The sequence below is a fragment of the Kineococcus sp. NBC_00420 genome (genome assembly GCF_036021035.1).
Lineage (GTDB): Bacteria > Actinomycetota > Actinomycetes > Actinomycetales > Kineococcaceae > Kineococcus.
This window is the reverse complement of sequence record NZ_CP107930.1, coordinates 862721-1093406: the sequence shown is the minus strand read 5'-3', so window position 1 is coordinate 1093406 and position 230686 is coordinate 862721. Positions and strand designations below refer to the sequence as shown.

Here is a 230686-nt window from a genome sequence, read left to right as displayed (position 1 = left end):
GGCGACCGCGGCCTCGACGTCGGCGACCGCCCGGGCGTCGGAGGATCCGGCCGCGGCCAGGACGATCGCCCCCTCGAACTCCTCCACCGCAGTTCCCAGGGCCTCCTCCAACCGGTCGACCAGCGCCTCGGTGATGACCTCGTCCGGACCGAGGGCCGGGGCGGCGACGGCTCGACCGCCCGTGTCCCGCAACGCTTCCGCGATGTCCACCCGGACGTGGTAGCCACTGGAGAGCAGCAGCGGGACGACGGTGCAGCGTTCCCCGTCCGCGACCAGTTCCGCCACGACCGTCCCCAGTTCGGGTTCCTGGACGTCCACGTGGGCGGCGACGACCCGCAGCCCCGGTCGGGCCACCCGGACCGCCTCCCGCAACCCCTCGACGACCGCCCTCCCCTCGAGGGAACGGGTGCCGTGCGAGCACGCGACCAGGACGGGTCCGGGGTTCGTTCCGGGGGTCATGCCACCTCCAGACGGTAGCCGCGCTTGACCACGGTCCGCACCAGGGCCGCGTCCGGCAGGGCCGTGCGCAACCGGGCGACCGTCACCTCCACGGCGTGTTCGTCGCCCGCCCCGGGCAGGGCGGCGAGCAGGTCCTCGCGCGTCAGCACCGCACCGCGGGCCGCGGCGAGGCGGCGCAGCACGGCCAGCGGACCCGGCGCCAGGTCGAGCACCTCGTCCTCCAGCACCGCGGTCTGGGCCCGCAACCTCAGCGTCCCGCCGACCGTGGCCACGCAGTCCAGCGGGTTCTCCGCGAGGTGGGCCGTGAGGGTCCGCAACAGCGCACCCAGCCGCCACCGGTCCGGGATCAGCGGTTCGATGCCCGCACCCCGCAACGGTTCGGCCGTCACGTCGCCGACGGCGCAGGCGACGACCCCCTCGCCGCACGCGGAGACCAGGTCGGCGAGACGACCCTGGCGCTGCGCGGCGTCGAGCAGGGCCACCGCCCCCGGCGCGCTGGTGAACGTCACCGCGTCGAGGCGGCGGGCGGCGATCAGGTCGACGAGGCGTTCCACCGCGACCGGGTCGGCCGGGGGCAACCACCGGTACACCGACACCCCGCGGACCCGGGCGCCGGCGTCGAGCAACGGCTGCAACTGCTCCTGGTCCGCCGCCCCGTGCAGCTGCACGACGATGGAGCGTCCCTCGACCCCACCCGCGACGAGGCGTTCGACGGCCTCCGCGGTCTGCTCCGAGGCGGCCGACCACTCCTCGCGCAGTCCGTTGGCGCGGATGACCCCCGTGGCCTTCGGGCCGCGCGCGAAGATGCGGGCCCGGCCGAAGACCTCGAGCAGCGGGGCGGCCAGCCCGGCCGCGTCGGCGGCCTCCACCCAGCCGCGCAACCCGATGCCCGTGGTGACGAGGAGGTCGTCGGGCGGGTCGGCGATGACGTCGCGGGTCTCGGCGAGCAGTTGCTCGTCCTCGGTCAGCGGGACGATGCGCATGGTCGGGGCGTGCACCACCCGGGCGCCCTTGCGCTCGAAGGTGGCGATCATGTCGGAGGACCGCCGGTCGCTGGTGATGCCGACGGTCACTCCGAGCAGTGGTGGGACCTCGGGGGCAGGCGTGGGGTCGGTCACAGATCCGGACCGTAGGCGACCTGCGCCGCGGACGCCACGTCCGCCAACCCTTCCAAGCCCGCCACCGCGCCGACCACGATCACCGCCGGCGCCCGCACTCCCCGCTCGGCGGCGATCCCGGCGATGTCGGCCAGGGTGCCGCGGGTGGTGCGCTGGTCCGCGCTCCAGCCGTTCTCGACGATCGCGACGGGCGTCGCGGGCGACTTCCCGGCCGCCACGAGCCCCGCGCTCAACCGCGGCAGCATCGTCACCCCCATCAGGAACACCACGGTGCCGTCCAGCCTGGCCAGGACCTCCGCGTCGACGTCCTCGTGCCCGCTGACCACCGTGACCGACCGCGACAGCCCGCGGTGGGTGACGGGGATCCCCGCCGCGGCGGGCACCGAGAACGCGCTCGTGACCCCGGGGACGACCTCGACCTCCACCCCGGCGGCCCGGCAGGCGAGGACCTCCTCGCCGCCGCGGCCCAGGACGTAGGAGTCGCCGCCCTTGAGCCGCACGACCCGTCGCCCCGCGCGGGCGTGCTCGACGATGATCCGGTTGATCTCGTCCTGGGGGACCGGGTGGTGGTCGGGGGTCTTGCCCACGTCGACGACCACCACGTCGGGGTCCAGTTCGGCCAGCACGGCGGTGGGGGCCAGCCGGTCGACGACGACCACGTCGGCCTCGGCCAGGCGCCGCCGCCCGCGCAGGGTCAGCAGGTCCACGTCCCCGGGACCGCCACCGACCAGCGTGACGCGCCCGGCCCCGGCCCGGCGGCGGCGCAACGGCGCGGCCCCGGAGTCCAGCCAGCGCGACAGCGCCTCCCGCAGGCCCCGCGCCCGCCGCGGGTCACCACCGGCGGTGACCGAGACCGTCACCTCACCGCGTCGGACCACCGACGGCGTCCACGCGCTGGAGGCGCGGGCGTCGTCGGCGCGCACGCACCACACCCGCAGGGCCTCGGCGGCCGCGGAGAGTTCCGCGTCCACCCGCGGGTCACCCGTCGCGGTGTGCACGAGCCACACGTCGGCCACGTCGCGCGGTTCGACCTCGCGCTGCTCCCACGTCAGGTGGGGCAGCAGGTCGCGCAGGTCCTCGCACAGCGCCGGCGCGACCACCAGGACCTCGGCCCCGGCGGAGACCAGGTCACGAGCCCGGCGGGCCGCCACGGGCCCCCCGCCGGCCACCAGGACCCGACGCCCCGACACGTCCAGGTGCAACGGGTAGGTCATCACCGGGACCTCCCCTCCGTCCGGGCTCACAACTCCACGCTCACGACACCGTCGTCCCCGACCGCACAAGGATGCACCGCGATCGGGTCCTGACCCGTCGTGGACTCACCCGTGCGCAGGTCGAAGGCGTTGAGGTGCAACGGGCACACGAGCGACCCTTCGTCGACCTGGCCGTCGGCCAGCGGGCCTCCCGCGTGCGGGCACGCGGCCTGCACCGCGCTCACCCGACCGCTGCGGTGGCGGAACAGGGCCACCTGCCGCCCGTCGACGACGTAGGTGCGGCCCTCCCCGAAGGGCAGTTCGCCGACGGGGCACACCGCGTGGGTGGTGGAGGTGGTCATCGCGGCACCTCCAGGGAGTCGGGACGGGCGGTGGGCAGCGGCAGGGCGACGGTCGTCCCCCCGGGCGCCCCCGCGGGACGGCCGGGCACCAGTGGCAGGTCCACCAGCGGCAGCGAAGGGCGGAACTGGCCCTCGGTGACCGGCTCCCGGCCCTCCAGCCACGGGTCGCGGTAGTTCTCCACCGTGGCCTGCATGCGGGCGTCGAGACCCGCGACGAGACCGTCGGAGTCCTCCAGCAGCACCTTCTTCACCCGGTCCAGGCCCAGGCGGGGGACGAACTCGTAGGTGCGCTCCAGCCAGTTGCCCCACTCGCGGTAGAACTGGATGAACCGCCCGGTGAGCGCGATGACCTCCTCGGGGGAACCCACCGTGGCCAGCAGGTCGCCCTTGCGGACCGTGGCGCCCGCGGCACCCCCGACGTAGACCTCCCACGCGCCGGCGCCGATCGCGACGACCCCGATGTCCTTGACGTAGGCCTCGGCGCAGTTGCGGGGACAGCCCACGACCCCCAGCTTCAGCTTCGCGGGCGTCTCGACGCCCTGGAAACGGGTCTCCAGGTCGATCCCGAGCTGGGTGGAGTCACCGAGGCCGAAGCGGCAGAAGTCCGTGCCCACGCAGGTCTTCACCGTGCGGAAGCTCTTGCCGTAGGCGTAGCCCGACGGCATCCCCAGGTCCTCCCAGACCTTGGGCAGGTCCTCCTTGCGGATGCCCAGCAGGTCCACCCGCTGACCACCGGTCACCTTGATCATCCCGACGTCGTACTTGTCGGCGACGTCGGCGATCTTCCGCAGCTGCTCCGCCGTGGTCACCCCGCCCTTCATCTGCGGGACCACCGAGAACGTGCCGTCGCGCTGGATGTTGGCGTGGACGCGGTCGTTGATGAACCGGCCGTCGCGCTCGTCCTGGTCCAGCCCCTCCGGCCACATCATCCGCAGCAGCGAGGTCAGGCCCATCTTCGACTTCGCGTCCTCCACCCCGCCCGGGGCGAGCTCGCGGAACACCGCCGAGACCGACCTCAACCGGCGCTCGCGGATCGCGGCCATGAGTTCCGGCTTGCCCATCGGGATCCCCGGGACGTACCAGTTCGCGCTCTCGTCGACGGTGAGGTTCCCCCCGGCCGCCCACTCGGTGACCTGTTCCACGAGGGTCTTGCACGAACCGCAGCCCTTGCCCGCCTTGGTCTTGGCCATGACGGCGTTCACCGAGGTGCAGCCGCCGGCGACGGCGTCGACGATCTTCCCCTTGGTCACGCCGTTGCAGTTGCAGACCTGGACGTCGTCGGACAGTTCTGCGACCGAGGTCGCCTCGTCGGGGGAGCCGAGGTCGAAGAGCAGGCTCATGCGCTCCTCGGGCAGCGGCAGGCCCTGGTCGAAGGCCTGGGTGAGGAACGCCGTCTTGCGGACGTCGCCCAGCAGCGTCGCCCCGACCAGGCGCCCGGCGCGGATCACCACGTTGAGGTAGATCCCGCGGTGCGGTTCGGAGAACACGACGAACTCGTCGTCGTCGCGTTCGGGTCCGGGCAGACCCATCGCGACCAAGTCGACCCCGGCGACCTTGAGCTTCGTGGAGGTGCGCGAGCCGTGGTACGCCGCGTCGGGACGGGCACCCGTCAGGTGGTCCGCGAGGACACCGGCCTGGTCCCACAGCGGGGCCACCAGGCCGTAGGTCTCCCCCCGGTGCTGGACGCACTCCCCGACGGCGTAGACGTCCTCGGCGGTGCCCTCCTCGCCCTCCTCGCCCGCGCTGCACTGCATGCGGTCGTCGACGACGATGCCGCGCTGGACCTCGAGGCCGGAGCGCAGCGCGATGTCGGTGTTGGGTCGGATGCCGGCCGCGACGACGACGAAGTCGGCGTCGAGCACCGAACCGTCGGGCAGTTCCACCCCGGTGACGCGGTCGGTGCCCCGCACGCCCCGGCTCCGGACCCCGGTGTGCACCCGGACGCCGAGTTCCTCGATCCTGCGCCGCAGGACGCGGCCGGCCTCCGGGCCGAGCTGCTGGTTCATGAGGTGCTGGGGGGAGTGGAGCAGGTCCACCTGCAGGCCGTGGGTGGCCAGGCCGTGCGCGGCCTCCAGGCCCAGCAGCCCGCCGCCGATGACGACGGCGCGGCGGTGGGTGCGGGCCGCGGCCAGCAGGGCCCGCGCGTCGTCCAGGGTGCGGAAGCCGAACACCCCCGCCAGGACGCTCCCGTCCTCGCGGTGCAGGCCCTCCATGGCGGGGAAGAAGGGCGTGGAACCGGTCGCGATGAGCAGGAGGTCGTAGGGGGTCTCGCCCCCGTCGGCGTCGTGGACCACCTTGGCGAAGCGGTCGACGCGGTCGACCCGCACCCCGGCCCGCAGGTCGATGCCGTTCTCGGCGTACCAGGGCAGGGAGTTCAGGAAGATCCCCTCCTCGGTCTCCTCGCCGGAGAGCACGTGGGAGAGCATGATGCGGTTGTAGTTCCCGTACGGCTCGTCACCGAAGACGGTGATGTCGAACTGCTCTGAACCGCCGCGTTCCAGCAGTTCCTCCACCGCCCGGATACCCGCCATCCCGTTGCCCACCACCACGAGGCGACGGCGCGGACGACGCTGGGCGGGGACGGTGGCGCTGAGCTCGAGGACCTCGCTCACGTCAGACCTCCACGAGTCCGAGGTCGAGCACGACGGTGCCGGTCAGACCCTCCGGCGCCGCGACCCGCAGTTCCAGCGTCGACGGTGCCTCGACGTCCTCGACGATGCGCAGCGGGACGTGCACCGAACCCTTCGCACCGATCGGGAACAGGCGCATCGTCACCCCGTCGCGCAGCAGGGCCACGACGACCAGCTCGTCGGTGGAGTTCCCGCCCCGGAAGTAGACCGCCTGGGCGCGGGCGCCGTCGGGCACGGAGTAGGAGGGGAGGCCTTCGAGGACGACGAGCTTCTCCAGGCCGGCGCCGGTGAACGGGTGGGCGCCCTGCAGGAAACGGGGGGTGGAGCTCACGGGAGGTCTCCTTCTCAGATCGACGTGCCGGCGAAGCGGCGTTCGCGGCCGAGCTTGTAGACGACGGTGGTCACGACGGCGCACACGGCGTAGAAGCCGATGAACCCGATGAGGGCCGGGCGCAACGTGCCGGTGCTCGAGATCGACCAGGCGAACACGCGGGGGATGATGAACCCGCCGTAGGCGCCGATGCCGGCGGCGAGACCGATGCAGGCCGCGGCCTTGCGCTTGGCCAGGACCATGGCGCCGGTGTCGGTGGGGTCGATCCCCGCGCGGAAGATGGCCGGGATCATCCGGTACACCGCGCCGTTGCCGACGCCGCTGGCGACGAACAGCAGCAGGAAGCAGGCGAAGAACCCGGCGAAGCTCCCCGCGGCGAGCGACAGGATCACCCCGAGGGCCCCGAGCGCCATCACCAGGTAGGCCGCGATGCTGACGTTCGCCCCCGAGAGCCGGTCCGCGATGCGCCCGCCGGAGGGGCGGGCCATCGAGCCCACCAGGGCCCCGAGGAACGCCAGCGTCAACGGGACCTGCGGCAGCCCGACGAAGCCCCAGTCGAAGACCGCCTGCGGGAACTGGGTGTTGATGAGCGTCGGGAACACGCCGGCGTAGCCGATGAACGAGCCGAACGTCCCGATGTAGAGGAACGACACGATCCAGGTGTGCTTGTTGCGCATCGCCGCCGCGTAGCCGGCGAGGTCGGCCTTGGCGGTGGACAGGTTGTCCATGTACCGCCAGGCGAGCACCGCGGCCAGGACGGCGAGCGGGACGATCACGAGACCCGCGCGCTGCAGCGCGAGCCCGCCGCCGATGACGACGATGATCGGGATGGCCAGCTGGACGACGGCGACACCGAGGTTCCCACCCGCCGCGTTCAGCCCCAGCGCCGCACCCTTCTCCCGCTCGGGGAAGAAGAACGAGATGTTGGCCATGCTGCTGGCGAAGTTCCCACCGCCGACGCCCGCGGTCGCGGCGACCAGGACCATCAGCCAGAACGGCGTCTGCGGGTTCTGCACGACGACGGCCAGCCCGACGCAGGGGACCACGAGCAGCAGGGCCGAGACGATGGTCCAGTTCCGGCCCCCGAACCGCGGGACCGCGAAGGTGTAGGGGAAGCGCAGCGTCGCGCCGACGAGGTTGGGGATCGCGATGAGCCAGAACACCTGGTCGGCGGTGAGGGCGAACCCGGCCTTGTTCAGCGACGGGGTGACGATGGTCCAGAGCTGCCAGACGGAGAACCCGAGGAACTCGGCGAAGATCGAGAGCGCGAGGTTGCGCTTCGCGGCCCGTCGTCCGGTGGCCTGCCACTGGACGGTGTCCTCCGGGTCGTACTGGTCCACCCAGCGGCCGGCGCGCGGGGCGGGAACGGTGCCGACGGTGGTGAGGTTCGAGTCAGCACGATCGCTGGTGACGGCCATGTCGTGTCCCTCCGGAACTGTTGGGGGGTGTGCTTCGTGCTCGACGCTAGGGACGGCGCGTTACAGTCGGTCGCGCGTGTCGTTGCCGCCCTGTGACGTTGTCCTCACGCCCTCCGCCGTCGGCTGTGAGGAGACCGCACCACGGTCGCAACACGGGGGAAACGGTGGGGCAACCACGGTCGCCTTGACTCGACCCCGTGAGCGAGACCGTGCGCAGTGCCTGCTCGTACTGCGGCGTGGGCTGCGGGGTGCTGCTGCAGATCGAGACCGATCCGGTGAGCGGGCGTCGGCGGGTCGCCAAGGTCACCGGCGACCGCGAGCACCCCGCCAACGCGGGTCGGCTCTGCACGAAGGGCGCGACCAGCGCGGACGTCATGTCCGCGCCCGGACGGCTCGCGCAGGCCGCCGTCCGCGACGCCCGGGGCGAGGAGCCGCGTCCGGTCCCGCTGCGCGACGCCGTGGGGACCGTCGCGGAGCGTCTGCGGGCCGTCGTCGCGGAGCACGGCCCCGACGCCGTCGCCGTCTACGTGTCGGGGCAGATGTCGATCGAGGCGCAGTACCTGGCCAACAAGCTGACCAAGGGGTTCCTGGGCACCAACCAGATCGAGTCGAACTCCCGGCTCTGCATGGCCAGTGCGGGCACGGGCTACAAGCAGTCGCTCGGCTCCGACGGCCCGCCCGGTTCCTACGACGACCTCGACCACGCCGACGTGTTCCTCGTCATCGGCGCGAACATGGCCGACTGCCACCCGATCCTCTTCCTGCGGATGATGGACCGGGTCCGGGCCGGGGCCAAGCTCATCGTCGTCGACCCCCGGCGGACGGCCACGGCCGAGGCGGCCGACGTCTTCCTGCAGCTGCGTCCCGGGACGGACCTGGCTCTGCTCAACGGCCTGCTGCACCTGGTCGTGGAGGCGGGTGGACTCGACGAGGAGTTCATCGCGGCCTGCACCACCGGGTGGGAGGGCATGGCCGGGGTGATCGCCGACTACCCGCCTGCGCGGGTCTGCGAACTGACCGGACTGGCCGAGGCCGACCTCCGCGCCGCGGCGGAACTCCTCGCGGGAGCGGCGAACTGGACGAGCTGCTGGACGATGGGGTTGAACCAGAGCGTCCACGGCACCTGGAACACCAACGCCCTGGTGAACCTGCACCTCGCGACCGGGGCCATCTGCCGACCGGGCAGCGGGCCGTTCTCGCTCACCGGACAGCCCAACGCCATGGGGGGCCGCGAGATGGGGTACATGGGGCCGGGCCTGCCCGGTCAGCGCTCGGTGCTGGACCCCGCCGACCGCGACTTCACCGAGAGCGTCTGGGGGCTGGAACCCGGAACCCTGCGCACCGACGTCGGGACGGGGACGATCGACCTGTTCTCCCGGATGGCGGCGGGCGAGGTGAAGGCCTGCTGGATCATCTGCACCAACCCCGTGGCCTCCGTCGCCAACCGTTCGATCGTGGTGGAGGCGTTGCAGCGCTGCGACTTCGTCGTGGTCCAGGACACGTTCGCGCAGACCGAGACCACGTCCTACGCCGACGTCCTGCTGCCGGCCACGTTGTGGGCGGAGTCCGACCAGGTCGCGGTGAACTCCGAACGCACCATGACGTTGCTGCCGCAGGCCGCGGACCCGGTGGGCGACGCGACCCCGGACTGGCAGCTCATCGCCGACGTCGCGCGGGCCATGGGTTTCGGCGACCGGTTCGCCTACGGCTGCGCCGCCGACGTGTTCGAGGAACTGCGCCGGTTCACCAACCCTCGCACCGGCTACGACCTGCGCGGGGTCGACCACGAACGACTGCGTCGCGGACCGGTGCAGTGGCCGGCACCGGCCGGGGACGGCCTCGACCGCCACCCGGTGCGCTACCTCAACGACGGCGTGAGCCAGGACCTGCTCGTCCACGCCGACGGGACCGTCCCGCCGGTGGTGTTCCCGACCGCGACCGGTCGGGCGGTGTTCTGGCCCCGGCCCTTCGTCCCCGCGGCGGAACTGCCCGACGACGAGCACCCGTTCGTGCTGAACACCGGCCGGGTGCAGCACCAGTGGCACACCCTGACCAAGACGGGGAAGGTCGCGAAGCTCAACAAGCTGAACCCCGGGCCGTTCCTGGAGGTGAACCCCGAGGACGCGGCGCGGCTGGGGATCACCGAGGGCGACCGCGTCGAGGTGGTGTCGCGTCGGGGTCGCGCCGTCCTGCCGGCGGTGGTCACCGACCGGGTGCTGCCGGGCTGCTGCTTCGCACCGTTCCACTGGAACGACGAGTTCGGCGCGGACCTGGCGATCAACGCCGTGACCCACGACGCGGTCGACCCGGACAGCTTCCAGCCGGAGTTCAAGGTGTGCGCCGTGCGGTTGACCCGCGTCGAGGTGGGGACGGGGCCGCAGGTGCGACGCGGGGAGCCGCCGGTCTTCGACGAGCGTCAGAGCAGGTACCTCGACGGGTTCCTGCACGCCCTCGGCGAGGCACCCGGTTTCGTACCGGCCCTGCCGGCGTCGGCCCCCTTCGGGGAGGGCCACCGGGCCTGGGTGGACGGGTTCCTCGCCGGGACGTTCGCGGGCACCACCGCCCCGGCGGCGGCCACCTCGGCCCCCGAGCCCGAGGCCGCGCCCGACGTCCTCGTCCTGTGGGCCTCGCAGACCGGGGGAGCCGAGGAGCACGCCCGTTCCGCCGCGGCCGCCCTCGAGGCGGTCGGGGTCCGGGTCGGGGTGTTCGGGATGGACGAGGTGACCCCCGCCCGGCTGGGTTCCGCGGCGACCACGCTGGTGGTGTCCAGCACGTTCGGCGACGGCGGGCCCCCGGACAACGGGGAGTCGTTCTGGGAGGCGTTGTCCGGTCCCGCGGCGCCGAGCCTGGAGGGGCGCACGTTCGCCGTGCTCGCCCTCGGCGACTCCAGCTACGCCGACTTCTGCGGCCACGGCCGCCGCCTCGACGAACGGTTCGCCGAACTCGGCGCCCAGCGGTTGCTGGACCGGATCGACTGCGAGCCGGGGGAGGACGAGCGCGCCGCGGAGTGGGAAGCGCGCGTCCTGGGCCTGCTGGCGCAGCGGAGCCCCGCGGCCCTCGTCCCCGCACCGCGAGCGGCCCCCGTCCGCCCCACCCGCGGGAACCCCTACCGCAGCCGGCTCGTGCGCAACGTCCGCCTCAACGCCGCGGGGTCGACCAAGGAGGTCCGCCAGGTCGGGTTCGCCCGCGACGGGGGGCTGGAGTACCACGCGGGTGACTCCCTGGGGGTGTGGCCCGAGAACGACCCCGTCGTGCTCGCCGAGGTCGCCGACGCCACCGGTGTCGACCCCGCGGAACTGGCGGCCCTGGACGTGACCCGCCCCTCCCCGGGACTGCTCCGCTTCGTCGCCCAGCGCTCACGGCGGGAGGGTCTGTCCCGGATCCTCGCCGACGGCCCGTCGCGGACGGCGGAGTGGGCCCGCGGTCGTCAGCTGCTGGACGTGCTCCGGGAGTTCCCGGCCCACGCCGAACCCGCGGAGTGGCTCAACCTGCTCAAACCCCTGCAACCACGGCAGTACTCGATCTCCTCGGCCCCCGAGGCCCACCCCGACGAGGTCCAGCTGACCATGTCGACCGTCCGTTTCGGCGACCCGGTCCGCCACGGGGTCTGCTCCACGTTCCTCGCCGACCGGGCGGAGGGGAAGGACGTGGGCGTCTTCGTGCAGTCCGCTCCGGCGTTCCGCCCGCCCGGCGACCCGGGTGTGCCGATGGTGATGATCGGACCGGGGACGGGGGTCGCGCCGTTCCGCGCCTTCCTGCAGCACCGGCGCGCCCACGGCGCGACCGGCCCGAACTGGTTGTTCTTCGGCGAGCGGAGCTCGGCCACCGACTGGTACTACCGCGAGGAGTTCGAGGGCTGGCGCGAGGACGGGCTGCTCACCCGCCTCAGCCTGGCGTTCTCGCGCGACCAGCCGGAGAAGGTCTACGTGCAGGACCGGGTGCGGCGCCACGGCGCGGAGTTGTGGGCCTGGCTGGAGGAGGGCGCCCACCTCTACGTCTGCGGCGACGCCTCCCGGATGGCCAGGGACGTCGACGCCACGCTGCGCGACGTCGTCGCCGAGCACGGTGGCATGGGGGAGGAGGACGCCGCGCTGTACGTGAAGACGATGGCCGCGCAGCGGCGCTACGTCCGCGACGTCTACTGAAGGTCGTCTCGGCCACGGCTCCCGCAGCCCGGGTGGCAGGCTGTCCCCGTGCAGATCGAACTCCTCGGCCCGCTGCGGGTCCGGACCGACGACGGAGCCGAGATCGCCGTCCCCGGAACCCGGTTGCGGCGGCTGCTGGCCGAGCTCGCCCTGCGCGGCGGCCGTCCGGTGCCGACGGGGCTGCTGGAGGACGCGCTCTGGGGCGAGGACGGCGCGAGCGGACCGGGTGCGCTGCAGTCCCTGGTGTCCCGGTTGCGCCGCACGCTGGGGCCGGAGGTGGAGGTCGTCGCCGGCCCGGCCGGCTACGCGTTGAGCGGGGTCGAGGTCGACGTCCCCCTCGTCGAGGCCGGGTTCGCCGACGGTCGACGGTTGCTGCGCGAGGGGTCCTGGGCCGCCGCCGCCCAGGTGCTGGACGCGGCCCTGGCCCGCTGGCGCGGGGAACCCGTCGAGATCGCCGGTTCTCCCGACGCCGTCCGGTTGGAGGACGCCCGCCTCGACGCCCTCGCCGACCGCTGCGAGGCGCGGTGGCGGGCCGGGGACCTCGACGGCCTCCCGGCCGACCTCGAGGAACTCGTGGCCGCGCACCCGCTGCGGGAACGGTTCGCCGAACTGCGGGTGCGGGTCCTCGTGGCCGCCGGCCGCACCGGCGAGGCGCTCGCCGCCTACGAGCAGACCCGACGGGTGCTGGCGGAGGAACTCGGCGCCGATCCCTCACCCGCGTTGCGGGAGGCGCACCTGGCCGCGCTGGCCGAACCCGCCACCGGCCCGGCGCCGCAGCGGCCGGTGCGTTCGCTGACGTCGTTCGTGGGCCGCGACGGTGACCTGGAGCGCCTGACCGGCCTGCTCGCGACCACGCAGTGCGTGACCGTGGTGGGACCCGGGGGCGCGGGCAAGACCCGGTTGGCCACCGAGGTCGCCCGGCGCCTGGCGCGCACCTGGGCCGTCCACGAGGTCTCGCTCGCCCCCGTCGCCGAGGGCGAGGACGTCCAGGGGGCGGTCGTCAGCGTGGTCGGGGTCGGCGACGTCGCGCTGGAGACCCGGGCCATCCCGCGCGACGTGGCCGAACCGCTGCACCGCCTCCGCTCGGCCCTGAGCTCCGGGGCGACGGGTCGTCCGGTGCTCCTGGTGCTCGACAACTGCGAGCACGTCCTGGACGACACCGCCGTGCTGGTGGAGGACCTGCTGCGGCACTGCCCGGGCCTCAGCGTGCTGTGCACCAGCCGGGAGGCGCTCGGCGCGGAGGGGGAGACCCTGCACCCCCTCGGTCCGCTGCCGACGGACGCGGCGGTCCGGTTGTTCACCGACCGCGCCGTCGCCGTCGACCCCGGGTTCGTCGTCGACGCCGTCGACCGCGGGGTCGTCACCGACCTGGTCCGCCGTCTCGACGGGTTGCCGCTGGCGCTGGAACTGGCCGCCGCCCGCCTGCGCACCACGACGTTGGCCGACCTCGACGCCCGGCTCTCCGACCGGTTCCGCGTCCTCGCCGGCGGTCGGCGCACCGCCGTGGCCCGCCACCGCACCCTGCGCGCCGTCGTGGACTGGAGCTGGGACCTCCTCGAGGAGGACGAACGCGTCCTGCTGCAGCGGCTCTCGGTCTTCGCGGGGCCCGTCGCCGTGGACGCGGCCGCGGCGGTCGCCCGCGACCTCGGCGACGAGCACGCAGTCGCCGACCTGCTCGCCTCGCTCACGGAGAAGTCGCTGCTGCAGCTGCGTCCGGGCCCGACCGTCCGCTACGCCCTGCTGGAGACCATCCGCGAGTACGGCGCCGAACGCCTCGCCGCCTCGGGGGACCTCGAGGACGTCCTCGAGGCGCACACCGCCTGGGCGCTCGACCTCGTCGCGCGCGCGGGCCGCGGCCTGCGCAGCCGTGACCAGGTGGCGTGGTCGCAGCGGCTGGACGCGGAGGTCGACGACCTGCTCGCGGTGCTGCGCCAGCTCGTCGCCGCCGGACGCGGGGAGGACGCCGTCCGGCTCACCCTGCCGGTCGTCCTCTGGGCCGGAGCCCTCGGCCGGCAGAACCAGGCCCGCGAGTGGGTCCGCCTCGCCGCCTCCGTCCCCGCCCCGGCCGCGCCCGTCGAGGCGCTGGTCGTCGAGACGGCCGACCGGATGATGGGTGTCGTCGAGGCGGCCAGCAGCCCGGGTGAGGTCATGGCGGTGCTGGCCGTGCTGCGCGACAAGGTCGACGCCCTGCTCACCGTCGACGCGAACGTCTTCACCCGGCTGATCGCCCTCGTCGTGGACCGCTTCGGGGGCTGGGACGGCGACCCCTTCCGCGACCTGTCCGCCACCGCGGAGCAGGACGCGGCCCTCGCCTCCCTCACCGCGGAACTGTCCGCCGCCCGTGAACCCTGGCTGGTGGCGACGTGCGAGTTGCTGCGCGCCTCGGCCGCGGAGAACTTCGGCGACGCCACGACGATGCTCGAGGCGGCGACGCGGGCCGAGGCGGGGTTCCGCGCGGTCGGCGACCACTGGGGCTTGTCCGCGACGTTGCGGATGCTCGCCCAGGCGCAGGTGCACGGTGGTGACCTCGACGCCGCGGAGGCGCTCTACGTCGAGTCCCTCGACCTGGCCGCCGCGTTCGGCGGAGCCGACGACGAGGTCCTGGTGCGGACCCGGTTGGCGGAGGTCCACCAGCGTCAGGGGCGGTCCGCGGAGGCGGCCGCCGAACTCGCCCGCACCCGTGCCCTCACGGCCGGCAGTTCCGACCCGACCCGCACCTGGCTGGTCCTCTCCGAGGTCGCCACGGCGGTCCGGGAGGGACGGATCGAGGACGCCCGCCGGCTCGCGGTCGAGCACGAGGCCGTCCTCGCGCAGCGGCCGCTGGGTGGCGCCTTCGGCCACGAGCGGGCAGGGCTGTCCGCGGCGATCTCCCGCGTCCACACGGCCGCCGGGGAATTGGCGCAGGCCCGCGCACGATTGGTGGTGGCGCTCGAGGCGGCGCTGCAGACGCGGGACATGCCGATCATCGCCCTGGTGACCACGTCGGCCGCCCACTGGGCGCTCGCCGACGCGGACCCCCTCCGGGCGGCCCGGTGGCTCGGGGTCGCGGCGGCGCTGCGGGGGTTCGACGACGCCACCGACCCGTCGGTGCTCGAGGTCCTCGCCGGAGCGCGCGACGCCACCGACGAGGCGTCGGTGGCGTCGGCAGTGGCGGGTGGACGGGCGCTGGACCGTTCCGCGGCCCTGCGGGAACTCGCCGCGGGGTTCGGGGTGCTCGGGCAGTGACGCGCGGCGTTCCGGGGGTTCGTCAGGCCCGACGGTTGTAGGCCCGCAGGGCCAGCGGGACGAACACCGCGAGGAACACGGCGATCCAGCCGCCGGTCCAGGCGAGGTCACCGGCGACGGGGCCGCCGAGCATCAACCCGCGCACCACCCCCACGAGGTGGGTGATGGGGTTGACGTGCACGAAGTCCTGCAACCAGCCCGGCATGGTGGAGGTGTTCACGAACACGTTGCTGCCGAAGCTCAACGGCATGACGAGCAGGAACATCAGACCCTGCACGGCGCCCGGGGTCCGGACCACCAGGCCGACGAACACCGAGATCCAGCCGAACGACAGGGCGAACAGCATCGAGACGCCGAGGGCGGCGAGCGTGGGCACGAGACCGGTCTGGACCCGGAAACCCATGACGTAGCTCGCGCTCATGATGACCGCGAAGAGGATGAGGTAGCGCACCACGTCGGCCAGCACGGCCCCCACGAGCGGGGCCGAGCGCGAGATCGGCAACGACCGGAACCGGTCGAAGACCCCCTTCTGGATGTCGCTGTTCAGGTTCTGCCCCAACGAGACCCCGGCCAGCGAGATCGACTGGGCGAGCAGGCCCGGCAGCAGGTACTGCAGGTAGGAACCCCGGTCACCGCCGCCGAGGGCACCGCCGAAGATGTAGGTGAACATGAGCAGGAAGATGATCGGCTGGATCGTCACGTCGATCAGTGCCTCGGGGGTCCGGGCGGTCTTGATGAGGTTCCGGACGGCGAGCGCGCCGGCGTGGCGCAGACCGCGGAACGGGCTGGGGGAGACCGTCTGGACGGCGGTGCGGGTGGGGCGTTCGAGAACGGTGCTCATGCTGCCACCTCCTTGTTCCGGGTGTTCTGGGTGTTCTGGGTGAGGGTCGAGAAGACCTCGTCGAGGGTCGGCAGGTGCAGCGAGAGTTCGCTGACCGGGATGCCCCTCTCGGCGAGGCCGGTGACGGTGGCGGGGACGGCCCGTTCGTCGAGGACGGGTACGGAGAACCCACCACCCGGCAGCGACGTGGGTTCCTCGGACGAGAAACCCGAGAGCAGGTGGGCGACCGCCGGGCCGTCAGCGGGATCGGCCGGGGTGACGGTCAGGGTCCGGCTGCCGGCCTGCCGCTTCAAGCCGAGGGGGGTGTCGTGGGCGATGACGCGACCGTGGTCGATGACGGAGATCTCGTCGGCGAGCTGGTCGGCCTCCTCGAGGTACTGCGTGGTCAGCAGGACCGTCGAACCGTCCCGCACCAGGGTCCGGACGACGTCCCACATGGCGTCGCGCTTCGCCGGGTCGAGGCCGGTGGTGGGTTCGTCGAGGAACACCACGGCCGGCCGGCCGACGAGGGAGGCGGCGAGGTCGAGGCGGCGGCGCATCCCGCCGGAGTACGTGCCGGCGGGGCGTCCGGCCGCCTCGGTGAGGTCGAACCACTCGAGCAGTTCGTCGGCGCGAGCGCGGGCGTCGCGGCGGGAGAGGTCGAGGAGGGTTCCGATGAGCTTGAGGTTCTGCAGACCGGTCAGGTCCTCGTCGACCGAGGCGTACTGACCGGTGAGCCCGATGGTGCGCCGGACGGCGGCGGCGTCGCGGACGACGTCGAACCCGCCGATGCGGGCCACTCCGTCGTCGGGACGCAGCAGGGTGGCGAGGATGCGCACGGCCGTGGTCTTGCCGGCCCCGTTGGGGCCGAGGACGCCGAGCACCTTGCCCTCCGACACCCGCAGGCTGACCCCGTCGAGGGCCTGGGTGTCACCGAATCGTTTCCGCAGGCCGTCGGCCTCGATGGCGTAGTTCATGGTCGTACCGTCGCCCGCTCCGCTGGCGCGGCGCTGGCACGCGGCTGGCGTGACCTGGTGCGAGCTGGCGTGGACCGGTGGTGGCGGGTGTCCGCCGGGACCCGCTAACCTCGGGACGTTTGCCTGCGTGAGTCACCCGGGGTCCGCCCGGCCACCCGCAGGCGCCGGGGGAGATCCAGCACGGTGATGGACAAGCTCACGCTCATGCAGATCAGCCACATGTACGACGTCGACGTCGCCGCCCTGCACGCCATGGTCGGCCGTCGCGCCCTGCCCGAGCCCACCTGGTCCGACGGTCGTCTCGGCTGGAGCGCCGCGGACGTCCGCGCCTCGCTGCAGAAGCTGGGCCTGCAGCGCGCCTGACCCCACCTGCGACGCGGGTGCGCTGACGGGCGGTCAGGTGGAGTCGCGCGCCACGAAGCGGTGCGGCACGACGCGGACGGCTTCGCCCGGTCCGTTGCTCGACAGTTCCACGACGAGGTCCAGCGCGGCGTGCGCGACCTCGGCGAGGTCGATGACCAGCGTCGACAACCGGGGCGTGACGAACTCCCCGACGGCGAGCCCGTCGACCCCGACGACCCGCACGTCGCGGGGAACGTCGAGACCCGCGACGCGGAGTTCCTGCAGGACGCGGAACCCGTCGAGGTCGTTGAAGGCGACCACCGCGTCGGGTTCCCCGGCGGCCAGGTCGGTCCAGGGACTCAGGCGGTCGGCGACGACGGGTTCCACCCCGGCCGCGCGGAACGCGGCGACGAACGCGTCGCCGCGACGGGTGCGTCCGTGCGGGCCGAGACGGTCCAGCACCACGGGGCGCCGGGTCCCGCGGGCCAGCAGGTGCCCGACGGCCTCCGCCGAGGCCGTCGCGCGTTCGAACTCGACCCGCCCGTGGCGGGGGTGGAACCGCGGGGGGTCGATCTCCACCACGGGCAGGTTGGGTGCTCCCGTGACGGGGGTGTCGATGGCCAGACCGGTGAACCCGATGACGGCGTCCGCCCCGCCCGCGAGGTCGGCGATGCTGCCCTGCTCACCCATCACGACGTTCCAGCCCCGGTCGGCGGCGAGCCGCAGCACCGTGGAGGCGAGTTCGCCGTAGTAGGGGTTCGTGAGGTCGCCGACGAGGAGGCCCAGGGTGCGGGCCGCGGGTTTCACCAGACCCCGTCCGAACCGGGACGGGTGGTAGTTCAGTTCCCGGGCCGCGTCGAGCACCCGTTGCCGGGTGGCCGGGTTGATCCCCGGCATGTCGTGCAGCGCACGGGTGACCGTCTGCCGAGAGACCCCGGCGACGCGGGCCACGTCGACGATCGTCGTGGCCCGCGTCGTGTCCGGTGTTCTCACCCCTCCTGGAGGTCCAGCCAGGCCACCTGCTGCGCGTCGAGCTCGACCCCGAGGCCCGTCATCGAGGAACGGGCCTCGGCGATCGTGCGGGGACCGAACAGGGCGAACGTCGGGAACGACTGCGCCAGGACGAAGGCCAGCGCGATCGCCGTCGCGGGGACCCCGAGTTCGGCGCCGAGCTTCTCGGCCCGGGCCTTGCGCTCGAAGTTCGCGTCGCTGTAGTAGCAGCGCACGAGTTCCGCGTCGCTCCGGTCGTTCACGTCCGCGCGGGCGAAGAACCCGCGGGCCTGCGACGACCACGGCAGCAGGGCGATGTTCCGCTCGGTCAGCCACTTCTTCGACTCGGGGTCGGTGACGTGCAGGCACCCGGCCCACGGCACGTCGTAGGCCTCGGCGAGGCCGAAGTGGTTGGACAGCACCGTGAACGGCTGCTTGCCGTTCGCCGCGGCGTAGGCGTTCGCCTCGTCGACGCGGGCGGGCGACCAGTTCGAACCGCCGTAGGCGCTGATGCGACCGGCCTTGGCGTGCTCGTCGAGGACGTCGACGAACTCACCGACGGGGATGTCGAGGTTGTCCCGGTGCATCATGTAGACGTCGGCGTGGTCGTGGCCCTGCCGCTCGAAGGACTCGAACAACTGCCGGGTCAGCGACTCCGGGTCGTTGTGCGGGGTGTGGCAGCCCTTGACGATGACGTTGACCTCGGACCGGATGCCGCGGTTGGTCAGCCACGTGCCGAACAGCTTCTCGTACTTGCCCATCCCGTAGAGCCACGCGGTGTCGAAGGTGTTCCCGCCGGCCTCCACGAACGCGTCGAAGATGGCCGACGCGTGGGCGAGGTCCGGCTGGTTGTCGCACCCCATGACGAGGCGGGAGACGGGGCGTTCCAGTCCCTCGACCTTCCCGTACTTCATGGCCGTGGGTTCGCGGCGCTGCAGCGGGAGACCCGAGACGGTGGGGATGTTCGCGGTGTCGGTCTCGAAGGGGTAGCGCAGCCCGATCGCGTCCCGCCAGCGGTTCAGCACGGCCGAGACCGCGAGGGTGTCGTCGAGGGTGAACGCGGGGGTCTCGTCGGAGACGAGGGCCTGCGCCTCGCGGGCGTAGGCCTTGTTCTCGGGCAGTTCCGGGTCGAACTCGAAGGTCTCGGTCTCCTGGCCCGGCCGGGTCAGGACGACGCGGGTCTCGCCGCGGATCGTCCACGGGTCGGGGAGGTGGATCGTCCCGCCGGAGCCGTACACCGTGATCGTCTCGGGGTCGGAGAGCGCGACGCCCGTGCGCACGGACGCGGTGACACCACCCGCGAAGGTGATCGAGGCGACGGCCCACTCGTCGACGCCGGTCTCGCCCACGGTGCCCTGGGCGGAGAACCCGGTGACGGCCGCCGGCCGGCCGAGCGCTGCGCCCGCGACGAGGTGCGCGGCCGAGACGGGGTAGCCGCCGACGTCGAGGATCCCGCCGCCGGCGAGGTCGGCGTCGTAGAGGCGCCCGGTCTTCCCGCCGGTCGCGAAGGCGAAGCTCGCGTCGACGTGCTGGACGGTGCCGATCGCCCCGGACCGCACGAGGTCGAGGAGCTTCGCCGTCTGCGGGTGGTGGGCGTACATGTACGCCTCGAGGAAGTGCACGCCGCTGGCGCGGGCGGTGTCGACGATCGCCATGACCTGGCCGTTGTTGGGGGCGAGGGGCTTCTCGCAGAGCACGTGCTTGCCGGCGCGGACCGCGGCCAGGGCGAGCTGCGCGTGGGTGACGTGCACGGTGCTGACGTAGACGGCGTCGACGTCCTCGCGGGCCAGCACGGCGTCGTAGTCGCCGACGAAGGCGTCCGGGTTGAACTCCGCCGCGAAGGCCCGGGCGCGCTCGGCGCCGGCCGCGGTGGGGGAGGCACCGACGGCGACGAGTTCGTGGCCCGCCGCGGGGAGCTGGCCGGCGAAGCGCCGGGCGATGTTGCCCGGGCCGACGACGGCCCAGCGGGTGGGGGAGGTGGACGACACGGGAGGCGCTCCTTCGAGCCGGGGGGTGACGGTCGCATCGGGAACGGTCATCTCGTGAACGTTCACGACGTCGCCCACGGTAGCCATCCCGGTGGGGGCGGGTCAACGGGGGACCGTGAGCCGCGTGCCTAGACTCACCCCGTGACCGTCGACATCAAACCCCGCAGTCGCACCGTGACCGACGGCCTGGAGGCGACCGCTTCGCGCGGGATGCTGCGCGCCGTCGGGATGGGTGACGACGACTGGGTCAAACCCCAGATCGGGGTGGCCTCGAGCTGGAACGAGATCACCCCCTGCAACCTCCCCCTGGACCGCCTGGCCAAGGCCGTCAAGGACGGCGTGCACGCCGCCCAGGGCTACCCGTTGGAGTTCGGGACGATCTCCGTCTCCGACGGCATCTCGATGGGGCACGAGGGGATGCACTACTCCCTCGTCTCGCGCGAGGTCATCGCCGACTCCGTCGAGACCGTGATGAGCGCCGAGCGCCTCGACGGCTCCGTCCTGCTCGCCGGCTGCGACAAGTCGCTGCCCGGCATGCTGATGGCCGCCGCCCGCCTCGACCTCGCGAGCGTCTTCCTCTACGCCGGGACGATCCTGCCCGGCCGGGCGAAGCTCTCCGACGGCAGCGAGCACGAGGTCACCCTCATCGACGCCTTCGAGGCCGTCGGGGCGTGCGCCCGCGGGCTGATGTCGCGCGAGGACGTCGACACCATCGAACGCGCGATCTGCCCGGGTGAGGGTGCCTGCGGCGGGATGTACACCGCCAACACCATGGCCGCCGCGGCCGAGGCGCTCGGGATGTCGCTGCCCGGCAGCGCCGCCCCGCCCGCCACCGACCGTCGCCGCGACGGGTTCGCCCGCAAGTCCGGCGAGGCCGTCGTGAACCTGCTCTCGAAGGGGATCACCGCGCGCCAGATCCTCACCAAGGAGGCGTTCGAGAACGCCATCGCCGTCGTCATGGCCCTGGGCGGTTCCACCAACGCCGTCCTGCACCTGCTCGCGATCGCCTACGAGGCCGAGGTCGAGCTGACCCTGGACGACTTCGACCGGGTCGCGGCGAAGGTCCCGCACCTCGCCGACCTCAAGCCCTTCGGCCGCCACGTCATGGTCGACGTCGACCGCATCGGCGGCATCCCCGTCGTCATGCGTGCCCTGCTCGACGCCGGTCTGCTGCACGGTGAGTGCCTCACGGTCACGGGCAAGACGATGGCCGAGAACCTCGCCGACATCGCCCCGCCCGACGTCGACGGCGTCGTGCTCCGCGCCCTCGACAACCCGATCCACAAGACCGGCGGCATCACCATCCTCAAGGGGAACCTCGCCCCCCTCGGTGCCGTCGTGAAGAGCGCCGGGTTCGACTCCGACGTCTTCGAGGGCACCGCCCGCGTCTTCGAACGCGAACGCGCGGCGCTGGACGCGCTCGAGGACGGCACGATCTCGGCCGGCGACGTCGTGGTCATCCGCTACGAAGGCCCCAAGGGTGGCCCCGGGATGCGCGAGATGCTCGCCATCACCGGCGCGATCAAGGGCGCCGGCCTCGGCAAGGACGTCCTGCTGATGACCGACGGCCGCTTCTCCGGCGGGACCACCGGCCTCTGCGTCGGCCACGTGGCCCCCGAGGCCGTCGACGCCGGCCCCATCGCCTTCGTGCGCGACGGCGACCGGATCCGCCTCGACGTCGCGGGCAAGACCCTCGAGGTCCTGGTCTCCGACGAGGAGCTCGAGTCCCGTCGCGAGGGCTGGGAGCCGCTGCCCCCCGTCTTCAAGCGCGGGGTGCTGGCGAAGTACGCCAAGCAGGTCCAGTCCGCCTCCCTCGGCGCCGTCTGCCTCTGACCTCGGGGCGCGGCCGGGTGGGATCGTTGCCTCCGCCGTGACGTCCTGCGGGATCGTTGCCTCCACGAAGACGTCTAGTGACACCGTGGAGGCAACGATCCCCCCGCCGCGACCGCACGAGCCGGTAGACCGTCCAACTCGTGGACCACGTGTCCACGATGTGAGACGCGGTGACCCCGTGGCTGACATCTCCCCACGCAGGGGCTACCTTCGGCACATGCGGTTCCTCGTAGCCATCGGACAGCGCGCCGGCTGACCAGTTCGGCCGAGCGCGCGACCCCTCACACGCCTTCCCTGGCTGAGGGGTCTTTTTGCGTCCGGCGGACCGATCTGCCGGGCGTCCGGGACTGAACGACGACCGTGAACGGCACCGCCCGAGGAGGACACCAGAGATGCCAGAGCAGCTGCCACTGGACCCGAAGCTCCCCGTCGCCAAGCTCACCGGCGCGCAGAGCCTCATCCGTTCGCTCGAGGCGGTAGGGGTCGAGGTCGTCTTCGGTCTGCCCGGGGGCGCGATCCTGCCCGCCTACGACCCGCTGATGGACTCCCCGCACGTCCGGCACATCCTGGTCCGCCACGAGCAGGGCGCCGGCCACGCGGCCGAGGGGTACGCGGTCGCCACCGGCAAGGTCGGCGTCTGCATGGCGACCTCCGGTCCCGGGGCGACCAACCTCGTCACCCCGATCGCCGACGCGAACATGGATTCCGTCCCGATGGTCGCGATCACCGGGCAGGTCGCCGCCAAGGCCATCGGCACCGACGCGTTCCAGGAAGCCGACATCGCGGGCATCACCATCCCGATCACCAAGCACAACTACCTGGTGACCGATCCGGCCGACATCCCCCGCGTCATCGCCGAGGCCTTCCACCTCGCCGCCACCGGCCGCCCCGGCCCCGTCCTCGTCGACGTCGCCAAGTCCGCGCTGACCGCGACGACGTCCTTCGCCTGGCCCGAGACGATCGACCTGCCCGGCTACCGCCCGGTGACGCGGCCGCACGGCAAGCAGATCCGTGAGGCCGCCCGGCTCATCGCCGCGGCCGAGCGCCCCGTCCTCTACGTCGGCGGTGGCGTCATCAAGGCCGACGCCTCCGCGGAGCTCGCCGCGCTGGCCGACCTCACCGGCATCCCGGCGGTCACGACGCTGATGGCGCGCGGTGCACTGCCGGACTCGCACCCGAACAACCTGGGCATGCCCGGGATGCACGGGACGGTCGCGGCCGTGACGGCGCTGCAGAAGTCCGACCTGCTCATCACCCTCGGCGCGCGCTTCGACGACCGCGTCACCGGCGACCTGCCGAGCTTCGCCCCGCACGCCAAGGTCATCCACGCCGACATCGACCCGGCCGAGATCGGCAAGAACCGCGCCGTCGACGTCCCGATCGTGGGCGACGCCCGGCTCGTCATCGCCGAGCTCACCACGGCCGTGGCCGCCGAGTTCGAGAACGGGCGCGCCGACCTCACGGCCTGGACCGAACTCACCCAGTCCTGGAAGGCGACGTACCCGCTGGGCTACACCGAGTCCGACGACGGCACCCTCGCCCCCCAGCACGTCATCGCCCGGATCGGGGCCATCGCCGGTCCCGAGGCGATCTACGTCTCCGGGGTCGGGCAGCACCAGATGTGGTCGGCGCAGTTCGTCCAGTACGAGAACCCGCGCACGTGGCTGAACTCCGGCGGGCTGGGCACCATGGGCTACGCGGTCCCCGCGGCCATGGGCGCCAAGGTCGGCAAACCGGACACCGTGGTGTGGGCGATCGACGGCGACGGCTGCTTCCAGATGACCAACCAGGAACTGGCGACGTGCACCCTCAACGGCATCCCCGTGAAGGTCGCCATCATCAACAACTCCAGCCTGGGCATGGTCCGGCAGTGGCAGACGCTCTTCTACTCCGAGCGCTACTCCAACACCGACCTGAACTCCGGTGACCACCACGGCACCCACGCCGCGCCGGTCCCCGACTTCGTCAAGCTCGCCGAGGCCTACGGGTGCGTCGGGTTGCGCTGCGACAAGGCCGAGGACGTCGACGCGACCATCGAGAAGGCCATGGCGATCAACGACGTGCCCGTCGTCATCGACTTCCGCGTGCACCGCGACGCCATGGTCTGGCCGATGGTCGAGGCCGGCGTGAGCAACGACGCGATCCAGTACGCCCGCGGGGTGTCGCCCAAGTGGGACCGCGAGGAAGAGGGCGACAACGAGTCCGGCCCCGAGAAGGTGATCTCCTGATGTCCCAGCACACCCTGTCCGTCCTGGTCGAGAACCGACCCGGTGTCCTGATGCGCGTCACGTCGCTGTTCGCGCGCAGGAACTTCAACATCCACTCCCTCACGGTCGGACCGACCGAGCGCAGCGACATCTCCCGGATGACCATCGTCGTCGACGTGGAGTCGCAGCCGTTGGAGCAGGTGACGAAGCAGCTCAACAAGCTGATCAACGTCCTGAAGATCGTGGAGCTCGAGGACGGCGGTTCCGTCCAGCGCGAACTGCTGCTCGTGAAGGTCCGCGCCGACGCCTCCGCGCGCGGGGAGGTGCTCGACACCGTGGCGCTGTTCCGCGCGCACGTCGTCGACGTCGCCCCCGACGCCGTGACCGTCGAGGCCACCGGGAGCCCGGACAAGCTGGCCGCGCTGCTGCGCGTGCTGGAACCCTTCGGCATCCGCGAGCTGGTCCAGTCCGGGTCGGTCGCCCTCGCCCGCGGTGGGCGCGCGATCTCCGACCGGGCGCTCCGCTCCGCCTGAACCCGAACACCCCCTGTACGACGAAGAAGATCCAGAGGAGAGAACCCCACGTGGCCGAGATGTTCTACGACGACGACGCCGACCTGTCCAAGATCACCGGGAAGAAGGTGGCGGTCCTGGGCTTCGGCAGCCAGGGCCATGCGCACGCGCTGTCGCTGCGCGACTCCGGCGTCGACGTCGTCGTCGGCCTCAAGGAGGGCTCGAAGAGCCGCGCCAAGGCGGAGGAGCAGGGCATGACCGTCCTGACCCCGTTCGAGGCCGCCAAGGCCGCCGACGTGATCATGGTCCTGGTGCCGGACCACCTGCAGCGCGGTCTCTACGCCGAGGCGATCGAGCCGAACCTCACCGCCGGCAAGGCGCTGTTCTTCAGCCACGGCTTCAACATCCGCTTCGGCTACATCAAGCCCCCGGCCGACGTCGACGTCGTCATGGTCGCCCCCAAGGGCCCGGGTCACCTCGTCCGTCGCGAGTACGTCGACGGCCGCGGCGTCCCCGTGATCGTCGCCGTCGAGCAGGACGCGACGGGTTCCGCGTGGGACCTCGGTCTCGCCTACGCCAAGGCGATCGGCGGCCTGCGCGCCGGCGGCATCAAGACCACGTTCACCGAGGAGACCGAGACCGACCTGTTCGGTGAGCAGGCCGTCCTCTGCGGTGGCATGTCCGCCCTCGTCCAGACCGGTTTCGAGGTCCTCACCGAGGCCGGCTACCAGCCCGAGGTCGCCTACTTCGAGTGCCTGCACGAGCTGAAGCTGATCGTCGACCTCATGTACGAGGGCGGCATCGCCAAGCAGCGCTGGTCCATCTCGGACACCGCCGAGTGGGGCGACTACGTCTCCGGCCCGCGTGTCATCGACGCCTCGGTCAAGGGCCGCATGCAGGACGTCCTCAAGGACATCCAGGACGGCACCTTCGCCCAGCGCTTCATCGACGACCAGGACGCCGGCGCGCCGGAGTTCAAGAAGCTGCGTGCCGCCGCCGAGCAGCACCCCATCGAGGCCACCGGCCGTGAGCTGCGCAAGCTCATGTCCTGGGTGAAGTCGGACGACTCCGACTACGTCGAGGGTTCTGCCGCCCGCTGACGCACCCCGTCGTCACGAGGGCCCCGCACCACGGTGGTGCGGGGCCCTCGTGCGTCCGGGGTGTCCCTGGTCAGCGTCCGGGACGCACGAAGCAGCGGATCTCCTGCAGGCGCGCGGCGATGGCCGCCTGTCCCGTGGCGCCGGGGTGGAAGCTGAGCACCGGGTCGCGCGGCACGATCGTGTTGATCCACGACGCCGCGGGGTCGGCCTCGCAGGAGGAGTGCCCGGTGAAGGGGCGCACCAGGTCCACGTACAGGCCCCCGACGGCGGCTGTCGCGGCGCTCGCCGCCGCGTTGAGCTGCAGGGTCGCGGTGTTGATCGCGGTCCGGGCCGCGGGCTGGATGACGTCGCAGCGCGGGGACGCTGCGCCGGTGGGGAAGAGCAGCGGGTAGCCCGTGACGACCAGGACGGCGTGCGGCGCCTTCGCGAGCACCGCGCGGTAGGTCTGCTCCAGCGGGGTGGTGCCCCCGGCGGGTGCCGTGGTCAGCGCCCGCAGGGCGGCCGCCGAACCCGCCAGCGCGGCCTGGCAGGAGGGTGCGCCGGGGACGGTCGCCACGGTGTTGCACGCCGTGGCCACGCTGCCGAACCCGGCGTCGTTGCCGCCGATGCTCAGGGTGACGGTCTTCGTGCGCGGCCCGAGGGCGTCGAGCTGCGAGCGTTCCCCCTTGAACCCCCGCACCAGGCTGACGGTGGTGGCGCCGCTGCACGACGCGTTGACGTAGGCCTTGGCGTCGCCGCGCAGCAGACCCGTCCCGAAGACGGTGTGACCGCTCAGCGCGGAGCGGTGGCAGCCGTCGGCGCCGCTGTCGCCGTAGACGTCGCTGACCCACGGCGTCGCCCCGGCCGCGGGCGCGCCCTCACCCGAGGCGTAGGAGTCGCCGAGGGTGGCCACCTTCGCCCCCGCCGGGTTCAGCCTGGGCGGTGGTGGTCCCTGGGCCGCCGCGCTCCCGGCGCTGCCCACCACCAGCGCAGCCCCCACCACCGCCGCCGCGAGCGCGCTGGGAAACCTGGGAGAGATCCTGGACCTGGGCACGTGCGCCTCCGGCGGGCTCGTCGTCGAGTGGGTGGAGCAGGACGAGTCTGGCAGTCGGGCGCTCACCGCGCAGGCACATCGCGTCACGTCCCCGGGAGGCTCGGAGGTGCCCCGCCGGGAGGTGGGTGCCAGGGTGGGCCCATGAGCAACCTCAGCGACGACGACATCACGACGACGACCTCCGCCTCGACCCCCGGGGGCGACGCGGACTCCGGCGACAGCGACGCCACCCAGGTGGACCCCTCGGGTTCCGACCCGGCCGGGGTGGACCCCGACGGTGGCGAGGGCGGGGACTCCGACTCGGGCGACTCCGACTCCACCCAGGTCGACCCGAGCGGCAGCGACCCGGCGGGCAGTGACCCCGCGGGATCCTGACGTGACGAGCGCCGGTCCGGCGTTGCGGCGGTGCTTCGGGGAGGCTGCCGACCGCCTCGCCGAGGAGCACTGGAACGCCGCTCCGCTGCTCGTCCGGGCCGCCGACCGCGCCGCCGAGGGCGGTCGCGGCTCCGTCCACGACCTGCTCGCGCCCGCGGACGTGGACGAACTCCTCGGCCCGCGGGCGCTGCGGACCCCGTTCTTCTCCCTGGTGAAGAACGGAACGCCCCTGCCCCGCGCGAGCTACACCCGTCGCGCGGTGGCGGGCAACCAGCAGCTGTCCGACCTGCCGGACTCCGAGCGCATCGCCGCCGCCCACGCGGACGGGGCGACCATCGTCCTCCAGGCCCTGCACCGCACCTGGCCTGCGCTGCAGTCGTTCTGCTCCCAGCTCGCGGAGGACCTGGGGCACCAGTGCCAGGTCAACGTGTACGTGACCCCGCCGGGGGCGCAGGGTTTCAACCCTCACCACGACACCCACGACGTCGTGGTGCTCCAGGTGGACGGGCGCAAGCACTGGACGATCCACCCACCCGCGGTGGAACTCCCGCTGAAGTCCCAGCCTTCCACCCGACTCGGCCCGGACCCCGTCGGCGGGCGGCCCGCCGTCATCGACACCGTCCTGGAACCGGGCGACGCCCTGTACCTGCCCCGCGGCTGGCTGCACTCGGCGCGCACGACCGAGGACCGGTCCATCCACCTGACGATCGGGGTGCTCGCCACGACGTGGGCCGACGTCCTCACCGACGCGGTGACCTCCGCCGGCACCGGGGACGTGGCGTTGCGTCGTGCGCTGCCGCTGCCCGGAGTGCCGACCCCGGAGGACGTCGAGGAGTTCCGTGCCGCCGCGCAACGCTGGCTCGACACCCTCGACGAGGACGCGGTCGAACGCCTCGTCGCCCGGCGGCGGGCCGGTGCGGTGCCACCGGAACCGGTCGGGGTCCTCACCCAGGACGAGGCCGCCCGCACCCTGACCCCGGACCGCGCGGTGCGGGTCCGGCGCGGGGTGCGTCCCCGGGTGAGCGGCCCGGGCGAGACCGTGGACCTCGTCCTCCCGGACCGGCGGATCACCTTCCCCGGCTGGCTCCGTCCCGCCCTGGACCACGTCCTGACGGCGGGCCGCACGTCCGCGGGCGACCTCGCCGCGGTCGGCCTCGATGCCGACGACGCCCTGGTCGTCGTGCGTCGTCTGCTGCGCGAGAACGTCCTGCTCCCCGTAGGGGGTCCGGCCTGAGCACGGAGGCCATCGCCCGCCGGTTCTCGTGCGCCGCGGCGGCCGAGGAACGGGGCGACGCCCTGCTCGGCACCGCCACCGCGGTCCGCGGATACCTCCTGGTCGAGGAACCCGGGGCCTGGGGCGCCGGGGCCGTACCCGCGTCCCGGCTCGGGCCGGTGGTGACCGACGCCCTCCGCGGGACCGCGCAGGAACGCGGTCTGAAGCTCCTGCTGATCCGGCGCCCCTCCGCGCGCGACCTCGACCCGGACGGTCCCCGTCGGCTCTTCCTCGTCGACGTCCGCCGCGGACGGGCCCGCACCCTGACCCGGACGACCCCCCGGGTAGAGGTCGCCGAGGCCGCCGCCGCGACCGAGGGCTGGGAGCTTCACGACGAGCCGCTGCTCTTGGTCTGCACCCACGGGCGCAAGGACTGGTGCTGCGCGCTGCGGGGGCGCCCGGTCGTCGCGGCGCTCGCCGACCTCGACCCCGCTCCGGTGTGGGAGTGCTCCCACCTCGGCGGGGACCGCTTCGCCGCGACCGCCCTGTCGTTGCCGACGGGGGTCACGCACGGGCGGTTGTCCCCGGCGGACGCACCGGACCTGGTGGCGGCGCTGCGCACCGGTCGCGTCCTGCCGCACCGGTTGCGCGGTCGTTCCTGCGACCCCGGGGTGATCCAGGCCGCGGAGGCCCACGCCCGGCTGGAACTCGGGATCGACGTGCTCGAGGCGCTGCGCCCGCGGGCGGTCGTCGACGAGGAGGAGGGCCGCTGGCGCGTCGACCTCGAGCACGAGGGGCGTCCGCTGCGGGTGCACCTGCGGGTGGGATCAGCTGCGGCGCACCGGTTGACGTGCTCCGCCCCCGACGACCGGCACGCCCGGACGTGGGAGCTGGAGCACATCGACCGGTGAGCCCGGTCTCAGGCCGTGAGCTTCTTCGCGGTGGCGACGACGCGGGTCACGAGGTGGTCCAGCGCCGTGAACGTCACGTCGTCCAGCGGCCGGTCGCCCTGACCGGCGACGTGGCCGACGCCGTAGGGGTTCCCGTCCACGAACTTCGAGGGGTCGGTGTACCCGGGCGGCACGATGATCCCGCCGAAGTGGTAGATCGTGTTGTAGAGCGCGAGGAGCGTGGACTCCTGACCGCCGTGCAGGGTCGAGGTCGAGGTGAACCCGGCGTAGACCTTGTCGGCGAGCTGACCCGCACCCCACTGGGCGCCGAGGGAGTCGATGAACACCTTGAGCTGCCCGGCGATGTTGCCGTAGCGGGTCGGGGAGCCGAAGAGGACCGCGTCGGCCCAGACGATGTCGTCCGCGGTGACCCCGGCGGCGCCCTTGGCCTCCTCGGCCTCGGCAGCCTGCTCGTCGGTGGCTGCCTTCTCCCCACCGGTGGGGGTGCGTTCCACCTGCCGGAGCCGCACCTCGGCGCCGAGGGACTCGCCGGTCGCGGCGAGGCGTTCGGCCATGCCGCGCACCGTGCCGGTCGCGGAGTAGTAGACGATCGCGAGCTTGACGTCGCTCACCGGTAACCTCCAGGTAGTTGAAAGTACAACTTGCACCTCCCAACCTAGACCTGCCGCCGACGGAACGCACCACGGGCCGTGGCGCCTTGACGCCACGTGGGCGGGCTGGTGGTCTTCACCGCGTGTCCAGTGACTCCCGAGAGACCCGCTGGACCCTGGACCCGGACCCGTCCCAGGACGACCTGCACCGTCTCGTCGCCGAGCTGCGGCCGCCGGCGAGGGCGTACCTGCCGCGATCCGTCCTGCTGGCCCTGAACCTTCCCCTCGTCGATCTGTTCCCGTTCGTCCCCCCGCAGTTCGTCACCGCACGCCTGGGGCGTCTGCCGGTGCTGTTCCGCGACCTGCTGCCGGCCGGTGCGACGTGGATCCACGCCCTCGACGAGCCGGGTGGGCGGTGGCGCGTCCAGATCCTCGGGCTCGCCGACGGCATGGTCCCCGCACGGACGTCGCTCGCCGGGTTCGTCCCCGCCGGTGGGGTCGTGGTGACCCTGCGCCAGGGCCACGACGTCGAGCCCTGGGAACCCGGCCTCGTCACCGACCCGGCCGACGGCGACCGGGTCACCCTCCTGGTCCGCGGCCTGCCGACGTTCGTCGCTCTGCCCGACGCCCGGACGACGCTCCTGGGGTGCCGGGCGGCCTTCCACGGAACGCCGGTGACCGTGACGGTGGAGAGCACGGCCTGGCCGGAGGTCCTCCTCCTGCAACTGCTGCACGCCACCGACCTACAGTGACCGGGTGAGCGGGAAGACGTTGCCGACGAAGGACTGCGTCGTCTGCGGTCGCACCATCACCTGGCGCAAGAAGTGGGAACGGGACTGGGACGAGGTCCGCTACTGCTCCGACGGCTGCCGGCGTCGGGCGAAGTCCTCCGCGTCCGCGGTCGACGCCGAGCTCGAGACCACCATGCGTGCGCTCCTCGCCGCCCGTGGACGGTCGAAGACGATCTGCCCCAGCGAGGTCGCCCGCGCCGTCGGCGGTGAGGGCTGGCAGGAGCTGATGGAACCCGCGCGCGCCGCCGCGCGCCGGCTCGTCGTCGCCGGGGAGGCGGAGATCACCCAGGGCGGGAAGGTCGTCGACCCCTCGACGGCGAAGGGGCCCATCAGGGTGCGCAAGACCTGAGCACGGGAACGGCGTAGGTTCGCCGCCATGCACATCGGACTCCACGTCTCCGACTTCACCAACCCCGGCGGCCCGGCCACCCTGCGCGAGGACCTCATCCGCATCGTCGGTGAGGCCGAGGAATCGGGCTACCGCAGCGTCAGCGTCATGGACCACCTCTGGCAGATCCCGCCCATCGGCGACGCCGAACGGGCCATGCTCGAGGCCTACACGACCCTGGGGTTCCTGGCTGCCCGCACCGAACGGGTGGAACTCCTCGCCTGGGTGACCGCCGTGACCTACCGGGAACCGGGCCTCCTCGCGAAACTCGTCGCGACCCTCGACGTCCTCTCCGGTGGCCGCGCGTGGCTCGGAATCGGTGCCGCCTGGTTCGAGGGGGAGGCGACCGGGCTCGGGCTGCCGTTCCCGCCCACCGCGGAACGCTTCGAGCGGCTCGAGGAGACCCTGCGGATCTGCCTGCAGGTGTGGTCGGACTCCGAGGAACCGTTCGAGGGGAAGCACTACACGCTGGGTCGCACGCTCGGCAACCCCCGGCCGGTGAAGCGTCCGCACCCGCCGATCCTCATCGGCGGCGGTGGGGAGAAGAAGACGTTGCGCCTCGTGGCGCAGTACGGGGACGCGTGCAACCTCTTCGGCGGCGACGACGTGGCGCACAAGCTGGACGTCCTGAAACGGCACTGCGACGACCTCGGCCGCGACTACGACACGATCGAGAAGACCGTCATGGCCCCGTTCACCCCGAACGACCTGGACGGGTTCTTCGAGAGCGCACAGAGGTACGCCGCGCTGGGCGTGACCCACCTGCACGGTGGGATGTACGGAACCTACGAACCGGGCATCGTGAAGTCGTTCGGCGACGCCGTCGTCCCGCGTCTCGCGGAACTCTGAGCACGGAGACCGGTTGCTCCCCAACGGGTCCGAGGTGACGTGATGCAGCCGGCGGAGACGGCCGACGCCGTGCGTGCGGCGTCGGCGGTCGCCGGGTCCGAGGGCCTGGAGGTCGGCGACGTCGTCGTCCTCCAGAACTCGAACAAGCTCACGCTGCGGTTGCTGCCCGCCGACGTCCTGGCCCGGGTCGCCCCGGAGTCCGACGGGATCCTGGCCTTCGAGGTCGACCTCGCCCGGCGACTGGCGGCCGTCGGGAGCCCCGCGGTGGCGCTCGACCCCCGGGTGCGACCGCGCGTCCACGCCCGGAACGGGTTCGGCGTCACCCTCTGGGAGTTCCACCCCGTCCGGGAACACCCTCTCTCGGCCGGGGAGTACGCCCGGGCGCTGCGGCGACTGCACGAGGACCTGCGAGGGCTCGCCCTGCCGTACACCGCCGTGCCGCACGTCACCGAACGGGTCGACCGGGCGTCTCGACTGCTCGCCGACCGGGACCGCACACCGGAGGTCCCCGAGGTCGACCGCACGTTCCTGGCGGCCATCCTCACCCGGTTGCGCGACGTCGCCGGCCGCGGCCCCGAGCAGGTGATCCACGGGGAGCCGCACGAGGGGAACGTGCTGGCCACGGAGTCGGGACCACGGTTCGTCGACCTGGAGACGTGCTGTCGCGGACCGGTCGAGTTCGACCTCGCCCACGCGCCCGACGACGTCGCCGACCACTACCCGGGCCTCGACCCCGAGCTGCTCCGGGACTGCCGGGCGCTGGTGCTCGCCATCGTCACGACGTGGCGCTGGGACCGCGACGACGAGCTGCCGAACGGGCGGGAACTCGGCCGGGAGTGGATCGCGCAGCTGCGGGCGCTCACCGGGTGAACCGCCACACCACCAGCGCGGGCTGCCCGAGGTAGGCGGCGTCGCTCGCCTCGGGGACGAGCGCCTCCAGCGACCACGGCCACTCGTTCCAGGTCCCCGGACCGTCCTGGCCGGGTCGACCGGCCGTGGACCCGGACGGTACGGGTTCGACGCAGTCGAGCACCCGCAACCCGGCGGAGAGCGCGGCGCGCAGCTGGGTGCCGACGGGGTGCACGAAACCCTCGATGCGCCGCGCCTCCCCCCGGGGGCCGGGGGAGGACGGGATCGAGCCCCGGCGGATCCGGTCGGGGTGGACGTCGGAGACGACGAGGGTCCCCCCGGGGCGCAGGACGCGGGCGAACTCCGCGAAGACCGGGGAGAGGTCGGGGACGTGGGAGAGGGCCAGGGCGCAGACCACCACGTCGGACGAGGCGTCGCCCACCGGGACCGCATGCAGGTCGCCCGGGAGGAACTCGACTCCTGCGACCCCGGCCAGCGCCAGCATCTCCGGGGAACCGTCCACGCCGGTGACCCGGTGTCCGCGGGTCGCCAGCTCGGCGCACCAGCGGCCCGTCCCGCAGGCCAGGTCGAGGGCGTCTCCCGGAGCGAGGTCGTCGAGCCAGGGTAGGATCACATCGGCGTCGCCGAAGGCGGTGTTGGGGACGTCGTAGCGCCGCGACCACTCGGCGTACCCCTCACCCGGGGGGACCCGGGCCACGTCGAGACCGTCGCGCAACCGGGGGTCGTCGAGCAGCCGGCGCACCTCGGCGAGGCGGCGTTCGACGAACTCCCGGCCGTGCCGGCCGTGGCCCGTGGTGGCCCGCTGCAGGGCGAGCCCCTCGATCCCGAGCAGGACGGCGAGCGGGTGTTCGTGGACGGCGTCGGCCATGGCGGGCCTCTCAGGCGTAGCGACTCGGCGGGACGGGCAGCCCCATGTTCTCGCGCAGGGTCGCCGCGGGCAGTTCCGGCGGCAGCGCACCACGTCGCACGAGCAGCGGCACCACCTGCTCGACGAACTCCTCGAGCCCCGCGGGGACGGAGGAGAACGCGAGGGTGAAACCGTCGGCGGCCCCGTTCTCGAAGCGTTCCACCATCCAGTCCGCGACCTGCTCGGGCGTCCCGGGCAGGAACCGGCGGCGCAGCATCGTCCGGTACAGGTCGCGCACCGTGAACCGCTCCGGGTCCGACTGCCGCTCCATGAGCTTGCGAATCCCCTCGAACACCGTCTGCACCTGGTTCGACCCGCCGCTGAAGTCGAACTCGAACCGATCGTCGAGGGGGTGGCCCGACAGGTCGACCCCGAGGTGGTGGGAGAGCCAGTCGAGGCTGAGGCGGTCCGGGGTCAGCGCCTCGATCTCGTCCACCCGTTCGAGGGCGCGTTCCGGCGTCTCGCCGAGGACGGGGGAGAGGGCGGGGAGGACCTTGAGGTGGGCGGGGTCGCGGCCGTTGTCCGCGGCGCGGCGCTTGTAGTCGTCGGCGAGCTTCCGAGCGCCCTCCAGCGGGGCGCTGCCGGGGACGAAGACGGCCTCGGCGTGCTTCCCGGCCAACCGGCGGCCGTCCTCGGAAGAACCGGCCTGGAACAGCACCGGGTGGCCCTGCGGCGGGCGGGGCAGGTTCAGCGGACCGCGGACGCGGAAGAACTCACCCTCGTGGTCGAGGACGTGCATCCCCGCCGGGTCGGCGTAGCGGCCCGAGGTGACGTCGGGCCGGATCGCGTCGTCGTCCCAGCTGTCCCACAGGCCCTGCACGACCTCGACGTACTCGCCCGCCCGGCGGTAGCGCGCGGCGTGGTCCAGGTTCACGTCGAGACCGAAGTTGCGCGCCTCCTCGTCGCTGGCCGAGGTCACCAGGTTCCACCCGGCCCGCCCCGAGCTCAGGAAGTCCAGCGAACCGACCTGACGGGCGGTGTGGAAGGGCTGGTTCCACGTCGTGGAGACGGTGGCGACCAGCCCGATGCGTTCCGTGCTGCGGGTGAGCGCGCCCAGGAGCCCGAAGGGTTCCGGGCGGACGTTGGCGACGTGCTCGACCCCGGAGGGGAAGCGGTCCCACACGTAGAGCTCGTCGGCGTAGAACAACGCCGTGAACCCGCCGCGCTCCGCGGTGCGGGCGAAGTCCTCGTAGTAGCCGTGGGTGAGGTAGTCGTCCGGGCGCCCGCCCGGGAGCCGCCAGCTCGTGAGGTGCTCGCCCCCGGGGTAGAAGAGCATCGCGGTGAGGATCACGAGCGGGCACGCTACCTGCGCCCCGACCGGGTGAAGCGCTTGACACGGGACCCGCGGTCACCGTTCACTGGAAGAGCCATCCAGAGCGGCCGAGAGACCTGGCTCGTCGACGCCGCAGCAACCGCCTTCGGGTTGGTGCTTCCGCCAGGACCGATGGGAGAAGCTCCGTGCCTGAACACCGCCTGACGCGCCGTCTCGTGATCGACCTCCTGCGCAGCGCCGGGATGACCTGTCGGGCCTGAACGCCCGCCAGGTCCCCCGTTCACGCTCCCCGGAAGGTTCCGTCGATGCCGCACGTCCCGTCCCAGCACGGTTTCGCCACCCAGCAGGTCCACGCCGGTTCCTCACCCGACCCCGCGACCGGTTCCCGCGTCACCCCCGTCCACCTGACCGCCGGTTTCGTCTTCGACGACTTCGAGCAAGCGCGTGCCCGCTTCGCCGGTGAGGACGACGGCTACGTCTACACCCGGATGGCCAACCCCACGACGACGGCGCTGGAGCAGCGCCTCGCCGTCCTCGAGCACGGCAGCGACGCGATCGTCGTCGGCACCGGCCAGGCCGCGATCACGGTGGCCCTGCTCGGCGTCCTCGGCGCCGGCGACCACGTCGTCGCCGCGGGGGACCTCTACGAGGGGTCTCGCGGCCTGCTCGTGGACAACTTCGGCCGGCTCGGGATCACCGTCGACTTCGTCGCCGACAGCACCGACCCCGCGGCGTGGGAGGCGGCGGTGCGCCCCGAGACCCGGGTGTTCTTCGCCGAGTCGATCGCGAACCCGAAGAACGTCGTCCTCGACGTGCCCGCCGTCGCCGCCGTGGCCCACCGGCACGGCATCCCGCTCGTCGTCGACAACACCTTCGCCACGCCCTACCTGCTGCACCCCCTCGACCACGGCGCCGACGTCGTCGTGCACTCCGCGAGCAAGTTCCTCGCCGGGCACGGGGCGGCCCTGGGTGGCGCGATCGTCACGGGCGGTTCGTTCGACTGGAGCGGGTTCGACCACCTGACCGCTCCGGCGAACGTCCTCGCCGGGGTCAGCTGGGTCGAGGCGCACGGGCCGCGACGGGCCTACGTCGAGCACACCCGGGCCGTCGTCGCCTCGCGGTTCGGGCCGACGATCTCCCCGTTCAACGCCTTCCTGGTCCAGCAGGGCCTGGAGACCCTGTCGTTGCGGGTGGCGCGCCAGACGTCGACGGCCCTGGAACTCGCCCGCTGGTTGGCGGCGCGTCCGGAGGTCGTGAGCGTCGACCACGCAGGACTCCCCGGCCACGGGACCTCCGCGGTCGCGCAGCGGTTGCTGCCGCGGGGCAGCGGCGCGGTGTTCTCCTTCACCCTCGAGGGTGGACGGGCTGCGGCGCAACGCTTCGTCGACGCCGTCGAGCTGTTCACCCGGATGACCCACGTCGGCGACGTCCGCTCGCTGGTCATCCACCCGGGGAGCACGACGCACGCCCACCGCACCGAGGCCGAACGCCTCGCCGCCGGGATCTGGCCGGGACTGGTGCGGCTCTCGATCGGGCTGGAGGAACCCGAGGACCTGCTCGCCGACCTGGAGCTCGCCCTCGCCGCCACGGTTCCCGCCGAGCTCCCGGTGGCGGTCTGAGGTGACGCGCCTGCAGCACTTCGGGTACTTCTTCTCCCGGGGTTTCGGCCCGCAGGGCTGGGGCCGGGACTACCAGGCGTGGAACGACGACTGGACGCGTCCCGACCTCTACGCCCACGCGGTCCGCGACCTCGAACGCGCGGGTTTCGACCTCGTGGTCATCGAGGACGCCATCTCGCTCGGCAACCCCGACACCCTCGACCTGCGGGTCCGCGCCGCCTACGGCGGGCCCAAGCACGACCCGCTGCTGCTCGCCCCGTACCTGTTCGCGGCGACCCGGCACCTCGGCGTCGTCCCCACGATCAACGCGGGGATCACCCCGCCCTACCTCGCCGCCCGGCAGGCCGCGACCCTGCAGCACCTGTCCGGCGACCGGTTCGGGATCAACCTGGTGACCGACGTCGGCAGCGCCCGCCACGTCGGGCTCGAACCCGTCGCGCACGACGTCGCCTACGACCGCGCCGAGGAGTGGATCGACGTCGTCCGCCGGTTGTGGCACAGCTGGGACGCGGACGCCCTCGTCGCGGACGCCGAGACCGGGCACTTCGCCGACGGGTCGAAGATCGACGCGTTCCAGCACCGGGGGGAGCACTTCCGCCTCGACGGACCGCTGAACGCGCTGCCCTTCGACGGCGGGGACCCGGTGGTCGTCTCGCCCGGGGGTTCCGCGCGCGGCCTGGGTTTCGCCGGGTCGCGTTCCGACGTGCAGCTGGCGCTGGCGCCGCTGCAGGTCGAGGAGGTGCGGGCCTACCGGGCGAAGGTGCTGGCGGCCGCCGCGCTCGCCGGTCGCAAACCCGCGGACGTCCGCGTGCTGTTCGTCGTCAAACCGGAACTGCTCGCCAGTCGGGAGGAGGCCGACCGGGTCGTCGCCGCCTCCCGCCACGCCTCCGACGCCGTCCTGCACGAGGTGGCGCTCGCCTGGTCCAGCGACCTCGAGACCGACCTCACGGCCCTCCCGCTGGACGCGCCCATCGATCCCGCGGTGTTCGGTGACCACGTCTCGCTCGGCACCCTCACCGCGTTGCGCGGGGACACCCCGGACGCCCCGCTGCGGGAACTGCTGGCCCGCAAGGCCCGCAAGGGGCGTCTCGGTGACCGCAGCGGGTTGGTCGGGACGGCGGAGGAGTTCGCCGACCTCGTGGAGGAGTTCGGTGCGGACGCCGACAACGACGGGTTCCTGCTCTCCGGAGACCTGCACCCGGTGACGTTGCACCGGTTCCTGGACGACCTCGTCCCGGTGCTGCGCCGGCGGGGGATCCTGCGCAGCGGGTACGGTGGCGGCGGGTTGCGGGGCAACCTCTTCGAGTTCTAGCCCCGTTCGAGTTCTAGCCCAGGAATTCGCGCACCCCGGCGCGCAACCGGTCCAGGGCGTCGGCGGTCGCCGCGGGGTCCCCGGGGAACTCCAGGACGTGGTCGGCGCCGACGAACTCGAGGACCTCGCGGTCGCTCTCGTGGGCCAGGGTCCGGTTCCACGACGGGTCGGCCGTCCCGCCGACGAGCAGGGTGTGCGCGTGCGAGCGGGCGGCGGCGAGCCCGACGGCCGGTTCGTCGAGCAACGGCGTCAGCCAGATGCCCGCGAGCGCGAGGTCCGCGGCCACGGGCAGGGCCAGCGTGGTCAGCGACTTCGCGACGACGAAGTTCGGGCGGAGGTCGTGCAGCAGGGCCCGCACCAGGTCGGGGGTGTCAGCCGCGGTGGGGGCGGGGCCGTCCCAGGAGAGGGTCAGCACCCGGTGCCCGGCGGCGAGCAGTTCGTCGCGGACCACCCGCAGGACGGGCCGGTCGGCGTCGTAGCCGCGCCCCGGGAGCACCAGCGTGGGTGCCCCCGGGGCGTGGCCCGCGGAGTCGATCCTCATCGGTGCGGGATCAGCTCGGGTCGGCGCCGAGGACGACCTCGAACTCCAGCAGCGAGGCGCCGGTGGCGACCGGCTTGGCCCGCTCGCCCGCGTGGGCGGCCTGCGCGCCCCCGCCGGCCCAGGCCTGGAACGCCTCCTCGCTCTCCCACTTCGTGTAGACGAAGTAGCGGGTCTCCCCCGAGACGGGGCGCAGGAGTTCGAAACCGAGGAACCCGGGAGTTCCCTCGACCGCACCCATGCGGGCGCCGAACCGGCGCTCCAGCTCGGGCCCGCCACCCTCGGGGACCTCGATCGCGTTGATCTTCACGACAGCCATGCCGACAGCGTCTCAGGGTCAGTCGGCGATGGCGGCGACCGGGGGTGTCCTCGCTGCACGTCGTGCCGGCAGCACCGAGGCGAGCACCCCGGCGAGCGCGGCGACGACGACGATCCCCCCGACCTGACCCCACGGCACGGCGAGCACGACCGGCATCTCGGCGCTGAGCACCGAGGCCGTCCCGGCCAGGCCGTACCCGGTGCCGAGGACCACCCCCAGCACCGCGGCGACGCCGGCCACGAGCAGCGCCTCCCAGGCCAGCACGGCGCGCAGCTGGCCGCGGGTCAGCCCCAGGGCCCGCAGCAGGCCTGACTCCTGCCGTCGTTCGACGACGGAGAGGGCGAGGGTGTTGCCGACCCCGATGAGGGCGATGACGACGGCCACGGCCAGCAACCCGGTCACGATGAGGAGCATCGTCGTGAGGAGCTGGTCCAGGGAGTTGCGCAGGCTGGCGATGCCCTGGACGTCGCTGGAGGGCAGGACCTGGGCGAGGGCCTCCGAGATCCGGTCCGTCGCCGCGGCCTGGGCCCCGGTGTCCCCGTCGGCCAGGCGGATCCAGGCGCCCGTCGGCTCGAGGTCGCTCCGCAGCCGCTGCGCGTCGGCCTGGGTGATGACCGCCGGGGACTGGCTGTCCGGGGCGACCCGGACGGTGAACGGGACGGCGGCGCCGCTCGGCGCGCCGGCGTCGTCGAGGACCTGCAGGGCCAGCGTGTCCCCGTCGGAGAGACCGGCACCGAGGGTGGCCGGGAGGACGATCTGACCGGCCCGGGGCAGGGGCGAGCGCTGCTGCGAGCGCACGACGGCGCCCGCCGCGGCCGGGTCGACGGCGTCGACCGTGAGGTTCAGCGAACCGTCCGCGGTCGTGAGGTCCAGGTTCTCGACCAGCGCGAGACCGGCGACGCCGTCGACCCCGCGCACCGCGGCCACGACGTCGGACCCCCAGGGCTGCGAGGCGGTGGCGACCACGTCGGTCGGGTAGCCGGCGTCCATGGCGCGCAGGGCGCTGACCCGTGTCGAGGAGGTCCCGACGACCATGGCCGTCGTCAGCGTCACCCCGATGACCAGGGCGGTGGCGGTGGCGGCCGTGCGCCGGGGGTTGCGGAGCGAGTTCCCGGCGGCGAGTCGGGCCGGTACCCCGCCCAGGCGTCGGAACGGCCTGCCCGCCAGGGCGACGAGCGCCGGCACGAGGTGCTGGGCCAGCAGCAGGAACCCGAGGAAGCTGAGGGCTCCCGCGACGAGGGCACCCAGGAGCTGGCCACCGGCGGCCAGCACGACCATGGCGGCGGTGGCGGGGACGGTCACCACGAGACCGAGCACGAGGCGCACGACGCCGGCCCGGGAGCGCACCGGAGCGGTGGACAGCGGCCGCAGCGCGGCCAGCGGCGCGACCCGGGTCGCGGCCCGTGCCGGGGCGAGCGCGGCGAGGACCGTCACCACGGTGCCGAGGACGAGACCCGCGAGGACCGCGGAGGGGGGCAGGACGACGTCGGTCAACGGGACGGGGGAGTCGACGCGACCGGCCAGCCCCGCCACCGCCCGGGCGAGACCGGACCCGGCCAGCACGCCGACGATCGAGGCGAGCAGCCCGACGACGAACGCCTCGCCCAGGACGCTGCGACCGATCTGGCCGCGGTCCGCACCCACGCAGCGGAGCAGGGCGAGCTCGCGGGTGCGCTGGGCCAGCAGCACCGCGAAGGTGTTCGCGATGACGAGCCCGGCGACGAGGACGGCGATCGCCCCGAAGGCCAGCAGGACGCTGGTCAGGCTCTGCGCGTCCCCGGTGAAGGAGTCGGCGACGTCCTGCGCGGCCTGCTCGCCGGTGGTGACGGTCACCGTGGCCGGCGCGACCGCGGCGATCCTGTCCAGCAGGGCGGCGAGGTCGGTCCCCGGGGAGGCGGCCACCCGCAGCCGGTCGGGGGATCCCGCGCCCCACGCGGTGACCGCCTCGTCGGTGCCGAAGACCGTCGGCACCAGGCCCGCGCGGGGGTCCCCGGCGAGGTCGACGGTCCCGACGACGGTCACCTGCTGGGTGACGGGTTCCGGGGACCCGGAGGCGTCGTCGCCCACGGGGTAGTACGTGAGGGCGATCCGCGTCCCGGGCGCGACGTCGACGCGGTCGGAGACGGCGATCTCGTCCGCGTCCTGCGGCAGGCGGCCGCTGCTGACGTGCTGCCACCGCAGCGTCCCCGGACTGCCGACGCTGCGGGCCTGCGCCGACGTCGCACCGGTCCGGTCCGGCAGTCGCACCTCGACGGAGGTGGAGAGGTCACCCGCGACCGCGGCGACGCCCGGCAGGGCCGCCACCACGGGTTCGAGGGCGGTGAGCGGCTGGTCCTCGGCGTAGGGGTCGCTCGGGGTCACGACGACGTCGCTGGCGACGAACTGCGCGCCGACCCCCTGCAGGACAGCGGCCTTCGCCGTCGCGTTCAGGGACAGGGTCGCCACCACGAAACCCACGGCGATGACGATCGTGAGGCAGGAGGCGAGCACGCGTGCGCCGTGCGCACGCAACTGGGCCAGGGTCACCCGGAGCACGGTTCAGACCCCCAGGGTGCGCAGGGCGTCGATGACGTCGTCCGGGGTGGGGCTGGTCAGCCCACCCGCGAGACCGCCGTCGGCGATGAGGACGACGCGGTCGGCGTAGCTCGCCGCGACCGGGTCGTGGGTCACCATCACGACGGTCTGGCCGACCTCGCGGACGCTGCCGCGCAGCAGGCTGAGGACCTCCGCGCCGGCGCGGGAGTCGAGGTTCCCGGTGGGTTCGTCGGCGAAGACGACGTCGGGGCGGGGGAGCAGCGCGCGGGCGACGGCGACGCGCTGCTGCTGCCCACCGGAGAGTTCGTGCGGGCGGTGCCGGAGCCGGTCGGTCAGCCCGAGCCGGTGGACGACGTCGTCGCGCCAGGCCGCGTCGGGCTCCCGGCCCGCCAGGCGCAGCGGCAGCAGCATGTTCTCCTCGGCGTCGAGGACGGGCAGCAGGTTGAAGCTCTGGAACACGAAACCGATCCGGTCCCGTCGCAGCCGGGTGAGCTCGGCGTCCTTCAGGGCGGTGAGTTCGGTGTCACCGAGGAAGACCTGCCCCGCGGAGGCGACGTCGAGGCCGGCGAGGCAGTGCATCAAGGTGGACTTGCCGGAACCCGAGGGGCCCATGATCGCGGTGAACTCGCCCCGGGTGAACTCGACGTCCACCCCGGCGAGGGCGTGCACGACGGCGTCACCGCGGCCGTAGGTCTTGCGCAGACCCACGGCACGGACCGCGGAACTGTCGTGGAGCTCGGACACGGTGGTTCTCCCAGGATCGCGGGGGTTCTCGAACACCCTCGACGCTAGGGACCGCGGCCCCGCGCAGCGTCTGGCCCTGAGTGGATCCTGAGGTCATCCCGTGGTCTGACGGTCCTCCCGCCGCTCCGGGCGCGGGGCCGACGCCACCGACTCCAGTGGTCGATGCACCTAGGCTCCTGCCCGTGGTCACCCTCGGCACCCCGAACTCCCCGTCCGCGACGCGCGTCCTGATGCTCGGCTCCGGTGAGCTGGCCAAGGAGGTCGTCATCGCCCTGCAGCGCCTGGGGGTCGAGACGATCGCCGTCGACCGCTACGAGGGCGCCCCGGCCCAGCAGGTCGCCCACCACTCCCGCACCATCGCGATGAGCGACCCGGACGCCCTGCGCGCCCTACTGCGGGCGGAGCGACCGGACGTCATCGTCCCCGAGATCGAGGCGATCGCCACCGACGTCCTCGTCGAGCTGGAGGCCGAGGGTTTCCGGGTCGTCCCCACCGCCCGGGCCGCCCGGTTGACCATGGACCGCGAGGGGATCCGCCGCCTCGCGGCAGAGACCCTGGGTCTGCCCACGAGCCCCTACGCGTTCTGCGACTCCCTCGAGGAGCTCCACGCCGCCACCGGCGGGACGATCGGGTTCCCGTGCGTCGTGAAACCCGTCGTCTCCAGTTCCGGCAAGGGACAGAGCACGCTGCGTTCGGCCGCCGACGTCGAGGCGGCGTGGGAGTACGCCCGCTCCGGCGCCCGCGTCGAGCGACCCCGGGTCATCGTCGAGGGTTTCGTCGAGTTCGACTACGAGATCACCCTCCTCACCGTCCGCTCCCTCGACGCCGACGGCGAGGTCGTCACCCGGTTCTGCGACCCCGTCGGGCACCGCCAGGAACGGGGCGACTACGTCGAGAGCTGGCAGCCGCACCCCATGTCGCCGACCGCTCTGGCGCGGGCGCAGGAGATCGCCGCCGCCGTCACCACCGACCTCGGCGGCACCGGGCTGTTCGGCGTCGAACTCTTCGTCCGCGGCGACGAGGTGCTCTTCAGCGAGGTCAGCCCCCGTCCGCACGACACCGGCATGGTCACCCTGGCCACGCAGTTCCTCAGCGAGTTCGACCTGCACGCCCGGGCCCTCCTCGGACTGCCCGTCGACGTCGAACGGCACTCCACCGGCGCCAGCGCCGTGATCTACGGCGGCGTCGACGCCGTCGCCATCTCCGCCGACGGGGCCGCCGAGGCGCTCGCCGTGCCCGGCAGCGACCTGCGCTGGTTCGGCAAACCGGAGAGCTTCACCCGCCGCCGGATGGGCGTCGCGCTGGCCCGGGGGGCCGACGTCGAGCAGGCGCGCGACCGCGCGACCCGTGCGGCCGCCGCGGTGCGTCCCCGGGCGTAGCGCCTACCGCGCGTCGCGCAGCACGTCGCCGGGCTGGACGAGCCCGGCGGCGTAGGCCAGCACGACGGCCTGCACCCGGTCGCGCGAGTGCGTCTTGGCCAGCACCCGTCCGACGTGCGTCTTCACCGTCGCCTCGGAGACGACGAAGCGCTGGGCGATCTCGCCGTTGGTCAACCCGTGGGCCATGCACTCCAGCACCTCCCGCTCCCGGGGGGTCAGGTCCGTCGGGATCCCCTGCGGCGCAGCGGAGGGAGTCGCCGCACCGGCCCGCAGCAACGGGCCCACGTGCTGCAGCAGCCGGCGGGTGGAACTCGCCGCGATGACCGCGTCGCCGGAGTGCACCGTGCGCACCGCGGCCAGGAGTTCCTCCGGCGGCGCGTCCTTGAGCAGGAAACCGCTCGCCCCCGCACCGATCGCCGAGACGACGTACTCGTCGAGGTCGAAGGTCGTCAGCACCACGACCTTGGGGCCCGCCGAGGCGCTGCCCGAGGTGATGGCCGAGGTGATGCGCCGCGTCGCCTCGATCCCGTCGAGACCGGGCATGCGCACGTCCATCAGCACGACGTCGCAGGGGGTGGAGGTGACGACCCGCACGGCGTCGGCCCCGTCGGAGGCCTCGCCCACGACGTGCAGGTCGGGTTGGGAGTCGATGACCATCCGGAACCCGGCGCGCACCAGCTGCTGGTCGTCGACGAGGACGACGCGGATCGGTTCGGTGGGATCGCTCACGTCACGAACTGTAGGGAAGGCGCGCCCGCACGGAGAAACCCCCACCGGTGCGCGGCCCCGACGTCACCGACCCACCGTGCAGCCGGGCCCGCTCCGACATCCCCACCAGACCCTGCCCGCCGGGGCTCGGCTGGACCATGGACGCCGCGCCGCGGCCGTCGTCCTCGACGTCGAGCCGCAGGGCGTCGTCGTCCCAGCGGACGACGACCCGGGTCCGGGCCCGCGGACCGGCGTGCTTGAGGACGTTGGTCAGCGACTCCTGGACGATCCGGTAGGCGGCCAGCCCGATCGCCGGCGGCAGTTCCCGCGGGGGGCCGAGGACCTCGGCCTCCACCTCGAGGCCGCTGGTGCGCACCTGCTCGACCAGTTCCGGGATCATCCGCGCGTCCGGTTGCGGGGCGAGTTCGTCGCCGGGTCCCTGCCGCAGGACGCCGAGGAGGTTGCGCATGTCGGCCAGGGCCTGGCGTCCGGTGCCGGAGATCGTCTCCAGCACCGTCGGCGCGATCGCCGGATCGGCCTGGGCGGCGTAGCGCCCGCCGTCGGCCTGGGCGATGATCACCGACAACGAGTGCGCCACGACGTCGTGCATCTCGCGGGCGATGCGCTGGCGTTCCGCGGTCGCCGCCAGCCGGGACTCGTTGTCCCGTTCGTTCTCCAGCAGCCGCGCGCGCTCCACGAGGGCCACCTCGTTCTGGCGCTGGGAACGGCGCAGGCTCCCCAGCGACCAGCTGGCCAGCACCATGAAGCCGATGAAGGCGCTGAGCAGGACGACGGCGCCGATCCCGGTGCCGCTGAAGAACCGGACCGCGCAGACCAGGGCCCCGGCCAGGCCCAGGGCGAGCCCGCCCCGGGAGGCCCAGGGCTTCGCGTAGGCGGCCAGGGCGTACACCGCGGCGAGGACCGCGACGTTGCCGAACGCGGGGCTGGGCAGGAGGAGCTGGGAGAGGCCGAAGAAGGCGACGAGCCCGCCGGAGACCTCCGGGTGACGTCGACGGACCGCCAGCGGCAGGCACATCCCCGCACTGACCACGGCGCCGGCCAGGCCTCCCGCGAGTCCGGCCGAGAGGCTGCTGAGCCAGCCGATCCCCGCCAGGACGAGGGCGGTCAGGGCGTCGATGAGCAGGCTGTTGGCCCGCGTCCAGTTCACGACGCGGTCGAAGACGTTCCGCCTCGGTTCCGGCAACACCGTCACAGCGTAGGGATCCCGGCGGGCGCCGGCGTCGGGCCGCGGGGGGATCCGGGCCGTCCCCCCGCGGGATGACCCGTCCGCACGACGAGACGAGGTGACCGCATGCTGGACAGGTCGACCGTGGTCTCGACTAGCCTCGCGCGCATGACGGACACCCTGCGACTCGCGGTCATCCCCGGCGACGGCATCGGCCAGGAGGTGACCGTCGAGGCCCTCAAGGTGCTCTCCGCGGTGCTGGACCAGGCGGGCCAGAAGGTCTCGACCACCGAGTACGACCTCGGCGCCCGGCTCTACCACCGCACGGGGGAGACGCTGCCCGACACCGTCCTCGAAGAGGTCCGCGGTCACGACGCGATCCTCCTCGGCGCCGTCGGTGACCCGAGCGTGCCCAGCGGGGTCCTGGAGCGCGGGCTGCTGCTCAAGCTGCGCTTCGCGCTGGACCACTACGTCAACCTGCGCCCCTCGAAGCTGTTCCCCGGGGTGCCGAGCCCGCTGGGTGACCCGGGCGACATCGACTTCGTCGTCGTCCGCGAGGGCACCGAGGGTCCCTACGTCGGCAACGGCGGTGCGCTGCGGGTCGGCACGCCGCAGGAGATCGCCACCGAGGTGAGCGTCAACACCGCCTTCGGGGTCGAGCGCGTCGTGCGCGACGCCTTCGCCCGCGCCGCGGCACGTCCGCGCCGCAAGCTCACGCTGGTGCACAAGCACAACGTCCTCGTGCACGCCGGGCACCTGTGGCGCCGCACCGTCGAGGCGGTCGGGACGGAGTTCCCCGACGTCGCCGTCGACTACCTGCACGTCGACGCGGCCACGATCTTCATGGTGACCGACCCGTCGCGGTTCGACGTGATCGTCACCGACAACCTCTTCGGCGACATCCTCACCGACCTCGCCGCGGCCGTGACCGGCGGGATCGGCCTCGCCGCGTCCGGCAACGTCAACCCGGACCGCACCGCCCCCAGCATGTTCGAACCCGTCCACGGCTCGGCCCCCGACATCGCGGGTCGCCAGCTCGCGGACCCGACGGCCGCCGTGCTGTCGGTCTCGCTGCTGCTCTCCCACCTCGGCCGGGACGAGGCCGCGGCGCGCGTCGACGCGGCCGTCACCGCGGACCTGGCCGCCCGGGCGAGCGGTGAGGTCGGGACGCGCTCCACGGCGGAGGTCGGCGACGCGCTGGCCGCCGCCGCGACCGCCTGAGCGCGGGGTACCGTCGATCCACCACCGTCAGCTCACGAGGAGACCGCGCATGAGCGCCACGCCGACCGCCACCCCCACCGGATCCGCCCCCCGGCTGACGTTCCCCGTCACGCCGTCGGCCACTCCGGTCGCGGCGGAGCGTCGGGCGGAGATCCTCCGGGCGCCGGGGTTCGGGAAGTTCTTCACCGACCACATGGCCATCGCCACCTGGACGAAGGGCGAGGGCTGGCACGACACCGCCGTCGTCCCCTACGGGCCGCTGCAACTCGACCCGGCCGCCGCGGTGCTGCACTACGCGCAGGAGATCTTCGAGGGGCTCAAGGCCTACCGCCACGCCGACGGCAGCGTCTGGACCTTCCGTCCCGAGGCCAACGCGGCGCGCATGGCGCGGTCCGCGCGACGTCTCGCGCTGCCCGAGATCGGCGAGGAGACGTTCCTCGAGGCGATCACCCAGCTGGTCCGGGCCGACGAGGCCTGGGTCCCCACGGGTGGGGAGTCCTCCCTGTACCTGCGTCCGTTCATGGTCGCCACCGAGGCGTTCCTCGGGGTCCGCGCGGCGCACGAGGTGAAGTTCCTCGTCATCGCCTCCCCGGCCGGCGCCTACTTCTCCGGCGGGGTGAAGCCGGTCTCGATCTGGCTGTCGCAGAACTACTCCCGCGCCGCCCTGGGGGGCACGGGTTCGGCCAAGTGCGGCGGGAACTACGCCGCCAGCCTCGCCGCGCAGGACGAGGCGGGCGAGCACGGCTGCGACCAGGTGTGCTTCCTCGACTCCGCCGAGCAGAAGTACGTCGAGGAACTCGGCGGGATGAACCTGTACTTCGTCCACGACGACGGTTCGATCGTGACCCCTGAACTCACCGGCACCATCCTCGAGGGCATCACCCGCGCCTCGATCATCGACCTCGCCAAGGACCTCGGCCACGACGTCAGCGAGCGCCGCGTGAGCATCGACGAGTGGCGCGAGGGGGTCGCCTCGGGTCGGATCACCGAGGTGTTCGCCTGCGGCACAGCGGCTGCGGTCACCCCGGTCGGCAAGCTCGTGTCGGCGGACGGGGAACTCTCGCACGGGACCGGTTCCGCCGGCGAGGTCACGATGACGATCCGGGAGAAGCTGCTCGACATCCAGTACGGCCGGGCCGAGGACACCCACGGCTGGCTGCGCAGACTGGTCTGAGGGGAGGGGCCGCCGCCCGGCGGCCCCTCCCACCCCGTCGGACGGCGGGGTCGCGCCGCGTCACTAGGGTGAGGCCATGCGCATCGCCAGGTTCTCCTCCAGTGGTTCCGACCCGCGCTACGGCGTCGTCGAGGGCGCTCCGGGCGAGGAGGAGATCCTCGTCGTCGCGGGCGACCCGCTCTTCACGCCGCTCAGCCCGACGGGCGAACGCGTCCCGCTGGCCGACGCCCGGCTGCTCGCGCCGGTCATCCCCCGCTCGAAGGTGCTCGGGATCGGGCGCAACTACGCCGCCCACGCCGAGGAACTCGGCAACGAGGTGCCCGAGGAACCGCTGGTCTTCACCGTGCCGAACACCTCGGTGGCCGGTCCCGGCGACCCGCTGGTGATCCCGGCCTGGGCCGGGGAGGAACTGCACTACGAGGGCGAACTGGCGATCGTCATCCGCCGGATCTGCAAGGACGTCCCGAAGGAGCGGGTCAAGGAGGTGATCTTCGGCTACACCATCGCCAACGACATCACCGCGCGCTCGCTGCAGGGTCCCGACAAGCAGTGGTGGCGGGCGAAGGGTGCCGACGGGTTCACCCCGCTGGGGCCCTGGATCGAGACCGACCTCGACCCCTCCGACGTGCGGATCGAGACCCGTCGCATCACCGGCGGGCAGAGCGAGGTCGTCCAGGACGGACGGACGTCGCTGATGGTCCACGACATCCCGGCGATCATCGCCCACGTGTCCTCCGCGATGACGCTGCTGCCCGGCGACGTGATCATGACCGGGACCCCGGCCGGGGTCGGACCGGTGCGCGCCGGACAGCGCGTCGAGGTGGAGATCGAGGGCCTGGGGGTCCTCTCGACCTCGTTCAGCTCCCCGGAGTGACCCCAGGAGTGACCCCAGGAGTGACTGCTGGAGCGATCGCCACGGTGATGGTGTCGTTGGCGGTCTGCTTGGAGTAGTCGCTCGCGCCGGGCGCGCTCTGCTCGAGCACGTCGTAGGAGATCAGGAGTTCCACGCTGCGGGTGCCGACGGGCACGGCCGGGATGACGAACGACGTCGAGTAGGCGTAGGGCGCCATGGCCAGGTAGCCCGGGGTCTGGCGTGAGACGTCCTGGACGCTGACCGGGGAGGTCACCGTGCCGTCGGCCGCGACGGCGGAGGAGGTCACGGTGAAGGCGCTGACGTAGGCCTTCTGCTGCTTCTTCGCGGTGCCCAGGTTCGGCCCGGTGATGGTCGCGGCGAGCTGGATCGGCTTCGCGGCCTGCGGGGTCCACCTGCCCATGTCCAGCGTCGACCAGTAGTCGACGGCCACGGTCATGCCGCCGGCCTGCAGCTCGTGGTGGGCGGAACCGAGGGCGAGGTCGTTGGCGACGGGTTCGACGGCGACGGTGGCGGTCGGGGTGGGCGTCGGGGTGGCGGTCCGCGCGGGGGTCGCGGTCTCCACGGGCAGGCCGGCGGCGGCCTGCACCGAACCGCAGGCGGTGAGGGCGGCGAGCGGCAGCAGGAGGGCGGCGGTAGCGAGGCGGAGCGAGGGGCGGGTCACGAGGGTCCTCCGGAGGGGGCGGCGGGGGAGCGGGGCGGTCTCCACGACGCTGACACGCGTGACGCTGCGTGTTCGTCCGTGCCACCCGAACGGCCCACCCGTGACGCTCTGCGACCACTCTCGTGGGCGAATAGGCTGGGGCCGCCATGACTGACATCGCCGCACCTCCCGCCCCGGGCTCCTCGCCCGTCCGTGTCCGCTTCTGCCCCTCGCCGACGGGGACGCCTCACGTCGGCCTCATCCGGACGGCCCTGTTCAACTGGGCCCACGCCCGCCACACCGGCGGGAAGCTCGTGTTCCGCATCGAGGACACCGACGCCGCCCGCGACAGTGAGGAGAGCTACGCGCAGATCCTCGACGCGCTGAGCTGGCTGGGGCTGGACTGGGACGAGGGCATCGACGTCGGGGGCCCGCACGAGCCGTACCGGCAGAGCCTGCGCCGCCCGATCTACGACGACGTCGTCGCACGACTGCGCGCGGCCGGGCACCTCTACGAGTCGTTCTCGACCGCCGAGGAGATCGAGGCCCGCCACGAGGCCGCCGGTCGTCCGAAGGTCCTGGGCTACGACGGTTTCGACCGTGACCTGACCCCGGAGCAGGTCGCCGCGTTCCGCGCCGACGGTCGCGAGCCCACCCTGCGGCTGCGGCTGCCCGAGGGGCGCGACTACTCCTTCGACGACGTCGTGCGCGGCCGGATCGAGTTCAAGGCCGGGTCCTTCCCCGACCCGGTCCTGGTGCGCGCCAACGGCGATCCGCTCTACACGCTGGTGAACCCCGTCGACGACGCCCTGATGGGGATCACCCACGTCCTGCGCGGGGAGGACCTGCTCTCCTCCACCCCCCGCCAGATCGCGTTGCACGAGGCGCTCGTGGACATCGGCGTCTCGCAGGCCGTCCCGTTGTTCGGGCACATGCCCTACGTCATGGGGGAGGGGAACAAGAAGCTCTCCAAGCGCGACCCGGAGTCGAACCTCTTCCACCACCGCGACCGGGGGTTCGTCCGCGAGGGGTTGCTGAACTACCTCGCCCTGCTCGGCTGGGGCATCGCCGACGACCGGGACGTGTTCTCCGTCGAGGAGATGGTGGCCGCCTTCGACGTCGCCGACGTCAACGCCTCACCCGCCCGCTTCGACGTGACCAAGGCCGAGGCGATCAACGCCGCGCACCTGCGGTTGCTGGCTCCCGACGACTTCCGGCAGCGGTTGGTCCCCTACCTGCAGACGGGCGGCGTCCTGCCGGCCGAGCCGTCCGCGGAGCAGCTGGAGCGGCTCACCCTGGCCGCCCCGCTCGTGCAGGAGCGGATGACCCTGCTCGGCCAGGCCCCCGGCATGCTCGGGTTCCTCTTCGTCGCGGACGCGGACGTCGTCCTGGAGGAGGACGCCACCACGGCCCTGCGACCGGAGGCCGCCGACGTGCTCGACGCCTCGCTCGGCGCACTGGAAGCGTTGCCGCAGTGGAGCACCGCCGAGCTGGAGACCGCGTTGCGGGCGGCCGTGGTGGACGGGCTGGGGATCAAGCCGAAGTTCGCCTTCGCCCCGTTGCGCACGGCCGTCACGGGGCGCCGGGTCTCCCCGCCGTTGTTCGAGTCGATGGAGATCCTCGGTCGCGAGTCGTCGCTGGCGCGGCTGCGGCGGCTGCGCGCGACCCTCTGACCTGCCCGTCGGCTCCCCGTCGGCTCCCCGTCGCGCCTCAGGTCGCGCGACGGGGAGCCGATTTGGGGTGCGGGGCGCGGACGCGTTAGAGTTCATCTCGTTCGGGCGGTTCGCCGCTCGGATCAGTCACCATGGGGTATGGTGTAATTGGCAACACGGCTGTTTCTGGTACAGCTATTCTAGGTTCGAGTCCTGGTACCCCAGCGCTTGTCGCAGACGTCGACAGTCCGGAGCACACCGCTCCGGGAGGTAGACTCTCCGAGGCGGGTTCCGGGAACGGAACTCCTGAGCTAGGGCCCCGTTGTGTAGCGGCCTAGCACGCCGCCCTCTCACGGCGGTAGCGCGGGTTCGAATCCCGTCGGGGCTACAGATCAAGGCTCCCGGTCACTGACCGGGGGCCTTCTTCGTTGCCGGGCAACCAGTCAGGTCTGGGGCGCGAGGGCGGCGCCGAAGGCGGCGGCCGTGGCGAGCACCGCGTCGGCGTGACGACGACCGGGGTGGCGACCGAAGCGCTCCGCGGGGCCGGACACCGAGACGGCCGCCAGGACGCGTCCAGAAGGCCCGCGCACGGGCGCGCTGACCGAGGCGACCCCGGCCTCCCGTTCGCCGCTGGAATGGGCCCAGCCGCGCCGCCGGACGCCCGAGAGGGCGCTCGCGTCGAAGCGTGCGCCCATGAGCTCCACCGAGAGCCGCTCCGGGTCGTCCCAGGCGAGCAGCACCTGGGCCGCGGACCCGGCGGTCATGGTCATGGAGGCGCCGACCGGGACGGTGTCACGCAGACCGTGCAGCCGTTCGGCGACGGCGATGCAGATGCGGTGCTCCCCGTGGCGGCGGTAGAGCTGCGCGCTCTCGCCCGTGGCGTCGCGCAGGGCGCTCAGCAGCGGTCCCGCGACGGCCACCAGCCGGTCCTCGCCGGCGGCGGCGGCGAGCTCGGCGTGCCGGGCTCCCAGCACGAACCGGCCCTGCAGGTCGCGCGCCACGAGACGGTGGTGCTCGAGGGCGACGGCGAGGCGGTGCGCCGTGGGGCGGGAGAGACCGGTCACCGATACCAGCTGGGCCAGGCTCGCCGGGCCGGCCTCGAGCGCGCCCAGGACCAGCGCCGCCTTGTCGAGCACGCCGACTCCGCTACTCTTGTCCACGAAGCGATACTGGCGTCTCAAAACGTGAGACGCAAGTGAGGGGAGCGGAGCATGGCACGCACGCTGGCGGAGAAGGTCTGGGACGACCACGTCGTCCGCAAGGGGCAGGACGGGGAACCCGACCTGCTCTACATCGACCTCCACCTCGTCCACGAGGTGACCAGTCCGCAGGCCTTCGACGGGCTGCGGATGGCCGGGCGTCCGGTGCGCCGTCTCGACCTCACCATCGCGACCGAGGACCACAACACCCCCACCGCCGACATCGACCGTCCGCTGTCGCTGCTCGAGGACAAGGTCTCGGCCAAGCAGCTGCAGACCCTGCGCTCCAACTGCGAGGAGTTCGGCGTCCGGCTGCACCCCCTCGGTGACGCCGAGCAGGGGATCGTGCACGTCGTCGGCCCGCAGCTGGGCCTGACCCAGCCGGGCATGACCGTCGTCTGCGGTGACTCCCACACCTCCACCCACGGCGCGTTCGGCTCCCTGGGCATGGGGATCGGCACCAGCGAGGTCGAGCACGTCCTCGCGACGCAGACGCTGCCGCTCAAGCCGTTCCGCACGATGGCGATCACGGTGAACGGGACACTGAAGCCTGGCACCACCGCCAAGGACGTCATCCTGGCCGTGATCGCGGAGATCGGGACCGGCGGCGGACAGGGCTACGTCCTGGAGTACCGCGGCGAGGCCATCCGCAGCCTCTCCATGGAGGGTCGGATGACCATCTGCAACATGTCGATCGAGGCCGGCGCCCGCGCCGGCATGGTCGCCCCCGACGACACCACCTTCGCGTACCTGAAGGGGCGTCCGCACGCTCCGCAGGGCGCGGACTGGGACGCGGCCGTGGAGTACTGGCGGACGTTGCGCACCGACGACGACGCGGAGTTCGACGCCGAGGTTGTCCTCGACGGGAACCTGCTGGAACCGTTCGTGACCTGGGGGACCAACCCCGGGCAGGGCGTCCCGCTGTCGGGCTCCGTCCCCGTCCCCGAGCAGATCGGCGACGACGGCGTCCGTCAGGGCGTCGAACGGGCGCTGGAGTACATGGGCCTCGAGGGCGGGACCGCCATGCGCGACATCGCCGTCGACACCGTCTTCATCGGTTCCTGCACCAACAGCCGCATCGAGGACCTGCGGGCCGCGGCGGAGGTGGTCCGGGGCCGCACGAAGGCCGACTCCGTGCGCGTGATGGTCGTCCCGGGTTCGGCGAAGGTCCGCCTGCAGGCCGAGGCCGAGGGGATCGACACCGTCTTCAAGGAGTTCGGTGCCGACTGGCGCTTCGCGGGCTGCTCGATGTGCCTGGGCATGAACCCCGACCAGCTCGCCCCCGGGGAACGCTGCGCCTCCACGTCCAACCGCAACTTCGAGGGCCGCCAGGGCAAGGGGGGGCGGACCCACCTGGTCAGCCCCCTGGTCGCCGCCGCCACGGCCGTGCGGGGGACGCTCAGTTCCCCCGCCGACCTCGAACCCGCGCTCTGAGAGGGGATCACCATGGAGAAGTTCTCCGTCCACCGCGGTGTCGGGGTGCCGATGCGCCGCACCGACGTCGACACCGACCAGATCATCCCCGCCGTCTACCTCAAGCGGGTCACCAAGACCGGTTTCGAGGACGCGCTCTTCGCCGCCTGGCGGGGCGACCCGGGCTTCGTGCTGAACCAGGAGCCCTACCGGGCCGGGTCCGTCCTCGTGGCCGGCAAGGACTTCGGGACCGGGTCCAGTCGTGAGCACGCCGTCTGGGCGTTGCGCGACTACGGGTTCAAGGCCGTCCTCGCGCCCCGCTTCGGCGACATCTTCCGCGGGAACTCCGGCAAGCAGGGGTTGCTCGCGGCCGTCGTCGCGCAGAGCGACATCGACCTGATCTGGAAGGCCCTGGAGGCGCACCCGGGGACGGAGGTGACCGTCGACCTCGTCGAGCGCATCGTGCAGGTCGACGACTTCACCGCCCCCTTCGAGGTCGACGAGTACGTGCGCTGGCGGCTCATGGAGGGCCTGGACGACATCAGCCTGACCCTCCGCCACGCCGACGCCATCACCGACTTCGAAGGCCGTCGGCCGTCGTTCAAGCCCACCACGACCCCCCTCGCGTCGACCGCCTGACCCGTGCACGGACGACCCCGGACTCCCGCTGCGGCGCAGCGGGACCGGGGTCGTTCTGCGTCCTGACCCGTTGCGCGGCAACCCTTCCGATGAAATCCCTTGCGGCACGGGCGGACCCGTCGTCGGCTCCGTCGGAAGCCCTGCGGCACAGTCGGGGCGGTCGTCGGGAAGCCCAGGTGTGCTGCGGCGCAACGACTCGCCGCCGGGCCTGTGGTGGACTCAGGTGATCGTCGGTCGTACCGTTTCCTCGTCGGGCTCCTGCTCGGCCAACCACGGACGACCCGTACCCCCCTGGAGGAGCCCCCGTGAACAAGGCAGAGATGGTGGACGCGCTCGAGGTGACCCTCGGCGGTCGCAAGCAGGCCGTCACGGCCGTCGAGGCGGTCGTCGAGCTCATCACGCTGACCGTCGCCAAGGGTGACAAGGTCGCGATCAGCGGTTTCGGCACCTTCGAGAAGCAGGCCCGCAACGCCCGCACCGGTCGCAACCCGCGCACCGGTGAGGCCGTCAAGATCAAGAAGACCTCGGTGCCCCGCTTCCGCCCGGGCACGGCCTTCAAGGAGGTCGTCTCCGACACCAAGGCGCTGCGCGCCTTCCAGGCCGCGGCGAAGGAGCGCGCGGCCACGGGCGGTGTCGCGCCCGCCGCGACCTCCACCCCCACCACGACCAAGAAGGCCGCTCCGGTGGCCCGCAAGGCGGCTCCGGTCAAGGCCGCCCCGGCCCGGACCACCACCACGGCCGCGAAGAAGGCCGCTCCGGCGACCCGCACCGCGACCACCGCCGCCGCCAAGAAGGCGGCTCCGGCCAAGACCGCCACCACCACCCGTCGGGTCGCCAAGAAGGCCTGACCCGCGACAGCAGGAGGCCCCCGGACCCACTGGGTCCGGGGGCCTCCTGCGTGCTGGCGGGGGTCAGTCGCGGAAGGTCTCGATCTGCGCGCCCAACGGCGTCAGACGTTCTGCGAGCTGCTCGTAGCCGCGGGCGATGATGTCCACGTTGCGCAGCACCGAGGTCCCCTTCGCCGCCAGCATGGCCAGCAGGACGACCACGGCGGGACGCAGGGCCGGCGGGCAGAGCACCTCGGCGCCGGACCAGCGGGTGGGGCCCTCGACGAGCACCCGGTGCGGGTCGAGCAGCTTCACCCGCGCGCCGAGGCGGTTGAGCTCGGTGAGGTAGATCGCCCGGTTGTCGTAGACCCAGTCGTGGACCGTCGTCGAACCCTCCGCGCTCGCCGCGATGACGGCGAAGAACGGCAGGTTGTCGATGTTCAGGCCCGGGAACGGCATCGGGTGGATCTTGTCGATCGGCGCCTTGAGCTCCGAGGGGAAGACCGTGATGTCGACCAGGCGGGTGCGCCCGTTGGCCGCGGTGTACTCCGGCGTCAGGTCGTACTTCAGACCCATCTCGGACAGGATCGCGAGCTCGATCTCGAGGAACTCGATCGGCGCCCGGGTGACCGTGAGCTCGGAGTGCGTGATGATCGCCGCGGTCAGCAGGCTCATCGCCTCGACCGGGTCCTCGGAGGGGGCGTAGTCGACGTCGACGGAGATGTCCTTGACGCCGTGCACGACGAGGGTCGTGGTGCCGATCCCGTCGATGCGGACCCCGAGCTGCTCCAGGAAGAAGCAGAGGTCCTGGACCATGTAGTTCGGGCTCGCGTTGCGGATCGTGGTGATCCCCTCGACGCGGGCCGCCGCCATGAGGGCGTTCTCGGTCACCGTGTCGCCGCGTTCGGTCAGCACGATCGGGCGCTGCGGGGAGACGCTGTGGTCGGCCGTCGCGTGGTAGAAACCGGTCGTCGCCGTGATGGACAACCCGAAGGGGCGCAACGCGACCATGTGCGGCTCGACCGTGCGGGTCCCGAGGTCGCACCCACCGGCGTAGGGTAGGGCGAACTCGTCGTAGCGGTGCAGCAACGGCCCGAGCATCATGATGATGCTGCGGGTGCGACGGGCGGTCTCGCCGTCCATCGCCTCGAGGTCGAGGGTGTCCGGCACGTCCAGGACGAGGTCGGCCTCGTTGATCCACTCGTACTTCACGCCGATGCTGGCGAGCACGTCGAGGATGCGGTGGATCTCGAGGATCCGGGCGACCCCGCGCAACGTGGTGCGGCCCTTGTTCAGCAGCGCCGCGCACAGCAGGGCGACGCCGGCGTTCTTGCTGGACTTCACCGCGATGCTGCCCGACAGCTTCACGCCGCCGTGCACGCGCAGGTGCGTCGGCCCGGGACGCCCGATGGAGACGATGTCGTCCTGGAGGGCGTGACCGACGCGTTGGAGCATGTCGATCGAGACGTTCTGCTGCCCCTGTTCCATGCGGTGGACGGCGCTCTGGGACGTACCCAGGCGTTCCGCGAGCTGGACCTGTGTGAGGCCTCGGTGCTTGCGGGCGTCGCGGATGAGGGCGCCGATCTGCGACAGGTGGTCGCTGCTCGACGTCATCTGCTCGGTGGAGACTGCCATGTCCGCACCGTATCTCATAGATGAGATAAAGCTTGCGCTCCCCGGGATCCCGGGCGTGTCACCGCTGTGATCAGCGTGACACAGGCCCCGGGTGTTCCCGTTCCTGCGACGCGCGTGTCCCTCAGACGGTTCCCCGGTGGGCGAGCGCGGCGTCCAGGGCCTGCGAGAGGTCCCGCCACAGGTCCTCGACGTCCTCCACGCCGACGGAGAGGCGCAGCAGGTCCTCGGGCACGACGGCCGGCTCGTTGCCGTGCCGGCGGCGACGCTCGATCAGGGACTCGACCCCGCCCAGGCTCGTCGCCGGGACCCACAGAGCGACGGCGTCGACGACGGCGTCCGCCCCCGCGGCACCTCCGACGACCTCGATCGCCACCAGCGCGCCGAACCCGGACATCTGGCTCGCGGCGAGCGCGTGACCGGGGTCCTGCGGCAACGAGGGGTGGCGGACCCGCGTCACGGCCGGGTGGGCGAGCAGGCGCCGCGCGAGGTCGGCCGCGGAGGCCTGGGAGCGCTCCAGGCGCAGCGGGAGGGTCCGGATGCCGCGCAGGGCCAGGAAGGTCTCCAGCGGGCCCGCGATGGCCCCGTGGAAGGTGCGGTGGGACGAGAGCGCCGCCAGCGTCGCCTCGTCGCGGGCGACGACCGCGCCCAGGACCACGTCGGAGTGCCCGGAGAGGAACTTCGTCACCGAGTGCACGACGACGTCGGCGCCGAGCTCGAGCGGCTGCTGCAGCAGCGGGGTGGCGAAGGTGTTGTCGACGGCGACGACCGCGCCGTGCTCGTGGCCCAGCGCGGCGAGCGCGGCGATGTCCGCGACCTCGAGCAGCGGGTTCGTCGGGGACTCCAGCCACAGCAGCGTCGGGCCCGCGGTGGCCGCCAGGGCCGCGCGGACCTCGTCGAGGTCGGTGATGTCCACGGGGCGCACCGTGATCCGTCCCTGCGCGGCCAGCAGGCCGGTGAGGGAGTGGGTGCCGTTGTAGGCGCCGTGGGGCACGAGGACCGTCCCGTCGGCGGGGACCAGGTGGACCGCGGCCGACACCGCCGCCATGCCGGAGGCGAAGACCAGTGCGCGGCCACCCTCCAGCTCACCGATCGCGGTCTCCAGGGCGACCCAGGTGGGGTTCGCGAACCGGCCGTAGCCGAGCGAGGCCTGACCCAGCGAGCCGCCCCCGACGAACGTCGCGGACAACGACACCGGGGTGTTGAGCTCGCTGTCGAGCCCGCGCGGCGGACGACCCGCCACGACGGCCAGCGTCGCGGGCGACAGCGGTGTCGTGGTGGCGGGGGAGAGCGGGGTGGTGGAGGACACGTTGTCGGGCACGCCCGAAGACAACCACACCGCGGGTAGGGTCGGCGCCGATGAGCAGCCAGCACAAACCCCGCGTCGCCGTCGTCTTCGGCGGTCGGTCCTCCGAGCACGCCATCAGCTGCGTCACCGCGGCGGGCGTGCTCGCGGCCCTCGACCGCGACGTCTACGACGTCGTCCCGATCGGGATCACCACCGGCGGACGGTGGGTCCTGGTCGAGGACCCCTCCCGGTTCAGCCTGGAGGACGGGAAGCTGCCCGAGGTGCCGGCCGCCGGCACTCCCGTCTCGCTCTCCTCCGACGTCGACTCGAAGGCCCTGCAGCGCTTCGAGGACGGGGACGTCACTGAGTTCGGTGCCGTCGACGTCGTGCTGCCCCTGCTGCACGGCCCCTTCGGTGAGGACGGCACCCTGCAGGGTCTGCTGGAACTCTCCGACACCCGCTACGTCGGGTCCGGGGTCCTCGCCTCGGCGGCGGGGATGGACAAGCAGGTCATGAAGCTGCTGCTCGCGGGTCAGGGGTTGCCCGTCGGGCCGTGGACCTCCTTCCGCGCGCGCCGCTGGAACACCGACCGCGCCGCCGTCGTCGCGGAGGTCGAGGCGCTGGGCTACCCCGTCTTCGTGAAACCCGCGCGCGCGGGGTCGAGCATCGGGATCACCCGCGTCACCTCGCCCGACGGTCTGGAAGCCGCGGTGGCGGAAGCGATCTCCCACGACCCGAAGGTCGTCGTCGAGGCCGCGCTGGTCGGCCGCGAGATCGAGTGCGGAGTTCTCGAGGACCTCGACGGTGGTGAACCCCTCACCAGCCTGCCCGGCGAGATCGAGATCGTCGGCGGTCACGACTTCTACGACTTCGAGGCGAAGTACCTCGATTCCGGCAACGTCCGGCTGACGTGCCCCGCCGACCTGCCCGACGACGTCGTGGCGGCCGTGCGCTCGACCGCGGCGCGGGTCTTCGAGGCCATGGGGGCCGAGGGGCTGGCCCGCGTCGACCTGTTCGTCGACCCGACCCGGGGCGCGGACGGGATCGTCGTCAACGAGATCAACACGATGCCCGGGTTCACCCCGTTCTCGATGTACCCGCGGATGTGGGCGGCCACCGGCGTCGACTACCCCGAACTCGTGCACCGGTTGCTGCAGCTGGCGTTGAAGCGGCCCACCGGGTTGCGGTGACGTCGCGACGGCGGGGCCTCCTGGTGTTGACGGCCACCCTCGCGCTGAGCGGGTGCGGAGGGTCGTCCTTCGCCGACTCGGTGCCCGCCCTGGCCCAGGACCAGACGCCGACGGACCAGGTGCGCACCGGTGTGGACGGCACGGGTGTGGACGGCACGGGTGTGGACGGCATCGCCGCGGACTCGACCCGCTACCTCGGGGGGACGCAGGTGGCCGAGTACTGGGTGGGTCTGGACGGTGAGCGGATCTGCCTCGTGCAGTCCCTGCGGGCGACGCAGGTCCTGGGGTCCTCCTGCACGGACGCCGAGGAGTTCCAGCGGTCCGGCCTCGCGGTCACGACGACCTCCGGCGCGACGAGCGCCACGGGGCTCCTGGTCCCGGAGGGTCTCGACCCGGCCGACGCGGCCGGGGACGAGGAGTGGGTGGCCGTGAGCGACAACCTGTTCGCCCCCGCCGGTGAAGGTGAGCCCACGGCCCCGCCCGGGTGACGTCCGGGTGAGTTCCTGGTCACGTCGGGGGGACCCGTCGGGCCACGTCGGCGAAGCCGGGGCACCATGTCGGAGTGAACGTGGGAGTGAACGCTGCCGGCCCCGGTTCTCCGGTGCGGAACCTCCTCGGGGGAGCTGCCGGTGCCTCGGCGATCCCCCGCCCCGCCCCGGACCCGGAGGTCGCCGCCGCCCTGCGGGTGGGTGACCCGCTGGCCGAGGCCGCGGCCGCCGCCCTCACGGCGGACCCGTCGCTGCGAGCCCAGGTGGACCTGGGCCTGCGCGCCGGGCTCCGCGCCCTGCGCGACCCGCACCCGGCGATCGCGGCGCTGCTGGGCGAACTGGAGGCCGCGTGCGCCGCCGTCGACGACGACCTCCTCGAACGGGGCAGCCGGCCCTACTTCACGATCCCGTTCCCGGCCCACATCTACGACCTCGGCGCCGGGGCGCTGATCCGCTCCTACGCACCCCCGGAACCCGCGGCGCTGCTCGTGAGCACGGGTGAACTCGTCGAGCGCACCTACCGGCGGATGCTCGACACCGCCCACTGGATCAACCTCTGCATGCTCCCCGGCGGCTTGCGCCGCGGCGCGCCGGGTTACGTCGCCACGGCCGAGGTGCGGCTGCTGCACGCCCGCATCCGCAACGGGCTGGCCCGGGCCCGCCCCGAGGCCGACGTCCTCCCGCTGCACCAGGTCGACCTGGCCCGGACGTGGCTGGACTTCACCCTGGTGACCATCGAGGCCGCGGCGACGATCGGCATGGACCTCACGGACGAGGAGCAGCGCACGCTGTACCGGTTCTGGCGTCACCTCGGACGACTGCTGGGCGTCGGTGACGGAGCCGATCCCGGGTTGTTGCGCGGTGTGTCCGACGGGGTCGGCGCGGCGTGGCTGGAGCGACGGCTGGCGGCCGTCACCGGAGCGCCCAGCGAGGACTCGCGACGGCTGACCGAAGTGGGCCTCGGCGCGATCGCCCAGGCCCTGCACGACCTCGGCGGCGTACCGCTGTGGGCGGCCGGGCAGCTCGTGCACACGGTGTCGCGCCGGATGCAGGGCGAGGAACTGGCCGACGCCCTCGGTGTGCGCCGCCACCGGACCGCGCTCGCCGTCGCCCCCGTCGCGGTGGCGGTCATGCGGGCCCACCGGCGCGCGTTGCGGCGCGTGCCGCCGCTGTGGTCGGTCGTCATCGGGGTCAACGTCGTGGCGGCCCGCTGGCACGCCCGCAGCCGGCGCGACGCGACGGGCTACCAGCACGGCTGAGCCCGGCGCGTCGCCCGTACGGTGAGGTGGTGGACGAGAACAGCGAGCGGCGCCGGGCGGACGTCACGACGGTCGAGCTGGTGGGCGGTGTCGAAGCCCTCGACCTCCAGCTGCACGAGCACGACGAACGGTGGGCGCAGGCCTACCGCGAGCACGAGCGGCGGATCCGGGACGCCCTCGCGGGGGTGAACGTCGAGGTCGAGCACATCGGGTCCACGTCGGTCCCCGGACTGGCCGCGAAACCCGTCGTCGACATCGTCGTCGCGGTGGACGACATCACCGCCGAGGAGGACTACCTCGACGGCCTGCTCGCCGCCGGGTACGTCCTGCGGGTGCGCGAACCCGGGCACCGCCTCGTGCGCACGCCGGCCCGTGACGTCCACGTGCACGTCCTGCAGCGTGACGACCCCGCCGTGGCCGACTACCTCCTGCTGCGCGACCACCTGCGCTCCGACGCGGGCGACCGTGCCCTCTACGAGAGCACCAAGCAGGCCCTGATGACCGGGCGGTGGGACGACACCAACGCCTACGCCGACGCCAAGACGGACGTCATCGTGGCGATCAAGGCCCGCGCCCGGGCGACCCGGGGACGAGGGTGAGCCCGGTTCAGAGGCAGGTGCGGGTCTGCGGGATCGCGGAGACGGCGTCGGCCAGGTCGACGAGCTGGGAGGGCGCCTGGTCGCTGGTCAGGGTCGAGCTGAAGCGGATCGTCACCTCGACGGCAGGGGTCCGGCCGTAGGTCAGGAAGCGGACGGCGCGGTCGTTGGCCGCGTCCTGCACCCAGTCCACGCTCGGACCGGCGTCGGGACCGACGGGGATGCACGCCTTCGTCGTCGGACCCAGGACCAGCGCGCCGCACCGCAGGACGATCTGGTCGCCGCCCCAGGACGCGACGCCCTGCGCCCCCTGCTGCGTCCGCCCGAGGGTCCCCAGCGTCTGCGGGAGAGCCCCCAGCAACGTCGTGCACGCGGGGTCGGAGGCCTCCGGTGCGGCCTGCACCCCCCGGGAGTTCGCGAGGTAGGCCCAGACGGCCGCGGCGACGACGAGGGCGACGACGAGGGCGACGACGAGGGGACGCGGGCGGTGGCGGGGCGGGGTGGTGACGGGACCTGGCTCGGACATCGCCCGTAGTGTGCCCCAGTGGTCACGGTGCTGGTCGGGGAGCTGGACGAGACGGCACTGCTGGCACGGGTGATCCCGCTGCTGCCGACGCGGGCGCTGCTCGGTCCCGGTGACGACGCGGCCCTCGTCGCGGCCCCGGACGCCCGGGTCGTGGCCACCACCGACGTCCTCGTCGAGTTCCGCGACTTCCGGCGCGACTGGTCCACCGGCGCCGACGTCGGCTGGAAGGCCGTCGCGCAGAACGTCGCCGACGTCGCCGCGATGGGCGCGGTCTGCACCGGGCTGCTCATCACCCTCGGCCTGCCCCCCGACCTCGAGGTGGCCTGGGTGGAGGACCTCGCCCACGGGGTGGCCGCCGCCTGCGCCGCCTTCGACGCCGTCGTCGTCGGCGGGGACCTCTCCGCCGCCTCGGAGGTCTTCGTCTCGGTGACGGCCCTCGGCGACCTCGGCGGGGCCGACCCGGTGCTGCGCTCGGGTGCCCGCGCGGGCGACGTCGTCGCGGTGGCGGGGGTTCTCGGCCGGTCCGCGGCCGGACTGGACCTGTTGCTGCGCGGTCGCCTCGACGGTCCCGAGGACCTCCTGAGCGCGCACCGCCGACCCGTCCCACCGGTCGCCGCCGGCCCCGCGGCCCAGCGCGCCGGGGCGAGCGCGCTGATGGACGTCAGCGACGGGTTGCTGCGCGACGCGGGCCGGATCGCCGCCGCCAGCGGGGTCACGCTGGACCTGGCGACGACCTCCGGGGCCGCGCCCTGGATCGCCGACCTCGTCCGCACGGCCGGTGACCGGGCCGCGGAGTTCGTCCTGACGGGAGGCGAGGACCACGCCCTGCTCGGCTGCTTCCCCGCCGGCGTCGAGCTGCCGGAACCCTTCGTCGCCGTCGGGCGCGTCCTCGCCCGCGGCGAGCACCCCGTCCTCGTCGACGGGGCGCGCTGGGGCGGGCGGGGGACCGGCTGGGACCACTTCGCGCGCTGACCGGGTGCTCCGACCTCCGAGCGGACCCGGACGCACCGCGGGGCCGGTCCCCCGAGGGGAACCGGCCCCGCGGGGTCGATCAGTGCAAGGTGGTCAGCGCGTGACCTTGCCCGCCTTCAGGCAGGAGGTGCACACGTTGAGGCGCTTGGGGGAACCGTTCACAGTGGCCCGAACCCGCTGGATGTTCGGGAGCCACATGCGGTTGGTCCGCCGGTGCGAGTGCGAGACGCTCTTGCCGAAGCCAGGGCCCTTGGCGCAGACGTCACAGGTGGCAGCCACGGGGAACTCCTGAAGTCGAACGAAATGTGGTGCGTCCCGACGGGGCGCACGATGTCCGGACTTCCGGACACCGTCGAACACGATAGCCGAGACCCGCGGATGCGAGAAACCGGACCCTTCGACCGGCCCCGCGTCGCCCGCTCGGCCGCTACAGAGGAGGACCCCACGCGTCGATCCACCACCGTGTCCCGAGCCTCGCAGCAGCGCCGGACCGCGAGCGACCCGGAGGTCCGAGCGCGCCCCGGCGCGCCCCGGCACGCCTGGTGGACGGCCCGGGACCACGTCCCGGCGGCCCGGGCCGTCGGCGTGATGACCACCGCGGCGAGCCTCTACACCATCCTCAACGGCATCGTCTCGCCCGAGACGATGGGCACCCGGCCGGGCGGCTGGGTGGTGACGGGGGCCTTCGCCGTCGTCGTCGTGTGCTGCGGGCTGTTCCTCGCCGTGGCCCCGCGGCGAGCCCCCGGCTGGGCGCCGGCGGCGCTCGCGGGCCTGGCCGGACTGATGGTCCTGGTGCTCGACCTGTGGACCGACGACGCCTCCTTCGGGGGGCAGATCTACCTGGGCTGGCCCGCGCTGTTCGCGGCCTTCCACCTGCGCCGCCTGGCCGCCTGGTTGCTCACCGCGCAGGCCGTGGCCGCCGACGTCGTCCTCATGGGCGTCGAGGAGGGAACGGTCGGGATCTTCCGCGACAGCCCGGCCCACCTCGTCACGTTCTGCCTGGTCACGGCGCTGCTCACCACGGCCGGGGAGCGCCAGGAGCGCCTGACCGCGACGTTGCGCGCCCAGGCCGCCGAGGACGCCCTCACCGGGCTGACCTCCCGCCGCGCCTACGACAGCGCGCTCGCCGCGCACGTGCAGGCGGGAACCGTCGACGGGTTGCTGCTCGTGGACGTCGACTCCTTCAAGGCGGTCAACGACACCCACGGTCACCCCACGGGCGACGCCGTCCTGCGGATCGTGGCCGGCGAGCTGCGGGCGGTCTGCCGGGCCGAGGACGTCGTCGCGCGCCTGGGCGGGGACGAGTTCGCCGTCGTCCTGGTCCGCTCCGGACCCGACTCCGGGCAGGACTCCGGGCAGGACGCCGGTGCCGAGCGGGACCTGCGGGCCGTCGCCGACCGCTTCCACCGGGCGGTGGGGGCCTCCAGCGTCCCCGGCGACCGCTCGCACCGGCTCTCGATCAGCGCCGGGATCGCCCGGGCGGAGGTCGGGGAGAGCGCCGAGGACCTCGTCGACCGGGCCGACGCCGCGCTGTACGCCGCCAAGCGGGCCGGACGCGACCGGGTCGTGGACGCGCCGCCGGTCGGTGCCGTCAACGGGGGGTGGAGCGGGCGGTAACCTGCCCGCGTGGACGACCTGGACGCACCCCTGTCCAGCCGGCTGCCGCGGGGGAAGGGCAACAGCAAGAAGGCCAACCCCGCCAAGTTCCTGTCCGAGGGTCTCGGGCTGGAGACCGTGCGGGACCTGCTGTGGCACCTGCCGCGCCGCTACGCCGACCGCGGCTCGCTGACCCCCATCCGCGACCTCGTCGAGGGCGAGAACGCGACGATCCTGGCCCAGGTCACCCACTACGGGGACCCGCAGCGCATGCGCGCCCGGGACGGCGTGCGCCTGGTCGTGACCCTGGGCGACGGCCGCGACACCCTGACCATGACGTTCTTCGCGAAGTTCGCCGGGCAGTTCCAGCACCAGAAGGACGACCTCGTCCCCGGCCGCCTCGTCCTCGCCTCGGGCAAGGTCGGGAAGTTCCAGGAGGTGTGGCAGCTCTCCCACCCCGACTACGAGGTGCTCGAGGACCCCGCCGAGGGCGCGGGCACCGTGGCCCGTCCGATCCCGCTGTACCCCGCCTCGAAGACGGCCCCCAACTGGCTGATCCGGCAGTGCGTCACCCAGGTCCTGGACGGCCTCGACGGCCAGCTGCCGGAGTTCCTGCCGCCCGCGGTCGTCGCCGACGCGGACCTGCTCGACCCCGTCGCCGCACTGCGGGCCGTGCACGCCCCCCGTGACGAGGCCGAGCTCGAGGCCGGCCGGCACCGGCTGCGCTACGAGGAGGCCTTCGTCCTGCAGACGGCACTGGCCCTGCGCCGGGCCTCCACCGCCCACCAGCGGGCCATCGCCCGCACGGCCTCCCCGGACGGGATCGCCGCCGCCTTCGACGAGCGGCTGCCCTTCCCGCTCACCGGCTCCCAGCGCCTCGTCGGCGAGGAGCTCGCCGTCGACCTCGCGAAACCCCACCCCATGCAGCGGCTGCTGCAGGGTGACGTCGGCTCCGGCAAGACCCTCGTCGCGCTGCGCGCCATGCTCGCCGTCGTCGACGGCGGGGGACAGGCCGCGCTGCTGGCCCCGACGGAGGTGCTCGCGGCGCAGCACCTGCGGAGCATCACCGCGATGCTGGGCGACCTCGCCGGGGCCGGGACCTTCGACGCGGACCCCCGGGCCACCAGGGTGGTCCTGCTCACCGGCTCGATGGGTGCCGCGGCCCGCCGCGAGACGCTGCTCGCCGCCGCGAGCGGGGAGGCCGGGATCGTCATCGGGACCCACGCCCTGCTGCAGGAGCACGTCCAGTTCGCCGACCTCGGCCTGGTCGTCGTCGACGAGCAGCACCGCTTCGGGGTCGAGCAGCGCGACGCGCTGCGGGCCAAGGGCAACGGCGTCCCGCACCTGCTGGTCATGACCGCCACCCCCATCCCGCGGACCGTGGCCATGACGCTGTTCGGCGACCTCGAGACCTCGGTGCTCACCGAACTCCCACCCGGCCGGGCCGACGTGCAGACCGTCGTCGTCCCCCAGGACAAGCCCGCCTGGATCGACCGCACCTGGCAGCGGATCGCCGAGGAGGCCGCCCTCGGGCGCCAGTCCTACGTCGTCTGCGCCCGCATCGACACCGACGACGAGGGCGGCGAGGACGGGACCCCACCGGAGCCGGGGGACCCCAGAGAGCCCGAGGAGTTCGAAGAACCACCGCCCGAGGACGAACCCCGGGGTCGGCGCTCGACACCAGGGGGGAAGCCCGGCCGGCCCAAACCCCGGCCCGCGGCCGCCGTCAGCCAGGTCGTCGAGATCGTCCGCAACCACCCCGCGACCGCGGGCCTGCGCACCGAGGTCCTGCACGGCCGGCTCACCCCGGGCGAGAAGGACGACGTCATGAGCCGGTTCTCCGGCGGCGACCTCGACGTCGTCGTCGCCACGACCGTCGTCGAGGTCGGGGTCGACGTGCCCAACGCCAGCGTCATGGTCGTCGTCGACGCGGACCGCTTCGGCATCTCCCAGCTGCACCAGCTGCGCGGGCGCATCGGCCGCGGCGGGTTGCCCGGCACCTGCCTGCTGCTCTCCGGCGCCTCCGAGGCGTCCCCGGCCGGACAACGCCTCGCCGCCCTCGCCCGCACCCGCGACGGGTTCGAACTGGCCCGCCTCGACCTCGAGCAGCGCCGCGAGGGCGACGTCCTGGGCGCCGCGCAGTCCGGGGAGCGCAGCTCCCTGCAGCTGCTCGGGGTCCTGCGCGACGCCGACCTCATCGCGCACGCCCGCGCCGCCGCGGTGACCCTCGTGGCCGCCGACCCCGACCTGTCCCGAGCCCGCCCCCTCGCCGCGGCCGTCGCGGCCCGGGTCAGCGGTGACACCGAAGCCTTCCTGGAGCGCGTGTGAGCAAGAAGAAGCCCCGTCCCGCCCGCCAGGTCGTCCTGGCCCTGGAGGGACTGCGGGTCGGCTACGGCGAACCCGTGTGCGCCCCCGTCACCGTCGACGTCGCCGCGGGCGAGGCGCTCTGCCTCGTCGGGGCCAACGGCGCCGGCAAGTCCACCGTCCTGCGCGCCGTCGCCGGTCTGCTGAAGCCGTTGAGCGGCAAGGTGACCCTGCGGGGGCAGGCCGTCGACGAACGCTCCGCGCAGTTCCGCCGCGAGGTCGCCTCCGTCTTCGACGAGGACGCCTGGTTCGCGGAACTCTCCGTGGCCGAGCACCTCGAGCTCGTCGCCCGCGGGCACGGGGTCCGCGACGTCGTCGCCGTCGTCGACGCCGAACTCGAGGCGCAACGCCTCACCGGCGCCGCCGACCAGCTCCCCGGGTCGCTCTCCAGCGGGCAGAAGCGACGACTCCTCCTCGCCGCCGCCCTCGTCCGCCCCCGCTCCGTCCTGCTGCTCGACGAACCCGAGCAGCGCCTCGACCCCACCGGGCGCGAGGCGCTCGCGGAACGGCTCGTCGCCGAACGCGACGCCGGGACCGCCCTCGTCCTCGCCACCCACGACGTCGTCCTGCTCCGGGCGCTCGCGACCCGCGCCGTCGTCATCGACGACGACGCGTGCCGCGTCGTGGACGCCGACGAGGCCGCGCGGATCGTCAGCGAACCCGTGCGATGACGGACGTCGAACCCGAGGTCGAACCCTGGCCGGAGCTCGTCGGGCCGTTCGCCGACCAGCCCTACCCGACCCGCCGCGAACTCCTCGACGAGGCCGCCCCCTCCAAGGCCGCCCGCGGTCTGCGGGCCACCTTCACCGACACCTACACCGTCGTCCTGCAGGTCGGCATCGCGTTCCTGCTGCTGCTCGGGGGCAGCGGAGGACTGCGCAACGCCCTCCGCAGCGGCCTGGCCACCAGCGGCGACGGGCCGGGTTGGCTGCCCCAGACCTCCGCCGTCCTGCTCTCGGTCGGCCTGTCCTGCAGCGTCATCGCCTTCGGCCTCGCCGCCTGGTGCCGCCTCGGGCCCGTCAGCCTCGCCACCGCCCCCACCACCTGGTGGACCCCGCTGCCCGTGCCGCGCGCCGACCTGCTGCGACCCGTCGTGCGCAACCGGGCCCTGGGCACGGCGCTCGCGGGCGGGCTGTTCACGGCGTGGAGCTCCTCGGTGGCCTTCGGGGTGGCGGGCGACCTCAGCGGCAGCACCGTCACCGGTGGGCTCCTCGGCGGGTTCGCCGTCGGGGCGGGCGTCGCCGCGGCGGGCTACGCCCTCGTCGTGCGACCGGCCGTCGGCGCCGGGGTCGAGGCGCTGCTGCGGGTGGGGCGGGTCCTCGACGGGATCGGCGTCGGACTGGTCCTGGCCCTGGCGGCCTCGGCCGTGGTGGGGATCTCGGTGGACGCGGTGCACCCGCGGACGGTCGTCGTCCCGGCGGTCGTCGTCGGGGTGGGTGCGCTGGTCGCCCTCGTCCTGGTCGGTCGCCCGGCGTGGTCGTCGGTGGGCGAGATCCCCTCGCCGTCGCTGCGGCGCGGTGCGTCCCGGCTGGAACGCCTGACGTCCTCGGTCCTGCAGTTCGACATCCGCGAGATGGGTCGCGCCCTCTCGGCGGACTCCGGTGGCCGGGTGCGCCGCCGGGCCCGGTTCGAGCGCGTCACCGGTCCGGTCCGGGCCGTCATCGCCGCCGACCTCGTCCTGCTGCGTCGCCAGCCCCGCCGGTTGGTGACCGCCGGCGTGCTCGCGCTCGTGCCGTTCGTGCTGGCCGCGGGGACCTCCGCGCACCGCGCGGTCGCGGCGCTGCTCATCTGGATCGCGGGGTACGCCGCGGCGACGACGCTGTCCGAACCGGCCCGCGGGCTCGCGCTGGCCCCGGCGGCCGCGCGCACGCTGCCGATCTCGGCGACGAACATCGCCCTCGCCCGGTGGATCCCCGTCGCCGCGCTGATGGCGGTGTGGGGGGCGGTCGCCGTGCCGCTGGCCGTCACCACCTCCGGTCTGCTGCACGGGGAGACGCAGGGCACGGCGTGGTGGTCCTGGGCGCTGCTGGGGGCCCTCGCCGGGCCGGGGTTCGCCGCCGCGGGGCTGCGGGGCGCCGTCCGGCCGGACCCGGACCTGTCCGGCCCGGTGATCTCCACCGCGATGGGCGGGTTGCCGCCCGGGGCGGCCGCCGCGACGACGACCGGTCCCGACCTCGCGGTCCTGGTCAGCGTGCCGGTGCTGCTGGCCGTGCTCTCGCGCGCCGCCTTCGACTGGCTACTGCTGGGCCAGCTCGCGGCGACGCTGGCCGCGTTCGGCATCGGCTGGGCCTACGCCGCGCACCGTGCTCGGAAGATCTCGTGAGCGGGTCCTCGTGACCCGGCTCATCGCCGGGACCGCCGGCGGACGACGGCTGAAGGTCCCGCCGGGGGAGACGACCCGCCCGACCAGCGACCGGGTCCGCGAGGCGGTGTTCTCGGCCCTCGACGCCGCCGACGTCCTCGAGGGGGCCCGGGTGCTCGACCTCTACGCCGGTTCCGGCGCGCTCGGGCTGGAGGCGGCCAGTCGCGGTGCGACGCGGGTCGTCCTCGTCGAGGCCGCGCGGGCGGCCGCCCAGACCGCGCGGGCCAACGTCGCGGCGGTCGGGCTGCCCGGGGTCACCGTGGTGGCCGAGCGGGTGGAGAGGTTCCTCGCCTCGCCCGGCGCCGCGCTCGAGGGCGGCTGGGACCTGGTGTTCCTCGATCCCCCCTACGCCGTCGAGTCGAGCGAGGTGGCCACCGTGCTGGGCACTCTCGTGCCCCTGCTGGCACCGGCGGCGACGGTCGTGGTGGAGCGGTCCTCGCGCACCGCCGAGCCGGTCTGGCCGGGGGACTTCAGCGACGTGCGGCAGCGCAAGTACGGGGAGACCAGCGTGTGGACGGCGCGCTGTTAGCGTCGGGTCCCGTGAGCCGTTGCGTGTGCCCGGGCAGTTTCGACCCCGTGACCCTGGGGCACGTGGACGTCCTGCTGCGAGCGGCGGGGATGTTCGACACCGTCTACGCCGGTGTCGCGGTGAACCCCTCCAAGCGTGGCCTGTTCAGCGGTCCGGAGCGGGTGGAGCTCGTGCGGGCCGCGCTGGAGGAGACCGGTGACCCGCGGGCCGAGCGCGTGCTCGTCGAGGAGTTCGCCGACGGGCTCCTCGTCGACCACTGCCGCCGCCTCGGCGCCCCGGTCGTGGTGAAGGGCCTGCGCGGTAGCGGCGACTACGCCTACGAGCTGCCGATGGCGCTGATGAACCGGCACCTGGCCGACGTGGAGACGGTGTTCCTGGTGGGTGACCCGCGCGTCCAGCACGTGTCGAGCTCGCTGGTCAAGGAGGTCGCCCGCTACGGCGGCGACGTCTCCGGTCTGGTGCCTGCGGCGGTGCGCACCGCGTTGGTCGCCCGGCTGGGGGAGAATGCGGACCCGGGACGTCCCTGAGGACGAACGTCCTGAGAACGCTGAGAAGCAACGAAAGGCTGTGGCTGTGGAGGTGCACGAGAAGCTCGGCGAGCTCGCCGCGCTCGTGTCGGGAGCGCGCGGGGTCCCGCTGTCGTCGTCGGTGATGGTCGACCGCGAGCAGCTGCTCGCCCTGGTCTCGGAGGTGCGCCGGCTGCTGCCGGCCGAGGTCCAGCAGGCCGGTGACGTCCTGGCCCAGCGCGACGAGGTCCTCGCGGCCGCCCGGTCCGACGCCGACCAGGTGCTCGCGCAGGCCCGCGAGCGGGCCGAGGAGCTCGTGGACGCGCAGGCCGTCACGAAGGCCTCGCGCGAACGCGCCGACCACATCGTCCTGTCCGCCCGCGACGAGGCCAAGCGCCTGCGGGTCGACGCCGACGCGTGGGTCGACCGCAAGCTCTCCGACTTCGAAGAGGAGCTGGACCGGCTCAAGCAGCAGGCCCACCGTGGACGCGACCGGCTGAAGGTCCGCGGGGGCGAGGACGAGGTCCCCGAGGGGGCCACCGCGACGTCGTCGGAGACCTCCGAGGACGAGAGCACGTCGTCCTGAGCACGATTGGGTCGCAGGGCACACCCTCGGTTACCCTTGGGGGCGACCTCGGCGCGTGTGGTTCTGCCACCAGCGACGGGGTCTTGTGGTGTGTCGATCGAGTTCCAGCGGAGGTGTGGACGTGAGCAAGCAGAAGGTGCACGAAGGTCAGCTGGACCCGAACGCTCCGCTCGTGCTGTCCACGCACGACCTGGGCCGTCGGCCCGGCACGATGCGCACCCTGCAGCGCACCGTCCCGGCACCGGCCGAACTCGGGATCGCCGTCATCGGTGTCCCCGAGGGAGCCGACCTCGAACTCGACCTGCGGCTGGAAGCCGTCATGGAGGGTGTGCTCGTCTCGGGCACCGTCCGTGGCACCGCCGTCGGGGAGTGCGGTCGTTGCCTCGCCGAGGTGACGCAGGACCTCGAGGTCACGGTGCAGGAGCTGTTCGCCTACCCCGGCAAGAAGCCGCTGGAGCTGGCGGACGACGAGGACGAGATCCGTGAGGTCGCCCAGGGCGAGCTCGTCGACCTCGAACCCGCGGTCCGTGACGCGATCGTGCTGGAACTGCCGTTCCAGCCCGTGTGCGACGGCCCCTGCCAGCAGGACTACGAGATCGGTGTCTCCGAGCAGGCGCCGCTCACCGAAGAACCGGCGGACCCCCGGTGGGCCGCTTTGCAGTCCCTGCTCGAGAGCAGTGACGACTCCCCGTCCGGAACCAGAGAGAAGAGCTGATCGTGGCAGTCCCGAAGCGGAAGATGTCCCGCAGCAACACCCGCGCCCGCCGTTCGCAGTGGAAGGCGACCGAAGAGACGCTGGTCCGCAGCAACGTGCGCGGCCAGGTCGCGTACTCGCGTCCGCACACCGCCCGGGTCGTCACCGACTCCGCCGGCACCCCGCTGTACCTGGAGTACAAGGGCCGCAAGGTCAAGGACCTCTGAGCTGACCGCTCAGCAGGCGCCCGCAGTCACGCCGGGCGGCGTCGGTGACGCCGCCCGGCTGACTGCTGCTCTGGGCGTGGAGATCGACGCCGACCTCCTGGAACTCGCGCTGACCCACCGCTCGTACGCGTACGAGAAGGGCGGGTTGCCGACCAACGAGCGCCTCGAGTTCCTCGGGGACTCGGTGCTCGGGCTCGTGGTGACCCACGAGCTCTACACCCGCTACGCGGACGTCTCCGAGGGCCGGCTCGCCAAGCTGCGGGCCGCGGTCGTGAACTCCCGCGCCCTCGCGGACATCGCCCGCGGGCTCGACCTCGGCGACCACGTGCGTCTCGGCAAGGGCGAGCTCGGCACCGGCGGCCGGGACAAGAACTCGATCCTGGCCGACACCATGGAGGCCGTCATCGGGGCGGCGTTCCTCTCGGTCGGGATGGACGGCGCCCAGGACTTCGTCCTGCGCCTGACCTCGCCGCTCATGGAGTCCTCCGAACGTCTCGGGGCCGGGACGGACTGGAAGACGGCGTTGCAGGAACTCACCGCGGCCGAGGGCCTCGGGGTGCCGTCCTACGCCATCACCGACTCCGGCCCCGACCACGCGAAGAACTTCACCGCCGACGCGGTGGTGGGGGGTACCGCGCTGGGGCACGGTGAGGGACGCAGCAAGAAGGAAGCCGAGCAGAAGGCGGCCTCGGCCGCCGTCGAGGCGTTGCGCGAGGCCACGGCCGCGGCCGCGCAGCGCGCCGCGCACTGATCTCGTGCCCGAACTCCCCGAGGTCGAGGTCGTTCGTCGTGGGGTGGCCCGTTGGGTGCTCGGACGGACGGTCTCGACCACGAGGTTCCTGAACGCCCGCGCGATCCGTCGCCACGTCGCCGGGCCGGAGGACGCCGCCGCCCGCACCAACGGCCTCGTCGTCGCCGACGCCGTGCGCCGCGGGAAGTTCCTCTGGTTGCCGCTCGCCGACGCCGACGGTCACGCCGAGGAGGCGATGGTCGTGCACCTCGGGATGAGCGGTCAGCTGCTCGTCGAGGCCGCCGACGCGCCGCCGGAGAAGCACCTCCGTGCCGTGTGGACGTTCGACGACGACGGCGAGGAACTGCGCTTCGTCGACCAGCGGACGTTCGGCGGGGTCGCCGTCGTGCCGCTGGTGGGGACGCCCGACGGTGGTCTGGGTGGGCTCGGGGAGTCCTCCGACGCCTCGTGGTCGAGGTTCCTGCCCGCTCCGGTCGCGCACATCGCCCGCGATCCCCTCGACCCCGCCTTCGACGACGCCCTCTTCGCGAAGCGCCTGCGGGAGAAGACGACCGGGCTGAAGCGGGCCCTGCTGGACCAGACCCTCGTCTCGGGGGTGGGCAACATCTACGCCGACGAGTCGCTGTGGCGGGCGAAGCTGCACTACGCCCGGCCGACCCGGTCCATCACCCGGCCCCAGGCCGCCGCGCTGCTGGCGGGATTGCGGGAGGTGATGAGCGCGGCGCTGGACGCGGGTGGGACGAGCTTCGACGCGTTGTACGTCAACGTGAACGGTGCGAGCGGGTACTTCGACCGGTCGCTGGCCGTCTACGGGCAGCTGGGCCGGCCATGCCCGCGGTGCGGATCGCTGGTGCGCCGTGACGCGTTCATGAACCGGTCGTCGTTCTCCTGCCCCGGGTGCCAGCCGGTCCCGCGCACGGCGCACTGGTGAGCCCTGCCCGGGCGGTCCTCTTCGACGCCGACGGCGTCCTGGTGGACTCCCACGCGGGCTACCGCAGCGTCTGGGACCGCTGGTCCGCGCTGCACGCTCTCGATCCTGTTCTCGTGCACGCCGCGACCCACGCCCGTCGGCCGGTCGACACCATCGCCGCCGTCGCGCCACACCTCGACCCGGTGGCCGAGCACACCCGCCTGCGGGAGTTCGTCGAGGAACTGCCCGGGGCCTTCCCGGTGTTCCCCGACGCCGCGCCGCTGCTGGCCGCGCTCCCGGCCGGGAGCTGGGCGGTCGTGACCTCCGGCGACGCCGGGACGGTGCGGGCGCGGTTGCGGGCGGGGGCGCTGCCGGTCCCGTCGGTGCTGGTGGACGGGTCGGCCGTGTACGTGGGCAAACCCGACCCCGAGGGGTACCTGCTGGCGGCGCGGCTCCTCGGCGTCGCGCCGGGGGACTGCCTCGTCGTGGAGGACGCCCCGGCGGGGATCGAGGCGGGACGCGCCGCCGGGATGCGGGTCGTCGCGGTGACGACGTCGCACCCGGCGGCGGACCTCGCCGCCGCGCACGTCGTCGTGGGTTCGCTGTTGCAGGCGACCCCGCACCTCCTCGCCTGGACGTCCAGCGTCGGTGGGTGAGGTGTCCGTCGGGTGACCCGGCCCGGACAGGCGGAAGCCCCCGCACCGAGAAGTGCGGAGGCTCCGTCGTGGGTCAGCCCTTGAGCGCGCCACCGAAGTTGAACGCCCCGCCGAGGCGGCGGGAGAGCAGCACGTACAGGATGACGACCGGCAGCGTGTAGAGGATCGAGTAGGCCGCGAGCTGGCCCCACTGGACCGAACCGTACTGGCCGAAGAAGGTGAAGATGCTCACCGAGGCCGGCAGTCGGTCGGGGGAGAGCAGCAGGATGAAGGGGATGAAGAAGTTCCCCCACATCCCGATGAACGTGAAGATCGTCACGACCGACATCCCCGGCCACATCAACGGCAGCACGATGTGGCGCAGCGTCTGCATCGAGTTCGCGCCGTCGGTCCAGGCGGCTTCCTCGAGGGTGAGCGGGACGCCGTCCATGAAGTTCTTCATGAGGAAGATCGACATCGGCAGCGCGGTCGTCGCCATGAACGCGACCGTGCCGCTGATGGTGTCGATGAGGTTGAGCTGCACGAACAGGCCGTAGACCGGAACCATGATGGCCGTGATCGGCAGCCCGGTCGAGAACAGGATGGTCAGCAGGAACGGGCGCTTGTAGCGGGTGTTGAACCGCGACAGCGGGTAGGCGGCGAGCGTCGCCACCGCGATCGCGATGACCGTCGAGCCCACGCAGAGGACCAGCCCGTTCCACATCGGCCGGTAGGTCGTCTCCGGGGTGAGGATGGCCCGGAAGTTGTCGAGGCTGAAGTTCGACCCCGGCCACTCCAGCTTGAGGCCGGCCTGGGAGTTGAACGCGGCGAAGACGACCCACAGCAGGGGGACCAGGAACATGATCCCGAGGACGGCCGTGACGAGGTTGATGACGCCGGCGGCGACCCGGGTACGGGGCCCGACGGGTTTGTTCGAGCCGACCGTGAGCTTGGTCGTGCTGAGCGCAGGGGTGGGGGTCTCGGTGGTCATGGGCGTCAGTCCTCGCGCAGCAGGCGCATGTAGATGATGGAGAAGACGCCGCCGACCGCGAGCAGGACGAGCGCGATGGCGGTGCCGTAGCCGATCTGACTGAAGGAGAAGGCCTGCTCGTACATGTAGAGCGGCAGGGTCTGGCTCTTGGTGCCGGGACCGCCCCGGGTCATCGTGTAGATGAGGCCGAACACGGACAGCGTCTGCAACGTGATGAGCATGAGGTTCGTCGTCACGGTGCGCTTGATCATCGGGACCGTGACCCAGCGGAGACGCCGCCAACCGGTCGCCCCGTCCATCTCGGCGGCCTCCTCGATCTCCTGGGGGATCTCGGAGAGGGCGGCGTTGTAGACGAGCATCGAGAACGCCGTCCCGCGCCAGACGTTGGCCAGCGAGACCGCGATGATCGGCAGGGTGTAGAGCCAGTTCTGGCCCAGTCCCAGCGTCCCGAGGATCTCGTTGAGGGTTCCGTCCTTGGCGAGGAACGCGTACCAGACGTAGCCGGCGACGACCTCGGGGATGACCCAGGCGCCGATGACGGTGATGCCCACCAGGGTGCGGACCGCCTTCGCGGACCGCTTCTGCAGCAGCGCGAGACCGAGACCGAGGAGGTTCTGCCCCACGACGGCCGACAGGAACGTGAAGACCAGGGTCAGCACGACGGAGTTGCGGAACGTGTCACTGCTGAACGCGGCCCGGAAGTTGTCCAGGCCGACGAACTGGGTGTTGCCCGATCCTGCGCCGGTGAGCGCCGTGTTGGTGAACGCGGCGTAGATGCACCACAGGATCGGGCCGGCCAGGAACACCAGCAGCAGCAGGACCGCCGGCGTCAGGGGGAGGGCCCGGGCGATGTCCACCGAGATCGGGTGGGTCCTGCGCCGGAGTTCAGGCCCTCCGGGTGTTCCCGGGTTCGGACGGGTGATGGTGGCCACGGGACCTCCTTCCTGCTCGGGACGACGCTCAGAGCGTCGCGGTCTTGTCCTCGCCGACGATCCCCTTGACCGCCTCGTCGTACGCCTTCGCGGCGTCCTCGACGCTGGCCTGGCCGGTGACGACGGCTTCCATCGCGACCTGGATCTCGTTGGACACCCGGGGGTAGTCGGTGTTCTGCGGGCGGTACTGCGTGACCGGGACCAGGCTGGAGAAGAACTCCAGCGTGGGGTTGGAACCGGTGTAGTCGGCGTCGGCCGCGACGTCCTTGCGCACGGCGACGGCCGCGGAGTTGATGTTGTACTTGAGGTTGTTCTCGAACGACGTCAGCGTCGAGATGACCTTCCAGGCGTCCTCGGCGTTGGACGCGTTCTTGGTCATGGCCCAGGTCCAGCCGCCGGACATGCTGATGCTGCCTTCGCCCGAACCGTCCTTCGTGGGCATCGGGGCCTGGCCCATGGTGTCGTTCCACTCCGTCCACGGCTTGCCGCCGGTGGGGAGCCAGGTGCTCGACACCCACGACCCGTCGAGGTCGATGGCCAGCGTGCTGCCGGGCAGGAACTCCTCCTGGACCCGGGTGCCGACCTGGGCGTCCAGGGCGATCGTGGGGTCCGGGGCGAGCTTCTCGTCGAAGAGGGTCTTGAGGAAGGTGAGGGCGTCCTTGAAGTCGGAACTCCCCACGTTCCACTTGTCCTTGTCCGCGTCGTAGAGCGTCGAACCGGTCCCGTAGAAGATCATCTCGAAACCCTGCATCGACGCGGCCTCACCGGCGGCCTTGCCGGCGTAGACGTTGATCGGCGTGACGTTCGGCAGTTTCGCCTTGATCTGGCGGGCGGCGGTGAGGATGTCGTCCCAGCTGCCCGGCGTCCAGGTCTCGGGCAGGCCGGCCTGCGCGAAGAGCTTCTTGTTGTACCAGAGCGCACGGGTGTCGGTGCCGTCCGGCACCCCGTAGGTCTTGCCGTCGGCGGCCTTCGCGGCCCCCTTGGCGACGTCCTGGAACTGGTCCCACTCCTCCCACTTGTCCAGGTAGCTGTCCAGCGGCTGCAGGTACCCGGCGGTGATGTCGGAGTTGATGAGGAAGGTGTCCTCGTACACGATGTCGGGCGACGTGCGCGGCGAGCGCATCATCAGCTGGAGCTTCGTGTAGTAGTCGTTCTCGGAGGCGACGATGGGCTGCAGCTCCATGGTCTTGCCCGCGTTCGCCTTCTCGTAGGCGGCCTTGACGCCGGTGAGGTAGTCCTTCATCACCGTGCCCGAGCCCCACTGCTGGTAGGCGACCTTGATCCCCTTGCCCCCGGAGTCGTCTCCGGACTGGGAACCGCCACCACAGGCTGCGGTTCCGAGCAGGGTGCCGGCGCCCAGGCCGGTAGCTGTCAGGAAGTTACGACGACGCACAACCCACTCCCTCGTGGCGGTGTCCGATGGTGCGCGCCGGCCGGTGGAGCTCCGGTGCGCCGTTCCGTGTCAGGAAAGTAAATCCAGTGGATTGACCGTGTCAACGGATCGGACGCATGATTCTGGGAACGATCCCAAGGGGGTCGCCGAGCGCGAGGAGGCGTGGTGCGACGTGGCACGAACCTGCCCTGGGTGGGCGACTACAACCAGGCGGTGGTGCTCGACGGCATCCGGCGCCACCCCGGCACGTCCCGCACGGACCTGGCCGGCGCGAGCGGGCTGACGCTGCAGACGGTCTCGAACATCGTCCGGCGCCTGGTGGAGCGCGGTCTCGTCCAGGAAGGAGTGGCCCTGCTGCGCCCCGGTACGGGTCCGGGGGCGGTGCGCGGGGCGGGCAAGCCGCGCACGGCCCTGTCGGTGCGCCCGGGGGCCGCGCTGGCCGTGGGCGTCCAGTTCGAGCGCGAGCACGTCGACGCCGTGCTGCTGGACCTGTCCGGGGTGGTGGTCGGGGTCGACCGCGAACCCCTGCCCGATCCGGAGGCCCCCGTAGAACTCGTGGTGGCCCACGCGGCCGGCCTCGTCCGCCGGTTGATCGACACCACGGGTGCGGTGGGGGTCCGCGGGGTCGGTGTCGCCGTCCCCGGGCCCCTGGACTTCGCCGGACCGGTGCGCAGTTCGGCGATCAACCTCCCCGGGTGGCGCGGGGTCGCCATCGCGGACCTGCTCCTGCGGGCCACCGGGTTGCCCGTCCTGGTGGAGAACGACGCGACCGCCGCCGCGGTCGGGGACCTGTGGCGTTCGCGCCGCACGGGGCGCAGCTTCCTCTACGTCCACGTCGGGGCGGGGATCGGCGGCGGGCTGGTGCTGCGCGACGAGGTGCTGCACGGGGAGTCCGGCAACGCGGGCGAGATCGGCCACGTCGTCGCCGACCCGGCCGGCCCGCCGTGTCCCTGCGGCTCCGTCGGCTGCCTCGAGGCCGTCGCCGCACCGGCCGCCGTGGTGCGCCGCTACGTGGAGCGGGTCGGCTCCCGGGCGGCGCGGGCGGCCGGGTTGCGCCTCGCCGAGCGGACCGTCCTGGACGACCACGACGTGCTGGGCACCCGGGCGGGGGCGGGGGACACCGTCGCCGCGGAGGTGCTCGACGCGGCGGCCGACGACATCGCACGGGTGGTGCTCGGGGTGGTGAACGTCCTCGACGTGAGCGAGGTCGTCCTCGGCGGCGCGGGGTTGCGCCGAACGGGTGAGCGGCTGCGGGTCGCGCTGGCGGCCCGGCTGGGTGCGGCCATGACGCGCGAGGTCCACCCCCTCGGCGTGCGGCTGGGGGAGGCGGGGGAGCAGGCCGGGGCCCTCGGGGCGGCGAGCGCCGTCCTGCACGAGTCGCTGTCCTCGACCTGGGCCGGGGTCCACGCCCCGGTCCGGGCGCTGGTGATCTCGCCGGTCGCCCCGGTGCACTGAGCTCTGGCAGGATCGCCCGGGTTCCGCCCCGTCGACCCCGAGGTCCCGCATGTCGCACGCCCCTGTCCCGTCCGCCCTCGACCGCTGGTTCGAGATCAGCGCCCGGGGCTCCACCGTCGGACGCGAGGTCCGCGGTGGTCTCGCGACCTTCTTCACGATGGCCTACATCATCGTCCTGAACCCGCTCATCATCGGGACGCAGCCGGACGGGACCGGGGGCTTCCTGGGCGGTGGCAGCAGTCCCGACCTGGCCGCCGTCGCCGCGGGGACGGCCCTCGTGGCCGGGGTCGTGACCCTGCTGATGGGTGCGGTCGCGAACTACCCGCTCGCGCTGGCGACCGGGCTGGGGCTGAACGCGTTCCTGGCCTTCGGCGTGGCCAGCCTGCCGAGGATGACCTGGGCCGACGCCATGGGGCTCGTGGTCATCGAGGGCCTGGTGATCCTCGTCCTGGTGCTCACGGGTCTGCGGGAGGCGGTGTTCCGGGCCGTCCCGGCGCAGATGAAGATCGCCATCAGCGTGGGGATCGGGTTGTTCATCACGATCGTCGGGCTCGTCGACTCCGGCTTCGTCCGGGCCGGCAGCGGCACCCCCCTGGAACTCGGAATCGGCGGGTTCCTGGCCGGCTGGCCGACCCTGGTGTTCGTCGTCGGGCTCCTCCTGACGATCGTCCTGATGGTCCGCGGCGTCCGGGGTGCGATCCTCGCCGGGATCGTCGTGGCGACCGTCCTCGCGGTCGTCGTGGAGGGCGTGGCGAAGCTCGGGCCGCGCACCGGCGCCGACGGTTCCGTCGTGAACGCGCGGGCGTGGGGGCTGAACGTCCCGGAGCTGCCCGACCGGTGGATCTCCACCCCGGACTTCTCGACGCTGGGGCAGTTCTCGCTGCTGGGCTCGTTCCGGGTCATCGGCGTGGTCAGCGTCCTGCTGCTGGTCTTCACGCTCCTGCTCGCCGACTTCTTCGACACCATGGGGACCGTCGTCGCCATCGGCGCCGAGGGGGACCTGCTGGACGCGGACGGGAACCCGCCGCGGATGCGCCGGATCCTCGTCGTCGACTCGATCGCCGCGGCCGCCGGTGGTGCGGGCGGGGTCTCCAGCAACACGAGTTTCATCGAATCGGCGACGGGGGTCGGCGAGGGTGCGCGCACGGGCCTGGCGAGCGTGGTCACCGGGGTGGCGTTCCTGCTGGCGACGTTCCTGGCCCCCGTGGTGTCGATCGTCCCCTACGAGGCGGCGACCCCCGCGCTCGTGGTCGTGGGTTTCCTCATGATGACCCAGGTCAAGGGCATCGACTGGTCGGACCTGGAGATCGCCCTGCCGGCGTTCCTGACGATCGTCCTGATGCCCTTCACCTACTCCATCAGCGCCGGCATCGGGGCCGGGTTCATCGCCTTCGTGGTGCTCAAGGTGGCCAAGGGCAAGGCCCGGCTGGTGCACCCGGTGCTGTGGGTCGTCGCGGTGCTGTTCCTCGTCTACTTCGCCATCGACCCGCTGAAGGAAGCCCTCGGGGTCTCCTGAAGGAACCCCCGGACGACGTCGACGAGGACGTCCGGGGTCTCGATCTGCGGGAGGTGGCCCGCCCCGGGGAGCAGGACGAACCCGGCCCCGGGGAGGGCCGCGGCGTAGGCGCGGCCGTAGTCGGGGTCCCCGATGCGGTCCGCCTCGCCCCAGACGACGAGGGTCGGACGGGCGGTCGCCGCCAGCCGGCCGGCGAGGGTCGGGTCGGTCATGGCCGTACCGCCGTAGACCTGGAGGGTGGCGCGGTTGCCCGCCATCGCCACGAGCCGCTCGGCGGGGAGCGTGGCGGGGTCGAGGCCGAACGTCGCGGGGTCGGCGTAGCTGCGCTCGGCGACCTGCTGCGGGGTGAGGGCGAAGAAGTCGGCGACGGGGTGGCCGGGGACCTCGATCCCGACGGCGTCCACGAGGACCTGACGACCGACCCGGGTGGTGTCGAGCAGCCCGAGTTCCGCCGTGATCCAGCCGCCGAGCGAGTTGCCGACGACCGTGACGCCGTCCAGGTCGAGGGACTCCAGCAGGCCGGCGTAGAGCCGGGCGAGGTCCTGGGGCGAGCTCAGGGCATCCGGGCGGGGCGTGCCCTCGAAACCGGGGTGGGTGGGGACGATCACCCGGACGTCGGCGGTGGTGGCCAGCCGGTGCGCCCAGGCGCTGACGGTGAGGGGACCGCCGCCGCCGTGCAGCAGCAGGACGGGGCGACCGCGGCCCTGGTCGGTGCAGGTCACGGGCACGGTGGTGGTGTCGAGGGGGACGTCGAGGAGCTGCATATAAGTAACCTTAGGTCAGGTTCCTTGGATCCGCTACCCTGGGATCGTGGAACCTTCGCTGCAGGACGTCGGGCTGGCCGTCAAACGGCTGCAGTGGCGCCACCACCGGGACGCGAACCGCCAGTTGGCCACGCTCGGGGTCTCCCTCGTCCAGTGGGACGTGCTGCGACACCTCGACGCCGAACCCGAGGCCTCGCTGCACCGGCTCGCGGTCCTCACCTTCCAGACCGACCAGTCGATGGGCGAGCTGGCCCGGCGCATGATCGAGCGTGAACTCCTGGAGCGGGTCGAGGGGCCCGGCCGGGCGGTCCGGCACCGCCTCACCGCCGCGGGCGAGCAGGTGCGGGCGGCGGGGGGTGCCCTGCTCGACGAGGTCCTCGAGGAGTCGTTCGGCGGGTTGTCCGACCGAGACCGGGCGACGCTGCACCGGTTGCTGCTACGCGCGCTGGAGCAGGGTCCTCCCTCGACGTGAGTGGTGGTTCAGGCGAGGAGGGGCCGGAGGTTCTCGACCCACACGTCGTGGCCCACCTTCACGATGAGCGCCGCGACCACCACCAGGAAGACGGTGCGGATGAAGCGGGTTCCGCTGGCGATGGCCATCCGTGAGCCGAGGTAGCTGCCGCCCACGTTGGCCGCGCCCAGGAGCAGGGCCAGTCCCCAGACGACCGATCCGTGCGGGACGAAGAAGAGCAGGGCGCCGAGGTTGGTGGCGAAGTTGACGATCTTCGCCTTCGCGCTGGCCTGCAGGAAGTCGTAGCCGAGGAGGCTGACCATCGCGATGACCAGGAACGTCCCCGTCCCCGGGCCCAGGACGCCGTCGTAGACCCCGATGGCCAGGCCCACCGCGACGGCGGCGCGGTAGTGCGCGTGCCCGGAGAAGCGCAACGACGTCGTCCCGCCCAGGGCCGGCCGCAGCAGGGTGATGGTCGCGACGGTGACCAGGGCGACGACGATGACGGGTTTGAACACCGCGACCGGGAGGGCCGCGGCGATCGAGGCACCGCCGAAACTGCCCACGAGGGCGACCGCCGCCATCGGCAGGGCTGTCCGCAGGTCGGGCCGGGCCCGCCGGTAGTACGTCAGGGCACTGGTGGAGGTCCCGAAGATCGAGCCGAGCTTGTTCGTGGCCAGGGCCTGGACGGGAGCGAGGCCGGGGACGAGCAGCAGGGCCGGGAGCTGCAGGAGGCCCCCGCCGCCGACCACGGCGTCCACCCAGCCCGCCGCGAAGGCGGCCAGGAGGAGCAGCAGGAGGGTCGGGACGGCGAGGTCGGGCGGGAAGAGGACCGCCGCGGACGCCGACGAGGCGATCACCGACGAGCGGCCCGGGGGACCAGTGCGGCGACGGCGTCGGCGACCGGGGTGGGACCGGCGGTGAGTTCCACGACGGAGCGGTTCAGTCGGGGTTGGGCCAGGGCCGCGTCGAGGAACGCGGCCACGTCGTCGCGCGGCACGTCCCCGTACTCCAGGGCTGCCCGAGCGGCGACCGTGCCCGTCCCGGGGGAGTCCACCAGGGTCCCGGGGCGCACGATCAGCCAGTCGAGGTCGGTGGCGGCGAGGTGCGCGTCGGCGTCCTTCTTCACCCGCACGTAGTGCTCGAACCCTTCACCGAGCTCGCCTCCGCGCCCGGCCTCGGGGAACACCGACACCAGCAGGAACCGGGACACCCCGGCCTGCGCGGCGGCGGCGGCGGCCTTGACCACTCCCTCGCCGTCGATGGCGCTGGTCTGGTCCCGGCCCGTTCCGTGGGCCCCGGCGCTGAACACCACGGCGTCGTGCCCGGCCAGCTTCGCGGCGAGCTCGTCCACGCTGTCGGCGACGAGGTCGCCGGCGACGGGGGTCGCACCCTGCTCGGCGATGGTCGCGGCCTGCGCCCCGGCGCGGTGCATCCCGCTGACCTCGACGCCCCGGGCGACGAGCAGGGCGCTGAGTCGACGTCCGACGCCGCCGGCGGCACCGATCTGGAACACCTTCACGGGAACCTCCTCCAGCCGGGCGGGGTCCCCGGCGTCGTACGATGGTTGTCGTAGTACGACGAAGACCGTAGCACCCGCCTGCGGAACGGAGAGGAGCGAGAGTGCGGACCCTGGAGCACCCCGAGAAGGAGCGGTTCTCCCTCGACGCCGTGCTGGCGGCCCTGGCCGACCCCGTCCGGCGGCGCATCGTGGCGCAGCTGGCCGGGGGGCACGACGACCAGGCCTGCATCGCGTTCGACCTCCCCGTGACCAGGTCGACCTCGACGCACCACTTCCGGGTCCTGCGGGAGGCCGGCGTCATCGACCAGCGCTACCGCGGGACGGCCATCCTCAACACCCTGCGCCGCGCCGACCTGGACGAACGCTTCCCGGGACTGCTCCAGGCCGTGATCGACGCCCACGCGGCGACCCTCACGGGCGGGCGCGGGGGACGAGCCGCTCCAGCTGGGTGACGTGCTGGGGTCCGAGCTCGGAGACGTCGGCGACCTCGAGGAGCTTCATCGTCCGCACCACCTGCTCGGTGAGGATCTGGATCGCGCGGTCGACGCCCTGACGTCCGCCGGCCATGAGGCCGTAGAGGTAGGCGCGCCCGACCAGGGTGAACTTCGCACCCATCGCGAGGGAGGCGACGACGTCGGCTCCGTTCATGATGCCGGTGTCGATGACGACCTCGGTGTGGTGGCCGACCTCGCGGACCACCTCGGGCAGGAGGTGGAAGGGGATGGGGGCGCGGTCCAGTTGGCGGCCGCCGTGGTTGGACAGGATGATCCCGTCCACGCCGAGGTCGACGAGCTTCTTGGCGTCCGCGACGTTCTGGACGCCCTTGATGACGAGCTTCCCGGGCCACATGGCCCTGATGGTCTCCAGGTCGCCGTAGTCGATGGAGGGGTCCATCGCGTAGTCGAGGAGTTCCCCCACGGTGCCGCCGGTCTCGGTGAGGGAGGCGAACTCGAGCTTGGTGGTGGTGAGGAAGTCGAACCACCACCAGGGCCGGGTCATGGTGTCGAGGATGGTGGAGGCGGTGAGCTGGGGCGGGATGGAGAAGCCGTTGCGCTTGTCGCGCAGGCGGGCTCCCGCGATGGGGGTGTCGACGGTGAACATCAGGGTGTCGAAACCGGCCTTCGCGGCGCGCTCCACGAGGCCGTAGGAGATCTCGCGCTGGCGCATGACGTAGAGCTGGAACCAGTTGCGGCCCGTGGGGTTGGCGGCCTTCACGTGCTCGATCGAGGTGGTGCCCAGGGTGGAGAGGGTGAAGGGGATGCCGGCCGCCCCGGCGGCTCCGGCTCCGGCGGTCTCGCCCTCGGTCTGCATGAGACGGGTGAAGCCGGTGGGGGCGATGCCGAAGGGCAGGGCCGAGGGGCCGCCGAAGATCGTGGTGGAGGTGTCGACCGTGGAGACGTCGTGCAGGATCGAGGGGTGGAACTCCACGTCGGAGAAGGCCTGACGGGCTCGGGCGAGGGAGATCTCGCCCTCGGCGGAACCGTCGGTGTAGTCGAAGGCGGCGCGCGGGGTCCGGCGCTTGGCGATGTGACGCAGGTCCTCGATGGTGAGCGCGGACTCGAGGCGGCGCTTGCGGCCGTCCAGTTCCGGCTTCTTGAACTGCACCAGCTCCAGGATCTCGCGGGCGTTGGGGACCTGACGTTTCACGACACTCCTGCGGTGGTGCGATCCGGGACGTAGGTGGTGAGGTCGGCAGTCTGGCGCACCAGGGACCGCAGCGCCTCCAGGGACCCGGACAGGTCCCCGGCCGCGCGGGCCTGGACCAGGACGTTGCCCAGGGCGGTGGCCTCCACGGGCCCCGCGACCACCGGCAGTCCGCAGGCGTTCGCGGTGAGGCGGCAGAGCAGGGCGTTGCGGGCCCCCCCGCCGACGAGGTGGACGACGCGCACGGGGTGGCCGGACAACCGGACCGCGTCGGCGACGGTGCGCGCGAAGGCGTCGGCCAGGCTCTCCAGCACGCAGCGCACGACCTCGGCGGGTTCCCCCGGGGGACGGCGACCGGACTCCGCCACCGCCGCGGCGACCCGTTCGACCATCGGCCCGGGGGCCAGGAAGCGGGCGTCGTCGATGTCGATCACCGGTCCGCCCGGCGGGACCTCCGCCGCGGCGGCGAGGAGCTCGCCCAGGTCGACCCGGTCCCGCGCGGACCACTCGGCGACGCACTGCTGCAGGACCCACAGCCCCATGACGTTGCGCAGGTAGCGGATCCGGTCGTCCACGCCGCGTTCGTTGGTGAAGTTCGCCGCGAACGACTCCGCCGAGACGACGGGCTGCCCGAGTTCGACGCCGACCAGGCCCCACGTCCCGCACGCGATGTAGGCGAAGTCCTCGTCCGCGGCCGGGACGGCGACCACGGCCGAGGCCGTGTCGTGCGAACCGACCGCCACGAGGCGGGTCGCGGGGTCCAGTCCCGTGGCGTCGAGCACGTCGGGACGCAGGGTCCCCAGGACGGTTCCCGGGTCGTGCACGGGCGGCAGCAGCGTCCGCGCGAGCTCGGCGAGGTCCACGAGGTCGTCGGCCCAGCGTCCGGTCGCGACGTCGGCCAGGCCCGTCGTCGAGACGTTGGTGGCCTCCGCGCCGCGGACGCCGGACAGCCAGAACCCGAAGAGGTCCGGGAGCAGCAACGCGTCGGACGCCGCGCCCAGCAGCGGCCCGTCCGCCTCGGCGATCAGCTGGTAGATCGTCGTGAACGGCAGGTGCTGCAGACCGTTGCGCCGGTAGAGCTCCGCCCCGGGGACCCGGGCCAGGACACGCTCGGCGACCCCCTCGGTCCGGGGGTCGCGGTAGTGCCGGGGGGTCCCCAGCAGCGTCCCGTCGGCCGCCAGCAGGCCGTAGTCGACGGCCCAGGTGTCGACGGCCACGGTGCTCGCCCCGGGGTTCGTGCGGGCGACGGCGCGCAGACCGACGAGGACCTGCTGCCACAGGCCGACGGCGTCGGTGACCAGCCCGCCGTTGACCGGGATAGGGCCGTTGGGGAAGCGGTGCAGCTCCTCCAGGTGGAGCACACCCGGCGCGGCCGTGCCGAGCATCACCCGGCCGCTCGAGGCGCCGAGGTCCACCGCGATGTGGACGGACATCGTTCGGGCTCCTATCGGAGGAACGCGGCGGCGACGCCGGCGTCGACGGGGACGTGCAGACCGGTCGTGTGGCTGAGTTCGCCGGCGGTGAGGACGAACACCGCGTTGGCGACGTGCTCGGGCAGGACCTCGCGCTTGAGCAGGGTGCGCTGGGCGTAGAACTTCCCGAGGTCCTCCTCCTCGATGCCGTAGGTCTTGGCCCGCGAGGCGCCCCACCCGCCGGCGAAGATGCCCGACCCGCGCACGACCCCGTCGGGGTTCACGCCGTTGACCTTGATGCCGTGCTCACCGAGTTCCGCGGCGAGGAGGCGGACCTGGTGGGCCTGGTCCGCCTTCACCGCGGAGTAGGCGATGTTGTTCGGGCCGGCGAAGACGGAGTTCTTGGAGGCGATGTAGACGATGTCCCCGCCGAGGCCCTGGGCGATGAGGACGCGGGCCGCGGCCTGGGCGACCAGGAAGGAGCCCTTGGCCATGACGGCGTGCTGCAGGTCCCAGTCCTCCTCGGTGGTCTCCAGCAACGGCTTCGAGATCGACAACCCGGCGTTGTTCACGACGAGGTCGAGACCCCCGAAGGCCAGGACGGCCTGATCGACCGCGGCCTTCACGGCGTCGGGGTCGGAGACGTCGGCCGCGACCCCGACCGCGACGTCGGACGATCCCAGCTCGGCTGCGGCGGCCTGGGCCTTGGCCAGGTCCAGGTCGGCGACGACGACGCAGGCGCCCTCGGCGGCCAGGCGGGTGGCGATGGCCTTGCCGATGCCGGAGGCGGCACCGGTGACCAGGGCGATCCGGGTGGCCAGGGGTTTCGGTCTCGGCATCCGCTGGAGCTTGGCCTCCTCCAGGGCCCAGTACTCGATGCGGAACTTCTCCGCCTCGTCGATGGGGACGTAGCTGGAGACCCCTTCGGCTCCGCGCATGACGTTGATGGCGTTGACGTAGAACTCGCCGGCGACGCGGGCGGTCTGGGCGTCCTTGCCGTAGGAGAACATCCCGATGCCGGGGACGAGCACGACGAGCGGGTCGGCGCCGCGCAGGGCGGGGGAGTGCTCGTCGGCGTGGCGGTCGTAGTAGGCCTGGTAGTCGGCCCGGTAGTCCTCGTGCAGTTCCTGCAACCGCGTGATCGTGGTCTCGAGGTCGGTCGTCGGAGGCAGGTCGAGGAGGAGGGGTTTCACCTTGGTGCGCAGGAAGTGGTCCGGGCAGGACGTGCCGAGCGCGGCGAGGCGGGGGTGCTCGGTGCGGGAGAGGAAGTCCAGGACCACGTCGGCGTCGCTGAAGTGACCGACCTGGGGCTTGTCGTGGGAGGCGATCCCGCGGATCACCGGCGCCAGGGCGGCGGCCCGGGCCCGGCGCGCTGCGGGTTCCAGGGCCTCGTGGCCGGGCAGCACGGGGCCGAAGGGTTGCGGGTGGGAGTTCTGCGCCAGGAACGCCTCGGCGGTCTCGATGATCCACCGGGAGTTCGCCTCGGCCTGCGCCGAGGTGTCGCCCCAGGCGGTGATGCCGTGCCCGCCGAGGATCGTCCCGACGGCCTGGGGGTTGGCGTCCTTGATCGCGGCGAGGTCGAGGCCGAGCTGGAACCCCGGACGGCGCCACGGGACCCAGACGACCTTGTCGCCGTAGACCTGTTCGGTGAGCTTCTCCCCGTCGGCGGCGCAGGCCAGGGCGATGCCGGCGTCGGGGTGGAGGTGGTCGACGTGGGCGGCGTCGACCAGGGCGTGCATCGCGGTGTCGATGGACGGGGCGGCGCCGCCCCTGCCGTGCAGGCAGTAGTCGAACGCGGCGACCATCTCGTCCTCGCGCTCCAGACCCGGGTAGACGTCCTTCAACGCCCGCACGCGGTCCAGGCGCAGGACGGCGAGGCCCTGCTCGGTGAGCGTGCCGAGGTCTCCGCCGGAGCCCTTCACCCACAGCAGTTCCACGTCGGTGCCGGTGACGGGGTCGGTGGCGCTGCCCTTGGCGGAGGTGTTCCCGCCGGCGTAGTTGGTGAACCGCGGGTCCGCCCCCAGGGCGTTCGAGCGGGCGATCAGTTCCCCGACCGTGGTCCGTCCTGCAGGACTCATGCTCCCCATCCAGCCTGCTGGCCCCCGATGCGTTCGGCGGCGATCCGTGCGAGGTAGCCCGAGGCCTTGAACGCGGCCATCGGGTCCGGGTCCAGGCCCATCTCCTCGCGCAGTCCGGCGAGGAGGGGGCGGACGTCTGTGTGGTACGCGTCCATGAACACGTCGTTGGCGCCGAGGACGTCGCCGGCCTGCTGGGCGGCGCGCAGCGCGTCCCGGTCGACGAGCAGGGCCTTGGCGGTGGCCTGCTGGACGTTGGTGACGGAGCGGATCTGGCCGGGGATCTTGTCCTCGACGTTGTGGCACTGGTCGAGCATGAAGTTCACGCCGCTGTCGGCGCGCAGGGCGTCGGAGCGGACGATCTCGTACATGACCCGGAACAGCTGGAACGGGTCCGCGGCGCCGGCCATGAGGTCGTCGTCGGCGTAGAAGCGGGAGTTGAAGTCGAACGCGCCCAGGCGGCCCTGACGCAGCAGCTGGACGACGATGAACTCGATGTTGGTGCCGGGGGCGTGGTGCCCGGTGTCCAGGACGACCTTGGCCCTCTCGCCGAGTGCTAGGCAGTGCAGCAGCGAGGTGCCCCAGTCGGGGACGTCGGTGGAGTAGAAGGCGGGTTCGAAGAACTTGTACTCCAGGACGAGGCGGTGGTCGTCGTCGAGGAGGGCGTAGATCTGCTGCAGGGACTCCGCGAGGCGGTCCTGGCGGTCCCGCAGGTCGTCCTGGCCGGGGTAGTTGGTGCCGTCCGGGAGCCACAGCTTGAGTTCCTTGGACCCGGTGGCCCGCATGACGTCGATGCACTGGGCGTGGTGGGCGACGGCCTTGGCGCGCACCTTCGGGTCGGTGTGGGTCAGGGAGCCGAGCTTGTACTCGTCGTCCTGGAAGAGGTTGGAGTTGATCATGCCGATGGTGACGCCGAGGTCGGCCGCGTGGGCGGCGAGCTTGCCGTAGTCGTCGACGAGGTCCCAGGGGATGTGCAGGGAGACGCGGGGGGCGACGCCCGTGTAGCGGTGCACCTGGGCGGCGTCGCTGAGCTTCTCGAAGGGGTCGCGGGGGGTTCCGGGGGTGCCGAACACCTTGAAGCGGGTGCCGGAGTTCCCGAACGCCCAGCTGGGGAGTTCGATCGTCTGCTCGCGCAGGGCGGCGAGGACCTGTGTCTCGTTCATGGGGACTCCACTCCATCGGGGTCCGGTCACGATAGCGGGACTTTGACACGTTTCACAAGGTGCGTCGAACACGCTGCCCGCCGAGGCGGTCGTCGTTTCGGGCCTCGGTCCACGAACTGACGTGGGTAAGCGCATTCCGGGCTGACCTGCGCAAACGATCCGGGAATGTGACGGCTCGGTGCTTGACTCCCGGTGCCCCAGTCTCCAAACTCGGGGTACCGCTTTGAATCGTGTCAGGCGGTGAAGTGCCGGCACTGCCGCCGGCTGCAGTCTCGAAGAGGAGACGTCCATGACACACGATCCACACCGCGTCCGACCGTTGCGTCGCGCCCTCGCCCTGGCCGTCGTCCTGACCCTGGCGCCGCTGACCGCCTGCAGCGCAGGCAGCCTGGGCTCGACCTCCGACGACAGCGCCGGAGGCACGACCATCACCTGGCTCACGGGGGTCGACGAGACGGCGCAGGCCACCGCGAAGGCCGTCGTGACCGCCTTCGAGAAGGAGAACCCCGACATCACCGTCAAGCTCGACGGCAAGCCGGCGGGGACCGAGGGCGACAACCTCGTCAAGACCCGGTTGCAGACCGGCAGCATGCCCGACGTCTTCGACTACAACTCCGGCTCGTTGTTCCAGCAGATCGCACCGGAGAAGAACCTGGCCAAGCTCACGGGCGACGCTTCGGTGGCGAAGGTCGACGAGGCGTTCACGCCGCAGGTGTCGGTGGGCGACGACGTCTACGGGGTCCCCTACGGAACCGCCTTCGGTGGCGGGGTCATGTACAACAAGAAGGTCTTCGAGCAGCTCGGTCTGAGCGTCCCGACCACCTGGGCCGAGTTCGTCAGCGTCAGCGACAAGATCAAGGCCGCCGGCATCACGCCGGTCGTCCAGACCTACGGCGAGACCTGGACGGCGCAGCTCTTCGTGCTCGGCGACTTCCACAACGTCGCCGCGGCGAAGCCGAACTGGGCCGCCGACTACACGGCGAACAAGGCCAAGTACGCCTCCGACCCGGTGGCCGAGGCCGGGTTCCAGCACCTGCAGGAGGTCTACGAGAAGGGGTACGAGAACTCCGACTACGCCTCCGCGAAGGTGCCGGACGGCATGCGGATGCTCGCCGACGGCACCGGGGCGATGTACCCGATCCTCTCCAGCAACATCACGACCCTCGCCGCGGCGTCGCCGGACAAGGTGAACGACATCGGCTTCTTCGCGCTGCCGGGGACCGACGCCGCGGCGAACGGGCTCACGGCCTGGTTCCCGAACGCCGTCTACATCCCGGCCACGACGAAGGGGGACCAGCTGAGCGCCGCGAAGAAGTTCCTGGCCTTCGTGGCCAGCCCGGCCGGTTGCGAGGCGCAGACTTCCGCCAGCCCGCCCACCGGTCCGTACCTGGTCGAGGGGTGCACGTTGCCGGCCGACGTCCCCCAGGTGACCAAGGACGTCCAGGCCTACTTCGACGCCGACAAGCAGTCCCCGGCGCTGGAGTTCCTGTCCCCGGTCAAGGGGCCGAACCTGGAGCAGCTCTGCGTGCAGGTGGGCTCGGGCATCAGCTCGGCCGCCGACGCCGCGAAGCTCTACGACCAGGACGTCGAGAAGCAGGCCCAGCAACTCGGCCTCGCGGGCTGGTGACGGGCGTGTCGACGACCGTCAGCACGGACTCGCCGAAGGCGCGCGTCCACGCCCCCCGCGGCGAGCGTCGTGGCGGGCGTCGACGCAGCTTCTACCCGAACTGGTTCTACCTGCCGGCGGCCGTGATCTACGGCCTGCTCTTCCTCATCCCCACGTTGCTGTCGTTCTACTTCAGCCTCACGCGGTGGACGATCTTCACCAGTGAGTTCATCGGGTTCGACAACTTCCGGCAGTTCTTCTCCGAACCCGCGCTGACGAAGGGCTTCGTGAACACCCTGGTCTACGCGGTCATCACCTCGGGCGCGAAGGTCGTGCTGGGGATGGCCCTGGGGTTGTTGCTGACCTCGCAGATCGTCGGCCGCGGCTACCTCCGCTCGGTCGTGTTCTTCCCGGTGCTGGTGTCCACGGTCGGGGTCGGCATCACCTTCCAGGTCCTCATGCACCCCAGCAAGGGCGTCATCAACCACGTCCTGGGGATGGTCGGCCTCGACGGGCCGGGCTGGTTGACGAACCCCTCGCTCGCCCTGTTCTCCGTCGCGCTCGTGGACGTCTGGAAGGGGGTCGGGCTCGCCACGGTCATCTACATGGCCGGGATCGTCTCGATCCCCAACGAGTACCGCGAGGCGGCGAAGGTCGACGGGGCCGGGCCGTGGGCGTCGTTCCGCAACATCGTCCTGCCGCTGTCCTGGCCCGCGACGTCCACCGTCGTGACGCTCTCGCTCATCGGCGGTCTGCGGTCCTTCGACCTGATCTGGGCCATGACGAAGGGCGGTCCGGGTTTCACCTCCGACGTGATCGCGTCGGTGATCTACAAGCAGTACCAGGCCGGTTTCTACGGCCTCTCGACCGCGGGCAACGTGATCCTGTTCATCGCGGTCACGGCGATCGTGATCCCGTTGACCCGGTTCATGGCGAAGCGTGAGGTGGACCTGTGAACCGGACCCTGGCCCGCTACGGGCTCGGCGGGGTGGCCATCGTGGCCAGTGTCGTCGTCTTCCTCGTCCCGTTCGCGTTCATCGTCCTCACGGCCGTGATGGACGCCCAGCAGGCCGGGGAGTTCGCGCTGGCCTGGCCACGGAACTTCGACCTCGTGCAGAACTTCACGACGGTCCTCCAGACGCGCGACTACATCCTGGTCATCGCGTTCATCAACTCCACGGTCCTCACCGTCGTCTCGGTGACCGCCCTCGTGATCCTCGGGGCGATGGTCGCCTTCGTGCTGCAGCGCCGCAAGAGCCGGCTGACCCCGGTGGTGAGCTTCCTCGTGCTGGCCGGGCTCATCATGCCGCCAGCCATCGTCCCGACGATCTGGGTGCTGCAGAAGCTGGGGTTGTTCGGCGGGATGCCGGGCCTGATCTTCGTGGAGATCGCCTACGGGCTCTCGTTCACGATCCTGCTGTTCCGGGCCTTCCTGGGCACGGTGCCCCGGGAGCTCGACGAGGCCGCGATCCTCGACGGTGCAGGTCCCTTCCGGTTGTTCTTCCGCGTGATCCTGCCGCTGCTGCGACCGGTCACGGTGACGATCATCGTCGTGCAGTCGGTGAACATCTTCAACGACTTCACCAACCCGCTGTACTTCGCGCCCGGTGACGACAACGCGACGGTCCAGCTGACCTTGTTCAACTTCCAGAGCCAGAACCTGAACTCCTACAACCTGCTGTTCATGGACATCCTGCTCATCACCATTCCGCCGTTGCTCATGTACCTGTTCTTCAACCGTCAGATCGTCGCCGGCATGACGTCCGGCGCCGTCAAGGGCTGAACCCGGCCCCACCGTCGCACCGCAGGAGGAAGCACCCCCATGACCCCACGCTGGCAGGCGGCGATGATCGTCGCCGACGAGGTCGACCAGGCTCCGTTGTTGCGCACGCGCTTCACCCTCGACGAGGGCCACGGGGAGGTGACCTCGGCCGTCCTGCACGTCAGTGCCCTCGGGGTGGTGGAACCCCAGCTCGACGGCGAACCCGTGGGCGAGGACGTCCTCACCCCGGGCTGGAGCAGCTACGAGTGGCGGTTGCGCTACGTCAGTCACGACGTGACGTCGCGCCTCAGCGCGGGGGACCACGTCCTCGGCCTGGCGCTGGGCAACGGGTGGGCCGTCGGGCGCCTCGCGTGGAGCGGCGACAGCGGGCTGTACTCCAAGGACATCGGAGGTTTCGCCCAGCTCGAGGTCACCTTCGCCGACGGCCACGAACAGGTCGTCGCGACCGGTGCCGACTGGCAGGCGCGGCCCTCGGCGGTGCTGGCCGACGAGATCTACGACGGTCAGACGATCGACGCCCGGTTGCGGGCACCCCGCTGGGCCGCACTCGACGGCCCCGTCGACGGGTGGAGCGGGGTGCACGTCGCGGAGTTCGACACCGGGCGCCTCACCGAGCACATCGGGCCGCCGGTACGTCGGCAGGAGGTGGTCCGTCCCGTCGCGGTGACGACGTCGCCGAGCGGGCAGACCCTCGTCGACTTCGGTCAGAACCTCGTCGGCTGGTTGCGGTTCACCGTGCAGGGCGAGGCGGGTTCGACCATCACCGTCCGGCACGCCGAGGTCCTCGAGCACGGGGAACTGGGTACCCGTCCGCTGCGCACCGCCGAGGCGACCGACCGGTTCGTCCTCTCCGGGGGGCGGGACACCTTCGAACCCACGTTCACGTTCCACGGGTTCCGCTACGTCGAGATCGGGGGCTGGCCCGGGGTCCTCGACGTGGACGACCTCGAAGCCGTCGTCGTGCACTCGCAACTGCGCCGCACGGGCGAGTTCGAGTGCTCGCACGAACTCGTCAACCAGCTCCACCGCAACGTCGTCTGGGGCCAGAAGGGGAACTTCCTCGACGTCCCCACGGACTGCCCGCAGCGCGACGAACGGCTCGGCTGGACGGGCGACCTCGCGGTGTTCGGCCCCAGCGCCGCCTACCTCTTCGACGTGTCGACGTTCCTGCAGGACTGGCTGCGTGACCTCGACGCCGAACAGGCGCACAACCAGGGCATCACGCCCTACGTGGTGCCCGACGTCCTGAAGTTCAACCCGCCGAAGGAACTGCGCGGCGAGCCCGACACGACCTCCTTCTGGTCCGACGTCGCGGTCTGGCTGCCGTGGTCGCTCTACCAGGCCTACGGCGACGAGGCGGCGCTGGCCGAGGCCTACCCCGCCGCGGTCGCCCACGTGCGCCGCGTGGAGTCCCTGCTGTCCCCGACCGACCTGTGGGACACCGGGTTCCAGTTCGCCGACTGGCTGGACCCGGATGCACCGCCGGACGACCCGGCCGCGGCCAAGGCGGACAAGGGCGTGGTCTCGACGGCCGCCGCCCACCGCAGCGCCCGGACGCTGGCCCGGATCGCGGAGGTCCTCGGGAAGCCGGCGGACGTGGCGGAGTTCGGCGCCCTGGCCGACCGCCTGCGCACCGCGTTCACCGAGCACTACGTCGAGGCCGACGGCCGGGTCCGGTCCGACTGCGCCACGGTCTACGCCCTGGCCATCGACTTCGGGCTGCTCGAGGGCGACGTGCGGGCGAAGGCGGGCGACCGGCTCGCCGAGGTCGTGGCCAAGGCCGGCTACCGCGTCTCCACGGGGTTCGCGGGAACCCCCTACGTGACCGACGCCCTCACCGCGACCGGCCACCTGGAGGAGGCCTACCGGCTGCTGCTGGAGGAGGGCTGCCCGTCCTGGCTCTACCCGGTGACCATGGGGGCGACGACGGTCTGGGAACGCTGGGACTCGATGCTGCCCGGCGGGACGATCAACCCGGGGCAGATGACGAGCTTCAACCACTACGCCCTGGGGGCCGTGGCCGACTGGATGCACCGGGTGGTGGCGGGTCTGTCCCCGCTGGAGCCCGGCTACGCCCGCTCGCTCATCGCCCCGCAGCCCGGCGGTGGCCTCGCGTGGGCGCGGGGTGCGCTGGAGACCCCGCACGGCCGCCTCGCGGTCCACTGGCGTGACGAGCCGAGCGGGCTCACCGTCGACGTCACGGTGCCGGCCGGGACGACCGCGCTGCTGCGGCTGCCGAACGGGACCGAGCAGGAACTCACGGCCGGTGAGCACACGGTGACTGGCTGAGGAGCAGAGCGTGACGTACGGCCCGGTACGGCGTGATCACCCGCGCGCCGTGCCGGGCCCTGTCCGTCGCGGCTGGAAGGATCGCCTCATGACTCGAGGCAGCGGGCGGTCCCCCTTCGCGCCCGACGTCCTGCCCGACGGCCGGCGTCGCTACAGCCACCGCGCCGTCGTGGCCCGTCGGACGCTGCTCGTGGGGGTCGTCGCCGCCGGGACGAGCATCGGGGTCGTCGCGACCCGGGCCGGGGGAGTCGACGACTCACCCGGCGTCGTGGGAGTGGCCGGCGGGGACCCCGCCGTCCATGACGCGGCCGCGCAGCCCGCTCCGTCCGCGACCCCGCCCGCGCACTCCCTCACCGAGGCCGGCAGCCCGTGGGTCATCGTGAACAAGCAGCACCCGATCGCCCCCCACGACTACGCCCCGGAGATCGCCGTCGTGGGCGGCAAAGAGGTCGCGAGCACGATCGCGGCCGACCTGCAGGGGCTGCTGGCGGCGGCGAAGTCGGCCACGGTGTCCCTCGGGGTGACCAGCGGGTTCCGCTCACTGGCCCACCAGCAGGACGTCCACGACAACGCGGTCGCCCGCGACGGCGTGGAGAGCGCCGAGAGCGTCTCCGCCCGCCCCGGCTACAGCGAGCACCAGACCGGCCTCGCCGTCGACTTCAGCGGCAGCAGCCGACCCGGGTGCCTCCTGGAGAACTGCTTCGGCCAGACACCCGAGTACGACTGGCTGGTCGCCAACGCCGGCCGGTTCGGCTTCCTCCGGCGCTACCCCGACGACAAGACCGACGTCACCGGCTACGCGCCCGAACCCTGGCACTGGCGCTGGGTGGGGACCGACCTCGTCGCGCAGATGGCGGCGAAGGGGGTCACGACGATGGAGGAGTTCTTCGGCGTCTCCGGCGGTTCGACCTACGCGTGAACCCCTCGACCGCGGGGTTGCCCGTCTCGCGGTTCGAGATCGGGACACCGCTCGGGGTGCGTTCACGCACGGCATGCACTGGACTGGGTCGGTGCAGCTAGGGGCGACCGCGGCAGAGTCCGTGAGCATCAAGGGCAACGACGTCATCCTGCGTGCCGACGGGCGCGCCGAGGTCTACGACCTCTCCTACGTGCGGATGCTCGTGCCCTACCTGATCGGGGAGCGCGACGTCCCGCCGATGCGGCTCGCGCACTTCCGGCCCGGGATCAAGCCCTGGCTCTGCCTCAGCGTCATCGAGGACGACGGCTCCGAACCGAACCTCGCCGGCGTCGCCATCTACTCCGGCCTCGGCAGCCACCGGGAGATGGGTCTGCACCTGAACCGCTCCGAGGCGTGGCGCCTCGCCGAGATGCTCACCCGGGCGATGCCCGTGCAGCACCAGCGCCAGCACGAGGACGACGAGCCCGCGAAGGAGCAATCCCGCGGCGAGCAGGACCCGGCCGCCTGAGCGGTCGGATCGTCGTAGGTGGCGTCGTACGGTGACGGGGTGGAGCGACTCACAGCCCTGGTGACCGGTTCCGTCCAGGGTGTCGGGTTCCGGTGGTGGGTGCAGCGCCAGGCCGGCGATCTCGGGCTGAGCGGATCCGCGACGAACACCCCGGACGGACGGGTCGAGGTCCTCGCGGAGGGTGATCGTCCCGCGTTGAAGTCGCTGCTGTCCCGGCTGCGCGCCGACCCCTCCACGCACGAACGCCCCGGGCGGGTCACCCGGGTCATCGACCACTGGGGACCCGCCGAGGGCGTCGAGGGGTTCGAGACGCGTTAGGCGTCGGCGTGGGCCCGTCGGGCCGGCTTCGCGACGAGGAACAGCATCAGCGCCGCGGCGCCGGTGCAGGCGAGCATCGTCGTGACCATCGGAACCGCGGAGTGCTCCCCGGCCAACCCGACCACGGGGGAGACCAGCGCACCGATGGTGAACTGCAACGCACCCTGCAGCGCCGACCCGGTGCCGGAGGCGAAGCGCACCTCGTCGGCCGCGAGCGCCGTGGCGTTGCCGAAGACCAGACCGCAGCTGAACACGGTGAACCACAGCAGCACGAGCACGGCCGGCGTCCAGGCGTGGAAGGCGAGCACGGTCGTGAACAACCCCGCGGCGCAGACGACCTGGATCAGCACGCCGGCGGCCAGGATCTGGGACGGGCCGTGGCGGCGCAGCAGGCGGGTCGAGACGGCGCCGCCCGCGGCGATGCCGAGGGCGTTGGTCGCGAACACCAGCGAGTAGGTGCCGGTGGAGAGCCCGACGACGTTCTGCAGGACGAAAGGCGAGGCGGAGACGTAGGAGAAGACCGTCCCGAAGACCAGGACGAGGGTTCCGACGTAGCCGACGTAGCCGCGGCGCGACAGCACGGCCTTGGCGGTGACCACGACGTCGCGGACCCCGCCGGCGTGGCGGCGCTCGCGGGGGAGGGTCTCGGGCACGACGAAGTACGCGGCGACCACCATCGCCAGCGCGGCGAGAGCGGTGACCCCGAAGATCCCGCGCCAGCCGCCGTGGCCCGCGATGAGCCCTCCGAGCAGGGGCGCGACCACGGGGGCGACGCCGCCGATGACGCCGAGGGTCGAGAACGCGCGGGCGGCGGCGCGCCCGGTGGCGAGGTCGGCGACGACGGCGCGGCCGATGACGAGCCCGGCCGCTCCCGCCAGCCCCTGGACGAGGCGGGCGAGCACGAGGACACCGATGGAGGGCGTCAGGGCGCAGACGATCCCGGCGAGGAACGTGACGGCCGAGCCGGCCAGCAGCAGCCTGCGACGGCCGAGCCGGTCGGAGAGCGGACCGAGCACGAGCTGCCCGGCGGCCATGCCCAGCATGAAGGTGGTGAGCGTCAGCTGGACCCGGGCCGCGCTGGTGGACAGGTCGCCCGCGAGGTCGGGGAACGTCGGCAGGTACATGTCGACGGCGAACGGTCCGATCGCGGACAGCAGCGCCAGCGTCACGAGCAGCTTGAGCGGGACCTCCTGGCCCTGGGCGACGGCGTTCGGGGCGCCGACCCGGCCGGCGAGCACCGAGGGGGCCCGGCGGGGTGCGGGCAGGACCCGGGCGGGAAGGCCGCGGAGGAGGTTGCGGGAGGCGGGGCGGGGACTGCGGGTGAGGCGGCTGGTTCGCTGCTCGCCGGTGGGGCGGGTCGGCACAGAGGTCCTTCCGGGGAGTGCGCGGGGTGCGAGGGTGTTCCACCGTTCTACATCGGCACCCGGTCACGCATCGAGTACCGAGCGTGTCGTGGTTTCGGTCATTCCGGGTCGTGATGACCGCCGGCAGGTCCGCCGCGCGCGACGTTCGCCTGCGCGGATCACGGGGCCCGCCTCGTTAGGCTCCTGCCCTGTGCACCTGAAGACCCTCACCCTCAAGGGGTTCAAGTCGTTCGCCTCCGCGACGACGCTGCGACTGCAGCCGGGGATCACGTGCGTGGTCGGCCCGAACGGGTCGGGGAAGTCCAACGTGCTGGACGCCCTGACCTGGGTGATGGGGGAGTCCAGCGCGAAGAGCCTGCGCGGCGGGAAGATGGAGGACGTCATCTTCGCCGGCACGACCGGCCCGGAGGGTCGCTCCGCCCTCGGCCGCGCCGAGGTCAGCCTGACGATCGACAACAGCGACGGGGCGTTGCCGATCGAGTTCGCCGAGGTCACGATCACCCGGACGATGTTCCGCACGGGTGGTTCCGAGTACGCGATCAACGGCCAGACCTGCCGTCTCCTCGACGTCCAGGAGCTGCTCTCCGACTCCGGCATCGGTCGCGAGATGCACGTCATCGTCGGCCAGGGGCAGATCGACGGGGTCCTGCACGCCTCGCCGGAGGAACGCCGCGCCTTCATCGAGGAGGCCGCGGGGGTCCTCAAGCACCGCCGCCGCAAGGAGAAGGCGTTGCGCAAGCTCGACGCCATGGAGGCCAACCTCACGCGCGTGGCCGACCTCGTGAGCGAGATCCGTCGTCAGCTGAAGCCGCTGGGGCGTCAGGCCGAGGCGGCGCGGCGGGCCCAGGTCGTGCAGGCGGACCTGCGTGACTCGCGGCTGCGGCTGCTGGCGGACGACCTCGTGCAGGCGAGCAGTTCGCTGCGGCGCGACGAGCAGGACGAGGCGGCGCTGAAGGCGCGCCAGGCCCAGGTCGAGGCCGACCTGACCGAGGCCGCGCAGCGCCTCGACGCCGCGGAGAAGGCCGCCGCGGCCGCCGCCCCGGACCTCGCGCGCGCCGTCGAGACCCACCACCGGCTGCAGTCGCTCGCGGAACGGCTCAGGGGGGTGCAGGCGCTGGCGGCGGAACGACTCCGGCTGCTCGCGAACGAACCCGAGGAGCAGACCGGACGGCGCGACCCGGAGGAGCTGCAGGTCTCCGCCGACCGCGTCCGGGCCGAGGAGGCCGAGCTCACCGCGCAGGTCGCCACCCACCGCGCCGCCCTCGACGTGGTGCTCGCCGCCCGGGCCGAGGCCGACGCGGCCGCGCGGGCCGAGGATCAGCGGGTCGCGGCCGCCCTGCGCGCCGCCGCCGACCGCCGGGAGGGACTGGCCCGCCTCGGCGGCCAGGTCGCCGCCCGCACCAGCCGGGTCGAGGCCGCCGAGTCGGAGCTGGAACGGCTCTCCGGCTCCCTCGCCGACGCGGAGCGGCGCCGCGAACGCGCCCAGGCCGAGTTCGCGACGCTGGAGACCCAGGTCGCCGGGGTCGAGGAGGGCGAGGAGGGTCTCGACGCCGAGTACGAGCAGGCCGCCGAGCAGCTGGAGACCGCGGAGGCCGCGCACGAGAGCGCCCGCACGGAGCTGTCGGCCGCCGAACGCGAGCGGGCGACCTGGGCGGCCCGCAAGGAGGCGCTCGAGATCGGGCTCTCCCGCAAGGACGGGACCGGGGCGCTGCTCGCCGCCGGGTCGGCCGTCTCCGGGGTGCTGGGCTCGGTCGCCGCGCTGCTGGGCGTCCGCAACGGTTACGAGCAGGCGATCTCGGCGGCCCTCGGGTCCGCTGCCGACGCCGTCGCCGTCTCGACCCCCGCGGACGCGGCACGGGCCATCGCCCACCTCAAGGACGACGACGCCGGCCGGGCCGGGATGCTCGTCGCCTCCGCCGGTTCGTCCGACTGGGGTGCCGTGACGGTGCCGGGTGCGGAACCCGCGATGACCCTGGTCACCGCGCCGGCCGACCTGCACCCCGCGCTGGTCCGGCTGCTCGGCGACGTCGTCGTCGTCGAAGACCTCGCTGCGGCGCAACGGGTCGCGGAGTCCCACCCCGACCTCGTCGCCGTCACCCGCGACGGCGACCTCCTCGGCGCGCACCTCGCCGCCGGGGGGTCGCGGTCGGCCCCGAGCCTCCTGCAGGTCCAGGCCGCCGTCGACGAGGCGGCCGACGCGCTCTCGGCCGCCGAGCACCGCGCCCAGCGGGCGCAGTTCGCGCTGCAGCAGGCGCAGCGCGACCGGGGCACCGCGACCGAACGCGTCGAGGCCACCCTGGACCGCCTGCACGACTCCGACGCCCGGATGACCGCGGTCGCGGAACAACTGGGCCAGCTCGGCTCCGCCGTGCGATCGGCTGCGGCGGAAGCGGACCGCCTCCGCGCGACGCGGGCGCAGGTCGGCGAACGCCTCGCGGGCGACCGGGCCGAACTCGCCGAGCTCACCGAACGCTTCGAGGCCGCCTCGGCGGCCCCGGAGGACGACGGTGACGTCACCACCGACGAACGCGACCGCCTCGCCGAGGTCGCCCGCGGGTTCGGCGCGACGGAGACCGAGGCCCGCCTCACCCTGCGCACCACCGAGGAACGCGCCCGCGCGCTGGCCGGGCGGGCCGACGGCCTCGAACGGCAGGCCAGGGAGGAGGTCGCGGCCCGCGAACGCGCCGCCGTCCGCCGGGCCCGGCGCGCCGAGCAGTCCCGCGTCGCCACCCGCGTGCGCGAGGGGGCGGCCAGGGCGCTGGTGGTCTGGGAGACCTCCGCCGCCGAGGCCGCGACCCTGCGCGCCGCTGCGGAGGCCGCGCGGGCGAGGTTCGAGGAGGAGGTCACCGGTGCCCGGCGGACCGTCGGGTCGCTGAAGGACGAGCAGCAGCGGCTGGGTGACTCCCGCCACGCCGACGAGGTCGCCCGCGCCCAGCAGCGCTGGAAGATCGACCAGCTGCGCCAGCGCGCGCTGGAGGAGCTCGGCACCGACCCCGACGTCCTGGTGCAGGAGTTCGGTCCCGACCAGCTCGTCCCGCCGTCGGCGCCGGCCCCGGGGGACCCCGAACCCGAGACGGAACCCGCACCGCGCCCCTACGTCCGTTCCGAGCAGGAGAAGCGCCGCCGCAGCGCCGAACGGGCGCTCTCCCAGCTCGGGCAGGTCAACCCGCTCGCGCTCGAGGAGTACGCGGCGATGGAGGAACGCCACCAGTTCCTCGTCACCCAGTCCGACGACCTCAAGAACTCGCGCAAGGACCTGCTCGACATCGTCAAGGAGGTCGACGAGCGCGTCGAACGCGTCTTCTCCGAGGCCTTCGCCGAGGTCGCCGAGCAGTACGAGCAGGTGTTCCCCCGCCTCTTCCCCGGGGGGGAGGGCCGCTTGGTCCTCACCGACCCCTCGAACATGCTGACCACCGGCATCGAGGTCGAGGCCCGCCCGGCCGGCAAGAAGGTCAAGCGGCTGTCGCTGCTCTCCGGGGGTGAGCGCTCGCTCGCCGCGGTCGCGATGCTGGTCTCGATCTTCCGGGCGCGCCCCAGCCCCTTCTACGTCCTCGACGAGGTGGAGGCCGCGCTCGACGACGCGAACCTCTCGCGGCTCATCACGCTCTTCGAGGAACTCCGGGCCTCCAGCCAGCTGATCATCATCACCCACCAGAAGCGGACGATGCAGATCGCCGACGCCCTGTACGGCGTGACCATGCGCGGCGACGGGATCAGCACCGTGGTCAGTCAGCGGATGCGCGAGCCCGCACCCGCCGAGGTCTCCGTCCGGTGACGCCCCGGTGAGCATCTGGTCACGGGGCGGCAACGTTGGGCGCGTGGAGTGGTGCGGGCGTGACGCACGGGGCACGCTGGGCGGGTGAAGATCCGGGTGGTGGTGCTCTCGTGGTGACGACTCTGCTCGTGACGTTCGCCCTGACGGTGGGGCTCGCTCTCGTGGTGCTGCTCTCGGTGGCCGCGCCGACCATGCGCCGACGAGGGAGCCGGCTCATCGCCCGCATCGACGCCTGGGCGGGTCGCGTGCTGCCCGTCGTGCGCCACCACCGGGAACGCGTCGCCGTCCGGGTCGCCGAACGCCTGGAGGCCCAGCGCCGCCACCAGGGCGAGGAACGCCGCACGGCCCGAGCGCGCTGACGGGTGGTGGCCCCGGCGTCTGGGAGGATCGACGCTCGTGGACACCTGGGAAGTCATCATCGGCCTGGTCGTCGTCATCGCCCTCGGGGGCGTGGGGGCGGTCGTGGGCCTCGTCCGTCCGCGCAGCCGGCGACGCTCGCTCCCGCCGCGCCCCGGTCGCCAGCCGGGCCTGGACGAGGACGAACCGCTCCCCGGGGTCGGCGACGACGCCGAGTTCCCGCGCGACTCCCCCTCCCGCGCGGTCGACACCGTCGACCTGCCCGACGGGCCGCTCGCCGAGACGCCCGAGCCGGCCCTCGGCCGGCTCGTCCGCCTGCGCGGACGCCTCTCCCGTTCCAACTCCGCCCTCGGTCAGGGACTGCTGGCGCTGCTCTCGCGCGACACCCTGGACGAGTCGACCTGGGAAGAGGTCGAGGAGACCCTCCTGGTCGCCGACATCGGCTTCGGCCCGACGACGGAGATCGTCGACGCCCTGCGCGAGCGCGTGAAGGTGCTCGGCACCCGCGAACCCGCCGCGCTGCGCGAGATGCTGCGCGCGGAACTGCTGAAGGCCGTGGGCACCGACGTCGACCGCAGCCTCAAGACCACCCGGCACGACGGCCGCCCGGCCGTGATCATGGTCGTGGGCGTCAACGGCACCGGGAAGACGACCACCGTCGGCAAGCTCGCCCGCGTGCTCGTCGCCGAGGACAAGGACGTCGTCCTCGGCGCCGCCGACACCTTCCGCGCCGCCGCGGCCGAGCAGCTCGCGACGTGGGGCGACCGCGTCGGGGTCCCGACCGTGCGCTCGGACAAGGACGGCGCGGACCCCGCCTCCGTCGCCTTCGACGCCGTCAAGCAGGGCATCGACACCGAGGCGGACGTGGTGATCGTCGACACCGCCGGGCGACTGCAGAACAAGGTCGGGCTGATGGACGAGCTCGGGAAGGTCAAGCGCGTCGTCGAGCGGCACGGACCGGTCGACGAGGTCCTGCTCGTCCTCGACGCGACCACCGGGCAGAACGGACTGCGCCAGGCGGCGGTCTTCTCCGAGGTCGTCGACGTGACGGGCATCGTGCTGACCAAGCTGGACGGGACCGCCAAGGGCGGCATCGTCGTCGCGGTCCAGCGCTCGCTCGACGTGCCGGTCAAGCTCATCGGGCTGGGGGAGGGCGCGGACGACCTCGCGCCCTTCGACCCCGAGGCGTTCGTGGACGCGATCCTGTCCTGATCGTGAACCGGTGACAGCGTGGTCACGGTGGGGTGACGAGGGGCGACCGGGGACGTCCGCGTAACGCGATGTTCACACCGGCCCCGCCCTCGTCACGTGCCCGAAACACGACGCGCGAAGGTCTGTAACGCGGGAACGTCACGGTGGAGCCGCTCCCAGCCGCTGCGAAGCGGCCGTCCCTGCTCCCCGCCGGCTCCGCCGGCCTCGTGGAAGGCCTTGTTGCCCATGGATACCGGTGACACCGCCTGGGTCCTCACGTCCGCGGCCCTCGTGCTGCTGATGACCCCCGGTCTCGCGCTCTTCTACGGCGGCATGGTCCGCGCGAAGAGCGTCCTGAACATGATGATGATGAGCTTCGGCGCCATGGCCCTGATCGGGGTCCTCTGGGTGCTCTACGGCTTCTCGATGGCCTTCGGCAACGACGTCGGCGGCGGCCTGCTCGGTGACCCGTTCGAGTACTTCGGCCTCAACGGCCTCCTCGGCGCCGACCACCTCGTCGGCACCCTGCCGGCCATGGCCTTCGTCGCCTTCCAGTCCGTCTTCGCCATCATCGCCGTCGCCCTGATCTCGGGTGCGATCGCCGACCGCGCCAAGTTCGGCGCCTGGATGGTCTTCGCCGGGGTCTGGGCCACGATCGTCTACTTCCCCGTCGCGCACTGGGTGTTCGCCTTCGACGACGTGGTCTCCGCCACCGGCGGCTGGATCGCGAGCCGCGGGGTCATCGACTTCGCCGGTGGGACCGCCATCCACATCAACGCCGGTGCCGCGGGCCTGGCCCTCGCCCTCGTCCTCGGCAAGCGCCGCGGGTTCGGTCGCGACCCGATGCGCCCGCACAACCTGCCGCTGGTCATGCTCGGCGCCGGTCTGCTGTGGTTCGGATGGTTCGGCTTCAACGCCGGATCGGCCACCGCCGCCAACGGCACCGCGGCCGTCGCGTGGGTCAACACCCTCGCCGCCACCTGCGCCGCCATCCTCGGCTGGCTGCTCACCGAGAAGGTCCGCGACGGCCACGCGACCTCCCTCGGTGGGGCCTCGGGTGCCGTCGCCGGCCTCGTCGCCATCACCCCCGCCTGTTCCGCGCTGAACCCGGTGACCTCGATCGTCGTCGGTGTCATCGCCGGTGTGCTGTGCGCCCTGGCGGTCGGCCTGAAGTTCAAGCTCGGCTTCGACGACTCCCTCGACGTCGTCGGCGTCCACCTGGTCGGTGGCCTCTGGGGCACGATCTCCATCGGCTTCTTCGCCACCGCCGACGCGCCCGCCGGGGTCGACGGCCTGCTCTACGGCGGCGGGGGTGGCCAGCTGTGGAAGCAGTTCTACGCCGCCGTCATCGTCATGGTCTTCTCCTTCGTCGTCACCTGGATCATCGGTACGGTCATCAACAAGACGATGGGCTTCCGCATCGACGAGGAGGACGAGGTCACCGGCATCGACACCGTCGTGCACGCCGAGTCCGGCTACGACTGGGGCACCCTCACCGCGGGCGGTGGCCGGGTCATCGGCTCGCCCTCCAGCCCGACCGACGCCCGCCACTCCTCCACCGGATCCTCGGAGGTCTCCGCATGAAGCTCCTGACCGCCATCATCAAGCCGCACAAGCTCGACGACGTGAAGGCCGCGTTGGAGTCCTACGGGATCCAGGGCCTCACGATCTCGGAGGCGTCCGGGTTCGGCCGCCAGCGGGGTCACACCGAGGTCTACCGCGGGGCCGAGTACACCGTCGACCTCGTGCCCAAGGTCCGCGTCGAGGTCCTCGTCGACGACGTCGACATCGCCGACATCGTGGAGGTCGTCGTCAAGAGCGCCCAGACCGGGCGCATCGGTGACGGCAAGGTCTGGACCCAGCACGTCGAGGACGTCGTGCGCGTGCGCACCGGCGAACACGGCCCCGACGCGCTCTGACCCCTGACCCAGCGGCACGGAGGAACCACCTGATGAACCCGTCTCGGGCAGGTCGGCGTTAGCGCCGACCTGCGCACCGAGCGACTCGCGCTGGCGGTGCGGGCGGGCAGACCCGGCCCGCACCGTCGCGCCGAGCTCGTCGAGCTCGTGGAGTCCCGGTTGCGCGACGTGTGGGCGGACGCCCTGGCCCCCCTGGCCCAGGACGCGCCCGAACTGCTCGACGACTCCTCCGGGGTCGCCCTGGCCTGCGTCGGTTCGCTGGCCCGCGGCGACTGCGGCCCCGCCAGCGACGTCGACCTCGTGCTGCTGCACGACGGCCGGCGCCTCCCGCGGGGCGACGTGGCCGCCCTCGCGGACCGCGTCTGGTACCCGCTGTGGGACCAGGGGCTGCGCCTGGACCACTCCGTGCGCACCGCCAAGGAGTGCCGCGAGGTCGCCGCCGCGGACCTCGCCGCCGGCACCGGCCTGCTCGACCTGCGCGTCATCGCCGGCGACGGCGGACTCGTGGCCCGCACCCGCGGGCACCTCCTCGACGACTGGCGTGGCGGGGCCCGCCGGCGCCTGCCCCAGATCCTCGACGGCCTCGCCGAACGCGCCGCGCGCTTCGGTGAGCTCGCCTACCTCCTCGAACCGGACCTCAAGGAGGCCCGCGGTGGTCTGCGCGACGCGATCACCCTGCGCGCGCTGGCCGCCAGCTGGCTCACCGACCGCCCGCACGGCGCGGTCGACGAGGCCCACACCGTCCTGCTCGACATCCGCGACGGACTGCAGACCTCCTCGGGTCGCCCCGGCGACCGGCTGATCCTGCCCGAGCAGGACGCCACCGCCGTCGTCTGCGGCTACGCCGACGCCGACCTGCTGCTGGCCGCCGTCGCGCAGGCCGCCCGGACCATCTCCGCGGCCGTCGACGTCACGACCCGCCGGGCCCGCCAGTCCATGCCGACCCGACGCTTCCGGGCCACCGGCAAGCGTCCCCGGCTGCGTTCGCTGGGCCACGGACTCGTCGAGCACGACGGCGAGGTCGTCCTCGGCGCCGGGGTCAGCCCCGCCGACGACGCCGTCCTGCCGCTGCGCGCCGCCGCGACCGCCGTCCGCGCCGGGCTGCCGCTGTCCCCGGTGACCCTGGAGCACCTCGTCACCACCTGCCCGCCGCTGCCGCTCCCGTGGCCGGCCTCGGCCCGCGAGGCGATGCTCGAACTGCTCGCCGCCGGGTCCGCGCAGGTGCCGGTGTGGGAGTCGCTCGACATGGTCGGGCTCGTCGAGGCGTGGATCCCGCAGTGGACGGCGATCCGCAACCGCCCGCAGCGCAACGCCGTCCACCGCTGGACCGTCGACCGCCACCTCATCGAGACCGCGGTCAACGCCCAGCCCTTCCTGCGCGAGGTCGAGCGACCCGACCTGCTGCTGCTCGCGGCGCTCACCCACGACCTCGGCAAGCTGCCCGGGGTCCAGGACCACTCCCGCCGCGGCGCGCCGCTGGCCCGGGCCGTCGCCGAACGCGTCGGGCTCGACGCCGAGGACGCCTCCGTCGTCGAGCGGCTCGTCGCCGAGCACCTCACGCTCGTCGACCTCTCCACCCGACGCGACCCCGACGACCCGCAGACCGTCGCGGCCCTCGTGGCCGCCGTCGACGGCAAGGCCGAGACCCTCAAGCTGCTGCGGGCGCTCACCGAGGCCGACGCGCGCGCCGCGGGCCCCGCGGCGTGGTCGCCCTGGCGGGCCCGCCTCGTCGACGACCTCGTCGCCCGCGCCCGCAAGAGCCTCTCGGGGGAGGAGGCGCCCGGTCCGGCGCCCTTCGACGAGGCCGAGCAGGCACTCGCCGCCGCCGTCGCGCGCGACGGGGAGACCCGGGTCACCGTGCGCGAGGTCGACGGGTTCTTCGTCGTCACCGTCGTCACCCCGGACCGGACGGGGGTCTTCGCCGACCTCGCCGGCCTGCTCGCCGGGCACCGCTTCCTCGTCCGCTCGGCGCTGGTGCGGACGCTGGAGGGCGTGGCCGTGGACTCCTGGTGGGTGGAGTCGCCCAGCGGCGATCCGCCGTCGGCGGTCCTGCTGCGCCAGAGCCTGGACCGGATCGTCGGCGGGGACGTCACGCTCCTGGACCGGCTCGCCGCCCGCGACGCGCAGACCCCGAAACCGGCCGGCGGGGTGCGTTCGCTCGTCGCGCACCCGCGGATCGTCATCCTCCCCGGTGCCTCCGAACGGGCCACGGTGCTGGAGATCCGGGCCGCGGACCGGCCCGGACTGCTGCACGCCCTCGGGCGGGCCCTGGCGGAGGAGCAGATCGACATCCGTTCCGCCCACGTCGCGACCTACGCCGCGCAGGCCGTCGACGTGCTCTACCTGGCCGAGGCCTCCGGCGAGCGGCTCTCCCCGCCCCGGGTGGCCATGGCGATCCGGGCGCTGTCCGACGCGGCGGAGGTCCCGGGCTAGATCCGACCGTTAGGCTGTGGGCGTGTTCGCCACGCTCTCCGACCGTCTCACCGCCACGTTCAAGTCGCTGCGCGGCAAGGGGCGCCTCACCGAGGCCGACGTCGACGCGACCGTGCGGGAGATCCGCCGGGCGCTGCTCGACGCCGACGTCGCGCTGCCCGTCGTGCGGGAGTTCACCTCCCGCATCCGCGAACGCGCCCTCGGCCTGGAGGTGCAGCAGAACCTCAACCCGGCCCAGCAGGTCGTCAAGATCGTCAACGAGGAGCTCATCGCCATCCTTGGTGGCGAGACGCGCCGGCTGCGGTTCTCCAAGAACCCGCCCACCGTGATCATGCTCGCGGGGCTGCAGGGCGCGGGGAAGACGACGCTGGCCGGCAAGCTCGGTCGCTACCTCAAGCAGAACGGCAACCGCCCGCTGCTCGTGGCCTGCGACCTGCAGCGCCCCAACGCCGTCAACCAGCTGCAGATCACCGGTGAGCGCGCGGGTGTGGACGTCTTCGCGCCCGAACCCGGCAACGGCGTCGGCGACCCGGTCTCGGTGGCCCGCCAGGGGCTCGAGCACGCGAACCACCACCACTACGACGTGGTCGTCGTCGACACCGCGGGCCGCACCGGTGTGGACGCCGAGATGATGCAGCAGGCCATCGACATCCGGGCCGCGGTCAACCCCGACGAGGTCCTCTTCGTCCTCGACGCGATGGTCGGCCAGGACGCCGTCGCCACCGCCGAGGCGTTCCGCGACGGGGTCGGCTTCGACGGGGTCGTGCTCACCAAGCTCGACGGTGACGCCCGTGGTGGTGCCGCGCTGTCGGTGCGCCAGGTCACCGGCCAGCCCGTCATGTTCGCCTCCACCGGCGAGAAGCTCGACGACTTCGAGATGTTCCACCCCGACCGGATGGCCTCGCGCATCCTGGACATGGGTGACGTCCTCAGCCTCATCGAGCAGGCCGAGAAGGCCTTCGACGCCGACCAGGCGCAGGCGATGGCGGCCAAGTTCGCCGCCGACGAGGACTTCACCCTCGACGACTTCCTCCAGCAGCTCAACGCGGTCCGCAACATGGGGTCGCTGAAGAAGATGCTCGGGATGCTGCCGGGGATGGCGCAGATGCGTCAGCAGCTCGACGCCTTCGACGAGCGCGAGTTCGACCGCATCGAGGCGATGGTCCGCTCGATGACCCCGCTGGAACGACGTCAGCCGAAGATCATGAACGGTTCGCGTCGCGCCCGCGTGGCCGCCGGGTGCGGGCAGACGACCTCCTCGGTCAACGACATGCTCGAACGGTTCGGCCAGGCGCAGAAGATGATGCGTTCGCTGCGCAACGGCATGGCCGGCGGGACGGGCATCCCCGGGATGCCGGGCATGGGTGGCGGTGGCGCCTCCAAGAAGCAGAAGGCCCGTGTCGCCGCGGCCAAGGGCAAGAAGGGCAAGAGCGGCAACCCCGCCAAGCGCGCCCAGCAGGAGCAGGAGGCCGCCACCAAGGCGGTCAGCGCGCCCGGGTCCGCGTTCGGGATGCCGGACCCGGAGAAGGGTTTCGACCCCGCCGACCTGAACCTGCCGAAGGGGTTCGACAAGTACCTCGGCCAGTGACCCTCCACCTCACCGGGCCGATCCTGACCGGCCCGGACGAGGTGGTCGGACAGGCGTGGGTCGTGGGGGACCGGCTGACGTTCTCGAAGCCCTCCGGGGTCGCGACGACCGTCCCCGGGTGGGTCCTCCCCGGGATGGTCGACGCGCACTGCCACGTCGGGATCGGGCCGCACGGGCAGGTCCCCGACGAGGTCAGCGAAGCCCAGGCCCTCGCCGACCGGGCCGTCGGTGCGCTGCTGCTGCGCGACGCCGGGTCGGCGTCGGAGACCCGCTGGATCGACGACCGCGAGGACCTGCCGCGCATCGTCCGCGCCGGTCGGCACCTGGCCCGCACCCGCCGCTACCTGCGCGGGCTGGCCCACGAGATCGAACCCGAGGACCTCGTCGAGCACGTGCGGGTCGAGGCCCGGCGCGGCGACGGCTGGGTCAAGCTCGTCGGGGACTGGATCGATCGTTCGACGGGTGACCTCGCGCCCTGCTGGCCGGCCGACGTGCTGGCCGCGGGGGTCGCGGCCGCCCACGTGCTGGGCACGCGGGTGACGGTCCACCAGTTCGGTGCGGACGGCGTCGAGGACCTGCTCGACGCGGGGGTCGACGGGATCGAGCACGGGACGGGGCTCCCGCCAGACCTCCTGGGCCGGGTCGCGGCCGCCGGGGTGGCCGTGGTGCCGACGCTGGTGAACATCGCGACGTTCCCCGGGATCGCCGACCGCGGGGCCGCGAAGTTCCCCCGCTACGCGGCGCACATGCGCGCGCTGCACGCCCGTCGCCACGACAACGTCGCCGCGCTGCACGAGGCGGGGGTGCCGCTCTTCGTCGGGACCGACGCAGGCAGCGTCCTGCCGCACGGGCTGATCGTCGACGAGCTGCACGAGCTCGTCGCGGCCGGTCTGTCGCGGACCGCGGCCCTGGACGCGGCGACGTGGTCGGCCCGGTCCTGGCTCGGGCACGACTCCCTCGTCGAGGGCGCGAGCGCCGACCTCCTGGTCCTCGACGGTGACCCCAGGACCGACCTCGGGGTGCTGCGCCGACCGCGGGTCGTGCTGCGCGGTCGGCTCGTCTGACGGGCGCCCTGTCGTGGGGCCTCTGTTCCCTCTGGCACAATGGCGGTGCACTCGTTCGTCCAGGGACCCTCTCACCCGGGACCTACGCGTCCATGAGTTGCACCGCTCGGCGTCCCCACACCGAGGGGTTCCGCTCAACACACCAGAACCGGGAGACACCCCACACCGTGGCTGTCAAGATTCGCCTCAAGCGCATGGGCCAGATCCGCGCGCCGTTCTACCGCGTCGTCATCGCCGACTCGCGCAACAAGCGCGACGGTCGCTCGATCGAGGAGATCGGGCTGTACAACCCGATGACCGACCCCTCGACCATCGAGATCAAGTCCGAGCGCGTCCAGTACTGGCTCAGCGTCGGCGCCCAGCCGACCGAGCAGGTCGCGGCGCTGCTCAAGGTCACCGGCGACTGGCAGAAGTTCAAGGGCCTGCCGGGCGCCGAGGGCACCTACCGCGTCCCGACCCCGAACACGAAGCCCCCGCGCATCCCCGGCGGCGGTACCGCGAAGGTCGTCGAGACCCCGGCCGAGGCGCCCGCCGCCGCTGCCGAGACCCCGGCCGAAGAGTCCTGAGCCCGTGCTCGCGGACGCTCTCGAGCACCTGGTGCGCGGCATCGTCGGGCACCCGGACGACGTGAAGGTGACGTCGAAGACGTTGTCTCGCGGTGCGTTGCTCGAAGTTCGCGTGCACCCCGACGACCTCGGCCGGGTCATCGGCCGGGCCGGTCGGACGGCCAAGGCCCTGCGCACCGTCATCGGTGCGCTGGCCGGCGGCAAGCCGGTCCGCGTCGACCTCGTCGACGTGGACAAGCGCTGAGCTGAGCACCACCCGCAGCGCCGGGGTCGCCACGAGCGACCCCGGCGCTGTCTGCTTTCCCCCTTCGAGTCAGGAGTTCCAGGTGGAGTACGTCGTCGCCCGCATCGGGCGACCGCACGGTGTCCGCGGTGAGGTGACCGTCGAGGTCCGCACCGACGACCCGGACACCCGGTTCGCGCCCGGCGCGGTCCTGCGCACGGACCCCGACCGCGGGCCGCTGACGGTGGCGACCGCGCGCTGGCACAACGGCACCCTGCTGCTGACCTTCGTCGAGGTCGAGGGCCGGACCGGGTCGGAGGCCCTGCGCAACACCCGTCTCGTCGTCGACCTCGAGGACGAGGCCGACCCCGAGGACGACGCCTGGTACCCCCACCAGCTGCAGGGTCTCGCCGCGGTGACCATGACCGGCACCCCGCTGGGCACGGTCAAGGACCTGCTCACCGGCGGTGCGCAGGACGTCCTCGTCATCACCGGGACCGACGGCCGCGACGTCCTCGTCCCCTTCGTCACCGCGCTCGTCCCCAAGGTCGACGTGAAGCGCGGCAAGGTCCTGCTGTCCCCGCCGGGCGGGTTGTTCGTCGAGCTCCCGGGGGAGCCCGAGGAGTGAGGCTGGACGTCGTCACGATCTTCGGGGAGTACCTGCAGCCGCTGCAGCTGTCCCTCATCGGCAAGGCGCAGGCGGAGGGTCTGCTCGACGTCCGGGTCCACGACCTGCGCGAGCACACCCACGACCGTCACCGCACCGTCGACGCACCGCCCTACGGTGGCGGCGCCGGTCTGCTGATGAAGCCCGAGCCGTGGGGCGAGGCGCTCGACGCGATCCTCACCGACCCGCCGGAGGGCGCCGACCCGCGCGGCCCCGTCCTCGTCGTCCCCTCCCCGGTGGGGGAGGTGTTCAGCCAGCGCGCGGCCGTCGAGCTCGCCGCCGAGCCGTGGCTCGTCTTCGCCTGCGGCCGCTACGAGGGCATCGACGCGCGGGTCGTGGAGCACTACGGCACCCGCATCCGGGTGCGCGAGGTCTCCCTGGGCGACTACGTCCTCAACGGTGGCGAGGTCGCCGTCCTGGCGATCACCGAGGCCGTGGCCCGGCTGCTGCCCGGGGTCATCGGCAACGCCGCCAGCCTGACCGAGGAGAGCCACGCCCCCGAGCACGACGGGCTGCTGGAGCACCCCGCCTACACCAAACCCGCCTCGTGGCGGGGGCTGGACGTGCCGGCGGTCCTGGCGGGCGGCAACCACGGCGCGGTCGACCGCTGGCGACGCGACGAAGCCCTGCGCCGCACCGCGACCCGCCGTCCCGACGTGCTGGCCCGCCTCGACCCCGCGCGCTGCGACCGGCGCGACCTCGTCGTCCTCGCCGAGCTCGGCTGGACCCCCGGCGATCACGGATTCCAGGTCGAGCCCGCCGCTGTGGCAGACTGGGTCGACACCAACGAGCCGTGACGGCCGGTGACTGCTGCCCTCGGGCAGCGGAGGGTGCGCCTGCCACAGGGGGCGAGCCCCGCCGGAGCACCCGTCACGGGACCAGATGCCTGTAGCGATGACCTGTGGCGTCACCAGGGGAAGTGAGTACCACCATGAACCTGCTCGACAACGTCGACGCGGCCAGCCTGCGCACCGACGTCCCGGACTTCCGCGCCGGCGACACCCTCAACGTCCACGTCAAGGTCGTCGAGGGCAACCGCTCCCGCGTCCAGGTCTTCAAGGGCATCGTCATCCGTCGCACCGGCGGCGGCATCCGTGAGGCCTTCACCGTCCGCAAGGTCAGCTTCGGCGTCGGCGTGGAGCGCACGTTCCCGCTGCACACCCCGATCATCGACAAGATCGAGGTCGTAACCCGCGGTGACGTGAAGCGCGCCAAGCTCTACTACCTGCGCGACCTGCGCGGCAAGGCCGCCAAGATCAAGGAACGTCGCGAGCCCCGCGGCTGACCTCAGCAGCAAGCACCCGAGCCGGGTCCCGCTCTCGCGGGGCCCGGCTCGTGTCGTTCGGGGCGGGGCCCCGTCACGGCTGACTACAATCGCCCAGCCGCCTCGCTGACCCCTGCGACCGCGGTGACGACCCCGCCAGGCAGGAGCTCCGTGACGACCACCCAGCCGCCCCAGACGAGCGGGCGGCAGCGCTCCCGGGGAGGTCGGGCCGTCCTCGTGCTGGCCATCGCCCTGCTGCTCGTCCTGCTGGTGCGCACGTTCCTGGTGCAGACGTTCTCGATCCCCTCCGACTCGATGCGGTCCACCCTCGAACCGGGGGAACGGGTCCTGGTCTGGCGCGTCGACGCGGCGGACGTCCAGCGCGGCGACGTCGTCGTCTTCGACGGCACCGGGACCTTCAACGACGCGCCGCCGGACCCCCAGGGCCTGGCCGCCGTCGGCGCGGCCGCCGCGGGGCTGCTCGGGTTCCGGCCCGGCGAGTCCGACTACGTCAAACGCGTCATCGGGCTGCCGGGGGACCGCATCACCTGCTGCGACGCGCAGGGCCGGCTACTGGTCAACGGGGTCCCGCTCGAGGAGCCGTACCTCTACCCGGGGGACGCGCCCAGCGAGCTCCCCTTCGACATCGAGGTCCCCGAGGGCAGGCTGTGGTTGATGGGTGACCACCGCAGCGACTCCGTCGACTCCCGCTCGCACCTCGGCTCGCCCGGTGGTGGGACGGTCTCCGTCGACGACGTCATCGGGCGCGTGGTCGCGGTCACCTGGCCGTTCGGCTCCCTCGGGACGGTCGCGCGGGGGAGCGGCTCGTGACCGCGGACCGCGACGCCGTGCAGGACTCGGCACAGCGCCCCCCGGGCGCGCCGCGTTCCGCGGTCGGTGGGGTGCTCGCCGCGGTCAAGGAGGTCGTCCTGGTCGTGGTGGTGGCCCTCGTGGTCTCCCTCGTCGTCAAGACGTTCCTGCTGCAGGCCTTCTTCATCCCGTCGATCTCGATGGAGACGACCCTCGACGTCGGTGACCGGGTGATCGTCAGCAAGCTGACGCCGGGACCCTTCGACCTGCACCGCGGGGACGTCGTGGTCTTCGCCGACCCGGGGGGCTGGCTCGACGAGACCGCGCCGACCGAGCGCGGGCCGGTCGGCACCGTCGTCGCGAAGGCCCTGACGTTCGTGGGTCTGCTGCCCGAGGACTCCGACGACCACCTCATCAAACGCGTCGTCGGGTTGCCCGGCGACCACGTCGTCTGCGCGCCCGACGGCACGGTCACCATCAACGGCACCGCGATCGACGAGCCGTACGTCTCCTCGACGTCGCAGGGTGAGCCGATGTGCGACGTCACCGTGCCCAGCGGGAACCTGTGGGTGATGGGGGACAACCGCGCCCGCTCGGCCGACTCCCGCTACAACCAGGACAAGCCCCACGACGGCTTCGTGCCGCTCGACCTCGTCGTCGGGCGCGCCTACGCGATCGTCTGGCCGGTCTCGCACTGGGCGTGGCTGTCCACCCCGTCCGACTTCGACCAGGTCAGCGGCGAAGCGGGGATCTCGTGAGCCCCGCCGCGCCACGTCCGCGCAAACCCTCACCCTCCGTCCCGCCGTCGCTGCGTCTGGAGCGGCAGCTGCTGCGTGAGGGCCACACCCTCGTCGGGGGGATGGACGAGGTCGGCCGCGGCTCGCTGGCCGGACCGGTCAGCGTCGGGCTGCTCGTCGTCGACGCCGACACCCGGACCGCGCCCCTCGGGCTGCGTGACTCCAAGCTGCTGAGCCCCGCCGCGCGTGAGGCGTTGGCGCCCAAGGTGGCCCGCTGGGCGGTCGCCTCGGCCGTCGGGCACGCCGAACCGGACGAGATCGACGCCATCGGCATCATCGCCGCCCTGCGTCTCGCCGGCCGGCGGGCGCTGGCGCAGCTGCCGGTGCTGCCCGACCTGGTCATCCTCGACGGCAACCACGACTGGCTCAGCGACCCGCGAGACGCGTCGCTCTTCGACGAGCTCGAGGGCCCGTCCACGCTGCTGCCCTGCGCGGCGCCACCCGTGACCACCCGCATCAAGGCCGACGTGTCGTGCGCAGCGGTGGCCGGGGCCAGCGTGCTGGCCAAGACGACCCGGGACGCGGTGATGACCGCGCGCCACGAGGACTTCCCGCACTACGGCTGGGCCGGCAACAAGGGCTACAGCGCACCGGACCACCTCGAGGCGCTCGTCGTCCACGGCAGCTGCGAGCAGCACCGTCGCAGCTGGCGCCTGCCCGGTCTCGGGGCCGCCGTGCCCGCGCAGGCCGACGCGCAGGACGCGCTCTCGGACCTCACCTCCGACACCACGCTGTCGCGGAAGGCATGATGGTCCCGTGAGCGCCGAGGACCTCGAGAACTACGAGACCGAGATGGAGCTTCAGCTCTACCGCGAGTACCGGGACGTCGTGTCGCTCTTCTCCTACGTGGTCGAGACCGAACGTCGCTTCTACCTCGCGAACTCGGTCGACCTGCAGGTGCGGACGGCCGACGGCGAGACGTACTTCGAGGTCACCCTGCACGACGCGTGGGTGTGGGACGTCTACCGTCCGGCCCGGTTCGTGCGCGACGTGCGGGTGGTGACGTTCAAGGACGTCAACGTCGAGGAGCTGCAGAAGCGCGACATCGAGGTGCCGGACACCCCGGAGCTGCGCGACCGCTGAGGCGCGGGACCGCCCATCCGCGCGGTGGATGGTCCGATCCGTAACACTTCTGCCGCTGGTGCCGATGGACCGGCGAGACGCGCTCCGCTGCCGGGGGGTCGTCGGAGCGCGTCCCAGCTCCCGACGCGACGGCCGTTGACGCCGCCGTCTCCACAGGACGCCCCGCGCCGACGTTGTCCACACCGGCGTCCTGCCCGGCCCACGCCCGCCCTCCCCGGCACGCACCCTTCTCGCCGGAGGTGGTGCACGTGCGCGCGAAGGACGCCGTGGGGCAGTACGGGGAACGGGTGGCCGCCCGGCGGTTGACCGAGGCCGGGATGACGGTCCTCGAGAGCAACTGGCGGTGCCGGCTCGGTGAGATCGACCTGGTGGCGCGGGACGGGGACTGCCTCGTCGTGTGCGAGGTCAAGACCCGCCGCAGCGAGAGCGCCGGCACGGCCCTGGAGGCCGTCACCCCCGACAAGGTCGCCCGCCTGCGCGGCCTCCTCGGGGAGTGGCTCAAGGCCCACCCCGGCGTCCACCCGGGGCAGGTGCGCCTCGACGTCGTCGCGGTCACCCTCCCGCCGCGGGGACCGGCCCGGGTCCAGCACGTCCGCGGGGTGTTCTGATGGCCCTCGCGCGCTCCCTCGCCGTGGGCCTGGTCGGCCTCGACGGCCACCTCGTCGAGGTCGAGGCCGACATCTCCACCGGGCTGCCGGCCTTCGTCCTCGTCGGGTTGCCCGACGCCTCGCTGCACGAGGCCAAGGACCGCGTCCGCGCGGCCGCGGCGAACTCCGGGTTCCCGCTGCCCCAGCAACGGATCACCGTCAACCTCTCACCGGCGACGCTGCCCAAGACCGGCAGCGGGTTCGACCTCGCCGTCGCAGTGGCCACGCTCACCGCGGCCGGGGTCCTGCCGCCGGAACCCTCCGCCGAGGTCGTCCACCTCGGGGAACTCGGCCTGGACGGCAGCGTCCGCGCCGTCGACGGCGTGCTGCCCGCGGTGCTCGCCGCCGCCCGCGCCGGGGTCCGGCGCGTCGTCGTCCCCGAGGCCACGGCCGAGGAGGCCGCCCTCGTGCCCGGGATCAGCGTCCGCGGGGTCCGGTGGCTGGCCGAACTCGTCGCCGACTACCGCGGCGACCCGGCCCTGGAACTCCCGGACGCGCCGCGGGCGTTCACGCCTCCCGCACCGCGGCGTCCCGGGGGCGTCCTCGACCTCGCCGACGTCGTCGGCCAGCCCGAGGCGCGGTTCGGGCTGGAGGTCGCCGCGGCCGGCGCCCACCACCTGCTGATGAACGGTCCCCCGGGAGCGGGCAAGACGATGCTCGCGGCCCGTCTGCCGGGGCTGCTGCCCGACCTCGACGAGGAGTCCGCCCTCGAGGTCACCGCCGTGCACTCCGTCGCCGGCACCCTGCGCGGTCGGGCCGGAACGGCGCTCATCACCCGCCCGCCCTACGAGGACCCCCACCACACGGCGTCGGTGGCCTCCGTCGTCGGCGGCGGCAGTGGGATCCCGCGGCCCGGTGCGGTGTCGCGCGCCCACCGCGGGGTCCTCTTCCTCGACGAGGCACCGGAGTTCGAGGCCCGCGTCCTCGACGCCCTGCGCCAACCGCTGGAGCAGGGCGAGCTCGTCCTGCACCGCACCCGCGGTGCCGCCCGCTACCCCGCCCGGTTCCAGCTCGTGCTGGCGGCCAACCCCTGTCCCTGCGGGCGCAGCACCGGCAAGGGCCTGGACTGCACGTGCAGCTCACAGGCCCGCCGCCGCTACGCCGCGAAGCTCTCCGGCCCGCTGCTGGACCGCGTCGACGTGCAGTTGCAGGTGCAGGCGGTCACCCGGGCCGAGGTGGCCGACGGCCGCCCCGGGGAGTCGAGTGCCGTCGTCGCCGCCCGGGTCGCCGCCGCGCGCGCCGTCCAGGCGGAGCGGCTGCGCCGTCACGACGTCGCCACCAACGGCGAACTGCGCGGCCCGTTGCTGCGGGGCCCCCTGCGGCTGCCCCCCGCCGTGACCTCCGACCTCGACCGCGCCCTGGACCGCGGGGTCCTCACCCTGCGCGGGGTCGACCGGGTGCTGCGCGTCGCGTGGACCGTCGCCGACCTGCGCGGGGCCGACGCACCCGACCGCGACGACGTCGGACGCGCTCTCGCCCTGCGCGGGACCCTGATCGTCGGAGCGGGCGCGTGAACCGCCGTCCCGGTCCGGGACAGGACGCCCTCCCCGCGACGGGTCGCGTGCCCAGCGTCCTGCGGGCCGCCCTGGCGGACGAACGCCTCGCCCGCGCCACCTGGAGCCGCCTCGCCGAACCGGGTGACGCGGCCGCCGCCCACCTCGTCGCCGAGGTCGGCGCCGTCACCGCGCTCGAGGCCGTGCTCACCGGACGCGGACCCGACCGCTGGCGCACCCGACTGCCCGACGTCGACCCCGCCTCCGACCTCGCCACCGTCCGCGCGGCCGGTGGACGACTGCTCGTCCCCGGCGACGACGAGTGGCCGCAACGCCTCGCCGACCTCGACCACGACGGAACCGGCGAACGACCCCTCGGCGCACCGTTCTGCCTGTGGGTCCGCGGACCCGCGCACCTGCGCGAGGTCACCGCCCGCAGCGCCGCCCTCGTCGGCGCCCGTGCCGCCACCGCCTACGGCCAGCACGTCACCTCCGAACTCGCCGCGGGGGTGTCCGACCGGGGCTTCGCCGTCGTCAGCGGCGGAGCGTTCGGGATCGACGCCGCGGCCCACCGGGCGGCGCTCGCGGTCGACGGCGTCAGCGTGGCGGTGCTGGCCTGCGGGGTGGACCGCAGCTACCCGCCGGGCAACGCCGCGTTGCTGGCGCGTCTCGCCGAACGCGGTGCCCTCGTCAGCGAGGTCCCGCCCGGTTCCACCCCGACGCGCTGGCGGTTCCTGGAACGCAACCGGCTGATCGCGGCGCTCACCAGCGGGACGGTCGTGGTCGAGGCCGCGTGGCGTTCCGGCGCGCTCTCGACGGCGGATCGGGCCGAGCGGCTGATGCGACCCGTCGGGGCCGTCCCGGGGCCGGTGACCTCGCCCGCGTCGGCGGGCTGCCACCGGTTGCTGCGCGAGCGCGGGGCGGTCTGCGTCACCAGCGCGGACGAGGTCGCGGAACTCCTCGGCGAGCTCGGCCGGGAGGAGGTGGCCGTGCCGAGCGTCGAGCGACGGGTCTTCGACGGCCTGGACCGCGAGGAACTCCGGGTCGCGGAGTGCCTGCCGCGCCGGGGGAGCCACGGCCTGGAGCGGCTGGCGCGCGAGGCGGGCCTCGACCTGCCGCTCGTCCAGTCCGTCCTCGGCCGCCTCGAGCTCGCCGGGGTCGCGGTGCGGGACGCCGACGGCTGGCGTTCGGGGGTGGCGGGGTGAAAACCCCTGGGAACCCCGGAGCGCGGCGGGTACCGTCGATCCTCGTGCCTGGCGCGGGAATCGTTGCCGCGCAGACTCATCACCGGACGAGGAGTGGAAGGGAACCGTCGTGGAACGGCTGAACGGCAAACTGGTGAACTGGGCGTCGATCCTGGAGGAGAAGACGCGCCGGCAGGCCGAGACCGCCTCCACGATGCCCTTCGTGTTCCCGCACATCGCGCTCATGCCCGACGCCCACCTCGGCAAGGGGGCGACCGTCGGCTCGGTCATCCCCACGGACGGGGCGATCATCCCGGCGGCCGTCGGGGTGGACATCGGCTGCGGGATGATCGCGGTCCGCACCCAGTTCCGCGCCGACGACCTCGCGGGCCGGGACCTCTCGGTGCTGCGCGAGGCGATCGAGGGCAGCGTCCCGCTCTCGGCCGGGGCCGCGAACCGCGACGTCTCGGCGACCGCCCGCCCGCGGGTCGCCGAGCTCGGGGCGCTGCACCCCGACCGCGCGGAGTTCCGGGAGTCGCTGGCCCCCCGGTGGCGGACGGCGCTGGGCACGCTGGGCTCGGGGAACCACTTCATCGAGGTGTCGCTCGACGAGACCGACGCCGTCTGGCTGTTCCTGCACTCCGGGTCCCGCGGTCCGGGGAACAAGCTGGCGACCCACCACATCGCCGTCGCCCAGCGGCTGTGCGCGCAGTGGTTCATCGAGCTGCCCGACCGTGACCTCGCCTACCTCGTCGAGGGGACCCCGGAGTTCGACGACTACATCGCGGACCTGCGCTGGGCGCAGCAGTTCGCCCTGCTCAACCGCGAGGAGATGATGGACCGGGTCGCGGCCCGCCTCTCCGACTTCCTCGGGGAGGCGGTCGTGGAGCAGGAGCGGATCAACTGCCACCACAACTACACCGAGCGGGAACGGCACTTCGGCCGTGAGGTCTGGCTCTCCCGCAAGGGGGCGATCCGGGCCGACGCGGGACGACCGGGACTGGTGCCGGGATCGATGGGCACCGCGAGCTACGTCGTGGTGGGCAAGGGCGACCGGCTCTCGCTGGACTCCTCCCCGCACGGCGCGGGGCGGGAGTTCAGCCGGTCGGCGGCCCGGCGGAGGTTCACCCACGAGGAGCTGCGGGAGGCGATGAAGGGCATCGAGTACCGCGACACCGATGCCTTCCTGGACGAGATCCCGGCCGCCTACAAGGACATCGACCGGGTCATGGCCGACGCCGCGGACCTCGTGGAGGTGCGTCACACGCTGCGTCAGGTGGTGAACGTCAAGGGGGACTGAGTCCCCTGACGCGGCCGGCGCGCGTGGCGTGGTTGCACGGATCGGCCGGACGGGTGACGGTGCAGGGGTGTCACCCGTCCGCTCCGAGAGCCCCCAGCAGCTGCTCGACGCCTTCGCGGCCCACCTGCGGGCGGAGCGCAACGCGTCGGCGAACACCGTGCGGGCCTACTGCTCCGACGTGCGGGACCTGCTGCAGCTGACCGTGCCGGTCGACGACGACGGGACCCTCGACCTGACGGTGCTGGGCCTGGCGGACCTGCGGGCGTGGCTGGCGGGGGCCGCCGCGGACCACGCGCGGTCGACGCTGGCGCGGCGGGCGGCGGCGGCGCGGACGTTCACGGCCTGGGCGCACCGATCGGGTCGCCTGCCGGGGGACCCGGGTCTGCGGTTGCAGGCGCCCAAGCGGGCCCAGCACCTGCCCCGGGTGCTCGGCGCGAGCCAGGTGGCGGGAGTCCTGGACACGGCGGCTGCCGCGGCGCACGACGCTGCGCCGCAGCGGGATCCGTTGGTGCTGCGGGACAGTGCGCTGCTCGAGCTGCTGTACGCGACGGGCTGTCGGGTCGCGGAGGTGGTGGGCCTGGACACGGACGACGTCGATCTGGGGGAGCGCACGGCCCGCGTGCTGGGCAAGGGTGACCGCGAGCGGGTCGTCCCGTTCGGGGTGCCGGCGCGGGACGCGGTGCGCAGGTGGCTGGAGGAGGGGCGGTCGGGCCTGGTGGGACCGGAGTCCGGTGCGGCCGTCTTCCTCGGGCGCCGGGGCCGGCGGGTGGACCAGCGTCAGGTGCGGGCCGTGGTGAACCGGGCGACGGCGGCGTTGCCGGGGCCTTCGGCGATCTCCCCGCACGGTCTGCGGCACGCGGCCGCGACGCACATGCTGGACGGAGGAGCTGACCTTCGTAGCGTACAGGAGTTGCTTGGTCACGCTACGCTGTCAACGACGCAGATCTACACGCACGTCTCCGTGGACCGCTTGCGGAGATCGCACCGTCAGGCCCACCCCCGGGCCTGACCGTCCGGGGGAGGACCACGGTGGACTCAGGAGCGGGCCGAGAGCGTGCCACCACGCAGGAGACGGACCACAGCACCGGTTCCGACCTGCGCGTGGTCGAGGATGGACAGGAGCGCACCATCGACACCGCCGGAACGACCGAGGCCGACCAGAAGACCAACCGGGCCGTGGAGGCCGCCGCGGACGCCGCGGCCGGCAACGGGGCGCCGGTCGACGAGAACCGCCCGGCGGGTCGACCGCAGGCCAACGCGCGCTTCACCTCCCGCAAGGGTCCGCAGACCCCCGAGCAGGAGCAGGCCGAAGCGGCGTTGCGGGCCATGTGGGAGGAGTTCAAGTCGGACGCCGATCCCGCGGTCCGCGAGCGGCTGATCATGCACTACTCACCGCTGGTGAAGTACGTCGCCGGTCGCGTCGGGGTGGGGCTGCCGCCCAACATCGAGCAGGCCGACCTCGTCTCCTACGGCATCTTCGGGCTCATCGACGCCATCGAGAAGTTCGACATCGAGCGCGCCATCAAGTTCGAGACCTACGCGATCTCCCGCATCCGTGGCGCGATCATCGACGAGCTGCGCGCGATCGACTGGATCCCGCGCTCGGTGCGCAGCAAGGCCCGTGAGGTCGAACGCACCTACGCCTCCCTCGAGGGTGAGCTGCACCGCACCCCGACCGAGGTCGAGGTGGCGGAACGGATGGGGATCGCCCTCAGCGACCTGCACCACATCTTCAGCCAGGTGTCCTACGTCAACGTCGTGGCCCTGGACGAACTCCTCAGCGTCTCGGGGGAGAAGGGCGACAAGCTCTCCCTGGTCGACACCCTCGAGGACACCAAGGCCGAGGACCCGGTGCAGTCCTTCGAGAAGGAGGAGACGAAGTTCCTCCTCTCCCGGGCGATCAACCAGCTGCCCGAGCGGGAGAAGATCGTCGTCACGCTCTACTACTACGAGGGCCTCACCCTGGCCGAGATCGGTCGCGTCCTCGGGGTCACCGAGTCCCGCATCTGCCAGATGCACACCAAGGCCGTCCTGCAGCTGCGCGGCAAGCTCTCCGACGCGGAGTAGCCCACGGCGGCAGCTCACGGCCGACCCAGCGGCAGCAGGACGGGCGCGGCGGCCCGCAACCGGCCCAGCGGGTCCAGGTAGCGGTCACCGTCGCGCAGGCCGAGGTGCAGGCAGTCGGTCGCGCAGTGCGCCGGCCCCGACAGCGTCCCCAGCGGTTGACCGGCCCTGACCCCGTCCCCGCTCGACACCAGTGGGGCGAGGGGTTCGTAGGTCGTCCGGAGTCCGTCGGCGTGCAGCACCACCACGACCTCCCGGCCGGCCACCGACCCGGCGAACGTGACCGTCCCGCCGTCGACGGCGACGACCGGCTGGCCGGGGGACGCGGCGAGGTCGACCCCGCGATGACCCGCCTCGTAGCGACCGACGTGCTCGAACTCCCGCAGCACCCGCGGCGGCTCCACCGGCCACACCCAGGACCCGACGACCGCGAGCGTCGTCGGCGGGGACGCCGGTGCGGGGACGGTGGTCACCACCACCCCGGCCATCCCCCCGGCCAGCCCCACCGCCGAGGCGAACGCGACGAGACCGGTCGGGACGGCGGAGGGCAGCACCGGGACAGCCTCACCCGCCGAGCACCCCGTCGAGCGTCCCGGCGGACCGGCCGGGCGTGGTCTGTGGACGGCGCGACCCTGTGCACGGGTCGTCGTCACCGTCGTCCGGCGCACTCCACGCACGTCGTGGTCCACGGCCGGGCCGCGAGCCGTTCCGGGGCGATCGCCCGCCCGCAGACCGCGCAGGTGCCGAACCCCGGGTCCCCGACCCGTGCGAGCGCGTCGTCGAGGGCGTCGAGGCGCTCGCGCACCTGCGCCAGCACGGCCGCGACCTGAGCCCGCTCGAACGCCGTCGTCGAGCCCTCGGGGTCGTGCTCGTCGTCGGCCGTGCCCTCGGCGGCCGCCTCCAGCGCACTGGCGAGCTCTCGCTCCAGCCCGGCCGCCCGCACCGCCGCGTCGGCCCGTTCCGCCCGCAGCGTCTCGCGCAGGCTCACCGCGAGCGCAGGGCCTGCAGCCGGTCGCAGGCTTCCTCCAGCACCGCGTCGGACTTGCAGAACGTGAACCGGACCAGCGGCTCGACGGCCTGCGCGGCAACGCTCCCCGGTTCGCAGAACGCCGACACGGGGACCCCCACGACCCCGGCCAGGTGGGGGAGTTCGCGGCACAGCGCGGTGCCGTCGGAGTGACCGAGGGGTCGCGGGTCGGCGACGACGAAGTACGTCCCGGCCGGGACGGACACCGCGAACCCGGCCGAGCGCAGCCCGGCGACGAGCAGGTCGCGCCGCCGTTGCAGGTCGCCGGCGAGCTCGGAGTAGAAGGAGTCCGGCAGTGCCAGCGCCGCCGCGACCGCCGGCTGGAACGGGCCGGCGTTGACGTAGGTGAGGAACTGCTTGACGGTGCGGACCGCGGCGACCAGCGGCGCCGGGCCGCTGACCCAGCCGACCTTCCAGCCCGTCACGGAGAACGTCTTCCCCGCCGAGGACACCGTCAGCGTCCGCTCGGCCATCCCCGGCAGGGTCGCCACGGGGACGTGGACGCGGCCGTCGAAGACCAGGTGCTCGTACACCTCGTCGGTCACGACGACGGCGTCGAACTCGACGGCCAGGGCGGCGACGGCCGCGACCTCCTCGGCGGAGAGCACCGCCCCGGTCGGGTTGTGCGGGGTGTTCAGCAGGACGACCCTCGTGCGCTCGGAGAACGCCGACCGCAGCCCGTCGCGGTCGAGGACGAACCCGTCGGGACCGGGGAGGAGGGGCACCGAGCGCTGCACGGCCCCGGCGAGGGCGATGACGGCGGCGTAGGAGTCGTAGGTCGGTTCGAGCACCACGACCTCGTCGCCGGGTTCGCACAGCGCCAGCAGGCTCGCGGCGACCGCCTCGGTGGCCCCGGCGGTGACCAGGACCTCCGACGTGGGGTCGAGGGCGAGCCCGTAGAAGCGGCGCTGGTGCTCGGCGACCGCCTCGAGCAGCGCGGGGACGCCGATGCCCGGCGGGTACTGGTTGTGGCCCGAGCGGATCGCGGTGACGGCGTCGTCGAGGATCGAGGCGGGGCCGTCGGAGTCGGGGAAGCCCTGCCCCAGGTTGACCGCCCCGGTGCGCACCGCGAGCGCGGACATCTCGGCGAAGATCGTCGGCCCGAAACGTCGCATGCGGGAGACCACGGGACTCCCCGCCGGAGTCGTCGCGGGGGCCGGGGAGGGCGCCGACGCGCCGCGGTCGAGACCAGTGCTCACGCGTCGTAGACTACGGGGGCACCCGGTACGCGCTCCGTGGCAGCGGAGTCCTCGGACTCCCGACCTCGGTGCCGCGTCCAGGGTGACATCGCGTCCCCGCTCCCTGCTCCGACGCAGGGGGAAGCACCCTTTCGGTCCACCCGGTCCACCGGGTGGTGGGGTGCGCCACGAGGACCAGGCGCGGCGAGCCGACCGGCACGCTGCGGACGAACCGATCGGCCCCGAGCGGGGCCGACACGAGGAGGACCACCCATGGCCGTCGTGACGATGCGCCAGCTGCTCGAGTCCGGTGTGCACTTCGGACACCAGACCCGCCGCTGGAACCCCAAGATGAAGCGCTTCCTCTTCACGGAGCGCAACGGCATCTACATCATCGACCTGCAGCAGTCGCTGTCGTTCATCGACCGCGCCTACGACTTCGTGAAGGAGACCGTCGCCCACGGCGGTTCCATCCTCTTCATCGGCACCAAGAAGCAGGCTCAGGAGTCCATCGCGGAGCAGGCCGCCCGCGTGGGCATGCCCTTCGTGAACCAGCGCTGGCTCGGCGGGATGCTGACCAACTTCCAGACCGTCTCCAAGCGGATCGCGCGCATGCGTGAGCTCGAAGAGGTCGACTTCGACGACGTGGCCGCCTCCGGCCTCACGAAGAAGGAACTGCTGGTCCTGAGCCGCGAGTACGCCAAGCTGACCAAGACCCTCGGCGGCATCCGCGACATGACCAAGGTCCCCTCCGCGGTGTGGATCGTCGACACCAACAAGGAGCACCTCGCCGTCGACGAGGCGAAGAAGCTGAACATCCCCGTCGTCGCGATCCTCGACTCCAACTGCGACCCCGACGACGTCGACTACCGCATCCCCGGCAACGACGACGCGATCCGTTCCGTCACGCTGCTGACCCGCGTCATCGCCGACGCCGTCGCTGCGGGCCTGCAGGTCCGCCACGGTGGCAAGTCGGAGTCCGACACCGAGCCGCTCGCGGCCTGGGAGCAGGACCTGCTCGCCGGCAGCGAGGGTGAGCAGTCCGGTGGCTCCGAGTCCACGGCCACCGCCGAGGCCTCCACCGCTCCGGAGGCCGCCGAGGCCGAAGCCGCCGAGGGCCAGCCGGCCGAGGTCGCTGCCGAAGCGCCCGAGGTCGACGCCGCCCCCGAGGCCGACGCTGCCCCCGAGGCCGACGCTGCGGCCGAGCCCGCCGAAGCCGCTGCCCAGGCCTGAGGCCCGCAGCACCTGACACAGGACGCCTGTGGTGACGCCCCGGGCCGTGAGGCCCGGGGCGTCCGCGCGTCCGCTCCACCCGAGAACCCCGATGGACGACGAGAGGAACGACCGTGGCTGCGTACACCGCCGCTGACGTCAAGGCGCTGCGCGAGAAGACCGGCGCGGGCATGCTCGACTGCAAGAACGCGCTCGTGGAGTCCGAGGGCGACGTCGAGAAGGCCATCGAGCTGCTCCGCATCAAGGGCCAGAAGGGCGTCGCCAAGCGCGAGGACCGCGACGCCTCCAACGGTCTGGTCGTCGTGCACACCGAGACCGGTCTCGGCGTCATGGTCCAGCTCAACTGCGAGACGGACTTCGTCGCCAAGAGCGCCGGCTTCGTCGCCCTCGCCCAGCAGGTGCTCGACCAGGCCGTGGCCGTCAAGGCCACCGACGCCGAGTCGCTGCTGGCCTCGGAGCTGGACGGCAAGAGCGTGCAGGTGGTCCTCGACGAGGCCAACGCGACGATGGGCGAGAAGATCGTCCTGGCCCGCGTGGCCCGCGTGGAGGGCACGCACGTCTCCGCCTACCTGCACCGCACGGCGAGCGACCTGCCGCCGACGATCGGTGTGCTCGTGGCCCTCGACGGGGCCAACGAGGAGGTCGGCAAGGACGTGGCGATGCACGCCGCGGCCATGAGCCCGGTCTACCTCACCCGCGACGAGGTCCCGGCCGAGAAGGTCGAGAGCGAGCGCCGCATCGCCGAGGAGACCTCGCGGGCGGAGAACAAGCCCGAGGCCGCCCTGCCGAAGATCATCGAGGGTCGCGTGAACAGCTTCTTCAAGGACAACGTCCTGCTGGAGCAGCCGTTCGCGAAGGACCCGAAGACGACGATCACCAAGCTGCTGGCCGCGGCGGGCGTGAACGTCACGTCGTTCGCGCGCTTCCGCGCCGGCGCCTGAGCACCACCGCAGTGACGTGGACGGGGCGGGGAGCCCGACGAGAGTCGGGTCTCCCCGCCCCGTTCGCGCGTCCGGGCGTCCCGTCCGGACCAGTGGCGGGTCACTGAGCGTGACCCGCGCACCGCGTCTGGGGCAGACTGCCCCGACACCGCCGACCGACCCCTGCACCCCCCGAGGAGCCACCGCGTGAGCGAGCCGAGCCTGACCGTCGACCTCGAAGCCGGCACCGTGCAACCGCGCCCGGCCTACCGACGGGTGCTCCTCAAGCTCTCGGGCGAGTTCTTCGGCAACGGTCAGGTCGGTGTCGACCCCGACGTCATCTCCGAGGTGGCCCGCGAGATCGCCGGGCCCGTCAAGCAGGGGGTGCAGGTCGCCATCGTCGTCGGTGGCGGCAACTTCTTCCGCGGCGCGGAGCTGTCCCAGCGCGGGATGGAACGCAGCCGTGCCGACTACATGGGCATGCTCGGCACCGTGATGAACGCCCTGGCCCTGCAGGACTTCCTCGAGCAGCAGGACGTCTCCACGCGCGTCCAGACGGCCATCACGATGGGTCAGGTCGCCGAGCCGTACATCCCGCGCCGCGCGATCCGGCACATGGAGAAGGGCCGCGTCGTGATCTTCGGCGCGGGTGCCGGCATGCCCTACTTCTCCACCGACACCGTCGCCGCCCAGCGGGCGCTGGAGGTCCGCGCCGACGTGGTCCTCATGGCGAAGAACGGTGTCGACGGTGTCTACACGGGCGACCCGCGCACCGACCCGAACGCCACCAAGATCGACACGATCAGCTACGCCGAGGCGATGCGCAAGAACCTGCGCGTCATCGACCAGACGGCCTTCAGCCTCTGCATGGACAACCGCCTCCCGATGATGGTCTTCGGGATGGAGGGCCAGGGCGTGGCGCGCGCCCTGCGGGGTGAGAGGATCGGCACGCAGGTGATCGCCGACTGAGCCCGCCGGGCGGATCGACGGCACCACAGGCGGACAGCACGCGCCGGACGCAGGACGAAAGGGACCACCCGTGATCGACGACACGCTCCTCGAGGCCGAGGAGAAGATGGAAAAGGCGATCGAAGTCGCCAAGGGCGACTTCGGTGCCATCCGGACGGGCCGGGCCAACGCGGCGATGTTCCACAAGATCATGGTCGACTACTACGGTGCGCCGACCCCGCTGCAGCAGCTGGCCAGCTTCCAGATCCCCGAGGCGCGCTCGGTGCTCATCACCCCCTTCGACCGGGCGGCGATGACCGAGATCGAGAAGGCCCTGCGCAACTCCGACCTCGGGGTGAACCCGGGCAACGACGGCAACGTCATCCGGATCGTGCTGCCGCAGCTGACCGAGGAACGCCGCAAGGACTACATCAAGATCGCGCGCACCAAGGCCGAGGACGCCCGCGTCTCGCTGCGCAACGTGCGCCGTCGGGCCAAGGAGGAGCTGGACCGCATCGTCAAGGACGGTGAGGCCGGCGAGGACGAGGTCGCGCGGGCGGAGAAGGAACTCGAGTCGGTCACCAAGCGCCACGTCGACGCCGTCGACGACCTGCTGAAGAACAAGGAAGCCGAACTGCTCGCCGTCTGAGCGACGGGGACGCGAGGCGCGACGTGACGGGCGAGACGACGGGGACCCCGACGACGGGGACCCCCCACCCTCCCAGGGCTCCCCGGCGGGCGGGCCGCAACCTGCCCGCCGCCATCGGCATCGGCGTCGGCCTCGGTGCCGTGGTCGTGGCCAGCCTGTTCATCCGGCGTGAGGCGTTCGTCGTCTTCACCAGCGTCGCGGTGCTCTACGGCTGCGTCGAGGTGGTGCGGGCGTTCCGCGCGCGCCACCTGCGGGTCCCGGTCCTGCCCCCCGTGGCGGGCACCCTGGCCATGGTGCCGGGGGCCTACCTCGGCGGGGGCGAGACGTTGTTCGTGGCCTACGCGCTCACGGTCTTCGCCGTCATCGTCTACCGCCTGCTCGGTGACGGCGGCGACCACGGGGCGGTGACCACCGTCCCCGCCGTGCGCGACGTCGCCGGCGGCATCTTCATCGTCAGCTACGGCCCGCTGCTGGCCGGTTTCGCGATGCTCATGCTGGCCGCCGACCAGGGGCCCTGGCGGGTTCTCGTCTTCGTCATCCTCGTGGTGGCCAGCGACGTGGGTGGCTACGCGGCGGGGGTCCTGTGGGGCAAGCACCCCATGGCGCCGTCGGTGAGCCCGAAGAAGTCGTGGGAGGGGACGGCCGGCTCCGTCGTCGTCGGTGCCCTCGCCGGGGCGATCGCCCTGCCGTTGGCGCTGGGCGGGCCGTGGTGGGGCGGGGTCCTGCTCGGGGTCGTCACCGTCGCCGTCGCGATCCTCGGCGACCTGTCCGAGTCGATGCTCAAGCGCGACCTCGGCATCAAGGACATGGGCACGCTGCTGCCCGGTCACGGCGGGGTCATGGACCGCCTCGACTCGCTGCTGCCGGCGGCGCCGGTGGTCTACCTGCTGCTGCTCTGGCTCGTCCCGGCCTGAGCGCGTCGACGACACCTGCGGGCCCTTACCATGGAGTCACGATGACGACTCCTCCGGATGCCCCCACCCGTGAACCGCTGCCCCTGGCGCCTGCCGGCCCCGGCAAGCTGGTGATGGCCGCCCCCCGCCGCGGCAAGCCGCCGCGCCACTTCGTCGACCTCGAACCCGAGGAACGCGGCCCGGCGATGGTGGAGCTGGGGGAGAAGGCGTTCCGCGGCAAGCAGCTCGCCACGCAGTGGTTCGAGCGCCTCGAGGACGACCCGGCGAAGATGACGGACCTCCCGGCCGCGAGCCGCGACCGGATCGCGGCGGCGCTGCTGCCGACGGTGCTGACGCCGATCCGCACGCTCACCGCCGACGCCGGCAAGACGATCAAGTCGCTCTACCGGATGCACGACGGTGCCCTCGTCGAGTCCGTCCTCATGCGCTACAAGAACCGCGACACCATCTGCATCTCCAGCCAGGCCGGCTGCGGGATGAACTGCCCGTTCTGCGCCACCGGTCAGGCGGGTCTGACCCGCAACCTCTCGACGGCCGAGATCGTGGAGCAGGTCACCGCGGCCTCCCGTGCCCTGGCGCGCGACGAGGTCCCCGGCGGTCCCGGCCGCGTCAACAACGTCGTCTTCATGGGCATGGGCGAGGCGCTGGCCAACTACAAGTCGGCCGTCGCCGCCGTGCGCCGCCTGGTCCAGCCCGCCCCGGACGGCCTCGGCATCTCCGCCCGCGGCATCACGATGTCGACGGTCGGCCTCGTCCCGGCGATCGACAAGTTCGCCCAGGAGGGGATCGCGGCGACGCTGGCGCTGAGCCTGCACGCCCCCGACGACGAACTGCGCAACGACCTCGTCCCGATCAACCAGCGCTGGAACGTCGCGGAGGCCCTCGACGCCGCGCGCCGCTACTTCGAGGCGACGGGCCGCCGGGTCAGCATCGAGTACGCGCTGATCCGCGACATCAACGACCAGGCGTGGCGTGCGGACCGCCTCGGCAAGCTGCTCAACGCCCGGGGCCGCGGCTGGGTGCACGTCAACCCGATCCCGCTGAACCCGACCCCGGGATCGAAGTGGACCGCCAGCGACCCGGCCGTGGAGAAGGCGTTCGTCGCCGCCCTGGAGAACCGCGGCATCCCGACGACCGTGCGCGACACCCGCGGCAGCGAGATCGACGGGGCCTGCGGGCAGCTCGCCGCGATCGGCCCGGAACAGCCGAAGGCATGACCCAGAGCGTCGAGGGCCTGCCCCTGTCGCAGCTGCTGCAGGAGCGGCCCTCGCGCCTCAAGGGTCTGCGACGCGGCTACCGCGTCGAGGACGTCGACGTGTTCTTCGACCACATCGCCCAGGCCGTCCCGGCCGGGCGCGTCGCCTCGGGACAGGTCCGAGCCGTCGGCTTCGGCTCGCAGTTCGGTGGCTACGACGTCGCCGACACCGACGCCCTGCTCGCCGAGATCGAGGACGGTCTGGCCCGTCGCGAACGTCAGCGCTCGCTGGCCCAGAGCGACCAGCGGCCGTTCACCGAGCGGCAGGCCGCGCTCGGCGCGGCGGTCTCGGGACGTCTGAAGGAACCGCGCGGGGAGCGCTTCCCCCGCGCCCGCGGCCTGCGCCGCGGCTACCGGCCGGGCGACGTCGACGCGCTGTGCGAACTGCTCGCCGACCACTTCCGGGGCACGACGAAGCTCAGCGCCGACGACGTGCGCACGGCGCTGTTCCGTCCCCGCCGGGGCCGCCGCGGCTACCGCGAGGCCCCCGTCGACGCGTTCCTCGACCGCGTCGTCGAGCTCATGGTGACCTTCGAACGCTGAGGGTCACTCCCAGGGCGGGACGGACCCCAGCACCCGGTCCACCGTGAACGCGACGACGACCCGCGCCGGGTTGGGGCGCGGCGTGCGGTAGCGGGCGGCGTAGCGCCCCTCGGCGTCGGCGACCGACTCCGCGTCCTCCAGCACGTACCCGACACCCTCCAACGCCAGCCAGCGCCGCCCGTCGACCTGCGCGACGACGACCCGGGAACCCCGCCGCGCGTGCACGGCCTTGCGCGACGTCCCCGACGTGATGATCCGCACCGTCCCCGCGTCGAAGGTGAACCCGACGGGCACGACGTGCGGGGACCCGTCGGCGCGCAACGTGGTCACCGTCGCCAGGTGGCGCTCCGTCAGGAACTCCAGCGCGCTCGCGGGCAGGTCGTCAGGGTTCAGGGCCATGCCCCGAGTTTCGCAGCCGGGGGCCCGGCCCTCCCCGGGGAGGCACCGAGGGCACCCAGCGCGAGCCACAGCTCGGCCCGGTCCGCCGCGGAGTCCATCGAGGAGCCCAGCAGCCCTTCGAGGCGCGCGATCCGCTGCCGGACGGTGTTGCGGTGCACCCCGAGGGTGTCGGCCGTGGGCTGGCGCGCCCCGTGGTGCTCCAGGAACGCACGGGCGCTCGCGAGGAGGACGTCCGCGTCGGCGCAGTCCAGCACGGGCGCCAGCCGCTGCCGGGCCCAGGGCCCGACCACGTCGGCGTCGAGGACGTCGTCCAGCGACCCCGTCCCGGCCAGGGGCCGGTGCGCTCCGGTGCGCGCGTGGGCGGCGTCGGCCGAGCGGACCCCCTCCGCAGCCCGGTCGAGGGGTACGGGGCGACCCACGCCCCAGCGCGCCCCGGGCGGCGGGGTCCCGACGGCGTCCGGGGGCAGGACGGCGTGGTCCTCGCCCCGCCAGACCGCCGGCGGCGGCGTCCCGCTCCAGCGGAGCACGACGAGCGGGTCGGGCAGCGGGTGGCCGACCCCCTCCGCCAGCCGGGCGGCGATCGCGGGCCGGTCGCCCAGCACCAGGTCGACGACGGCGCTCGCCATCCCCGGGGGGACGAACGAGCGGGCCGTGAGCAACCCGAGCAGGGCCGCCGCCGTGCCGATCGTCGCGTGCGCGGCCCGTGGGGTGTCGGGGGCGAGGGAGACGAGCAGCCAGCCCGTCCCGTCGGACCCGGTGGCCCGCAGCAGCAGCGACCGGGTCGGGGACACGTCGGTCCAGCTCGCCCGCGCCCCCTGCCCCTGGATCCGGTGCAGTCCGGCGACGGCCTCGGCGGGGGGTGGGGTCCTCGTCGTGGCGGCGCGGACCCCTCCGCCGGGGGCCAGCGACCAGGCCTGCCCGCGCACGCTGCGAGCCACCCGCCGCAGCACGGCGTCGACGCCCTCCGGTCCGGCGGCGTCGACGGCCAGCTCGCGCTGGGTGCGGGCGGCGGCGGCCTCGGCGTCGTTCTCGCTGCGCCGCAACAGGTCCGCCAGACGACGGGAGATCGCGATGAACGGGGTCGGTTGTGGGACCTCGAGGAGCGGCAGACCGCGTGCGGCGGTGGCGGTGACGAGCGCGCGCGGCACCGAGCGGTGGCTCAGGCCCACCCCGAAGCCGGCCCCCGCCACCCCGGCGTCGACGAGGCGGTCCACCCAGTCCGCCCAGCCGGCGCGCGGGGTCCGCAGCCCCGTGGTGAGCAGCAGCTCCCCGCCCTCCAGGAACGCCGTGGGGTCGTCCAGCTCGCTGGTCGCCACCCAGCGCACGGGGGCGCCGGGATCGCCGCCGACCAGGCGCAGCGCCAGCGAGGGGGTCGCCACCAGGTCGGCCAGGGTCACCACGGTGGCAGTCTCGCACTGCGTGACCGGTACCGACAGTGCACTCCTGACACTGACGTCGAGGGGGCGACGCGCCTAGGTTCGGGCCATGACGACCCTCAGCCACGACGTGAGCACCGGCGGCCCCACCCTTCCGCAGGAGATCCGGTTGCGGACCGAGGTGCCGGGCCCGCTCTCGCGCGAGCTCGCCGCCCGCCGCAGCGCCGCCGTGAGCGCCGCCGTCGGGTCGTCGATGCCGTTCTACGCCGCCACCGCCGGCGGTGGGGTCGTCGTCGACGTCGACGGGAACTCCTACGCCGACCTCGGCTCCGGCATCGCCGTCACCACCGTCGGCAACGCCGACCCCGCCGTCGCCGCAGCCGTGGCCGAGCAGGTGGCGCGGTTCACCCACACCTGCTTCATGATCACGCCCTACGACTCCTACGTCGAGGTCGCCGAGCGGCTCAACGCCCTGACCCCCGGCGACTTCGCGAAGAAGACCGCCCTGTTCTCCACCGGGGCCGAGGCCGTCGAGAACGCCGTGAAGGTGGCCCGGGCCCACACCGGCCGCCAGGCCGTGGTCGTCTTCGACCACGCCTACCACGGCCGCACCAACCTCACGATGGCGATGACCGCCAAGAACATGCCCTACAAGAACGGCTTCGGCCCCTTCGCCCCCGAGGTCTACCGGGCCCCGCTGAGCTACCCCTTCCGCGACGGCCTCGACGGCCCGACCGCCGCCGCCCGTGCCATCCACACCATCGAGAAGCAGGTCGGCGCCGCGAACCTCGCCGCCGTCGTGCTCGAGCCGATCCAGGGCGAGGGGGGCTTCATCGTCCCGGCCCCCGGCTTCCTGCCCGCCATCGCCACCTGGGCGAAGGAGAACGGCGTCGTCTTCGTCGCCGACGAGGTCCAGACCGGGATCGCCCGCACCGGCGCGGCCTTCGCCAGCCACCTCGAGGGGATCGAACCCGACCTCGTGACCATCGCCAAGGGCGTCGCCGGCGGTCTGCCGCTCGCGGCCGTCACCGGCCGCGCCGAGATCATGGACGCGCCGGTCCTCGGCGGTCTCGGCGGCACCTACGGCGGGAACCCCGCCGCCTGCGCCGCCGCGATCGCCACCCTGGACACCCTGGAGCGGGAGGACCTGCCGGCCCGGGCGCGCCGGGTCGAGGGCATCCTCTTCTCCCGGCTGCGCGCCCTGGCCGCCCGGGACCCGCGCATCGGCGACGTCCGCGGCCGCGGCGCGATGGTCGCCGTCGAGCTCGTCGAACCCGGGACCACCACCCCGGACGCGGCGCTGGCCAAGCGGGTCGCCACCGACGCCGCCCAGCACGGCGTCATCGTCCTCACCTGCGGCACCGACGGCAACGTCCTGCGCTTCCTGCCGCCGCTGAGCATCCCCGACGCCCTGCTGGAACAGGCCCTGGACGTGCTCGGGACCGTCTTCGAGAACGCACGCTGAACCCCTCCGAAAGGCAGGATCGAGCCATGAGCACCGAACAGCGCGAGAAGGAACTCCTGAGCGGGGTCCCCACCGGACTCTTCGTCGGCGGCGCCTGGCGCGCCGCCGAGGGTGGGCGCACCGTCGACGTCGAGGACCCCTCGACCGGGCAGGTCCTGCTCGCGGTCTCCGACGCGAGCGTGGCCGACGGCACCGCGGCCCTCGACGCCGCCGTCGCGGCCTTCCCCGGCTGGGCCGCCACCCCGACCCGCGAACGGGCCGAGGTGCTGCGCCGCGCCTTCGACCTCATCACCGCCCGCGCCGACGACTTCGCCCTGCTCATGACCCTCGAGATGGGCAAACCCCTGGCCGAGGCCCGCGGTGAGGTGACCTACGGCGCGGAGTTCTTCCGCTGGTTCTCCGAGGAGGCGCCGCGGATCTCCGGCCGCTACGCCCAGAACCCCGTCGGGGGTTCCCGGCTGCTCACCCTCAAGCAACCCGTCGGGCCGGTCCTCGCGATCCTGCCGTGGAACTTCCCGCTCGCCATGGGCACCCGCAAGATCGCCCCGGCGCTCGCCGCCGGGTGCACCATCGTCGTGAAGCCCGCGACGCAGACCCCGCTCACGACGCTGCTGCTGGCCCAGGTGCTGGCCGAAGCCGGCGTCCCCGACGGGGTCGTCAACGTCGTCACGACGACGTCGACGGCGGAGGTCGTCGAACCCCTCGTGCGGGACCCCCGGCTGCGGAAGCTGACGTTCACCGGTTCCACCGCGGTCGGTCGCAAGCTCGTCGAGCAGTCCGCGCAGCAGCTGCTGCGGGTGTCGATGGAACTCGGCGGCAACGCCCCGTTCCTGGTGTTCGACGACGCCGACCTGGACGAGGCGGTCGACGGCGCGATGCTCGCGAAGATGCGCAACACCGGGGAGGCCTGCACCGCGGCCAACCGGTTCTACGTCCAGCGCGGCGTCGCGGAGGAGTTCTCCCGCCGCCTCGCGGAACGCATGGGGTCGTTGAGCGTCGGCCGGGGGACGCAGGACGGCGTCCAGGTCGGACCGCTCATCGACGCCCGCGCCCGTGACGGTGTGGCGCAGCGGGTCTCCGAAGCCGTCGACGCGGGAGCGAAGGTCGTCGTCGGTGGGTCGACGGTAGGGGAGAGCGGGTACTTCTACGCCCCGACCGTCCTCACCGACGTGCCGCTCGGTTCCCGTCTGCTCACCGAGGAGACGTTCGGGCCGGTCGCCCCGATCGTCGTCTTCGACGAGGAGTCCGAGGGCGTCGCGTTGGCCAACGATACCGAGTACGGCCTCATCGGTTACGCCTACACCCAGGGTCTCGACCGGGGGATGCGCGTCGCCGAGGCGCTCGAGACCGGCATGGTCGGCCTCAACGCCGGGGTCATCTCCAACGCCGCCGCGCCGTTCGGCGGGGTCAAGGCCAGTGGTTTCGGCCGCGAGGGCGGGGCCGAGGGGATCGAGGAGTACCTCGAGACGAAGTACGTGAACTTCCCCCTCTGAGGACGGGGCGACCACGAACGGCCGGTGACCCCACGGGGTCACCGGCCGTTCGTGCTCCTGCGGGTGGTGCGGGTCAGTTCCCCGCGGCCTCGTGGTAGACGGCCGCCACGACGTCCCCGAACAGCGGTCCGTAGAGGACCTGGGTGGCGTCGTTGTAGCTGAAGCTCACGACCGAGGTGACCGTGCCGGTGCCCTTGGCGGGGTCGAGACCGCTCAGCCACGGCCCGCCGCTGGAACCACCGGCCATGGTGCACAGGGTGGCCCGGTCGGTCGTGGGGTCGTTGGTGGAGGTGACGTCGGTGAACCGGGTGCCGGTGCAGAACTGCAGGGTGGTCCCGTCGGCCGCGGCGCCGCGTCCGGGGTAGCCGAAGACGGTCACCGGGTCCAGGGCGGGGGTGAAGTCGATGGCGAAGGAGCCGACGGTGTCGGCCAACGAGCGGCCACCGACCGACTGCACGACGGCGAACCCGACGTCGAAGTTCAGGGCCTCGGCCTTCGACTGGTCGCCCTGGCGCCACTGGGTGGTGGTGAACAGCTTCGTCGCGGGGAAGGTCCCGTAGGGGGCGCTCGTCCCGTGCAGGCCCGGCACGAAGACGACGTTGGTCGAGACCACCCCGTTCTCGGTCAGGCAGTGCCCGGCGGTGACGATGACGTTGCCCGCGACCGAGGCGACGCTGCTGGCGCTGCACTCGAAGTTGCCGCGCCCCTGGGTGAAGAACAGCCGGCCGACCTTGCGCGCCACCGCGGCCGGGCCCGCCCACGGAGTGCTCGTGGCGACGGTGGAGGCGGGAGCCGTCCCGGAGGCGCGGCGGGTGCTGCGCCCCACCACGCCCGCGTCGCCCACGGCGAGGGTCGAACGCGTCGACGGCGCCGGCGCGACCTCGGGGGTGGCCGGGCGGGCGGCTGGACCACCCGGGGCGACGACCCGGTCCGCGGGCTGGGCGGAGGCCATGCGCTCGGGGGTCCAGTACTCCGTGGCCACCTGCTGCACGGTCGCGTCGGTGGTGGAGAGCAGCGACACCGAGGTGCTCCCGGTCCCGGTCACCTCGACCGCCTGGGCGCTGCCCCCGCTGAGGCTGAGGACGAGGGAGGAGGCCAGCGCGAGTGCGCCGGCGGAGCTCGCTCGGACGAGTCTTCGCATGACGGGTGTCCTTCCGGTGCCGGTGGTGCTGGGGTCATCCTTGCGGATCCGGTGAGGATTCGCCCCAGTGTGCCGGTCACGGGGCGTGGCGGAGGCCCTCGACCGGTCATGATGGGTGGGTGAGCCCGACCCCTGAGACGCCCGGCGGAACCCCCCGCGAGGTGGTGCTCCTTGGCAGCACCGGCTCCATCGGCACCCAGGCCCTCGACGTCGTCGCGGCCGCCCCGGGAGCCTTCCGCGTCGTCGCGCTGGCCGCCGGCGGCGCCGACGTGCAGCTGCTGGCCCGCCAGGCCCTCGACCACGGCGTCGCCCTCGTCGGGGTGGCTCGCAGCGAGGCGCTGCCGGCCCTGCAGGAGGCGTTGCGCGCGCAGGCGGCCGGGCGGCCGCTGCCCCGCGTCGTCGCCGGCCCGGAGGCCGCGAGCGAGGTCGCGACCCACCCCTGCGACGTCGTCCTCAACGGCATGACGGGCTCGGTGGGCCTGCGCCCGACGCTGGCCGCGCTGGCGACCGGGCGCACGCTCGCGCTCGCCAACAAGGAGTCGCTCGTCGCCGGGGGGCCGCTGGTCACCGCCGCGGCGAAGCCCGGCCAGATCGTCCCCGTCGACTCCGAGCACTCCGCCCTGGCCCAGGCCCTGCGCGGCGGGAGCGCCGACGAGGTCGCCCGACTGGTCGTGACGGCCAGCGGCGGCCCGTTCCGGGGCGCTCGGCGCGAGGAGCTCACCGAGGTCACCCCGCAGCAGGCGCTGGCCCATCCCACGTGGACGATGGGACCGGTCGTCACCACGAACTCCGCCACGCTGGTCAACAAGGGGCTCGAGGTCATCGAGGCCTCGCTGCTGTTCGGCATCGGCTACGACCGGATCGACGTCGTCGTGCACCCGCAGTCGGTCGTGCACTCCATGGTCGAGTTCACCGACGGCTCCACGCTGGCGCAGTGCTCCCCGCCGGACATGCGCCTGCCCATCGCGCTGGGGATCGCCTGGCCCGACCGCGTCCCCGGTGCGACCGCCGGCATCGACTGGACGCGGGCCGCGTCCTGGACCTTCGAACCCCTCGACGCGGAGGCGTTCCCCGCCGTCGACCTGGCCCGCGAGGCGGGCCGGCGGGGCTCCACCGTCCCCGCGGTGTTCAACGCCGCCAACGAGGAGTGCGTCGCCGCCTTCCACGCCGGCCGGCTGCCGTTCCTGGGGATCGTCGACACCCTCGCCCGCGTCGTCGGCGAGCACCACCCGGGCGGTGACCCGCGCGACGTCGAGGACGTGCTGGCCGCCGAGGACTGGGCCCGGGCGCGCGCCAACGAGCTCGTCGCATGACCACGGTGCTGCTGTGGGTCGTGGGGATCCTGGCCGCCGCGATCGGCGTCGCCCTCTCGATCGCCCTGCACGAGGTGGGGCACCTGCTGCCCGCCAAGAAGTTCGGGGTCAAGGTCGTCCAGTACATGGTGGGTTTCGGCCCCACCCTGTTCTCCCGCCGGCGGGGGGAGACGGAGTACGGCGTCAAGGCCATCCCGCTCGGGGGCTACATCCGGATGATCGGGATGTTCCCCCCGGGGGAGGACGGTCGCGTCCGTGCCTCGACCACGGGCCGCTGGGCGCTGATGGCCGAGGAGGCCCGGCAGGCGAGCTTCGTCGAGATCGAACCCGGCGAGGAGCACCGGACGTTCTACCGCCGTCCCGTGTGGCAGCGGATCGTCATCATGTTCGGGGGTCCCTTCGTCAACCTCGTCCTGGCGCTGGTCCTCACCGCCGTCGCCGCCAGCGCCATCGGCCAGCCCGGCTACGTCCCGACGCTGTCCGCGGTCTCCGAGTGCGTCCTGCCGGCGGGCAGCACCGCGACCACGTGCGGCGCCTCCGACACCGCCGCCCCCGGTGCGGCGGCCGGTCTGCGGCCCGGGGACGAGATCGTCGAGTTCGGCGGGAAGCCCGTCCAGGACTGGAACGCGCTGTCGGCGCAGATCCGCGCCGACGGCGGCCGGGCCGTGGACCTCGTCGTGCTGCGCGACGGGCAGCGGGTCCCGATCACGGCGACGCCCGTCCTCACCGAACGCGCCGTGACCGACGCCACCGGGAAGGCCACGGGGGAGACCGAGCGGGTCGGCTTCCTCGGGGTCTCGCCCAGCATCGCCGTCGTGCGGACGCCGCTCGGCGAGGTCCCCGGCGTCGTCGGCACCCAGATCGAGGGCGTCGCCAACATCGTCGTCCGCCTGCCGCAGCGGCTCTACGACGTCGCCCAGGCCGCCTTCGGTTCCGCCCCGCGCGACCCGAACGGCCCGATCGGCGTCGTCGGCATCGGTCGCCTGGCGGGGGAGCTCAACGCCCAGCCCGCGATCATCCCCGGGGACGAGCTCGCCGAGCGGACCTCGCGCATCGTGTCGCTGCTGGCGGGCCTCAACGTCGCGCTCTTCGTCTTCAACATGATTCCGCTGCTGCCCTTCGACGGCGGGCACATCGCGGGGGCGCTGTGGGAGGTCGTGAAGAAGGCGATCTTCCGGCTGCGCCGCCGACCCGACCCGGGCCCCGTCGACGTCGCCAAGGCGATGCCGCTGGCCTACGGGGTGTCGATCGTCCTGGTGGGGATGAGCGTCCTGCTGCTCTACGCCGACATCGTCCGCCCGGTCACGCTCAACCAGTGACGGGACCAGTGAACCCCGGGTGAAGACCGCGACCCCTGGTCGTGGTCGCGCCGGTGCGGGTTGATACTGGCGGGGTGAGCGTCAGCCTCGGTCTCCCCGCCCTCCCGCCCCCCGTCCTGGCCCCCCGTCGCAGGACGCGCCAGATCCAGGTGGGCAAGGTGGGCGTCGGCAGCGACTCGCCCGTCTCGGTGCAGTCGATGACCACCACCCCGACGACGAACATCAACGCCACGCTGCAGCAGATCGCCGAGCTGACCGCGTCCGGCTGCGACATCGTCCGGGTCGCCTGCCCGACCAACGAGGACGCCGAGGCGCTGCCGATCATCGCGAAGAAGTCGCAGATCCCGGTCATCGCCGACATCCACTTCCAGCCGAAGTACGTCTTCGCGGCCATCGACGCCGGCTGCGGCGCGGTGCGCGTGAACCCGGGCAACATCCGCAAGTTCGACGACCAGGTCAAGGACATCGCGAAGGCCGCCAAGGACGCGGGCGTCTCGATCCGCATCGGCGTCAACGCCGGGTCCCTCGACCCGCGCCTGCTGGAGAAGTACGGCAAGGCGACGCCCGAGGCGCTCGTCGAGTCCGCCGTGTGGGAGGCCTCGCTCTTCGAGGAGCACGACTTCCACGACTTCAAGATCTCGGTCAAGCACAACGACCCGGTGATCATGGTCCGCGCCTACGAGCTCCTCGCCGAGCGGGGCGACTGGCCGCTGCACCTCGGGGTGACCGAGGCCGGTCCCGCCTTCCAGGGCACGATCAAGTCCGCGACCGCCTTCGGGGCGCTGCTGTCCCGGGGCATCGGCGACACGATCCGCGTGTCCCTCTCGGCGCCGCCGGTCGAGGAGGTCAAGGTCGGCATCCAGATCCTGCAGTCGCTGAACCTGCGCCCCCGCAAGCTCGAGATCGTCTCCTGCCCCTCCTGCGGGCGGGCCCAGGTCGACGTCTACTCCCTGGCCGACGCGGTGACCGAGGGCCTGGAAGGCCTGACGGTCCCGCTGCGCGTGGCGGTCATGGGCTGTGTCGTCAACGGCCCGGGGGAGGCCCGCGAGGCCGACCTCGGCGTGGCCAGCGGCAACGGCAAGGGCCAGATCTTCGTGCGGGGCGAGGTCATCAAGACCGTCCCCGAGCACGACATCGTCGCGACCCTCATCGAGGAGGCCAACCGACTGGCCGCCGAGATGGGCGAGCCCGAGGACGACGCGAGCGCCGGGGCCCCGGTCGTCTCCGTCAGCTGAGCGCCCCGGTCTCGACCATCCGGGCTCGACCGGGCAGGATGCGGGAGTGTCCCTGACCAACTCCGCCGCCGCACGCGGCACCTCGGCGTCCGGGACCCTGCGCGTGCTCGGGGGGGCCGACGCTCCCGCCCTGCTGCGGCTGTGCGAGCGCGATCCCGTCGCGAACCTCTTCGTCTCCGCCCGCCTGCTGGGGCTGGTGGCCCGTCCAGGCAGCGACCTTGGCGGGCAGGTCTGGGGCTGGTTCGAGGACGGGCAGCTCGTCTCCGCCTGCTGGGCCGGGGCGAACCTCGTACCCGTCGAGGCGACCCCCGCGGCCCTCGACGCGTTCGCCGCGCACGCCCGCGCCGAGGGCCGACGCTGTTCCTCCCTCGTCGGGCCGGCGGAACCCGTCCTGGCCCTGTGGCAACGCCTCGAACCGCACTGGCGCGGCGTCCGCGAGGTCCGCGCCAACCAGCCGCTGATGGTCTGCGACTCAGCGCCCCTGGTGGAGCCCGACCCGGCCGTGCGCAGGGCGACGCTGCGCGAACTCGACCTCGTCGTCCCCGCCTGCGTCGCGATGTTCACCGAGGAGATCGGGTACGCCCCCGCCCCGCCCGACGGCGGCGGCGCCTACCGCGCCCGCATCGCCGAACTCGTCTCCACGGGTCGGAGCTTCGTCCGCATCGACGTCGGCCGCTCCGGCCCCGAGGTCGTGTTCAAGGCCGAACTCGGCGCGGTGTCGCCGAGAGTCGTCCAGGTGCAAGGGGTCTGGGTCCCCCCGCACCGCCGCGGCGAGGGGCTCTCCGAACCCGGCATGGCCGCCGTCTGCGAAGCCGCCTTCGCCGACGGGGTCACCTCGGTGTCGTTGTACGTCAACGACTACAACGCCAGGGCGCTCGCCGCCTACCGCCGCGTCGGGTTCCGCGAGGTGGGTTCGTTCGCCACCGTCCTGTTCTGATCCCTCCCGGCAGCTCGACGCGGCTGCCCGGACGTGCTCAAGGTCTGTCTGCACCGACCGAGATCAGAGGGGGCGATCTCCGCCCGCGGGTCGGGGTCTGGGGGACGGCGTGTCGGACGAAGGCGTCGAACAGGTCGGTGCTGTGGAACTACCCGGGCAGGAGCTGCTCGAGTTCCTCCTGGAGGCTGTGGATCACGCCACCTCGCGTGTCGTTCCCCGAGGCGGTCCGCTCGTTCCCTTCGCCATCGTGGACGGAGCGGGTGGGAGCACGTTCCACCAGGTCGTGGAGCAGGATCTGGTGCTGGCCCAGGAGCAGGTGCGGTTCGTCGTCCAGCAGGAGACCGGCGTGCGCATGGCCTGTGTCGCCTGGGACGGCTACGTGACCGTCGACGGTGTGCGTACCGACGCCGTCTTCGTCGACGGCTGCGACGACAGCGGCGAACCCGGCTACGTCTTCGTCCAGCGCTACGGTCGTGCCGGTCGCTTCCGGCGCTCGATGATCGTGTTGGGCAACACGGCGGTGTCCTCCCGTTCCGAGCGCCTCTTCGATTGAGTGGTGCGGTGCGGCCGGCGAGGTCAGGCACATCACCGGTCGATGGGGAGAGCCGTCGGTGCGACGACGCCGGTGCCCTGGCGCCAGGATCGTCGCACCGACGGTTCACTCCACGTGGTGACACCGATGGGTGAGGCCGTGGGTGCCGGCCCGGCCGCCGACGACGGTGGTGAAGCCGGTGGAGCCGCGCCGATACCCTGGGGTCGTGCTGATGCGGATGTCGACCCTGTTCCTGCGGACCCTGCGGGAGGACCCCGTCGAGGCCGAGGTGGCCAGCCACAAGCTGCTGGTGCGGGCGGGCTACATCCGGCGGGCCGCGCCGGGCATCTACACCTGGCTGCCGCTGGGGCTCCGCGTCCTGCGCAAGATCGAGGACGTCGTCCGCGAGGAGATGAACGCCTCCGGCGCGCAGGAGGTCCACTTCCCCGCGCTGCTGCCCCGTGAGCCCTACGAGGCGACGAACCGCTGGACCGACTACGGCGACGGCATCTTCAAGCTGAAGGACCGCAAGGGCGCCGACTACCTGCTCGCGCCCACGCACGAGGAGATGTTCACCCTCCTGGTCAAAGACCTGTACTCCTCGTACAAGGACCTCCCGCTCTCGATCTACCAGATCCAGACGAAGTACCGCGACGAGGCGCGGCCCCGCGCGGGCATCATCCGCGGCCGCGAGTTCGTCATGAAGGACTCCTACAGCTTCGACGTCGACGACGCCGGGCTCGAGACGTCCTACGAGCAGCACCGCGACGCCTACATCAAGATCTTCGCCCGCCTCGGGCTGGAGTTTGTCATCGTCTCGGCGGTGTCGGGGGCCATGGGCGGTTCGCGCAGCGAGGAGTTCCTGCACCCCACGCCCATCGGGGAGGACACCTTTGTCCGCTCGCCCGGCGGCTACGCCGCGAACGCCGAGGCCGTGACCACGCTCGCGCCGCCCGCCATCCCCTTCGACGGCCTGACCGCCAGCCACGTCGAGGACACCCCCGACACCCCGACGATCGACACCCTCGTCGCCGTCGCCAACGAGAAGCACCCCCGCGCCGACCGGCCCTGGACGGCGGCGGACACGCTGAAGAACGTCATCGTCGTGCTCAAGCACCCCGACGGCACCCGGGAACCGCTGGCCGTCGGCGTCCCCGGTGACCGCGAGGTCGACACCAAGCGCCTCGAGGCGGCCGTGTCGCCCGCCGAGGTCGAGGCCTTCGAGGCGGCCGACTTCGCGAAGAACCCCGCGCTGGTCAAGGGCTACATCGGGCCCGGCGTCCTCGGTTCCGAGAACGCCAGCGGGATCCGCTACCTCGTCGACCCCCGCGTCGTCGACGGGTCCGCCTGGATCACCGGGGCCGACGTCGACGGCAAGCACGTCTTCGACCTCGTCGCGGGCCGCGACTTCACCCCCGACGGCGTCGTCGAGGCCGCCGAGGTCAAGGCCGGCGACCCCGCCCCCGACGGTTCCGGACCGCTGGAACTGGCCCGCGGCATCGAGATCGCGCACATCTTCGCCCTCGGTCGCCGCTTCGCGCAGGCCCTGGACCTCAAGGTGCTCGACGAGAACGGCAAGCAGGTCGTCGTCACCATGGGTTCCTACGGCGTCGGTGTCACCCGCGCGATGGCGTGCGTCGCCGAGGGCAACCACGACGACAAGGGCCTCGTCTGGCCGCGGGTCCTCGCGCCCTACGACGTCCACGTGGTCGCGACCGGCAAGGACCCGGAGATCTTCGCGACCGCGGAGCGCCTCGCCGGGGAACTCGAGGCGCAGGGCGTCGAGGTCCTCTACGACGACCGTCCCAAGGTCTCGCCCGGCGTGAAGTTCAAGGACGCCGAGCTCGTCGGGGTCCCGACGATCCTCGTCGTCGGCAAGGGCCTCGCCGAGGGGCAGGTCGAGCTCAAGGACCGTCGCAGCGGCGACTCCGAGCAGATCGCCCTCGACGACGCCGTCACCACCGTGGTGCGGACCGTCCGGGGCTGAACGGCACGGGCCGGGGGGAGGGGGCGGCGCTCAGCCGCGGAGCGTCCGTCCCCGCCAGCGCGCCAGCACCGTCGCCCCCGCGACGACCACGGCCGCCGCTCCGGCCGCGACGGCCACCGTCGTCGACGTGTTCGCCTCGGCGCCGCCGCGGGCCGCCGCGACCCAGCCCAGTCCCCACGTCAGGCCCGCCCCGAAGGCGAGGCGTCCACGGCCGCGGACGGCGGTGAGGACCCCCACTCCGGCCGCCACCGTCAGCACCCCGACCGCCCAGGCGGGTTCCGCCGACGTGAGGCCCTTGTCGCGCAGGACCGCGGCCACGTTCGCGACGGTCGCGATCGACACCCAGCCCAGGTACAACCCCATCGTCCCGTCGACCAGCACGGCCTCGACGCGCGACGCCGGTCGCTCCCGCAGCAGCCGACCGAAGGTCGCCACCAGGACCACCAGCAGCACGACGATGACCAGCACGGAGAGTTCGACCTGCCCGGCCTGCACCGTCCCGATCCAGACCGCGTTGAGCACCAGCGAGGCGGCGGTGAGCCACCCCGTGGAGCGCTGTCGGGCGTCGTCGCGGTGCGCGGGCAGCGCCTGCCACACCGTCAGCCCCACCAGCCCCGTGTAGACGACGCTCCAGATCGCGAACGCGGGCCCGGCCGGGGCCACCAGCGTCGCGTCCGCGGAGAGCGCACCGCCTGCGGCCGAGGCGATCGGCGTGCCCCCGAAGGCCCCCGACCCCACCGTCGCCCCGGCGATGCCGAGCACGGCACTGGTGACGACCACCACCTGACGCAGGGCGTCGGAGGAACCGCTGCTGGACACCGCGTCGCTGGTCACGCCCGATCCTCGCCGCTGGACGGGCGCTGCGCACGTCAGCGCAGCAGCCAGTCCGGGCGGTCCAGGTAGCGCTGCGCGACCTCCGCGGTGCCCGGCACCTGCGCGGCCCACACCGCCGGCGGCAACGCGTCCTCGCGGTGGGTCGTGGTCCAGCCGAGCATCTGCAACCGGCGCACCGTCGACAGCGCCGTCGCGACGGCCAGGTCCTCCTCGGAGACCGCGCGCATGGAGCGGTACCCCTCCAGCCAGGCCGCGGCGATGGTCGGGGCGAACGGTTCGTGCTCGATGAAGCTCAGCGCCGCGGCGAAGTCCCACAGCAACCGCGACGTCCCGCAGTCGTCGAAGTCGATGACGGTCAACCGGCCCGTGGTGTCGACCATGATGTTGGAGGGCCGCAGGTCGGCGTGCACGAGCCCGCTCGACGCGGGGGACTCCGCGACCCCGGCGAGGACCTCCCGCGCGGCGGTCTCGGCCCGTTCGCAGACGGCGAGCTGCTCCGGGGACAACGCCGCGCCGCGCCAGTCGCCCCAGCGGCTTCCCGCTCCCAGCGCGTCGTCGAGGCCCCAGCCGAACCGGCTGAACCCGGCGGGCGGCGTCCACCCGTCGACGTGGTCGTGCAGGGCGGCCGTGGTGGCGCCGATCTCGGCGTAGGTGCGGCGCAGGGTGGCGTCCTCCAGACCCGCGCCGGCGAGGGTGTCCTCGAGGATCTCGCCCCGGACGAACGCGAACGCCACGGCGAACCAGCGGGCACCCGCGCCGTCGAGGACCTCGTGGACGAGGGAACCGTCCGCGAGGGGCAGGACGTCGGGGACCCGGACTGAGGTCTCCGCGGCGATGGCCCTCACCCAGGTGAGTTCCGCGGCGATCTGCGTCGGGTCGGCGACGTAGCCGGGCCGGTGGACCCGCAGGACCGCGGTCGGGAGGCCGTCGACGTCGATCCGGAACGTCGCGTTCTCGGACACCGCGATGAGGGTGAGGGAACTGCTCGTGGGCAGGTCCCAGGCGGCGCGCACCGACGTGGAGATCCAGTCCGGGGCGGGATCGCCACGGCGCAACGCGGCGAACGCGGCGAACGGTGGGGCGTCGGGCGTGGTGGTCACGGTTCTCCTCGGGGTGCGAGGAGGGCTGGGCGCCGCGCCGAGTGTGGCACGAGCGGTCCGCGCGGGGAACCCCCGTGTCCTGCGCAACACGCCGTTCACACGCGGCCCCGAGAGTTGACCTGGACGAAACACGGGTGGGCTGTGCGGGCCGCCGCGTCGCGCCAGGATCGACGTCGAGCAGTTCCGTCGTGAGGGCTTGGGCGCCGACGCGGTGCGAACAGACGCAGGACAGGACCAGCCGAACCAGAGGTGACCCGGTGACCCGCTCGACGATCATGGACACGAACAGCTTCCGGCCCGAGCACGCCGAGGGCCTGGACCCGGCGACGCGGGCCCTCACCGAACGCCGGTCCGCGGTGCTCGGCGGCTCCTACCGGTTGTTCTACCGCCGTCCGGTCCACCTGGTCCGGGGCGAGGGGCAGTACCTGTTCGACGCCGACGGGACGAGGTACCTGGACATGTACAACAACGTCGCGAGCCTCGGGCACTGCCACCCCGCGGTCGTCGAGGCCGTGACCCGGCAGATGCAACTGCTGAACACCCACACCCGCTACCTGCACGAGGGGATCCTCGACTACACCGACGACCTGCTCACCACGTTCCCCGCCCCGCCGACGGGGGAGTGGAAGGCGATGTACATGTGCACCGGTTCGGAGGCCAACGACCTCGCCCTGCGGGTCGCGAAGGCCTGGAGCGGTGGCGAGGGTTTCATCGCCACCACCGAGGCGTACCACGGCACCAGCGAACTCACCTCGGGAGTCTCGCCGGCGCTGGGTTCGGGGCAGCCGATCGCCCCCACCGCCCGTCTCGTCCCCGCCCCGGACGTCTACCGCACCGGCGTCGACCCCACCCGGATCGGGTCCTGGTTCGCGGACCGGGTGCGCGCCGCGATCGACGACCTGGAGGCGCACGGGACGAAGCTCGCCGCCTTCATCGCCGACTCGGTCTTCTCCTCCGACGGCGTGCTGCCGGCACCGGCCGGCTACCTCGCCGAGGCCGTCGACGTCGTCCGCGCCGCCGGTGGGGTGTTCATCGCCGACGAGGTGCAGCCGGGTTTCGCCCGCACCGGGGAGGAGTTCTGGGGTTTCGCCCGGCACGGGATCGTCCCCGACCTGGTGACCCTCGGGAAACCCATGGGCAACGGCGTCCCGGTGTCGGGGGTGGTCGCGCGCGAGGAGGTGCTGGCCGCGTTCAGCGACCGGATCCCCTACTTCAACACCTTCGGCGGGAACCCGGTCTCGATGGCTGCCGCGCAGGCCGTCCTGACGACGATCCGCAGCGAAGGCCTGCAGGAGCACTCCGCGAAGGTCGGCACCGCGATGCGCGCTGACCTCGAAGGGCTGAGGCAGAAGCACCCCGCCGTCGGTGACGTCCGCGGCACCGGGTTGTTCACCGGCCTGGAACTCGTCACGGACCCGGCGACGCGCGAACCCGACCGCGACCTCGCGCTCGCGGTGCTCGAGGAACTGCGCGACCGCGGGGTCCTGACCTCCGTGGCCGGCCCGCACGGCAACGTCCTGAAGCTCCGCCCGCCGCTGGCCTTCCAGGTCGCGGACACCGACTGGCTGGTGGGCGCCCTCGACGCCTCGCTCACGGCTCTGGGGCGCTGAGCGTGTGGACACTCCGGCGGACCGGGTCTGCGGGACGCTGCGGCGGCTGCTGCGCGAGGAACGGTTCCACCCCGGGGAGTCCCTCGGCAGCGAACGCGCTCTGGCCGAACGTCTCTGCGTCGGCCGGACCGTCCTGAGGCAGGCGCTGGGCGGCTCGCCCCCGACGAACCCGTCGTCCGCGTCGTGCGGCTCCGCCTGGTCGAAGCCGTCCCGGCCGACGGGGAACGGGCCGGACTCCTCGAGGTCCCGCCCGGGTCGGCGTTGCTGGAGACCCGGCGGGTGGCCCACCAGGTCGACGGTCGGCCCGTCGGGTACGCCCACGACTTCTTCCGGGCCGACCGCACCCGCGTGCACCTGCGGGAGCTCGGGACCAACTGGAAGCGGACCGTGCGACGATCCCGGGGTGACTCGACCAGGCGTTGACGTACCCGACCGCCGCGGCCGCACCGGCCTCGACCAGGTGGGCCGTGACCTGACGGGCAACCCACGGGTGCGGATCCGCGACGTGCGCGTGCTCACCTCGAACTGGTTCGTGACCCGGACGACGACGTTCGACGTCCAGCACTCCGACGGGTCGTGGTCGAGCGAGGAACGCGAGACCTACGACCGCGGCGACGGAGCCACGATCCTGCTCTACGAGGTGGCGGCCCGGACGGTCCTGCTGACGCGGCAGTTCCGCCTCCCCGCCTACGTCAACGGCCACCCCGACGGGATGCTCGTCGAGACCGCCGCGGGCCTCCTGGACGCCGACGACGCGGAGACGGCGGTCCGGCGCGAGACCGAGGAGGAACTCGGCCACCCCGTCGGGGAGGTCACCCACCTCTTCGACCTGTGGACCAGTCCCGGCTCCGTGACCGAACGCCTGCACTTCTTCGCCGCGCCCTACGCCCACGGCGACGTGGTGGCGGGCTCGCGCACCGGGGTCCGCCACGAGGGCGAGGACATCGAGGTGCTGGAACTCGACGTCGACGACGCGGTGTCGCGGATCGGCACCGGCATCGTCGACGCCAAGACCGTCCTGCTGCTGCAGTGGGCCGTCCTGAGCGGGCCGTTCGCCCGCTGAGGTCAGGGTTCCAGGTCGACGACCACGGCGGCGTGGTCGCTGGCCCAGACGCCGTCGACGGGTTCGGTGGCCACCAGCCGCACGGCGCGGACCGACCCCTCGCCGGTGAACGGGGACAGCCCGACGAGGACGTGGTCGATGCGCGCGCTGGGCTGGTGCACGCGGGCGACGAAGGGGTTGCGCCGGTCCCAGGTGAACCCCGGGTCACCGGCCTCGGCGAACCGCCACGCGTCGACCAGTACGAACCCCGGGACGGGTCCCGCCGTGAGGTAGCCCGCGGCGAGCCGGAGTTCGTCGGACTCCGCGACGGCGTTGAAGTCGCCGGTCAGCACCGGCGGGTAGTGCTCGCCGCGCCGGAACCCCTCTGCCACGAACGGCACGAGCACGTGGACCTGGGCGAGGCGGACCGCGGACTCGGCGGGGGAGGAGTTCAGGTGGGTCGTGGTGAAGGGCAACGGCCGCCGTGGGGTGTCGACGAGCACCCGCAGCGCGGTGCGGCCCTCGTCCTCGTGACCGCCGCCGGGCAGTTCCGCGACGTCCTCGGCCAGGAACGGGTAGCGGCTGAGCACGGCGTTGCCGAACTGGAAGGTGTCGGCGCGCTCGGGGTCCTCGCCGTTCCAGACCAGCCGGCGCCGCCAGCGCTCGGGGGCGGGGGAGGGCGACCAGGCGACGTGCATCCCGAGGCGTTCCCCGAGCCAGTGCGCGAGGTTCTCGTCGGCGTCGGCCCAGACCTCCTGCAGGCCCAGGACGTCGGGACGTTCCTGCTCGAGCACGGCGAGGATTGATTCCCGGCGGGTGCGCCAGTCCCCGAAACGCCACCAGACGTTCCAGGTCATGACCCGCAGGGCCGTGGCGGGGTGCTCCGGTGGCGTGCTCATCTCGTCGTGCAGTCTTCCAACCCGCTCGCCCCGGCGCCTCAGGGGGTGCTCGTCGCGGTCGCGGTGGCGCTGCTGGTGGCCCTCGGGACGCTGGTCCCGTCCTCGGCGAGCTCGGGCATCCCGGGGAAGCTCGTCACCGTCGACCCCCAGCGCCGGGCCGTCCGGGCGTTGCGCAGCAGGGCCGAGACCGCGAGGGTCCGGTCGGGGGCGCTCGTCGCGACGACGTCGGCGTAGGCGCCGGTCAGCCGCTCGGTCATCGTGGCGGCCAGCGCGGTCGCGGCCTCGGCCGTGGGCACGGCGGCGTCGTAGCCGACCGCGGCCTGCGCCGGGTCGCCACCGCGGGAGACGAGCACGTCGACGAGGTCGTCGCGGGCGACGCGGTGGGCGGCGAGGTCGGCCGCGGCCTCGGCGCGGCGGGGATCGGGGAGTCGCCCCTCGACGAGGGCGAAGCCGAACACCGCGGCGTGCTCACCGGCCAGGGCCGCCTGCAGCGCGGCGGTCCCCGCCCGGTCCTCGGGTTCGAAGGGGGTGGGGGTCGGCGAGGCGGGTGCCGGGGCGGCGGCCGGCAGCGCCACCGCGGGGGCGGCCACCCCGGTCGCGGTGCTGACGTCGTCGAGGAGGACGGCGCGGGAGGCGCCGACCGCGGCGAGCAGCCGGGCCATCCCGGCACTCGGCGCGCGGTCGGTGCGGCTCGCCGCGGTCAGGGCCGAGGTGGTGGTCACGGCGAGGCGGTCCAGGACCGCGGCGGCGTCCACCGCCGCCGTCCCGCCCGAGCTCGTCACGCCGAACTGCTCCTCGCCCAGCGCCCGCAGGTGGGCCTCGCAGGCCTGCACCGCGAGGGTCGCCACGCTCCCCAGGGGTTCGGCGGCCCGGGCGGCGGGCAGCAGCAGTCCGAGCAGGTCCCGGGTGTCCGCGACCGCCGCGTCCCGGGCGTCGTCGTCGGGGCCCCGCTGCGCCGTCGGGGTGGTCTCCGCGCCGCTGACCCAGCGGACGTCGCAGCCGCCGAGGCCCAGGACGGCCAGGCCCGCACCGAGCCCGGACACGGCCCCGCGCAACGCCGTCCGGCGGGTCAGGGGCTGCACGGGGTGGCGGGGTGGGACGAGCACGCCCGCGATCGTCCCACCGTCCGTGACCGGTCCGGGACGGCCCCCGCAGCGGCTAGGCTGACCCGTCGTGCCCGGCCCGGTGGGTCGGCACGCCAGGACAACTCGAGAGCAGGGGAGGGAGCGGTCGTGCCGACGCTCGACGAGGCCGTGACCGCGGTGCTGACCCCGGTGTTCGCCACCGGGACCGAGATCGGTGCCGAACTGGCCCTCGACGAGGTGAGCGTCACGACCGCCGGCCGCCGCCAGGTGGTGAGAGTGATCGTGGACCGCGCCGGTGACGAACCCGGCGACCTGGACATGGACGCCGTGGCCGCCGCCTCGACCGCCGTCTCGCAGGCCCTCGACGACTCCGACGTGCTGGGTGAGGTGCCCTACACGCTCGAGGTCTCCTCGCCCGGGGTCGACCGGCCGCTGACGACGCCGCGGCACTGGTCGCGCGCCCAGGGCCGCCTGGTCCTCGCGGTGCTCGCGGACGGGTCCACGCTGATGGTGCGGGTCGACTCGGTCGACGAGGCCGGCGTGCACACCGTCGGGGAACCCCAGATGGTCAAGGGCAAGCCGCCGCGGGCCAAGGACGTGGGGGCCCTGCGCCACCTCACCTGGGCCGAGCTGGTGCGCGGTGAGGTGCAGGTCGAGTTCCGCCGCCACGACGAGGACGTCGAGGACCCGGTGGCCGACCCCGACCAGCCGGACGAGGACGACGAGTTTGACGACGAGGGAACCGAGGACGAGCAGTGAACATCGACATGGCCGCGCTGCGGATGCTGGAGCGGGAGAGGGAGATCCCGTTCGAGACCCTCGTGCGGGCGATCGAGCAGGCCCTGCTCGTGGCCTACCACCGGACCGAGCACGAGGACCACAAGGCCCACCCCGACGCCCGCGTCGAGCTCGACCGCGCCAGCGGTGAGGTCCGCGTCCTGGCCAAGGACCGCGACGACGAGGGTCTGGTCACGGGCGAGTTCGACGACACCCCCTCGGGCTTCGGCCGGATCGCCGCGACGACCGCCCGTCAGGTGATCCTGCAGCGCCTGCGCGACGCGGAGGACGACGCGGTGCTCGGCGAGTACGCCGACACCGAGGGCGAGATCGTCTCCGGGGTGATCCAGCAGGGTCGCGACCCGCGTGTCGTCCAGGTCGACCTCGGCACCCTCGAGGGCGTGCTGCCCCCGCAGGAGCAGGTGCCCGGTGAGAAGTACGAGCACGGCAGCCGCATCCGCTGCTTCGTGGTCAGCGTGAAGAAGGGACCCAAGGGCCCGCAGGTCGTGCTCAGCCGGTCCCACCCGATGCTGGTCCGCAAGCTGTTCGCCCTCGAGGTCCCCGAGATCGCCGACGGCACGGTGCAGATCACCGCGCTCTCGCGCGAGGCCGGTCACCGCTCCAAGATGGCGGTGCGCGCCATGCGGTCGGGGATCAACGCCAAGGGCGCCTGCATCGGCCCGATGGGTCAGCGCGTGCGCGCCGTCATGGCCGAGCTGCGCGGCGAGAAGGTCGACATCGTCGACCACTCCGACGATCCGGCGGAGTTCGTCGGCAACGCGCTCTCGCCGGCCCGGGTGAGCTCCGTCGAGGTGGTCGACCTCGCGGCCCGCTCCGCCCGGGTGATCGTCCCCGACTACCAGCTGTCGCTGGCGATCGGCAAGGAGGGCCAGAACGCCCGTCTCGCCGCGAAGCTGACCGGCTGGCGCATCGACATCCGCCCCGACACGGTCGCCGACACCGAGCCGTCCGCGAAGGCCCCGTCCGCGGGCGAGGCCTGAGCGGGAAGGGCTACACTGGCGCCATCGTTACACTGCCTACGACCGGTCGCCCCGTTTCGGGTGTTGGCCGGCGCTCCGCGACGCCCGAGGCTTCAGGCCCGGTGCGTACCTGCGTGGGGTGCCGTCAACGGGACTCCCGGTCGACGCTGCTGAGGGTCGTCGTGGCACCGGACGAGGTGGGGAACCTCCTCGTCGACGTGCGGCGCCGGCTCCCGGGCAGGGGCGCGTGGTTGCACTTGAGCAGCGCGTGCCTGGAGCAGGCGGAGAAGCGACGGGCCCTGCCCCGTGCGCTGCGCCGTCCGGCTCCCCTCGACGTCTCTGGCGTACGGTCCTACCTGGACTCGTGCTCGCACGGAGCCGTCGTGTCCACCACCACCGATGAGAGCGGGTCGAACAGCTGATGAGCACCCGATGAGTCTCCACCGATGAATCCCCCCGACTGATGACGGTCCGCGCCCGGTAGAGACGAGCCCGGACCAAGAACAGGAGTGAAGTGGCAAAGGTCCGGGTCTACGAGCTCGCCAAGGAGTTCGGAGTCGAGAGCAAGGTCGTTCTGGCCACGCTCAAGGAGATGGGCGAGTTCGTGCGTTCTGCGAGCTCGACCGTCGAGCCGCCGGTCATCCGGCGGTTGAAGGACAAGTTCCCCACCGAGGGTGGCGCTGCCGCCGCTCGTCCGGCCCCGGCGGTGAAGCCGGGTCCGCGCATGCCCCCGGGCGCCCGTCCGGGTCCCGCCGCGCGTCCCCAGGCGCCGGCTCCCTCGCAGCCGGCTCCGGCCGCCGAGGTCGCGCCGACGCCCAGCCCGGCTGCTCCGGCACCGAGCACCGAGGCGAGCCCCGCTCCCTCGATCCCGCAGCCGGCGTTCCAGGCGCCGCCCGCGGTTCCCGCCGAGCGTCCCGCCGCTGCCGCCGCGCAGCGTCCGTCCGCTCCGGCTCCGCAGCGTCCCGCCCCGGCCGGTCGTCCCTCGACCCCGCCGGCCGCGGGTGGTCCCCGTCCGGGTGCCCGTCCCGCGGGTCCCGGTGGTCCCGGCGCGCGTCCGGGTGCTCCCGGCGCGGGTGGCCCCGGTGCGCGTCGTCCGGGTCCGGGCGACCGTCCCGAGCGCAGCGACCGTCCGCAGGGCGACCGTCCCCGCAGCGACCGCCCGCAGGGTGAGCGTCCGCAGGGTGAGCGTCCCGGTCGCCCCGGCGCGTCCGGTGGCGCTCCGCGTCCCGGTGCCGGTGCACCGCGTCCGGGCAACAACCCCTTCGCGCCCAGCCAGGGCATGCCCCGCAGCCAGGGCGGTCCCGGTGGCCAGGGCGGTCCCGGCGGTGCGCCGCGTCCGGGCAACAACCCGTTCGCGTCCAACCAGGGCATGCCCCGTCCCCAGGGTGGGCCCCGTCCCAGCCCGGCCGGTCCCGGCGGTCCCCGTCCCGGTGGTCCCCGTCCCAACCCCGGCATGATGCCGGCGCGCCCGACGGTCGGCCGTCCGGGTGCGGGTGCCGGTCGTCCGGGTGCGCCCGGCCGCGGCGGCCCCGGTGGCGCTCGTGGTGGTGCGGGCGGCGGCGGTTTCGCCGGTCGTCCCGGTGGCCCCGGTGCGGGTGGCGGCGGTTTCGCCGGTCGTCCCGGTGGCGGCAGTGGTGGTCCCCGCGGCAACCGCGGCGGTACCCAGGGTGCGTTCGGTCGCGCCGGTGGTCGTCCCGTCCGTGGGCGCAAGTCCAAGCGGGCGAAGCGCCAGGAGTACGAAGCGATGCAGGCGCCCGCCGTCGGCGGTGTGTCCGTCCGTCACGGTGACGGGACCACGGTCCTGCGCATCCGTCGCGGCGCGTCGGTCAGCGACTTCGCGGACAAGATCGACGCCGACCCCGCGGCGCTGGTGACGATCCTCTTCCACCTGGGCGAGATGGTCACCGCGACCGCCTCCCTGGACGAGGACACGTTCCAGCTGCTCGGCAACGAGCTCGGCTACGTCGTCGAGGTCGTCTCTCCGGAGGACGAGGAGCGCGAGCTGCTCGCCGGCTTCTCCATCGACCTCGACGCAGAACTCGAGGCCGAGGGCGACGACGAGCTGTCGGCGCGTCCCCCGGTCGTGACCGTCATGGGTCACGTCGACCACGGCAAGACGAAGCTGCTCGACGCCATCCGTTCCTCCGACGTCGTGGCGAAGGAGGCCGGTGGCATCACCCAGCACATCGGCGCCTACCAGGTCGTCAAGGAGCACGAGGGGATCGAACGTCCGATCACCTTCATCGACACCCCCGGTCACGAGGCCTTCACGGCCATGCGTGCCCGTGGTGCGAAGGTCACCGACATCGCGATCCTCGTGGTGGCGGCCGACGACGGTGTGATGCCCCAGACCATCGAGGCGCTCAACCACGCCCAGGCGGCCGACGTCCCGATCGTCGTCGCGGTCAACAAGGTCGACAAGGACGGCGCGAACCCGGACAAGGTCCGTCAGCAGCTGACCGAGTACAACCTGGTGGCCGAGGAGTACGGCGGCGACACGATGTTCGTCAACGTGTCCGCGAAGCAGGGCATGGGTCTGGACAGCCTCCTCGAGGCCGTCCTGCTCACCGCCGACGCCTCGCTGGACCTGCGGGCGAACGCCGAGAAGGACGCTCGCGGCATCGCGATCGAGGGCAACCTCGACAAGGGCCGTGGTCCCGTCGCCACCGTCCTGGTCCAGTCCGGGACGCTGCACGTCGGTGACGCGATCGTCGCGGGGACCGGCTACGGCCGAGTCCGCGCGATGCTCGACGAGAACGGCGACTCCGTCTCGGAGGCGACCCCGTCGCGTCCGGTGCAGGTGCTCGGTCTGACCTCGGTCCCCGGCGCCGGCGACACCTTCCTGGTGGCTCCGGACGACCGCACGGCCCGTCAGATCGCGGAGAAGCGCGAGGCGCAGGAGCGCAACGCGGCTCTGGCGAAGGCGCGCAAGCGCATCTCGCTGGAGGACTTCACCGCCGCGCTGCAGCGGGGCAAGGTCGAGAGCCTCAACCTCATCCTCAAGGGTGACGGTGCGGGTTCGGTCGAAGCCCTCGAGGACGCGCTGTACAAGATCGACGTCGGCGAAGAGGTCGAACTGCGGGTGATCGACCGCGGTGTCGGTGCGGTGACGAAGAACAACGTCAACCTCGCCGTCGCCTCGAACGCGATCATCATCGGCTTCAACGTGCGGCCGGAGCAGCAGACCAAGGAGTACGCCGACCGCGAGGGCGTCGACATCCGCTTCTACTCGGTGATCTACGCGGCCATCGAGGACGTCGAGGCGTCCTTGAAGGGTCTGCTCAAGCCCGAGTTCGAAGAGGTCCAGCTCGGTACGGCGGAGATCCGCGAGATCTTCCGCTCGTCCAAGTTCGGCAACATCGCGGGTACGTTGGTCCGCTCGGGTCTGATCCGACGCAACTCCAAGGCGCGTGTCCTGCGCAAGGGTGTCGTGCACGGGGACAACCTGACGATCGAGTCGCTGCGACGGTTCAAGGACGACGCCACCGAGGTCCGCGAGGGCTACGAGTGCGGTATCGGCCTGGGCTCGTACAACGACCTCCAGATCGACGACGTCATCGAGACGTACGAGATGCAGGAGAAGCCGCGCGGCTGATCGGCCACGCGCTCTACCCGGTGGCCGGGGCGGAACCCCTTCGGGTTCCGCCCCGGCTGTCACCCCCAGAGAGTCATGTTCACTGCAACGCTCACCGTCGACCTGCTGCTGGGCGACGTCCACTCCCTCAAAGGCAAGCGCAGCATCGTGCGCCCGCTGGTGGCCGAACTGCGCCGCTCCTTCGAGGTCGCGGCCGCGGAGACCGGGCACCTCGACCTGCACCGTCGGGCCGAGGTCGCGCTCGCCGTGGTGGCGCCGGACGCCGCGCACTGCACCGACGTCCTCGACCGGTGCGAACGGCTGATCGCCGCGCACCCCGAGTTCCAGATCCTCTCCGCCCGCCGGCAGTTCCTGTCGTCGGACGACTGACACCCCGAACGTTCAGGAGTTCCCCGTGGCGGACCCCACCCGCGCCCGCAAGCTCGCCGACCGCATCAAGGTCATCGTGGCGGACGCGCTCGAGAAGCGCGTGAAGGACCCTCGTCTGGGGTTCCTCACCATCACCGACGCCCGCGTCACCAACGACCTGCAGCACGCGACGCTGTTCTACACGGTCTTCGGCAGCGACGAGGAGAAGCAGGGCACCGCGCTGGCGCTGGAGTCGGCCAAGGGCGTGCTGCGCTCCGAGGTCGGCAAGCGCACCGGCATCCGGCTGACCCCGACGCTCACCTTCACCCTGGACGAGGTCCCGGAGACGGCGACGCAGATCCAGGACCTGCTGAAGGTCGCCGCCGAGCAGGACGCCCGCGTCGCCGCCCTGGCCGCGGGCGCCCAGCCCGCCGGTGAGGCCGACCCGTACAAGAAGCCCGTCGCCGTCGACGACGAGTGGGACGACGACGAGACCGAGGACGACGACGTCGTGGAAGCCGACCCGCGTGCCTGATGTGCGTGGCACGCTGAGGTGATGGACCAGCCGTCGTTCCCCGACCTCGACCAGACCTCCGACGGGTTCTTCGGCGCGTTCCCGACGTTCTTCGGCGTCGGCCTGGCGGTCATCGCCCTGGTCGGGGTCGCGGTCGTCGTGGGCGGGATCGTGATGACCGTCCGTGCCCGTCGGCGTTCGGCCGACGCGACCCGGCTGCGGACGGAGGGCCGCAAGGCCACCGGTGTCGTCATCGACAACCAGGTCCACAGCCACCACGAGCACCGGATGACCTTCGCTCCGGTCGTGCGCTTCGAGGCCGACGGCCGGGAGGTCGTCGTGGTGGGGGACCAGCGCTGGAACCGGTCCTTCGTCACCGGCCGCCCGGCCGAGGTCCTCTACGACCCTGCCGCCCCCGACCGCGCCCACGTGCGGGCCGAGGGCGGCAGCGTCTTCGGGGGCGGGACGAGCGGGGTGTTCCTCGCCGTCTTCGGGATCGCGTTCCTGGTGCTCGTCGCGGTGATGGCGAACGTGGTGCGCTCCGTCTTCTAGCGGTGCTGCCCGGAGACGGCGACCGGCGCGACCTGCACCTCTCCCCGTGGGGCCGGGACGAACCCCGCTCGTCCGGGGACGAAGAGCGCGACGACCGCGGCCAGCGCGACGGCCCCCGCACCCGCCCAGACGGCCGTCGGGGCACCCGCGACGAACCCCGTGGGCGTGAGCGATCCGCCGGCGTCCTGGAAGACCAGGGTGAGGACGGCGACACCGAGGGCGAGGCCGATCTCGCGCAGCGTCGTGTTGGCGGAGCTGGCCGTCGCGTGGTCGGCGCCGTCGAGACCGTGCAGGACGGCCGTCGCGGAGGGCGCGAAGACCAGCGCCGTCCCGAACCCGGCGAGGACGAGGCCGGGCACGAGGTCGAGGTAGACGGTGTCGGGGTCGATGTGGGCGGCGATCCAGCCGAGGCCGGCGGTGGTGAGGACGAGTCCGCTCACCAGCAGCGGCCGCGGTCCGATCCGGCCGGCGAGGATCCCGGCGACCGGGGCGACGAGCATCGGCAGCGCGGTCCAGGGCAGCGTGCGGATTCCGGCCTGCAGCGGCGTGTAGCCCATGGCGATCTGCAGCTCCTGGGTCAGCAGGAAGACCGATCCCATCGCGCCGAGCTGGAAGAGGAACATCAGGCCGTTGGCCGCGGTGAAGCTGCGGGAGCGGAACAGCCGCAGGGGCAGCAGCGGGAAGCGTGCGGTGCGCTGGCGGACCAGGAAGGCGAGCAGCGCCAGGACGCCGACAGCCAGCGGGAGCAGGACCGCGGTGGATCCCCAGCCGTCGGCGTCGGCGTGCACGACGGCCCAGACGATGCCGACGACGACGGCGGCGCCGAGGACGGTGCCGGCCACGTCGACGGGGACGCGGCGACCGCGCGACTCGGGCAGGGCCCGGAGGATGAGCGGCAGGGCGAGCACGACGACGGGGACGTTGACCCAGAAGATCCACTGCCAGCTGAGGCCGTCGATGACGGCGCCGCCGATGACCGGTCCGAGGGCGACCCCGAGACCGGTGACCCCGCCCCAGATGCCGATGGCCGCGGCGCGGCGTTCCGGCGGGACGGCGGCCGCGACCAGGGCCAGGGAGAGCGGGGTGATGGCGGCCGCTCCGACCCCCTGCACCGCGCGGGCGGCGATGAGGGTCTCGGGGGAGCCGGAGAGCGCCGCGGCGATCGAGCCGAGGGTGAAGACGACCAGCCCGAGGAGGAAGACCCGCCGCCGGCCCCAGCGGTCCCCGGCGGTGGCGGCGCCGAGCATGAGGGCGGCGAAGGTGAGGGTGAAGGCGTTCACCACCCACTGCAGCTGCCCCAGGGAGGCGCCGAGGTCGCGGTGCAGGACGGGCAGGGCACCGGTCACCACGAGGTTGTCGAGGGTGGCCATGAACACGGGCAGCGACGCGGCGACGATCGCCAGCGCCGGGTGCACCCGGCGGGGTGCGGTGTGGGTGGACACGAAGGACCTCCGGAGAAGGCATCGGATGATTACCTAACCGTAGGCATCGACTGATACCTTGTCAACGTGAGCCCCGAGACGAGTCCGAAGCGGATGTCCAAGGACGACCGGCGCGAGCAGATCCTCGACGCCGCGGCCCGCGTCGTCGCCCGGGTGGGGCTGGCCGGGGCCAGCACCGACGTCATCGCGGCCGAGGCCGGCGTCTCGCAGCCCTACGTGGTGCGCACCTTCGGGGGCAAGCAGCCGCTGCTCGACGCGCTCTTCCAGCGGGTGTCCGACCGCGTCGTCGCGGCCTTCGAGAACGCCCCCGTGCAGGGCGACGCCGCGGAGTGCCTGGGGCAGGCCTACATGCGCCTCGTCGAGGACCGCGACGTCCTGCTGCTGCTCATGCACGGGTTCACCGCCGCCGGGTCCGAACCGGTCATCGGCGACACCGTGCGCGGCTGCGTGGACACGGTCCAGCGGATCTGCCGCGAACGCCTCGGCAGCGACGCCCGTGCGGCGGACTTCGTCGCACAGGGCATGCTGCTCAACGTGCTGCTCTGCCTGGACTCCTGGAACCACCCCGACCTGCCGGACCTCACCGCGCTCGCGACGACGGCCGCCTCGGCCGCCGAGCTGGTGGCGAAGGGGCAGGGCCGGTGAGCGAGCGGACGACGCGCCCCGGCGTCGGCGACGGCATCCTCGTCGTCGACAAGCCCGCCGGCTGGACCAGCCACGACGTCGTCGGCCGCTGTCGTCGCCTCCTCGGGACGCGCCGGGTCGGCCACGCCGGCACCCTCGACCCGGCCGCGACGGGTGTCCTCGTGCTCGGGGCCAACCGGGGGACGAAGTTCCTCACCCACCTCGTCGCCCACGACAAGGCCTACACCGCGACGATCCGGCTCGGCGTCGCCACCGTCACCGACGACGCCGAAGGTGACCCGGTGGGCGCACCCGTCGACGCCACGGGCCTCGCGGAGCACGCCGTCGCGCACGCCGTCGACGCGCTGACGGGGGACATCCAGCAGGTCCCGAGCTCGGTGAGCGCCATCAAGGTCGACGGGCAGCGCAGCTACGCCCGGGTCCGGGGCGGGCAGGAGGTCGACCTGCCCGCCCGCCCCGTCACCGTCTCCCGCTTCGAGGTCCTCGACCGCCGTCCCGTCGGGGGCTTCCTCGACCTCGACGTCGTCGTGGAGGTCACCAGCGGCACCTACGTCCGCGCCCTGGCCCGCGACCTCGGCACCGCCCTCGGCGTCGGGGGGCACCTGACTGCGTTGCGCCGCACCCGGTCCGGTCCGTTCACGCTCGAGGAGGCGCTCACCCTCGAGCAGGTCGAGGTGGATCCTGTCGTGCAGCCGCTCGCCGACGTCGCCCGCAGGCTCTTCCCGGCCCGCGAACTCGATGAGAAGGACGCCGCGACGGTCTCCTACGGCGGGTTCCTCACCGCCGGCGGAGACGCCGGTCCGGTCGGGGCGTTCGCCCCCGACGGGACGCTCGTCGCGCTCCTCGGCGACACCCCGCGCGGCGCGAAACCCCTGCTGGTGCTGCAGCCCGCCGGTTGACCCGACCGTGCACTCGCGCCGTCAGGTGGCGGGGCCACCGCGTTGGACGAGCTCCAGGAGCTGCTCCGGTTGGGCCCAGACGTCCTCGCCGGTCGTCGAGGACCGCAAGCGCGTGACGTGGACACCGTTGCGCAGCAGGTCTTCCGCGAGATCGGGGGGGAGCAGATCGGCGGGCTGCAGTCGCAGCACCCGACGCCGGGTGAACTCGTCGAGTTCAGCCCACCAATCTTCTAGAAGGTTGCGCGGCTGCACACCCCATCCTGGCCCGCGGTCGTGGTGACCGCGGGCCAGTGCGTGTCGCGGTCAGCCGGCGGCGCCACCGGACTTCAGCGCAGCGAGCCGGGCTTCGACGTCGAGGTCGGTGGAGGCGTCCTCCAGCGAGGCGAACTGCGCGTCGAGGGAGTCGGCCTGCAGCTCGGCCTGGCCCGCGACCCGGGCCTCCTCGCGGCGCACCCGGTCCTCGAAGCGGGACAGCTCGGAGGTGGGGTCGAGGACGTTGAGAGACCCGATCGCGGACTGCACCTGCGACTGGGCCTTCGCGGCCGCCGCGCGCGCGACGAGCTGGTCGCGCTTGGTCTTGAGCTCGCTCAGCTTCTCCTTCATCGCGGTCAGGCCGGACTTGAGCTTGACCACGACCTCGGTCTGGGCCGCGATCTGGGGAACGGCGTCGGCGACCTCCTGCTCGAAGGTGATCTGCCGCTTCAGCGCCACCTTGGCCAGCTCGTCGAAGCGGTCGGCCTCCGGGGTCTGACCCGCGGCGCGCAGGCTGTCGGCCTTCGCGGACGCGGCGGCGGCCTTGCGGCCCCACTCGCTCACGGCGGCGACGTCGTCGTCGCGGTCGGCCTCGGCCAGGCGCAGGTTGCCGATCGTCTGCGCGATCGCCGCCTCCGCCTCGGAGATGTTGCTGGTGTAGTCGCGGACCATCTGGTCCAGCATCTTCGCGGGGTCCTCCGCGGAGTCGATCAACGCGTTGACGTTCGCGCGCGCCAACTGCGCGATGCGTCCCAGGATCGTCTGCTTCTCAGCCATGCCGCTGATCCTCCCGCACCGGACGGGCCTGCGGGAGCTTGGTCCCGATGACCTGGTCGATGATGTCGCGCGCGACGGTCTGGGCGGTGAGTCCGGCGTCCTGGAGGATCTCGCCCCGGGACGCGTGGTCGAGGAACTCGTCGGGCAGGCCGAGTTCGTTGACGCCGGTGTCGACGCCCGCCGCGCGCAGGTCCTGACGCAGCCGGGTGCCGATCCCGCCGACCCGCACCCCGTCCTCGATGGTGACGACGAGGCGGTGCTCGCGGGAGAGCTCGACGAGCGACGTCGCGATCGGCACGACCCAGCGCGGGTCGACGACGGTGGCGCCGATGCCCTGGGCCTCCAGCAGGGCCGCGGCCTCCAGCGCCATGCCGGCCATCGACCCCACGGCGACGAGCAGCACGTCGCGGGAGCCTTCGCCGGGCCGGTGCAGGACGTCCACCCCGTCTGCCAGCCGTTCCAGCGCCGGCACGTCCGCGGCCACCGAACCCCGGGGGAAGCGCAGCACGGTGGGCCCGTCGTCGACGAGGACGGCCTCACCCAGTTCCTCCCGCAGGGTCCCCGCGTCGCGGGGGGCGGCGATGCGGATGCCGGGGACGACCTGCAGCAGCGCGAGGTCCCACATGCCGTGGTGGCTGGGACCGTCGGGTCCCGTCACCCCGGCTCGGTCGAGGACGAACGTGACCCCCGCCTTGTGCAGCGCGACGTCCATCAGGACCTGGTCGAAGGCGCGGTTCACGAAGGTCGCGTAGAGCGCCACCACCGGGTGCAACCCCGCGTAGGCGAGGCCCGCGGCGCTGGTGACGGCGTGCTGCTCGGCGATGCCGACGTCGAAGACGCGGTCCGGGTGGCGTTCCTGGAAGCGGTGCAACCCGGTGGGACGCAACATGGCCGCGGTGATGGCGACGAGCCGGGGGTGCCGGTCGCCGAGGTCGGCGAGCTCGTCGGCGAACACCGACGTCCAGCCCTGGGCGCTGGAGGTCTCCAGGGGCTCACCGGTCGTCGGGTCGATCTTGCCGACGGCGTGGAACTGGTCGGCCTGGTCGCGCAGGGCGGGCTCGAAGCCGTGTCCCTTCTCGGTGATGGCGTGCACGAGGACCGGGGTCCCGTAGTCACGGGCCTGGCGCAGCGCCTCCTCCATCGCCTGCTGGTCGTGCCCGTCGACGGGACCGACGTACTTGATGTCGAGGTTGGAGTACAGCGCCTCGTTGTCGGTGAGCCGGGCCAGGAACCCGCGCATGCCGCCACGCAGCCCCCGGTACACGGCCCGCCCGGGGGTGCCGAAGCGGTCGGCCGCGGCCTGGCTCTTCTCGTGCAGCCGGCGGTACTCGCGACGGGTGCGGACGGTGCTGAGGAAGCGCGCCATCCCGCCGATCGTGGCCCCGTAGGACCGGCCGTTGTCGTTGACGATGATGATCAGTCGGCGGTCGTTGTCGTGGGAGATGTTGTTCAGCGCCTCCCACGTCATGCCCCCGGTGAGGGCGCCGTCGCCGACGACGGCGACCACGGTCCGGTGGGACTGCCCGTTGAGCTGGAAGCCGCGCGAGATGCCGTCCGCCCAGGACAGCGAGGAGGAGGCGTGCGAGGACTCGACGATGTCGTGCTCGGACTCGCTCCGTTGCGGGTAGCCGGCGAGGCCGCCCCGTTCGCGCAGGTGCGAGAAGTCCTGGCGGCCGGTGACGAGCTTGTGCACGTAGGACTGGTGGCCGGTGTCGAAGACGAAGGGGTCCTTCGGCGAGTCGAAGACCCGGTGCATCGCCAGCGTCAGCTCCACGACCCCGAGGTTGGGGCCGAGGTGCCCGCCGGTCTTCGCGACCTCGGCGACGAGGAAGCGACGGATCTCGGCGGCGAGCTGCACCGTCTGGGCGTGCGAGAGGCGCTTGAGGTCCTGGGGGGACCGGATCGAATCGAGCAGGGTCACGAACACTTCCTCTCGGGCCAGGGCCAGGTCAGCTTAGGCCTGTGGCCCGGAAGCGCAGGTCCGACCTCAGAACCGGCCACCCGCACTGCGCCCACCGCCGGAGGAGCCGCCGCCACCGGAACCCCCGCCGAAGCCCCCACCGCCGAAGCCCCCACCGCCGAAGCCCCCACCGCCGAAGCCCCCACCGCCGAAGCCCCCACCGCCGAAGCCGCCCCCGAATCCTCCGCCCCGTCGGCGCGACGACCCGCCGCCGATGAGGATCCCGCCCAGCACCGCCCCGAGGTCGTCGGAGGCGCCGCCCCGACCGCCCGGCCAGGAGTCCACGTCGCTGCGGGCGCGGGAACTGGCGCGTTCCGCGAGGGAGTCCGCCTGGCGGGCGTGCTCCAGCGCCGCGGCCGGGTCCTGGGACGCGAGCGCGAGCGCCTGGTCGAGGTGTCGCTGCGCCTCGCCGAGGTGGGTGCGGGCCACCGACCCGACGGCACCCCGTCGGGCGGAGACGAAGTCGTCGGCGGCCGCGATCTCGGAGCGGGCCGCGACCAGGGCCTGCTCCAGGGCGGCCTCGGTGGACCGGCGCGCAGACGTGGCCTCCTCGACGGCGTCCCGGGCCGCGTCCAGCGTCCGCTCCGCCTCGACGAGCCGGTGCAGCGCGCCCAGCGGATCGTTCGAGGCCTGACGGGCGCTCGCCTCCACGACAGCGAGCGCCGCGGCCGAGGCCGCCGCGAAGTCCGCGGTGGGCACTCCGGTGGCCGCCTCGACGGGCGTCCGGGCGTCGGCCCCCAGCCGGGCGATCGCCACCGGGACCTCCTGCACCGCCTGACGCAGGTCCTGCTCGGTCCTCGACACCCCGCTCAGGAGCTTCTCGGCCTGGGCGGCCGCCGCTTCCGCGGTCCGGACGGCGTCGACGACCTCACCCGAGCGGGTCACGTCGGCCAGCGCCGCGCGGCCCGCTGCGCACGACCGTTCCGCCAGGCCGATCCGGTCCCGGGCCTGGGCGACGGTGTCGGCGACGGAGGTCAGGGCGGTCTCCCCGAACTCCGCGGCCAGGGTCGAGAGCAGCGCCCGGGCCGGTTCGACGCCCGCCCGCAACCCGGGCAGCTTCGCCTCGACCTCGGCGAGGACCGCGGGGGCGCGCTGCACGAGGTCGCGCAGCGCGTCGACGGCGTCGGAGGCCTCGTCGAGGGTCTTCCCCGTGGTGCGGCAGGACTCGATCACCTCGGTGAGGATCCGGCGCCGTTCCGCGTCGGTCTCGGGGACGGAGTCGTCGAGCGACTGCCGGGCCGTGAACGCCTGCCGCAGCGCGGCCCGGGAACGTTCCAGGACGCTCGAGAACTCCGCGGTCGACGCCGTCCCGAACTCCGCCGCCGCGAACTGGAGTTCTTCCGCGGCGGCGCGGACGGCGTCGTCGGCCTGCACCAGCAGCGTGTCGGCCTGGGTCTGCAGGTCCGCCGTGGAGACCGCCGGCCGCGACCGGTGCCGCCGCACCAGGGCCACGACGGCGATGACGACGACCCCGGCGAGGGCGAGGAACCCCAGCACCCACCAGACGGTGTGCGAGGGGCTGAGGTGGGTGTCGAGGGAGTCAGCGCCCGCGACGGCGGCCCCCGCCCAGTCGCCGTCGGCGAGCTCGGTCTCGGTGTCGCGGGCCACCGCCTGGAGGTCCGCGTCGTCCAGGCGGGACGCGCTGTCGACGAAGTAGGCGTAGGAGCGGTCGCCGGTGGCGACGGCCAGCAGGACGTCGTCCTGGCCCAGCCCCGACGTCGTCGCCGTCTCATCGGCCCAGGTCTGTCCGTCCGCCCCGTCGAAGGAGTCCACGTAGACGACCCAGAGCTGCACGCCGGTGTCGGAGCGCAGCGACGAGAGCGCCCCCCGCACCTCCCCGTCGCGACCGTCCAGCGCCCCGACCTGGTCGGTCACCTGCCCGGCCAGCCGGAACGGAGGCACGGCCGAGGCGGGTGCCGCGGGGGCGAGCAGGAGTCCGCCGCTCAGCAGCAGAGCGGCGATCGCGGCGGGACGACGAGAGGACACCCGGGCAGTCTGTCGCACCCGGGTGTCCCCGTGACGCATCAGAACAGCGTGTACCCGCCGTCGGTGACGACGACGGCCCCGGTGGAGAAGCTCGACGCGTCGGAGGCCAGGTAGACGACCGTCGCGGCGATCTCCTCGGGGGTGGAGTAGCGCTGCATCGGCGCGTCCTCGATCCACATGCGGCGGAACTCGGGTTTGTCGACGGGGGCCATCTCGGTCTTGACGTACCCGGGGGCGATCGCGTTGACGCGGATGCCCAGCGGCGCCCACTCCGCCGCGAGCGACTTCGTGAGCTGGTGCACCGCAGCCTTGGAGGCGTTGTAGACCGGCTGCAGCTGCGGACGGTTCACGATGTTCGCGCTGATCGAGCCGACGTTGACGATGGCCCCACCGCCGTTCTGCGCCATCCACTTCGCGGTGACGACGCTGGGCAGCCAGACGCCCTTGACGTTGGTGGTGATGACGTCGTCGTACTCGTCGTCGGTCACCTCCAGCGCGGGGCGGTGCACGCAGGTGCCGGCGTTGTTGACCAGCACGTCGAAGCGGCCGAACTGCTCGGTGACGCGGGCGACGGCCGCCTCGACCTCCGGCCGGGAGGTGACGTCGAGGCGCAGGCCGAGGGTCCTGCGCCCGCTCGAGGCGGCGATCTCCTCCGCCGCGGCGACGGACGCGGCCTCGTTGCGGGCCGCCACGACGACGTCGGCACCGGCCTCGGCCAGCGCCTGGGCGAAACCACGGCCGAGGCCCTTGTAGCCACCGGTGACGAGGGCGACCTTGCCCTCGAGGGAGAACTTCTGCAGGACGGACAACGGGGGCTCCTACTTCTCGGCGGGGTTGACGACGACGACGGCCTTCATGCTCAGCGGGTCGGAGTCGGCGTTCAACGCGTCCTCGACCTGCTCCAGCGGGTAGCGGGCCGTCACCATGTCGTCGAGGTGGACGGCACCGGAGGTGGTGAGTTCGATGCCCCGGGGCCAGGTGTCGATGTAGCGGAAGACGCCGGTGAGGTTGATCTCGCGGGTCGCGATGAGCTGCACCGGGATCGGCATCTCCTCCGCGCCGAGACCGACGAGGACGACGGTCCCACCACCGCGGGTGGAGTTGATGCCCGACAGGACAGCGGGCGTCGCCCCCGAGCAGTCGATGAACGCGTCGGCGCGGATCTGCGCGATCTCGGCCGCGTCCTGGACGGGGTGCAGCGCCCGGGTCGCCCCGAACCCGGTGATCCGCTCCCGGCGGGAGTCGACGAAGTCGGTGACGACGACGTCGGTGGCGCCCCGGGCGCGGACGGCCTGCGCAGCCATCGCCCCGATCGGGCCGGCCCCGGCGATCAGCACCTGGTCGCCCGGGCCGACGTCGGCCTTGTGCGCGGCCCAGAGCCCGACGCTCAAGGGTTCCAGCAGCGCCGCGGACTCGTCGGACAGGCTGTCCGGCACGGTGTAGGCCTGGTCCACGGGTGCGGTCACGTAGTCGCAGAACGTCCCGTCGAAGGGGGGCGTGGCGTAGAACTCCATGAAGGGGCACAGGTTCGAGCGACCGGTCTTGCACTGCCGGCACGTCCGGCACGGGACCTGCGGGTCGATCGCGACCCGGTCACCGAGGCGTTCCTCGGAAACTCCGCGCCCGACGCCGACGACGGTCCCGGAGACCTCGTGGCCCAGGACGATCGGCGCGGTGACGACCATGTCGCCGATGCGGCCGTGCTTGTAGTAGTGGACGTCGGACCCGCAGACGCCGACGGAACCGACCTTCACCAGCACCTCGCCGTCGGCGGGGGTGGGCACGGGTCGTTCCTGCATCTCGATGACGCCCTGCTTCAGCAGGACGCTGGCCCGCATGGTGGTGGGAACGCTGGTCATCGTCGACTCTCCTCAGTGCCCGGGGGCGGTTGGGTTGGTGCGCCTCAACGGATGGTGTACCCGCCGTCGACCACGAGGTCGGTGCCGTTGACCATGTCCGAGGCGCCGGAGGCCAGGAACAGCGCGGCGCCGGCGATCTCGCGGGGGAGGGCGAAGCGTCCCGTCGGGATCGCAGCCTTCGCGGCGTCACCCTTCGGTCCGTCCCAGGCCTTCCGGCCGAGTTCGGTGAGCACGACGGTCGGGGAGATCGAGTTCGCGGTGACCCCGCGACCGGCCCACTCCGAGGCCAGGACCCGGGTCAGACCGACGACCCCGGCCTTGGAGGCGCAGTACGCGGCGTGCCCGTCGAGGGCCACCGAGGCAGCCTGCGAGGCCATGGTGATGACCTTGCCCCGGCCGCGTTCCAGCATGCCGCGGCCCACGGCCTGAGCGGTGAGGAACGTCCCCGTCAGGTTGATGGACACCGTCCGGACGAACACCGCCGGGTCGAGTTCCTCGGCCGGGGCGAGGTCGACGATCCCGGCACAGGTGACGAGGACGTCGACGGGCCCGGCGGCGGCGGCGAACGCCGCGACGGAGTCCGGGTCGGCGACGTTCCCGTGCAACCCCACGTGGTCCTCGCCGAGTTCCGCAGCCCGGGCGAGCGCCGCCTCCTCGTTCAGGTCCACGAGCACGACGCGTGCCCCGGCCGCGGCGAACGCCCCGGCGATGGCGCTCCCGATCCCCGAGGCGGCCCCGGTGATGAGGGCGGTGCGCCCCTCCAGCCGGAAGGACAGGTCGACGTCGGCGTCGGTCGGTTCGGTCTTCGACACGGTGGTCTCCGTTCAGAGTTCTCGGTGGGTCGGGTGAACAGCGATGTCCTCCCCCCGCCGGCCCCCGGCGACTGACCGGCGACCGCTCAGTCGCCGGTCTTGACGAGCCGGCGCTTCTTCACGGTGTAGCCGGCGGGCAGGGTGCCCTCCTTGAGCATGCGGATCGGGCAGCGGCGGCACCTGTCCTTGGACTCGCAGCACTTGGACTTCGGCAGGTCCCGCTTCTTGCTCACGCGCGCAACGTAACACCGCCGGGTGAGGTTGCCCTCATCCCGGCGGTGGCCGCGGCGTCAGTTCGTGCGGTGGGACAGGTAGTACCGGATCAGGTCACCCGTGGAGGCGTCCTGCGCCAGCAGCGCGTCGGTGTCACCCGTGAGCGCCGGCGCGATCTCCAGCGCCAGCTTCTTGCCGAGCTCCACACCCCACTGGTCGAAGCTGTCGATGCCCCAGACGGCCCCTTCGACGAAGGTGATGTGCTCGTAGAGCGCGATGAGCTGACCGAGCACCGCCGGGGTCAGCGAGGGCGCCATGATCGAGGTGGTCGGCCGGTTGCCGGAGAACACCCGGGCCGCGACGACCTCCTCGGCGGTGCCCTCGGCCCGCACCTCCTCCGCCGTCTTGCCGAACGCGAGCGCCTTGGTCTGGGCGAAGAAGTTCGCCATGAACAGCGCGTGCACGTCGGCGTCGCCGTCGACCAGCGGGTGCGTCGGGGTCGCGAAGGCGACGAAGTCAGCGGGGATGATCCGCGTGCCCTGGTGGATCAGCTGGTAGAACGCGTGCTGGCCGTTGGTGCCGGGTTCACCCCAGAACACCTCGCCCGTGTGCGTCGTGACGGCCTCGCCGTCGTAGCGGACGGACTTCCCGTTGGACTCCATCGTGAGCTGCTGCAGGTACGCCGCGAAGCGGTGCAGGTACTGCGAGTACGGCAGCACCGCGTGGGTGTGGGCGTCCAGGAAGTTCACGTACCAGACGTTGAGCAGACCCATGAGGAGCGGGACGTTCTGCTCGGGCGCGGTGGTGCGGAAGTGCTCGTCGACGGTGTGGAAGCCGGACAGGAAGCTGCGGAAGTGGTCCGGCCCGATGGCGACGGCCAGCGAGGTGCCGATCGCGGAGTCGACGGAGTAGCGACCGCCCACCCAGTCCCAGAACCCGAACGCGTTGGCCGGGTCGATGCCGAAGGCGGCGACCTTGTCCAGCGCGGTCGACACCGCGACGAAGTGCTTGGCGACGGCGTCCGCGCGGGCGGTGTCGTCGTCGGCGAGGACTCCGGCTGCGGACAGCCCCTCCCACAACCACTTCCGCGACAGCCGCGCGTTCGTGAGGGTCTCGAGGGTCCCGAACGTCTTGGACGCGACGATGAACAGGGTCGTCTCGGGGTCGAGGTCCTTCGTCGTCTCGGCCACGTCGGTGGGGTCGATGTTGGAGACGAAGCGGCACTCCAGCCCGGCCTGCACGAACGGCTTGAGGGCCTCGTAGGCCATCACCGGGCCGAGGTCGGAACCGCCGATGCCGATGTTCACGACGGTCGCGATCGGCTTCCCGGTGACGCCCTTCCACTCACCCGAGCGGACGGCCTCGGCGAAGGCGAAGACCTTCTCGAGCTCACCCTGCACGTCGGCGTCGACGTCCTGCCCGTCCACGCTCAGGGCCGGCGTGGCCCCGGCCGGTCGGCGCAGCGCGGTGTGCAGGACGGCGCGGTCCTCGGTGACGTTGATGTGCTCGCCGGCGAACATCGCGTCGCGGCGGGCGAGGACCCCGGTCTCCTCGGCCAGCTGCAGGAGCAGGGCGAGCGTGTCGGAGGTGACGAGGTTCTTGGAGAGGTCCACGTGCAGGTCGGCGACGTCGAAGGTCAGCGACCGCGCGCGCTCGGGGTCGGCGGCGAACCAGCCCCGCAGGTCGGGGGTGCTGCCCGACCGGTGCTCGGTCAGCGACGACCACGCCGCGGTGGTGGTCGGGTCCACAGGTCCAGTGCTCATGAGGGTGACGCTAGTCAGCCCGTGTGCGGAGCGCGCGACCGGCTGCTGGCACAGTGTTCGCGTGCAGCGGTGGGATGACCTGTCAGACGTCGAACCCGGGTTCGGCCCGTCGGTGGTCACCATCGGCAACTTCGACGGCGTGCACCGCGGGCACGCGGCCGTGCTCGGCGAGGTCGTCGGCCTGGCCCGCGCCCTTGGCCTGGTCTCCGCCGCGGTGACCTTCGACCCGCACCCGCTGCAGGTCCTGCACCCCGAGCGCGCCCCCGGGCTGCTCACCGGCCTCACCCGCCGCCTCGACCTGCTGCAGGAGACCGGCCTGGACGCGGTGCTGGTGATGCCCTTCACCCACGAGCTCGCGCGCTGGAGCCCGCAGCGCTTCGTGGAGGAGGTCTTCGTCGACGCGCTGCACGCCGTCGTCGTCGTCGTCGGCCACGACGTGCGCTTCGGCGAGGCCAACGCCGGCGACCTCGCCACCATGCAGGAGCTCGGCGCCCGGTTCGGGTTCGAGGTCGTCGTGCTCGCCGACCTCGGCGGCCAGGGCGACTCCTCCCGGTGGTCCTCCACGGCCGTGCGCGAGGCCCTGGCCGCCGGTGACGTCGAGCGGGCGGCGGCGATCCTCGGCCACCGGCACCGGGTCAGCTCCACCGTCGTGCACGGTGACCACCGCGGCCGCGAGCTCGGCTACCCGACGGCCAACCTGGACACCGTGCACGCCGACGGGCTGGTCCCGGCCGACGGCGTGTACGCGGGCTGGTTGACCCGCCGCGACGGCGACCGGCTGCCCGCGGCCGTCTCGATCGGCACCAACCCGACCTTCGACGGGGTGCGTCGTCAGCTCGAGGCGTTCTGCATCGACCAGCAGGGCCTGGACCTCTACGGGGAGCGCGTCGACCTCGACTTCGTGGCCCACCTGCGGCCCACCCAGCGCTTCGAGGGCATCGAGCCCCTCGTGCAGCAGATGGAGCGCGACGTCGCGAGGTGCCGCGAGATCCTGCTGTAGTCTGAGCGTTGCCGTTCGATCGGCCGCGGATCCAGAGAGCCCGGGTGGACAAGCCCCGTGGCACCGCGCAACGAGGTTCAGGAGACACGAGTGCCCCTCGACGCAGACGTCAAGAAGAAGATCATGACCGAGTACGCCCTCACCGAGGGTGACACCGGCTCGCCGGAGGTCCAGGTCGCGATGCTGACGCAGCGCATCCGTGACCTGACCGAACACCTCAAGATGCACCAGCACGACCACCACAGCCGTCGTGGCCTGCTGCTCCTCGTGGGCCAGCGCCGCAACCTGCTGAAGTACATGGCCAAGAAGGACATCAACCGTTACCGCTCGATCATCGAGCGTCTCGGCATCCGCCGCTGACCCAGCACTGACAGGGTCAGGGGCCTGACGACAGGGGTGGTCCCGACTCTCGGGGCCACCCCTGTCGCACGTTCCCGCCGCACTCGCGGCAGACTCACCGTGACACCGCGCAGCGTCGCACCGGTCCTCGGTAGTGGCCTCCGGAAGCTCCGGCTTCCGTGGGCCTCGATCGAAGGCCGGGGCGCGCGGGTGTCGCACATCCGCACCGCAACCTGGAGGAGGAACCCTTGGAGGGTCCCGAAATCACTGCCGCCGAAGCCGTCATCGACAACGGTTCGTTCGGCACCCGCACCGTCCGCTTCGAAACGGGTCGCCTCGCCAAGCAGGCCGCCGGTTCCGCCGCGGTCTACCTCGACGGCGAGTCCTTCCTGCTGAGCGCCACCACCGCCGGCAAGACCCCGAAGGACCAGTTCGACTTCTTCCCGTTGACGATCGACGTCGAAGAGCGCAGCTACGCCGCCGGCAAGATCCCCGGTTCGTTCTTCCGTCGTGAGGGTCGCCCCTCCACCGAGGCGATCCTGGCCTGCCGTCTCATCGACCGTCCGTTGCGCCCGAGCTTCGTCAAGGGCCTGCGCAACGAGGTCCAGGTCGTCGTCTCGATCATGGCGCTGCACCCCGACGACGCCTACGACGTCGTGGCCATCAACGCCGCGTCGCTGTCCACCCAGCTCTCGGGTCTGCCGTTCTCCGGCCCGGTCGGTGGCGTGCGCGTCGCGCTCATCGACGGCCAGTGGGTCGCCTTCCCGCGCTACTCCGAGCTCGAGCGCGCCGTCTTCGACATGGTCGTCGCCGGCCGTGTCGTCACCGCGGCCGACGGTTCGCAGGACGTCGCGATCATGATGGTCGAGGCCGAGGCGACCGAGGGTTCCTGGAACCTCATCAAGGAACAGGGCGCCACCGCCCCGACCGAGGAGATCGTGGCCCAGGGCCTCGAGGCGGCCAAGCCGTTCATCGCGGAGCTGGTGCGCGCGCAGGCCGAGGTGGCCGCCACCGCCGCCAAGCCGACCGCCGCCTTCCCGACGTTCCCGGACTACCAGGACGACGTCTACCAGGCCGTCTTCGACTCCGCCGCGACCGAGCTGGTCGTCGCGTTGCAGATCGCCGGCAAGCAGGAGCGCGAGTCCCGGATCGACGAGATCAAGGACCGCGTCAAGGGCGAGCTCGCCGCGGGCTTCGCCGGGCGCGAGAAGGAGGTCTCCGCCGCGTACCGCTCGGTGCAGAAGACCCTCATCCGCCAGCGCGTCCTCAAGGACGGGGTCCGCATCGACGGCCGTGGTCTGGCCGACATCCGGACGCTGTCCGCCGAGGTCGAGGTCCTGCCCCGCGTGCACGGTTCGGCGCTCTTCGAGCGCGGTGAGACCCAGATCCTGGGGGTCACCACGCTGAACATGCTCCGCATGGAGCAGCAGCTCGACACGTTGTCGCCGGTGACGCGCAAGCGCTACATGCACAACTACAACTTCCCGCCCTACTCGACCGGTGAGACCGGCCGCGTGGGTTCGCCGAAGCGTCGCGAGATCGGGCACGGCGCCCTCGCCGAGCGCGCGCTCGTGCCGGTGCTGCCGGCCCGCGAGGACTTCCCCTACGCGATCCGCCAGGTCTCCGAGGCGCTGGGCTCCAACGGTTCCACCTCGATGGGTTCGGTCTGCGCCTCGACGCTGTCCCTGCTCAACGCGGGTGTCCCGCTGCGCGCGGCCGTCGCCGGCATCGCGATGGGCCTCATCTCCGACACGGTCGACGGTGAGACCCGCTACGCGGCGCTGACCGACATCCTCGGGGCCGAGGACGCCTTCGGTGACATGGACTTCAAGGTCGCCGGGACCAAGGAGTTCGTCACCGCGATCCAGCTCGACACCAAGCTCGACGGGATCCCCGCCTCGGTGCTCGCCGGGGCGCTGACCCAGGCCCGCGACGCGCGTCTCTACATCCTCGACGTCATGGCCGAGGCCATCGACGCCCCGGACGAGATGTCGCCGACCGCGCCGCGGATCATCACCGTGAAGGTCCCCGTGGACAAGATCGGCGAGGTCATCGGGCCCAAGGGCAAGATGATCAACCAGATCCAGGAGGACACCGGCGCCGACATCTCCATCGAGGACGACGGCACGGTGTTCATCGGGGCCGTCGACGGTCCCTCGGCGGAGGCGGCCCGCGCAGCGGTCAACGCCATCGCCAACCCGACGATGCCCGAGGTCGGCGAGCGCTACCTCGGCACCGTCGTGAAGACGACCACCTTCGGTGCGTTCGTCTCGCTCATGCCGGGCAAGGACGGCCTGCTGCACATCTCGCAGCTGCGCAAGCTCTCCGGCGGCAAGCGCGTCGACAACGTCGAGGACGTCGTCTCGGTGGGCCAGAAGGTGCAGGTCGAGATCGCTGAGATCGACCCGCGCGGCAAGCTGTCCCTCGTCCCCGTCGTCGCGGAGGAAGCCTCGGACGAGGCTCCCGCCAGCGAGCCGGCCGACGCCTGACGTGTCGTCCACCCTTCCCGGGAACCCCGTCGAGCTGCCCGTCGTGGCAGCCGGCGGGGTTCCCGCTACCACCGTCCTGTCCACCCCCGCCCAGGTGGAGCAGGGGTCGATCGTCAAGCGGACCGTCCTGCCCTGCGGTGCCCGCGTCCTGACCGAGGCCATGCCCGGTCAGCGCTCCGCGAGCATCGGGTGCTGGGTGGGCGTCGGCTCGCGCGACGAGACGAAGGGTCACTTCGGCTCGACGCACTTCCTCGAGCACCTGCTCTTCAAGGGCACCGAACGTCGGGACGCGATGGACATCGCCTCCGCGTTCGACGCCGTCGGGGGTGAGGCGAACGCCGCCACCGGCAAGGAGCACACGACCTACTACGCGCGCGTCCTCGACGCCGACCTGCCGATGGCGATCGACGTCGTCACCGACATGGTCACCTCGGCCGTCTTGGACGACGACGACTTCACCAGCGAACGCGAGGTCATCCTCGAGGAGCTGGCGATGAACGACGACGACCCGGGCGACGTCGCGCACGAGAAGTTCGCCGAGCTCGTCCTGGGCCGGCACCCGCTGGCCCGGCCCATCGGCGGCACCCCCGACACGATCCGCGCCGTCGGGCGCGACGACGTCTGGGCGCACTACCGCGAGCACTACCAGCCGTCCTCGCTGGTCTTCACCGCTGCCGGTGGTCTCGACCACGACGAGGTCGTCGCCTGCGTCCAGCGTGAGCTGGACCGTGCCGCGGGCGACCTCGGTCAGGCCGCTCCCCGTCCGCGCCGCATCAGCGGTGAGGTCGGCGGCGGGCTGGAGAAGGGGCGCTCGCTCGTGGTGGACCGCCAGACCGAGCAGGCCCACGTGCTGCTCGGGATGACCGGGATCACCGCCACGGACGACCGGCGGTTCACGATGTCGGTGCTCAACGCCGTCCTCGGGGGCGGGATGAGCAGCCGGTTGTTCCAGGAGGTCCGCGAGAAGCGGGGCCTGGCGTACTCGGTGTACTCGTTCAACGCCAACTACGCCGACTCCGGCTACGTCGGGCTGTACGCGGGCTGCTCGCCGGCCAAGGCCGCCCAGGTCGCCGACCTGATGCTGGCGGAGCTGGCGAAGCTCGCCTCCACCCCGATGGAGTCCGAGGAGCTCGCGCGCGGCGTCGGTCAGCTGACCGGTGGTCTCGTGCTGGGGCTCGAGGACTCCGGGTCGCGGATGAACCGGCTCGGCAAGTCCGAACTCACCCACGGGCAGTTCCTCGACGTCGACGGTGTGCTGGCCAACGTGCGGTCCGTCACCGCCGAGGACGTCCGCGTCCTGGCGGCGGACCTGCTCTCCCGGCCGCGTTCGGTGACCGTCGTCGGACCGTTCAGCGACGACAGCGGATTCACCGGCGTCGTCCAGTGACGATCCGCGTCGCGGTCCTCGGGGCCGGGGGCCGCATGGGTTCGCAGGCGGTGGCGGCTCTCGAGGCCGCCGCCGACCTGGAACTCGTCGCGGCCCTCGGCCGCGGTGACTCCCTCGACGCGGCCGCCGGGGCCGACGTCGTGGTCGACCTGACCGTCCCCGACCAGGTGATGGCCAACGTCGAGTGGGCCCTGGCGCACGGGATGCACGTCGTGACGGGCACCACCGGCTTCACTGCCGAGCGGATCGCCCAGGTCGAGGCGTGGGCCTCGGCCGCCGGTCGCAACGTCCTCGTCGCGACGAACTTCGGCATCGGCGCGGTGCTGGTCATGCAGCTCGCGGCCAAGGCCGCGAAGTTCTTCGAGTCCGTCGAGGTCGTCGAACTCCACCACCCCGCGAAGGTCGACGCGCCGAGCGGGTCCGCGATCCGCACGGCCCGCCTCATCGCAGCCGCGCGGGCGGAGGCGGGCCTGGGCCCCTCGCCCGACGCGACGACCACGGAAATCCCCGGAGCCCGCGGCGCCGTCGTCGACGGGATCCACGTGCACGCCGTCCGGATGCGCGGGCTGACCGCCCACCAGGAGGTCATCCTGGGTGGACCGGGGGAGACCCTGACGATCCGCGACGACACCTACGAGCGCGCCGCGTACATGCCGGGTCTGCTGGTGGGTGTGCGTCAGGTCGCCGACCGTCCCGGGGTCACCGTCGGCCTCGAGCACTACCTGGACCTGGACTGATCGTGCGCGTCAAGATCATCATCGCCGTCAGCGTCGCGGCCCTGCTGTTCTACTTCGTGTTCCTCGGCCGGCTGGGTTACCAGCTGGCCGCGACCGGTGAGTGGGCCGGCGTCCTGCTCGGCATCGCGCTGTTCCTGCTGCCGGTCGTCGGGTTGTGGGCCGTCGTGCGGGAGCTCATGTTCGGGCTCGCGACGGAACGCCTCGGTCGCGAACTCGCCTCGCGCGGGGAACTGCCCGAGGACGACCTGACCCGCACCGCGGCCGGGCGCATCGACCGCGAGGCCGGTTCCGTCCTGTGGCAGGCCGCGAAGGACGAGGTCGAGGCCAGCCCCGACGACGCGGGCGCCTGGTACCGGCTGGCGATCGGCTACGACGCGGCCGGTGACCGCAAGCGCGGCCGGGCTGCCGCACGGCACGCGGTCAAGCTGCACCGGGGCCGCTGACACTACGATCCTGCGCCATGACGACGTGGACGGGATCGAACGCCTTCCGGTTGATGCCCACCGACGCGGCCCACGACGCCGTGGCCACCGCGGAGGTGACGGAGGGCGCCGGCGGGAACCTGGTCTCCCTCGCCTACACCTGGTTGCACCCCGACGACGGCGCCCAGGACGGTCTGCTGGTCCTCGGCCCCGCCCACGAGGACTCCGCCGTCGCGTTGTGGGGTGACTCCTGGCACCAGACCCCCGCCGCGCAGGTGCTCACGGGTTCCGTCGAGGCCGGCGTGTGGAGCGTGGGCTACGACTACGTCCCCGGCCAGTGGCGCTGGCGCATCGTCGTCGACACCTCGGACGCGGAGGAGTTGCTCGTCCGGATGGAGAACGTCGCCCTCGACGACGAGACCCCGCCCTACGCAGCGATGGACCTGCGCGTCCACCCCGTGTGACCCCGGCGGCGGTCCTCGTGCTGTCAGGTTCAGCGGTCGGGTGGAGCACGAGCGCGTCCGGCTGCTGACCGCCACCGGGCATCTGCGAGGTGCCGCTCGAGACATTCACCCCCGCCCTCGACCACCTCGCCGGGTTGAGCGACCAACTTGGTCGTCCTAGGCACGTCCAAGGGCGCCGAGGCCGCGTTGCTGCTGGCCGTTCGTGATCCCCGGATCCGGACGGTGGTCGCCCTGTCCCCGACGTCGGTGGTGTGGGAGAGCGTCGAGGGCACGGACGGTCCCCGGTCGAGCCGAACCCCCGGCGTTCCGTTCCCTCTACGAACGGAGCCTCGCCGCGTTCCCGGAACGCGTTGCGGCGGCATCGATTCCGGTGGAGCGGATCCGGGGTCGGGTACTGTTGAGCGCCGGTGCCGACGACCAGGTCTGGCCCTCGGACAGGTTCGCCGGCCACCGAGTGGTGCTTCCCGGAGAGCCGGCCCCGTCGGGCGGGATGGCAATGGCGCGCGGGGGTTCCGCCATCGCGGACGCTGAACTCGGGGAGCGGGTGTGGGCGGAACTGGGTCTCGTGCTCGGGCTCGCCCAGTGACAGCATGGAGTGATGGCCACCGAGTCCCGTCACCTGAGCGTGCACGTCGACCGCCCGGTCGAACAGGTCTACGCCTTCATAGCGGACCCCACCAACATCCCGAACTGGGCACCGGGGTTGGGCAGCTCGGTCGTCGAGGAAGACGGTCAGTGGTACGTGGAACAGGCAGAGGGCCGGGCACGAGTGACCTTCGCCCCCACCAACGAGTTCGGTGTGCTCGACCACCACGTCGTGACGCCGGCCGGGGTCACGGTCTACATGCCGGTGCGTGTGCTGGCCGACGGCGACGGGTGTGAGGTCGTCTTCACCGTGCGTCGGGTGCCGGGCATGAGCGATGACGAGTTCGAGCGAGACCTCGGTGCGGTGTCGGCAGACCTCGAACTGCTGCGCGACGTCATCCAAGGGCGCTGAACCAGAACGTCCGCCCCCGCAGCCTGCCGGCTGCGGGGGTGTTTCGTGTGTGAGCGTCTAGAACGGTGGTTCGTCGGGGAGTCCGGACCACAGTTCCGTGGGCTTTCCGGTTCGGGCGGTGAGCCTGGCGTGGTGGGCTTTCGTGGCTTCGAAGACGTACTGGGTCTTGAAGCGGTGATGACCCCGGCAGTAGGCCCGGAGGTTTCCTGCGGTGGTCTGGCCTTGGGGCCAGGGGATCGTGTGGTCGAGGTCGCAGTTCACGGCGGGGACGTGGCAGCCGGGTGCTTGGCAGTACTCGTCGCGGGCGGTGATGAAGCGGCGCATGGCGTCGGTGATGGCGTAGGCCTTGGCTCCGACGTCGAGGACCTCGCGGGTTCCCTTCGAGGCGACGACCTTCTGCCACATCGCGCCGACGCTGGTGGCGAGTTCGCGGGCGACGTGGGCGGGGACGGGTCCGACGCCGTCGACGGTGGCTTCGTCGTCGTCGAGGCCGAGGAGGGTGGTGGCGTCGACGCGGACGTGGACCTGGACCGACGTCGCGGGGCGGTGGGTGCGCCCGATCACGGCGGGTGAATCAGCGGTGGCAAGTGTGGTGGGATCCGAGAGGGCGGGGACGGCGCGGTCCATGGCGTCGGTGAGCATGTCGACGATGACGTCGCGGACGCGTTGCCCGTGGGAGCGGGTGTCAGTGATGCCGGCCTTCTTCGCCGTGTCGGCGGCCTGATCGGCGGCGGCGTTGGTGTGGGCGACCAGGCGCAGGGCGAAGGCGGTGGGTGCGATGAATCCGAGGTGGCTGTGGAGGCCGTCTTCGCACGGGGTGTGTCCCAGTCCGCGAGGGTCGTCGTTCTTCTCCAGGACGACGGACTCGTAGCCGGGCGTCAGCTCCCTGACCTTCCGGGAGCACTTGATGCCGAGTTTCCGCCCGGTCAGTCCTGCTTGGGCGTGGTGGACGGCGTCGGAGAGGTAGTCCTGCAGGGCGGTGACGTAGGCCTCGCCGGCCAGCAGCTTCTCGCCTTCCTCAGCGTGGATGGAGGTGACGCGTCCGTCGGGGTCGACCTCTTCGGTGAGGGTGGCGACTCGGGCGCCGAGGCGCTCGGCGTGGTCTTCGATGGTGCGGGCCTGGTAGCGGGTGACACTGCCGTCGGCGACGGCTTGCCAGAGAACTTGGTGGTCGTGGCCTCTGCGCCAGGCGTTGTGGATGGTGGCGCGGGCTCGGTCGAAGTCCATGCCTTCGTCGCGGGAGTACTCCTCGGCGACGAGGTCGACGGCGGCCTCCCAGCGGTCGAACCCGGATCCCGTGATGGTGACGCCGCGGTCGTCGAGCTGGTCGAGGTCGGGGTGGGGGGAGTCGTGGACCATCTGGACGGCGTCGGCGACGCCGAAGTAGAACATGGCGTGGGCGGCGTCGGCGAAGCGGCGGTACTTGCCGGGGAGGCCGAAGGCGACCCCGGTGGGGGCCTCTCCTGCTACGTCCGCGAGTGCCGCTGTCATGTCGTGAGTCTATCGCGTTCGAATGATTCGAACAAGCTCTTGTCGGCTGCGGTGCAACGATTGTGGGTGCAGCGATGGGTGCAGCGATGGGTGCGGAAAACGTGGTGTCACCGTCGGCGGAGGACGATCAGAGGCGTCACGTAGTCCTCCAGGACCGAACCGCCGAGTTCCTCGACCGCCCCCGCAGCCTCGTCCACCTCGGCCTCGTTCCAGTTGCTGAAGGTGGAGAACAGGTCGTGCACCTGGGTGGTCGTGAGGTCGATCGACCAGCGGAACTCCTCGACGTGGCGAGGCGCGAACAACCCGCCGGACGTCAGTCGGGTCACCCAGTCCGCGGTGTCGAGTTCGCCGGGGCCGGAGGGAGTCGGCGTCGAGCGGCGTGAGGTGACCTCGGCGATGCGGGCGCGGAACGGGGTGAGGGCCGCTGTCGGGTCTCCGAAGGCGTTGCGGACGACGACGAACGAACCGTTCGGGACGAGCCACCGGTGCAGCGCGGGCAGGACGACGTCGAGGTCGAACCAGTGCACGGACGTCGCCGCCACGGCCACGTCGAAGGAGGCCGTCGGGAACCAGGCGGTCTCCGCAGTGCCCACCCGCACCTCGACGTCCGGGAGGTTCCGGCGCAGCGACCGGGCCAGGTGCGGACCGGGTTCGACGGCGGTCACCGAGGTCCCGGCCGCCGTCAACGACCGGGTGGCCTGCCCGGTCCCCGCCCCCAGTTCCAGGACCCGCGCCCCCGGCACGAGGACCTCGAGTTCTCGCAGCCGGGCCCACACGACGTCGGGGTAGGGCGGGCGCCCCCGGTCGTAGACGTCCGCGTGCGCGTCGAAGTGCCTGGGTCGCGGGGCCGGCATCAGTGGGTGCGGTGCACCGGAGCCCGACCGGGCGGCTGCTGCGGCCGGGGGAGCAGGGGTTCGAGGTGGGTGATGGGTCGGGTCACGGGGGAACCCGTCGTCACCGTCACAGGCTCCCCGGCGTGGACGAGTTCCACGGTGGAGTCGTGGTCGCGCATCGTGTAGGTGACCTCGTCACCCGTGATGTCGACGCACACCTTCGCGTCCCGCCAGCGGATCGAGAACCGCAGCCGGGAGATGCCGTGCGGGAGGCGGGGGTCGAAGGTCAACCGGCCGCCGCTGTCACGCATCCCCCCGAAACCGTGGACGAGGGCGAGCCACGTCCCGGCCAGGGAGGCCATGTGCAACCCGTCGGCGGAGTTGTGGTGCAGGTCGCGCAGGTCGACCGTCGCGGCTTCGTAGACGTAGTCGTGGGCGAGTTCGAGGTGGCCGACCTCGGCGGCCGTGATCGCCTGGATCGCCGCGGACAGCGAGGAGTCGCGGACGGTGCGGCGTTCGTAGTAGTCCACGGCCCGGGCCTTGTCCTCGGCGCTGAACCGCTCGGGGAACCAGAACAGCGCCATCTGCAGGTCGGCCTGCTTGATGACCTGCCTGCGGTACAGGTCGAAGTACGGCGAGTGCAGCAACAACGGGTAGTCCTGGTGCGCGGCGAAGTCCCACTCGGGTCGCCGGGTGAAACCCTCGCACTGCTCGTGGACGCGCAGTTCCTCGGAGTAGGGGACGTGCACGGCCTCGGCCGCGTCGCGCCACGTCGCCTGTTCCTCGAGGTCGACGTCGAGGGACCGGGCCAGGTCCGGGTGGCGTTGGCACGCGGCCGCGGCGACGGACAGGTTGTGCGCTGCGGCCAGGTTCGTGAACGTGTTGTCGGCCACGACCGCGGTGTACTCGTCCGGTCCGGTCACGCCCGCGACGTGCCAGGACCCAGCGGAGTCGTGGTGTCCCAGCGACATCCACAACCGGGCCGTCTCCACCAGGACCACGAGCCCGCCGTCGGTCTCCAGGCCCGTGCTGCCGGTGGCGACGCGGTAGCGCTCGACCGCGGCCGCGATGTCGGCGTTCACGTGGAACGCCGCAGTCCCCGCCGGCCAGTAGCCGGAGGACTCCGCTCCGCGGATCGTCCGCCACGGGAACGCCGCCCCGCGCAGTCCGAGTTCCCCGGCGCGCTGGCGGGCCGGCTCGATCGCCGAGGCGCGCCAGCGCAACGCGTCGGCGACCGTGTCCGGGGCGGTGTAGGTCAGGACCGGCAGGACGTAGGCCTCCGTGTCCCAGAACGTGTGCCCGTCGTACCCGGGACCGGTCAGCCCCTTGCCGGGGATCCCGCGTCCCTCGGCGCGCGCGGCGGCCTGCAGGACGTGGAAGAGGGCGAACCGGACCGCCTGCTGCACCTCGGCGTCACCCTCGACCTGGACGTCGGCGGAGTCCCAGAACTCGGCCAGGTACTCCCGCTGCTCCTGCAGCAGCCCCTCGAACCCCGTGAAGCGCGCACCGCTGAGGGCACCCGCCACCTGGTCGCGCAACGCGGGCTGGGACCGCAGGCTGGACCAGCCGTAGGCCACGAACTTCGTCAACCTGACGCGCTCCCCGGCCGGGACGGAGCAGACGACCGTCGTGCGCGCCCAGTCCTCGGCGTCGTGGGTCTCGACCTCGATCCGTCCGGGGGCCTCGACGTGGTTCTCCATGCCCGCGGCCATCTGCAGCCCGCTGGTCCGCGTGCGGTGCACCAGGGTCGCCCCGGCCCGACCGGAGTCGTGCTCCACCGACACCAGCGGCGAGGTCAGCACGGCGGAGACCCGCGGGTCCCCGGACTGCGCCGGCAACGCCTCGTTCGCGACGAGTTCGGACTGCAGGGTGACCCGGACCTCGCGGTCCACGGCCTCGACGACGTACTCGATCGCCGCCACGGCGCGCTGGACGAACGACACCAGGCGGGTGCTGCGGATCCGGACGCGCTTCCCGGCGGGGGAGGTCCAGTCCACCGACCGCACCAGGGTGCCGGCCTGCAGGTCGAGCACCCGTTCGTGGGCGGTGAGTTCTCCGTAGCGGACGTCGAAGGGTTCGTCGTCGACGAACAACCGCACGATCTTCCCGTCGGTGACGTTGACGACGGTCTGCCCCACCTCGGGGTAGCCGTAGCCCGCCTCCGCGTAGGGCAACGGGCGTTCCTCGTAGAAGGAGTTCAGGTAGGTGCCGGGGAGACCGTGGGGTTCCCCCTCGTCCAGGTTCCCGCGGAAACCGATGTGGCCGTTGGACAGGGCGAAGACCGACTCGGCGTTGCCGAGGATGTCCAGGTCGAGGCGCGTCTCGCGCACGTGCCAGGGCTCGACCGGGAAGGCGTCCTGGGCGATCACCTGCGGCCTCCCAGCAGTTCGGCGAGGTCCTGCACGACGACGGTCGCGCCGTGCTCGCGCAACGCCTCGGCGTGACCGACGCGGTCGACCCCGACGACCGCCCCGAATCCGCCGGCGCGACCGGCTTCGACCCCGGACAGGGCGTCCTCGAAGACGGCGGCCCGGCTCGGGTCCACGCCCAGTGCCTTCGCCCCGGCGAGGAAGCTGTCGGGCGAGGGTTTGCCCGCGAGGTGCTGCTCGCGCAACGTGACCCCGTCGACGCGCTCCTCGACGAACTGGGCCAACCCGGTGACCTCGAGCACCTGGCGGGTGTTCGCGCTGGAGGAGACGACCGCGCGGCGCAGACCGGCGGCCTGCGCGGCCTGCAGGTAGCGGCGCGACCCCTCGTAGACCCGGACGCCGTCCTGGTCGATCCGGCGCAGCAGGTCGCGGTTCTTGCGGTCCCCGAGCTCCTGCACCGTCTCGTCGGAGACGGTGATCCCGCGGCTGGCGAGGAAGTCCCGCACGCCGGCCTCGCGCGGCTTGCCGTCGACGAACTCGCCGTAGTCCCGGACCGGGTCGAAGGGGCGGTAGTCCTGTCCGTCCCGATCGCGCAGGAAGGCGTCGAAGGTCGCCTTCCACGCCTGGTCGTGGACGGAGGCGGTGTCGGTGAGGACCCCGTCGAGGTCGAAGAGGAGGGCGGTCACGTGGTCCGGTAGGCCGAGCACGTGGTCATCCTCCGGGCTGCACCGCCCGACTGCACCCGGACAGGCTTGCTCTCGGCCTGCGTTCAGGACACTCTCACGGGATGAGCAGAGCGGTGCGGTTCGAGCGATGGGGTGGACCCGACGTCCTGCACGTCGTCGAGGTGCCGACCGCGGCCCCCGGAGCCGGGGAGGTGCGGGTCACCGTGCGCGCCGCCGGCATCACCGCGGGGGAGTCCGCGGCCCGCGAGGGCGCGCTGGCCCAGCTCTACCCGACGGCGTTCCCCGCCGGCACCGGCGCCGAGTTCGCGGGCGTGGTCACCGACACCGGTCCCGGCGTCAGCGGCGTCACCGTCGGCGAGGAGGTCTTGGGCTGGAGCCCGGACCGGGGCGGGCACGCCGACGTCGTCGTGGTCCCGGCCGAGGCCGTGGTTCCCAAACCGGCGGGCGTCTCCTGGGAGGTCGCCGGAGCCCTCTACGTCGCCGGGGTCACCGCGTACTCCTGCGTCGAGAGCACGGGGGTGCGTGACGGCGACGTCGTCCTCGTCCTGGGGGCGACGAGCGACGTCGGCACGCTGACCGTCCAGCTGGCCCGGCTCTGCGGTGCGACCGTCGTGGGCGTCGCCGACCTCGTCCACCACGAGTGGTTGCACGCCCACGGCGCGGACGCCGTCGTCCCCGCCGAGGACGGCGACGGTCTGGCCCGGACGCTGCGCCGGCGCGGGGTGGCCGTGGACGTGATCGTCGACACCACGGGTTTCGAGGTGGACGCTCTCGCCCGGGCCTTCGGGGTGGACGTCGCGCGGTGCGCCGCGGCGCTGCCGCTCGATGCCGACCTGGAGTTCGGCGTGGACCAGGCGCGTCGACCGGAGGTCCTCACCGAACTCGCCGAGCTCGTCGCCGCGGACCGCCTGCACGTCCCCATCGCCGGTTCGTTCCCGTTGGCGCAGGTGCAGGACGCGTTCGCGATGGCGGAACGTCCGCACCCGCAGGGCCGGATCGTCCTGCTGCCCTAAGCCTCCGGGTGGCGCCGTTGCGCCGCGAGGCGCACGGGCGTGTTGACCGCCCCGAACCCGTGGTACCCGCCGCGGCGTTCCAGCACCTCGACGAAGAACTCCCGGCTGAGGGCGCGGGTGAAGAACTGCAACAGTTCCCCGCCGTCCTCGTCGCGGTCGTAGAGCACCCCGTGGGCGCGCAACCGGTCCAGGAACTCCGGGGCCAGGCCGAACCGGGCGTCGAGGTCGTCGTAGTAGTTCTGCGGGACGTCCAGCGGCTGACCTCCGGCGGCGACGAACGCGGCCGCGGCGCTGAGGACGTCGGTGGTCCGGAACGCGACGTGACCCGAGGCGAACGGTCGTCCCTTGAGGTGCGCGGAGGTGGGACCCACGTTGAGGGCGATCCGGATCGCCGCGTCGGCGGAGGAGTGCGCCCGGGAGCGCACCAGCCCGTCGGGTGCGGCGACCTCGCTGAGTTCCCCGCCGCGCAACCCGAGGACGGCGGTGAGGAACAGTCCCGTGGAGTCGAAACCCGCGAACGGCTGGGGCAGGGCGACGTGGTCGATCTCGACCAGGCCGGACCCTCCCACGGGTTCCCCCGCGGGCAGCGGCTCGACCGGCACGAAGTCGTCGAGCCAGTCGGGGTCCTCGCCGCAGAACTGCACCCAGGTCCCGTCCGGTGCGACCAGGGACGGGATCTCCGCCTCGCCGGTGCCGACGGGACGGTGCACGACGGCCGCGAGGAGTTCCCGGGACCGCTCGGCCAACGCGTGCGGTGCGGCGGCCTGCAGACCCAGGGCGGACAACCGGGCCCGTTCGCTGGTCGGCCGGCGGTTCACGACGACCCGGACCCCGGCGTTGCCCCAGAGGTCGACCTCGCCGCGGCGGTGGGTCCCGGTGCGCCGGAAACCCAGTGCGTGCAGCAGGTCCGCGACGTCGGAGGCGCCTTCGGAGGCGACGTCGGAGGCTGCGACCTCGACGAACGCCCAGCCGGTCGGGGTCGGGGCCTGCGGCAGGGTCCCGGGCGTGGCGAGGTCGGCCAGGTGGCGCAGCGAACGGAGCGCGTCGACCGCCGTGCGACCCGGGTCGGCCTGGCGGTACACGTCGTTGAACACCTCCAGCGACACCGGCCCGTCGTAGGGGTTGGCGAGGACGGCGCGGTGGAAACCCGTCAGGTCGAAACCCCCCTGACCGGGGAACAGGCGGTGGTGCCGGCTCAACGGAAGGAGGTCCATGCCCAGCGGCGGGGCGTCCGCCACCTGGTAGAAGAACAGTTTCTCCAGTCCCGCGATCGCCGCCGGGTCGTCCCCGCGGGAGAGGACGTGGAAGGAGTCGACGCAGGTCCCCAGCGAGGGGTGGTCGGCGGCCGCGACGATCCGCGCGCCGTGCCGGTAGTCGGACACGTGGGTGCCCCAGGCGAGCGCCTCGTAGGCCAGCCGGACACCGTGGCCGGCGGCGACCTCGGCGAGGGTCCGCAGCTGGTCGGCGAGCTCCCCGTCGTCCCGGACGGCGCCGGGGTGGACCGAGGAGCACACGAGCAGCAGGTCGCAGCCGAGCTCGCGCACCACCTCGCACTTGCGGTGCAGCCGCTGCGCGGTGCGGGCCTGCACCGTCGCGTCGACGTGGTCGGGGTCGCGGAACGGCTGGAACAGCGCGATGCGGACCCCGAGGTCGGCGGCGAGCGCCCGGACGTCCTTCGGGGCCAGCGGGGAGGCGACGAGGTCGGGTTCGAACACCTCGACGGCGTCGAACCCGGCGACCGCCGCGGCCCGCAGCTTCTCCGGCAGCGACCCGGCCAGGCTCACGGTGGCGATCGACGTCTGCACAACCCCCACGGTCGCACGCCCACCCCGGCTCGTAGGGTGCGCTCGTGACCGTCCCCGTGCTCGATCCCGTCCTGGACCGCCCGTTCGCAGCAGTCCTCTTCGACATGGACGGCACGCTCGTCGACTCCACGGCCGCCATCAACCGGAGCTGGACGACGTGGGCGGTCGAACACGGGATCACCGCCGAGCAGCTCGCGGGGACGCACGGGCGTCCCGCCCCGGAGATCGTGGCCGACCTCGTCGGGCCCGACCGCTTCGCCGCCGCCTCGGCGCGCATCACCGAGCTCGAGATCCTCGACGTCGACGGGGTCGTGCAGCTGCCCGGGGTGGCGGACCTGCTGGCCGGGTTGCCCCCGCAGGCGTGGGCGATCGTCACGTCGTGCTCGTCGCCGTTGGCCGACGCGCGCCGGGGGGCCGCGGGGCTGCCCGACCCGCGGGTGCTGGTCACCTTCGACGACGTCGAGCACGGCAAGCCCGCGCCGGACTGCTTCCTGCTCGGCGCCGTCCGTCTCGGGGTCGACCCGGCCGACTGCCTGGTCGTCGAGGACGCCCCCGCGGGTCTCGCCGCGGCCCGGGCCGCGGGCTGCGCGACCCTCGCCGTGCGCACGACCCACCCGGAGGGACCGTTGGACGCCGACCTCGTCGTCCCGCTGCTCAGCTCGGTGCGGATCACCCCCGGTGACGGTGGTCTGAGGCTGACCCTCGAGCGGGTGTAACGCTCGCCCGCGCCGCCCCGATGACACCTCAGGACCCGGTCGCTGCCCGGACCCCCGAGCGGGCAGCGACCGGGTCCTTCCCGTGGCGGTAACCTCAGGAGCATGTCGACCGCCACCGCAGCAGCGCCCCACCGTCCCTTCGGGACGGTGCTGTCGGCGATGGTGACCCCGTTCACCGCGACGGGTGCCCTGGACCTCGACGCGGCCGCCGCGCTCGCCGTGCACCTCGTGGAGCACGGTCACGACGGTCTGGTCGTCAGCGGGACGACGGGGGAGTCGCCCACGACCAGCGACGACGAGAAGGACCGCCTGCTGCGTGCCGTCCTCGACGCCGTCGGTGACCGCGCCCGCGTCGTCGCGGGGGTCGGCACCAACGACACCGCGCACACGGTGGAGCTGGCCCGCTCGGCCGAGAAGGCCGGCGCCCACGGGCTGCTCGTCGTCACCCCGTACTACAACAAGCCGCCGCAGGCCGCCCTCGCCCAGCACTTCACCACGGTGGCCGACGCGAGCGGCCTGCCGGTGATGCTCTACGACATCCCCGGCCGCTCGGGTGTCCCCATCGACACCGAGACCCTGGTGGCGGTCGCCGCGCACGAGCGGATCGTCGCCGTGAAGGACGCCAAGGGCGACTCGATGGCGACCTCGTGGGTCCTGGCCCGCACCGACCTCGCGTACTACTCCGGTGACGACGCCGTGAACCTGCCGCTGCTGGCGCAGGGAGCCTGCGGGATCGTCTCCGTCGTCAGCCACGTCGCGGGCCGTGAGTACGCCGCGATGATCGCGGCGCTGGACGCGGGGGACCTCGTGACGGCCCGGACGATCCACACCGACCTGCTGCCCGCCGTGCGCGGGATCATGACCCGCACCCAGGGTGCGGTGGCCGTCAAGGCCGCCCTGGAACTGACCGGTGTCCTCACCGGACGTGCCGTCCGCCAGCCGTTGCTGGCGGCCACCCCCGAGGAGGTCGACGCCATCGCCGCCGACCTCTCCCTCGCCGGGCTCGACACCCCCGAGAACTCAGCTCGACCCAACCCCACGGCAGCGGCCGCCCAGGCCGCAGGAGGAGCCGCATGAGCCACCCCCACCCCGAACTCACCAGCCCCCCACCGTTGGCCGACGGCGCCCTGCGCGTCGTCGGTCTCGGTGGGCTCGGCGAGGTCGGGCGCAACATGACCGTCTTCGAGTTCCAGGGGAAGCTGCTCGTCGTCGACTGCGGCGTGCTGTTCCCCGAGGACCACCAGCCCGGCGTGGACCTGATCCTGCCGGACTTCTCCTCGATCGCCGACCGCCTCGACGACATCGTCGCGGTCGTGCTGACCCACGGGCACGAGGACCACATCGGGGCGGTCCCGTACCTGCTCAGGCTGCGCGGGGACATCCCGTTGCTGGGTTCGCAGCTGACCCTCGCCCTCGTCGAGGCGAAGCTGAAGGAACACCGCATCAAGCCCTACACGCTGGGGGTGCGAGAGGGTCAGGTCGAACAGCTCGGGCCGTTCAGCTGCGAGTTCATCGCGGTGAACCACTCGATCCCCGACGCGCTGGCCGTCGCGATCCGCACCGACGCGGGACTCGTCCTGCACACCGGTGACTTCAAGATGGACCAGTTGCCGCTGGACAACCGCATCACCGACCTCAACGCGTTCGCGCGTCTCGGTGACGAGGGTGTCGACCTGTTCTGCGTCGACTCCACCAACGCCGAGGTCCCGGGTTTCACCGCCCCGGAACGCGACATCGGCCCGGTGCTGGAGCAGTTGTTCGGCCGCGCCGAGCACCGCATCATCGTGGCGTCCTTCGCCTCGCACGTGCACCGCGTCCAGCAGGTCCTGAACGCCGCGGACGCCCACGGCCGCAAGGTCGCCCTCGTCGGCCGCTCGATGGTCCGCAACATGGGCATCGCCGCCGAGCTCGGGTACCTGCAGGTGCCGAAGAACATCCTCATCGACCTCAAGCAGGTCGACGACCTGCCCGACGACCGCGTCGTGCTCATGTGCACCGGGTCGCAGGGTGAACCGATGGCCGCGCTGTCGCGGATGGCCAACCGCGACCACCGCATCTCCGTCGACGCCGGGGACACCGTCATCCTCGCCAGCTCGCTCATCCCGGGCAACGAGAACGCCGTCTACCGCGTCGTCAACGGTCTCGCCCGCCTCGGGGCGACGGTCGTGCACCAGCAGAGCGCGAAGATCCACGTCTCCGGGCACGCCAGCGCCGGGGAACTGCTCTACTGCTACAACATCCTCAAGCCGCGCAACGTGATGCCGGTGCACGGCGAGATCCGGCACCTGCTCGCCAACGCCGAACTCGCCGTCAAGACGGGGGTTCCGCGCGAACGCGTCGTCATCGCCGAGGACGGCGTCGTCGTCGACCTCGTGGACGGCAAGGCGAGCATCGTCGGCAACGTGCCCGTCGGCTACGTCTACGTCGACGGCTCCACCGTCGGCGAGATCACCGAGGCCGACCTGAAGGACCGCCGGATCCTCGGCGAAGAGGGTTTCATCTCCATCTTCGTCGCCGTCGACTCCGTCACCGGCAAGGTCGTGTCCGGGCCGGAGTTCAACGCCCGCGGCTTCATGGGCGAGGACCCCAACCGCTTCGCGGCCATCAAGACCCGCGTCGAGAAGGCCCTCAACGACGCCTCGACCGGACCGGTGGACGTCCACCAGCTCCAGCAGATCGTGCGCCGCACGGTCGGCACCTGGGTGTCGCAGGCGCACCGTCGCCGGCCGATGATCGTGCCGGTCGTCGTCACCGCCTGAGTCCGGTACGTCCCTCGCAGCCGTCCCGCCGGGTTCAGTCCCGGCGCGGGCGGCTGCGTCGCACCACGAACCCGAACACGACGTTCACCAGGAACAGCACCCGGAAGACCTCGAACGCGCCGGGACCGGCGACGGTCTCCAGCGGGGCGACGGCGATCCCGACGCAGGCGAGCAGCAGCAGCGCGGCGATGACCCAGGCGCTCACCAGCAACGGACGCTGCCGGGAACGCTGGAGCACCGCGGCCCGCACCGCCGTCGGGGTGCTCCGCCAGGCGCTGGCCGTCCAGGCGCCGAGACCGGCGACGGCGACGAGCAGCACCACGAGGCGCACCGGGAAGCCCGTGCCCGTCCCGCTCTCGACCGCTCCGCCGACCAGCAGCGCGAGGACGGCGAGCGCGCTCCCGATCCAGATCCGGCGCGCGAAGGCGAGCGCGAGCACGTCGACGTTGAACCGCGCCGTCGCGCTGTGCGGGTCGGCCAGCAGCGAGTCCCCGAGGAACCTGGCCGCGCCGCCGAGGCGGTGGGAGTTCAGCGCGATGACGCCCAGGTTGTTCAGCGCCTCGGGGTGCTGCGGGTCCAGTTCCAGCGCTGCGGCGTAGGCCCTGCGGGCGCGACCCCGGCGGCCGCGCTGCTGCAGGGCGAGACCCAGGACGAACAACGGGTGCGCCATCCCCGGCCCCGCGGCCACGGCCCGCTCGGCCGTGGTGACGGCCTCGCGGCGGGTGCTGCGGCGGTCGCTGAGGGCGGTGGCGAGCTGGGCCAGGGCGTAGGGGTGGTGCGGGTTGGCGCGCACTCCGTCGCGCGCCGCCTGCAGCGCGGCGTCGTGGTGGCCGAGACGTTGCAGCGCCACGCTGAGCAGCCGGTGGCCGTGCTCGTGCTGGGGTTCCGCGGCGATCGCCGCGGTGGCGGCCTGCGCGGCGGCTTCCGGGCGGTCGAGCTGGAGTTCCGCCATGGCCGCCAACCGCAGGGCCTCCCCGTGGTGCGGGTCGCTCGCGAGGACGTCGTGCACGGCCCGCAACGACTGCTCCCAGCGTCCCGCGTCGGCGAGGGCCTCGGCCCGACGCAACCGGACGTCGGGGGTCCAGTCGGTCACTCGAGCAGGGTACGTCGTGGGCGCGGTGCTAGGTTTCCTGCTGTGCCGATCCGCCGCCCCTCGCGCGGCGACGCTCCCTACTCCCCGCGTCATTCCACGGGCGGGATCTTCGGCAGCCGTGCCGTGCGGGTCGTCGCCGCCGGAGCGGTGGTGGCCGCCGGTGTCGTCGGGGTGGTGTGGCCCGGGGGGCGCGACCGCCCCGGACAGGTCCAGGTGCTGCCGTCCGCGGTGAGCAGCGCGCCGACCGCGGCCGTCGTCGCGACAGCCAGCCCGCCCGTGACGGGGACCGGGACGGTGACCGCCTCCGTGGCGCCGCGTGTTCTCGCCACGGTGGTCCCGTCGGGAAGCTCTACGACGCAACCGGTCCCGACCCGGACGACCTCGGCCCCGTCGGCTCCCGCACCTGCCGTCTCGTCGACGACCACGTCGGCGCCGGGTCCGGCGCCCGTCGTCGCCCCCACTCCCGACCCCGACCCCGCGCCGGCGACGAGCCGGACCCCGCCGCCGGCGGCGCGCACGGCGCCGGAAGCCGGGCCGGGGCGCGTGCTGCTGCGCGGGACCGTTCCGCTGCCGGACCTGCCCCCGGGGTGGGACGTGCCGACGGGCTCGACGAGCGTACGGATCCCCCTGCCCGACCCGGTGACGGTCACCGCTGAGGTCGGGGCCCCGGCGCCGGACCAGGCGGAGGTCGAGATCACCGTCGAACGCGGCGACCGGCCCAGCGCCGGCTGAGTTCAGCGCCGACGGCGCCGCAGGTAGGCCTGGAGTTCGTCCCAGCTGCCGTCGGCGTTGGCGTAGGTCGCGACGTTGCGGGCGGAGTCGAACCACGGACCGGTCGAGGGCCGGACCTGGGTGAGGGCCTGCCGGAGGTCCGCGGTGGTGATGGGCCGGACCGTGCCGGAACGCATCGAGTCGCGCAGGGCGTGTTCCGCCGCGGTCTCGGCGACGTGGGCGAGGTCGGCCCCGGAGAAACCGTCCGTGCGGGCGGCGACCCCGGCGAGGTCCAGGTCCTGCGTGGGGCGGTCGCGGAGGTGGTGTTCCAGCACCGCGATCCGGGCGGCCTCGTCCGGGGGCAGGACGAGCAGCATCCGGTCTAAGCGTCCCGGCCGGCGCAACGCCGGGTCCACGTCCCACGGGGCGTTGGTGGCCGCCAGCACGAACACGCCCTCGTTGTCGCCGTCCATGCCGTCGAGTTCCCCGAGGAACTGCTGCACGGTCGTCCGCATCCCCGAGGACCGGTTGCCGGTGCGGGACATGCCGAGTCCGTCGACCTCGTCGAAGAACAGCACGCACGGGGCGTGACGACGGGCCTCCTCGAAGAGGGCGTGCAGGTTCTTCTCGCTGTTCCCGATCCACATGTCCAGGACGTCGGACAACCCCACGGAGAGGAAGTGCGCGCCCATCTCGCCGGCCACGGCCCGGGCGATGAACGTCTTGCCGCACCCGGGCGGGCCGTAGAGCAGCAGACCGCCGCGCAGGCTCTTGCCGTAGAGGGCCCGCAGCTCCGGGTTGCGCAGGGGGCCGAGGAACGCGAGGTCGAGGCGTTCCTTGACCTCGGCCATCCCGGCGACGTCGGCGAGGGTGACGCGGGGGCGTTGGACCTCGGCCGTCGTCCCGGGGTCGACCTCGTCGTCGTGGGCCGTGAGTCCGCTGGTGTCGAGGGGGCCGAGGTCGGCCTCGGCGCTGGCCCAGTCGAAGGCGTGCTTGGCCACGGGGGCCGGGGGTGCCGGGGGAGGGGCGGGGAGGTGCAGCGAGCGCTGCACGAGGTCGCGGGCGGGCCCCGACGTGGGGTCCTGGGCGAGGACGCGCGACGCGTGGGCCAGGGCGGCGTCCGCGTCACCGACGCTCAGCAGGAGTTCGGCGACGTGCAGGCGCAGGGGAGCGTCGTCGGGGGCGGCCTCCAGCGCGGCGAGGAGGCTGCGCAACAACGGGCCGGGATCGCCGGGGGTGCTCACGCAGCCCAGGGTAGGCGCGGCGCCCGCACCAGCGCCGCGGCCCCGGACGCCACCCGGCCGACGACGATCTCCAGCGGCCCCCGCCCCACGGCCAACCGCCAGCCGGTCGCGAACACGACACCGACGAACACGTGGACGACGAGCACGGTCGTCGTCTCCGCCGGCCAGGCGGCCAGGGCGACCACGTGGGCGGTGTAGATCGTCAGCGGCATGGCGCCGAACGCCGCGACCGGCTGCAGGAAGCGGGTGACCGCCGCCGGGAGGAGGCACAGGGCGCCCACGACGGCCAGCGCCGTCCCCGCCGTGTGCAGCAGGTCGAACGGGGTTCCGGAGTGCGGGGCCGCGATCGCGAGCCACCACCGGGTGTCGGTGGGGACGGTGCCGTAGAAGTCCTGGACCTGGCTCAGCGCGGTGCGGCCGCCGAGCGGACCGAGCAGCAGAGCGCTCGCGATCCAGGACCCGCCGGCGGTCAGGGCGCCCGCTCCGAGGAGCCGCGTGCCCACCACGGTGCTTCGCAGGTCGAGCTTCGAGACGGCCAGGCCGAGCAGCAGGTACCCCGCCCAGCCGATGACGGGGTAGTAGCCGGTGAGGGTGAGGGTCTGCAGCAGGTCCCCCGGCCGGGACAGCCAGCCCAGGGTCGGTTGCTCGTAGCGGGCCGGGAGCTCGTAGACGGACCGCAGCGCGAAGGAGGCCACCGGTGCGAGGACGAGCCACCCACCGGCCAGGACGGCGAGGCGCCGGGCCGGCCACCAGAGGAAGGGCAGCACGACCACGAAGGCCACGCCGTAGTACGGGAGGATGATCGCGATGCGGCTCCCCGCGTCCACGAGCAGCAACCCGAGCAGCGCGACGAGCAGGCCGCGGACCACCACCGACGTTCGTGCCGCGGTGCGCTGGTCGCCGCGTGCTCGCGTCGAGAGGCCGAGGGAGAGCCCGGCCAGGACGCCGAACAGGGCCGAGGCCCGGCCGTGGGCCACGGCGTAGAGGACCCCACCGGCTCCCGGGGTCTCCTCGCCGGGGAAGACGTGGATCGCCATCATCCCGACGATGGCGATCGCCCGGGCGAGGTCCACTCCGACGATCCGCGCGCTGCCCACCGCCCCAGTGTGTCGGGTGCGCGCGGCGTGTCGGCGTCGGTCCGCCCGCGGGTCGGGGGACGCTGAGGACCGGCTGGGCGTCCGCTCGGTCGGAGCAGTCGCGCCCGCCGCGGGCTGGACCAGCGTGTCATCGGTACCGTGATCGCATGGCCTCCCCGACGAACGCGCGCACGACCAGCGGTAGGGGAGGTTCCACCAAGGTGGCGACCGGCGGAACACGGGGTGGCACGAAGGCGGGCGCCAAGGCACCCGCACGCAGCAGCACGAGCCGGCCGGCGGCCAACCGCGCCCCGGCCAGGGCGGTCGCCAAGCGACCCGCTGCCGCCCCGGTGCGTTCCGGTCCGTCGTGGCCGGTCCGGGCCGTCTCCGCCGTCTGGATGGGGTGCGCGCACCTCGTGGGCGGCACGGCTCGTCGCGTGGGTGACGGCGCGCGTGACCTCGACCCCGAGCTGCGCCGGGACGGTGCCGGGTTCTTCCTGCTCGCCCTGGCCATCGTCGTCGCCGCCCGGGAGTGGTGGGGACTGCCCGGAACGGCCGGTCGGGTCATCCACACCGTCGTCGCCGGCACCTTCGGTGAGGTCGCGCTGGCGCTGCCCGTCGTGCTCGTCGGGCTGGCCGTGCACCTGCTGCGCCACCCCGACCAGACCCAGGCCACCTCGCGGGCCGTCGTCGGGTCGATCGCGCTGACGCTGTCCGCGGCCGGTCTGGTCCACCTCGCGACCGGGGCGCCCTCGCCGACCGGTCCGGAGGGCGCGGGGGTCGTCACCGACGCGGGCGGGATGCTCGGCTTCCTCGTCGCAGGGCCCCTGACGACCGCGCTGACGCCGTACGTGATGGTTCCCATCCTGGTCCTGCTCGGGTTCTTCGGGGTCCTCGTCCTCACCGCGACGCCGGTGCACGCCATCCCGACCCGCGTGCACGAGGCCTACGAACGTCTCACCCACCACCCCGAGCGCGCCGCGCGCGACGCGGAGCGGGCGGCCGCCCGTCGGGACCTGCCCGCCACGGCGCTGGCCCGCCAGCGGGCGGCCCGGGCCCTCGAGGGCCCGGAGTCCGGGGACACCACCGGGGACACCGCCGAGGACAAGCCGAAGCGCCGGCGTCCGAAGAAGGACGAGGCGCGCGTCGGCGACGAGGCCTTCGACCGTGCTGCGATCACCGAGGCGGAGCTGGCGGCCGCCGAGGAGGAGGCCGCCTCCCGACCCCGACCGGGGCAGCGGCGCGTCGTCCCCTCCGACCCGCCGTCCGTGCGCGAGTCGCTGGAGGCCCGGGACACGCCGATCGTCAACGGAGCCTCCGTCCCGGCGAGCACGCCGAAGGACCTGCCCGCCCCGCCGCACACGCCGATGCCGCCGCGGATCGAGCAGCTCGCGCTCGCCGGCGACGTCACCTACACGCTCCCCGAGCCGGCCGCGCTGGTCCCGGGCACGGTCCCCAAGGAACGCAGCGCCGCCAACGACCGCGTGGTCGAGGCGCTGAGCGAGGTCCTCAACCAGTTCGACATCGACGCCGCCGTCACCGGGTTCTCCCGCGGCCCGACGGTCACCCGCTACGAGGTCGAACTGGGCCGCGGGACGAAGGTCGAACGCGTCACGGCGCTCAGCAAGAACATCGCCTACGCCGTCGCGAGCGCCGACGTCCGCATCCTGTCGCCCATCCCGGGGAAGTCCGCGATCGGCATCGAGATCCCGAACTCCGACCGCGAGACGGTCTCGCTGGGTGACGTGCTGCGCAGCAACGTCGCGACCCGCACCGAGCACCCGATGGTCATGGGGGTCGGCAAGGACGTCGAGGGTGGTTTCGTCATCGCGAACCTCGCGAAGATGCCGCACCTCCTGGTCGCCGGGGCGACCGGCGCCGGCAAGTCGAGCTTCGTCAACTCGATGATCACCTCGATCCTCATGCGCGCGACCCCCGACGAGGTCCGCATGGTGCTCGTCGACCCCAAGCGCGTCGAGCTCACGATCTACGAGGGCATCCCGCACCTCATCACCCCGATCATCACGAACCCGAAGAAGGCCGCCGAGGCGCTGGAGTGGGTCGTGCGCGAGATGGACCTGCGCTACGACGACCTCGCCCAGTACGGGTTCAAGCACCTCGACGACTTCAACAAGGCCGTGAAGGCGGGCAAGGTCCACCCGCCGGAGGGCTCGAAGCGGATCATCCAGCCCTACCCGTACCTGCTGGTGGTCGTCGACGAGCTCGCCGACCTGATGATGGTCGCCCCGCGCGACGTCGAGGCCTCCATCCAGCGCATCACCCAGCTCGCCCGGGCCGCCGGCATCCACCTGGTGCTCGCGACCCAGCGTCCCTCCGTCGACGTCGTGACGGGCCTCATCAAGGCCAACGTGCCGTCGCGGCTGGCGTTCGCGACGAGTTCGCTCGCGGACTCCCGGGTCGTGCTGGACCAGCCGGGGGCCGAGAAGCTCGTCGGGCAGGGCGACGCGCTGTTCCTGCCGATGGGCGCGTCCAAGCCCATGCGCGTGCAGGGGGCGTGGGTCACCGAGAGCGAGATCGAGGCGATCGTCTCGCACGTGAAGTCGCAGCTGCAGCCGACCTACCGCGACGACGTCGTGGTCACGGCGCAGAAGAAGCAGGTGGACGAGGAGATCGGCGACGACCTCGACGTGCTGCTGCAGGCGACGGAACTCGTCGTCACGACGCAGTTCGGGTCGACGTCGATGCTCCAGCGCAAGCTGCGCGTCGGCTTCGCGAAGGCGGGTCGCCTCATGGACCTCCTCGAGTCCCGGGGGGTGGTCGGCCCGAGCGAGGGGTCGAAGGCGCGCGACGTCCTGGTGCGTCCGGACGACCTGGCGGGGACGTTGGCCCTCATGCGCGGCGACGAACCGCCGACGGCGCCGGAGCCGAAGGTCGGGGCGGAGCTCGAGGTCGTGGACGCGGACGAGGGCGGCGAGGACGCCTGGGAGCTGCTCGACCGGCGCTGAATCCTTGCGGCGCACGACACGTCACGGAGAGCAAGCACAACGTCGCACAATGGTGACTCTCCGTGTAACTTTGTGCACATGGACTCGCCGCGCCCCCACGAGCCGGTCCGGCGGGACCAGCCGACTCCGACGGAGCGTCGCGACCTCGACCTGCTGATCTGGGACGCGCCCAACATCGACATGACGCTGTCCTCGATCCTGGGGTCGCGCCCGGCGTCCTCGGACCGACCGCGCTTCGACGCGATCGCGCGGTGGTTCCTCTCCGAGGCGGCCGACCACGAGGTCGAGGGGTCCGTCTTCACCAACGTGCACCCCACGAGCGCGGTCTCGCTGCGCGGGTGGATCGAGGCCCTGCGCAGCTTCGGCTACTCCGTCTTCGCCCGTCCCAAGGTCCACCCCGAGGACGACGTCGACGACGCGATGCTCCAGCACATCGCCTCCCGCCAGGCGACGCACCGGCTGCGCCGGGTCGTCGTCGCCAGCGGGGACGGGCGCAACTTCCTGCAGCCGCTGGAGGAGTTGCACCGCGCCGGGGTCCGTTGCGTGGTGCTGTCCTTCGCGGAGGTCGCCGGGTACGCCCAGGAGTCCCCGCTCATCGAGTTCGTCGACCTCGAGGACGTGCCCGGCGCGTTCCAGGTCTCCCTCGGCCGCACCCGGCTCACGGCGTTGCCGCCCGACGGCGGGTGGTTCCGTCCGACCCGGCCGATGCGGGCCCTGCTCGAGGACGCCGTCGCCCTGGAGCACCCCCACCCCGCGGAGGCGGACGACAGCCCGCACCCGCAGCCCCCGGAGGTCGGCGAGGTGGGCCGGGTCCCCGTGCCGCAGGCCCAGCGGGTGCGCAGCGCCTGAGGTTCCGGGGCACGTACCCTGGTGCGGTGCCCCCCACCTCTGTTCCGTCGCGTTCCGTCGCGCTCGTCACCCTCGGCTGCGCCCGCAACGACGTCGACTCCGAGGAACTGGCCGGTCGCCTCGCCGACGCCGGCTGGACGCTCGTGGACGACCCGGACGGTGCCGACGTCGCCGTCGTGAACACCTGCGGGTTCGTGGAGCAGGCCAAGAAGGACTCCATCGACACCGTGCTGGCCGCCGCGGACCTCAAGGAGGCCGGGCGCACCCAGGCCGTCGTGGCCGTCGGCTGCATGGCCGAGCGCTACGGCAAGGACCTCGCCGAGTCGCTGCCCGAGGCCGACGCGATCCTCGGCTTCGACTCCTACAACGACCTCTCGAGCCACCTCGAGGCGATCCTGAACGGCGAGAAGCGCGAGTCCCACGTGCCGCGCGACCGCCGCACGTTGCTGCCCCTGGCCCCGGCCGAGCGACAGGCCGCGAAGGCGAAGATCGTGGAGCCGGACCTGCCCGAGGGCGTGGCCCCGGCCAGCGGCCCCCGGGTCATCCGTCGTCGCCTGGGCTCCGGCCCGTGGGCGCCGGTGAAGATCGCCGCCGGCTGCGACCGCCGCTGCACCTTCTGCGCCATCCCCGCCTTCCGCGGGTCGTTCGTGTCCCGTCCCGCCGACGAGGTGATCGCCGAGACGCAGTGGCTGGCCGAGCAGGGCGTCAAGGAGGTCTTCCTCGTCAGCGAGAACACCACCTCCTACGGCAAGGACCTCGGCGACCTGCGGGCGCTCGAGGCGATGCTGCCCCGGGTCGCGGCCGTCGAGGGGATCCAGCGGGTCCGGGTGTCCTACCTCCAGCCCGCCGAGGTGCGTCCCGGCCTGCTCGACGCGCTGACGAAGGTCCCCGGGGTCGTGCCGTACTTCGACCTCTCCTTCCAGCACTCCTCGCCGGCCGTGCTGCGTCGCATGCGCCGCTTCGGCGGGACCGAACCCTTCCTCGCGCTGCTCGAGCAGGTCCGCGAACGCAACCCGCTCGCCGGGATCCGCTCCAACGTCATCGTCGGCTTCCCCGGTGAGACCGAGGCGGACGTCGACGAGCTCTGCTCGTTCCTGGAGCGGGCCCGCCTCGACGTCGTGGGGGTCTTCGCCTACTCCGACGAGGACGGCACCGAGGCCGAGACCCTCGACGGGCACCTGCCCGACGAGGTCGTCGCCGCCCGCTACGAGCGGGTCAGCCGCCTCGTCGAGGAACTCATCGCCCAGCGCGCCGAGGAACGCCTCGGTGAGGTCGTCGAGGTCCTCGTCGAGAGCGTCGTGGACGAGGACGGCGACCCGCACGTCGTCGGTCGCGCGGCCCACCAGGGACCGGACGTCGACGGCGAGACCGAGCTGGAGCTGCCGCCGGGGTTCGTCGTCCACGTGGGGGACCTGGTGACCGCCCGGGTGACCGGCGTCGCCGGGGCGGACCTGCTGGCGGAACCGCTGGTGAGGACTACGGTCTGACCATGAGCAAGACGAGCGTCGAGGGGCAGGTCGGTTCTTCCCACGGGTGGCACAAGATGCACCTGCCGAACGCCTTGACCGTCCTGCGCATCGTCTTCGTCCCCGTCTTCGTCTGGTTCCTGGCGATCGACGGGGGTACCGACTGGCGCTGGCGCACCGCGGCGCTGGCCGTCTTCGTCGCCGCCAGCATCACCGACCGCTACGACGGGCACCTGGCCCGCCGCTGGGAGGTGGTGAGCGACTTCGGCAAGATCGCCGACCCCATCGCCGACAAGGCGCTCATCGGCGCCGGGCTGATCGTCCTGTCGCTGCAGGGCCGGCTGTGGTGGTGGATGACCGTGGTCATCCTGGCCCGCGAACTGCTGGTCACCCTGCTGCGCTTCATCGTCATCCGGCGTGGGGTCATCCCCGCCGCCCGGGGCGGCAAGATCAAGACGGTGGTCCAGATCATCGCGGTGGGCCTCTTCGTGCTGCCCCTGCCCGCCGCGTGGGACCCGTTGTGCCTCGCGGTCATGGGGGTCGCGGTCGTGCTGACCCTCTGGAGCGCCTGGGCCTACTTCGTGGCCGGGGCGAAGCTGCTGCGCCGGTGACCTCCGCGCCCGAGGTGGTCGCCGCGCTGATCGCGGCCGGTACGACGATCGCCACCGCCGAGTCGCTCACCGGGGGGTCGCTCTGCGCGACGCTCGTGGACGTCCCCGGGGCCTCCGCGGTCGTGCGCGGCGGGGTCGTGGCCTACGCGACCGAGCTGAAGGCGCAGGTCCTCGGGGTGGACGCGGTCGCCCTCGCGCGCACCGGGCCCGTCGACGGCTTCGTGGCCGAGGAGATGGCCCGGGGGGCGCGCACGCGTCTGCGGGCCGCCGTCGGGATCGCCACGACCGGGGTCGCCGGCCCGGGTCCCGCGGACGGGTTCCCGGCCGGGACGGCCTTCGTGGGGATAGCCGCGGGCTGGATCGAGGGTGGTGCCCGGCACGTGCGGCTGCTGGTCCCCGGGGACCGGCCGGCGGTGCGGGCCGGAGTGGTGGCCGCGGCGCTGGACGAGATCCTCTCGGCCCTCGCGGAACACACGCGTCCCGTCGGGAGTTGAGTCTGACGTGCGCAACTCTGCTCCCACCACGACCCTCAAGCCCCGGGCGGGGTACGGTAGTGACTCCACTACTGGCAGCCACCTCGCGCCAGTTCGACTCCCTGAGGGAGGCCGCCGCATGGTCGTGCTCCGCCGGACGATCGGTGATGTTCTGCGTGACGAACGGCGCGGTCAGCAGCGGACCTTGCGTGAGGTGTCCTCCACCGCCCGGGTGTCCCTGGGCTACCTGAGCGAGGTCGAACGCGGTCAGAAGGAAGCCTCCAGCGAGCTCCTGGCCTCCATCTGCACCGCTCTCGACGTGCCGCTCTCGCAGCTGCTCGGTGAGGTCACCCGTCGCATCGCCCGCGAGGAGGGCGTCTCCACGGTCGCCCGCCGCTACGCCGCCGAAGGCATCGTCCCCACCCCCGCGGTCGAGCCGACCGTCCCCGTCGTCGAGGCCGTCCCCGACGTGCCCGTCGAGGACAGCGAGCTGGACACCCTCGTCGACCACGCCCTCGACTCCGCCCTCGACGGACTGACGGAGGAGTCCGGCAGCGAGTTCGCCGTCGAGCTCGAAGGCCTCCCCGACGAGCTCGAACTCATCCTGCGCCGACGTCTGGTCAGCGCCGCCTGACCTAGCGTCGCGTGCGGTACGTGCGCGCCGACCCCGGCCGGCCGGAGCTCCCCAACGGGCGCTGCGGCCGGCCGTCGTCCGTCGGGGCCGGCCCGCGCTGGCAGCCCGGGCAGTAGAAGGCCGTCCGGTCCTGCGGTGGGGTGCCGATGGGGGCGACCCGGACGGTTCCCGCACACCGCAGGCACGGCAACCCGGAACGGGCGTGCGCGAAGTTCTGCCGGCCCCGGCGCAGGTCACCCGTCGTCACCTGGTCCGCGCGGTCCTTGTTGAGGTCCAGCAGCCGGTGCACGAGCGCGACGAACTGCGCGGGGTCCTCCAGCGCGGACACCGGCGACCACGGGGTCACCCGGGCCAGGAAGCAGGCCTCGGCCAGGTAGAACGTCCCGACCCCCGCGAGGACGCGCTGGTCGAGCAGCGCCGCGCCGAGTTCCCGGTCGGGGCGCTCCAGCAGGCGGCGCTCCGCCTCGGCGGGGTCCCAGCCGGGCCCCAGCAGGTCCGGACCGAGGTGACCGACGAGGTCGTCCTCCTGGTCGCTCGGGACCAGGTCGAGCATCCCCAGCTTGTGCCCGACCGCCGTCCACTCCGCCGTGGTCAGCACCGCCCGGATCCCCGACGCCGAGCGCCGCCCGCCTGGGTCCCCGGTCCGCTCGACGTACCAGGACCCCTCCATCCGCAGGTGGCTGTGCAGGGTCACCGGTGGGTCGTCACCGCCGGCCTCCACCCGGGTCAGGAGGTGCTTGCCGGCGCTCACGACCTCCAGCACCCGCCGACCCGACAGGTCCACCGTCGCCAGGCTCGGCCACCGCAGGTCGCTCTCCAGCAGTTCCCGCCCGGCCAGCGCCCGGTGCAGGCGCCGGGCCGTGCGCCAGACGACGTCACCTTCGGGCACGGGTCACGTCCTGATCCGCAACCCGCGCGGGGTCGCGTGGAACCCCGCCGACTCCAGCGCGGCCCCCAGCGGTGAGTCCGCGGCCAGCACCCCGCTGCCGTCGGCCTTCTCCACCGTCAGCCGTCCGAGGACCCCCTCGCGCACCGACAACGCCAGCGCGTCCGCCGCAGGCTGCAACGCCTCCAGCTCCTGGGTCCAGGACAGCACCGAGCGACCACCCCGCTCGACGTAGAGGACGAGGTCACCGTCCACGACGACGACCAGCGCACCCGCCTTCCGCCCCGGACGGTGCCCCGTGGCGCCCGCGGTGACCTCCGGACGTTCCGGCCACGGCAGCGCCGCCCCGTAGGGGTTCGCCGGGTCCGTCGCGGCCAGCACGACCGCCCCCGGCCCCACGTCCTTGCGCGCGTCGCGACGCTGGGACGGGCTCGACCCGCCGACGGGACGGGCGCTGTCCCGCAACCGGTCCACCGCACCCGTCGTCGCGAACTGCGACGCCCCCAGACCCTCGACGAAGTACCCGCGCCGGGCCCGGCCGGCCTCCTCGAACGCCGCCAGCACCCGGTACACCGCGGAGAAGCCCCCCGGGACCCGCTCGCTCGCGACGGCACCGCGGGTCAGCACCCCGTGCCGGTCCAGCAGCACCTCGGCGCTGGCGTGCGCGCGGACCGTCGCGTCGGCCTCGATCTCCGGGAGCAACGACCACCGACCGGCGGCCGAGGGCGGCCCGCTGCGCGAGGGGAGTTCCACCCGGGTCCCGCGCAGCCCCCGCGCGGGGCGGGCGTAGCGGGAGCGGGGCGCGGCCGCCCGGGGTTTGTGGGCCCCCTTCCCGGCGAGCCGGTTCCGCAACGGGGCCAGGGTGTCGTTGGTCAACCGCCCCGCCCACACCATGTCCCACAGCGCGCTCGTCAGACCCGGGTCGTCGGTGGAACCCACCGCGTCCGAGAGCGCGCGGAAGAAGTACGCGCCACCGCCCGCCAACGCCGCCAGCACCGCGCGGTGCACCTCGGTGTCGACCTCGATCTCGGAGTCCTCCGGGTCCGGCAACGTCAACGGCGCCAGGTCGGCCGGGTGCAGCGACACCCAGCCGTCGTCCCCGGGCAGGCTGCCGTGACCGGACCACACCACCTCACCCGCCGCGGTCAGCTCGTCCAGCATCGCGGGCTGGTAGCCCTCGACCCGGGCCGAGAGCACCAGCGGCTCCACGGCGCTCGCGGGCACCACGGCACCGGCGAGCTGCTCCACGGCCCGCAGCACACCGTCGACCCCGCGCAGGCGGGAGCGCAGACCGGTGCTGACGCCCTGCCAGGCGGGCAGGAACCGGGCGAGGTCGCGCGGCGGGACGGGTTCGACGTCGGCCCGCAACGCGGCCAGCGAGCGTCGGCGCAGGATGCGCAGGACGTCGGCGTCGCAGAACTCCAGACCGGTTCCCCCGGGGCGGAGTTCGCCCTCGACGAGACGACCGCTCGTCTGCAACCTCCGCAGCGCGTCGTGCGCCACGGCCCGGCCGACACCGAACCGCGCGGCCGCGTCGAGCACGGTGAACGGCCCGCGGGTGCGGGCGAAGCGCCCGAACAACTCCGCCAGCGGGTCGGCGACGGGTTCGGTGAAGGCCTCGGGGATCCCCACCGGCAGCGGGGTGCCCAGCCCGTCGCGCAATCGGCCGGAGTCCTCGATGACGGCCCAGTGCTCCTCGCCGGCGATCCGGACCCGGATCAGCCGGCGGGCGTCCTCGAGGGCGACCAGCCAGCGGGCCACCTCACCGTCGGGCAGCACCACGGGTTCCTCGGTACCGGGTTCGGCGCGCCCGCTGCGTTCGACCACCTCGGCCGTCGTCAGCGGACCCAGGACGCGGAGCAGGTCGGCCACGTCCTCGGCGTCGGAACACCGTCGTTCGGGGACGAGGCGTTGCAGTTCGTCCTCGGTGCGCTGCACGGCCTCCGGGTCGAGCAGGTCGCGCAACGCGGCGCCCTCGCCCCGGCCCAGCAGTTCCGCGAGCAGGCTCGGGTCGAGGGCGAGCGCCGCGGCACGGCGTTCCGCCAGCGGCGAGTCACCTTCGTAGAGGAACTGCGCGACGTAGCCGAACATCAGGCCGCGGGCGAAGGGTGAGGGTTGGCTCGACTCGACCTCGACGACGCGGACCTTGCGGGCCGCGAGGTCGGTCATGAGGCGTTCCAGGCCCGTGACGTCGAAGACGTCGGACAGGCACTCCCGCACCGTCTCCAGGACGATCGGGAAGCTCGGGAAGCGGCTCGCGACCTGCAGCAGCGACGCGGCGCGCTGCCGCTGCTGCCACAACGGCTGGCGTTTGCCCGGTTGGCGTCGGGGCAGCAGCAGCGCGCGGGCCGCGCACTCCCGGAACCGGGAGGCGAAGAGCGCCGAGCCACCGATCTCGGCCGTCACGAGTTCCGCGACCTCGTTCGCCTCCAGCGCCACCAGGTCGGCGACGTCGGGAGCCTGACCGTCGGGGAGGTCGAGGTCGGGCAGGCGCAGCACGATCCCGTCGTCGGCGGGCATGGCCTGCACGTCGACGCCGAACCGCTCGCGCATCCGCGCGCCCAGCGCCAGCGCCCAGGGGGAGTGGACCTGACCGCCGAAGGGGGAGTGGATGCAGATCCGCCAGTCCCCGAGCTCGTCGCGGAAGCGTTCCACCACGATCGTCTGGTCGTCGGGGACGTGGCGGGTCGCCTCGAGCTGCTCGCCCAGGTAGGCGAGGAGGTTGCCGGTGGCCCAGTCGTCGAGACCGGCCGCCTTCACCCGGTCCTTCGCGGGTTCGCCGGCGAACCCGCCGTCCAGCGCCCCGAGTTCGCGGACGAACTCGCCGAGGGCCCGCCCGAGTTCCGCGGGGCGACCCAGGGCCTCGCCGTGCCAGAACGGGAGCCGGCCCGGCTGTCCGGGGGCGGGGGTGACCAGGACGCGGTCGTGGGTGATGTCCTCGACCCGCCAGGCCGAGGAGCCGAGGGTGATGACGTCGCCGACGCGGGACTCGTAGACCATCTCCTCGTCGAGTTCCCCGACCCGTCGCCCCGGGCCCTCGCCGGTGGCCAGGAACACCGCGAACAACCCGCGGTCGGGGATCGTCCCGCCGCTGGTGACCGCGAGCCGTTGCGCCCCGGGGCGTCCCGTGAGGGTCTCGGTCACGCGGTCCCACACGAGTCGCGGTCGGAGCTCGGCGAACTCGTCGCTGGGGTAGCGGCCGGACAGCATGTCCAGGACGGCGTCCAGCACAGCGCGGGACAACGTCGCGAACGGTGCGGCCCGTTGGGCCAGGGCGAGGAGGTCGGGGACGGTCCACTCGTCCATCGCGACCATCGCGACGATCTGCTGGGCGAGGACGTCGAGCGGGTTGGAGGGGACGTGCAGTTCCTCGATCCGCCCGTCGCGCATCCGTTCGACGACCACGGCGGTCTGCAGCAGGTCCCCGCGGTACTTGGGGAACAGGACTCCGCGCGAGACCGCGCCGACCTGGTGACCGGCGCGGCCCACGCGTTGCAGACCGCTGGCCACGCTGGGCGGGGACTCCACCTGCACGACGAGGTCGACGGCGCCCATGTCGATGCCGAGCTCGAGGCTGGAGGTGGCGACCACGGCGGGGAGGCGGCCCGCCTTGAGGTCCTCCTCGATGAGGGAACGCTGTTCCTTCGACACCGAGCCGTGGTGGGCGCGGGCGAGGATCGCGGGGGCGCCGGTGCTCTGCCCGGCCTGGCCCATGAGTTCGGCCGGGGGGAGGCCCACCGGGGTGGCCCCCTCGTCCTCCTCGGGGTTGAGGCGTTCGTCCCAGATCTCGTTGAGGCGGGCGGTGAGGCGTTCGGACAACCGGCGCGAGTTCGCGAACACCAGGGTGGAGCGGTGCCCCGCGACGAGGTCGACGATGCGTTCCTCGACGTGTGGCCAGATGCTCGCCCGGCGGGGGTTTCCCGCAGCCTGGCCGCTGAGGTCGTCCGGGTCCTCCGCACCGCGACCGGAGGCGTCGAGCTGGCTCATGTCCTCGACGGGGACGACGACCTTGAGGTCGAACTCCTTCGTCGAGGGGGGTTGGACGATCGTCACCGGCCGGCCGCCGGAGACCCACTCGGCCACCGCCTGGACCGGGCGGACCGTCGCGGACAACCCGACCCGCTGGGTGGGTTTCCCACCGGCCGCGGTGACGAGGGCGTCGAGACGTTCCAGCGAGATCGCCAGGTGGGCACCGCGTTTGGAGCCGGCCATGGCGTGCACCTCGTCGAGCACGACGGTGCGGACCCCGCGCAGCTGTTCGCGCGCCTTCGAGGTGAGCAGCAGGAACAGCGACTCCGGGGTCGTGATGAGGACGTCCGGGGGCGTGCGGGTGAACCCGCGGCGTTCCTCGGCCGGCGTGTCCCCGGACCGGACCCCGACCCGCACGTCGGGCACGGGCAGGCCGAGGCGTTGGGCGGCCTGCCGGATGCCGGTCAGCGGGGAGCGCAGGTTGCGTTCCACGTCGACGGCCAGCGCCTTCAACGGCGAGATGTAGAGGACGCGGCAGCGGTGGTCCTTGTCCTCCGGGACGGCCTCGGCGGCGAGGCCGTCGAGGGCCCAGAGGAAGGCGGACAGCGTCTTGCCCGAACCGGTGGGGGCGACGACGAGGGCGTGCTGCCCGCGGCTCACGGCGTCCCAGGCCCCGACCTGGGCCGGTGTCGGCGCGGCGAACGCACCGGTGAACCAGGCCCGGGTCGCCTCGGAGAAACGGCCCAGCACCTCGTCGGGGGTGAAGTCGTGGTGCTGCTCCGGGCTCATCCCGTCATTCGACCACCCGCCTCCGACACGTGCTCCTCATGGCACCCTGTCGCCCATGCGAGTCAGCGAGTTCTGGATCCTGGTGGAGGACGAGTTCGGGGCCGCCTACGGCCGTTCGCTGGCGGCCGACCACCACCTGCTGGTGCTCGACGACCGGACCTCGAGCGAGGCGCTGGACGCGGGCGTCGAGCCCAAGGAGATCTGGATGGCGCTCTGCGACGCGATGGACGTGCCGCAGGAGCGACGCCTCGGCCGGGACCGCCGGCCCAGGCGCCGCACCTGACTCACTCCCCGACGGCGCCGTCGATCCGCTCGCGCAGGAGGTCGGCGTGGCCGTTGTGACGGGCGTACTCCTCGAGCACGTGGGTCAGCACCCAACGCACCGTCTTGTCGGCACGGCCCGGGTGCTCCCAGACGTCCTCGAGGGAGCGCTCGGCGAGGATCCGCCGGGCGTGGTCCTGCTCCTCGACGAGCCAGGCGAGGTCGGCCTCCGGATCAGCGCTGTCGACGTCGTCGAAGTCGCCGTCGGGGTTGTCGTCGGAGTAGGTCATCGGCGACAGGTCCTCACCGGCCACCCGGCTGCGCCACCAGCTGCGTTCGACCTCGGCGAGGTGGCGGGCGAGGCCGAGCAGCGACAACGACGACGGTTCGACGGCGCGACGGCGCAGCTGCTCGGCGGTCAGGCCCTCCAGCTTCCGGGCGAACGTCGTCCGGTGGTACTCCAGGAACCCCTCGACGGTCGCGCGTTCGTCGCCGATCTCCGGCGGCTCGACGCGTTCGGGGGCCGGGGGCGCCGTGTACGTCACAGCCACCACAGGCCGGCGCCGACGACGCTGGTCCGCAGCCGGTAGGCGCTCGTCGAAGCGGCGACGAAGAGGTCCGTGCCGTCGGCCCCGCCGAAGCAGACGTTGGCCACGACCTCGCCGACGACGACCTCGAGCAGCCGGGTGCCGTCGGGAGCGAAGACCGTGACGGCGTCCCCGTTGGAGGTCCAGACGTTCCCCGCGGTGTCGACCCGGAACCCGTCGGCCAGACCGCGGTCGACCTCGACGAACACGCGGCCGTTCTTCACCACGGGGCCGCCGGGGACGGCCTGCGGGCCGCGGCCACCCGTGATCCCGGTGAGCACGTCGTAGACCCGGATGAGGCGGTGGTCGCCGTTGCCGGGGGTGGGGGCCGCGGAGGTGTCGGCGACGTAGAGCAGTGACTCGTCGGGGGAGAAGGCGAGCCCGTTGGGTTCCTCGACGTCGGTGACGACGACCCGCAGGTCCCCGGTCGCCGGGTCGAAGCGGAAGACGAAGTTGTCGCCGTACTCCCGGAACCCCTCGTGGCCCTCGACGGCCACGGTGATCCCGTAGGGCGGGTCGGTGAACCAGATCGCCCCGTCGGAGGCGACGACGACGTCGTTGGGGGAGTTGAACCGCTTGTCCCCGAAGCGGTCGACGAGCACCGTGGTGGTGCCGTCGGCCTCGGTGCGTTCCATCGCCCGGCGACCGTGCGAGCAGGCGATGACGCGGCCCTCGCGGTCGAGGGTGCGACCGTTGGTGAACTCGACGCCCTCGCGGTGGACGCTGAGGCCGCCCCCTCCCGAGGTCTCGGTGCCGGGGCTCTCGTCCCAGCGCATGATCCGGTCACCGGGGATGTCGCTGAAGATCAGGGCGTTCTCGCCCGGCAGCCAGACGGGGCCCTCGGCCCACGTGCTGCCCGTGCCGAGGCGTTCGAGGGTGGCGCCCGCGGGGACGAGGTCGGCGCCGCGCGGGTCGAGGATCGTGGGAGACGTCTGCGTCACGATCGGCAGCCTAGTGATGCCGTCTCGCCGAGCTGGACCGGCGTGGGACCCGGCGGACCCGATTCAGAGACCGCCCGTCGTCCGGTCGTGCTGGGCGGCGGCCTCGGCGGCCAGCAGGGTCTGGCGTCCCAGCGGCTGCAGCTCGATCGCGGTGCAGTGCAGGCCGCTCGCCATCCGCTCGATCACCCCCCACTCCCAGACGGCCGCGGGGTCCAGGCCGGTCCGGGCCGCGAGGCGCCGGGCCCGTGCGTGCGGATCCCCGCGCAGCAGGTCGACGGGGTCGCCCCGCATCACCGTCCCGAGGTCGTACTCCGGTTCGGCCAGCAGGCCGTCGGGGTCGACGAGGGTGAACCGTCCGCCGTCCTGGAGCGCATTCAGCTGGTGCACGTCGCCGTGGACCAGCACGGCCCGCTCGTCGTCGTGGGCCGCCTCGCGCCGGCGCGCGCAGCGGAGGGCGTGGTCGAGCGCCTGCTCCGAGCAGGGCCGCCCGAGGGCTTCCCACGCCGTGGTGACCCGGGCGGCGAGCTGTTGTGCGCGTTCCGCGCCGGTCGGGAGCCCGGACCCCGGCGCCGGACGCCAGACCCGGACCACGGTGTCGCAGAGGACGTCGTGGCGGGTCGCGGTGGGCAGCCCCAGCGCGTGCAGTGGTGGGCCCAGTCGCGGCAGCAGCAGCGCCCCCGCGTCGGGGTCGTCGCGCAGCAGGGCGACCATCCCCCGGCCCCCGGCCAGGCGGAGCGCGCCGATCTCGTAGCGGGCCTCGCCCTCCCTCAGGGGGAGGAGGACCTTGACCACGACCGGTCGCCCGTCGGCGGTGGTCGCTTCCGCGACGTAGGCCTCGGTGGCCCCGGTGAACGCGCGGCCGACGGCGATGCCCCACTGACGTTCCAGCCGGGCGAGCAGCGCCGGGAGGGCCTGCAGCCAGTCCCCGGCGCCGGCGGCGGAGGCGTGGTTGCGGAGCACATCTGACACAGCGATCACCCGCGCACCTCCAGACCTCTCGGCGGACGCACCCCGACACGCCGGGGTCTCGTCGAGTTGGGATCGAACACCTGTACGGATAGCATCGACGTGTCCACAGGGGGCTCGTCAGGCTCCTCCGTCCACAGTCCTCTTCGTCGTTCGGGGGTCGTGTCGGAGGTCTGTCCTAGCGTTCCCCGAGTCAGTTGGAACCCAGACCACAAGGTGGAGACATGCCCGCTCCTGCGGACCGCGAGAAGGCCCTCGATGCCGCCCTCGCCGCGATCGACAAGAACTTCGGCAAGGGCTCGGTCATGCGGCTGGGCGACGACGTCCGGCCCCCGATCGAGGTCATCCCGACCGGCTCCATCGCCCTGGACGTGGCGCTCGGCATCGGCGGTCTGCCCCGCGGGCGCGTCGTCGAGATCTACGGCCCGGAATCGTCGGGCAAGACGACCGTCGCCCTGCACGCCGTCGCCAGCGCCCAGAAGGCCGGCGGCATCGCCGCCTTCATCGACGCCGAGCACGCCCTCGACCCGGACTACGCGGCCAAGCTGGGCGTCGACACCGATGCGCTGCTGGTCTCCCAGCCGGACACCGGTGAGCAGGCGCTGGAGATCGCGGACATGCTGATCCGCTCCGGCGCCCTCGACATCATCGTCATCGACTCCGTCGCGGCCCTCGTGCCGAAGGCCGAGATCGAGGGCGAGATGGGTGACAGCCACGTCGGCCTGCAGGCCCGCCTGATGTCGCAGGCGCTGCGCAAGATCACCGGTGCGCTGAACCACTCCGGCACCACCGCGATCTTCATCAACCAGCTGCGCGAGAAGATCGGCGTCATGTTCGGCTCGCCCGAGACGACCACGGGCGGCAAGGCGCTGAAGTTCTACGCCTCGATCCGCCTCGACGTGCGCCGCATCGAGACGCTGAAGGACGGGACGAACGCCGTCGGCAACCGCACCCGCGTCAAGGTCGTCAAGAACAAGGTCAGCCCGCCGTTCAAGCAGGCCGAGTTCGACATCATCTACGGCCTCGGGATCTCCCGCGAGGGTGGCCTCATCGACCTCGGCGTCGAGCACGGGTTCGTGCGCAAGTCCGGGGCTTGGTACACCTACGAGGGCGACCAGCTCGGCCAAGGCAAGGAGAACGCCCGCGCCTTCCTGCGCGACAACCCCGACCTCGGTGACGAGATCGAGAAGCGCATCAAGGAGAAGCTCGGCATCGGCGCCCGCATGGACGCGCCCGCCGATGTCGCGGCCGCCGTCGAGGAGAAGGTCGACTTCTGAGCCGTCGGTCCCGAGAACAGGTCCCCCCCGGTCCGGACGAGAACCCGGACCGGGAGGCCGACCCGCACGAGGTCGCCCGCACCATCGCCCTGCAGCACCTGACGGGGGCACCGCGCAGCCGGGCCCAGCTCGCCGAGAAGCTCGCGGCGAAGGAGGTCCCGGCTGAGGTCGCGCTCGAGGTGCTCGACCGCTTCGAGGAGGTCGGTCTCGTCGACGACAAGACCTTCGCCGAGGGCTGGGTGCACTACCGCAGCAGTGGACGGGGCCGTCGAGCCCTGGCCCAGGAACTGCGGATGAAGGGCGTCGGCGAGGAGACCGCGGCCGAGGCCCTCGAGGCCGTGGACGACGCGTCGCAGGTCGAGGCCGCTCGGGCTCTGGTGCAGCGCAAGGCGGGCGCGATGCACGGGCTGGAACGTGCAGTCCGGGAACGCCGTCTGTACGGGATGCTGGCGCGTCGGGGTTTCCCCTCGGACGTCGTGGTGCGGGTCGTGCGCGAGGAGATCCAGGGCGAGGCGTAGCCTCCGGCGCGTGACCACCATCGCCATCCTGGAACTGACCATCAAGGCCGAGAACGTCGCCGACGCTCCCGCCATCCTCACCGAGACCCTCGAGGCCACCCGCGCCTTCGAGGGCAACCTCGGTTGCGAGGTCCTCATCGACGACGCCGACGAGACCCACGTGTCGATCGTCGAGCGCTGGGAGTCCGTCGAGAACGACAACGCCTACCGCGCGTTCCGGCAGACCCCCGAAGGCGCTTCACGGCTCGGGACGATCGTCGCGGACCGCAAGCTCACGCTCTACACCGTGCGCGACGACATCTGAGTGCACAACGACGAAGGCCCGTCCCCCCACCCGGGGACGAGCCTTCGTCGCGTGGTAACTGGTCAGCCGGGGACACCACCGCTGTTCTCGCCGGTCCGTACCACCGTGAGCGCCGTGGTCGCCCGCCGTCCGGTCGACATCCGCTCCTGGACCTTGCGTGCGAGCAGGTCCAGCAGGAGGTTGACGACGACGAACATCAGCCCGACGACGAAGTAGGTCTGGATCGAGTTGTCCAGGACCTGCCGCAGTCGTCCCGCGATCTCGCCGACGTCGCTCAGCGAGACGAGGACCACGCTGCCCAGGGCGGTGTCCTTGAGCACGACGATGAGCTGACTGATCAGGGCCGGCAGCATGGCCCGGACGGCCTGCGGCAGCTGGATCTGCGTCATGACCTGGCCGCGGGTCAGGCCGATGGCCAGTCCCGCCTCCACCTGGCCCCGGGGGAGGGACTGGATCCCGGCCCGGACGATCTCGGAGATGATCACGCAGTTGTACAGCGTGAGCCCGACGACCAGGACCCAGAACGAGCCGGGGTGGGCGTTCAGGGTCCGCAGCAGGATGTCGACGTAGAGGATCGTCACCACGACGGGCAACCCGCGCAGCAGTTCGATCACGGCGATCAGCGGGATGCGGGGTCCCCGGGGCAGCAGCAACCGCAGCGCCCCGATCACGAGCCCCAGGACGATCGAGGCGACGACCGCCACCGCTGCGACCCGCAGCGTGACTCCCCAGGCCGGGAGCAGCAGGCGCCAGACGGGGGCGAAGTCCCCGTTGCTCGGGTCGATCAGCGGCCCCCACTTGCCCGGGGTCAGCTGCCCCTGCTGCTGCATCCGGACCAGGACCAGCGCGATCGTGGCGACGAGCAGGACCGCCGCCACGATGCTGCCGATCCGCGTCCGGCGCCGGGCGACCGGGCCGGGGGTGTCGAAGAGGACTGCGGTCGGGGCGCTCACCGGGCCACCGCCATCCGTCGCTCGGCGATGGCCAGCAGCAGCGCTGCCGCCAGGGTCAGGATCAGGTAGCCGATGGCCATCCCGGTGATGACCGGCAGCCGCGGCAGACCCTGCGCGCTGGCGAGTCGCGCGTAGACGCTGAACAGGTCGCCGCCGACACCCATGGCCCCCGCGACGGCGGAGTTCTTGATCATCGCGATGAGGACGTTGCCGACGGGCGGGACCACCGCCCGCATCGCCTGCGGAAGGATGATCTGGGTGAGGCTCAGGCCGAACGGCAGGCCGATGGCCCTCGCCGCCTCGGCCTGACCGGTGGGCACGGTGGAGATCCCCGACCGGACGGCCTCGCAGACGAACGACGCGGTGTAGACGATGAGACCGCACACCGCGAGCGTGTAGTTCGAGGCGTTGATGCCCAGCGCGGGGACACCGAACACGAAGAAGAACAGCACGATGACCAGCGGGGTGTTCCGCAGCAGCGTCACGTAGGTGGCGCCGACGCCACGCAGGACGGGGACCGGGCTCACCCGGAACACGGCCAGCACGGTGCCCAGGACGAGGGCGCCGAGCGCGGCCCACGCGGCCAGGCCCAGGGACCTGAGGAACCCTGCGGCGTACAGATCGAGGTTGTCGATCACGGGGTCCACGGGGACCGCCCTCCGGGAGTGTCGAGGATCAGACGCAGGCGTCGGCGGTGGGCAGGGTCGGCACCTCGGTGCCCTCGTACTTCCCGGCCGTCGCGTTCCAGGCCTTCTCGTAGTCACCGGACTCGGACATCTCGCTCAGCGTCTCGTTGATGAACTCGCAGAACGCGGTGTCGCCCTTGGTGATGCCGATGCCGTAGGGCTCCTCGGTGAACTGCTCCCCGACGAGCTTGAACGCGTCGTCGGACTTGGCCACCAGGCCGGTGAGGATGACGTTGTCCGTCGTGACCGCCGCGACCTGGCCGTTCTTCAGCTGGTCGGCGCAGTCGCTGTAACCGGCGAACTCGACGAGCTGGCTCGGGTCGGCCAGGTACTGGCGGATGTTCTCGGCCGGCGTCGAACCGGTGACCGAGCAGATCTTCTGGTCGGGGTTGGCCTTGAGCGACTCCGGACCGGTGATGGTGGAGTTGTCCTTGGCCACCATGATCTGCTGGCCTGCGACGTAGTACGGCCCCGCGAAGGTGATGCGTTCCTTGCGCTTGTCGTTGATCGTGTAGGTCGCGACGACGAGGTCGACCTCGCCGTTGGCGATCAGGTCCTCGCGCTGGGCGCTGGGGGAGGGGACCCAGGTGATGGCGTCCGGCGCGACACCGAGCTTCGCGGCGATGTACTCGGCCACGTCGACGTCGAAACCCTCGGGGACGTTCTGCAGGTTGGCCTCACCGAAACCGGGCTGGTCGAACTTCGTCCCGATCTTGATCTTCTTCGCCTCGGAGATCGTGGCCATCTTGGTGCCGGCCTCGAAGCTGGCGCTGGCCTCGGCCGTGGGCTGGTCGGCGGCCCCCTCCTCGGAGAGTTCGCCTCCGCCTCCGCAGGCGGTGAGCGCGAGCAGGGTGGTCGCCAGGCCGGCGAGGGCTGCGGTGCGGAAGTTCCTCATGGGTGGTGCCTCCTGGTGTGTGGTGCTCATCAGTGGGTGAGGATCTTCGAGAGGAAGTCCTGGGCGCGTTCGTGCTCCGGCGCGGTGAAGAAGGTCTCGGGATCGGTGTCCTCGAGGATCGCGCCGTCGGCCATGAACACGACGCGGTCCGCGGCCCGACGGGCGAAACCCATCTCGTGGGTGACGACGACCATGGTCATGCCGTCCTTGGCCAGACCGGTCATGACGTCGAGGACCTCGTTGATCATCTCGGGGTCGAGCGCCGAGGTGGGTTCGTCGAAGAGCATGACCTTGGGGTCCATGGCCAGGGCACGGGCGATCGCCACGCGCTGCTGCTGGCCACCGGAGAGCTGGGCCGGGTACTTCGGGCCCTGGCTGGCCAGGCCAACCCGGTCGAGGAGTTCGTCGGCACGCTTGCCCGCCTCGGCGGCGGACTTCCCCCGCACCTTCACCGGTCCCAGGGTCACGTTCTCCTTCACCGTCTTGTGGGCGAAGAGGTTGAACGACTGGAACACCATCCCGACGTCCGCGCGCAGCCGGGCGAGGTCCTTCCCCTCGGCGGGCAGGTCCTTGCCGTCCATGGTGATGCGGCCCGCGTCGATGGTCTCGAGCCGGTTGATCGTGCGGCACAGCGTCGACTTCCCGGAGCCGGAGGGCCCGATCACGACGACGACCTCACCCTCGGCGACGGTCAGGTCGATGTCCCTCAGCACGTGCAGGGCGCCGAAGTGCTTCTGCACCCCTTCGAGGACGACGAGGGGACGGCGCCCGGAAGGGCGTGGTGACGGTTGAGGGGCCTGCACGTGGTCACTCATGCGGCTGGACCGTACAGGAGGCGCGCAGTCTGCCCACAGATCTCGCACCGCGAGGGCGACATCGTGATCCGAAAGTGACCCCGGTCGCCGCGCACGCGCCACCCGGACCGAGACCTAGACTGAGGCGTGATGAGCACGACGACGGAAACCCAGCCCAGCCCCGCCCGCACGTACCAGGTGCGCACGTTCGGCTGTCAGATGAACGTCCACGACTCGGAGCGGTTGTCGGGGCTGCTGGAAGACGCCGGGTACGTGCGCTTCGACGAGGCCGGCGCTGCGCCGGTGGAGCCCGACGTCGTCGTCTTCAACACGTGCGCGGTGCGGGAGAACGCTGACAACAAGCTGTACGGGAACCTCGGTCACCTCGCCCCGGTGAAGGAACGTCGCCCCGGCATGCAGATCGCCGTCGGCGGCTGCCTGGCGCAGAAGGACCGCGGCGAGATCGTCCGCAAAGCGCCCTGGGTCGACGTCGTCTTCGGCACCCACAACGTCGGCGCGCTGCCGGTGCTGCTGGAGCGCGCCCGGCACAACGCCGAGGCCCAGGTCGAGATCCTGGAGTCCCTCGACGTCTTCCCCTCCACGCTGCCCACCCGGCGCGAGTCGCCCTACGCCGCCTGGGTCAGCATCTCGGTGGGCTGCAACAACACCTGCACGTTCTGCATCGTCCCGGCCCTGCGCGGCAAGGAGAAGGACCGCCGCCCCGGCGACGTCCTCGCCGAGATCGAGGCCCTCGTCGGTGAGGGGGTCCTCGAGGTCACGCTCCTGGGCCAGAACGTGAACACCTACGGCGTCGAGTTCGGCGACAAGCTTGCCTTCGGCAAGCTGCTGCGGGCCACGGGTGGGATCGAGGGCCTGGAGCGGGTCCGGTTCACCAGCCCGCACCCTTCGAGCTTCACCGACGACGTGATCGACGCGATGGCGGAGACGCCGAACGTCATGCCGAGCCTGCACATGCCGCTGCAGTCCGGTTCCGACCGCGTGCTCAAGGCGATGCGCCGGTCCTACCGCCAGTCCCGCTTCCTCGGGATCATCGACGGGGTCCGGGCCAAGATCCCCGACGCCGCGATCACCACCGACATCATCGTCGGGTTCCCGGGGGAGACGGAGGAGGACTTCGAGCAGACGCTGCACGTCGTCGAGCAGGCCCGGTTCTCCAGCGCCTTCACCTTCCAGTACTCGCCGCGACCGGGGACCCCGGCCGCGACGATGGGTGACCAGATCCCCAAGAAGGTCGTGCAGGAACGCTACGAACGCCTCACCGCCCTGCAGGACCGGATCACCTACGAGGACAACCAGGCCCAGGCGGGACGCACCCTCGAGGTCCTCGTCGCCGAGGGTGAGGGTCGCAAGGACGCTGCGACGCAACGGCTCTCGGGTCGCGCTCCGGACAACCGCCTCGTGCACTTCGCGCTGCCGGAGGGAACGCAGGCGCCACGACCGGGCGACGTCGCGACGGTCACCGTCACCCGCGGTGCCCCGCACTACCTCGAGGCCGACGAGCTGCGTGGTTTCGCCGTCCGCCGCACCCGGGCGGGGGACGCGTGGGAGTCCCGCCAGGCCCGGCCGGAACCCGAGGAGACGGGTCCGCGGCCGGTCAGCCTGGGACTTCCCAGCCTGCGGGTGCGCTGAGCTACTTCGCCGGCGGGGCCGAGGGTTCCGGTTCGGGCAGCGGCATCGGTGCCGGGTCCGGGATCGGTTCCCCCGGCGTGCCCGGCTGCGGGACCGGGATCGGCGGGGTCGGCGTGGGCAGCGGCGGGGTGGGGATGGTCATCGCACGGGCCCGGTCATCGGGGTGCCGACCGAACTCGTCCCACCGCTCATCGGGGTGCCGCCGCCGGGCAGCGACGACGGCGGCGCCTGGTCGGCGGCCTTGTCGACCCCCTTGCGGGCGAGGTCGCTGACCTTGACGACCTTGTCGGCGTACTTGCCGTCGGTCCGGGCGTTCACGAACTCACCGGCCTTGCCGATGGCCCCCTCGGCCTTGCCCGAGTGCTCGGCCGCGAACCCGCCGGCCTTGTGGAGCGCTTGTTCGGCGACGTCCTTGGCCTGCTCGGTGGCCTCGTTGATCTTGCCCTTGAGGAAGTCCATGGTTCCCATCCACCCACCCTCTGACACCATGGCCGCGTGGGCCAGTCGAACGTTCCCCTGATCGCGATCACCGGTCCCACCGCCTCGGGCAAGTCCGACGTCGGGGTCGCGCTGGCCCAGCTCCTCGAGGGCGACGGGGAGGTCGTCAACGCCGACGCCATGCAGCTCTACCGCGGGATGGACATCGGTACCGCGAAGCTCACCGGGGCCGAGATGCGGGGGGTCCGCCACCACCTGCTCGACGTCCTCGACGTCACCCAGACCGCCGAGGTCGCGACGTACCAGGCGCAGGCGCGGGACACCTTCGCGCAGGTCCGCGACCGCGGTCACGTCCCCGTGCTCGTCGGCGGCTCCGGCCTCTACGTCCGGGCCGCCCTGGACGACCTGCGCTTCCCCGGCACCGACCCCGTCGTCCGCGCCCGCTGGGAAGCCGAGCTCGAGGCCGTCGGCCCGCACACCCTGCACGCCCACCTCGCCGACCGCGATCCCGACGCCGCGGCGAAGATCCTGCCCGGCAACGGCCGACGGATCGTGCGGGCCCTGGAGGTCGGCGAGATCACCGGCCGGCCCTTCGCCGCGTCCCTGCCCGAGCAGACCTACCTCGAACCCGCCCTCCAGATCGGCCTCGCCGTCCCGCGGGAGCAGCTCGACGCCCGCATCGACGCCCGCGTCGAGCGGATGTGGGCCGCCGGACTCGTCGAGGAGGTCCGCGCGCTGGAGGGGCGGGGGTTGCGGGACGGGCTGACCGCCGGTCGGGCGCTGGGCTACGCGCAGGTCCTCGACGCCTTCGACGGGAAGACCACCGAGGACGAGGCCCGCGAGCTCACGGCACGACTCACCCGCCGCTTCGCCCGCAAGCAGGAGTCCTGGTTCCGTCGCGACCCCCGGGTGCACTGGCTGGAGGCCCCCGACGGGGCCGACCCGGGCGACCTCGCCCGCCGGGTGCTGCAACTGCTCCCCGTAGCATCTCCCGCGTGAGCGAACCGCGAGAGGGACTGGCCTTCACCAAGGGCCACGGCACCGAGAACGACTTCGTCCTGGTCGCCGACCCCGACGATTCGTGGGACCCGAGCCCCGCCCTCGTCGCCGCGATCTGCGACCGCCGCGCCGGGATCGGTGCCGACGGCCTCATCCGGGCCGTCCGCGACACCTCCGGGGCCGCCGCGTGGTTCATGGACTACCGCAACAGCGACGGCTCGATCGCGGAGATGTGCGGCAACGGGATCCGCGTCTTCGCGGAGTTCCTCCTGCAGAACCGTCTGCTGCCGGCCGACGCGGGCGACGGACGCTGGTTCGACGTCGCGACCCGGGCCGGGGTGAAGCGGCTGCGCCGTGAGCTCGACGGCCAGTGGACCGCCGACATGGGGTCCTGGAAGCTGACCGGTGGCGAACGAGCGCTGAACCGCGGTGCCGACGCCCTCGTCCACGTCGCCGGCCTCGACGGGGTCGCCCGTCCCGCGCTCTCCGTCGACCTCGGCAACCCGCACACCGTCGTCGCGCTCGCCGAGCAGGACGAGCTCGCCGCCGCCGACCTCACCTCGGCCCCCGTGGTGGAGCCCGTCCCGGCGCAGGGCACCAACGTCGAACTCGTCGTCCCGCTCACCGCCTTCGACATCACCGGCGACGACGTGCCCGACATCGCCGAGATCACCATGCGCGTGCACGAACGCGGCTCGGGGGAGACCCGCTCCTGCGGCACCGGCGCCTGCGCCGCGGCGCTCGCCGTCCGCGCCTGGGCCGGCGAGGGAGCGCCCGCGGTGTGGCGCGTCGACGTCCCGGGCGGAACGCTCGTCGTCACCGTCGGCGCCGACTCCACCCTCACCGGCGGCACGGTCTGGCTGTCCGGACCGGCCGAGCTCGTCGCGACCGGCGTGCTCTCCCTCAGCCTGACGACCTGAGCGACAGGACGCGGAACCCCTTCGACGTCGTCGTGCGGGTCGTGCTCGTCCCGGGCAGCACCCCGGACTCCAGCCACTTGTGCAGCGAGTCCGAGCCGAGGTTCTTCTGCACCACCAGGTGTGCGACCCCACCGGGGGCCAGGCGCGGTAGCCAGCGCAGCAGCAGCTCGTGCAGCGCCTCCTTGCCGACGCGGATCGGCGGGTTCGACCAGATCTCGGTGAACCGCAGGTCCGGGTCGACGGCGTCGGGCAGGCTCGCCCGCACCGTCACCCCGAGGTGCGAGGCGTTCAGCCGCACCAGGTCCAGGGCCCGTTCGTTGACGTCCACGGCGTGCACCACCTGGTGGGGGCGCTGCAGGGCCAGCGACAGCGCGATCGGGCCCCACCCGCAGCCGAGGTCGAGGACGTCCCCGGGGGCGTCGTCGTCCTGGATCAGCGGCAGCAGGACGGACGTGCCCTGGTCGACGTGGTCCGCGCTGAACACCCCGCGCGCCGTGGTGACGCTCAGCTCGCGCCCGGCCAGCCGCACGTCGAGCTCACGCCGTTCGTCGGCGGTGGCGGGCTGGGCGGAGAAGTAGTGCTCGGGGGACACGCCCGAGAGGGTACGGGCTGAAATAGCCTCGCCGCTCGCACCGTTGAGTGTCACGCTGGGTGTGCCACCCGACGTGGCGCACCGCAACGACCGAGGAGGTCCATGAACCACCGCCCCGCTTCCGCGACACCGGAGTCCGCGGAACCCGAAGACACCACCAGCGAACGCGACCGCGAGTTCGACCGGGCCATCGCCCGCATCCTGCGGGGACACGACGGCCCTGGCGGTGACAACGGGGACGCGCCGGCGGAGGAGACGGACGAGCACTCCAGCTTCGACGGCGAGCAGCTCGACCTCGCCGACCGCCGGGCCCTGCGCCGGGCCGCGGGTCTCTCCACCGAACTCACCGACGTCACCGAGGTCGAGTACCGGCAGCTGCGCCTGGAACGGGTCGTCCTCGCGGGCGTCTGGTCCAGCGCGGACTCCAACCGGGCCGCGGCCGAGGTCTCGCTGCAGGAGCTCTCCGCCCTCGCCGCCACCGCCGGGTCCGACGTCCTCGCGGGCGTCATGCAACGCCGGGCCACCCCCGACGTCGCGACCTACCTCGGCTCCGGCAAGGCCGCGGCGCTCGCCGACCTCGTCGCCGCGGAGGGGGCCGACACCGTCATCTGCGACGGTGAGCTGTCCGCCTCGCAGCGTCGTGGTCTCGAGGACATCGTCAAGGTGAAGGTCGTCGACCGGACGGCCGTCATCCTCGACATCTTCGCCCAGCACGCCAAGAGCCGGGAGGGCAAGGCGCAGGTCGAGCTCGCCCAGCTCGAGTACCTGCTCCCGCGCCTGCGCGGTTGGGGTGAGTCGATGTCGCGCCAGGCCGGTGGTCGGGTCGCCGGCGGTGCGGGGATCGGTTCCCGTGGTCCTGGTGAGACGAAGATCGAGCTGGACCGTCGCCGCATCCGCAACCGGATGGCCAAGCTGCGCCGCGAGATCAAGGGCATGGGGACGGCGCGCGACGAGAAGCGCTCGCTGCGCCACGCCCGGGCGGTGCCGTCGGTGTCCATCGCCGGCTACACCAACGCGGGGAAGTCCTCGCTGCTGAACCGGCTCACGGGAGCGGGTGTCCTCGTCGAGAACGCCCTGTTCGCGACGCTGGACCCCACCGTCCGGCGGGCCCAGACGCCCGAGGGGCGGCCGTACACGCTGGCCGACACCGTGGGGTTCGTCCGCTCGCTGCCGCACCAGCTCGTCGAGGCGTTCCGCTCGACGCTGGAGGAGGTGGCGGAGTCCGACCTCGTGCTGCACGTCGTCGACGGGTCCCACCCGGACCCCGAGGGTCAGCTCGCGGCGGTCCGGAGCGTCCTCGCGGACGTGAACGCGCAGGACGTCCCGGAGCTCGTCGCCATCAACAAGGCGGACGTGGCCGACCCCGAGGTCCTGCAGCGCCTGCTGCGCAAGGAGAAGAACTCCATCGCGGTCTCGGCGCGCACCGGGGAGGGGATCGAGGAGCTCCTCGCCCGCGTCTCCTCGATGCTGCCGGTGCCCGACGTGGAGATGGACGTGGTCGTGCCCTACGACCGCGGTGAGCTGGTCAACCGGGTCCACACCACCGGTCAGGTGCTCTCCGAGGAGCACACCGCCGAGGGGACCCGGATGCTGGCCCGGGTGCGTCCGCGACTCGCGGCCGAGCTCGAGCAGTACAAGCTGTCCCGCACAGCGTGAGGTCATCGCCCCGTCCACAGCGCGTCGTCACCGCGACGCGCTGTGGACGGTGGCCGTGACCGAGGTCGGCACGGGGGAGGATGACCCCGTGAGTGCTTCGACCGACACCCCCGCGTCAGCCCCCGGCGAGGTCGAGGGTCCCGAAGCCGCCCACCTGCTCGACGTCGTCGTCGACGCGCTCGGCGGTCAGCGCCGCGAGGGGCAGGCACGGATGGCCCAGGCCGTCACCGACGCGATCCGCACCCGTCGTCACCTGCTCGTCCAGGCCGGTACCGGCACCGGCAAGTCGATGGCCTACCTCGTGCCCGCCGTCGCGCACGCCGTGCACGCCGACCGTCGCGTGGTCATCACGACCGCCACGCTCGCCCTGCAGGCCCAGGTCGTGGAACGCGACCTGCCGCGCCTGGCCGCGGCGATCGCCCCGCAGCTGCACCGCGAACCCACCTGGGAGCTCCTCAAGGGGCGGTCCAACTACCTCTGCCGCAACAAGATCGACGGCGGCTTCCCCGCCGACGAGGGCGCGCTCTTCGACATCGCCGCGCCCACCAGCGACGCCTCCGCCGGGGGTGACGGCCGGCTGGGCCGTGAGGTCGTCCGGTTGCGCGAGTGGGCGGAGACGACCACGAGCGGCGACCGCGACGAGCTCGACCCCGGGGTCAGCGACCGGGCGTGGAAGCAGGTCTCGGTCTCCGCCCGCGAGTGCCTGGGGTCCCAGCGCTGCCCGGTCGCGGCCGAGTGCTTCTCCGAACGGGTCCGGGCCCGCGCGCGCACCGTCGACGTCGTCGTCACCAACCACGCCATGACGGCCATCGACGCCCTCGAGAGCGGGGGCCAGTTGCTGCCCGAGCACGACGTCCTCGTCGTCGACGAGGCCCACGAGCTGGCCGACCGGGTGACGGCGGTCGCGACGGCGGAGCTGTCCGCCTCGGTGCTGCACGCGGCCTCGCGTCGGCTGCGCCGCTCCGCCGGGATCGTCTCGGAACACCTCGACGACGCGGCCATCGCCCTCGAGGCCGCCCTCGAGGATGCGCCCCCCGGGCGCCTGGACCGCTGGCCGGACCAGCTCGCCGACGCCGTCGTCGCCGTCCGGGACGCGGCCCGGACCGCGCTGAGCGACCTCAAGGACGCCTCCGAAGGGCAGGGCAAGGAGGAGGACGCCGAGTCCCGCGGGGCGCGTCACCTGGCCCGGGCCGCCGTCCAGGACGTGTTCTCCGTCGCCGAGCGCCTCGCGGAGGACGTCGGTCGGGGCGCCCAGGACAGCTACGACGTCGCCTGGGTGACCGCGGGTTTCGGCCCGGCCTCCCGTGCGCCGTCCCTGCACATCGCACCCCTGTCGGTGGCGGGTCTGCTGAGGGAGAAGCTGTTCGCCGAACGCACCGTCGTCGCGACCTCGGCGACACTGACCCTCGGTGGCTCCTTCGACCCCGTCGCGGGCGCCTTCGGCCTCAAGGGGGAGAAGGGCTCGAAGACGCCGTGGACGGGGGTCGACGTGGGCAGCCCCTTCGACTACCCGAAGCAGGGGATCCTCTACGTCGCCCGGCACCTGCCGCCGCCGGGGCGGGCGGGTTCCACCGACGCCGTCTACGACGAGCTCGCCGCACTGGTCGAGGCGGCCGGGGGACGGACCCTCGGGCTGTTCTCCAGCCGCAAGGGAGCCGAGGAGGCCGCCGAGGCGCTGCGCAAGCGACTGGGGACCCCGATCCTCTGCCAGGGCGACGACCGGTTGCCCAAGCTCGTCCGGGACTTCACCGACGATCCCGCGACCTCGCTGTTCGGGACGATGTCGCTGTGGCAGGGCGTCGACGTGCCGGGACCCAGCTGTTCCCTCGTCGTCATCGACCGCATCCCCTTCCCCCGACCCGACGACCCCCTCATGTCGGCCCGCGCGCGGGCCGTCGACGCGGCCGGCGGCAACGGGTTCGTGTCCGTCTCGGCGGCCCACGCCGCGGTGCGCCTCGCCCAGGGGGCGGGGCGGTTGATCCGGGCCACCGGTGACCGCGGTGTCGTCGCGGTGCTCGACTCGCGGCTCGCGACGGCCCGCTACGGCGGGTTCCTGCGCGACAGCCTGCCCGACTTCTGGTCCACCACCTCGACCCCCACCGTGCTGGAGGCGTTGCGGCGTCTGGGTAGCGGTGGCTGACGCCGTGCGTCCGGGGTGGCATGCTCGTGAGGTGGCCACCGTCGGCTTCCTGCACACCGCGCACGCCCACGTGCGCGCCTTCCGCGATCTCCTGAACGAGCGGGACGACACCGTCGCCGACCGTCACCTCGTCGACACGGGCCTGCTCACCACGGCGCGGGACCGCGGGATCGACAGCGTCCGTCCGGCGTTGGCCGACCGGCTGCGCCGACTGGTGGGGGAGGGCGCGGACGTCGTCGTGTGCACCTGCTCGACCGTCGGCCCGACGGCCAAGGCCGTCGGCGCCGAGATGGGTCTGCGCGTCGTCCGGGTCGACCGTCCGATGGCCGAGGCCGCCGTCCTGGCCGGGCGGCGGATCGCGGTCGTGAGCTCGCTGGCCGAGGCCGCGGCGACCGTGCTGCCGCTGCTGCGCGAGTGCGCGGAGACCACCGGTCGGGCCGTGCAGCTGATCGAGGTCCGCTGCCCGGACACCTGGTCGTCCTTCGAGTCCGGTGACGTCCTGACCTACACGACCGGGGTCGCGGAGGCCGTCCGGACCCAGGTGCGGGCGCTCGACCCACCCGTGGACGTCGTCGTCCTGGCGCAGGCGAGCATGGTCGACGCCGCGCCGTTGCTGCGCGACCTGCACGTGCCGGTCCTCACCTCGCCCCGGTTGGCGATCGAGGCGGCCGTCGAACTGGTGACCTCGCTCAGAGGCTTCGCAGCACGGCCGTGACCTTGCCGAGGATCGTCGCCTCGTCGCCGTCGATCGGGGCGAAGAGGGGGTTGCGGGGCATCAGCTGGACGTGACCGTCCTTGCGCTGCAGCACCTTCACCGTCGCCTCGCCGTCGATCATGGCGGCCACGACGTCACCGTTCTCGGCCGTCGGCTGCTGGCGCACGACCACCCAGTCGCCGTCGCAGATGGCGGCGTCGATCATCGACTCCCCGACGACCTTGAGCATGAAGTGCTCGCCGGCGCCGACGAGCTGCGCGGGGAGCGCGAAGACGTCCTCGACCAGCTCCTCGGCGAGGATCGGGCCACCGGCGGCGATCCGGCCGACGACCGGGACGTAGCGCGGACGCGGGCGGCCGTCGGCCGCGGTGGCCTCGAACCCGTCGATGGTGCCGCGGGCCGACGCCGGCGAGACCACCTCGAGGGTCCGCGGACGGCGTGGGTCCTTGCGCAGGTAACCCAGCTTCTCGAGGGTCTTCACCTGGTGCGCGACGCTGCTGGGGCTGGTGAGGCCGACGGCCTGACCGATCTCGCGCATGCTCGGCGGGTAACCCCGCTGCTCGACGCACTCCTGGATGGCGGCGAGCACCCGACGTTGGCGGTGGGTGAGCCCGTCGCGGCCGTAGGGACCGTCGGGGAAGTGGTGGATCGAGGCCATCGGCGCCACCTGTTCGGTGTCGCCGGATCCGTCCAGCGCGTCGGCCACGTCACTCTCCCTGTCGTTCCGCGTGAGTCGTACGACCGGGCCCCGTCCTGGGGTCCGATCCACGTCACGGTAGTCATCCGGGGGTCGAGGATCAAACACGTGTTCGAACCGGCGTGTCGGGGCGCCACCGGACGACGCCGCCCCGCGGGGTGTGGGACGGCGCCGGTGGGTCCGGAGGTGGGGTGGATCAGGCGAGGGTGAAGTGGCTGACGAGCTCGCTGAGTTCGTTGGCGGTGCGCGAGACCTCACCAGCGGTGGTGGCCGTGTGGGTCGCCCCCGCCGTGGTCTGGTCCGCCGCAGCGGCGATGCCGGAGATGTTCAACGCGATCTCCTGACTCCCCGAGGAGACCTCGGTGACGTTGCGGACCATCTCCGAGGTCGTGGCCGACTGCTCCTCCACCGCCGCCGCGATGGTGGCCTGCAACCCGTCGATGCGGGCGATGACCTCACTGATGCCGCCGATGGCGAACGCGGCCTCGGTCGCGTCAGCCTGGGTGGCCGCCACCCGCGTGGTGATGGACTCCGTGGCCCGAGCGGTCTGCTGGGCCAGTTCCTTCACCTCCCCGGCGACGACGGCGAAGCCCTTGCCCATCTCCCCCGCGCGGGCGGCTTCGATGGTGGCGTTCAGGGCGAGGAGGTTCGTCTGCTCGGCGATGGAGGTGATGAGCTTGACGACGTCGCCGATCTCGCGGGAGGAGGCGGAGAGGCGGTCCAGGATCTCCGAGGCCTGCGACGCGCTGGACACGGCGTCGGCGGAGACCGAGGAGGCCTCGGCGGTGGAGGAGGCGATCTCGCGGATCGCGGCGGTCATCTCCTCCCCGGCCGCGGCGACGGTGCCGATGTTGGCGGAGATCTCCTCGGTGGCGGCGGCGACGACCTGGGTCTGGGTGGCGGATTCCTCGGCGCCGGAGGAGAGCTGGGTGGCGACGGTGGTCAGTTCCTCGGAGGAGCCGGCGAGGGTCGCGGCGGAGTCGGAGATGCGGCGCATGGTGGTGTTGAGGCGGTCCATGGTCACGTCGAGGGCAGCGCCGACACGGCCGACCTCGTCGGTGGTGGTGGAGCCGACGCGCTGGTTCAGGCGCCCCTCGGCGAGGCCCTGCACGACGGTGAGGGTGCGGGCCAGGGGGCGGGCGATGGAGCGGGAGATGACGACGGCGACGACGACGGCGATCGCGAGGGCGAGGGCGCCGATGACCAGCAGCATCACGACGGCGGCGTGGTAGTCGGCGGAGCCGGCGGTGGCCATGGCGGTCGCGGCGTCCTTCTCGTGCTTGGCCGCGGTGGCCAGCAGCGGCAGCAGCTGGTCGGTGACGGGGGTCGTCGTGGCGCTGCGCCGGGCGACGAAGCCGGCACGGTCGTTGTTGCGGACCAGTGTCACGAGCTCGACCCGCGCCGCGCGGTACTGCTTGACGAGGTCTTCGATCCGGGCCCGGTCCGCGGCCGGGGTGGCCGGGCTGGAGGCCTGGTAGGCGCTCCACGCCTGGTCGTAGGCCGTGTCGTCCTCGCCCATCTTGGTCAGCGACGCCTCGGTGGCCTTCGGGTCGTCGTTGATCGCGGCGTTGACGATGTCCATCCGCAGGGTGAGGAAGGAGGTGCGGACCTCGCCCAGCGTCTGCACCGAGGCCACGCCGCTGGTGGAGACGGTGTCCAGGTTGGCCTGCGAGGAGCCGAGGCGGTTGAGGCCGACGGCGACGACGACGGCCAGCAGGAGGCAGACGACGCCGAAGCCGGCGAAGAGCTTGGGGGCGACGTTCAGATCGCGCAGTGCCTTCATGGCTGGGCCTTCCAGAGGGTTTTCGCGCGGCGCGGGGTGGGGAAGGTGCCGAGGGCGCAGGGCGGAGCAGGCGGGTGAGGTCGTCGTGTCCATCGACGTCGCGGCCGTGGTCCTGAGGTGCGCCGGGAGGAGGCTGGGAGTCCGTTGTGCGTCGTGGTCCCGGTGCCTAGCGTGGTGCGCATGTGTCGCAACATCCGTCAGCTGCACAACTTCGAGCCGCCCGCCACGTCGGAGGAGGTCCAGGCCGCGGCGCTGCAGTACGTGCGCAAGGTGGCCGGGGCGACCCGGCCGTCGGTGCGCAACCAGGAGGCGTTCGACCGGGCGGTGGCCGCCGTCGCGCACGCGACGCAGCACCTGCTCGAGGACCTGGTGACGACGGCGCCGCCCAGGGACCGGGAGGTCGAGACCGCGCGGGCGAAGGAACGCAGCGAACGGCGCTTCGCCTCCTGACCCTCGGCCCCCGGAGCGTTCGCGCAGGTCAGCGCACGTGTCGGAGGCCGGTGGCAGCGTATGTCGACGTCACCCCCGGGAACGCGGGGGTTGCGCGCCCCCGTTCGAACGGTGGTAGAACAGACCCGCACGGTCGAACACCCGTTCGACGGTGCGCCACTCGTTGGAGGTCTCTGCTCGTGAGCGCCACCGCCCTCGCCCTGCCCGTCGTCGCACGCCCGCTCCGCCCTGCCCGCCGCAGCATCGCCGTCGTCCGTCCGCGCTGCGCCGCCGCCCGGCCCGTCGCGCCGCCTCGCCGCCCCGCCCGCACGCTGCGGCTGACTCGTCGGGGCCGTCTCGTGGTGACCTGCACGGCCGCCACGCTGCTCACCGGTGCCGTCGTCGCCGTGACGGGTGCGCTGTCCAGTGCCTCGGCCGGGGTGGAGCGCACCTCCGCGCCCCCGGCCGCGGTCCTGACGGTCCTCCCCGGCCAGACCCTGTCGCAGATCGCCGGTCAGTGGTCCCCGGGTGCGGACTGGCGCGAGGTGGCCGGTGAGATCGTCCAGCTCAACGCCCTCCCGTCCATGACCCTGCAGGCCGGACAACAGCTGACGATGCCCGAACAGGGCTGATCGTGGTGCGCCCGGTTGCTCCGTGCGTCGGTCACGACGTACGGTCGACCCTGGACCAGAGCTGTCGTCCGGTCTCGGGGGAGGAAGTCGGGGTGCACTGCCCGTTCTGTCGGCACGAGGACTCTCGTGTCGTCGATTCCCGCACGACCGACGACGGCAGCTCGATCCGTCGTCGGCGGCAGTGTCCGAACTGCTCCAAGCGCTTCTCCACGGTCGAGACGGCGAGCCTCGCGGTCATCAAGCGTTCCGGTGCGCCGGAGCCGTTCAGTCGCGCCAAGATCGCCAGCGGAGTGCGCAAGGCCTGCCAGGGCCGGCCGGTGAGCGAGGACGACATCGCGCTGCTCGCTCACCGCGTCGAGGAAGCCGTCCGCGCCCAGGGTGCCGCCGAGATCGACGCCCACCAGGTGGGCCTCGCCACGTTGCCCTTCCTGCAGGAGCTCGACGAGGTCGCCTACCTGCGCTTCGCCTCCGTCTACCAGGCCTTCGATTCCCTCTCCGACTTCGAGTCGGCGATCGACCGCCTGCGGGCCCAGCGCGCCGCGTCACCGCTGCCCCCGGTCGAGACCGTGCCCGCCCGCGGCTGACCCGTGTCGAGTCCCACGTCGAGGACGGGGATGATGGGGGGATGCTCGATCCCGGTTCCCTGTACAGCTACGAGGGCGAACGCCCCGCCCTGGTGGAACCTCCGCTCGTCGTGGCGTTGAACGGATTCATCGACGCGGGCAACGCGGTCCGCCTGAGCGTCGAGCACCTCCTGGCGACCTGTCGCCACGAGCTCGTGGCCACCTTCGACGTCGACCAGCTCCACGACTACCGCGCCCGGCGACCCACCATGACCTTCGGCGGCCAGAACTGGCTCGACTACGAGCCGCCCCGCCTGCAGGTCCACCGGGTCCACGACGAGGAGGGTTCCTCGCTGCTGCTGCTGAGCGGCCCCGAGCCCGACGTGCAGTGGGAACGGTTCACCACCGCCGTCTGGCGGCTCGCGGACGAGCTGGGGGTCGGGCTGACGATCGTGCTGTCGGCGGCGCCCACGGCCGTGCCGCATACCCGTCCCGCGGGGGTGACGGCCAGCGCGAGCCGGCCCGAACTGCTCGACGGCTTCCGCACCTGGGACGTCGAGGCCCAGGTCCCCGGTCACGCCTCGGCGCTGCTGCACCTGCGGGGTTCCCAGCACGGGCGTGACGTGCTCTCCGTGCTGGCCCACGTGCCGCACTACCTCGCGGGCAACGACTACCCCGACGCCGCCGCGGTGCTGGTCCGGACGCTGTCCGGGGCGACGGGGGTCGCCGCCTCCGTGGAGTCCCTGCTCGAGGCCGCCTCGCAGACGCGGGTCGAGGTCGACCGTCAGGTCTCCGAGTCCGCCGACGCCGCGTCCGTCGTGCAGGCGCTGGAGCAGCAGTACGACACCTCCGGCGACGAGGGTCGCGGCACGGGGGCGGCGAGCGCCTTCCTGCCCACCGCGGACGAACTCGGTGAGGAGTTCGAGCGGTTCCTCGCCGGCCGCGAGGACGACCCCGGCGAGGACCCGGTCTAGGCGGTGGTGGCGGCGTCGGAGGTCCCGACGCTGCCGCCGCCGGTGCCCGAGACGTGGTGCAGCAGAGCGCGTCCGTAGGCCTCGGCGGCGTCCTCGGCCTCGAAGGCGTCGGCGCCCCGTTCGTCCAGCAGCAGCACGCGGTGGACGATCGTGTCGCCGACGTCGCGGCGTTCGAGGCGGGTGAAGCGCTCGCCCAGGAGCTCCCGGAGCTGGTGCTCGGCGGGCAACCAGCACGCCTCGGGCTGGTCCACGGAGTCCAGCGCCCACTCGGTGGTTCCGTTGAACCCGATGATCTTGCCCGACGGGTGGTCGTGGACCTCGATCGTCATGTCGCTGAGGGTGAAGACGTCGGAGTCCATGTCGCGGTGGGGGATGACGAAGCGGTCGCCGGAGGCGGGGTGCCACTGCAGGCCGGCGCTGCGCAGCTGCAGGGCCAGGTCGACGGAGATCATCCGCTCAGCATGGACCCGGCCCCGCGGTTCGTCACCTCGTGCTGCGCCAGGGGCCCGCACGGGGTATCAACGGACGTCACGAACACGCAGTCGACGCTTGGGAGCACCACCATGGACACCGACACCGCCCGCGAACGCCTCCTGGGCCTGCAGCGCGACCTGCAGTCGACCATCGACGACCTCATGGCCCGGTTGGAGTCCGGCAGCACCCCCGACGCCGCCGAGGGCGGCCAGGACACGGGTGACCTCGGGGCGCACGAGCAGCAGGCCGCCGAGAACGAGGGCCTCCTCGACGGCGCCCGTCGGCGCCTCGACAGCGTCGAGGACGCTCTGAAGCGGCTGGACGCCGGTACCTACGGGCTCTCGATCGTCTCGGGGGAACCCATCCCCGAGGAGCGGCTCGAGGTCTACCCCGACGCCGCCACCCTGGTGACCGAGAAGCTCTGACCTCGGCTCAGCGCAGCACGACCGGGTGCGCGTGGTCGTCGAGGGGCAGGTCACCCTCGACGACCGCGACCACCGAGAGCTCCTGCAGGTCGACCTGACCGGCCGTGGTGAGGAACGCCGTGTCCGCCGCGTCGCGGCCGGAGGCGATCCGCAGCAACGACTCCCGCGGCGCCAGCCGGGTCGCGTCGACGACCTGCCACCGCCCGTCCGGAGCGGCCTCCACGACGGCGTGGAAGTCCATCGGTGACAACCCCGGCGCGTAGACCGAGCACAGCCGGGCCGGGACGTCGAGGGCGCGCAGCACCGCCACGACGAGGTGGGTGAAGTCGCGGCACACCCCCTGACGGGCGAGGAGGGTCTCCAGGGCCCCGTCGGTGGGCAGGCTGGAGCCGCTGACGTAGGCCAGGTGGTCGAACACCCAGCGCGCGACCAGGTCCGGCAGCAGTTCCCGGCGGGGGCCGGCGTCGAGGCGGCCGAACTCCGCGGCCGCGAACGTGATCAGCCGGTCCGAGGGGCAGTAGCGGCTGGGCCGGGTGAACTCCCACCGTTCCAGGGCACCGAGGGTGGCGTCGGGACCCGTCGAGGTGCGGGCCTGGGCTGCGTACTCCAGCGTGCTCGCCCCGGCGGGGACGGTGAACTCGTGCAGGCGGGTGCCGTCGCCCGAGCGGAGTTCACGGACCTCCACCGGGCCGTCGGGACCGGTCACGGTGAGGGTCTCGGAGAGCAGGTCCACCCCGTGGCGGTCGGCGAGCGCGACGAGGGTGGAGGCCGCGGTGGGAGCATCGGCCCGCAGGCGCAGGTGGGCGCGGACGGAGGTGGTGGGGGAAGGCACCGGAGGATTCTGGCCTACGGTCTGGGCATGCGC

General features: G+C 72.8%; 219 protein-coding genes, 2 tRNA genes, 2 pseudogenes and 1 riboswitch (2 of these 224 cut by a window edge). Of the genes and pseudogenes, 141 read left to right on the top strand and 82 right to left on the bottom strand.

Annotation, left to right across the window (positions count from 1 at the left end; translation table 11 throughout):
• The 7 genes in view from OG218_RS05360 to OG218_RS05330 are tightly spaced (at most 26 nt apart) and all read right to left on the bottom strand, a layout consistent with a single transcriptional unit that may run on beyond the window.
• A protein-coding gene (locus OG218_RS05360; RefSeq protein ID WP_328292167.1) for a sirohydrochlorin chelatase crosses the window boundary here: on the bottom strand, positions 1-459 show its 5' portion. It extends 267 nt beyond the left edge of the window; only the first 459 of its 726 coding nucleotides appear in the window; it begins with the start codon at positions 457-459; its stop codon lies off the left edge, out of view.
• Positions 456-1577: a uroporphyrinogen-III synthase gene (locus OG218_RS05355; RefSeq protein ID WP_328292166.1), complete on the bottom strand. Its 1122-nt coding sequence runs from the start codon at positions 1575-1577 to the stop codon at positions 456-458. Before OG218_RS05355 ends, OG218_RS05360 begins: the two co-directional genes overlap by 4 nt.
• On the bottom strand, positions 1574-2791 hold the full coding sequence (gene cobA / locus OG218_RS05350; RefSeq protein ID WP_380162458.1) for a uroporphyrinogen-III C-methyltransferase: 1218 nt from the start codon (positions 2789-2791) through the stop codon (positions 1574-1576). Before cobA ends, OG218_RS05355 begins: the two co-directional genes overlap by 4 nt.
• A gap of 26 nt (positions 2792-2817) precedes the next feature.
• Positions 2818-3132, bottom strand: coding sequence for a Rieske (2Fe-2S) protein (locus tag OG218_RS05345; RefSeq protein ID WP_328292164.1), 315 nt, complete (start codon positions 3130-3132; stop codon positions 2818-2820).
• Positions 3129-5744 carry a nitrite reductase large subunit NirB gene (gene nirB / locus OG218_RS05340; protein ID WP_328292163.1) on the bottom strand — a complete coding sequence of 872 codons (2616 nt, stop codon included), beginning with the start codon at positions 5742-5744 and terminating at the stop codon, positions 3129-3131. The genes OG218_RS05345 and nirB overlap by 4 nt, the downstream gene beginning before the upstream one ends.
• Before the next feature lies 1 nt (position 5745).
• Positions 5746-6093: a molybdopterin oxidoreductase gene (locus OG218_RS05335; RefSeq protein ID WP_328292162.1), complete on the bottom strand. Its 348-nt coding sequence runs from the start codon at positions 6091-6093 to the stop codon at positions 5746-5748.
• A gap of 14 nt (positions 6094-6107) precedes the next feature.
• Positions 6108-7511 (bottom strand): nitrate/nitrite transporter, encoded by a 1404-nt coding sequence (locus OG218_RS05330; RefSeq protein WP_328292161.1) that lies wholly within the window; start codon positions 7509-7511, stop codon positions 6108-6110.
• Between the two features lie 197 nt (positions 7512-7708).
• Between OG218_RS05330 and OG218_RS05325 the strand changes: the two genes are divergently transcribed.
• Positions 7709-11656: a bifunctional nitrate reductase/sulfite reductase flavoprotein subunit alpha gene (locus tag OG218_RS05325; protein WP_328292160.1), complete on the top strand. Its 3948-nt coding sequence runs from the start codon at positions 7709-7711 to the stop codon at positions 11654-11656.
• A gap of 48 nt (positions 11657-11704) precedes the next feature.
• Positions 11705-14881 (top strand): BTAD domain-containing putative transcriptional regulator, encoded by a 3177-nt coding sequence (locus OG218_RS05320; protein ID WP_328292159.1) that lies wholly within the window; start codon positions 11705-11707, stop codon positions 14879-14881.
• A 22-nt stretch (positions 14882-14903) separates the two neighbouring features.
• Here OG218_RS05320 and OG218_RS05315 read toward each other — a convergent pair whose 3' ends face one another.
• Positions 14904-15722: an ABC transporter permease gene (locus OG218_RS05315; RefSeq protein WP_328292158.1), complete on the bottom strand. Its 819-nt coding sequence runs from the start codon at positions 15720-15722 to the stop codon at positions 14904-14906.
• Complete coding sequence (locus tag OG218_RS05310; protein ID WP_328292157.1) at positions 15719-16678, bottom strand: ATP-binding cassette domain-containing protein; 960 nt, start codon at positions 16676-16678, stop codon at positions 15719-15721. The genes OG218_RS05315 and OG218_RS05310 overlap by 4 nt, the downstream gene beginning before the upstream one ends.
• Positions 16679-16864: 186 nt before the next feature.
• Between OG218_RS05310 and OG218_RS05305 the strand changes: the two genes are divergently transcribed.
• Entirely contained in the window at positions 16865-17041 is a 177-nt protein-coding gene (locus tag OG218_RS05305) for a hypothetical protein (RefSeq protein ID WP_328292156.1), read from the top strand.
• Between the two features lie 33 nt (positions 17042-17074).
• On the opposite strand, the gene OG218_RS05300 is transcribed toward OG218_RS05305, so the two are convergent.
• Positions 17075-18013 (bottom strand): LacI family DNA-binding transcriptional regulator, encoded by a 939-nt coding sequence (locus OG218_RS05300; protein ID WP_328292155.1) that lies wholly within the window; start codon positions 18011-18013, stop codon positions 17075-17077.
• Positions 18010-20049, bottom strand: a complete 2040-nt coding sequence (locus OG218_RS05295; protein WP_442906367.1) for an aldo/keto reductase — start codon at positions 20047-20049, stop codon at positions 18010-18012. The genes OG218_RS05300 and OG218_RS05295 overlap by 4 nt, the downstream gene beginning before the upstream one ends.
• Positions 20050-20139: 90 nt before the next feature.
• Between OG218_RS05295 and ilvD the strand changes: the two genes are divergently transcribed.
• From ilvD to ilvC, 4 genes are all read left to right on the top strand, one after another.
• Positions 20140-21831 (top strand): dihydroxy-acid dehydratase, encoded by a 1692-nt coding sequence (gene ilvD, locus OG218_RS05290; protein WP_328292153.1) that lies wholly within the window; start codon positions 20140-20142, stop codon positions 21829-21831.
• A gap of 392 nt (positions 21832-22223) precedes the next feature.
• Positions 22224-24059: an acetolactate synthase large subunit gene (locus tag OG218_RS05285; protein WP_328292152.1), complete on the top strand. Its 1836-nt coding sequence runs from the start codon at positions 22224-22226 to the stop codon at positions 24057-24059.
• The gene (gene ilvN, locus OG218_RS05280) at positions 24059-24571 is read left to right on the top strand and encodes an acetolactate synthase small subunit (RefSeq protein ID WP_328292151.1); all 513 of its coding nucleotides are present in this window, start codon (positions 24059-24061) and stop codon (positions 24569-24571) included. Before OG218_RS05285 ends, ilvN begins: the two co-directional genes overlap by 1 nt.
• A gap of 50 nt (positions 24572-24621) precedes the next feature.
• Positions 24622-25650 (top strand): ketol-acid reductoisomerase, encoded by a 1029-nt coding sequence (gene ilvC, locus OG218_RS05275; RefSeq protein ID WP_380161502.1) that lies wholly within the window; start codon positions 24622-24624, stop codon positions 25648-25650.
• 70 nt (positions 25651-25720) lie between these two features.
• On the opposite strand, the gene OG218_RS05270 is transcribed toward ilvC, so the two are convergent.
• On the bottom strand, positions 25721-26542 hold the full coding sequence (locus tag OG218_RS05270) for an SGNH/GDSL hydrolase family protein (protein WP_328292150.1): 822 nt from the start codon (positions 26540-26542) through the stop codon (positions 25721-25723).
• On the opposite strand from OG218_RS05270, the gene OG218_RS05265 reads away from it, so the two are divergent.
• The 4 genes from OG218_RS05265 (at position 26535) to OG218_RS05250 (ending at position 29182) form a co-directional block, all read left to right on the top strand.
• Positions 26535-26828, top strand: coding sequence for a hypothetical protein (locus tag OG218_RS05265; RefSeq protein WP_328292149.1), 294 nt, complete (start codon positions 26535-26537; stop codon positions 26826-26828). The two genes, OG218_RS05270 and OG218_RS05265, sit on opposite strands and share 8 nt — an antisense overlap.
• Positions 26825-27058: a hypothetical protein gene (locus tag OG218_RS05260; protein ID WP_328292148.1), complete on the top strand. Its 234-nt coding sequence runs from the start codon at positions 26825-26827 to the stop codon at positions 27056-27058. The genes OG218_RS05265 and OG218_RS05260 overlap by 4 nt, the downstream gene beginning before the upstream one ends.
• 1 nt (position 27059) lies before the next feature.
• A complete protein-coding gene (locus tag OG218_RS05255) occupies positions 27060-28292 on the top strand; it encodes a cupin domain-containing protein (RefSeq protein WP_328292147.1) in 1233 nt (410 codons plus the stop codon).
• 161 nt (positions 28293-28453) lie between these two features.
• Positions 28454-29182 carry a sucrase ferredoxin gene (locus OG218_RS05250; RefSeq protein WP_328292146.1) on the top strand — a complete coding sequence of 243 codons (729 nt, stop codon included), beginning with the start codon at positions 28454-28456 and terminating at the stop codon, positions 29180-29182.
• Positions 29183-29190: 8 nt separating this feature from the next.
• Here OG218_RS05250 and OG218_RS05245 read toward each other — a convergent pair whose 3' ends face one another.
• Complete coding sequence (locus OG218_RS05245) at positions 29191-29793, bottom strand: flavodoxin family protein (protein WP_328292145.1); 603 nt, start codon at positions 29791-29793, stop codon at positions 29191-29193.
• A gap of 122 nt (positions 29794-29915) precedes the next feature.
• On the opposite strand from OG218_RS05245, the gene OG218_RS05240 reads away from it, so the two are divergent.
• From OG218_RS05240 to OG218_RS05225, 4 genes are read left to right on the top strand one after another with little or no spacing between them, the layout of a single operon-like run.
• The gene (locus OG218_RS05240; RefSeq protein ID WP_328292144.1) at positions 29916-30524 is read left to right on the top strand and encodes a hypothetical protein; all 609 of its coding nucleotides are present in this window, start codon (positions 29916-29918) and stop codon (positions 30522-30524) included.
• Between the two features lie 4 nt (positions 30525-30528).
• Entirely contained in the window at positions 30529-30912 is a 384-nt protein-coding gene (locus OG218_RS05235) for a DUF2256 and DUF3253 domain-containing protein (RefSeq protein ID WP_328292143.1), read from the top strand.
• 27 nt (positions 30913-30939) lie between these two features.
• On the top strand, positions 30940-31800 hold the full coding sequence (locus OG218_RS05230) for an LLM class F420-dependent oxidoreductase (protein ID WP_328292142.1): 861 nt from the start codon (positions 30940-30942) through the stop codon (positions 31798-31800).
• Positions 31801-31842: 42 nt separating this feature from the next.
• Positions 31843-32670: a phosphotransferase enzyme family protein gene (locus OG218_RS05225; RefSeq protein ID WP_328292141.1), complete on the top strand. Its 828-nt coding sequence runs from the start codon at positions 31843-31845 to the stop codon at positions 32668-32670.
• On the opposite strand, the gene OG218_RS05220 is transcribed toward OG218_RS05225, so the two are convergent.
• Both OG218_RS05220 and OG218_RS05215 read right to left on the bottom strand, forming a co-directional pair.
• Positions 32660-33538, bottom strand: a complete 879-nt coding sequence (locus tag OG218_RS05220; protein ID WP_328292140.1) for a class I SAM-dependent methyltransferase — start codon at positions 33536-33538, stop codon at positions 32660-32662. The two genes, OG218_RS05225 and OG218_RS05220, sit on opposite strands and share 11 nt — an antisense overlap.
• Positions 33539-33548: 10 nt before the next feature.
• Positions 33549-34868 (bottom strand): NtaA/DmoA family FMN-dependent monooxygenase, encoded by a 1320-nt coding sequence (locus tag OG218_RS05215; protein WP_328292139.1) that lies wholly within the window; start codon positions 34866-34868, stop codon positions 33549-33551.
• 73 nt (positions 34869-34941) lie between these two features.
• Positions 34942-35028: riboswitch (SAM riboswitch) on the top strand.
• Positions 35029-35155: 127 nt separating this feature from the next.
• On the opposite strand from OG218_RS05215, the gene OG218_RS05210 reads away from it, so the two are divergent.
• Positions 35156-36469: an O-acetylhomoserine aminocarboxypropyltransferase/cysteine synthase family protein gene (locus tag OG218_RS05210; protein WP_328292138.1), complete on the top strand. Its 1314-nt coding sequence runs from the start codon at positions 35156-35158 to the stop codon at positions 36467-36469.
• 1 nt (position 36470) lies between these two features.
• Positions 36471-37781 (top strand): LLM class flavin-dependent oxidoreductase, encoded by a 1311-nt coding sequence (locus OG218_RS05205; protein ID WP_328292137.1) that lies wholly within the window; start codon positions 36471-36473, stop codon positions 37779-37781.
• Positions 37782-37794: 13 nt separating this feature from the next.
• Here the strand turns inward: OG218_RS05205 and OG218_RS05200 are convergent, their stop codons facing one another.
• From OG218_RS05200 to OG218_RS05185, 4 genes are read right to left on the bottom strand one after another with little or no spacing between them, the layout of a single operon-like run.
• A complete protein-coding gene (locus OG218_RS05200) occupies positions 37795-38322 on the bottom strand; it encodes a hypothetical protein (protein WP_328292136.1) in 528 nt (175 codons plus the stop codon).
• A gap of 10 nt (positions 38323-38332) precedes the next feature.
• Positions 38333-38638 carry an antibiotic biosynthesis monooxygenase family protein gene (locus OG218_RS05195; RefSeq protein ID WP_328292135.1) on the bottom strand — a complete coding sequence of 102 codons (306 nt, stop codon included), beginning with the start codon at positions 38636-38638 and terminating at the stop codon, positions 38333-38335.
• Between the two features lie 18 nt (positions 38639-38656).
• Positions 38657-41173: an ABC transporter permease gene (locus OG218_RS05190; protein ID WP_328292134.1), complete on the bottom strand. Its 2517-nt coding sequence runs from the start codon at positions 41171-41173 to the stop codon at positions 38657-38659.
• Positions 41174-41176: 3 nt separating this feature from the next.
• On the bottom strand, positions 41177-41917 hold the full coding sequence (locus OG218_RS05185) for an ABC transporter ATP-binding protein (protein ID WP_328292133.1): 741 nt from the start codon (positions 41915-41917) through the stop codon (positions 41177-41179).
• A gap of 182 nt (positions 41918-42099) precedes the next feature.
• Here OG218_RS05185 and purT point away from each other — a divergent pair, with 182 nt between their 5' ends.
• Positions 42100-43296 (top strand): formate-dependent phosphoribosylglycinamide formyltransferase, encoded by a 1197-nt coding sequence (gene purT / locus OG218_RS05180; protein ID WP_328292132.1) that lies wholly within the window; start codon positions 42100-42102, stop codon positions 43294-43296.
• A gap of 3 nt (positions 43297-43299) precedes the next feature.
• Here purT and OG218_RS05175 read toward each other — a convergent pair whose 3' ends face one another.
• A complete protein-coding gene (locus tag OG218_RS05175; RefSeq protein ID WP_328292131.1) occupies positions 43300-44025 on the bottom strand; it encodes a response regulator transcription factor in 726 nt (241 codons plus the stop codon).
• 1 nt (position 44026) lies between these two features.
• A complete protein-coding gene (locus tag OG218_RS05170) occupies positions 44027-45211 on the bottom strand; it encodes a sensor histidine kinase (RefSeq protein WP_328292130.1) in 1185 nt (394 codons plus the stop codon).
• A 147-nt stretch (positions 45212-45358) separates the two neighbouring features.
• On the opposite strand from OG218_RS05170, the gene OG218_RS05165 reads away from it, so the two are divergent.
• From OG218_RS05165 to OG218_RS05155, 3 genes are all read left to right on the top strand, one after another.
• Positions 45359-46411 carry a 3-isopropylmalate dehydrogenase gene (locus tag OG218_RS05165; RefSeq protein WP_328292129.1) on the top strand — a complete coding sequence of 351 codons (1053 nt, stop codon included), beginning with the start codon at positions 45359-45361 and terminating at the stop codon, positions 46409-46411.
• Positions 46412-46460: 49 nt separating this feature from the next.
• Complete coding sequence (locus OG218_RS05160) at positions 46461-47585, top strand: branched-chain amino acid aminotransferase (RefSeq protein WP_328292128.1); 1125 nt, start codon at positions 46461-46463, stop codon at positions 47583-47585.
• A gap of 76 nt (positions 47586-47661) precedes the next feature.
• On the top strand, positions 47662-48459 hold the full coding sequence (locus tag OG218_RS05155) for a fumarylacetoacetate hydrolase family protein (protein WP_328292127.1): 798 nt from the start codon (positions 47662-47664) through the stop codon (positions 48457-48459).
• Here the strand turns inward: OG218_RS05155 and OG218_RS05150 are convergent.
• Positions 48443-49120, bottom strand: coding sequence for a hypothetical protein (locus OG218_RS05150; protein ID WP_328292126.1), 678 nt, complete (start codon positions 49118-49120; stop codon positions 48443-48445). The two genes, OG218_RS05155 and OG218_RS05150, sit on opposite strands and share 17 nt — an antisense overlap.
• 146 nt (positions 49121-49266) lie before the next feature.
• Between OG218_RS05150 and gltX the strand changes: the two genes are divergently transcribed.
• From gltX to OG218_RS05135, 3 genes are all read left to right on the top strand, one after another.
• Positions 49267-50772 (top strand): glutamate--tRNA ligase, encoded by a 1506-nt coding sequence (gene gltX, locus OG218_RS05145; protein WP_328292125.1) that lies wholly within the window; start codon positions 49267-49269, stop codon positions 50770-50772.
• 132 nt (positions 50773-50904) lie between these two features.
• Positions 50905-50976 (top strand) — tRNA-Gln (locus OG218_RS05140).
• 90 nt (positions 50977-51066) lie between these two features.
• Positions 51067-51139 (top strand) — tRNA-Glu (locus tag OG218_RS05135).
• A 55-nt stretch (positions 51140-51194) separates the two neighbouring features.
• On the opposite strand, the gene OG218_RS05130 is transcribed toward OG218_RS05135, so the two are convergent.
• The gene (locus OG218_RS05130) at positions 51195-51911 is read right to left on the bottom strand and encodes an IclR family transcriptional regulator (RefSeq protein WP_328292124.1); all 717 of its coding nucleotides are present in this window, start codon (positions 51909-51911) and stop codon (positions 51195-51197) included.
• A gap of 51 nt (positions 51912-51962) precedes the next feature.
• Here OG218_RS05130 and leuC point away from each other — a divergent pair, with 51 nt between their 5' ends.
• The 3 genes from leuC to OG218_RS05115 all read left to right on the top strand — a co-directional run bounded on the left by leuC (position 51963) and on the right by OG218_RS05115 (position 54850).
• On the top strand, positions 51963-53384 hold the full coding sequence (gene leuC / locus OG218_RS05125) for a 3-isopropylmalate dehydratase large subunit (protein ID WP_328292123.1): 1422 nt from the start codon (positions 51963-51965) through the stop codon (positions 53382-53384).
• Positions 53385-53396: 12 nt separating this feature from the next.
• A complete protein-coding gene (gene leuD / locus OG218_RS05120) occupies positions 53397-54002 on the top strand; it encodes a 3-isopropylmalate dehydratase small subunit (RefSeq protein WP_328292122.1) in 606 nt (201 codons plus the stop codon).
• Between the two features lie 305 nt (positions 54003-54307).
• Positions 54308-54850, top strand: coding sequence for an HU family DNA-binding protein (locus tag OG218_RS05115; protein ID WP_328292121.1), 543 nt, complete (start codon positions 54308-54310; stop codon positions 54848-54850).
• Between the two features lie 63 nt (positions 54851-54913).
• Here OG218_RS05115 and OG218_RS05110 read toward each other — a convergent pair whose 3' ends face one another.
• On the bottom strand, positions 54914-56443 hold the full coding sequence (locus tag OG218_RS05110) for a helix-turn-helix domain-containing protein (RefSeq protein ID WP_380162463.1): 1530 nt from the start codon (positions 56441-56443) through the stop codon (positions 54914-54916).
• Positions 56444-56585: 142 nt separating this feature from the next.
• Entirely contained in the window at positions 56586-57782 is a 1197-nt protein-coding gene (locus OG218_RS05105) for a trans-sulfuration enzyme family protein (RefSeq protein WP_328292119.1), read from the bottom strand.
• Positions 57783-57820: 38 nt separating this feature from the next.
• Here OG218_RS05105 and OG218_RS05100 point away from each other — a divergent pair, with 38 nt between their 5' ends.
• The 4 genes from OG218_RS05100 to OG218_RS05085 all read left to right on the top strand — a co-directional run bounded on the left by OG218_RS05100 (position 57821) and on the right by OG218_RS05085 (position 61285).
• On the top strand, positions 57821-58939 hold the full coding sequence (locus tag OG218_RS05100) for a D-alanine--D-alanine ligase family protein (RefSeq protein WP_328292118.1): 1119 nt from the start codon (positions 57821-57823) through the stop codon (positions 58937-58939).
• Positions 58940-58962: 23 nt separating this feature from the next.
• Entirely contained in the window at positions 58963-59427 is a 465-nt protein-coding gene (locus tag OG218_RS05095; RefSeq protein ID WP_328292117.1) for a hypothetical protein, read from the top strand.
• Positions 59428-59501: 74 nt separating this feature from the next.
• A complete protein-coding gene (locus OG218_RS05090; RefSeq protein WP_328292116.1) occupies positions 59502-60686 on the top strand; it encodes an oxygenase MpaB family protein in 1185 nt (394 codons plus the stop codon).
• A 29-nt stretch (positions 60687-60715) separates the two neighbouring features.
• Positions 60716-61285: a GrpB family protein gene (locus OG218_RS05085; RefSeq protein WP_328292115.1), complete on the top strand. Its 570-nt coding sequence runs from the start codon at positions 60716-60718 to the stop codon at positions 61283-61285.
• 7 nt (positions 61286-61292) lie between these two features.
• Here OG218_RS05085 and OG218_RS05080 read toward each other — a convergent pair whose 3' ends face one another.
• Positions 61293-61808, bottom strand: a complete 516-nt coding sequence (locus OG218_RS05080; protein ID WP_328292114.1) for a DUF3515 family protein — start codon at positions 61806-61808, stop codon at positions 61293-61295.
• A 27-nt stretch (positions 61809-61835) separates the two neighbouring features.
• Here OG218_RS05080 and OG218_RS05075 point away from each other — a divergent pair, with 27 nt between their 5' ends.
• Positions 61836-62780 (top strand): thiamine-phosphate kinase, encoded by a 945-nt coding sequence (locus OG218_RS05075; protein WP_442906462.1) that lies wholly within the window; start codon positions 61836-61838, stop codon positions 62778-62780.
• 93 nt (positions 62781-62873) lie between these two features.
• Here OG218_RS05075 and rpmB read toward each other — a convergent pair whose 3' ends face one another.
• Positions 62874-63059, bottom strand: a complete 186-nt coding sequence (gene rpmB / locus OG218_RS05070; RefSeq protein WP_328292112.1) for a 50S ribosomal protein L28 — start codon at positions 63057-63059, stop codon at positions 62874-62876.
• A gap of 183 nt (positions 63060-63242) precedes the next feature.
• On the opposite strand from rpmB, the gene OG218_RS05065 reads away from it, so the two are divergent.
• The 12 genes from OG218_RS05065 to OG218_RS05010 all read left to right on the top strand — a co-directional run bounded on the left by OG218_RS05065 (position 63243) and on the right by OG218_RS05010 (position 73961).
• On the top strand, positions 63243-64397 hold the full coding sequence (locus OG218_RS05065) for a GGDEF domain-containing protein (protein WP_328292111.1): 1155 nt from the start codon (positions 63243-63245) through the stop codon (positions 64395-64397).
• 9 nt (positions 64398-64406) lie between these two features.
• Positions 64407-66704, top strand: a complete 2298-nt coding sequence (locus OG218_RS05060; RefSeq protein WP_328292110.1) for an ATP-dependent DNA helicase RecG — start codon at positions 64407-64409, stop codon at positions 66702-66704.
• Complete coding sequence (locus OG218_RS05055; RefSeq protein ID WP_328292109.1) at positions 66701-67411, top strand: ABC transporter ATP-binding protein; 711 nt, start codon at positions 66701-66703, stop codon at positions 67409-67411. Before OG218_RS05060 ends, OG218_RS05055 begins: the two co-directional genes overlap by 4 nt.
• Entirely contained in the window at positions 67408-69063 is a 1656-nt protein-coding gene (locus tag OG218_RS05050; RefSeq protein ID WP_328292108.1) for a DUF6297 family protein, read from the top strand. Before OG218_RS05055 ends, OG218_RS05050 begins: the two co-directional genes overlap by 4 nt.
• Positions 69064-69073: 10 nt before the next feature.
• A complete protein-coding gene (rsmD, locus tag OG218_RS05045) occupies positions 69074-69631 on the top strand; it encodes a 16S rRNA (guanine(966)-N(2))-methyltransferase RsmD (protein ID WP_328292107.1) in 558 nt (185 codons plus the stop codon).
• 11 nt (positions 69632-69642) lie between these two features.
• On the top strand, positions 69643-70158 hold the full coding sequence (coaD, locus tag OG218_RS05040; RefSeq protein ID WP_328292106.1) for a pantetheine-phosphate adenylyltransferase: 516 nt from the start codon (positions 69643-69645) through the stop codon (positions 70156-70158).
• 46 nt (positions 70159-70204) lie between these two features.
• Positions 70205-70723, top strand: a complete 519-nt coding sequence (locus tag OG218_RS05035; protein ID WP_328292105.1) for a hypothetical protein — start codon at positions 70205-70207, stop codon at positions 70721-70723.
• Positions 70724-70844: 121 nt separating this feature from the next.
• Positions 70845-71438 (top strand): YceD family protein, encoded by a 594-nt coding sequence (locus OG218_RS05030; RefSeq protein ID WP_328292104.1) that lies wholly within the window; start codon positions 70845-70847, stop codon positions 71436-71438.
• Between the two features lie 2 nt (positions 71439-71440).
• Positions 71441-71644, top strand: coding sequence for a 50S ribosomal protein L32 (rpmF, locus tag OG218_RS05025; protein ID WP_328292103.1), 204 nt, complete (start codon positions 71441-71443; stop codon positions 71642-71644).
• Positions 71645-71720: 76 nt separating this feature from the next.
• On the top strand, positions 71721-72395 hold the full coding sequence (gene rnc, locus OG218_RS05020; protein ID WP_328292102.1) for a ribonuclease III: 675 nt from the start codon (positions 71721-71723) through the stop codon (positions 72393-72395).
• A 4-nt stretch (positions 72396-72399) separates the two neighbouring features.
• Positions 72400-73326: a bifunctional DNA-formamidopyrimidine glycosylase/DNA-(apurinic or apyrimidinic site) lyase gene (mutM, locus tag OG218_RS05015; protein ID WP_328292101.1), complete on the top strand. Its 927-nt coding sequence runs from the start codon at positions 72400-72402 to the stop codon at positions 73324-73326.
• Positions 73323-73961 (top strand): HAD-IA family hydrolase, encoded by a 639-nt coding sequence (locus OG218_RS05010; RefSeq protein WP_328292100.1) that lies wholly within the window; start codon positions 73323-73325, stop codon positions 73959-73961. Before mutM ends, OG218_RS05010 begins: the two co-directional genes overlap by 4 nt.
• A gap of 73 nt (positions 73962-74034) precedes the next feature.
• On the opposite strand, the gene OG218_RS05005 is transcribed toward OG218_RS05010, so the two are convergent.
• Genes OG218_RS05005 through OG218_RS04995 form a run of 3 tightly spaced genes read right to left on the bottom strand, consistent with a single transcriptional unit; the run spans position 74035 to position 77256 of the window.
• The gene (locus tag OG218_RS05005) at positions 74035-74931 is read right to left on the bottom strand and encodes a carbohydrate ABC transporter permease (protein ID WP_328292099.1); all 897 of its coding nucleotides are present in this window, start codon (positions 74929-74931) and stop codon (positions 74035-74037) included.
• Positions 74932-74936: 5 nt separating this feature from the next.
• A complete protein-coding gene (locus OG218_RS05000) occupies positions 74937-75863 on the bottom strand; it encodes a carbohydrate ABC transporter permease (RefSeq protein ID WP_328292098.1) in 927 nt (308 codons plus the stop codon).
• 28 nt (positions 75864-75891) lie between these two features.
• Positions 75892-77256, bottom strand: a complete 1365-nt coding sequence (locus OG218_RS04995; protein ID WP_328292097.1) for an extracellular solute-binding protein — start codon at positions 77254-77256, stop codon at positions 75892-75894.
• Between the two features lie 165 nt (positions 77257-77421).
• Between OG218_RS04995 and OG218_RS04990 the strand changes: the two genes are divergently transcribed.
• Together OG218_RS04990 and OG218_RS04985 are read left to right on the top strand one after the other, a co-directional pair.
• Positions 77422-78711 carry an ROK family transcriptional regulator gene (locus tag OG218_RS04990; RefSeq protein ID WP_328292096.1) on the top strand — a complete coding sequence of 430 codons (1290 nt, stop codon included), beginning with the start codon at positions 77422-77424 and terminating at the stop codon, positions 78709-78711.
• A 49-nt stretch (positions 78712-78760) separates the two neighbouring features.
• Complete coding sequence (locus OG218_RS04985) at positions 78761-80227, top strand: NCS2 family permease (RefSeq protein WP_328292095.1); 1467 nt, start codon at positions 78761-78763, stop codon at positions 80225-80227.
• On the opposite strand, the gene OG218_RS04980 is transcribed toward OG218_RS04985, so the two are convergent.
• The gene (locus OG218_RS04980; RefSeq protein ID WP_328292094.1) at positions 80182-80991 is read right to left on the bottom strand and encodes an alpha/beta fold hydrolase; all 810 of its coding nucleotides are present in this window, start codon (positions 80989-80991) and stop codon (positions 80182-80184) included. The genes OG218_RS04985 and OG218_RS04980 overlap by 46 nt on opposite strands.
• A 46-nt stretch (positions 80992-81037) precedes the next feature.
• Between OG218_RS04980 and OG218_RS04975 the strand changes: the two genes are divergently transcribed.
• Positions 81038-81463: a MarR family winged helix-turn-helix transcriptional regulator gene (locus OG218_RS04975; protein WP_328292093.1), complete on the top strand. Its 426-nt coding sequence runs from the start codon at positions 81038-81040 to the stop codon at positions 81461-81463.
• A gap of 8 nt (positions 81464-81471) precedes the next feature.
• Here OG218_RS04975 and OG218_RS04970 read toward each other — a convergent pair whose 3' ends face one another.
• Together OG218_RS04970 and OG218_RS04965 are read right to left on the bottom strand one after the other, a co-directional pair.
• A complete protein-coding gene (locus OG218_RS04970; protein ID WP_328292092.1) occupies positions 81472-82302 on the bottom strand; it encodes a sulfite exporter TauE/SafE family protein in 831 nt (276 codons plus the stop codon).
• Entirely contained in the window at positions 82299-82964 is a 666-nt protein-coding gene (locus OG218_RS04965) for an NAD(P)H-binding protein (RefSeq protein WP_328292091.1), read from the bottom strand. Before OG218_RS04965 ends, OG218_RS04970 begins: the two co-directional genes overlap by 4 nt.
• 101 nt (positions 82965-83065) lie before the next feature.
• On the opposite strand from OG218_RS04965, the gene OG218_RS04960 reads away from it, so the two are divergent.
• Positions 83066-83416, top strand: coding sequence for an ArsR/SmtB family transcription factor (locus OG218_RS04960; protein ID WP_328292090.1), 351 nt, complete (start codon positions 83066-83068; stop codon positions 83414-83416).
• Here the strand turns inward: OG218_RS04960 and OG218_RS04955 are convergent.
• Genes OG218_RS04955 through rhaI form a run of 4 tightly spaced genes read right to left on the bottom strand, consistent with a single transcriptional unit; the run spans position 83376 to position 89258 of the window.
• Entirely contained in the window at positions 83376-84611 is a 1236-nt protein-coding gene (locus OG218_RS04955) for an alpha-hydroxy acid oxidase (protein ID WP_328292089.1), read from the bottom strand. The two genes, OG218_RS04960 and OG218_RS04955, sit on opposite strands and share 41 nt — an antisense overlap.
• Positions 84608-86041, bottom strand: coding sequence for a rhamnulokinase (locus OG218_RS04950; RefSeq protein WP_328292088.1), 1434 nt, complete (start codon positions 86039-86041; stop codon positions 84608-84610). Before OG218_RS04950 ends, OG218_RS04955 begins: the two co-directional genes overlap by 4 nt.
• An 11-nt stretch (positions 86042-86052) precedes the next feature.
• Positions 86053-88107, bottom strand: a complete 2055-nt coding sequence (locus OG218_RS04945; RefSeq protein ID WP_380161535.1) for a bifunctional aldolase/short-chain dehydrogenase — start codon at positions 88105-88107, stop codon at positions 86053-86055.
• A complete protein-coding gene (rhaI, locus tag OG218_RS04940) occupies positions 88095-89258 on the bottom strand; it encodes an L-rhamnose isomerase (protein WP_328292086.1) in 1164 nt (387 codons plus the stop codon). The genes OG218_RS04945 and rhaI overlap by 13 nt, the downstream gene beginning before the upstream one ends.
• 289 nt (positions 89259-89547) lie before the next feature.
• On the opposite strand from rhaI, the gene OG218_RS04935 reads away from it, so the two are divergent.
• The 7 genes from OG218_RS04935 (at position 89548) to OG218_RS04905 (ending at position 96681) form a co-directional block, all read left to right on the top strand.
• On the top strand, positions 89548-90885 hold the full coding sequence (locus OG218_RS04935; protein ID WP_328292085.1) for an ABC transporter substrate-binding protein: 1338 nt from the start codon (positions 89548-89550) through the stop codon (positions 90883-90885).
• Between the two features lie 5 nt (positions 90886-90890).
• Entirely contained in the window at positions 90891-91820 is a 930-nt protein-coding gene (locus tag OG218_RS04930; protein WP_328292084.1) for a carbohydrate ABC transporter permease, read from the top strand.
• Positions 91817-92647 (top strand): carbohydrate ABC transporter permease, encoded by an 831-nt coding sequence (locus OG218_RS04925; RefSeq protein WP_328292083.1) that lies wholly within the window; start codon positions 91817-91819, stop codon positions 92645-92647. The genes OG218_RS04930 and OG218_RS04925 overlap by 4 nt, the downstream gene beginning before the upstream one ends.
• 39 nt (positions 92648-92686) lie before the next feature.
• On the top strand, positions 92687-94936 hold the full coding sequence (locus OG218_RS04920; RefSeq protein WP_328292082.1) for a family 78 glycoside hydrolase catalytic domain: 2250 nt from the start codon (positions 92687-92689) through the stop codon (positions 94934-94936).
• 88 nt (positions 94937-95024) lie between these two features.
• Positions 95025-95855 carry a M15 family metallopeptidase gene (locus OG218_RS04915; protein ID WP_328292081.1) on the top strand — a complete coding sequence of 277 codons (831 nt, stop codon included), beginning with the start codon at positions 95025-95027 and terminating at the stop codon, positions 95853-95855.
• Between the two features lie 121 nt (positions 95856-95976).
• On the top strand, positions 95977-96363 hold the full coding sequence (locus OG218_RS04910) for a hypothetical protein (protein WP_328292080.1): 387 nt from the start codon (positions 95977-95979) through the stop codon (positions 96361-96363).
• Positions 96364-96402: 39 nt separating this feature from the next.
• A complete protein-coding gene (locus OG218_RS04905; protein ID WP_328292079.1) occupies positions 96403-96681 on the top strand; it encodes an acylphosphatase in 279 nt (92 codons plus the stop codon).
• On the opposite strand, the gene OG218_RS04900 is transcribed toward OG218_RS04905, so the two are convergent.
• Complete coding sequence (locus OG218_RS04900) at positions 96678-98045, bottom strand: multidrug effflux MFS transporter (protein WP_328292078.1); 1368 nt, start codon at positions 98043-98045, stop codon at positions 96678-96680. The genes OG218_RS04905 and OG218_RS04900 overlap by 4 nt on opposite strands.
• Before the next feature lie 190 nt (positions 98046-98235).
• Between OG218_RS04900 and smc the strand changes: the two genes are divergently transcribed.
• The 23 genes from smc to whiG all read left to right on the top strand — a co-directional run bounded on the left by smc (position 98236) and on the right by whiG (position 122473).
• Positions 98236-101820: a chromosome segregation protein SMC gene (smc, locus tag OG218_RS04895; RefSeq protein WP_328292077.1), complete on the top strand. Its 3585-nt coding sequence runs from the start codon at positions 98236-98238 to the stop codon at positions 101818-101820.
• A 113-nt stretch (positions 101821-101933) separates the two neighbouring features.
• A complete protein-coding gene (locus OG218_RS04890) occupies positions 101934-102179 on the top strand; it encodes a hypothetical protein (protein ID WP_328292076.1) in 246 nt (81 codons plus the stop codon).
• Between the two features lie 37 nt (positions 102180-102216).
• Positions 102217-103389, top strand: coding sequence for a signal recognition particle-docking protein FtsY (gene ftsY, locus OG218_RS04885; RefSeq protein WP_328292075.1), 1173 nt, complete (start codon positions 102217-102219; stop codon positions 103387-103389).
• Between the two features lie 225 nt (positions 103390-103614).
• Positions 103615-104952: an ammonium transporter gene (locus OG218_RS04880; RefSeq protein ID WP_328296217.1), complete on the top strand. Its 1338-nt coding sequence runs from the start codon at positions 103615-103617 to the stop codon at positions 104950-104952.
• On the top strand, positions 104949-105287 hold the full coding sequence (locus tag OG218_RS04875) for a P-II family nitrogen regulator (protein WP_328292074.1): 339 nt from the start codon (positions 104949-104951) through the stop codon (positions 105285-105287). The genes OG218_RS04880 and OG218_RS04875 overlap by 4 nt, the downstream gene beginning before the upstream one ends.
• 69 nt (positions 105288-105356) lie before the next feature.
• Positions 105357-107720 (top strand): [protein-PII] uridylyltransferase, encoded by a 2364-nt coding sequence (locus OG218_RS04870; protein ID WP_328296216.1) that lies wholly within the window; start codon positions 105357-105359, stop codon positions 107718-107720.
• A 22-nt stretch (positions 107721-107742) separates the two neighbouring features.
• On the top strand, positions 107743-109308 hold the full coding sequence (ffh, locus tag OG218_RS04865) for a signal recognition particle protein (RefSeq protein WP_328292073.1): 1566 nt from the start codon (positions 107743-107745) through the stop codon (positions 109306-109308).
• Positions 109305-110372, top strand: a complete 1068-nt coding sequence (locus OG218_RS04860) for an amidohydrolase family protein (protein ID WP_328292072.1) — start codon at positions 109305-109307, stop codon at positions 110370-110372. The genes ffh and OG218_RS04860 overlap by 4 nt, the downstream gene beginning before the upstream one ends.
• 167 nt (positions 110373-110539) lie before the next feature.
• Complete coding sequence (gene rpsP / locus OG218_RS04855; protein WP_328292071.1) at positions 110540-110938, top strand: 30S ribosomal protein S16; 399 nt, start codon at positions 110540-110542, stop codon at positions 110936-110938.
• A gap of 4 nt (positions 110939-110942) precedes the next feature.
• The gene (locus OG218_RS04850; RefSeq protein WP_328292070.1) at positions 110943-111182 is read left to right on the top strand and encodes an RNA-binding protein; all 240 of its coding nucleotides are present in this window, start codon (positions 110943-110945) and stop codon (positions 111180-111182) included.
• 82 nt (positions 111183-111264) lie between these two features.
• Positions 111265-111789, top strand: coding sequence for a ribosome maturation factor RimM (rimM, locus tag OG218_RS04845; protein ID WP_328292069.1), 525 nt, complete (start codon positions 111265-111267; stop codon positions 111787-111789).
• Positions 111786-112625 carry a tRNA (guanosine(37)-N1)-methyltransferase TrmD gene (trmD, locus tag OG218_RS04840; RefSeq protein WP_328292068.1) on the top strand — a complete coding sequence of 280 codons (840 nt, stop codon included), beginning with the start codon at positions 111786-111788 and terminating at the stop codon, positions 112623-112625. The genes rimM and trmD overlap by 4 nt, the downstream gene beginning before the upstream one ends.
• Positions 112626-112759: 134 nt before the next feature.
• Positions 112760-113113 (top strand): 50S ribosomal protein L19, encoded by a 354-nt coding sequence (gene rplS / locus OG218_RS04835; protein WP_011981971.1) that lies wholly within the window; start codon positions 112760-112762, stop codon positions 113111-113113.
• A gap of 150 nt (positions 113114-113263) precedes the next feature.
• Positions 113264-113923, top strand: a complete 660-nt coding sequence (gene lepB / locus OG218_RS04830) for a signal peptidase I (protein ID WP_328292067.1) — start codon at positions 113264-113266, stop codon at positions 113921-113923.
• Positions 113920-114660, top strand: a complete 741-nt coding sequence (lepB, locus tag OG218_RS04825; RefSeq protein WP_328292066.1) for a signal peptidase I — start codon at positions 113920-113922, stop codon at positions 114658-114660. Before lepB (OG218_RS04830) ends, lepB (OG218_RS04825) begins: the two co-directional genes overlap by 4 nt.
• Positions 114657-115448 (top strand): ribonuclease HII, encoded by a 792-nt coding sequence (locus OG218_RS04820; RefSeq protein WP_328292065.1) that lies wholly within the window; start codon positions 114657-114659, stop codon positions 115446-115448. Before lepB (OG218_RS04825) ends, OG218_RS04820 begins: the two co-directional genes overlap by 4 nt.
• 7 nt (positions 115449-115455) lie before the next feature.
• Positions 115456-115782 (top strand): DUF2469 domain-containing protein, encoded by a 327-nt coding sequence (locus OG218_RS04815; protein ID WP_011981967.1) that lies wholly within the window; start codon positions 115456-115458, stop codon positions 115780-115782.
• A 248-nt stretch (positions 115783-116030) separates the two neighbouring features.
• On the top strand, positions 116031-116390 hold the full coding sequence (locus OG218_RS04810) for a YraN family protein (RefSeq protein ID WP_328292064.1): 360 nt from the start codon (positions 116031-116033) through the stop codon (positions 116388-116390).
• On the top strand, positions 116390-117943 hold the full coding sequence (locus tag OG218_RS04805) for a YifB family Mg chelatase-like AAA ATPase (protein ID WP_328292063.1): 1554 nt from the start codon (positions 116390-116392) through the stop codon (positions 117941-117943). Before OG218_RS04810 ends, OG218_RS04805 begins: the two co-directional genes overlap by 1 nt.
• Positions 117940-119127 (top strand): DNA-processing protein DprA, encoded by a 1188-nt coding sequence (dprA, locus tag OG218_RS04800; protein ID WP_328292062.1) that lies wholly within the window; start codon positions 117940-117942, stop codon positions 119125-119127. The genes OG218_RS04805 and dprA overlap by 4 nt, the downstream gene beginning before the upstream one ends.
• Positions 119128-119236: 109 nt before the next feature.
• Positions 119237-120406, top strand: a complete 1170-nt coding sequence (locus OG218_RS04795; protein WP_328292061.1) for an RtcB family protein — start codon at positions 119237-119239, stop codon at positions 120404-120406.
• A gap of 67 nt (positions 120407-120473) precedes the next feature.
• Entirely contained in the window at positions 120474-121415 is a 942-nt protein-coding gene (locus tag OG218_RS04790) for a tyrosine recombinase XerC (RefSeq protein ID WP_328292060.1), read from the top strand.
• A gap of 92 nt (positions 121416-121507) precedes the next feature.
• On the top strand, positions 121508-122473 hold the full coding sequence (gene whiG / locus OG218_RS04785) for an RNA polymerase sigma factor WhiG (protein WP_328292059.1): 966 nt from the start codon (positions 121508-121510) through the stop codon (positions 122471-122473).
• A gap of 14 nt (positions 122474-122487) precedes the next feature.
• Here whiG and OG218_RS04780 read toward each other — a convergent pair whose 3' ends face one another.
• The 3 genes from OG218_RS04780 to OG218_RS04770 form a co-directional block, all read right to left on the bottom strand.
• Positions 122488-123024: a murein hydrolase activator EnvC family protein gene (locus OG218_RS04780; protein WP_328292058.1), complete on the bottom strand. Its 537-nt coding sequence runs from the start codon at positions 123022-123024 to the stop codon at positions 122488-122490.
• A 95-nt stretch (positions 123025-123119) separates the two neighbouring features.
• Positions 123120-123458, bottom strand: coding sequence for a TraR/DksA family transcriptional regulator (locus tag OG218_RS04775; RefSeq protein ID WP_328292057.1), 339 nt, complete (start codon positions 123456-123458; stop codon positions 123120-123122).
• A complete protein-coding gene (locus tag OG218_RS04770) occupies positions 123455-124612 on the bottom strand; it encodes a pyridoxal phosphate-dependent aminotransferase (protein ID WP_380162472.1) in 1158 nt (385 codons plus the stop codon). Before OG218_RS04770 ends, OG218_RS04775 begins: the two co-directional genes overlap by 4 nt.
• A 336-nt stretch (positions 124613-124948) precedes the next feature.
• Here OG218_RS04770 and rpsB point away from each other — a divergent pair, with 336 nt between their 5' ends.
• From rpsB to OG218_RS04735, 7 genes are all read left to right on the top strand, one after another.
• Positions 124949-125908, top strand: coding sequence for a 30S ribosomal protein S2 (gene rpsB / locus OG218_RS04765; protein ID WP_328292055.1), 960 nt, complete (start codon positions 124949-124951; stop codon positions 125906-125908).
• 113 nt (positions 125909-126021) lie between these two features.
• Positions 126022-126849, top strand: a complete 828-nt coding sequence (gene tsf / locus OG218_RS04760; protein ID WP_328292054.1) for a translation elongation factor Ts — start codon at positions 126022-126024, stop codon at positions 126847-126849.
• A gap of 186 nt (positions 126850-127035) precedes the next feature.
• A complete protein-coding gene (gene pyrH, locus OG218_RS04755) occupies positions 127036-127797 on the top strand; it encodes a UMP kinase (RefSeq protein WP_380161583.1) in 762 nt (253 codons plus the stop codon).
• Between the two features lie 70 nt (positions 127798-127867).
• Positions 127868-128425, top strand: a complete 558-nt coding sequence (gene frr / locus OG218_RS04750; protein WP_328292053.1) for a ribosome recycling factor — start codon at positions 127868-127870, stop codon at positions 128423-128425.
• A gap of 23 nt (positions 128426-128448) precedes the next feature.
• A complete protein-coding gene (locus OG218_RS04745; protein ID WP_328292052.1) occupies positions 128449-129339 on the top strand; it encodes a phosphatidate cytidylyltransferase in 891 nt (296 codons plus the stop codon).
• A gap of 41 nt (positions 129340-129380) precedes the next feature.
• A complete protein-coding gene (gene rlmN / locus OG218_RS04740) occupies positions 129381-130556 on the top strand; it encodes a 23S rRNA (adenine(2503)-C(2))-methyltransferase RlmN (protein ID WP_328292051.1) in 1176 nt (391 codons plus the stop codon).
• On the top strand, positions 130553-131137 hold the full coding sequence (locus OG218_RS04735; protein WP_328292050.1) for a DivIVA domain-containing protein: 585 nt from the start codon (positions 130553-130555) through the stop codon (positions 131135-131137). Before rlmN ends, OG218_RS04735 begins: the two co-directional genes overlap by 4 nt.
• 3 nt (positions 131138-131140) lie before the next feature.
• Here the strand turns inward: OG218_RS04735 and OG218_RS04730 are convergent, their stop codons facing one another.
• Positions 131141-131536, bottom strand: a complete 396-nt coding sequence (locus OG218_RS04730) for a PPOX class F420-dependent oxidoreductase (RefSeq protein ID WP_328292049.1) — start codon at positions 131534-131536, stop codon at positions 131141-131143.
• On the bottom strand, positions 131527-132936 hold the full coding sequence (locus OG218_RS04725; protein ID WP_328292048.1) for a PucR family transcriptional regulator: 1410 nt from the start codon (positions 132934-132936) through the stop codon (positions 131527-131529). Before OG218_RS04725 ends, OG218_RS04730 begins: the two co-directional genes overlap by 10 nt.
• Before the next feature lie 85 nt (positions 132937-133021).
• Here OG218_RS04725 and gabT point away from each other — a divergent pair, with 85 nt between their 5' ends.
• Both gabT and OG218_RS04715 read left to right on the top strand, forming a co-directional pair.
• On the top strand, positions 133022-134377 hold the full coding sequence (gene gabT / locus OG218_RS04720; RefSeq protein ID WP_328292047.1) for a 4-aminobutyrate--2-oxoglutarate transaminase: 1356 nt from the start codon (positions 133022-133024) through the stop codon (positions 134375-134377).
• Between the two features lie 26 nt (positions 134378-134403).
• Positions 134404-135870, top strand: a complete 1467-nt coding sequence (locus OG218_RS04715) for an NAD-dependent succinate-semialdehyde dehydrogenase (protein WP_328292046.1) — start codon at positions 134404-134406, stop codon at positions 135868-135870.
• A 73-nt stretch (positions 135871-135943) separates the two neighbouring features.
• Here OG218_RS04715 and OG218_RS04710 read toward each other — a convergent pair whose 3' ends face one another.
• Entirely contained in the window at positions 135944-137011 is a 1068-nt protein-coding gene (locus OG218_RS04710) for a trypsin-like serine peptidase (protein WP_328292045.1), read from the bottom strand.
• A gap of 119 nt (positions 137012-137130) precedes the next feature.
• Between OG218_RS04710 and dxr the strand changes: the two genes are divergently transcribed.
• The 6 genes from dxr (at position 137131) to OG218_RS04680 (ending at position 144334) form a co-directional block, all read left to right on the top strand.
• Positions 137131-138324 (top strand): 1-deoxy-D-xylulose-5-phosphate reductoisomerase, encoded by a 1194-nt coding sequence (gene dxr, locus OG218_RS04705; protein WP_328292044.1) that lies wholly within the window; start codon positions 137131-137133, stop codon positions 138322-138324.
• Positions 138321-139643, top strand: coding sequence for a M50 family metallopeptidase (locus OG218_RS04700; protein ID WP_328292043.1), 1323 nt, complete (start codon positions 138321-138323; stop codon positions 139641-139643). The genes dxr and OG218_RS04700 overlap by 4 nt, the downstream gene beginning before the upstream one ends.
• 74 nt (positions 139644-139717) lie before the next feature.
• Positions 139718-140878: a flavodoxin-dependent (E)-4-hydroxy-3-methylbut-2-enyl-diphosphate synthase gene (ispG, locus tag OG218_RS04695; RefSeq protein WP_328292042.1), complete on the top strand. Its 1161-nt coding sequence runs from the start codon at positions 139718-139720 to the stop codon at positions 140876-140878.
• A gap of 46 nt (positions 140879-140924) precedes the next feature.
• Positions 140925-141815 (top strand): GNAT family N-acetyltransferase, encoded by an 891-nt coding sequence (locus tag OG218_RS04690; protein WP_328292041.1) that lies wholly within the window; start codon positions 140925-140927, stop codon positions 141813-141815.
• 109 nt (positions 141816-141924) lie between these two features.
• Positions 141925-142368 carry a hypothetical protein gene (locus tag OG218_RS04685; RefSeq protein ID WP_328292040.1) on the top strand — a complete coding sequence of 148 codons (444 nt, stop codon included), beginning with the start codon at positions 141925-141927 and terminating at the stop codon, positions 142366-142368.
• A 205-nt stretch (positions 142369-142573) separates the two neighbouring features.
• A complete protein-coding gene (locus tag OG218_RS04680; RefSeq protein ID WP_442906364.1) occupies positions 142574-144334 on the top strand; it encodes a proline--tRNA ligase in 1761 nt (586 codons plus the stop codon).
• 30 nt (positions 144335-144364) lie between these two features.
• On the opposite strand, the gene OG218_RS04675 is transcribed toward OG218_RS04680, so the two are convergent.
• Together OG218_RS04675 and OG218_RS04670 are read right to left on the bottom strand one after the other, a co-directional pair.
• Positions 144365-145168: a tryptophan-rich sensory protein gene (locus OG218_RS04675; RefSeq protein ID WP_328292039.1), complete on the bottom strand. Its 804-nt coding sequence runs from the start codon at positions 145166-145168 to the stop codon at positions 144365-144367.
• 35 nt (positions 145169-145203) lie between these two features.
• Complete coding sequence (locus OG218_RS04670; RefSeq protein WP_328292038.1) at positions 145204-146268, bottom strand: phosphotransferase enzyme family protein; 1065 nt, start codon at positions 146266-146268, stop codon at positions 145204-145206.
• A 275-nt stretch (positions 146269-146543) separates the two neighbouring features.
• On the opposite strand from OG218_RS04670, the gene OG218_RS04665 reads away from it, so the two are divergent.
• The 4 genes and pseudogenes from OG218_RS04665 to OG218_RS04655 all read left to right on the top strand — a co-directional run bounded on the left by OG218_RS04665 (position 146544) and on the right by OG218_RS04655 (position 148941).
• Positions 146544-147878, top strand: coding sequence for an aspartate aminotransferase family protein (locus OG218_RS04665; RefSeq protein WP_442906461.1), 1335 nt, complete (start codon positions 146544-146546; stop codon positions 147876-147878).
• Between the two features lie 4 nt (positions 147879-147882).
• Positions 147883-148014: pseudogene (locus tag OG218_RS26585) on the top strand (GntR family transcriptional regulator); the annotation flags it as partial.
• Between the two features lie 47 nt (positions 148015-148061).
• Positions 148062-148301 carry a UTRA domain-containing protein gene (locus OG218_RS04660; RefSeq protein ID WP_328292036.1) on the top strand — a complete coding sequence of 80 codons (240 nt, stop codon included), beginning with the start codon at positions 148062-148064 and terminating at the stop codon, positions 148299-148301.
• Positions 148282-148941, top strand: a complete 660-nt coding sequence (locus OG218_RS04655) for an NUDIX domain-containing protein (RefSeq protein WP_328292035.1) — start codon at positions 148282-148284, stop codon at positions 148939-148941. The genes OG218_RS04660 and OG218_RS04655 overlap by 20 nt, the downstream gene beginning before the upstream one ends.
• Positions 148942-148943: 2 nt before the next feature.
• On the opposite strand, the gene OG218_RS04650 is transcribed toward OG218_RS04655, so the two are convergent.
• Together OG218_RS04650 and OG218_RS04645 are read right to left on the bottom strand one after the other, a co-directional pair.
• Positions 148944-149819: an endonuclease/exonuclease/phosphatase family protein gene (locus OG218_RS04650; protein ID WP_328292034.1), complete on the bottom strand. Its 876-nt coding sequence runs from the start codon at positions 149817-149819 to the stop codon at positions 148944-148946.
• Between the two features lie 38 nt (positions 149820-149857).
• A complete protein-coding gene (locus tag OG218_RS04645) occupies positions 149858-150925 on the bottom strand; it encodes a ferritin-like domain-containing protein (protein ID WP_328292033.1) in 1068 nt (355 codons plus the stop codon).
• Positions 150926-151051: 126 nt separating this feature from the next.
• On the opposite strand from OG218_RS04645, the gene rimP reads away from it, so the two are divergent.
• From rimP to OG218_RS04610, 7 genes are all read left to right on the top strand, one after another.
• A complete protein-coding gene (rimP, locus tag OG218_RS04640) occupies positions 151052-151663 on the top strand; it encodes a ribosome maturation factor RimP (protein ID WP_328292032.1) in 612 nt (203 codons plus the stop codon).
• Positions 151660-152682, top strand: a complete 1023-nt coding sequence (nusA, locus tag OG218_RS04635) for a transcription termination factor NusA (protein WP_328292031.1) — start codon at positions 151660-151662, stop codon at positions 152680-152682. The genes rimP and nusA overlap by 4 nt, the downstream gene beginning before the upstream one ends.
• A 161-nt stretch (positions 152683-152843) precedes the next feature.
• Positions 152844-153083, top strand: coding sequence for a YlxR family protein (locus OG218_RS04630; RefSeq protein ID WP_442906363.1), 240 nt, complete (start codon positions 152844-152846; stop codon positions 153081-153083).
• Between the two features lie 92 nt (positions 153084-153175).
• Entirely contained in the window at positions 153176-156256 is a 3081-nt protein-coding gene (gene infB / locus OG218_RS04625) for a translation initiation factor IF-2 (protein WP_328292029.1), read from the top strand.
• Positions 156257-156331: 75 nt separating this feature from the next.
• A complete protein-coding gene (locus OG218_RS04620) occupies positions 156332-156625 on the top strand; it encodes a DUF503 domain-containing protein (protein ID WP_328292028.1) in 294 nt (97 codons plus the stop codon).
• A gap of 25 nt (positions 156626-156650) precedes the next feature.
• Positions 156651-157139 (top strand): 30S ribosome-binding factor RbfA, encoded by a 489-nt coding sequence (gene rbfA, locus OG218_RS04615; RefSeq protein ID WP_328292027.1) that lies wholly within the window; start codon positions 156651-156653, stop codon positions 157137-157139.
• A gap of 21 nt (positions 157140-157160) precedes the next feature.
• Positions 157161-157670, top strand: coding sequence for a DUF3592 domain-containing protein (locus tag OG218_RS04610; protein WP_328292026.1), 510 nt, complete (start codon positions 157161-157163; stop codon positions 157668-157670).
• On the opposite strand, the gene OG218_RS04605 is transcribed toward OG218_RS04610, so the two are convergent.
• Positions 157667-159112, bottom strand: coding sequence for a DHA2 family efflux MFS transporter permease subunit (locus tag OG218_RS04605; protein WP_328292025.1), 1446 nt, complete (start codon positions 159110-159112; stop codon positions 157667-157669). The genes OG218_RS04610 and OG218_RS04605 overlap by 4 nt on opposite strands.
• Positions 159113-159178: 66 nt before the next feature.
• Here OG218_RS04605 and OG218_RS04600 point away from each other — a divergent pair, with 66 nt between their 5' ends.
• Both OG218_RS04600 and truB read left to right on the top strand, forming a co-directional pair.
• Positions 159179-159757 (top strand): TetR/AcrR family transcriptional regulator, encoded by a 579-nt coding sequence (locus tag OG218_RS04600; protein WP_328292024.1) that lies wholly within the window; start codon positions 159179-159181, stop codon positions 159755-159757.
• The gene (gene truB, locus OG218_RS04595; protein ID WP_328292023.1) at positions 159754-160656 is read left to right on the top strand and encodes a tRNA pseudouridine(55) synthase TruB; all 903 of its coding nucleotides are present in this window, start codon (positions 159754-159756) and stop codon (positions 160654-160656) included. Before OG218_RS04600 ends, truB begins: the two co-directional genes overlap by 4 nt.
• Positions 160657-160677: 21 nt before the next feature.
• Here truB and OG218_RS04590 read toward each other — a convergent pair whose 3' ends face one another.
• The 9 genes from OG218_RS04590 to pgi all read right to left on the bottom strand — a co-directional run bounded on the left by OG218_RS04590 (position 160678) and on the right by pgi (position 170278).
• Complete coding sequence (locus OG218_RS04590) at positions 160678-160908, bottom strand: hypothetical protein (protein WP_328292022.1); 231 nt, start codon at positions 160906-160908, stop codon at positions 160678-160680.
• Between the two features lie 51 nt (positions 160909-160959).
• Positions 160960-161685 (bottom strand): PspA/IM30 family protein, encoded by a 726-nt coding sequence (locus tag OG218_RS04585; RefSeq protein WP_328292021.1) that lies wholly within the window; start codon positions 161683-161685, stop codon positions 160960-160962.
• Positions 161678-163606 (bottom strand): 1-deoxy-D-xylulose-5-phosphate synthase, encoded by a 1929-nt coding sequence (gene dxs, locus OG218_RS04580; RefSeq protein WP_328292020.1) that lies wholly within the window; start codon positions 163604-163606, stop codon positions 161678-161680. Before dxs ends, OG218_RS04585 begins: the two co-directional genes overlap by 8 nt.
• 66 nt (positions 163607-163672) lie before the next feature.
• On the bottom strand, positions 163673-165631 hold the full coding sequence (locus tag OG218_RS04575; protein ID WP_328292019.1) for a TPM domain-containing protein: 1959 nt from the start codon (positions 165629-165631) through the stop codon (positions 163673-163675).
• Between the two features lie 38 nt (positions 165632-165669).
• Positions 165670-166440 (bottom strand): SDR family NAD(P)-dependent oxidoreductase, encoded by a 771-nt coding sequence (locus tag OG218_RS04570; RefSeq protein ID WP_328292018.1) that lies wholly within the window; start codon positions 166438-166440, stop codon positions 165670-165672.
• Between the two features lie 9 nt (positions 166441-166449).
• Entirely contained in the window at positions 166450-167490 is a 1041-nt protein-coding gene (locus OG218_RS04565) for an NAD(P)-dependent alcohol dehydrogenase (protein ID WP_328292017.1), read from the bottom strand.
• A gap of 44 nt (positions 167491-167534) precedes the next feature.
• Positions 167535-168302, bottom strand: a complete 768-nt coding sequence (locus OG218_RS04560; RefSeq protein ID WP_328292016.1) for a GolD/DthD family dehydrogenase — start codon at positions 168300-168302, stop codon at positions 167535-167537.
• 86 nt (positions 168303-168388) lie between these two features.
• Positions 168389-168535, bottom strand: coding sequence for a hypothetical protein (locus OG218_RS04555; RefSeq protein WP_328292015.1), 147 nt, complete (start codon positions 168533-168535; stop codon positions 168389-168391).
• Between the two features lie 57 nt (positions 168536-168592).
• Complete coding sequence (gene pgi, locus OG218_RS04550) at positions 168593-170278, bottom strand: glucose-6-phosphate isomerase (RefSeq protein ID WP_328292014.1); 1686 nt, start codon at positions 170276-170278, stop codon at positions 168593-168595.
• A 61-nt stretch (positions 170279-170339) separates the two neighbouring features.
• Between pgi and OG218_RS04545 the strand changes: the two genes are divergently transcribed.
• The 8 genes from OG218_RS04545 to OG218_RS04510 all read left to right on the top strand — a co-directional run bounded on the left by OG218_RS04545 (position 170340) and on the right by OG218_RS04510 (position 178113).
• Positions 170340-171278: a bifunctional riboflavin kinase/FAD synthetase gene (locus tag OG218_RS04545; RefSeq protein ID WP_328292013.1), complete on the top strand. Its 939-nt coding sequence runs from the start codon at positions 170340-170342 to the stop codon at positions 171276-171278.
• Positions 171279-171368: 90 nt separating this feature from the next.
• Positions 171369-171638: a 30S ribosomal protein S15 gene (gene rpsO / locus OG218_RS04540; RefSeq protein WP_328292012.1), complete on the top strand. Its 270-nt coding sequence runs from the start codon at positions 171369-171371 to the stop codon at positions 171636-171638.
• A gap of 227 nt (positions 171639-171865) precedes the next feature.
• Positions 171866-174106, top strand: coding sequence for a polyribonucleotide nucleotidyltransferase (locus OG218_RS04535; RefSeq protein ID WP_328292011.1), 2241 nt, complete (start codon positions 171866-171868; stop codon positions 174104-174106).
• Position 174107: 1 nt separating this feature from the next.
• Positions 174108-175493, top strand: coding sequence for a M16 family metallopeptidase (locus tag OG218_RS04530; RefSeq protein WP_328292010.1), 1386 nt, complete (start codon positions 174108-174110; stop codon positions 175491-175493).
• Entirely contained in the window at positions 175490-176230 is a 741-nt protein-coding gene (dapB, locus tag OG218_RS04525; RefSeq protein ID WP_328292009.1) for a 4-hydroxy-tetrahydrodipicolinate reductase, read from the top strand. The genes OG218_RS04530 and dapB overlap by 4 nt, the downstream gene beginning before the upstream one ends.
• A gap of 2 nt (positions 176231-176232) precedes the next feature.
• A complete protein-coding gene (locus OG218_RS04520; protein WP_328292008.1) occupies positions 176233-176673 on the top strand; it encodes a hypothetical protein in 441 nt (146 codons plus the stop codon).
• Positions 176674-176690: 17 nt separating this feature from the next.
• Entirely contained in the window at positions 176691-177116 is a 426-nt protein-coding gene (locus OG218_RS04515) for a hypothetical protein (protein WP_328292007.1), read from the top strand.
• A 598-nt stretch (positions 177117-177714) separates the two neighbouring features.
• Positions 177715-178113 carry an SRPBCC family protein gene (locus OG218_RS04510; protein ID WP_328292006.1) on the top strand — a complete coding sequence of 133 codons (399 nt, stop codon included), beginning with the start codon at positions 177715-177717 and terminating at the stop codon, positions 178111-178113.
• 57 nt (positions 178114-178170) lie between these two features.
• On the opposite strand, the gene OG218_RS04505 is transcribed toward OG218_RS04510, so the two are convergent.
• The 4 genes from OG218_RS04505 to OG218_RS04490 all read right to left on the bottom strand — a co-directional run bounded on the left by OG218_RS04505 (position 178171) and on the right by OG218_RS04490 (position 183513).
• On the bottom strand, positions 178171-179604 hold the full coding sequence (locus OG218_RS04505) for an HNH endonuclease signature motif containing protein (protein WP_328292005.1): 1434 nt from the start codon (positions 179602-179604) through the stop codon (positions 178171-178173).
• Between the two features lie 107 nt (positions 179605-179711).
• On the bottom strand, positions 179712-180458 hold the full coding sequence (locus OG218_RS04500; protein WP_328292004.1) for a class I SAM-dependent methyltransferase: 747 nt from the start codon (positions 180456-180458) through the stop codon (positions 179712-179714).
• Positions 180458-182806: a glycoside hydrolase family 65 protein gene (locus OG218_RS04495; RefSeq protein ID WP_328292003.1), complete on the bottom strand. Its 2349-nt coding sequence runs from the start codon at positions 182804-182806 to the stop codon at positions 180458-180460. Before OG218_RS04495 ends, OG218_RS04500 begins: the two co-directional genes overlap by 1 nt.
• Entirely contained in the window at positions 182803-183513 is a 711-nt protein-coding gene (locus tag OG218_RS04490) for a beta-phosphoglucomutase family hydrolase (RefSeq protein WP_328292002.1), read from the bottom strand. Before OG218_RS04490 ends, OG218_RS04495 begins: the two co-directional genes overlap by 4 nt.
• Before the next feature lie 80 nt (positions 183514-183593).
• Here OG218_RS04490 and OG218_RS04485 point away from each other — a divergent pair, with 80 nt between their 5' ends.
• Complete coding sequence (locus OG218_RS04485; protein WP_328292001.1) at positions 183594-184505, top strand: NADP-dependent oxidoreductase; 912 nt, start codon at positions 183594-183596, stop codon at positions 184503-184505.
• Here OG218_RS04485 and OG218_RS04480 read toward each other — a convergent pair.
• A complete protein-coding gene (locus OG218_RS04480; RefSeq protein WP_328292000.1) occupies positions 184502-186310 on the bottom strand; it encodes a sugar phosphate isomerase/epimerase and 4-hydroxyphenylpyruvate domain-containing protein in 1809 nt (602 codons plus the stop codon). The two genes, OG218_RS04485 and OG218_RS04480, sit on opposite strands and share 4 nt — an antisense overlap.
• 44 nt (positions 186311-186354) lie before the next feature.
• Here OG218_RS04480 and OG218_RS04475 point away from each other — a divergent pair, with 44 nt between their 5' ends.
• The 3 genes from OG218_RS04475 to OG218_RS04465 all read left to right on the top strand — a co-directional run bounded on the left by OG218_RS04475 (position 186355) and on the right by OG218_RS04465 (position 189785).
• A complete protein-coding gene (locus tag OG218_RS04475) occupies positions 186355-187026 on the top strand; it encodes an HAD-IA family hydrolase (protein ID WP_328291999.1) in 672 nt (223 codons plus the stop codon).
• Positions 187027-187128: 102 nt separating this feature from the next.
• A complete protein-coding gene (gene dapA, locus OG218_RS04470; RefSeq protein ID WP_328291998.1) occupies positions 187129-188103 on the top strand; it encodes a 4-hydroxy-tetrahydrodipicolinate synthase in 975 nt (324 codons plus the stop codon).
• Entirely contained in the window at positions 188100-189785 is a 1686-nt protein-coding gene (locus OG218_RS04465; RefSeq protein ID WP_328291997.1) for a ribonuclease J, read from the top strand. Before dapA ends, OG218_RS04465 begins: the two co-directional genes overlap by 4 nt.
• A 34-nt stretch (positions 189786-189819) precedes the next feature.
• Here OG218_RS04465 and OG218_RS04460 read toward each other — a convergent pair whose 3' ends face one another.
• Positions 189820-190878, bottom strand: a complete 1059-nt coding sequence (locus OG218_RS04460; RefSeq protein WP_328291996.1) for a tetratricopeptide repeat protein — start codon at positions 190876-190878, stop codon at positions 189820-189822.
• Between the two features lie 42 nt (positions 190879-190920).
• Between OG218_RS04460 and OG218_RS04455 the strand changes: the two genes are divergently transcribed.
• Positions 190921-191610, top strand: coding sequence for a hypothetical protein (locus tag OG218_RS04455; RefSeq protein WP_328291995.1), 690 nt, complete (start codon positions 190921-190923; stop codon positions 191608-191610).
• 2 nt (positions 191611-191612) lie between these two features.
• On the opposite strand, the gene OG218_RS04450 is transcribed toward OG218_RS04455, so the two are convergent.
• Entirely contained in the window at positions 191613-192833 is a 1221-nt protein-coding gene (locus tag OG218_RS04450) for an AAA family ATPase (RefSeq protein ID WP_328291994.1), read from the bottom strand.
• The gene (locus tag OG218_RS04445) at positions 192830-193930 is read right to left on the bottom strand and encodes a heparan-alpha-glucosaminide N-acetyltransferase domain-containing protein (RefSeq protein WP_328291993.1); all 1101 of its coding nucleotides are present in this window, start codon (positions 193928-193930) and stop codon (positions 192830-192832) included. The genes OG218_RS04450 and OG218_RS04445 overlap by 4 nt, the downstream gene beginning before the upstream one ends.
• Positions 193931-194076: 146 nt before the next feature.
• On the opposite strand from OG218_RS04445, the gene OG218_RS04440 reads away from it, so the two are divergent.
• The 6 genes and pseudogenes from OG218_RS04440 to OG218_RS26580 all read left to right on the top strand — a co-directional run.
• Entirely contained in the window at positions 194077-196875 is a 2799-nt protein-coding gene (locus OG218_RS04440) for an FtsK/SpoIIIE family DNA translocase (RefSeq protein WP_328291992.1), read from the top strand.
• A gap of 78 nt (positions 196876-196953) precedes the next feature.
• On the top strand, positions 196954-197724 hold the full coding sequence (locus OG218_RS04435; RefSeq protein WP_328291991.1) for an NYN domain-containing protein: 771 nt from the start codon (positions 196954-196956) through the stop codon (positions 197722-197724).
• 26 nt (positions 197725-197750) lie between these two features.
• Positions 197751-199211, top strand: a complete 1461-nt coding sequence (gene rimO, locus OG218_RS04430; RefSeq protein ID WP_328291990.1) for a 30S ribosomal protein S12 methylthiotransferase RimO — start codon at positions 197751-197753, stop codon at positions 199209-199211.
• 2 nt (positions 199212-199213) lie between these two features.
• Positions 199214-199801 (top strand): CDP-diacylglycerol--glycerol-3-phosphate 3-phosphatidyltransferase, encoded by a 588-nt coding sequence (gene pgsA / locus OG218_RS04425; protein ID WP_328291989.1) that lies wholly within the window; start codon positions 199214-199216, stop codon positions 199799-199801.
• Positions 199798-200295: a CinA family protein gene (locus OG218_RS04420; RefSeq protein ID WP_328291988.1), complete on the top strand. Its 498-nt coding sequence runs from the start codon at positions 199798-199800 to the stop codon at positions 200293-200295. Before pgsA ends, OG218_RS04420 begins: the two co-directional genes overlap by 4 nt.
• Positions 200296-200413: 118 nt before the next feature.
• Positions 200414-200755, top strand: a pseudogene (locus tag OG218_RS26580) (helix-turn-helix domain-containing protein); the annotation flags it as partial.
• Positions 200756-200909: 154 nt separating this feature from the next.
• Here OG218_RS26580 and OG218_RS04410 read toward each other — a convergent pair.
• Positions 200910-201797 (bottom strand): DNA-formamidopyrimidine glycosylase family protein, encoded by an 888-nt coding sequence (locus tag OG218_RS04410; protein WP_328291987.1) that lies wholly within the window; start codon positions 201795-201797, stop codon positions 200910-200912.
• Positions 201798-201800: 3 nt separating this feature from the next.
• A complete protein-coding gene (locus OG218_RS04405) occupies positions 201801-206552 on the bottom strand; it encodes an ATP-dependent helicase (RefSeq protein WP_328291986.1) in 4752 nt (1583 codons plus the stop codon).
• Between the two features lie 55 nt (positions 206553-206607).
• Between OG218_RS04405 and OG218_RS04400 the strand changes: the two genes are divergently transcribed.
• A complete protein-coding gene (locus OG218_RS04400; protein ID WP_328291985.1) occupies positions 206608-206835 on the top strand; it encodes a DUF3046 domain-containing protein in 228 nt (75 codons plus the stop codon).
• 1 nt (position 206836) lies between these two features.
• On the opposite strand, the gene OG218_RS04395 is transcribed toward OG218_RS04400, so the two are convergent.
• The 3 genes from OG218_RS04395 to OG218_RS04385 all read right to left on the bottom strand — a co-directional run bounded on the left by OG218_RS04395 (position 206837) and on the right by OG218_RS04385 (position 209319).
• Positions 206837-207358 carry a DinB family protein gene (locus OG218_RS04395; protein WP_328291984.1) on the bottom strand — a complete coding sequence of 174 codons (522 nt, stop codon included), beginning with the start codon at positions 207356-207358 and terminating at the stop codon, positions 206837-206839.
• Positions 207355-208341, bottom strand: a complete 987-nt coding sequence (locus OG218_RS04390; protein ID WP_328291983.1) for an SMP-30/gluconolactonase/LRE family protein — start codon at positions 208339-208341, stop codon at positions 207355-207357. Before OG218_RS04390 ends, OG218_RS04395 begins: the two co-directional genes overlap by 4 nt.
• Positions 208342-208404: 63 nt before the next feature.
• Positions 208405-209319: an aminoglycoside phosphotransferase family protein gene (locus OG218_RS04385; RefSeq protein ID WP_328291982.1), complete on the bottom strand. Its 915-nt coding sequence runs from the start codon at positions 209317-209319 to the stop codon at positions 208405-208407.
• A 212-nt stretch (positions 209320-209531) separates the two neighbouring features.
• On the opposite strand from OG218_RS04385, the gene recA reads away from it, so the two are divergent.
• From recA to OG218_RS04370, 3 genes are read left to right on the top strand one after another with little or no spacing between them, the layout of a single operon-like run.
• The gene (recA, locus tag OG218_RS04380) at positions 209532-210584 is read left to right on the top strand and encodes a recombinase RecA (protein ID WP_328291981.1); all 1053 of its coding nucleotides are present in this window, start codon (positions 209532-209534) and stop codon (positions 210582-210584) included.
• Positions 210581-211102, top strand: coding sequence for a regulatory protein RecX (locus tag OG218_RS04375; RefSeq protein WP_442906460.1), 522 nt, complete (start codon positions 210581-210583; stop codon positions 211100-211102). The genes recA and OG218_RS04375 overlap by 4 nt, the downstream gene beginning before the upstream one ends.
• A gap of 10 nt (positions 211103-211112) precedes the next feature.
• On the top strand, positions 211113-211406 hold the full coding sequence (locus tag OG218_RS04370) for a putative quinol monooxygenase (RefSeq protein WP_328291980.1): 294 nt from the start codon (positions 211113-211115) through the stop codon (positions 211404-211406).
• Positions 211407-211468: 62 nt separating this feature from the next.
• Here OG218_RS04370 and OG218_RS04365 read toward each other — a convergent pair whose 3' ends face one another.
• Genes OG218_RS04365 through OG218_RS04350 form a run of 4 tightly spaced genes read right to left on the bottom strand, consistent with a single transcriptional unit; the run spans position 211469 to position 214755 of the window.
• Positions 211469-212359 carry an amino acid ABC transporter permease gene (locus OG218_RS04365; protein ID WP_328291979.1) on the bottom strand — a complete coding sequence of 297 codons (891 nt, stop codon included), beginning with the start codon at positions 212357-212359 and terminating at the stop codon, positions 211469-211471.
• On the bottom strand, positions 212356-213006 hold the full coding sequence (locus OG218_RS04360; protein ID WP_328291978.1) for an amino acid ABC transporter permease: 651 nt from the start codon (positions 213004-213006) through the stop codon (positions 212356-212358). The genes OG218_RS04365 and OG218_RS04360 overlap by 4 nt, the downstream gene beginning before the upstream one ends.
• A gap of 28 nt (positions 213007-213034) precedes the next feature.
• The gene (locus tag OG218_RS04355; RefSeq protein WP_328291977.1) at positions 213035-213940 is read right to left on the bottom strand and encodes a glutamate ABC transporter substrate-binding protein; all 906 of its coding nucleotides are present in this window, start codon (positions 213938-213940) and stop codon (positions 213035-213037) included.
• A 29-nt stretch (positions 213941-213969) separates the two neighbouring features.
• The gene (locus OG218_RS04350) at positions 213970-214755 is read right to left on the bottom strand and encodes an amino acid ABC transporter ATP-binding protein (protein WP_328291976.1); all 786 of its coding nucleotides are present in this window, start codon (positions 214753-214755) and stop codon (positions 213970-213972) included.
• Between the two features lie 129 nt (positions 214756-214884).
• Here OG218_RS04350 and miaB point away from each other — a divergent pair, with 129 nt between their 5' ends.
• On the top strand, positions 214885-216384 hold the full coding sequence (gene miaB, locus OG218_RS04345; RefSeq protein WP_328291975.1) for a tRNA (N6-isopentenyl adenosine(37)-C2)-methylthiotransferase MiaB: 1500 nt from the start codon (positions 214885-214887) through the stop codon (positions 216382-216384).
• Position 216385: 1 nt separating this feature from the next.
• On the opposite strand, the gene OG218_RS04340 is transcribed toward miaB, so the two are convergent.
• Complete coding sequence (locus tag OG218_RS04340; RefSeq protein WP_328291974.1) at positions 216386-216526, bottom strand: hypothetical protein; 141 nt, start codon at positions 216524-216526, stop codon at positions 216386-216388.
• On the bottom strand, positions 216523-216852 hold the full coding sequence (locus OG218_RS04335; protein WP_328291973.1) for an antitoxin: 330 nt from the start codon (positions 216850-216852) through the stop codon (positions 216523-216525). Before OG218_RS04335 ends, OG218_RS04340 begins: the two co-directional genes overlap by 4 nt.
• Before the next feature lie 27 nt (positions 216853-216879).
• Here OG218_RS04335 and miaA point away from each other — a divergent pair, with 27 nt between their 5' ends.
• Positions 216880-217821, top strand: a complete 942-nt coding sequence (gene miaA, locus OG218_RS04330; RefSeq protein WP_328291972.1) for a tRNA (adenosine(37)-N6)-dimethylallyltransferase MiaA — start codon at positions 216880-216882, stop codon at positions 217819-217821.
• A complete protein-coding gene (gene dapF, locus OG218_RS04325) occupies positions 217818-218741 on the top strand; it encodes a diaminopimelate epimerase (RefSeq protein ID WP_328291971.1) in 924 nt (307 codons plus the stop codon). The genes miaA and dapF overlap by 4 nt, the downstream gene beginning before the upstream one ends.
• Here the strand turns inward: dapF and OG218_RS04320 are convergent.
• The gene (locus OG218_RS04320) at positions 218725-219333 is read right to left on the bottom strand and encodes a class I SAM-dependent methyltransferase (RefSeq protein ID WP_328291970.1); all 609 of its coding nucleotides are present in this window, start codon (positions 219331-219333) and stop codon (positions 218725-218727) included. The two genes, dapF and OG218_RS04320, sit on opposite strands and share 17 nt — an antisense overlap.
• A gap of 102 nt (positions 219334-219435) precedes the next feature.
• On the opposite strand from OG218_RS04320, the gene hflX reads away from it, so the two are divergent.
• The 3 genes from hflX to OG218_RS04305 all read left to right on the top strand — a co-directional run bounded on the left by hflX (position 219436) and on the right by OG218_RS04305 (position 223844).
• On the top strand, positions 219436-220989 hold the full coding sequence (gene hflX / locus OG218_RS04315; protein WP_328291969.1) for a GTPase HflX: 1554 nt from the start codon (positions 219436-219438) through the stop codon (positions 220987-220989).
• 88 nt (positions 220990-221077) lie between these two features.
• Entirely contained in the window at positions 221078-223129 is a 2052-nt protein-coding gene (locus OG218_RS04310; protein WP_328291968.1) for an ATP-dependent DNA helicase, read from the top strand.
• Positions 223130-223160: 31 nt separating this feature from the next.
• Positions 223161-223844, top strand: a complete 684-nt coding sequence (locus OG218_RS04305) for an aspartate/glutamate racemase family protein (RefSeq protein ID WP_328291967.1) — start codon at positions 223161-223163, stop codon at positions 223842-223844.
• On the opposite strand, the gene lexA is transcribed toward OG218_RS04305, so the two are convergent.
• Both lexA and OG218_RS04295 read right to left on the bottom strand, forming a co-directional pair.
• Positions 223819-224502 carry a transcriptional repressor LexA gene (gene lexA / locus OG218_RS04300; RefSeq protein WP_442906459.1) on the bottom strand — a complete coding sequence of 228 codons (684 nt, stop codon included), beginning with the start codon at positions 224500-224502 and terminating at the stop codon, positions 223819-223821. The genes OG218_RS04305 and lexA overlap by 26 nt on opposite strands.
• 235 nt (positions 224503-224737) lie before the next feature.
• Positions 224738-226324: a methyl-accepting chemotaxis protein gene (locus tag OG218_RS04295; protein ID WP_328291965.1), complete on the bottom strand. Its 1587-nt coding sequence runs from the start codon at positions 226322-226324 to the stop codon at positions 224738-224740.
• Positions 226325-226504: 180 nt separating this feature from the next.
• On the opposite strand from OG218_RS04295, the gene OG218_RS04290 reads away from it, so the two are divergent.
• The 4 genes from OG218_RS04290 to OG218_RS04275 all read left to right on the top strand — a co-directional run bounded on the left by OG218_RS04290 (position 226505) and on the right by OG218_RS04275 (position 228922).
• On the top strand, positions 226505-226774 hold the full coding sequence (locus OG218_RS04290; RefSeq protein ID WP_328291964.1) for a DUF2277 domain-containing protein: 270 nt from the start codon (positions 226505-226507) through the stop codon (positions 226772-226774).
• Between the two features lie 179 nt (positions 226775-226953).
• A complete protein-coding gene (locus OG218_RS04285) occupies positions 226954-227385 on the top strand; it encodes a LysM peptidoglycan-binding domain-containing protein (RefSeq protein WP_328291963.1) in 432 nt (143 codons plus the stop codon).
• A gap of 92 nt (positions 227386-227477) precedes the next feature.
• On the top strand, positions 227478-227969 hold the full coding sequence (nrdR, locus tag OG218_RS04280; RefSeq protein WP_328291962.1) for a transcriptional regulator NrdR: 492 nt from the start codon (positions 227478-227480) through the stop codon (positions 227967-227969).
• A 41-nt stretch (positions 227970-228010) separates the two neighbouring features.
• The gene (locus OG218_RS04275) at positions 228011-228922 is read left to right on the top strand and encodes a proteasome assembly chaperone family protein (protein ID WP_328291961.1); all 912 of its coding nucleotides are present in this window, start codon (positions 228011-228013) and stop codon (positions 228920-228922) included.
• On the opposite strand, the gene OG218_RS04270 is transcribed toward OG218_RS04275, so the two are convergent.
• Positions 228919-229374: a pilus assembly protein CpaE gene (locus OG218_RS04270; RefSeq protein WP_328291960.1), complete on the bottom strand. Its 456-nt coding sequence runs from the start codon at positions 229372-229374 to the stop codon at positions 228919-228921. The two genes, OG218_RS04275 and OG218_RS04270, sit on opposite strands and share 4 nt — an antisense overlap.
• 111 nt (positions 229375-229485) lie before the next feature.
• Between OG218_RS04270 and OG218_RS04265 the strand changes: the two genes are divergently transcribed.
• Positions 229486-229821 (top strand): TraR/DksA family transcriptional regulator, encoded by a 336-nt coding sequence (locus OG218_RS04265; RefSeq protein WP_328291959.1) that lies wholly within the window; start codon positions 229486-229488, stop codon positions 229819-229821.
• Positions 229822-229828: 7 nt separating this feature from the next.
• Here OG218_RS04265 and OG218_RS04260 read toward each other — a convergent pair whose 3' ends face one another.
• The gene (locus OG218_RS04260; RefSeq protein ID WP_328291958.1) at positions 229829-230653 is read right to left on the bottom strand and encodes a transglutaminase-like domain-containing protein; all 825 of its coding nucleotides are present in this window, start codon (positions 230651-230653) and stop codon (positions 229829-229831) included.
• Positions 230654-230680: 27 nt separating this feature from the next.
• Between OG218_RS04260 and OG218_RS04255 the strand changes: the two genes are divergently transcribed.
• Positions 230681-230686 carry the beginning of an NAD(P)H-binding protein gene (locus OG218_RS04255; protein WP_328291957.1) on the top strand. It continues 669 nt past the right edge of the window, so only the first 6 of its 675 coding nucleotides appear in the window; it begins with the start codon at positions 230681-230683; its stop codon lies off the right edge, out of view.

Bases quoted from the DNA above. Each gene is read 5' to 3' on its own strand.
- OG218_RS04505 (WP_328292005.1), bottom strand. From the start codon at position 179,604: ATGACAGCGGCACTCGCGGACGTAGCAGGAGAGGCCCCCACCGGGGTC.
- rpsB (WP_328292055.1), top strand. From the start codon at position 124,949: ATGGCCGTCGTGACGATGCGCCAGCTGCTCGAGTCCGGTGTGCACTTC.
- OG218_RS04915 (WP_328292081.1), top strand. From the start codon at position 95,025: ATGACTCGAGGCAGCGGGCGGTCCCCCTTCGCGCCCGACGTCCTGCCC.
- OG218_RS05080 (WP_328292114.1), bottom strand. From the start codon at position 61,808: ATGTCCGAGCCAGGTCCCGTCACCACCCCGCCCCGCCACCGCCCGCGT.
- recA (WP_328291981.1), top strand. From the start codon at position 209,532: ATGCCCGCTCCTGCGGACCGCGAGAAGGCCCTCGATGCCGCCCTCGCC.
- OG218_RS04875 (WP_328292074.1), top strand. From the start codon at position 104,949: ATGAAGCTCCTGACCGCCATCATCAAGCCGCACAAGCTCGACGACGTG.
- pgsA (WP_328291989.1), top strand. From the start codon at position 199,214: ATGAGCAAGACGAGCGTCGAGGGGCAGGTCGGTTCTTCCCACGGGTGG.
- OG218_RS04290 (WP_328291964.1), top strand. From the start codon at position 226,505: ATGTGTCGCAACATCCGTCAGCTGCACAACTTCGAGCCGCCCGCCACG.
- OG218_RS05155 (WP_328292127.1), top strand. From the start codon at position 47,662: ATGCGCATCGCCAGGTTCTCCTCCAGTGGTTCCGACCCGCGCTACGGC.
- OG218_RS04880 (WP_328296217.1), top strand. From the start codon at position 103,615: ATGGATACCGGTGACACCGCCTGGGTCCTCACGTCCGCGGCCCTCGTG.
- OG218_RS05110 (WP_380162463.1), bottom strand. From the start codon at position 56,443: ATGACGTCGAGCAGCGACCACCTGTCGCAGATCGGCGCCCTCATCCGC.
- OG218_RS04435 (WP_328291991.1), top strand. From the start codon at position 196,954: ATGGACTCGCCGCGCCCCCACGAGCCGGTCCGGCGGGACCAGCCGACT.
- OG218_RS04275 (WP_328291961.1), top strand. From the start codon at position 228,011: ATGCTCGATCCCGGTTCCCTGTACAGCTACGAGGGCGAACGCCCCGCC.
- OG218_RS04440 (WP_328291992.1), top strand. From the start codon at position 194,077: ATGGCCTCCCCGACGAACGCGCGCACGACCAGCGGTAGGGGAGGTTCC.
- OG218_RS05210 (WP_328292138.1), top strand. From the start codon at position 35,156: ATGCCGCACGTCCCGTCCCAGCACGGTTTCGCCACCCAGCAGGTCCAC.
- OG218_RS05050 (WP_328292108.1), top strand. From the start codon at position 67,408: ATGACGGACGTCGAACCCGAGGTCGAACCCTGGCCGGAGCTCGTCGGG.
- OG218_RS04340 (WP_328291974.1), bottom strand. From the start codon at position 216,526: ATGACCATCCCCACCCCGCCGCTGCCCACGCCGACCCCGCCGATCCCG.
- OG218_RS05310 (WP_328292157.1), bottom strand. From the start codon at position 16,678: ATGAACTACGCCATCGAGGCCGACGGCCTGCGGAAACGATTCGGTGAC.
- OG218_RS04650 (WP_328292034.1), bottom strand. From the start codon at position 149,819: ATGAGCACGCCACCGGAGCACCCCGCCACGGCCCTGCGGGTCATGACC.
- OG218_RS04400 (WP_328291985.1), top strand. From the start codon at position 206,608: ATGCGAGTCAGCGAGTTCTGGATCCTGGTGGAGGACGAGTTCGGGGCC.
- OG218_RS04335 (WP_328291973.1), bottom strand. From the start codon at position 216,852: ATGGGAACCATGGACTTCCTCAAGGGCAAGATCAACGAGGCCACCGAG.
- miaB (WP_328291975.1), top strand. From the start codon at position 214,885: ATGAGCACGACGACGGAAACCCAGCCCAGCCCCGCCCGCACGTACCAG.
- ilvN (WP_328292151.1), top strand. From the start codon at position 24,059: ATGTCCCAGCACACCCTGTCCGTCCTGGTCGAGAACCGACCCGGTGTC.
- OG218_RS04405 (WP_328291986.1), bottom strand. From the start codon at position 206,552: ATGAGCCCGGAGCAGCACCACGACTTCACCCCCGACGAGGTGCTGGGC.
- OG218_RS04265 (WP_328291959.1), top strand. From the start codon at position 229,486: ATGGACACCGACACCGCCCGCGAACGCCTCCTGGGCCTGCAGCGCGAC.
- cobA (WP_380162458.1), bottom strand. From the start codon at position 2,791: ATGACCTACCCGTTGCACCTGGACGTGTCGGGGCGTCGGGTCCTGGTG.
- OG218_RS05285 (WP_328292152.1), top strand. From the start codon at position 22,224: ATGCCAGAGCAGCTGCCACTGGACCCGAAGCTCCCCGTCGCCAAGCTC.
- OG218_RS04270 (WP_328291960.1), bottom strand. From the start codon at position 229,374: ATGATCTCCGTCGACCTGGCCCTGCAGCTGCGCAGCGCCGGCCTGCAG.
- OG218_RS04500 (WP_328292004.1), bottom strand. From the start codon at position 180,458: ATGCCGGCCCCGCGACCCAGGCACTTCGACGCGCACGCGGACGTCTAC.
- OG218_RS04665 (WP_442906461.1), top strand. From the start codon at position 146,544: ATGGACACGAACAGCTTCCGGCCCGAGCACGCCGAGGGCCTGGACCCG.
- rhaI (WP_328292086.1), bottom strand. From the start codon at position 89,258: ATGAACGAGACACAGGTCCTCGCCGCCCTGCGCGAGCAGACGATCGAA.
- hflX (WP_328291969.1), top strand. From the start codon at position 219,436: ATGAACCACCGCCCCGCTTCCGCGACACCGGAGTCCGCGGAACCCGAA.
- OG218_RS04805 (WP_328292063.1), top strand. From the start codon at position 116,390: ATGGCCCTCGCGCGCTCCCTCGCCGTGGGCCTGGTCGGCCTCGACGGC.
- rplS (WP_011981971.1), top strand. From the start codon at position 112,760: ATGAACCTGCTCGACAACGTCGACGCGGCCAGCCTGCGCACCGACGTC.
- OG218_RS04935 (WP_328292085.1), top strand. From the start codon at position 89,548: ATGACACACGATCCACACCGCGTCCGACCGTTGCGTCGCGCCCTCGCC.
- OG218_RS04770 (WP_380162472.1), bottom strand. From the start codon at position 124,612: ATGCGACGTTTCGGGCCGACGATCTTCGCCGAGATGTCCGCGCTCGCG.
- OG218_RS05225 (WP_328292141.1), top strand. From the start codon at position 31,843: ATGCAGCCGGCGGAGACGGCCGACGCCGTGCGTGCGGCGTCGGCGGTC.
- OG218_RS05195 (WP_328292135.1), bottom strand. From the start codon at position 38,638: ATGGCTGTCGTGAAGATCAACGCGATCGAGGTCCCCGAGGGTGGCGGG.
- OG218_RS04710 (WP_328292045.1), bottom strand. From the start codon at position 137,011: ATGCGAAGACTCGTCCGAGCGAGCTCCGCCGGCGCACTCGCGCTGGCC.
- OG218_RS05230 (WP_328292142.1), top strand. From the start codon at position 30,940: ATGCACATCGGACTCCACGTCTCCGACTTCACCAACCCCGGCGGCCCG.
- OG218_RS05305 (WP_328292156.1), top strand. From the start codon at position 16,865: ATGGACAAGCTCACGCTCATGCAGATCAGCCACATGTACGACGTCGAC.
- OG218_RS04295 (WP_328291965.1), bottom strand. From the start codon at position 226,324: ATGAAGGCACTGCGCGATCTGAACGTCGCCCCCAAGCTCTTCGCCGGC.
- OG218_RS04985 (WP_328292095.1), top strand. From the start codon at position 78,761: ATGTCGCACGCCCCTGTCCCGTCCGCCCTCGACCGCTGGTTCGAGATC.
- OG218_RS05315 (WP_328292158.1), bottom strand. From the start codon at position 15,722: ATGAGCACCGTTCTCGAACGCCCCACCCGCACCGCCGTCCAGACGGTC.
- leuC (WP_328292123.1), top strand. From the start codon at position 51,963: ATGGCACGCACGCTGGCGGAGAAGGTCTGGGACGACCACGTCGTCCGC.
- OG218_RS05295 (WP_442906367.1), bottom strand. From the start codon at position 20,049: ATGACCGTTCCCGATGCGACCGTCACCCCCCGGCTCGAAGGAGCGCCT.
- OG218_RS05220 (WP_328292140.1), bottom strand. From the start codon at position 33,538: ATGGCCGACGCCGTCCACGAACACCCGCTCGCCGTCCTGCTCGGGATC.
- OG218_RS05100 (WP_328292118.1), top strand. From the start codon at position 57,821: ATGAGCAGCCAGCACAAACCCCGCGTCGCCGTCGTCTTCGGCGGTCGG.
- OG218_RS05160 (WP_328292128.1), top strand. From the start codon at position 46,461: ATGAGCGCCACGCCGACCGCCACCCCCACCGGATCCGCCCCCCGGCTG.
- OG218_RS04735 (WP_328292050.1), top strand. From the start codon at position 130,553: ATGACCCAGAGCGTCGAGGGCCTGCCCCTGTCGCAGCTGCTGCAGGAG.
- gabT (WP_328292047.1), top strand. From the start codon at position 133,022: ATGACGACCCTCAGCCACGACGTGAGCACCGGCGGCCCCACCCTTCCG.
- OG218_RS04700 (WP_328292043.1), top strand. From the start codon at position 138,321: ATGACCACGGTGCTGCTGTGGGTCGTGGGGATCCTGGCCGCCGCGATC.
- OG218_RS05330 (WP_328292161.1), bottom strand. From the start codon at position 7,511: ATGGCCGTCACCAGCGATCGTGCTGACTCGAACCTCACCACCGTCGGC.
- OG218_RS05260 (WP_328292148.1), top strand. From the start codon at position 26,825: ATGAGCAACCTCAGCGACGACGACATCACGACGACGACCTCCGCCTCG.
- OG218_RS04515 (WP_328292007.1), top strand. From the start codon at position 176,691: ATGACGACGTGGACGGGATCGAACGCCTTCCGGTTGATGCCCACCGAC.
- OG218_RS04610 (WP_328292026.1), top strand. From the start codon at position 157,161: ATGGACCAGCCGTCGTTCCCCGACCTCGACCAGACCTCCGACGGGTTC.
- OG218_RS04620 (WP_328292028.1), top strand. From the start codon at position 156,332: ATGTTCACTGCAACGCTCACCGTCGACCTGCTGCTGGGCGACGTCCAC.
- rlmN (WP_328292051.1), top strand. From the start codon at position 129,381: ATGACGACTCCTCCGGATGCCCCCACCCGTGAACCGCTGCCCCTGGCG.
- OG218_RS04715 (WP_328292046.1), top strand. From the start codon at position 134,404: ATGAGCACCGAACAGCGCGAGAAGGAACTCCTGAGCGGGGTCCCCACC.
- OG218_RS05005 (WP_328292099.1), bottom strand. From the start codon at position 74,931: ATGACCACCGAGACCCCCACCCCTGCGCTCAGCACGACCAAGCTCACG.
- OG218_RS04980 (WP_328292094.1), bottom strand. From the start codon at position 80,991: ATGCAGCTCCTCGACGTCCCCCTCGACACCACCACCGTGCCCGTGACC.
- OG218_RS04730 (WP_328292049.1), bottom strand. From the start codon at position 131,536: ATGGCCCTGAACCCTGACGACCTGCCCGCGAGCGCGCTGGAGTTCCTG.
- OG218_RS04945 (WP_380161535.1), bottom strand. From the start codon at position 88,107: ATGGGGAGCATGAGTCCTGCAGGACGGACCACGGTCGGGGAACTGATC.
- OG218_RS04350 (WP_328291976.1), bottom strand. From the start codon at position 214,755: ATGAGTGACCACGTGCAGGCCCCTCAACCGTCACCACGCCCTTCCGGG.
- leuD (WP_328292122.1), top strand. From the start codon at position 53,397: ATGGAGAAGTTCTCCGTCCACCGCGGTGTCGGGGTGCCGATGCGCCGC.
- OG218_RS04920 (WP_328292082.1), top strand. From the start codon at position 92,687: ATGACCCCACGCTGGCAGGCGGCGATGATCGTCGCCGACGAGGTCGAC.
- OG218_RS04485 (WP_328292001.1), top strand. From the start codon at position 183,594: ATGAGCAGAGCGGTGCGGTTCGAGCGATGGGGTGGACCCGACGTCCTG.
- OG218_RS05165 (WP_328292129.1), top strand. From the start codon at position 45,359: ATGACGGACACCCTGCGACTCGCGGTCATCCCCGGCGACGGCATCGGC.
- lexA (WP_442906459.1), bottom strand. From the start codon at position 224,502: ATGGCCTCGATCCACCACTTCCCCGACGGTCCCTACGGCCGCGACGGG.
- OG218_RS04510 (WP_328292006.1), top strand. From the start codon at position 177,715: ATGGCCACCGAGTCCCGTCACCTGAGCGTGCACGTCGACCGCCCGGTC.
- OG218_RS04950 (WP_328292088.1), bottom strand. From the start codon at position 86,041: ATGTCCGTCCACATCGCGGTGGACCTCGGCGCCTCGAGCGGCCGGGTG.
- OG218_RS05200 (WP_328292136.1), bottom strand. From the start codon at position 38,322: ATGAGGATCGACTCCGCGGGCCACGCCCCGGGGGCACCCACGCTGGTG.
- OG218_RS05345 (WP_328292164.1), bottom strand. From the start codon at position 3,132: ATGACCACCTCCACCACCCACGCGGTGTGCCCCGTCGGCGAACTGCCC.
- gltX (WP_328292125.1), top strand. From the start codon at position 49,267: ATGACTGACATCGCCGCACCTCCCGCCCCGGGCTCCTCGCCCGTCCGT.
- dapA (WP_328291998.1), top strand. From the start codon at position 187,129: ATGTCGACCGCCACCGCAGCAGCGCCCCACCGTCCCTTCGGGACGGTG.
- pgi (WP_328292014.1), bottom strand. From the start codon at position 170,278: ATGAGCACTGGACCTGTGGACCCGACCACCACCGCGGCGTGGTCGTCG.
- OG218_RS04565 (WP_328292017.1), bottom strand. From the start codon at position 167,490: ATGACCAGCGTTCCCACCACCATGCGGGCCAGCGTCCTGCTGAAGCAG.
- OG218_RS04465 (WP_328291997.1), top strand. From the start codon at position 188,100: ATGAGCCACCCCCACCCCGAACTCACCAGCCCCCCACCGTTGGCCGAC.
- OG218_RS04355 (WP_328291977.1), bottom strand. From the start codon at position 213,940: ATGAGGAACTTCCGCACCGCAGCCCTCGCCGGCCTGGCGACCACCCTG.
- OG218_RS04585 (WP_328292021.1), bottom strand. From the start codon at position 161,685: ATGGCTGAGAAGCAGACGATCCTGGGACGCATCGCGCAGTTGGCGCGC.